Origin of the sequence: Microvirga flocculans ATCC BAA-817 (assembly GCF_000518665.1) — a bacterium.
Lineage (GTDB): Bacteria > Pseudomonadota > Alphaproteobacteria > Rhizobiales > Beijerinckiaceae > Microvirga > Microvirga flocculans.
Genome location: NZ_JAEA01000006.1, coordinates 54,186 through 275,708, shown reverse-complemented (window position 1 = coordinate 275,708; position 221,523 = coordinate 54,186). Strand labels below are relative to the sequence as shown.

Annotated in this window: 221 protein-coding genes (1 of these 221 cut by a window edge); 106 read left to right on the top strand and 115 right to left on the bottom strand. The window is 65.0% G+C overall.

The genetic code is table 11. The features are described 5' to 3' along the window. From L879_RS0108200 to L879_RS0108185, 4 genes are all read left to right on the top strand, one after another. Positions 1 to 918: the 3' portion of an acyl-CoA dehydrogenase family protein gene (locus L879_RS0108200; protein ID WP_027315673.1), read on the top strand. Its footprint begins 267 nt before the window's first position; 918 of the gene's 1,185 nt are visible here — the last part of the coding sequence; the start codon falls outside the window, past its left edge; it ends in the stop codon at positions 916 to 918. A 12-nt stretch (positions 919 to 930) separates the two neighbouring features. Next, on the top strand, positions 931 to 1,371 hold the full coding sequence (locus tag L879_RS0108195) for a RidA family protein (RefSeq protein ID WP_154664136.1): 441 nt from the start codon (positions 931 to 933) through the stop codon (positions 1,369 to 1,371). 202 nt (positions 1,372 to 1,573) lie between these two features. Further along, the gene (locus tag L879_RS0108190; RefSeq protein WP_027315671.1) at positions 1,574 to 3,070 is read left to right on the top strand and encodes a sensor domain-containing diguanylate cyclase; all 1,497 of its coding nucleotides are present in this window, start codon (positions 1,574 to 1,576) and stop codon (positions 3,068 to 3,070) included. 54 nt (positions 3,071 to 3,124) lie between these two features. After that, positions 3,125 to 4,900 carry a mechanosensitive ion channel family protein gene (locus L879_RS0108185; RefSeq protein ID WP_027315670.1) on the top strand — a complete coding sequence of 592 codons (1,776 nt, stop codon included), beginning with the start codon at positions 3,125 to 3,127 and terminating at the stop codon, positions 4,898 to 4,900. 24 nt (positions 4,901 to 4,924) lie between these two features. On the opposite strand, the gene greA is transcribed toward L879_RS0108185, so the two are convergent. The 10 genes from greA to L879_RS0108135 form a co-directional block, all read right to left on the bottom strand. After that, positions 4,925 to 5,392, bottom strand: coding sequence for a transcription elongation factor GreA (gene greA, locus L879_RS0108180; RefSeq protein ID WP_027315669.1), 468 nt, complete (start codon positions 5,390 to 5,392; stop codon positions 4,925 to 4,927). A gap of 61 nt (positions 5,393 to 5,453) precedes the next feature. Continuing rightward, entirely contained in the window at positions 5,454 to 6,566 is a 1,113-nt protein-coding gene (locus tag L879_RS0108175) for a branched-chain amino acid ABC transporter permease (protein WP_051435159.1), read from the bottom strand. Next, positions 6,563 to 7,585 carry a branched-chain amino acid ABC transporter permease gene (locus tag L879_RS0108170; RefSeq protein ID WP_027315667.1) on the bottom strand — a complete coding sequence of 341 codons (1,023 nt, stop codon included), beginning with the start codon at positions 7,583 to 7,585 and terminating at the stop codon, positions 6,563 to 6,565. Before L879_RS0108170 ends, L879_RS0108175 begins: the two co-directional genes overlap by 4 nt. Continuing rightward, the gene (locus L879_RS0108165; protein ID WP_027315666.1) at positions 7,582 to 8,307 is read right to left on the bottom strand and encodes an ABC transporter ATP-binding protein; all 726 of its coding nucleotides are present in this window, start codon (positions 8,305 to 8,307) and stop codon (positions 7,582 to 7,584) included. Before L879_RS0108165 ends, L879_RS0108170 begins: the two co-directional genes overlap by 4 nt. Next, a complete protein-coding gene (locus L879_RS0108160) occupies positions 8,300 to 9,082 on the bottom strand; it encodes an ABC transporter ATP-binding protein (protein WP_027315665.1) in 783 nt (260 codons plus the stop codon). The genes L879_RS0108165 and L879_RS0108160 overlap by 8 nt, the downstream gene beginning before the upstream one ends. Positions 9,083 to 9,090: 8 nt before the next feature. Next, positions 9,091 to 10,281, bottom strand: a complete 1,191-nt coding sequence (locus L879_RS0108155; protein WP_027315664.1) for a substrate-binding domain-containing protein — start codon at positions 10,279 to 10,281, stop codon at positions 9,091 to 9,093. A gap of 105 nt (positions 10,282 to 10,386) precedes the next feature. Continuing rightward, entirely contained in the window at positions 10,387 to 11,322 is a 936-nt protein-coding gene (locus tag L879_RS0108150; RefSeq protein WP_027315663.1) for a DMT family transporter, read from the bottom strand. Positions 11,323 to 11,466: 144 nt separating this feature from the next. Beyond that, positions 11,467 to 12,393, bottom strand: a complete 927-nt coding sequence (locus L879_RS0108145) for an SMP-30/gluconolactonase/LRE family protein (RefSeq protein ID WP_245265188.1) — start codon at positions 12,391 to 12,393, stop codon at positions 11,467 to 11,469. Between the two features lie 6 nt (positions 12,394 to 12,399). Next, complete coding sequence (locus L879_RS0108140) at positions 12,400 to 13,236, bottom strand: universal stress protein (RefSeq protein WP_027315661.1); 837 nt, start codon at positions 13,234 to 13,236, stop codon at positions 12,400 to 12,402. 90 nt (positions 13,237 to 13,326) lie between these two features. Then, the gene (locus L879_RS0108135) at positions 13,327 to 14,151 is read right to left on the bottom strand and encodes a polyphosphate kinase 2 family protein (RefSeq protein WP_027315660.1); all 825 of its coding nucleotides are present in this window, start codon (positions 14,149 to 14,151) and stop codon (positions 13,327 to 13,329) included. A gap of 143 nt (positions 14,152 to 14,294) precedes the next feature. On the opposite strand from L879_RS0108135, the gene L879_RS0108130 reads away from it, so the two are divergent. Then, positions 14,295 to 14,930, top strand: coding sequence for a glutathione S-transferase family protein (locus tag L879_RS0108130; RefSeq protein WP_027315659.1), 636 nt, complete (start codon positions 14,295 to 14,297; stop codon positions 14,928 to 14,930). Between the two features lie 3 nt (positions 14,931 to 14,933). On the opposite strand, the gene ligD is transcribed toward L879_RS0108130, so the two are convergent. The 7 genes from ligD to L879_RS0108095 all read right to left on the bottom strand — a co-directional run bounded on the left by ligD (position 14,934) and on the right by L879_RS0108095 (position 23,860). Further along, on the bottom strand, positions 14,934 to 16,511 hold the full coding sequence (ligD, locus tag L879_RS20975) for a non-homologous end-joining DNA ligase (RefSeq protein ID WP_035458998.1): 1,578 nt from the start codon (positions 16,509 to 16,511) through the stop codon (positions 14,934 to 14,936). A 97-nt stretch (positions 16,512 to 16,608) separates the two neighbouring features. Further along, positions 16,609 to 18,243 carry an ABC transporter ATP-binding protein gene (locus L879_RS0108120; RefSeq protein WP_035458996.1) on the bottom strand — a complete coding sequence of 545 codons (1,635 nt, stop codon included), beginning with the start codon at positions 18,241 to 18,243 and terminating at the stop codon, positions 16,609 to 16,611. A gap of 1 nt (position 18,244) precedes the next feature. Further along, the gene (locus L879_RS0108115) at positions 18,245 to 19,387 is read right to left on the bottom strand and encodes an ABC transporter permease subunit (protein ID WP_027315657.1); all 1,143 of its coding nucleotides are present in this window, start codon (positions 19,385 to 19,387) and stop codon (positions 18,245 to 18,247) included. A 7-nt stretch (positions 19,388 to 19,394) separates the two neighbouring features. Beyond that, complete coding sequence (gene oppB, locus L879_RS0108110; RefSeq protein ID WP_027315656.1) at positions 19,395 to 20,315, bottom strand: oligopeptide ABC transporter permease OppB; 921 nt, start codon at positions 20,313 to 20,315, stop codon at positions 19,395 to 19,397. Positions 20,316 to 20,399: 84 nt separating this feature from the next. Further along, a complete protein-coding gene (locus L879_RS0108105) occupies positions 20,400 to 21,986 on the bottom strand; it encodes a peptide ABC transporter substrate-binding protein (protein WP_027315655.1) in 1,587 nt (528 codons plus the stop codon). A gap of 170 nt (positions 21,987 to 22,156) precedes the next feature. Then, complete coding sequence (locus L879_RS0108100) at positions 22,157 to 22,591, bottom strand: GlcG/HbpS family heme-binding protein (RefSeq protein WP_027315654.1); 435 nt, start codon at positions 22,589 to 22,591, stop codon at positions 22,157 to 22,159. 42 nt (positions 22,592 to 22,633) lie between these two features. Then, entirely contained in the window at positions 22,634 to 23,860 is a 1,227-nt protein-coding gene (locus L879_RS0108095; RefSeq protein WP_027315653.1) for a urate hydroxylase PuuD, read from the bottom strand. 207 nt (positions 23,861 to 24,067) lie between these two features. On the opposite strand from L879_RS0108095, the gene uraH reads away from it, so the two are divergent. The 6 genes from uraH to L879_RS0108065 all read left to right on the top strand — a co-directional run bounded on the left by uraH (position 24,068) and on the right by L879_RS0108065 (position 28,342). After that, entirely contained in the window at positions 24,068 to 24,421 is a 354-nt protein-coding gene (gene uraH / locus L879_RS0108090; RefSeq protein WP_027315652.1) for a hydroxyisourate hydrolase, read from the top strand. 11 nt (positions 24,422 to 24,432) lie between these two features. Beyond that, positions 24,433 to 25,866: an allantoinase PuuE gene (gene puuE / locus L879_RS0108085; RefSeq protein WP_183501343.1), complete on the top strand. Its 1,434-nt coding sequence runs from the start codon at positions 24,433 to 24,435 to the stop codon at positions 25,864 to 25,866. A 78-nt stretch (positions 25,867 to 25,944) separates the two neighbouring features. After that, complete coding sequence (gene lysM / locus L879_RS0108080; RefSeq protein WP_027315650.1) at positions 25,945 to 26,391, top strand: peptidoglycan-binding protein LysM; 447 nt, start codon at positions 25,945 to 25,947, stop codon at positions 26,389 to 26,391. 79 nt (positions 26,392 to 26,470) lie between these two features. Then, the gene (locus L879_RS0108075) at positions 26,471 to 26,776 is read left to right on the top strand and encodes a rhodanese-like domain-containing protein (protein WP_027315649.1); all 306 of its coding nucleotides are present in this window, start codon (positions 26,471 to 26,473) and stop codon (positions 26,774 to 26,776) included. Positions 26,777 to 26,910: 134 nt separating this feature from the next. Further along, on the top strand, positions 26,911 to 27,348 hold the full coding sequence (locus L879_RS0108070; RefSeq protein WP_027315648.1) for a c-type cytochrome: 438 nt from the start codon (positions 26,911 to 26,913) through the stop codon (positions 27,346 to 27,348). A gap of 61 nt (positions 27,349 to 27,409) precedes the next feature. Next, positions 27,410 to 28,342 (top strand): c-type cytochrome, encoded by a 933-nt coding sequence (locus L879_RS0108065; protein ID WP_027315647.1) that lies wholly within the window; start codon positions 27,410 to 27,412, stop codon positions 28,340 to 28,342. Positions 28,343 to 28,377: 35 nt separating this feature from the next. Here L879_RS0108065 and L879_RS0108060 read toward each other — a convergent pair whose 3' ends face one another. Together L879_RS0108060 and L879_RS0108055 are read right to left on the bottom strand one after the other, a co-directional pair. Further along, a complete protein-coding gene (locus tag L879_RS0108060) occupies positions 28,378 to 28,995 on the bottom strand; it encodes a helix-turn-helix domain-containing protein (protein ID WP_027315646.1) in 618 nt (205 codons plus the stop codon). 117 nt (positions 28,996 to 29,112) lie between these two features. Beyond that, a complete protein-coding gene (locus L879_RS0108055; protein WP_084020826.1) occupies positions 29,113 to 30,045 on the bottom strand; it encodes a DMT family transporter in 933 nt (310 codons plus the stop codon). 211 nt (positions 30,046 to 30,256) lie between these two features. Between L879_RS0108055 and L879_RS0108050 the strand changes: the two genes are divergently transcribed. From L879_RS0108050 to L879_RS0108040, 3 genes are all read left to right on the top strand, one after another. After that, positions 30,257 to 31,069 carry a UDP-2,3-diacylglucosamine diphosphatase gene (locus L879_RS0108050; RefSeq protein WP_027315644.1) on the top strand — a complete coding sequence of 271 codons (813 nt, stop codon included), beginning with the start codon at positions 30,257 to 30,259 and terminating at the stop codon, positions 31,067 to 31,069. Next, the gene (locus L879_RS0108045; RefSeq protein WP_027315643.1) at positions 31,069 to 32,076 is read left to right on the top strand and encodes a glycosyltransferase family 4 protein; all 1,008 of its coding nucleotides are present in this window, start codon (positions 31,069 to 31,071) and stop codon (positions 32,074 to 32,076) included. The genes L879_RS0108050 and L879_RS0108045 overlap by 1 nt, the downstream gene beginning before the upstream one ends. A 236-nt stretch (positions 32,077 to 32,312) precedes the next feature. Then, entirely contained in the window at positions 32,313 to 33,497 is a 1,185-nt protein-coding gene (locus tag L879_RS0108040) for an MFS transporter (RefSeq protein ID WP_084020824.1), read from the top strand. On the opposite strand, the gene dgcA is transcribed toward L879_RS0108040, so the two are convergent. Then, positions 33,467 to 34,450, bottom strand: a complete 984-nt coding sequence (dgcA, locus tag L879_RS0108035; RefSeq protein WP_027315641.1) for an N-acetyl-D-Glu racemase DgcA — start codon at positions 34,448 to 34,450, stop codon at positions 33,467 to 33,469. The two genes, L879_RS0108040 and dgcA, sit on opposite strands and share 31 nt — an antisense overlap. Positions 34,451 to 34,570: 120 nt before the next feature. On the opposite strand from dgcA, the gene L879_RS0108030 reads away from it, so the two are divergent. From L879_RS0108030 to L879_RS20970, 4 genes are read left to right on the top strand one after another with little or no spacing between them, the layout of a single operon-like run. Beyond that, positions 34,571 to 35,680, top strand: a complete 1,110-nt coding sequence (locus tag L879_RS0108030) for an MlaE family ABC transporter permease (protein WP_035458993.1) — start codon at positions 34,571 to 34,573, stop codon at positions 35,678 to 35,680. A 4-nt stretch (positions 35,681 to 35,684) separates the two neighbouring features. Beyond that, positions 35,685 to 36,485 (top strand): ABC transporter ATP-binding protein, encoded by an 801-nt coding sequence (locus tag L879_RS0108025; protein ID WP_027315639.1) that lies wholly within the window; start codon positions 35,685 to 35,687, stop codon positions 36,483 to 36,485. Between the two features lie 8 nt (positions 36,486 to 36,493). Further along, positions 36,494 to 37,822: an MlaD family protein gene (locus L879_RS0108020; protein ID WP_027315638.1), complete on the top strand. Its 1,329-nt coding sequence runs from the start codon at positions 36,494 to 36,496 to the stop codon at positions 37,820 to 37,822. Between the two features lie 24 nt (positions 37,823 to 37,846). After that, entirely contained in the window at positions 37,847 to 38,503 is a 657-nt protein-coding gene (locus tag L879_RS20970; RefSeq protein ID WP_245265187.1) for an ABC-type transport auxiliary lipoprotein family protein, read from the top strand. Positions 38,504 to 38,696: 193 nt separating this feature from the next. On the opposite strand, the gene L879_RS0108010 is transcribed toward L879_RS20970, so the two are convergent. Next, the gene (locus tag L879_RS0108010) at positions 38,697 to 43,511 is read right to left on the bottom strand and encodes an apolipoprotein A-IV repeat region-like domain-containing protein (protein ID WP_027315637.1); all 4,815 of its coding nucleotides are present in this window, start codon (positions 43,509 to 43,511) and stop codon (positions 38,697 to 38,699) included. Positions 43,512 to 43,828: 317 nt separating this feature from the next. Between L879_RS0108010 and L879_RS0108005 the strand changes: the two genes are divergently transcribed. Next, a complete protein-coding gene (locus L879_RS0108005; RefSeq protein WP_027315636.1) occupies positions 43,829 to 44,149 on the top strand; it encodes a 2Fe-2S iron-sulfur cluster-binding protein in 321 nt (106 codons plus the stop codon). A gap of 15 nt (positions 44,150 to 44,164) precedes the next feature. Next, positions 44,165 to 44,590, top strand: coding sequence for a universal stress protein (locus tag L879_RS0108000; RefSeq protein ID WP_027315635.1), 426 nt, complete (start codon positions 44,165 to 44,167; stop codon positions 44,588 to 44,590). A gap of 26 nt (positions 44,591 to 44,616) precedes the next feature. Here L879_RS0108000 and L879_RS0107995 read toward each other — a convergent pair whose 3' ends face one another. From L879_RS0107995 to L879_RS0107980, 4 genes are all read right to left on the bottom strand, one after another. Further along, positions 44,617 to 45,186, bottom strand: coding sequence for a hypothetical protein (locus tag L879_RS0107995; RefSeq protein ID WP_027315634.1), 570 nt, complete (start codon positions 45,184 to 45,186; stop codon positions 44,617 to 44,619). Positions 45,187 to 45,246: 60 nt separating this feature from the next. After that, the gene (locus tag L879_RS0107990; RefSeq protein WP_027315633.1) at positions 45,247 to 46,422 is read right to left on the bottom strand and encodes a vWA domain-containing protein; all 1,176 of its coding nucleotides are present in this window, start codon (positions 46,420 to 46,422) and stop codon (positions 45,247 to 45,249) included. 46 nt (positions 46,423 to 46,468) lie between these two features. Then, positions 46,469 to 48,316 (bottom strand): cation:proton antiporter domain-containing protein, encoded by a 1,848-nt coding sequence (locus L879_RS0107985; protein WP_027315632.1) that lies wholly within the window; start codon positions 48,314 to 48,316, stop codon positions 46,469 to 46,471. A 145-nt stretch (positions 48,317 to 48,461) separates the two neighbouring features. After that, positions 48,462 to 49,748, bottom strand: coding sequence for a cystathionine gamma-synthase family protein (locus L879_RS0107980; protein WP_027315631.1), 1,287 nt, complete (start codon positions 49,746 to 49,748; stop codon positions 48,462 to 48,464). Between the two features lie 108 nt (positions 49,749 to 49,856). On the opposite strand from L879_RS0107980, the gene L879_RS0107975 reads away from it, so the two are divergent. From L879_RS0107975 to dksA, 7 genes are all read left to right on the top strand, one after another. Continuing rightward, a complete protein-coding gene (locus L879_RS0107975) occupies positions 49,857 to 50,705 on the top strand; it encodes an AAA family ATPase (RefSeq protein ID WP_027315630.1) in 849 nt (282 codons plus the stop codon). Then, positions 50,705 to 51,229, top strand: coding sequence for a SixA phosphatase family protein (locus L879_RS0107970; RefSeq protein WP_027315629.1), 525 nt, complete (start codon positions 50,705 to 50,707; stop codon positions 51,227 to 51,229). Before L879_RS0107975 ends, L879_RS0107970 begins: the two co-directional genes overlap by 1 nt. 97 nt (positions 51,230 to 51,326) lie before the next feature. Continuing rightward, complete coding sequence (locus L879_RS20965) at positions 51,327 to 52,109, top strand: hypothetical protein (protein ID WP_051435158.1); 783 nt, start codon at positions 51,327 to 51,329, stop codon at positions 52,107 to 52,109. Between the two features lie 54 nt (positions 52,110 to 52,163). Continuing rightward, positions 52,164 to 52,412, top strand: coding sequence for a hypothetical protein (locus L879_RS24060; RefSeq protein WP_051435157.1), 249 nt, complete (start codon positions 52,164 to 52,166; stop codon positions 52,410 to 52,412). A 66-nt stretch (positions 52,413 to 52,478) separates the two neighbouring features. Next, on the top strand, positions 52,479 to 53,927 hold the full coding sequence (locus tag L879_RS0107960) for a YcjX family GTP-binding protein (RefSeq protein WP_035458988.1): 1,449 nt from the start codon (positions 52,479 to 52,481) through the stop codon (positions 53,925 to 53,927). Beyond that, entirely contained in the window at positions 53,924 to 54,910 is a 987-nt protein-coding gene (locus tag L879_RS0107955) for a YcjF family protein (RefSeq protein WP_027315627.1), read from the top strand. The genes L879_RS0107960 and L879_RS0107955 overlap by 4 nt, the downstream gene beginning before the upstream one ends. 149 nt (positions 54,911 to 55,059) lie before the next feature. After that, positions 55,060 to 55,479, top strand: a complete 420-nt coding sequence (gene dksA / locus L879_RS0107950) for an RNA polymerase-binding protein DksA (RefSeq protein WP_027315626.1) — start codon at positions 55,060 to 55,062, stop codon at positions 55,477 to 55,479. Between the two features lie 84 nt (positions 55,480 to 55,563). On the opposite strand, the gene L879_RS0107945 is transcribed toward dksA, so the two are convergent. Next, the gene (locus L879_RS0107945) at positions 55,564 to 56,778 is read right to left on the bottom strand and encodes a hypothetical protein (RefSeq protein ID WP_051435156.1); all 1,215 of its coding nucleotides are present in this window, start codon (positions 56,776 to 56,778) and stop codon (positions 55,564 to 55,566) included. 390 nt (positions 56,779 to 57,168) lie between these two features. On the opposite strand from L879_RS0107945, the gene cckA reads away from it, so the two are divergent. Together cckA and recA are read left to right on the top strand one after the other, a co-directional pair. Beyond that, positions 57,169 to 59,700: a cell cycle histidine kinase CckA gene (cckA, locus tag L879_RS0107940; RefSeq protein WP_027315624.1), complete on the top strand. Its 2,532-nt coding sequence runs from the start codon at positions 57,169 to 57,171 to the stop codon at positions 59,698 to 59,700. 176 nt (positions 59,701 to 59,876) lie between these two features. Continuing rightward, positions 59,877 to 60,971, top strand: coding sequence for a recombinase RecA (recA, locus tag L879_RS0107935; protein WP_027315623.1), 1,095 nt, complete (start codon positions 59,877 to 59,879; stop codon positions 60,969 to 60,971). A gap of 129 nt (positions 60,972 to 61,100) precedes the next feature. On the opposite strand, the gene L879_RS0107930 is transcribed toward recA, so the two are convergent. Then, entirely contained in the window at positions 61,101 to 62,414 is a 1,314-nt protein-coding gene (locus tag L879_RS0107930; RefSeq protein ID WP_027315622.1) for a PQQ-dependent sugar dehydrogenase, read from the bottom strand. Continuing rightward, positions 62,411 to 62,860, bottom strand: coding sequence for a DUF2231 domain-containing protein (locus L879_RS0107925; protein WP_027315621.1), 450 nt, complete (start codon positions 62,858 to 62,860; stop codon positions 62,411 to 62,413). The genes L879_RS0107930 and L879_RS0107925 overlap by 4 nt, the downstream gene beginning before the upstream one ends. A 204-nt stretch (positions 62,861 to 63,064) precedes the next feature. On the opposite strand from L879_RS0107925, the gene alaS reads away from it, so the two are divergent. Next, entirely contained in the window at positions 63,065 to 65,719 is a 2,655-nt protein-coding gene (gene alaS, locus L879_RS0107920) for an alanine--tRNA ligase (protein WP_027315620.1), read from the top strand. 70 nt (positions 65,720 to 65,789) lie between these two features. Next, positions 65,790 to 66,944: a cyclic nucleotide-gated ion channel gene (locus L879_RS20960; RefSeq protein ID WP_161634646.1), complete on the top strand. Its 1,155-nt coding sequence runs from the start codon at positions 65,790 to 65,792 to the stop codon at positions 66,942 to 66,944. A gap of 609 nt (positions 66,945 to 67,553) precedes the next feature. On the opposite strand, the gene L879_RS0107910 is transcribed toward L879_RS20960, so the two are convergent. Next, entirely contained in the window at positions 67,554 to 68,768 is a 1,215-nt protein-coding gene (locus tag L879_RS0107910) for an NADP-dependent isocitrate dehydrogenase (RefSeq protein WP_027315619.1), read from the bottom strand. A 108-nt stretch (positions 68,769 to 68,876) separates the two neighbouring features. Continuing rightward, positions 68,877 to 69,260, bottom strand: coding sequence for a phospholipase A2 family protein (locus L879_RS23180; protein WP_183501341.1), 384 nt, complete (start codon positions 69,258 to 69,260; stop codon positions 68,877 to 68,879). Positions 69,261 to 69,493: 233 nt separating this feature from the next. On the opposite strand from L879_RS23180, the gene L879_RS0107900 reads away from it, so the two are divergent. The 5 genes from L879_RS0107900 to rpsD all read left to right on the top strand — a co-directional run bounded on the left by L879_RS0107900 (position 69,494) and on the right by rpsD (position 73,623). After that, complete coding sequence (locus L879_RS0107900; RefSeq protein WP_027315618.1) at positions 69,494 to 69,781, top strand: hypothetical protein; 288 nt, start codon at positions 69,494 to 69,496, stop codon at positions 69,779 to 69,781. A gap of 156 nt (positions 69,782 to 69,937) precedes the next feature. After that, positions 69,938 to 70,672 (top strand): RNA methyltransferase, encoded by a 735-nt coding sequence (locus L879_RS0107895; protein WP_027315617.1) that lies wholly within the window; start codon positions 69,938 to 69,940, stop codon positions 70,670 to 70,672. Between the two features lie 64 nt (positions 70,673 to 70,736). Then, complete coding sequence (locus L879_RS20955; RefSeq protein ID WP_084020816.1) at positions 70,737 to 71,939, top strand: alpha/beta hydrolase family protein; 1,203 nt, start codon at positions 70,737 to 70,739, stop codon at positions 71,937 to 71,939. A gap of 9 nt (positions 71,940 to 71,948) precedes the next feature. Beyond that, complete coding sequence (gene murI, locus L879_RS0107885) at positions 71,949 to 72,821, top strand: glutamate racemase (RefSeq protein WP_027315616.1); 873 nt, start codon at positions 71,949 to 71,951, stop codon at positions 72,819 to 72,821. A 184-nt stretch (positions 72,822 to 73,005) separates the two neighbouring features. Continuing rightward, positions 73,006 to 73,623 (top strand): 30S ribosomal protein S4, encoded by a 618-nt coding sequence (gene rpsD, locus L879_RS0107880; RefSeq protein WP_027315615.1) that lies wholly within the window; start codon positions 73,006 to 73,008, stop codon positions 73,621 to 73,623. A 67-nt stretch (positions 73,624 to 73,690) separates the two neighbouring features. Here the strand turns inward: rpsD and L879_RS22720 are convergent, their stop codons facing one another. From L879_RS22720 to rpe, 5 genes are all read right to left on the bottom strand, one after another. After that, positions 73,691 to 74,302 carry a Spy/CpxP family protein refolding chaperone gene (locus L879_RS22720; protein WP_051435154.1) on the bottom strand — a complete coding sequence of 204 codons (612 nt, stop codon included), beginning with the start codon at positions 74,300 to 74,302 and terminating at the stop codon, positions 73,691 to 73,693. Positions 74,303 to 74,454: 152 nt separating this feature from the next. Then, the gene (locus L879_RS0107870) at positions 74,455 to 75,006 is read right to left on the bottom strand and encodes an RBBP9/YdeN family alpha/beta hydrolase (protein ID WP_027315614.1); all 552 of its coding nucleotides are present in this window, start codon (positions 75,004 to 75,006) and stop codon (positions 74,455 to 74,457) included. Positions 75,007 to 75,037: 31 nt separating this feature from the next. Next, a complete protein-coding gene (locus tag L879_RS0107865; RefSeq protein ID WP_027315613.1) occupies positions 75,038 to 76,291 on the bottom strand; it encodes a cyclopropane fatty acid synthase in 1,254 nt (417 codons plus the stop codon). 74 nt (positions 76,292 to 76,365) lie between these two features. Beyond that, positions 76,366 to 77,679: an adenylosuccinate lyase gene (gene purB, locus L879_RS0107860; protein WP_027315612.1), complete on the bottom strand. Its 1,314-nt coding sequence runs from the start codon at positions 77,677 to 77,679 to the stop codon at positions 76,366 to 76,368. Positions 77,680 to 77,737: 58 nt separating this feature from the next. After that, positions 77,738 to 78,409 (bottom strand): ribulose-phosphate 3-epimerase, encoded by a 672-nt coding sequence (gene rpe, locus L879_RS0107855; protein ID WP_027315611.1) that lies wholly within the window; start codon positions 78,407 to 78,409, stop codon positions 77,738 to 77,740. A gap of 209 nt (positions 78,410 to 78,618) precedes the next feature. Between rpe and L879_RS0107850 the strand changes: the two genes are divergently transcribed. Both L879_RS0107850 and L879_RS0107845 read left to right on the top strand, forming a co-directional pair. Beyond that, entirely contained in the window at positions 78,619 to 79,860 is a 1,242-nt protein-coding gene (locus L879_RS0107850) for an NAD(P)/FAD-dependent oxidoreductase (RefSeq protein WP_027315610.1), read from the top strand. Between the two features lie 136 nt (positions 79,861 to 79,996). Further along, complete coding sequence (locus tag L879_RS0107845; RefSeq protein ID WP_027315609.1) at positions 79,997 to 81,109, top strand: hypothetical protein; 1,113 nt, start codon at positions 79,997 to 79,999, stop codon at positions 81,107 to 81,109. Here the strand turns inward: L879_RS0107845 and L879_RS0107840 are convergent. Further along, complete coding sequence (locus L879_RS0107840; protein WP_027315608.1) at positions 81,106 to 82,116, bottom strand: P1 family peptidase; 1,011 nt, start codon at positions 82,114 to 82,116, stop codon at positions 81,106 to 81,108. The two genes, L879_RS0107845 and L879_RS0107840, sit on opposite strands and share 4 nt — an antisense overlap. 96 nt (positions 82,117 to 82,212) lie before the next feature. Between L879_RS0107840 and L879_RS0107835 the strand changes: the two genes are divergently transcribed. Further along, the gene (locus L879_RS0107835; protein ID WP_027315607.1) at positions 82,213 to 82,941 is read left to right on the top strand and encodes a cytochrome c biogenesis CcdA family protein; all 729 of its coding nucleotides are present in this window, start codon (positions 82,213 to 82,215) and stop codon (positions 82,939 to 82,941) included. A gap of 71 nt (positions 82,942 to 83,012) precedes the next feature. Further along, positions 83,013 to 83,480 carry a DUF1203 domain-containing protein gene (locus tag L879_RS0107830; protein ID WP_027315606.1) on the top strand — a complete coding sequence of 156 codons (468 nt, stop codon included), beginning with the start codon at positions 83,013 to 83,015 and terminating at the stop codon, positions 83,478 to 83,480. 96 nt (positions 83,481 to 83,576) lie between these two features. Here L879_RS0107830 and L879_RS0107825 read toward each other — a convergent pair whose 3' ends face one another. The 6 genes from L879_RS0107825 to L879_RS0107800 form a co-directional block, all read right to left on the bottom strand. Beyond that, the gene (locus L879_RS0107825; RefSeq protein WP_027315605.1) at positions 83,577 to 84,704 is read right to left on the bottom strand and encodes a branched-chain amino acid ABC transporter substrate-binding protein; all 1,128 of its coding nucleotides are present in this window, start codon (positions 84,702 to 84,704) and stop codon (positions 83,577 to 83,579) included. 125 nt (positions 84,705 to 84,829) lie between these two features. Beyond that, positions 84,830 to 85,192 carry a DUF6867 family protein gene (locus tag L879_RS0107820; protein ID WP_027315604.1) on the bottom strand — a complete coding sequence of 121 codons (363 nt, stop codon included), beginning with the start codon at positions 85,190 to 85,192 and terminating at the stop codon, positions 84,830 to 84,832. Further along, positions 85,192 to 85,968: an ABC transporter ATP-binding protein gene (locus L879_RS0107815; RefSeq protein ID WP_027315603.1), complete on the bottom strand. Its 777-nt coding sequence runs from the start codon at positions 85,966 to 85,968 to the stop codon at positions 85,192 to 85,194. Before L879_RS0107815 ends, L879_RS0107820 begins: the two co-directional genes overlap by 1 nt. After that, on the bottom strand, positions 85,965 to 86,807 hold the full coding sequence (locus L879_RS0107810) for an ABC transporter ATP-binding protein (RefSeq protein ID WP_027315602.1): 843 nt from the start codon (positions 86,805 to 86,807) through the stop codon (positions 85,965 to 85,967). Before L879_RS0107810 ends, L879_RS0107815 begins: the two co-directional genes overlap by 4 nt. Next, the gene (gene livM / locus L879_RS0107805; RefSeq protein WP_027315601.1) at positions 86,807 to 88,219 is read right to left on the bottom strand and encodes a high-affinity branched-chain amino acid ABC transporter permease LivM; all 1,413 of its coding nucleotides are present in this window, start codon (positions 88,217 to 88,219) and stop codon (positions 86,807 to 86,809) included. The genes L879_RS0107810 and livM overlap by 1 nt, the downstream gene beginning before the upstream one ends. Positions 88,220 to 88,231: 12 nt before the next feature. Next, positions 88,232 to 89,152 carry a branched-chain amino acid ABC transporter permease gene (locus tag L879_RS0107800; RefSeq protein WP_027315600.1) on the bottom strand — a complete coding sequence of 307 codons (921 nt, stop codon included), beginning with the start codon at positions 89,150 to 89,152 and terminating at the stop codon, positions 88,232 to 88,234. 303 nt (positions 89,153 to 89,455) lie between these two features. Between L879_RS0107800 and L879_RS0107795 the strand changes: the two genes are divergently transcribed. Both L879_RS0107795 and L879_RS20945 read left to right on the top strand, forming a co-directional pair. Further along, positions 89,456 to 89,974: a flavin reductase gene (locus tag L879_RS0107795; protein ID WP_027315599.1), complete on the top strand. Its 519-nt coding sequence runs from the start codon at positions 89,456 to 89,458 to the stop codon at positions 89,972 to 89,974. Between the two features lie 514 nt (positions 89,975 to 90,488). Then, positions 90,489 to 92,054 carry a sensor histidine kinase gene (locus L879_RS20945; protein ID WP_084020812.1) on the top strand — a complete coding sequence of 522 codons (1,566 nt, stop codon included), beginning with the start codon at positions 90,489 to 90,491 and terminating at the stop codon, positions 92,052 to 92,054. Between the two features lie 94 nt (positions 92,055 to 92,148). Here the strand turns inward: L879_RS20945 and L879_RS0107785 are convergent, their stop codons facing one another. Then, entirely contained in the window at positions 92,149 to 92,997 is an 849-nt protein-coding gene (locus L879_RS0107785; RefSeq protein ID WP_027315598.1) for a methionyl-tRNA formyltransferase, read from the bottom strand. 204 nt (positions 92,998 to 93,201) lie between these two features. On the opposite strand from L879_RS0107785, the gene L879_RS0107780 reads away from it, so the two are divergent. Both L879_RS0107780 and L879_RS0107775 read left to right on the top strand, forming a co-directional pair. Further along, entirely contained in the window at positions 93,202 to 93,471 is a 270-nt protein-coding gene (locus tag L879_RS0107780) for an usg protein (protein ID WP_027315597.1), read from the top strand. 70 nt (positions 93,472 to 93,541) lie between these two features. Then, positions 93,542 to 94,138, top strand: a complete 597-nt coding sequence (locus L879_RS0107775; RefSeq protein WP_051435152.1) for an exopolysaccharide biosynthesis protein — start codon at positions 93,542 to 93,544, stop codon at positions 94,136 to 94,138. Between the two features lie 7 nt (positions 94,139 to 94,145). On the opposite strand, the gene radC is transcribed toward L879_RS0107775, so the two are convergent. Further along, the gene (gene radC / locus L879_RS0107770) at positions 94,146 to 94,829 is read right to left on the bottom strand and encodes a RadC family protein (protein WP_027315595.1); all 684 of its coding nucleotides are present in this window, start codon (positions 94,827 to 94,829) and stop codon (positions 94,146 to 94,148) included. A 244-nt stretch (positions 94,830 to 95,073) separates the two neighbouring features. Continuing rightward, positions 95,074 to 95,883, bottom strand: a complete 810-nt coding sequence (map, locus tag L879_RS0107765; RefSeq protein WP_027315594.1) for a type I methionyl aminopeptidase — start codon at positions 95,881 to 95,883, stop codon at positions 95,074 to 95,076. Between the two features lie 154 nt (positions 95,884 to 96,037). Between map and L879_RS0107760 the strand changes: the two genes are divergently transcribed. Then, a complete protein-coding gene (locus L879_RS0107760) occupies positions 96,038 to 96,868 on the top strand; it encodes an FkbM family methyltransferase (RefSeq protein WP_027315593.1) in 831 nt (276 codons plus the stop codon). 6 nt (positions 96,869 to 96,874) lie between these two features. Here L879_RS0107760 and sfsA read toward each other — a convergent pair whose 3' ends face one another. After that, a complete protein-coding gene (sfsA, locus tag L879_RS0107755; protein WP_027315592.1) occupies positions 96,875 to 97,594 on the bottom strand; it encodes a DNA/RNA nuclease SfsA in 720 nt (239 codons plus the stop codon). 121 nt (positions 97,595 to 97,715) lie between these two features. Here sfsA and L879_RS0107750 point away from each other — a divergent pair, with 121 nt between their 5' ends. The 6 genes from L879_RS0107750 to L879_RS0107725 all read left to right on the top strand — a co-directional run bounded on the left by L879_RS0107750 (position 97,716) and on the right by L879_RS0107725 (position 105,310). Further along, entirely contained in the window at positions 97,716 to 98,462 is a 747-nt protein-coding gene (locus L879_RS0107750; protein WP_027315591.1) for a competence/damage-inducible protein A, read from the top strand. A gap of 40 nt (positions 98,463 to 98,502) precedes the next feature. Then, the gene (gpt, locus tag L879_RS0107745) at positions 98,503 to 99,009 is read left to right on the top strand and encodes a xanthine phosphoribosyltransferase (RefSeq protein ID WP_027315590.1); all 507 of its coding nucleotides are present in this window, start codon (positions 98,503 to 98,505) and stop codon (positions 99,007 to 99,009) included. 18 nt (positions 99,010 to 99,027) lie between these two features. Continuing rightward, positions 99,028 to 100,329, top strand: coding sequence for an AMP-binding protein (locus tag L879_RS0107740; protein WP_027315589.1), 1,302 nt, complete (start codon positions 99,028 to 99,030; stop codon positions 100,327 to 100,329). A 151-nt stretch (positions 100,330 to 100,480) separates the two neighbouring features. Beyond that, the gene (locus L879_RS0107735) at positions 100,481 to 102,373 is read left to right on the top strand and encodes a hypothetical protein (RefSeq protein WP_161634645.1); all 1,893 of its coding nucleotides are present in this window, start codon (positions 100,481 to 100,483) and stop codon (positions 102,371 to 102,373) included. A gap of 1 nt (position 102,374) precedes the next feature. Beyond that, positions 102,375 to 104,825 (top strand): site-specific integrase, encoded by a 2,451-nt coding sequence (locus L879_RS0107730; protein ID WP_027315587.1) that lies wholly within the window; start codon positions 102,375 to 102,377, stop codon positions 104,823 to 104,825. A gap of 2 nt (positions 104,826 to 104,827) precedes the next feature. Continuing rightward, positions 104,828 to 105,310 carry a hypothetical protein gene (locus L879_RS0107725; protein WP_154664133.1) on the top strand — a complete coding sequence of 161 codons (483 nt, stop codon included), beginning with the start codon at positions 104,828 to 104,830 and terminating at the stop codon, positions 105,308 to 105,310. Between the two features lie 566 nt (positions 105,311 to 105,876). On the opposite strand, the gene L879_RS0107715 is transcribed toward L879_RS0107725, so the two are convergent. The 4 genes from L879_RS0107715 to L879_RS0107700 form a co-directional block, all read right to left on the bottom strand. Continuing rightward, positions 105,877 to 106,899, bottom strand: coding sequence for a sensor domain-containing diguanylate cyclase (locus L879_RS0107715; RefSeq protein ID WP_027315585.1), 1,023 nt, complete (start codon positions 106,897 to 106,899; stop codon positions 105,877 to 105,879). Between the two features lie 98 nt (positions 106,900 to 106,997). Then, a complete protein-coding gene (locus L879_RS0107710) occupies positions 106,998 to 107,903 on the bottom strand; it encodes a recombinase family protein (protein ID WP_027315584.1) in 906 nt (301 codons plus the stop codon). Between the two features lie 9 nt (positions 107,904 to 107,912). Continuing rightward, positions 107,913 to 109,178 carry a three-Cys-motif partner protein TcmP gene (locus L879_RS0107705; protein ID WP_027315583.1) on the bottom strand — a complete coding sequence of 422 codons (1,266 nt, stop codon included), beginning with the start codon at positions 109,176 to 109,178 and terminating at the stop codon, positions 107,913 to 107,915. Between the two features lie 23 nt (positions 109,179 to 109,201). Further along, positions 109,202 to 109,987 (bottom strand): DUF5131 family protein, encoded by a 786-nt coding sequence (locus tag L879_RS0107700; protein ID WP_027315582.1) that lies wholly within the window; start codon positions 109,985 to 109,987, stop codon positions 109,202 to 109,204. A 444-nt stretch (positions 109,988 to 110,431) separates the two neighbouring features. Here L879_RS0107700 and L879_RS0107695 point away from each other — a divergent pair, with 444 nt between their 5' ends. Beyond that, positions 110,432 to 111,568 (top strand): RHE_PE00001 family protein, encoded by a 1,137-nt coding sequence (locus tag L879_RS0107695; RefSeq protein ID WP_051435151.1) that lies wholly within the window; start codon positions 110,432 to 110,434, stop codon positions 111,566 to 111,568. Positions 111,569 to 112,077: 509 nt separating this feature from the next. Here the strand turns inward: L879_RS0107695 and L879_RS24230 are convergent. After that, the gene (locus L879_RS24230; RefSeq protein ID WP_051435150.1) at positions 112,078 to 113,220 is read right to left on the bottom strand and encodes a sensor histidine kinase; all 1,143 of its coding nucleotides are present in this window, start codon (positions 113,218 to 113,220) and stop codon (positions 112,078 to 112,080) included. 507 nt (positions 113,221 to 113,727) lie between these two features. Here L879_RS24230 and L879_RS0107680 point away from each other — a divergent pair. Both L879_RS0107680 and L879_RS0107675 read left to right on the top strand, forming a co-directional pair. Further along, positions 113,728 to 115,083: a metallophosphoesterase family protein gene (locus tag L879_RS0107680; protein WP_027315579.1), complete on the top strand. Its 1,356-nt coding sequence runs from the start codon at positions 113,728 to 113,730 to the stop codon at positions 115,081 to 115,083. Positions 115,084 to 115,124: 41 nt separating this feature from the next. Continuing rightward, on the top strand, positions 115,125 to 115,940 hold the full coding sequence (locus tag L879_RS0107675; protein ID WP_027315578.1) for an inositol monophosphatase family protein: 816 nt from the start codon (positions 115,125 to 115,127) through the stop codon (positions 115,938 to 115,940). A gap of 225 nt (positions 115,941 to 116,165) precedes the next feature. Here L879_RS0107675 and L879_RS24600 read toward each other — a convergent pair whose 3' ends face one another. Both L879_RS24600 and L879_RS0107670 read right to left on the bottom strand, forming a co-directional pair. Next, a complete protein-coding gene (locus L879_RS24600; protein WP_368086312.1) occupies positions 116,166 to 116,363 on the bottom strand; it encodes a GcrA family cell cycle regulator in 198 nt (65 codons plus the stop codon). 75 nt (positions 116,364 to 116,438) lie between these two features. Then, the gene (locus L879_RS0107670) at positions 116,439 to 116,714 is read right to left on the bottom strand and encodes a hypothetical protein (protein ID WP_051435149.1); all 276 of its coding nucleotides are present in this window, start codon (positions 116,712 to 116,714) and stop codon (positions 116,439 to 116,441) included. Between the two features lie 390 nt (positions 116,715 to 117,104). Here L879_RS0107670 and L879_RS0107665 point away from each other — a divergent pair, with 390 nt between their 5' ends. Beyond that, the gene (locus tag L879_RS0107665) at positions 117,105 to 117,845 is read left to right on the top strand and encodes a Crp/Fnr family transcriptional regulator (RefSeq protein WP_084020808.1); all 741 of its coding nucleotides are present in this window, start codon (positions 117,105 to 117,107) and stop codon (positions 117,843 to 117,845) included. 24 nt (positions 117,846 to 117,869) lie between these two features. On the opposite strand, the gene L879_RS20935 is transcribed toward L879_RS0107665, so the two are convergent. The 3 genes from L879_RS20935 to L879_RS22710 form a co-directional block, all read right to left on the bottom strand. Further along, entirely contained in the window at positions 117,870 to 119,363 is a 1,494-nt protein-coding gene (locus L879_RS20935) for a sensor histidine kinase (protein ID WP_084020806.1), read from the bottom strand. Positions 119,364 to 119,433: 70 nt separating this feature from the next. Beyond that, positions 119,434 to 120,216 carry a Crp/Fnr family transcriptional regulator gene (locus L879_RS0107655; protein WP_084020830.1) on the bottom strand — a complete coding sequence of 261 codons (783 nt, stop codon included), beginning with the start codon at positions 120,214 to 120,216 and terminating at the stop codon, positions 119,434 to 119,436. Between the two features lie 1,080 nt (positions 120,217 to 121,296). Next, positions 121,297 to 121,539 (bottom strand): DUF6894 family protein, encoded by a 243-nt coding sequence (locus tag L879_RS22710; RefSeq protein WP_051435147.1) that lies wholly within the window; start codon positions 121,537 to 121,539, stop codon positions 121,297 to 121,299. 246 nt (positions 121,540 to 121,785) lie between these two features. On the opposite strand from L879_RS22710, the gene L879_RS22705 reads away from it, so the two are divergent. Continuing rightward, positions 121,786 to 121,977, top strand: coding sequence for a NepR family anti-sigma factor (locus L879_RS22705; protein WP_051435146.1), 192 nt, complete (start codon positions 121,786 to 121,788; stop codon positions 121,975 to 121,977). 56 nt (positions 121,978 to 122,033) lie between these two features. On the opposite strand, the gene L879_RS20920 is transcribed toward L879_RS22705, so the two are convergent. The 5 genes from L879_RS20920 to L879_RS0107620 all read right to left on the bottom strand — a co-directional run bounded on the left by L879_RS20920 (position 122,034) and on the right by L879_RS0107620 (position 125,574). Beyond that, a complete protein-coding gene (locus tag L879_RS20920) occupies positions 122,034 to 123,026 on the bottom strand; it encodes a sensor histidine kinase (RefSeq protein WP_051435145.1) in 993 nt (330 codons plus the stop codon). Position 123,027: 1 nt separating this feature from the next. After that, the gene (locus L879_RS0107630; RefSeq protein ID WP_027315574.1) at positions 123,028 to 123,243 is read right to left on the bottom strand and encodes a DUF6894 family protein; all 216 of its coding nucleotides are present in this window, start codon (positions 123,241 to 123,243) and stop codon (positions 123,028 to 123,030) included. 188 nt (positions 123,244 to 123,431) lie between these two features. Further along, entirely contained in the window at positions 123,432 to 124,139 is a 708-nt protein-coding gene (locus L879_RS0107625; RefSeq protein WP_027315573.1) for a sigma-70 family RNA polymerase sigma factor, read from the bottom strand. 725 nt (positions 124,140 to 124,864) lie between these two features. Next, positions 124,865 to 125,014 (bottom strand): DUF1127 domain-containing protein, encoded by a 150-nt coding sequence (locus L879_RS23170; RefSeq protein ID WP_084020804.1) that lies wholly within the window; start codon positions 125,012 to 125,014, stop codon positions 124,865 to 124,867. A gap of 245 nt (positions 125,015 to 125,259) precedes the next feature. Beyond that, entirely contained in the window at positions 125,260 to 125,574 is a 315-nt protein-coding gene (locus L879_RS0107620) for a hypothetical protein (RefSeq protein WP_035458972.1), read from the bottom strand. A gap of 334 nt (positions 125,575 to 125,908) precedes the next feature. Here L879_RS0107620 and L879_RS0107615 point away from each other — a divergent pair, with 334 nt between their 5' ends. Next, positions 125,909 to 126,088: a con-10 family general stress protein gene (locus L879_RS0107615; protein WP_027315571.1), complete on the top strand. Its 180-nt coding sequence runs from the start codon at positions 125,909 to 125,911 to the stop codon at positions 126,086 to 126,088. Between the two features lie 248 nt (positions 126,089 to 126,336). On the opposite strand, the gene L879_RS0107610 is transcribed toward L879_RS0107615, so the two are convergent. Further along, a complete protein-coding gene (locus L879_RS0107610; protein WP_027315570.1) occupies positions 126,337 to 127,182 on the bottom strand; it encodes an HD domain-containing protein in 846 nt (281 codons plus the stop codon). Between the two features lie 307 nt (positions 127,183 to 127,489). On the opposite strand from L879_RS0107610, the gene L879_RS0107605 reads away from it, so the two are divergent. The 4 genes from L879_RS0107605 (at position 127,490) to L879_RS0107590 (ending at position 131,556) form a co-directional block, all read left to right on the top strand. Further along, positions 127,490 to 127,879, top strand: coding sequence for a response regulator transcription factor (locus L879_RS0107605; protein ID WP_027315569.1), 390 nt, complete (start codon positions 127,490 to 127,492; stop codon positions 127,877 to 127,879). An 82-nt stretch (positions 127,880 to 127,961) separates the two neighbouring features. Beyond that, positions 127,962 to 129,176, top strand: a complete 1,215-nt coding sequence (gene hmpA, locus L879_RS0107600) for an NO-inducible flavohemoprotein (RefSeq protein ID WP_027315568.1) — start codon at positions 127,962 to 127,964, stop codon at positions 129,174 to 129,176. Between the two features lie 529 nt (positions 129,177 to 129,705). Continuing rightward, positions 129,706 to 130,875 (top strand): YihY/virulence factor BrkB family protein, encoded by a 1,170-nt coding sequence (locus L879_RS0107595; RefSeq protein WP_027315567.1) that lies wholly within the window; start codon positions 129,706 to 129,708, stop codon positions 130,873 to 130,875. 159 nt (positions 130,876 to 131,034) lie between these two features. After that, positions 131,035 to 131,556, top strand: a complete 522-nt coding sequence (locus tag L879_RS0107590; protein WP_027315566.1) for a DedA family protein — start codon at positions 131,035 to 131,037, stop codon at positions 131,554 to 131,556. A gap of 71 nt (positions 131,557 to 131,627) precedes the next feature. On the opposite strand, the gene L879_RS0107585 is transcribed toward L879_RS0107590, so the two are convergent. The 4 genes from L879_RS0107585 to L879_RS24595 all read right to left on the bottom strand — a co-directional run bounded on the left by L879_RS0107585 (position 131,628) and on the right by L879_RS24595 (position 135,011). Beyond that, entirely contained in the window at positions 131,628 to 132,206 is a 579-nt protein-coding gene (locus L879_RS0107585) for a phosphate-starvation-inducible PsiE family protein (RefSeq protein WP_084020802.1), read from the bottom strand. Between the two features lie 14 nt (positions 132,207 to 132,220). Further along, positions 132,221 to 132,835 (bottom strand): Hsp20/alpha crystallin family protein, encoded by a 615-nt coding sequence (locus tag L879_RS0107580; protein ID WP_027315564.1) that lies wholly within the window; start codon positions 132,833 to 132,835, stop codon positions 132,221 to 132,223. A gap of 26 nt (positions 132,836 to 132,861) precedes the next feature. Continuing rightward, complete coding sequence (locus L879_RS0107575) at positions 132,862 to 134,298, bottom strand: Do family serine endopeptidase (RefSeq protein WP_051435144.1); 1,437 nt, start codon at positions 134,296 to 134,298, stop codon at positions 132,862 to 132,864. Between the two features lie 449 nt (positions 134,299 to 134,747). Next, a complete protein-coding gene (locus tag L879_RS24595; protein ID WP_035458969.1) occupies positions 134,748 to 135,011 on the bottom strand; it encodes a helix-turn-helix domain-containing protein in 264 nt (87 codons plus the stop codon). A gap of 124 nt (positions 135,012 to 135,135) precedes the next feature. Here L879_RS24595 and L879_RS0107565 point away from each other — a divergent pair, with 124 nt between their 5' ends. The 3 genes from L879_RS0107565 to L879_RS20910 all read left to right on the top strand — a co-directional run bounded on the left by L879_RS0107565 (position 135,136) and on the right by L879_RS20910 (position 138,374). Continuing rightward, positions 135,136 to 136,017: a hypothetical protein gene (locus L879_RS0107565; protein ID WP_027315561.1), complete on the top strand. Its 882-nt coding sequence runs from the start codon at positions 135,136 to 135,138 to the stop codon at positions 136,015 to 136,017. Positions 136,018 to 136,097: 80 nt separating this feature from the next. Continuing rightward, entirely contained in the window at positions 136,098 to 136,739 is a 642-nt protein-coding gene (locus L879_RS20915) for a hypothetical protein (RefSeq protein WP_154664131.1), read from the top strand. 48 nt (positions 136,740 to 136,787) lie between these two features. Further along, positions 136,788 to 138,374 carry an AAA family ATPase gene (locus tag L879_RS20910; RefSeq protein ID WP_051435143.1) on the top strand — a complete coding sequence of 529 codons (1,587 nt, stop codon included), beginning with the start codon at positions 136,788 to 136,790 and terminating at the stop codon, positions 138,372 to 138,374. Between the two features lie 650 nt (positions 138,375 to 139,024). Here the strand turns inward: L879_RS20910 and L879_RS0107550 are convergent. After that, entirely contained in the window at positions 139,025 to 139,441 is a 417-nt protein-coding gene (locus tag L879_RS0107550; protein ID WP_027315559.1) for a response regulator, read from the bottom strand. A gap of 528 nt (positions 139,442 to 139,969) precedes the next feature. Between L879_RS0107550 and dgt the strand changes: the two genes are divergently transcribed. The 3 genes from dgt (at position 139,970) to L879_RS0107530 (ending at position 143,410) form a co-directional block, all read left to right on the top strand. Beyond that, on the top strand, positions 139,970 to 141,421 hold the full coding sequence (dgt, locus tag L879_RS0107545) for a dGTP triphosphohydrolase (RefSeq protein WP_245265184.1): 1,452 nt from the start codon (positions 139,970 to 139,972) through the stop codon (positions 141,419 to 141,421). After that, the gene (locus tag L879_RS20900; protein ID WP_154664130.1) at positions 141,414 to 142,289 is read left to right on the top strand and encodes a hypothetical protein; all 876 of its coding nucleotides are present in this window, start codon (positions 141,414 to 141,416) and stop codon (positions 142,287 to 142,289) included. Before dgt ends, L879_RS20900 begins: the two co-directional genes overlap by 8 nt. Before the next feature lie 869 nt (positions 142,290 to 143,158). Further along, positions 143,159 to 143,410, top strand: coding sequence for a hypothetical protein (locus L879_RS0107530; protein WP_027315556.1), 252 nt, complete (start codon positions 143,159 to 143,161; stop codon positions 143,408 to 143,410). A gap of 91 nt (positions 143,411 to 143,501) precedes the next feature. Here the strand turns inward: L879_RS0107530 and L879_RS0107525 are convergent, their stop codons facing one another. From L879_RS0107525 to L879_RS0107495, 9 genes are all read right to left on the bottom strand, one after another. Then, complete coding sequence (locus L879_RS0107525) at positions 143,502 to 144,182, bottom strand: nitroreductase family protein (RefSeq protein WP_027315555.1); 681 nt, start codon at positions 144,180 to 144,182, stop codon at positions 143,502 to 143,504. After that, a complete protein-coding gene (locus L879_RS0107520; protein ID WP_027315554.1) occupies positions 144,163 to 144,756 on the bottom strand; it encodes a 7-cyano-7-deazaguanine synthase in 594 nt (197 codons plus the stop codon). Before L879_RS0107520 ends, L879_RS0107525 begins: the two co-directional genes overlap by 20 nt. After that, positions 144,753 to 145,958: a PfkB family carbohydrate kinase gene (locus L879_RS0107515; protein ID WP_027315553.1), complete on the bottom strand. Its 1,206-nt coding sequence runs from the start codon at positions 145,956 to 145,958 to the stop codon at positions 144,753 to 144,755. The genes L879_RS0107520 and L879_RS0107515 overlap by 4 nt, the downstream gene beginning before the upstream one ends. After that, positions 145,958 to 146,185 (bottom strand): hypothetical protein, encoded by a 228-nt coding sequence (locus L879_RS20895; protein ID WP_051435141.1) that lies wholly within the window; start codon positions 146,183 to 146,185, stop codon positions 145,958 to 145,960. The genes L879_RS0107515 and L879_RS20895 overlap by 1 nt, the downstream gene beginning before the upstream one ends. A gap of 38 nt (positions 146,186 to 146,223) precedes the next feature. Next, positions 146,224 to 147,120 carry an endonuclease III domain-containing protein gene (locus L879_RS20890; protein WP_051435140.1) on the bottom strand — a complete coding sequence of 299 codons (897 nt, stop codon included), beginning with the start codon at positions 147,118 to 147,120 and terminating at the stop codon, positions 146,224 to 146,226. 322 nt (positions 147,121 to 147,442) lie between these two features. Then, complete coding sequence (locus L879_RS23165; protein WP_154664129.1) at positions 147,443 to 147,778, bottom strand: hypothetical protein; 336 nt, start codon at positions 147,776 to 147,778, stop codon at positions 147,443 to 147,445. A 307-nt stretch (positions 147,779 to 148,085) separates the two neighbouring features. Continuing rightward, positions 148,086 to 148,283: a hypothetical protein gene (locus tag L879_RS24665; RefSeq protein WP_161634643.1), complete on the bottom strand. Its 198-nt coding sequence runs from the start codon at positions 148,281 to 148,283 to the stop codon at positions 148,086 to 148,088. A 245-nt stretch (positions 148,284 to 148,528) separates the two neighbouring features. After that, positions 148,529 to 149,704, bottom strand: coding sequence for a class C beta-lactamase (ampC, locus tag L879_RS0107500; protein ID WP_027315552.1), 1,176 nt, complete (start codon positions 149,702 to 149,704; stop codon positions 148,529 to 148,531). 106 nt (positions 149,705 to 149,810) lie between these two features. Continuing rightward, positions 149,811 to 150,239, bottom strand: a complete 429-nt coding sequence (locus tag L879_RS0107495; RefSeq protein ID WP_154664127.1) for a hypothetical protein — start codon at positions 150,237 to 150,239, stop codon at positions 149,811 to 149,813. A gap of 248 nt (positions 150,240 to 150,487) precedes the next feature. Here L879_RS0107495 and L879_RS0107490 point away from each other — a divergent pair, with 248 nt between their 5' ends. Together L879_RS0107490 and L879_RS20885 are read left to right on the top strand one after the other, a co-directional pair. Then, entirely contained in the window at positions 150,488 to 151,003 is a 516-nt protein-coding gene (locus tag L879_RS0107490; RefSeq protein WP_154664126.1) for a hypothetical protein, read from the top strand. A gap of 143 nt (positions 151,004 to 151,146) precedes the next feature. Next, on the top strand, positions 151,147 to 151,683 hold the full coding sequence (locus L879_RS20885) for an OmpA family protein (protein WP_051435138.1): 537 nt from the start codon (positions 151,147 to 151,149) through the stop codon (positions 151,681 to 151,683). 38 nt (positions 151,684 to 151,721) lie between these two features. On the opposite strand, the gene L879_RS23160 is transcribed toward L879_RS20885, so the two are convergent. The 5 genes from L879_RS23160 to L879_RS20875 all read right to left on the bottom strand — a co-directional run bounded on the left by L879_RS23160 (position 151,722) and on the right by L879_RS20875 (position 155,748). Beyond that, the gene (locus L879_RS23160) at positions 151,722 to 152,243 is read right to left on the bottom strand and encodes a GrpB family protein (protein ID WP_161634641.1); all 522 of its coding nucleotides are present in this window, start codon (positions 152,241 to 152,243) and stop codon (positions 151,722 to 151,724) included. A 64-nt stretch (positions 152,244 to 152,307) separates the two neighbouring features. Beyond that, the gene (gene bla / locus L879_RS0107470) at positions 152,308 to 153,318 is read right to left on the bottom strand and encodes a class A beta-lactamase (protein WP_027315548.1); all 1,011 of its coding nucleotides are present in this window, start codon (positions 153,316 to 153,318) and stop codon (positions 152,308 to 152,310) included. A gap of 98 nt (positions 153,319 to 153,416) precedes the next feature. Beyond that, positions 153,417 to 154,307 carry a helix-turn-helix domain-containing protein gene (locus tag L879_RS22695; protein ID WP_051435137.1) on the bottom strand — a complete coding sequence of 297 codons (891 nt, stop codon included), beginning with the start codon at positions 154,305 to 154,307 and terminating at the stop codon, positions 153,417 to 153,419. 81 nt (positions 154,308 to 154,388) lie between these two features. Then, positions 154,389 to 154,802, bottom strand: a complete 414-nt coding sequence (locus L879_RS0107460; protein WP_027315547.1) for a VOC family protein — start codon at positions 154,800 to 154,802, stop codon at positions 154,389 to 154,391. Between the two features lie 4 nt (positions 154,803 to 154,806). Further along, positions 154,807 to 155,748 carry a DMT family transporter gene (locus L879_RS20875; protein WP_051435136.1) on the bottom strand — a complete coding sequence of 314 codons (942 nt, stop codon included), beginning with the start codon at positions 155,746 to 155,748 and terminating at the stop codon, positions 154,807 to 154,809. 37 nt (positions 155,749 to 155,785) lie between these two features. Here L879_RS20875 and L879_RS0107450 point away from each other — a divergent pair, with 37 nt between their 5' ends. Continuing rightward, the gene (locus tag L879_RS0107450) at positions 155,786 to 156,262 is read left to right on the top strand and encodes an SH3 domain-containing protein (protein WP_154664125.1); all 477 of its coding nucleotides are present in this window, start codon (positions 155,786 to 155,788) and stop codon (positions 156,260 to 156,262) included. A 158-nt stretch (positions 156,263 to 156,420) separates the two neighbouring features. On the opposite strand, the gene L879_RS0107445 is transcribed toward L879_RS0107450, so the two are convergent. Continuing rightward, positions 156,421 to 157,704, bottom strand: coding sequence for a hypothetical protein (locus tag L879_RS0107445; protein ID WP_027315545.1), 1,284 nt, complete (start codon positions 157,702 to 157,704; stop codon positions 156,421 to 156,423). A gap of 376 nt (positions 157,705 to 158,080) precedes the next feature. On the opposite strand from L879_RS0107445, the gene L879_RS22690 reads away from it, so the two are divergent. From L879_RS22690 to L879_RS0107420, 7 genes are all read left to right on the top strand, one after another. After that, the gene (locus L879_RS22690; RefSeq protein WP_051435135.1) at positions 158,081 to 158,815 is read left to right on the top strand and encodes a DEAD/DEAH box helicase; all 735 of its coding nucleotides are present in this window, start codon (positions 158,081 to 158,083) and stop codon (positions 158,813 to 158,815) included. An 8-nt stretch (positions 158,816 to 158,823) separates the two neighbouring features. Next, positions 158,824 to 159,423: a hypothetical protein gene (locus L879_RS22685; protein ID WP_051435134.1), complete on the top strand. Its 600-nt coding sequence runs from the start codon at positions 158,824 to 158,826 to the stop codon at positions 159,421 to 159,423. A gap of 3 nt (positions 159,424 to 159,426) precedes the next feature. Beyond that, on the top strand, positions 159,427 to 160,581 hold the full coding sequence (locus tag L879_RS22680) for a hypothetical protein (RefSeq protein WP_051435133.1): 1,155 nt from the start codon (positions 159,427 to 159,429) through the stop codon (positions 160,579 to 160,581). Between the two features lie 182 nt (positions 160,582 to 160,763). Continuing rightward, positions 160,764 to 161,714, top strand: a complete 951-nt coding sequence (locus L879_RS0107435; protein ID WP_027315544.1) for an AlbA family DNA-binding domain-containing protein — start codon at positions 160,764 to 160,766, stop codon at positions 161,712 to 161,714. Next, entirely contained in the window at positions 161,696 to 162,091 is a 396-nt protein-coding gene (locus L879_RS0107430; RefSeq protein ID WP_027315543.1) for a hypothetical protein, read from the top strand. Before L879_RS0107435 ends, L879_RS0107430 begins: the two co-directional genes overlap by 19 nt. Before the next feature lie 618 nt (positions 162,092 to 162,709). Next, on the top strand, positions 162,710 to 163,798 hold the full coding sequence (locus tag L879_RS20865) for a GGDEF domain-containing protein (RefSeq protein WP_051435132.1): 1,089 nt from the start codon (positions 162,710 to 162,712) through the stop codon (positions 163,796 to 163,798). Between the two features lie 373 nt (positions 163,799 to 164,171). Continuing rightward, positions 164,172 to 165,311 (top strand): HNH endonuclease, encoded by a 1,140-nt coding sequence (locus tag L879_RS0107420; protein WP_051435131.1) that lies wholly within the window; start codon positions 164,172 to 164,174, stop codon positions 165,309 to 165,311. 558 nt (positions 165,312 to 165,869) lie between these two features. On the opposite strand, the gene L879_RS20860 is transcribed toward L879_RS0107420, so the two are convergent. From L879_RS20860 to L879_RS0107405, 3 genes are all read right to left on the bottom strand, one after another. Beyond that, the gene (locus L879_RS20860; RefSeq protein ID WP_245265183.1) at positions 165,870 to 166,847 is read right to left on the bottom strand and encodes a family 1 glycosylhydrolase; all 978 of its coding nucleotides are present in this window, start codon (positions 166,845 to 166,847) and stop codon (positions 165,870 to 165,872) included. A 329-nt stretch (positions 166,848 to 167,176) separates the two neighbouring features. After that, the gene (locus L879_RS0107410) at positions 167,177 to 167,995 is read right to left on the bottom strand and encodes a universal stress protein (RefSeq protein WP_035458960.1); all 819 of its coding nucleotides are present in this window, start codon (positions 167,993 to 167,995) and stop codon (positions 167,177 to 167,179) included. A gap of 179 nt (positions 167,996 to 168,174) precedes the next feature. Then, the gene (locus tag L879_RS0107405) at positions 168,175 to 168,387 is read right to left on the bottom strand and encodes a DUF2905 domain-containing protein (RefSeq protein WP_027315540.1); all 213 of its coding nucleotides are present in this window, start codon (positions 168,385 to 168,387) and stop codon (positions 168,175 to 168,177) included. 345 nt (positions 168,388 to 168,732) lie between these two features. Here L879_RS0107405 and L879_RS0107400 point away from each other — a divergent pair, with 345 nt between their 5' ends. Next, positions 168,733 to 169,683, top strand: coding sequence for a zinc metalloprotease HtpX (locus tag L879_RS0107400; RefSeq protein ID WP_210163810.1), 951 nt, complete (start codon positions 168,733 to 168,735; stop codon positions 169,681 to 169,683). 328 nt (positions 169,684 to 170,011) lie between these two features. Here the strand turns inward: L879_RS0107400 and L879_RS20855 are convergent, their stop codons facing one another. Further along, positions 170,012 to 171,049 (bottom strand): TerC family protein, encoded by a 1,038-nt coding sequence (locus L879_RS20855; RefSeq protein ID WP_210163809.1) that lies wholly within the window; start codon positions 171,047 to 171,049, stop codon positions 170,012 to 170,014. Positions 171,050 to 171,305: 256 nt separating this feature from the next. On the opposite strand from L879_RS20855, the gene L879_RS22675 reads away from it, so the two are divergent. Beyond that, positions 171,306 to 172,172: a hemerythrin domain-containing protein gene (locus tag L879_RS22675; protein ID WP_051435129.1), complete on the top strand. Its 867-nt coding sequence runs from the start codon at positions 171,306 to 171,308 to the stop codon at positions 172,170 to 172,172. 117 nt (positions 172,173 to 172,289) lie between these two features. After that, positions 172,290 to 172,835 carry a BON domain-containing protein gene (locus L879_RS20845; RefSeq protein ID WP_051435128.1) on the top strand — a complete coding sequence of 182 codons (546 nt, stop codon included), beginning with the start codon at positions 172,290 to 172,292 and terminating at the stop codon, positions 172,833 to 172,835. Positions 172,836 to 173,067: 232 nt separating this feature from the next. Here the strand turns inward: L879_RS20845 and L879_RS0107375 are convergent, their stop codons facing one another. The 7 genes from L879_RS0107375 to L879_RS0107345 all read right to left on the bottom strand — a co-directional run bounded on the left by L879_RS0107375 (position 173,068) and on the right by L879_RS0107345 (position 179,266). After that, entirely contained in the window at positions 173,068 to 175,944 is a 2,877-nt protein-coding gene (locus tag L879_RS0107375; protein WP_027315538.1) for an ATP-dependent Clp protease ATP-binding subunit, read from the bottom strand. Then, complete coding sequence (locus tag L879_RS24055) at positions 175,925 to 176,305, bottom strand: hypothetical protein (RefSeq protein ID WP_051435127.1); 381 nt, start codon at positions 176,303 to 176,305, stop codon at positions 175,925 to 175,927. Before L879_RS24055 ends, L879_RS0107375 begins: the two co-directional genes overlap by 20 nt. Before the next feature lie 144 nt (positions 176,306 to 176,449). Next, on the bottom strand, positions 176,450 to 176,854 hold the full coding sequence (locus L879_RS0107365) for an SPW repeat domain-containing protein (RefSeq protein WP_027315537.1): 405 nt from the start codon (positions 176,852 to 176,854) through the stop codon (positions 176,450 to 176,452). A gap of 394 nt (positions 176,855 to 177,248) precedes the next feature. Continuing rightward, positions 177,249 to 177,476 (bottom strand): hypothetical protein, encoded by a 228-nt coding sequence (locus L879_RS0107360; RefSeq protein WP_027315536.1) that lies wholly within the window; start codon positions 177,474 to 177,476, stop codon positions 177,249 to 177,251. A 148-nt stretch (positions 177,477 to 177,624) separates the two neighbouring features. Continuing rightward, the gene (locus L879_RS0107355) at positions 177,625 to 178,188 is read right to left on the bottom strand and encodes a sigma-70 family RNA polymerase sigma factor (RefSeq protein WP_027315535.1); all 564 of its coding nucleotides are present in this window, start codon (positions 178,186 to 178,188) and stop codon (positions 177,625 to 177,627) included. Positions 178,189 to 178,295: 107 nt separating this feature from the next. Next, complete coding sequence (locus tag L879_RS0107350) at positions 178,296 to 178,637, bottom strand: SPW repeat protein (RefSeq protein WP_245265182.1); 342 nt, start codon at positions 178,635 to 178,637, stop codon at positions 178,296 to 178,298. Positions 178,638 to 178,804: 167 nt separating this feature from the next. Next, a complete protein-coding gene (locus L879_RS0107345; RefSeq protein WP_027315533.1) occupies positions 178,805 to 179,266 on the bottom strand; it encodes an Hsp20 family protein in 462 nt (153 codons plus the stop codon). Between the two features lie 848 nt (positions 179,267 to 180,114). On the opposite strand from L879_RS0107345, the gene L879_RS23585 reads away from it, so the two are divergent. From L879_RS23585 to L879_RS23580, 7 genes are all read left to right on the top strand, one after another. Next, positions 180,115 to 180,258, top strand: a complete 144-nt coding sequence (locus L879_RS23585) for a hypothetical protein (RefSeq protein WP_154664122.1) — start codon at positions 180,115 to 180,117, stop codon at positions 180,256 to 180,258. A 234-nt stretch (positions 180,259 to 180,492) separates the two neighbouring features. Then, on the top strand, positions 180,493 to 180,924 hold the full coding sequence (hpf, locus tag L879_RS20835) for a ribosome hibernation-promoting factor, HPF/YfiA family (protein ID WP_084020788.1): 432 nt from the start codon (positions 180,493 to 180,495) through the stop codon (positions 180,922 to 180,924). Positions 180,925 to 181,268: 344 nt separating this feature from the next. Continuing rightward, positions 181,269 to 181,694 carry a hypothetical protein gene (locus tag L879_RS24590; protein ID WP_368086311.1) on the top strand — a complete coding sequence of 142 codons (426 nt, stop codon included), beginning with the start codon at positions 181,269 to 181,271 and terminating at the stop codon, positions 181,692 to 181,694. 120 nt (positions 181,695 to 181,814) lie between these two features. After that, the gene (locus L879_RS0107325; protein ID WP_027315532.1) at positions 181,815 to 182,276 is read left to right on the top strand and encodes an Hsp20 family protein; all 462 of its coding nucleotides are present in this window, start codon (positions 181,815 to 181,817) and stop codon (positions 182,274 to 182,276) included. Positions 182,277 to 182,363: 87 nt separating this feature from the next. Continuing rightward, positions 182,364 to 182,672 carry a hypothetical protein gene (locus L879_RS20825; RefSeq protein WP_035458958.1) on the top strand — a complete coding sequence of 103 codons (309 nt, stop codon included), beginning with the start codon at positions 182,364 to 182,366 and terminating at the stop codon, positions 182,670 to 182,672. Positions 182,673 to 182,686: 14 nt separating this feature from the next. Beyond that, on the top strand, positions 182,687 to 183,025 hold the full coding sequence (locus L879_RS20820) for a hypothetical protein (protein ID WP_051435126.1): 339 nt from the start codon (positions 182,687 to 182,689) through the stop codon (positions 183,023 to 183,025). A 332-nt stretch (positions 183,026 to 183,357) separates the two neighbouring features. Further along, complete coding sequence (locus tag L879_RS23580; RefSeq protein WP_154664121.1) at positions 183,358 to 183,594, top strand: hypothetical protein; 237 nt, start codon at positions 183,358 to 183,360, stop codon at positions 183,592 to 183,594. 206 nt (positions 183,595 to 183,800) lie between these two features. Here L879_RS23580 and glgX read toward each other — a convergent pair whose 3' ends face one another. From glgX to L879_RS0107250, 12 genes are all read right to left on the bottom strand, one after another. Next, a complete protein-coding gene (gene glgX, locus L879_RS20815) occupies positions 183,801 to 185,963 on the bottom strand; it encodes a glycogen debranching protein GlgX (protein WP_051435125.1) in 2,163 nt (720 codons plus the stop codon). Between the two features lie 136 nt (positions 185,964 to 186,099). Continuing rightward, on the bottom strand, positions 186,100 to 187,230 hold the full coding sequence (locus L879_RS20810; RefSeq protein ID WP_368086310.1) for a sensor histidine kinase: 1,131 nt from the start codon (positions 187,228 to 187,230) through the stop codon (positions 186,100 to 186,102). Beyond that, positions 187,220 to 188,725: an ATPase domain-containing protein gene (locus L879_RS0107295; protein ID WP_027315530.1), complete on the bottom strand. Its 1,506-nt coding sequence runs from the start codon at positions 188,723 to 188,725 to the stop codon at positions 187,220 to 187,222. The genes L879_RS20810 and L879_RS0107295 overlap by 11 nt, the downstream gene beginning before the upstream one ends. 258 nt (positions 188,726 to 188,983) lie before the next feature. Next, entirely contained in the window at positions 188,984 to 189,685 is a 702-nt protein-coding gene (locus tag L879_RS0107290; protein ID WP_027315529.1) for a Crp/Fnr family transcriptional regulator, read from the bottom strand. 6 nt (positions 189,686 to 189,691) lie between these two features. Further along, the gene (gene ftsH / locus L879_RS0107285) at positions 189,692 to 191,536 is read right to left on the bottom strand and encodes an ATP-dependent zinc metalloprotease FtsH (protein WP_027315528.1); all 1,845 of its coding nucleotides are present in this window, start codon (positions 191,534 to 191,536) and stop codon (positions 189,692 to 189,694) included. A gap of 103 nt (positions 191,537 to 191,639) precedes the next feature. Continuing rightward, the gene (locus L879_RS22665) at positions 191,640 to 191,987 is read right to left on the bottom strand and encodes a hypothetical protein (RefSeq protein WP_051435124.1); all 348 of its coding nucleotides are present in this window, start codon (positions 191,985 to 191,987) and stop codon (positions 191,640 to 191,642) included. A gap of 82 nt (positions 191,988 to 192,069) precedes the next feature. Next, on the bottom strand, positions 192,070 to 192,438 hold the full coding sequence (locus L879_RS0107275; protein ID WP_027315527.1) for an SPW repeat protein: 369 nt from the start codon (positions 192,436 to 192,438) through the stop codon (positions 192,070 to 192,072). Positions 192,439 to 192,465: 27 nt separating this feature from the next. Beyond that, a complete protein-coding gene (rpoZ, locus tag L879_RS24660; protein WP_084020784.1) occupies positions 192,466 to 192,807 on the bottom strand; it encodes a DNA-directed RNA polymerase subunit omega in 342 nt (113 codons plus the stop codon). Positions 192,808 to 192,816: 9 nt separating this feature from the next. After that, the gene (locus tag L879_RS0107265) at positions 192,817 to 193,548 is read right to left on the bottom strand and encodes an NADH dehydrogenase ubiquinone Fe-S protein 4 (protein ID WP_027315526.1); all 732 of its coding nucleotides are present in this window, start codon (positions 193,546 to 193,548) and stop codon (positions 192,817 to 192,819) included. A gap of 22 nt (positions 193,549 to 193,570) precedes the next feature. Further along, positions 193,571 to 193,951 (bottom strand): hypothetical protein, encoded by a 381-nt coding sequence (locus L879_RS20795; RefSeq protein WP_154664120.1) that lies wholly within the window; start codon positions 193,949 to 193,951, stop codon positions 193,571 to 193,573. A gap of 74 nt (positions 193,952 to 194,025) precedes the next feature. Beyond that, positions 194,026 to 194,547: an Hsp20/alpha crystallin family protein gene (locus L879_RS0107255; RefSeq protein ID WP_027315525.1), complete on the bottom strand. Its 522-nt coding sequence runs from the start codon at positions 194,545 to 194,547 to the stop codon at positions 194,026 to 194,028. A gap of 91 nt (positions 194,548 to 194,638) precedes the next feature. Further along, complete coding sequence (locus tag L879_RS0107250; RefSeq protein WP_027315524.1) at positions 194,639 to 195,142, bottom strand: Hsp20 family protein; 504 nt, start codon at positions 195,140 to 195,142, stop codon at positions 194,639 to 194,641. Between the two features lie 247 nt (positions 195,143 to 195,389). Between L879_RS0107250 and L879_RS0107245 the strand changes: the two genes are divergently transcribed. Then, positions 195,390 to 195,632: a hypothetical protein gene (locus L879_RS0107245; protein ID WP_027315523.1), complete on the top strand. Its 243-nt coding sequence runs from the start codon at positions 195,390 to 195,392 to the stop codon at positions 195,630 to 195,632. Positions 195,633 to 195,666: 34 nt separating this feature from the next. Continuing rightward, a complete protein-coding gene (locus L879_RS0107240) occupies positions 195,667 to 195,897 on the top strand; it encodes a hypothetical protein (RefSeq protein WP_027315522.1) in 231 nt (76 codons plus the stop codon). 367 nt (positions 195,898 to 196,264) lie between these two features. On the opposite strand, the gene L879_RS24225 is transcribed toward L879_RS0107240, so the two are convergent. From L879_RS24225 to L879_RS0107205, 7 genes are all read right to left on the bottom strand, one after another. Continuing rightward, a complete protein-coding gene (locus tag L879_RS24225; RefSeq protein WP_035458953.1) occupies positions 196,265 to 196,543 on the bottom strand; it encodes a DUF6522 family protein in 279 nt (92 codons plus the stop codon). Positions 196,544 to 196,678: 135 nt separating this feature from the next. Continuing rightward, positions 196,679 to 198,316, bottom strand: a complete 1,638-nt coding sequence (gene groL, locus L879_RS0107230; protein ID WP_027315521.1) for a chaperonin GroEL — start codon at positions 198,314 to 198,316, stop codon at positions 196,679 to 196,681. Between the two features lie 43 nt (positions 198,317 to 198,359). After that, positions 198,360 to 198,674, bottom strand: a complete 315-nt coding sequence (locus L879_RS0107225; protein ID WP_027315520.1) for a co-chaperone GroES — start codon at positions 198,672 to 198,674, stop codon at positions 198,360 to 198,362. Between the two features lie 260 nt (positions 198,675 to 198,934). Continuing rightward, on the bottom strand, positions 198,935 to 199,375 hold the full coding sequence (trxC, locus tag L879_RS0107220; protein ID WP_027315519.1) for a thioredoxin TrxC: 441 nt from the start codon (positions 199,373 to 199,375) through the stop codon (positions 198,935 to 198,937). A gap of 137 nt (positions 199,376 to 199,512) precedes the next feature. Further along, a complete protein-coding gene (locus L879_RS0107215; protein ID WP_027315518.1) occupies positions 199,513 to 200,151 on the bottom strand; it encodes a MarC family protein in 639 nt (212 codons plus the stop codon). A gap of 16 nt (positions 200,152 to 200,167) precedes the next feature. After that, entirely contained in the window at positions 200,168 to 202,597 is a 2,430-nt protein-coding gene (lon, locus tag L879_RS0107210) for an endopeptidase La (RefSeq protein ID WP_027315517.1), read from the bottom strand. 10 nt (positions 202,598 to 202,607) lie between these two features. Beyond that, positions 202,608 to 203,015, bottom strand: coding sequence for an Hsp20/alpha crystallin family protein (locus L879_RS0107205; protein WP_027315516.1), 408 nt, complete (start codon positions 203,013 to 203,015; stop codon positions 202,608 to 202,610). A 306-nt stretch (positions 203,016 to 203,321) separates the two neighbouring features. On the opposite strand from L879_RS0107205, the gene L879_RS0107200 reads away from it, so the two are divergent. From L879_RS0107200 to L879_RS0107140, 12 genes are all read left to right on the top strand, one after another. Then, positions 203,322 to 203,588, top strand: a complete 267-nt coding sequence (locus L879_RS0107200; protein ID WP_027315515.1) for a hypothetical protein — start codon at positions 203,322 to 203,324, stop codon at positions 203,586 to 203,588. A 235-nt stretch (positions 203,589 to 203,823) separates the two neighbouring features. Continuing rightward, positions 203,824 to 206,430 carry an ATP-dependent chaperone ClpB gene (clpB, locus tag L879_RS0107195; protein WP_027315514.1) on the top strand — a complete coding sequence of 869 codons (2,607 nt, stop codon included), beginning with the start codon at positions 203,824 to 203,826 and terminating at the stop codon, positions 206,428 to 206,430. Positions 206,431 to 207,542: 1,112 nt separating this feature from the next. Continuing rightward, complete coding sequence (locus L879_RS0107185; RefSeq protein WP_027315512.1) at positions 207,543 to 208,298, top strand: Bax inhibitor-1/YccA family protein; 756 nt, start codon at positions 207,543 to 207,545, stop codon at positions 208,296 to 208,298. A gap of 16 nt (positions 208,299 to 208,314) precedes the next feature. After that, the gene (locus L879_RS22660; protein WP_027315511.1) at positions 208,315 to 208,665 is read left to right on the top strand and encodes a hypothetical protein; all 351 of its coding nucleotides are present in this window, start codon (positions 208,315 to 208,317) and stop codon (positions 208,663 to 208,665) included. A gap of 169 nt (positions 208,666 to 208,834) precedes the next feature. Next, the gene (locus L879_RS0107175; RefSeq protein WP_027315510.1) at positions 208,835 to 209,929 is read left to right on the top strand and encodes a glycosyltransferase family 4 protein; all 1,095 of its coding nucleotides are present in this window, start codon (positions 208,835 to 208,837) and stop codon (positions 209,927 to 209,929) included. A 44-nt stretch (positions 209,930 to 209,973) separates the two neighbouring features. After that, positions 209,974 to 212,169: an amylo-alpha-1,6-glucosidase gene (locus L879_RS0107170; protein ID WP_035458951.1), complete on the top strand. Its 2,196-nt coding sequence runs from the start codon at positions 209,974 to 209,976 to the stop codon at positions 212,167 to 212,169. A gap of 207 nt (positions 212,170 to 212,376) precedes the next feature. Beyond that, complete coding sequence (locus tag L879_RS0107165; protein WP_027315508.1) at positions 212,377 to 213,402, top strand: class I fructose-bisphosphate aldolase; 1,026 nt, start codon at positions 212,377 to 212,379, stop codon at positions 213,400 to 213,402. Positions 213,403 to 213,702: 300 nt separating this feature from the next. Continuing rightward, the gene (locus tag L879_RS0107160; protein ID WP_027315507.1) at positions 213,703 to 214,020 is read left to right on the top strand and encodes a hypothetical protein; all 318 of its coding nucleotides are present in this window, start codon (positions 213,703 to 213,705) and stop codon (positions 214,018 to 214,020) included. Then, positions 214,021 to 214,293 carry a hypothetical protein gene (locus L879_RS0107155; RefSeq protein WP_027315506.1) on the top strand — a complete coding sequence of 91 codons (273 nt, stop codon included), beginning with the start codon at positions 214,021 to 214,023 and terminating at the stop codon, positions 214,291 to 214,293. Continuing rightward, positions 214,290 to 214,787 (top strand): hypothetical protein, encoded by a 498-nt coding sequence (locus L879_RS0107150; protein WP_027315505.1) that lies wholly within the window; start codon positions 214,290 to 214,292, stop codon positions 214,785 to 214,787. The genes L879_RS0107155 and L879_RS0107150 overlap by 4 nt, the downstream gene beginning before the upstream one ends. A gap of 391 nt (positions 214,788 to 215,178) precedes the next feature. Further along, on the top strand, positions 215,179 to 215,331 hold the full coding sequence (locus L879_RS23575; RefSeq protein WP_154664119.1) for a hypothetical protein: 153 nt from the start codon (positions 215,179 to 215,181) through the stop codon (positions 215,329 to 215,331). A 93-nt stretch (positions 215,332 to 215,424) separates the two neighbouring features. Further along, complete coding sequence (locus L879_RS0107140; protein ID WP_027315503.1) at positions 215,425 to 215,730, top strand: hypothetical protein; 306 nt, start codon at positions 215,425 to 215,427, stop codon at positions 215,728 to 215,730. 68 nt (positions 215,731 to 215,798) lie between these two features. On the opposite strand, the gene L879_RS0107135 is transcribed toward L879_RS0107140, so the two are convergent. Both L879_RS0107135 and L879_RS0107130 read right to left on the bottom strand, forming a co-directional pair. After that, positions 215,799 to 216,083 (bottom strand): chaperone modulator CbpM, encoded by a 285-nt coding sequence (locus L879_RS0107135; RefSeq protein ID WP_245265181.1) that lies wholly within the window; start codon positions 216,081 to 216,083, stop codon positions 215,799 to 215,801. After that, complete coding sequence (locus tag L879_RS0107130; RefSeq protein ID WP_027315501.1) at positions 216,084 to 216,986, bottom strand: DnaJ C-terminal domain-containing protein; 903 nt, start codon at positions 216,984 to 216,986, stop codon at positions 216,084 to 216,086. It abuts the gene before it with no gap. Positions 216,987 to 217,443: 457 nt separating this feature from the next. On the opposite strand from L879_RS0107130, the gene L879_RS20780 reads away from it, so the two are divergent. Continuing rightward, positions 217,444 to 217,758 carry a hypothetical protein gene (locus tag L879_RS20780; protein WP_154664118.1) on the top strand — a complete coding sequence of 105 codons (315 nt, stop codon included), beginning with the start codon at positions 217,444 to 217,446 and terminating at the stop codon, positions 217,756 to 217,758. 158 nt (positions 217,759 to 217,916) lie between these two features. On the opposite strand, the gene L879_RS20775 is transcribed toward L879_RS20780, so the two are convergent. Beyond that, positions 217,917 to 218,621 (bottom strand): trypsin-like serine protease, encoded by a 705-nt coding sequence (locus L879_RS20775; RefSeq protein ID WP_051435123.1) that lies wholly within the window; start codon positions 218,619 to 218,621, stop codon positions 217,917 to 217,919. Between the two features lie 302 nt (positions 218,622 to 218,923). On the opposite strand from L879_RS20775, the gene L879_RS0107115 reads away from it, so the two are divergent. From L879_RS0107115 to L879_RS0107100, 4 genes are all read left to right on the top strand, one after another. Further along, positions 218,924 to 219,205, top strand: a complete 282-nt coding sequence (locus tag L879_RS0107115; protein WP_027315500.1) for a hypothetical protein — start codon at positions 218,924 to 218,926, stop codon at positions 219,203 to 219,205. 214 nt (positions 219,206 to 219,419) lie between these two features. After that, entirely contained in the window at positions 219,420 to 219,605 is a 186-nt protein-coding gene (locus L879_RS0107110) for a hypothetical protein (RefSeq protein WP_027315499.1), read from the top strand. Positions 219,606 to 219,782: 177 nt separating this feature from the next. After that, positions 219,783 to 220,568, top strand: coding sequence for an ion transporter (locus L879_RS0107105; protein ID WP_027315498.1), 786 nt, complete (start codon positions 219,783 to 219,785; stop codon positions 220,566 to 220,568). A 157-nt stretch (positions 220,569 to 220,725) separates the two neighbouring features. Continuing rightward, a complete protein-coding gene (locus tag L879_RS0107100; protein WP_027315497.1) occupies positions 220,726 to 221,241 on the top strand; it encodes a hypothetical protein in 516 nt (171 codons plus the stop codon). Positions 221,242 to 221,523: the final 282 nt, after the last annotated feature.

Sequence of the window (221,523 nt, the reverse complement as noted above, 5' to 3'; positions counted from 1 at the left end):
CTGGCCGATTTCGCTTTCGCCATGCAGGGACTTGGAACAGGACCGATCACCCTGTTCGGCTCCGATGCGATGAAGGCGCGCTATCTGCCGGCGGTAGCGCGCGGCGAGGCCATTGCCGCCTTCGCGCTGTCCGAGCCGGAAGCCGGGTCCGATGTGGCCGCCATGAGCACGACGGCATCGCCGGACGGTTCGGATCATGTCCGTCTCGATGGCGTCAAGACCTGGATCTCCAATGGTGGCATTGCCGATCATTACGTCGTCTTCGCGCGCTCGGGAGAGGCTCCGGGTGCGAAAGGCCTGTCCGCTTACGTGGTCGATGCGCAAGCGCTGGGTCTGACGATCGAGAACCGCATCGAGGTCATTGCTCCGCATCCGCTTGCGACATTGCGCTTCGAGAACTGCCGGGTCCCGCTTTCCAACCGGATCGGCGGGCCGGGCGAAGGGTTCAAGGTTGCCATGGCGACCCTCGACGTTTTCCGCTCGACTGTGGGAGCGGCGGCGCTCGGGCTCGCGCGCCGCGCATTGGTCGAGGCTCTGCAGCATGCATCCACGCGCAAGCTGTTCGGCGCTCCGTTGGGCGAATTGCAGATGACGCAAGCCGCATTGGCCGACATGGCGACCCATGTCGATGCTGCCGCGCTGCTCGTTTATCGGGCGGCCTGGACCAAGGACCGGGGAGCTTCGCGCGTGACGCGTGAGGCGGCCATGGCCAAGATGTATGCAACGGAGGCCGCGCAGAGCGTCATCGACAAGGCTGTTCAGATTTTCGGAGGGCTCGGCGTGATGCGGGGCGTGAAGGTTGAGGAACTTTACCGCGAGATCCGGGCGCTGCGGATTTACGAGGGCGCTACGGAGGTCCAAAAGGTCGTGATCGCCCGCGAGATTCTGAAGATGCTCGGATCGAAGCCTCTAAAGTAAGGGATTATGCCAATGACAACCGCTATTGGAGAAACTCCCTTGTCTGCCGTCGATGACGGGCCCGAAGTCCTGAACCCGAAACATTGGCCGGTGCCGAAAGGCTATGCCAACGGCATGATGGCCGAAGGAAGAATCGTGGTCACCGGCGGCATCGTCGGCTGGGACGAGACCGGCGCTTTTGCGGACGGCTTCGTGGCCCAGGCCCGCCAGGTGCTGGAGAATATCCGCACCATCCTGGCCGAAGGCGGGGCCGAGCCCCGACATCTGGTGCGGCTGACCTGGTACGTGGTCGATATGGACGAGTACCTTGCCAACCTGCGCGAGCTGGGGCGAGCCTACCGGGAAGTGCTCGGGACCCATTATCCGGCCATGGCCCTCGTTCAGGTGGTCCGCCTCGTGGAGAAGGCGGCCCGCCTCGAAGTCGAGGCGACGGCCGTCGTGCCCGGCCGCTGAACCGCATTTCGGTGCCGAGCGCCGTCCCGACGACATATTCTGCGCACCAGATGCGACCGTTGCCGCGGAGAGGGAATTCTCCTGGCGGTGCCTGACTTTCACGCGCCGCCAGGAGCAAAGAAATTCGATTCTTTGATCTAGTATTACATGACCCTGAAAGGCTGAACTGCGAGGACGAATCAGACGTGTCTTAAGAGGGGCCATGCTTCAATCCAGCACCAAGGGTTCAGACGCTCCGCTGGCCGGCGAGCGGCATGACGATGCTGAAATGTTCGAATTGGCTCCCGTTTCTCTGTGGCTCGAGGATTACAGCGGTCTGAAGGCACTCTTCGATGAGTGGCGGCGGGCGGGTGTCGCCTCGCTCAGGGAGTATTTGCTGGAGGACACAGCGCGGGTCGAGACCTGCTCCAGCCTGATCCGAGTCATCAAGGTGAACCGCAAGACGCTCAGTCTTTTCGAGGCGAACGATCTGCCCCACCTGATCGACAATCTCGGCGAGATCTTCCGCAATGACATGCTCAAGGCTCATATCGATGAGCTTGTTCAGCTTTGGGACGGGCAAACGGAGTTCTTCAGCAATACGGTCAATTACACCCTGTCGGGCAAGCGGCTCGACATCCAGCTCAAAGGCAGTGTGCTCCCGGGACACGAGGACAGCTGGAACCGGGTGTTGATCGCCATCGAGGATGTGACGGAGCGCGAGACGGCAAGGCGTCGGCTGGCCGCCAGCGAAACCTACGCGCGGGGGCTTTTCGAGCATTCTCCCGTGTCGCTGTGGGTGGAGGATTTCAGCAGCGTCAAGAACCTGCTCGAGGATGTGCGCCGTCAGGGCATCGTCGACTTTCGCGTGTTCACCGACGTGCATCCGGAGTTCGTGATGCGATGCATGAGTGAGATCCGCGTGATCGATGTCAACCAGCATACATTGGAGCTCTTCGCCTCCCCTGACAAGGATACGCTCCTGCGGCGCCTCGGCGACGTCTTTCGCGATGAGATGCGCGATCACTTCAAGGAGCAGCTGATCGACCTCTGGAACGGAAAGATCTTCCAGCAGCGCGAAGTGGTCAACTACTCCCTCGCCGGAGACGAGCTTCACCTCCATCTGCAATTCTCCGTGCTGCCCGGCTACGAGGCAGATTGGTCGCTGGTTCAGGTCGCGCTGACCGACATCACCGCCCGCAAGCGAGCCGAGGCTTACCTGGAGTATCTCGGCAAGCACGACGTGCTGACCAAGCTCTACAACCGCTCCTTCTACGTCGATGAACTCAACCGCCTGGAGCGCAAGGGGCCGTTTCCCGTCACCATCATCGTCATCGACCTGAACGGATTGAAGGCGGCCAACGATCAGCTCGGGCATGCGGCCGGCGATGCTCTCCTGCGCCGCGCCGGCGAGGTGTTGAGCAAGGCCGTCGACAAGCCCTCCTGCGCGGCCAGGATCGGAGGCGACGAGTTCGTGCTGCTGATGCCGGGAACGGACGAGCGGGACGGTAAGGTCGTGTTGGACAGCATCGAGAACCTGATCGAGGTCAACAATCAGTTCTATACCGGGATGCCTTTGAGCTTTTCCATGGGAGCGGCCACGAGCCAGCCGGGAGAAAGGCTGGAGGCGGTGGTCAGGCGGGCCGATCTCATGATGTATGAAGCGAAGCGGGCCTATTATGAGTCGATCAAGGACGACGATACAGCCGCCGCTTCCTGAGATGTCAGGAGCGGGCAGCATGAGGAAGAATCCTCCTGGTGGCGACCGAGGGCCATGGATCGCGAAACGTTTCGACGCATCGACGAACGGGAGCGCGCCATGACCGCCTCCTCGCAACGGCCCCTTCAAGAGATGGCCGTTCCTCTGGTCGCAACGCTTCTGGTCGTTCTGTTCATCGCTCTCCAGTTCCTGGGGGCGCCCCGGGCGCTCGGCAATCTCAGCTTCATCGCCCCTGTGCAGACATCGAGTCCCAGGGCGACCATCGAGGGTTTCCGCGCCGATGTCGCGCGGGCCACCCGCGTGCTCATGGAGGCGTACCGGGAGAACAGGTCCGAGCCTGGCCTGTTCTGGAGCGAGAGCGTTGCGGGAAAGGTTGCGGAAGCCGACGCCTTGCTGTCCAGAGCTTCCCGAACCCTGGATCTGCGGGATATTCCTCCGGTCGAGCTCGAACATCGACGGCTCGAAGCGGTGCTGCTGTTGAAGGAGATCCTCGACCGGGTTCCGCTCCCCGAAGCACGCAGCATTCCCGGCGACGAGGATCTCGCGGGAAAGCCGCTGCCGAACTGGAATGTGCCCGGAACGGAAATCCGCATCGCGCGCATGGCAGACGGGCCCAGAGCGGGAGAATACCTTTTCTCCAGCGAGACGGTGGGCCAGCTCGAGAATGTCTACCGCCGGATCCGCAACGTGCCTAACGCGAGCGGAACGCAGGAAGATTTCTACGACTTCTTCAGCCAGTCGCCCGGCCATCTGCTGCCGCCGAAATCGTTCAGCGTGATCGAGGCCCTGCCGGAATCCCTGCGGATCGAGATCGAGGGACAGGCGATCTGGCAATGGATCGCGTTCATTCTCGTGACGGGCCTTGCGGTCGGATCGGTCGTCGGCATGCATTCTCTGGCGCGCGCCGCCAGCGCCTCGCAGAGCGGAACGGTGCAGGTTCTCGCCAACTCGATTACGCCAGGAACCGTAGCGGTGGCCGCGCTGTTCGTGCGCTACATGATCGACAACCAGATCAACCTGACGGGCCAAGTCAACAGCAGGATCGAGGAGATCGCCGAGGGCATCGCGTATATCGCCATGATCTGGGCGATTCTCGCCTTCTCCAATACGCTTGCCGGCAGGCTCTATCTTTCCGCGACGCAAAGCATCGACGCCCATCTCGCCAGGGCTGCCATCCGTCTTGCCGGTCTTTCCGGCGCCATCGTCCTCCTGATCTACGGCGCCTCCCATCTCGGGATTCCGCTGGCCGGTCTTCTCGCAGGCCTCGGCGTCGGCGGCCTCGCCGTCGCTCTCGCCGCGAAGCCGACGCTGGAGAACTTCATCGGCGGCCTGATCCTCTATGCGGACCGGCCCGTTCGCGTAGGCGACCTTTGCCGGTTCGGCAATCTCGAGGGCCGTGTCGAGGAAATCGGGATACGCTCGACACGCATCAGGGGGCTCGACCGGACCCTCATCACGATTCCGAACGCGACCTTCGTCAATATGAACATCATCAACCTGACCAGTCGCGACCGCATGCCCTATGACCGGGTGGTGGGGCTTGCGGCCTCGGATGCTGCGGCGATCCGGCATGAGATCGAGGCGATTGCCGCCCTTGTCGCGGAGCACCCGAAGATCGAGCGCGGGTCGGTCCGGGTCAGACTGCGCGAAGGCCACGAGGAAAAGCCGAAGGTCGAGATCCATGCTCTGATCGCCACCTCGAAATGGGACGATTTCCTGCAGATCCAGCAGGATATCGACCTGATGCTCCGCGACCACATGCTGGCTCGCACGGCCGTGACCGAGGATGCCTCGGCCACCAATGTAGTGGCGCTGAAAGACCCTGCCTGAACTGAAGGCAGGGGCTTCGCAGCTTCAGATGTCGATGGCGACAATCTCCGCCGTGGCTTGTCCGACCGGCACGGTATCGCCGACCTCCTTGCCCATGAGCGCCTGGGCGAGGGGCGACACGTAGGAGATCGTCCCTTCGGCCGGGTTCGCCTCATCCTCTCCGACGATCCGGTAGGTCTGCTGCCGTCCGTCCTCCCGTTCGAAAGTGACTTTCGAGCCGACACGGACATGCTCCGTGTCCGTTGGAACGGGCGCAACCTCCGCCGAGGCTCTGCGCAGGGACCAGTAGCGCAGGTCGCGGGAGAGACGGGCGATCTCAGCCTTGTCACCGGTGCCCTGGGCCTCGGCGAGGCGTTTGTTCAGGTCTTCGATCGCCTGATCCATCCGGGCAAGGCCCGATGGCGTCACCAGGTGGTGTGGGCTGACGGGGCGGTCCGGCAAATCCTCGAAAGCTTCGCCACCCTCGGACTCGCGAACAAAGGCACGGCTCATGGGCGCTTCCTCCGATCTTCGGATAAACGGTTCCGAGCCTGCTAAGTTTCCCGGCTAGCTCTTATGGGACCGCGCGCCGCAAACGGCCGACGATTCCTCCCGGGAAGGCATAGACGCTGATGACGAACAGCGCGCCGAGCCACAGGAGCCAGCGGTCGGGGTGGATGAGGTTGGGGAGCAGCGGAAGACCGGCGAGAGCCGAGCTTCCGGCCTCCATCAGGACCTGCAGGTAGCTTTGCGCCAGAACGAAGAGCGCCGCGCCGATGACCGCGCCATACATGGTTCCCATGCCGCCGATGACGACCATCAGCAGGATGTCGACCATGATCGAGAACGAGAGGGTGGTGTCCGGCCCGTTATAACGCAGCCACAGCGCCATGAGCGCGCCGGCGATTGTCGCCGCCAGGGCGGAGATGACGGAGGCCGCCGTCCGGTAGGCCACGACGCGATAACCGAGGGCTTCGGCCCGGAACTCGTTCTCGCGGATCGCCTGGAGCACGCGCCCGAAAGGCGAGTTCACGATGCGCAGGAGAGTCAGGAAGACCAGCAGCGAGACGAAGAAGACGAGATAGTAAGCCAGCAGCCGCCCATTGACCGCGGTTCCGAAAAGAGGCTCGGAGAGGAGCCGGAAGGCCGGGCGGAGCGCCTGCGGCAGCTGAAACGACAATCCGTCCTCGCCGCCCGTGAGGGACGACAGCTGAGAGGCCAGCACCGCGGCGGCGGAGGCCACGGCCAGGGTGATCATGGAGAAGAAGATGGCCCGCACCCTGAGCGAGAGGAGGCCGATGGCCACGGCCAGCACGGCCGAAAGGGCCAGGGCCGCAACCAGGCCGATGGCGGCCGAACCCCAGGTGGGGCCCAGGCGTTCGAGCGCGATGGCGATGCCATAGCCGCCGATGCCAAAGAACATGGTGTGAGCGAACGAAACGATGCCGGAATAGCCGAGCAGAAGGTCGTAGCTCGCCACCAGCACGATGAAGACGCAGATCTTCGCCGCCGTGCCGATGGGCTGGCTGCCGGAGAAGACGAACGGCGTGGTGGCCAGGACCAGCAGGATCGCGAGCAGAACGACGCTCAGCACCCGCGAACGGGGCAGGTCCGAGGACAGGACCGCACTCAGGAACCCGCCCTGCCGGCGGGTTTCGTCGAAGGGAAGGGCCGGGGATGAGGTCATCGACGCGCTACCGGAAAGAGGCCCTGCGGACGCCAGATCAGGACGAGGGCCATGACGAGGATGTTGGAGATCAGCGCCAGCTTCGGTTCGATGAAGCCGACATAATTGGCGACGAGGGCCACGAGCAGGGAGCCGACGAAGCAGCCGGTGATGGAGCCGAGGCCGCCGATGATGATGACGATGAACACCAGCACCATCACCTCCATGCCCATGCCGGCAGTGAGCGTCTGGCGGTAGAAGGCCCACATGACGCCGCCGAGTCCGGCGAGCGCCGATCCGGCGATGAAGACGCTCACGAAGAGGCGGCGGATGCGGTAGCCCAGAGCCTCGACCATTTCGGGGTTCTCGACGCCGGCCCGGATGAGCAGGCCGATCCGCGTGCGGTTGAGGAGCAGCTCCATGCCGAGGAAGACCGCGATGCCGATGACGACCGCCACGACGCGGTAGCGCTCCATGACGATGTCGCCGAACACGAAGGCGCCGCGCAGGGATTGCGGCAGCGGGATCGGGATCGGCGAAGCGCCCCAGATCGCGTGGATCAGCTGCTCGGTGACGATCAGCCCGCCCATGGTCACCAGGATCTGCTTCAGATGGCTGCCATAGACCGGGCGGACGATCACTCGTTCGAAGACCGCGCCGACGAGCCCCGTCACCAGCATGGCCGCCAGGATGCACAGCAGCAGGAGAGCGAGGTTCAGGCCGAGCGAATCCGCCTGCGCCCATCCCGCGAGAGGGCCGAGAACGAGGAGCGTGGCATAGGCGCCGAGGGAGATGAACACGCCATGGCCGAAATTGATGATGTCCATCAGGCCGAAGACGAGGGTGAGCCCCGACGCCATGAGAAAGATCATCATGCCCATGGCGAGGCCCGCGACGGTGAGCGTCACCCAGGTGGAGGGGCTGCCGACGAAGGGCAGCGCCAGGAGGGCCAGGGCCGGGATCAGGACGAGCGGGAGCCAATCCGTCTTGGCGCGGGGAAGCTCCGCCGGGGTGTTGGATTCGGCAGCCATGTCACTCATTGATGGGCATCCAGAGAAAGGCCGAGCAGGCGCTGTTGCAGGGCTTTGTCCGCCACGAGCTCGCTCATGGCGCCGGAATGCACGATGCGCCCGTCGTCCATGACGACCACGTTGTCGCCCAGCGCCGATGCCGCGTAGAAATTCTGCTCCACGAGCAGGATCGTCTCGCCTGCGGCCTTCAGGGCCTTGAAGGCCTCGATCATGCTGCGCACCATCACGGGAGCGAGCCCCTTGGTGGGCTCGTCGATGAGCAGGAGACGGCGCGGCTCCGCGATGGCGCGGGCGATGGCGAGCATCTGCTTCTGCCCGCCGGAAAGATTGCCCGCAGGCAGGTTCCAGAAGCGCTTGAGAGCGGGGAAAAGCCCCAGGATCCAGTCGAGTCTGTTCTTGTCGACGGGGCCGCTGCGGGCTGCGAGCACGATGTTCTCGCGCACGGTCAGATCGGTGAAAATCCCCATGGCTTCCGGCACGTAGCCGATGCCCGCGCGCGCGATGTCCGGGGTGGAGGCTGAGGTGATGTCCTTGCCGTCGAACCGGATCTGGCCCGACGAAGCCTGCCACAGGCCCATGATCGTGCGAAGCGTCGTCGTCTTGCCCGCGCCGTTGCGCCCGAGCAGCATCGTCAGCTGGCCCGAAGGTATCGCGAAATCCACCCCGTGCAGGATGTGGTAGGGGCCGATATGCGTGTGCACGCCGGACAATTGCAGCAGAGGCTCAGTCACGGGCGACCTCCACGCCGAGATAGGCTTCCTGCACCACGGGCGAGGCGATTACCTCGGCGGGCTCGCCATCGGCCACGAGGGTGCCGTTGTGCAGGACGATGATGCGGTCGGAGAGGGAGCGCACGACATCCATCTTGTGCTCCACCAGAAGGACCGTGGAATCGCCCCGCTGCTTGATGTCGTGAATGAGTTCGAGCACGGTCGGCACCTCGTCGACGCTCATGCCGGCGGTCGGCTCGTCGAACATGAAGACCTTGGGCTCCATGGCAATGAGCAGCGCGACTTCGAGCTTGCGCTGGTCGCCGTGGGAGAGCGCCTTCGGCGCGATGTGGCGCTTGTCCGCCAGGCGCACCCGCTCCAGGATGCTTTCGGCCTTCTCGATCAGGTCGCGGCGGCTGTTCCACACCTTGAAGAGCGACCATCCCGCGTCCGCCCGGCTCTGCACGGCGAGGCGCACGTTCTCAAGCGCGGTGAGCTGCGGAAAGAGATTGGTGAGCTGGAAGGCGCGTCCGAGTCCGCGCCGGGTGCGGGCGGAGGGCGGCAGTCCCGTGACGTCCTCGCCCTCGACGAGGACTTGGCCCGCGCTGGCTTTGAGCTGACCGGAGATGAGGTTGAAATACGTCGTCTTGCCGGCGCCGTTCGGGCCGACGATGGCCGTGAGCGTGCCGGGGGTGAACCGGCACGACACATCATTGACGGCCACATGGCCGCCGAAGCGAATGGTAAGCCCGCGCGTTTCGAGCGCGGGCGCCGTTGTCGTGGATGTGAATGTCACAGGTCTGATTAACGCTTGTTCCGGACCGGGATCGGCATCTTGTCGGCAGGGATGGTGGCCACGAGATCGAGCAGGTCGTTCGCATCCTTGCCGTTGGCCTTGACCTTGAAGTGATACATGTCCTGCAGCGCCTGGTGATCTTCCTTGCGGAAGGTCATCGGGCCCTTCGGGGTTTCGAAGGTCATGCCTTCCATGGCCGCGATCAGCTTCTCGGTATCCGTGCCGCCCGCCTTCTGGATGGCGGTGACGACGGCGGAGGCTGCCGCGAAGCCGCCCGCGGTGAAGAAGTCCGGCGGCGCGTTGAAGCGCTTCTGATGCTCGGCCACGAGCCAATCGTTCATCGGGTTCTTCGGGAAGGCATAGTAATAGTACACCGCGCCTTCCATGCCGGGATAGTTCTTGTAGATCTGCATGGCGGGCAGAATGTTGCCGCCGGGCGCGATCTCGATGCCGAAGCGCTCGGGCTTCAGATCGGCGATCTTCGGCAGCGGATGCTGACCGGCCCAGATGATGTTGATGATCTTCTTGCCCGGCTTGTCCTTGAGCGCGTCGAAGATGCGCTGGGCGGAGGCGGTGAAATCGGTGGCGTTCTGGGGCGCATATTCCTCGAACACGACCTTCGCATTCGGGCGGATCTGCGCGAGCGCGCTCTTGAGGGCGGCCACGCCGTCCTTGCCGAAGGCATAGTCCTGCGCCAGCGTCGCGATCGAAACATCGCCGCTCGCGGGAACGGCGGCCGCAGCGCCGTAGGCGTCCTGAGTCGAGTTGCGCGCGGTGCGGAAGATGAAGCGGTTCCACTTCTCGCCGGTGATCGCATCGGCCACGGCGGGCTCCACGATCAGGACCTTTCCGTTCTCTTCGGCCACAGGCAGCATGGCGAGCGCCGCAGCCGAGGAGGTGGTTCCGACGGCGAGATCCACCTTGTCGTCGTTATAGGCCTGCTCCAGCAGCGTCTTGGCGAGGTCCGCCTTGAGTTGGTCGTCCTTCACGATCACGTTGATCTTGCGGCCGTTGACGGTCATGGAGCCCTTGGTCAGATACTCCAGGCCCATCATGAAGCCGGCTTCGGTCTGCTTGGCGTAAGCTTCAAGCGGCCCGGTCTTGCCCGCGATGAGGGCGATCTTGATGTCTTGTGCGAAGGCTGCTGAGGCGAAAAGAATTCCTGCCGTAGCGGCAATGATGGTGGTCTTCAGGCGCATCGGACTCCCCGTGTCTTTGTTGCGCCATTGACGTCTTAGCGGAGGGAGGTGTCAAGCTCGACTCTCGGACCATCCGCAGGGAAATCCGGCGCTTCTGAAGTCTCGTCACGCCTCGGGCAGAACGGGCGTCTCGATGTCCTTCGCCTCGCGCCCGCGCCGTGCCGCTTCGCGCTCCAGCAGCAGAAGCACCAGGCCTGCCCCGCAGATGACGGCTGCCCCTACGAGCGTCCAGAACTCGACGATGTCGCCAAAGAACAGGTAGCCCAGAACGACGGCCCACACGATGAGCGTGTATTGATAGGGCGCGACGACGGAGGCGGGAGCGATCTTCAGCGAGCGGTTCACGCAGGCATGGCCCGCCATGGAGACGATGCCGAGCAGGAAGAGGCCCGTCAGTTCGAGCGGCGTCGGCGAGACCCAGGCAAACGGCGCGGTGACAAGGCCGAAAATCAGGGCGCCGAGAATCTGCCCGAGCACGAGCGTGGCGTCATGCGTTTCCCGCAGCTTGCGGGTCGTGATCATGAGCAGCGAGTAGAAAATGCTTCCCGTGAGAGCGATGAGGGCCGGCAGGGAAAGGGTCGCCGGCGACGGGCGCAGGGCGATCAGCACGCCCACGAAACCGAAGCCGATGGCGAGCATGCGCGGCTTGTCGATCTTCTCCCCGAGCCAGAACGCCGCGAAGGCGGCGACATAAATCGGTCCGGCCAGATAATAGGTCATCACGTCCGCGAGCGGCATGTAGGTGACCGCCCAGTAGAAACAGGCCACTTCCAGCGTCGACAGGGTGATCCGCACCGCATGCAGCCCAGGCTGCGGCGGAATGGCGAAGGGAACCCGCTGGCGGCGCATCAACGGCAGCAGAATCGCCAGGGCCGCGATGCTGCGCAGGAGCAGAACCTGCCCGACCGAATAGGTTGCGACGAGCCACTTGCCCATCACGTCGTTCACGGCGAACAGAAACACCCCCAGAAGCATCAGGCCGATGCCGATGAGGGCTCCAGAGCGCACCTTGTGCGCGGCGGATGAACCAGAGGGACTCATGGGGCGGATACATGATGGAAGCCGCGGGGATGCACAAGCGTTATGCAGCGCGCTCGCGCATTTTCGGCGAAGTGGGTCCGGTTCGTCGTCAAAGAATGGGCATGGCGAAGAGGAGAGCCGATTCCCCCGTCGGTGAAACCGGCTTTAAAAGGTTTTCGCTCCGTTGACGGGCAGCATGATGGCATAAAGCGAGGTCGTGGCGCAGATATAGAGCCGGTTCCGCTTCGGCCCGCCGAAGACGACATTGGCAACGGTCTCCGGGACCAGGATCTTGCCGATCAGGGGGCCGTCGCTCTCGTAGCAATGGACGCCGTCGCCGGCGCTGGTCCAGATCCGGCCCGCCTCGTCCAGCCTGAAGCCGTCGAACAGGCCTTGCGTGCAAGTGGCGAAGACCTCGCCGCCCGAGAGGCCGCCCGTGTCGTCGACGGAGAAGACGCGGATGTAGCGCGGGCCGTCCTTCACATGGGTCGCGCCCGTATCGGCGACGTAGAGGCGGGTCTCGTCCGGGGAGAAGGCAAGTCCGTTCGGCCGTACGAAGTCGTCGGCGACGATCCGCACCTCCCCGGTGTGAGGATCGATACGATAGACGTGGCAGGCTCCGATCTCGCTCTGAGCCTTGTGCCCCTCGTAGTCGGAATCGATCCCATAGGTCGGGTCCGTGAACCAGATCGATCCGTCCGACTTCACGACCACGTCGTTGGGGCTGTTGAAGCGCTTGCCCTGGTAATGGCTCGCCAGCACGGTGATGGAGCCGTCGTGCTCGGTGCGCGTCACGCGCCGGTTGCCGTGCTCGCAGGTGACGAGCCGTCCCTGGCGGTCGACCGTGTTGCCGTTGGAATAGCCGGAGGAGGGGCGAAAGACGCCGACCGCGCCCGAGGTCTCGTCGAAGCGCATCATCCGGTCGTTGGGGACATCGCTCCAGATCAGGGAGCGCCCGGCGGGAAAGTAGGCCGGTCCTTCCGCCCAGCGGCATCCCTCCGCCAGCTTCTCCAGGCAGGCCGAACCGATGAAGAGGCTCCGGAAGCGGTCATCGAGAACGACGGCGACGTCCCTGAGCATGGCGATCGGCATGGCTTGTCAGTGAGCCATAAGAACGGGGACGGTCGCATTGCCCAGGATATGGCTGGTCGCGCCGCCGAAGAACATCTGCCGCAGGCGGCTCTGGGTATAGGCGCCCTTCACCAGAAGATCGCAGCCGAGAGCGGCGGCCTCCTTCAGGATCGTTTCGCCAGCCCGGCTCGAAGGATCGGGGACCGTCATCGCCTCGGCAGGCATGTCGTGCATCCGCAAATGACGCGCAAGCTCCGCGCCGGACGGGCCGGGAACGCCCCAGTCCTCGAGTTCGAGGACGACGATGCGCCGCGCCTTCTTCAGCAACGGCATCGCTCCCAGCACGGCGCGGGCGGTTTCCGTACTCCGGTTCCAGGCGATGACGGCGGTCTCGCCGAAGCTGCGGGCGGGTGTGGGCGGAGCGATCAGCACCGGGCGTCCCGTCTCGAACAGGGCGGCCTCGACGGTCGAAAGGCGGGTCTGGCCGTTCGATCCGTCCGGGCGCCCCACCACGATCGCGTCGAAGACCCGTCCATAGGCTCCGAGATAAGCATCCTCCATCAGGCCGTCCTGCCGCCAGCCGGAGCTGAGGCCGGAAATGCCGGCGGCCGCGCGCGAAACCTGCTTCGCGCTCATGAACGCCTCGAAGCGCTCGCGGCAGGCGCGGGCCATCTCGATGCGGTTTTCGGGGGTGATGGGGGAGGGCACGCCGATGGCGATGTCCACCGGCAGAACCACCGGGTAATCGGGGGTGATCGCGATCCCCTCGACATAACTGTCGAACAGGCTGCCGATTTGCAGCGCGGTTTCCAGCTGGGACTCGACGTTGCCGTGGTCTTCGATCGGGACAAGGATGCTTTTCATAAAGATTATTGTCGCGCTTAACCCCCTCGTCGGCAAGGGGATTCGACAAAGGTGGAAGGAGGCCCGGCCGGGCCTGCGGGGTGTCCCTCGCTAGCGCAGGCTGAAATCCTTCGGGTTCCATGAGACCTTGGGATATTGCGGGTTCATGTCCGCGAGGGTCGCTTTGACGATCCCGGCAATGGCGGCGTTGCGGACCCATTTCCTGTCGGCCGGTACGATGTGCCATGGGGCCCATGGCGTCGAGCAGCGATGAAGCATCGTCTCATAGGCGTCCTGGTAGTCGTCCCAATGCTCCCTGTCCTCCAGATCGTCGGGGTTGAACTTCCAGTGCTTCGTCGGGTCGTCGAGGCGGTCCTGCAGGCGCTCCTTCTGCTCGTCCTTGGAGATATGCAGCATGAACTTGAGGATCGTCGTGCCATTCTCGGCCAGGGTCTTCTCGAAAGCATTGATCTGCTCGTAGCGCTGCTCGATCACCTCCTTGGGTGCGAGCTTGCGGACCTTTCCGATCAGGACATCCTCGTAGTGTGAGCGGTTGAAGATCCCTATCGTTCCCCGCCGGGGACACACGGCATGGACGCGCCAGAGAAAGTCATGGGCCAGTTCGAGTTTGGTCGGCGGGCCGAAGGCGTGAACCGAGACGCCCAGGGGCCCCGTGGCGTTGAAGACGCTGCGGATGGTGCCGTCCTTGCCCGAGGTGTCCGTGCCCTGAAGGACCACGAGCAGAGCCCGCGAGCCCTCCGCGTAGAGCCGGTCCTGCAGGACATCGATCTCCCGTGAAAGGGCTTCGGTGGCGATCCTGGTTTCCTGCTCGTCTGCGAACAGGGACTTGTCCCGCGCGTCGCGGTCCCGAAGACGGATCTTCTCGCCAGGTTTGACCCGCAGCTTCTCGATCAAGGCCTTTTCCTCATCCGTCATCGCCGTATCTCCGTGTCCGTCTCAGAACGATAGGGCAAACGGACGCCAAAGGAAGGTTTGGATCGTGACCGCACCACCCTTTACCGCTGGGCTTGCACAACTTACCAAGTGGTCATCAAGGTCCGTCGACAAGGGACGCACGCATGCTCGCGCTCTATTACTATCCCGGCAATGCCAGCCTTCTGCCGCATATGATGCTGCGGGAAATCGGAGCCGCGTTCGAGCTGCGCCTCGTGGATCGCACCAGCAACGGCCAGAAGAGCGCCGAGTATCTCAGGCTCAACCCCAATGGCCGCATCCCGGTCCTGGTCGATGGCGACCTCGTTCTGTTCGAGGCCGCAGCCATCGCCCTGTATCTCGCCGACAGGTTCCCCGAGGCGGGCCTTGCCCCCGCCATGGGCACGCCGGAGCGGGCCGCCTTCTACAAGTGGATGGTCCACCTGACGAACACGCCGCAGGCGGAGTATTACGCTTGGTTCTATCCGCATGCGCAGGTGAGCGACGAGGCCGCTGCGGTGGCCCTCAAGCAGGCCGCGGGCGAGCGGCTCGACCGCATGTTCGACGTGATCTCCGGGCAGCTCGGCGACCGGACCTGGCTTCTCGGCGAACGTTTTTCGGCGGCTGACCTGTTTCTCTTCATGCTGATCCGCTGGGGCCGTGGCATGCCGCGTCCGCCGCGCAGCCTTCCGAACCTGAATGCCCTGGCCGAGCGGGTCGTGGCGCGTCCCGCCGTCCAGCAGGCCCTCGAGGCCGAAGGGATCAAGGCTCCGTTGTTCTGAGGCCTATTCTTTGCGCCGCTTTGGCCGGAGAATCCGGCGTTCGGGAAGGACCTGACCGACCTTTGCGATCTCCGACCACGGATCCTTCTTAAGGGCCGTAAGGCGCTTCCTTAGGTTGGCGGCCGTAAAGCCGTTGGGCTTGAGCTCGGGCGTCAGTTCCTCCCATGAAACCGGCGTGGCCACAGGCGCTCCGGGGCGCGAGCGGGTGGAGTAGGGCGCGATGGCCGAAGCTTCCCGGTTGTTGCGCAGATAATCGATGAAGATCCGGCCTTCGCGCTCCTGCTTCACGGACGTGGTGGTGTACCGGTCCGGCTCGTCGGTAGCCATCGTCTCGGCAAAGGCTCGCGTGAAGGCGAGAGCATCCTTCCAGAGAGCCTTCGGCGTCAGGGGCACGACGACGTGAAGGCCCTTGCCGCCCGTTGTCTTCACGAAACTCTCGAGCCCGAGGGCTTTCAGGCGCTCGCGAACAGAGGAAGCTACATCGATCACGCGCATCCATGGCACGCCCTCGCCCGGGTCCAGGTCGAAGATCAGGCGGTCGGGGCGCTCCGGATCGGCGAGGGTCGAGCCCCATACATGCATTTCGAGGACACCGGACTGCACGAGCGCGATCACGCCCTGAATGTCGTGAACCGCCAGCACGTCCTGCTCGCCGTCCGCGTCAGGCATCAGGTTGCGGTGGATGAAGGAGCTCATCCCGGCCCAGGAATGGCGCTGCACGAAGCATTTCTTGCGCGAGCCGGATGGGCAGCGGATGAGGGTGAGGGGGCGGTCGGCCAGATGCGGCAGGAGCCAATCGCCGATGTCGAGATAGAACTCCGCCAGTTCCCGCTTGGTGAGGCCCTGGTCCTCCCACAGAACGCGATCCGGATTGCTGAGGCGCATCCCGGCGATCTCAACGTCATCCGCCTTCGCGGCCTTGCCCGAAGCGCTTCGCTTGGAAGGATTCTCCGTTCCCGGCGCTGCGGCCTTCTTCGCTGCATGGGCCCGTTTCGCAGGTCGCCTGGCGGAGCGAGCCGGTGCAATCTCGTCGAGCGAGCGCCCGGTTTTGACGGAAAGCGGCGCCTCTTCGAGGATATCCGGATCGTCCTCGGTGCGGGCGTAGGAATCGTCGGCCTTGATCAGAAGCCAGGATTCGTGCCGCTCGCGCGGGCGTTTCGCCATGCGGACGAGATGCCAGTCGCCTTTGAGCTTCTCACCGTCGAGGCTGAAGCTGAGGCGGCCTTTTTCATAACCCTCCTGGGGATCGCCCTCCGGCTTCCAGCTTCCCCGGTCCCATAGCAGGACGGTGCCCCCGCCATACTGCCCCTCCGGGATCGTGCCTTCGAAATCGCCGTAGGCGAGCGGATGGTCCTCGACCTGGACGGCCAGGCGCTTCTCGCCTTTGACGAGGCTCGGCCCCTTGGCCACCGCCCAGCTCTTCAGCACGCCGTCGAGTTCGAGGCGGAAATCGTAATGCAGGCGGGAAGCATCGTGCTTCTGTACGACGAAGGATGCGCCCCGGCGCCGGGAGGCCTTGCCTTCCGGTTCCGAGGTCCGTGTGAAATCGCGCTTGGCGCGATAGGCTGCGAGCTTTGCCATGGCGCAGGGTCTGATCCGGTGAGGTGACGACCGGTCTGCCGCGTGTTCGTGCGGCAAACAAGGATCAAACCCGTGCCATGCGCCCCGGTTCCAACCCTCAGGAGGCGAGGGGCTGGGCCGGGGCCTCGCTGTTGCCGCGCTCGGTGAGGAAGGCGGCCGCGATCAGGTCGCGGGTATAATCCTCACGCGGCCGCTCGAAGATCTCCGCGGCCGTGCCCCGCTCAACCACCTTGCCGCTCTTCATGACCATGATCTCGTCCGAGAGCGCGCGGACGACCGCGAGATCGTGGCTGATGAAGACATAGGCCAGGCCATGGGCCTTCTGCAGGTTGCGCAGCAGCTCGACGATCTCCTTCTGGACCGAGCGGTCCAGAGCGGAGGTCGGCTCGTCGAGAACGACGAGCTTCGGGTGCAGGATCATGGCGCGGGCGATGGCGATGCGCTGACGCTGGCCGCCGGAGAACTCGTGCGGAAAGCGGTTGCGCCATGCCGGGTCGAGCTGCACTTCCTCGAAGGCCTGCGCCGCGCGGCGGTCGCGCTCCTTTCGGGAAATGCTCGGCTCGTGGACGAGGAGGCCCTCCGTCACGATTTCGCCTGCGGTCATGCGCGGCGAGAGGGAGCCGAAGGGATCCTGGAAGACGAGCTGCAGGTGCCGTCTCAAGGGGCGCATGCCGCCCCGGTCGAGCGGCATGAGGTTGCGGTCCTCGAAGCGCACGAGGCCGGAGGCCGGTTGCAGGCGCAGGATGGCGCGACCCAAGGTCGACTTGCCGGAGCCGGATTCGCCGACGACGCCCACGGTCTCGCCGGCGCGGACCCGCAGGCTCACGTCGTCAACGGCTCGGAGCACGTGGGTCGCCTTGCCGAAGAAGCTCTTCTCCAGGGTGAACTGGACGCCGATGTTCTGGGCGTCCAGCACCACCGGCGCGTCGGCCGCGACGGGCTCCTTGCGCCCGGTCGGCTCGGCGTCGATGAGCATCTGGGTATAAGGATGCTTCGGCGCCGCGAAGATGTCGTTCGTCCGGCCGCTTTCGACGACCTCGCCGCGCTTCATGACATAGGTGCGGTCGGCAAAGCGGCGAACGACGCCGAGATCGTGGGTGATGAACACGATCGACATGCCGAGACGCTTCTGCAGATCCGCCAGAAGCTCGAGGATACGCGCCTGCACCGTCACGTCGAGAGCAGTCGTCGGCTCGTCGGCGATCAGGATGTCCGGATTGTTGGCGAGCGCCATGGCGATCATCACGCGCTGGCGCTGGCCGCCGGACATTTCATGCGGATAGGCATCGATGCGGCGGGCCGGATCGGGAATGCGGACGAGTTCCAGAAGCTCGATGGCGCGCTTGCGCGCCTCGGCCTTGCTGAGCCCCCCATGGGTCGTGAGCGGCAGGCTGAGCTGATCGCCGATCCGGTAGAGCGGATCGAGGGAGGTCATCGGCTCCTGAAAGATCATCGTGAGCTTGGAGCCGCGATACTTGTTGAGCCTGTCGGGCGAGAGGCCCACCAGCTCCTCGCCGCGGTACTTCACCGAGCCTTCAGCCCAGCCGTTCGAGGCAAGCAGGCCCATCACGGACATCATCGTCTGGCTTTTGCCCGAACCGGATTCGCCGACGATGGCGACGGTCTCGCCCGGATTGATGTCGAGATCGATGCCCTTCACCGCGTGGAGAATGCCGTCGCCCGTGCGGAAACGGACGTGAAGGTTGCGGACGGAAAGAACGGGTTCAGCCATGTCAGCGATCCTTCGGGTCGAGAGCATCGCGCAAGCCGTCGCCGATGAAGTTCAGGCAGAAGAGGATCGCGACAAGCGTGATGGAGGGATAGAGCAGCATCCAGGCAGCACCCTGGATGTTCTTGGCGCCTTCCGAGATCAGAACGCCAAGGCTGGTGTTGGGCTCCTGAACGCCGAGGCCCAGGAAGGAGAGGAAGCTCTCCAGAAGGATCACCTTCGGCACGAGAAGCGTCATGTAGACCACCACGGGGCCGAGCGTGTTCGGGATCACGTGACGGCGGATGATGCCCTTGGTCTCGACGCCCAGCGCCTCGGCCGCCTGCACGTATTCCTGCCGCTTGATGGAAAGCGTCTGGCCGCGCACGATGCGGGCCATGTCGAGCCATTCCACCGCGCCGACGGCGATGAACATCAGCACGAAATTCCGGCCGAAGAACACCACCAGCATGATCACGAAGAAGATGAAGGGGAGCGAGTAGAGGATGTCGACGATACGCATCATCACGAGATCGACGCGTCCCCCGAGATAGCCCGAGGTCGCGCCGTAGATCACGCCGATGAGGATCGCGACGAAGGTGGCGAGAAGGCCGATGGCGAGCGAGACCTGACCGGCTTTCATGGTGCGCGTGAGGAGATCGCGCCCGTTGGTGTCCGTGCCGAAGAAGAAATACTGCCGCTTCAGGGGGACGTCGACGACGAGTCGCTGGCCCTCCTGCTGCTTTTCCACGACGCGGGCAGGACCGAAGAGGTCCGAGCGCTCGAAATAGGCGAGCAGCCGTTCGTCGATGGGCCGGCTGCTCGAACTCACGAGCGTCATGCGAACGACATCGTTTTCGATGGCGATGTTCTCGGCCTTGGCGCGGACGCGGGCGCCGATTCGCTCGATGTTCGGCTCGATCTGGTCTGCTTTCGGGTAGGCTTCGAGACTCGCGGGCACCTTCACGTAATCCGAATAGACCCGGTCGAAGGGATGGCCCGTGAAAAGCGGACCGAAGATGCATGCGAGAGCGATCAGCGTCAGCACGACGATGCTGGTGAGCGCAGCACGGTTGCGGATCAGACGCCCGCGGGCCTCGGCCCAAAGGGATCGTCCGGTGACGGGGCCCGTCATGGTCTCGACGGGAAGAACGGCGCCTTCAGCCATGGGAGCCTCACTCGTAGCGAATGCGCGGATCGATAAGCGCGTAGAGGATATCGACCACGAGGTTGAAGAGCAGAACGAAGACGGCCACCACCACGACGGTGCCCATGACGAGGGTATAGTCGCGGTTGAGGGCGCCCTCGACGAAGTAGCGCCCGATCCCCGGCAGGCCGAAGATGGTCTCGACCACCACTGATCCGGTGAGCAGGGCGGCGGCCGCAGGGCCGAGATAGGACACCACGGGCAGGGCCGCGCCGCGCAGGGCGTGGGTGACGATGACGCGGGTGGGCAGGCCCAGTGAGCGCAGGGTGCGGATATGGTTCGAGCGCAGGTTCTCGATCATGGCCGCGCGGGTCATGCGGGCGACGACCGCGATCTGCGGCAGGGACAGCACCAGAACCGGGAGAATGAGGTTGCGCACGCTTCCGTTGCCCCAGCCGGCCACGGGCAGCCAGGCGAGGGCGAGGCCGAAGACGATCTGAAGGACCGGGGCGACGACGAAGTTCGGAATGGTCAGGCCGAGAGCGCCCATGCCGGTGACCAGATAGTCGACGGTGCTGTTCTGGCGAAGCGCCGCGATGGAGCCGAGGGTGCCCCCGACGATGATGGCGAGGGAGAGAGCCAGTGAGCCCAGGGTGATCGAGACGGGCAGACCGCGGGCGAACAGCTCGCCGACCGAGAAGTCGCGGAGAATGAAGGAGGGGCCGAAATCGCCCCGCAGCACGGCTGCCAGATAGAGCCAGTACTGCTCGATCAGCGGCTTGTCGAGCTGATAGATCCGATTGAGGTTTTCCATCACTTTGGCTTCGAGAGGCCGTTCCAGATCGAACGGTCCGCCGGGGGCGAGCCGGATCAGGAAGAACGAGATGGTGATGATGATGAAGAGGGTAGGGATGGCCGACAGAAAGCGGCGAAGGATGAAGGAGAGCACGGGAAGCTCCTCCTGCTGCTGCAGCAGAACAGTAAAAGAATAGGGCGGCCTGACGCGCAGACCGCCCCTTTATCAGATTTATTCTTACTGCGTCTTCGACAGATACCGCGTCGGATAGACGCCGCGGGTATTCAGTACGAAGCCCTGGATCTTCGGCGAGATCAGGTTGCTCTTGCCGTAGTACATGATCGGAATCCAGGGCATGTCCTTCATGAGGATGGTCTCGGCCTTCTTCATGATGTCGGCGCGCTTCTTCAGATCGAGCTCCTTGGTGGACTGATCGAAGAGCTTGTCGAACTCCGGATTGTTGTACTTGCCGTAGTTGAAGCCCCTGTTGTCGCTCTTGAGGAGGAACAGGAAGTTGTTCGGATCGGAGTAGTCGGCGATCCAGCCGTAACGGGCCACGTCGAAGTCGCCGCCATCGCGCAGGTGCGCGAAATGGGTCTTGCCGTCCGTGTTGATGAAGGACGTTTCGACGCCGATCTGCTTCCACTGGTCGGCGACGGCGATGACCGAGTTACGGTTGTTGTCCGTCGTGTTGTAGCGGATCTCGACCTTCAGCGGCTTGCCCGGGCCGAAGCCGGCTTCCTTGAGGAGGGCCTTGGCCTTTTCCTCACGGTCGATCGGCGACGCGTCCTTGTACTCCATGTAGGCCGGCTCGCCGTAGTTGCCCAGGCCCGGGGGCATGAACGAATAGCCCGGCTGCATGGTCTGGCCCCAGATCTCGCTCGCGATGAACTCGCGATCGATGGCCATGGAGAGAGCCTGGCGCACGCGCACGTCGTTGAACGGAGCCTTGGAGGAGTTCACCACCAGGTACCAGGTGCCGAGATACGGGCCGAGCTTGACCTGTTCCTTGAAGCGCTCCTTGAGCGTCTTGATCTGGTTGGCCGGAAGCTCGTCCATGCTGTCGAGCTCACCCGCCTCGTAGCGGCGAACGGCGGCGGCGAGATCCGGATGCGGGATGAAGTTGACCGTATCGATCTTGACGTTCTTGGCGTCCCAGTAGTTCTCGTTCTTCACGAGCTTGATGTGGGAGTTCGGCACGAACTCGGCGAGCTTGTAGGCGCCGTTCGAAACCATGTTGCCCGGCTTCACGAAGTCCTTGCCGAACTTCTCGACCGAGGCCCTGTGAACGGGAAGGCTGGTCTGGTGCGTCAGGAGCTCGATGAAGTAGGGGGTCGCGGCCTCGAGGGTGATCTCGACGGTCTTCGCGTCCACGGCCTTCACGCCGAGTTCCTCGGGCTTGCCCTGGCCCTTGTTGATTTTTTCGGCGTTCTTGATGGGGTAGAGGATGTTGGCGTATTTCGCGCCCGTCGCCGGATCCATGATGCGGCGGTAGGAATAGACGAAATCTTCCGCCGTGACCGGATCGCCGTTCGACCACTTGATGCCGTCGCGAAGGGTAAAGCGGTAGGTGAGGCCGTCGTCGCTCACTTCCCACTTCGCGGCCTGGCCGGGAATGGCCTCGCCCTTGGCGCTGTAGGCCACCAGGCCTTCCAGCAGGTCGCGCAGGATGTGCGCTTCCTGGACCGTCGAGGTCTTATGGGTGTCGAGGGTTTCCGGCTCGCCGGTGTTGCCGCGATTGTAGACGACTTCGGCCGACGCGGCGCTCATGAGAGCGACCGTGGCGACGGCGGCAAGAGCCGTGCGTTTGATCCATGATGACATTGGACGCGTTCCCTTTCCTGGTTATTCAGGGTTTTTGAATGTCTTCGGTCAGAGCCGGTTAAGGCAGTAACCTTGTCCTATTTGTTGATCAATCAACTGTTTATGTCCAGTACTATCCCGAAAATTAAGTAATTCCTTGAAACATAAAGGGTTAGGGGTGTGGAGAAGCCTCAGGCCCCCGTGTCGAAGACCAGTCCGGCCGCCTCGATCCCGGCAGCCGCAGCGATTTCATCGTTGTCGGATGTGTCGCCGGAGACGCCGACCGAGCCAAGGATCCGGCCTTGGCCGTCCTTGATAAGAACCCCGCCCGGAACCGGCACGAGCTGCCCGCCCGCCGCATGGGTCGCGGAGGCGATGAAATAGGGGCGGTCGAGAGCCATCTTGTGAAGGGCGCGGGAGCCGACCCCCAGGGACAGGGCGCCATAGGCCTTGCCCATGGCGATTTCGGCGCGCTTCAGGCTGGTGCCGTCCTCGGCGAGGAGAGCCTTGAGGGCGCCGCGCGCGTCGTAGACCACCACGGCCAGCGGCTTGAAGGATTTTTCCCGCGCGGTCTTGAGCGCGGCGACCGCGATCGTCTGGGCCTTTTCAAGGGAAAGTTCGGTCACGCGGTTCCTCCATGATGTGGTTGTCGGTGCGGAATGCACCTCTTAGCGGGTGACGGTCTCACGCGCAGCGAGCCAGGTTGCCACGGCCTTGCGCTCGTCCAGGGTCATCTCGGTGATGTTGTTAGGCGGCATGGCATGGGTGAGCACGCTCTGGATCCGGATGAGATCCGCATGCCGCGCGATCTGCTCGGGGGTGTCGAGCCGCACCCCCTTGGGGGCAGCGGGAATTCCGTCCCAGACAGGCTCCTCCGCATGGCACATGGAGCACCGGGACTGGATCGCGAGCACCGCCTCCTCGAAGGAGGCGGTCACGGCCGCGGGCGTTGGATCCGCTGGAGCCGCGGCCAGATTGGCGTTGCCGGGCTTGCCGATGATCGACAGCCAGACGGCGAGGGCGACGGAGGCCGCCGCGACGCCCCAGGTCCACCAGGGCGAGCCCTTGCCGGCATGCTGCGAATTGAAGAAGTGCCGGATCGCCGCGCCTGCGATGACGATCAGCCCGATAATCCCGACGGCATAGCGCGACGACCAGGCCAGCGGGTAATGGTTCGACAGCATCAGGAAGATGACGGGGAGCGTCAGGTAGTTGTTGTGCGTCGAGCGGAGCTTGGCCTCCTTGCCGAGCTTCGGGTCGGGCGAGCGGCCTGCCAGAAGGGCCGCCACCACTTTCTTCTGGTTCGGGATGATGATGAAGAAGACGCTCGCCGACATCCAGGTGGCGATCATCGCGCCGGTATGGAGGAAAGCTGCGCGCCCATTGAAGACCTGGGTGAAGGCGAAGGCCGCCAGGAGAATGTAGACGAAAAGCCCCACGCCGAGGGCAGGGCCGTTCTTGCCGAGCGGCGACCGGCACAGCCCCTCATAGACGAACCAGCTCAAGGCAAGGCCGCCGATGCCGATGACCGGCGCCTGCCAGGGCGCAAGCGCCCGCACGGCCGGATCGATGGTGTAGAGATCCGCATGGAGGTAATAAACCCAGACGATGAGGAAAAAGCCGCTGATCCAGGTAGAATAGCTCTCCCACTTGAACCAGGTCAGCTCCTTCGGCATTTCCGGCGGCGCAACGAGATATTTGCGCATGTTGTAGAAGCCGCCGCCATGGACCTGCCAGGCCTCTCCGCCGACGCCTTCCGGCAGGCCCTCCCGCTTCTTCAGGCTCAGGTCGAGATGGATGAAGTAGAAGGACGAGCCGATCCAGGCGATGGCCGTAATCACATGGATCCAGCGGATGATCTGGCTGATCCATTCGGAAAGTTGCGGGTCGATCATGCAGCCACTTGAACGCTATCAGGGGCGCGTAGCGTAGGGCGGCGCTCTCATTTGCGAAAGGCCCGCCCCGGCTCTTTTTCAACAGGAAGTCCGCCCTGGAAGCCCGGTCTTTCCGCGCCCGGGCCGGCGAAGGCGGCTTGACGCGGGGGCAGTGGACCGGGACATTCCCAAGGCCTTCCAGAGGCATTCTTTCATCCGCGAGGTTTCATGGGACGCTTGTCCACCCACGTTCTGGATACCGTCAACGGCAGGCCCGCCAAGGGTGTCGCCATCGAGCTTTTCGCCGTCGAGGGAGGGCAGCGCCGCTCCGTCGTGCGCACGGCCACCAATGCCGACGGGCGCACCGATGCGCCCCTGATGGCGGGCGATGCGTTCCGGACGGGCACGTATGAACTCGTCTTTGAGATCGGCCCTTATTACAAGGGGCTCGGAGCGGCCCTGGCCGAGCCGCCGTTCCTGGATGTCGTCCCGATCCGCTTCACCATCGCCGAGCCCGACGGGCATTATCACGTTCCGCTCCTCGTTTCGCCCTGGGCCTATTCCACTTATCGAGGAAGCTGACCGTGCCTGACATCACCTATCCCCGCGACCTCGTCGGCTATGGCCGCACGCCGCCCCATCCGCGCTGGCCGAACAAGGCCCGGATCTGCGTCCAGTTCGTGATCAATTACGAAGAGGGCGGCGAGAACAGCATCCTTCACGGCGACCGGGCCTCCGAGGCGTTCCTGTCGGAGATCGTGGGCGCGCAGCCCTGGCCGGGGCAGCGGCACATGAGCATGGAGTCGATCTACGAATACGGCTCCCGCGCCGGCTTCTGGCGACTCTGGCGGATGTTCACCGAGCGCAGCATGCCGGTCACGGTCTATGGCGTCGCCACGGCCCTCATGCGCAACCCGGAAGCGGTCGTGGCGATGAAGGAGGCGGGCTGGGAGATCGCGAGCCACGGCCTCAAGTGGATCGACTACCGGGATTTCTCCTCGGAGGAGGAGAAGGCCCACATGAACGAGGCCATTCGCATCCACACTGAGGTGACGGGCGAGCGCCCGCTGGGATGGTACACGGGCCGCACATCGGAGCATACCAACCGCCTCGTGGCGGAGGAGGGCGGCTTCCTCTACAGCGCCGATTCCTACGCGGACGAGCTGCCCTACTGGGAGCGGCACGGCAACCGCCAGCAGCTCATCGTCCCCTATACGCTGGACGCCAACGACATGCGCTTTGCGACCCCGCAGGGCTTCAATGCGGGCGACCAGTTCTTCGCCTATCTCAAGGACAGTTTCGACGTCCTCTATGCGGAAGGCGAGACCGCGCCGAAGATGCTGTCGGTCGGGCTCCACTGCCGTCTCGTCGGCCGCCCCGGACGGGCGGCGGCGCTCGCCCGCTTCCTGGATTACGTCATGTCCCATGACGATGTCTGGGTGGCAAGGCGCATCGACATCGCGCGGCACTGGATCCGGCATCACCGCCCGGCGGACCTGAAGCCCAGCACCATGACCCGCGCGCTGTTCGTGGAACTCTTCGGGGACATTTTCGAGCATTCGCCCTGGATCGCGGAGCGCGCCTTCGATGCCGGGCTCACGCCGGGACAGGATACGGCGGAGGGGCTTCATGCAGCCATGGTCCATGCGCTCTCGGAAGCAGGCCATGCGCAGAAGCTCGCGCTCATCAACGCGCATCCCGATCTGGCCGGACGCCTGAAGCTTGCCGATCTCACCGCCGATTCCCGCCACGAGCAGTCCTCGGCGGGGCTCGACACGCTGACCGAGGACGAGCGCGACCGGTTCCTGAAGCTCAACGATGCCTACAAGCGGAAATTCGGCTTCCCCTTCATCATGGCGGTCAAGGGCCGCTCGAAGGACGAGATCCTCGCCGCCTTCGAGGAGCGGCTGGAGCACGAGCCGGAGCAGGAGTTCGATACGGCCATCGTGCAGATCGAGCTCATCGCCCTTCTCCGGCTGAAGGACAGGCTTCCTTCCCTGGCGGACGTGTTCTCCAGCATCGCTTAAGCGGAACCGTTGCGGGCGATCGCGCGTCTTCGTCTCAGCTTGGCGATCTGAAGCCGAGTGGAGCGAGAGGAGGACGACGTGGGTCTTTTCAAGTTCATCAAGGAGGCGGGCGCCAAGATCTTCGGCGGAGGCGCTGCCGCCGCCACGCCGGAGACGCTGCAGCAGGAAGTCCAGGGCCATGGGTTCGATGCGAGCAAGCTCGGAATCCAGGTCGAGGGCGACAAGGTGAAGCTTTCGGGGCAGGCGGTCAGCCAGGAGGAAGCCGAGAAGATCATCCTGTCTCTCGGCAACACCTATGGCGTCGCCGAGGTGGATACCTCCGGGCTTCAGATTCAAAAGCCTTCCACGCCCTCGACCATGTACACGGTGCAGAAGGGCGACACGCTCTGGGCGATTGCGGAGAAACACTATGGCAAGGGCAAGGGCGCGAAATACACGGAAATCGTGAAGGCCAATTCTCCGCCCGTGAAGGATCCGGATTTGATCCAGCCGGGCTGGGTGCTGCGGATCCCGCCGCTCCCGTAAAGCCCTATCCCGATTGCGCGTCTCCCTGTCGTGCCGCTATGAACGGCCATGACAGGGAGGGGCTTCCATGACCGAAGCATTGAGAATCGTCGATCTCGACCGCGAGACCGTCAAGCAGGGGCTGCGTGACGCAACGCTCGTCCTGGTCGACGTGCGCGAGCCGCACGAGTTCGCCGCCGGACATATTCCAGGTGCCGTTTCTCACCCGCTCTCGTCCTTCGATCCTTCGGCCTTGCCGGAGGGCAAGCGAATCGTCTTTTCCTGCGCAGCCGGCGTCAGGTCGCTGAGGGCTCTCGAATTCGCCCAGGCGGCGGGCCGGGACATCCGCGAACATTATCGGGGCGGGTTCAGGGATTGGGTTCTGGCGGGCGAGCCGGTCGAGTAGCGGCTCACGCAGCGGGACTTCACAGAGATGTGTTCTCAGGTGGAGTGCTCAAGCTGTCGGAGATATGCGCTAATGCCTGCCCGCCGGGGCGGTTAGCGACCAGGCCGTCCACTGACTGCACAAGGGAAAGATATATGAAGCGTACCGTTTTCGTCGCCAGCCTTCTGGCGCTTGGAGTGACTGCAGCCATCGCCCAGAGCAACGTCGTCGAGCAGCGCCAGGGCCTCATGAAGGAGATGGGTGCGCAGACCCGGCCTCTCGGCGGCATGCTGCGGGGCCAGGAGCCGTTCGATCTCGCCAAGGCGCAGGCCAGCCTCAAGATTCTGGCCGCGAATGCCCAGAAAGCCGCTCCGCTCTTCCCCGAGAGCAGCAAGAGCGCGGACAAGACCGAGGCTCTCCCGACGATCTGGGAAAACAAGGCGAAGTTCGATTCGATCATGACGAAGCTCGGCACGGATGCCCAGACGGCGCTGGCTTCGATCAAGGACGAGGCCTCCCTCAAGGCGGAGCTGCCGAAGGTGCTTCAGAATTGCGGCGCCTGCCACAACGATTTCCGCAAGAAGAATTCGTAAATCCGACGCCGTTCGGGATGGGCGGCCTTAAGGGCCGCCCGTTTCATTTGGAGACGAGGCGATGCGCAAGACGTTCGCGGTGCTGGTGGGGCTCATTCTTCTCGGAGTCATCGGTTTTCTCGCCCTGACATCGCCGTCGGCCTATCGCCTCGTGCGTGGAGAAACCTCGGTTCCCGGCGGGACGCGCACCCCGAACATCGACAACGGGCGTACCCTGTTCTTCGCCGGCGGCTGCACCTCCTGCCACGCCGTGCCCAACCAGGAGGACAAGCTGAGGCTCGGCGGCGGCTATGCCCTGAAGTCTCCCTTCGGCACCTTCCATGTGCCGAACATCTCGCCCCACAGGCAGGACGGCATCGGCTCCTGGAGCACGGCTGATTTCGTCCGCGCCATGCGCGAGGGCGTCTCCCCGGACGGGCGGCACTATTATCCCGCCTTTCCCTATACGTCCTATCAGCGGATGAGCCCCGAGGACCTTTCGGATCTCTTCGCCTTCATGATGACGCTGCCTCCCGTCGAAGGCCGCGCGCCCGATCACGAACTCCCGTTCCCGTTCAATGTCCGGCGCGGGATCGGATTGTGGAAGCTGGCCTTCCTCGATGGAAAGGTTTTCGCCCCCGATGCGTCAAAGCCGGCGAGCCTGAATCGCGGAGCCTATCTGGTGAACGGGCCGGGCCATTGCGCCGAGTGCCACAGCGAGCGCAATGCCGCAGGCGCCCTCATCGAGGAACGCCGCTTCGCAGGCGGCCCCGACCCCGAGGGGAAGGGTGTCGTTCCCAATATTACGCCGCACCAGAGCGGCATCGGCGGCTGGAGCCGGGAGGAGGTGGCGACGCTGCTGAAGACCGGCGAGACGCCGCTGTTCGACACCGTCGGCGGAACCATGGGGGCGGTCGTGGCCAACATGGCCCAATTGCCGGATGCCGACCGTCAGGCCATGGCCGAGTACCTGCTGTCTCTGCCTCAACGGCAGGGATTCAAGAAGCCTGAATAGGCTGGGGATCGTTTGGGGATGGAGTGAGGAAAACCTCAATCCATCACGGCGGCCTTGAGGATGCAGACCATCGTGGCGCGGCCCGGCGCAGTGCCGATGCAGCGCACGGAGTGGGGGCGGTCGCAGCGATAGCGCAGGCTTTCCCCGGCCTTGGCCTGCTGAACGACGCCACCGACCTCGACCTCGAACTCGCCCTCCAGCACCGAAAGGCACTCGACGGAGCCGCGCTGGTGGCTGTCGGAATCCAGCACGCCGCCGGGCTCCGACTGCACGTCGTACCATTGCAGCCATTCGATGGTCTTGAGCCAGCCGATGATGGCCAGGCGCATCTTGCCATCCTCGGAGACGAGGATCGGCGTATCGGCCTTGGACGATTTCTCGATGAAGGGCTCCTCGTCGCCGGAGGCGAGAACCCGCTCGATCGACACGTCGAGCGCCTGGCTCAGTCGCCAGATGGTGGCCAGCGTCGGATTGGTCTCGTTTCGTTCGATCTGGCTGATGATCGACTTGGCGACGCCGGATTGCTCGGCGAGTTCCGACAGGGACAGGTTATAGGCCTTGCGCAGCCGCTGGATGGTCTTCCCCATGTTTCCGGAGAGAACCTGCGCGCCTGTCTCCAGGTCCCGGGTCCGTTCTTTGCCCTCGACGCCCATGACTGCCTCTGTTCTGAAAAAACGTCCGTCCGTTCCTCAAAACGGTTGTGGGGTAATCGCCGAGGCGGGTCAAGCGCTTGGGAGGTCGCAGACTTTTCTTTTCCCCGTCGGTGCGTCTCAGACGCCCGGGCGCTGGGGAGAGGCCTGGAGCTCCTTGGTGCGCAGAAGGCCGAGCCGGTGCTCGCGCCAGACGATGAAGAGGCCTGTCGCGGCCACGATGGCGGCGCCCGTCAGGACCGTCACGGTGGGCAGGTCCCCGAACATGAACCAGCCGAACAGGAGCGCCCAGATCATGGTGGTGTACTCGAAGGGGGCGATCACCGAAGTGTCCGCATAGCGGTAGGACTGGGTCAGAAGGATCTGCCCGATCCCGCCCAGGATGCCGCCCACGACGAAGAGCGCCCAGTCCTTGGCATCCGGCATGTTCCATCCCAGGGCTGCGGTGCAGAGGGAGAGGGCGGATGCGAGGAGAAAGAAGTAGAAGACGATGGCACCGGTCTTCTCGGTCGCCGTCAGGCGGCGTACCTGGATCATGGCGCCCGCGGAACAGAAGGCCCCGGCCAGGGCGCAGAGGGCTCCCAGGGTCGGCCCCGCGGTCAGCCCTCCGGAAAAGGTCTCGAGCCTCAGATAGGGCGAGAGCATGATCAGGACGCCCACGAAGCCCACGGCCACGGCGGTCCAGCGATAGGCGCGGATCTGCTCGTTCAGGAGAAGGGCCGCCAGGATGACCACGATCAGGGGCGAGGCGTAGCCGATGGCGATGGCATCGTGAAGCGGCAGATAGGAAAGAGCGGCAAAGCCGAGATACATGCCGCTGGTGCCGATGAACCCGCGCTTGAAATGCCCGACGACGTTCCTTGTCCTCACCGCATTGATGAGATCCCCCTGCCACCGCAGCCACAGGAGCAGGGGCAGCAGGGCGAAAGCCGAGCGGAAGAAGACGACCTCGCCCACCGGATAGCGGCTCATGAGCGTCTTAAGAGTCGCCGACATCATCGTGAAGACGAGCGCGGACAGGACTTTGAGGGATATCCCCAGGAGCGGTTTCACGGGAGGTGCGGACTGAAAGGAAGCGAGTCGAGGGCTTGAGGGAACGCAGACAACCACGGTGCAGCCTCTGCGTGAAGCCCCAATCGGACCATGACCCCTGCGTCGGGCGCATGAGCTTCCGGCCGAGTGTCACAAAACTGCAAGAGGATCGTCATGGGGACGAGACGCGAATCCTGTTTGGCTTGAGCCTGCAAGCTCGTCGAGGGGATCCATGGCCCAGGACATGAACGCTATTCGGGTGCGGACGCTGTTCCTTTCCGATCTCCATCTCGGCACGAAGGGGTGCCAGGCCGGCGCGCTCCTGGATTTCCTCAAGGCCTACGATGCCGACACCATCTATCTCGTCGGCGACATCGTCGACGGGTGGAAGCTGAAAGCGGGCTGGTACTGGCCCCAGGCGCACAACGACGTGGTGCAGAAGCTGCTGCGCAAGGTGCGCAAGGGCGCGCGCCTCATCTATCTTCCCGGCAACCACGACGAGTTCCTGCGCGACTATATCGGCGTCAATCTGGGCGGCGTGGAACTGGCCGATTATGCCCTGCACGAGGCCGCCGACGGGAAGCGCTATCTGGTGATCCACGGCGATCAGTTCGATCTCGTGGTCAGGCACGCCCGCTGGCTCGCCCTGCTCGGGGATGGCGCCTATTCGACGGCGCTTTTCGTCAACACCTATCTCAACATCCTGCGGCGGCGGCTCGGCCTGACCTATTGGTCCCTCTCGGCCTGGGCCAAGCTGAAGGTCAAGAACGCGGTGAACTACATCGGCAAGTTCGAGGAGCTTCTCGCCGCGGAGGCTCAGCGCCACGCGGCCGACGGCGTGATCTGCGGCCATATCCACCATGCGATCATGCATGACCGGTTCGGGGTCGCGTACGTGAATACGGGCGACTGGGTCGAATCCTGCACGGCCGTCGTCGAGCATTACGACGGCTCCTTCCAGTTGGTCCGCTGGACCGAAGTTCAGCTGGAGAGGGTGAGCGAACCGAGCCTCGACGCCGCCAGGATCAGCGGGAGGGCCGCCTGATGCGCCTGCTGATCGCGACGGATGCCTGGCGGCCCCAGGTGAACGGGGTCGTGCGCTCGCTCGAGCATATGGCGGAGGAGGCGCCGCGCTTCGGAGCCGAGGTCGTGTTCCTGACTCCGGAACGTTTTCGCTCCTTCCCCATGCCGACCTACCCGGAAATCCGCCTGTCCCTTGTCGGGCGGGGCGCTGTGAGCCGCATCCTCGACGAGGTGAAGCCGACCCATGTGCATATCGCGACGGAGGGCCCCATCGGCCTCGCCACCCGCCTGGCCTGCGCCCGGCAGGAGCGGGCCTTCACCACGAGCTATCACACGCGCTTTCCGGAATATGTCGCCGCGCGCACGGCCATTCCCGAGGCCTGGTCCTACAGGGCGCTGAGGCGGTTTCATCGGGGCGCGCGGGCCATGATGGTCAGCACTCCCTCGCTGGAGCGGGAACTGAGCGGTCGCGGCTTCAGGAACATCATGCGCTGGACCCGGGGCGTCGATACCGCCCTGTTCCGGCCGCGCAACGAGCGGGTTCTGGACATGGCGGCCCCGGTGTTCCTCTATGTGGGCCGGGTCGCCGTGGAGAAGAACCTGGAGGCTTTCCTGGGGCTCGATCTTCCCGGCACCAAGGTCGTCGTCGGCGACGGTCCCGCCCGTGCGGCGCTCGAAGGCAAGTATCCCGAAGCCCGCTTTCTGGGGACGCTTTCCGGCGAGGATCTGGCGCGGGTCTATGCGTCGGCGGATGTTTTCGTCTTTCCGAGCCTCACCGATACTTTCGGCATCGTGCTGATCGAAGCACTCGCCTCCGGCCTGCCGATTGCAGCCTTCCCGGTCACGGGCCCTCTGGACGTGGTCGGCTCGTCGGGCTGCGGCGTGCTCAAAGCCGATTTGAGGGAGGCTGCGCTCGAGGCGCTCGCCATTCCGAAAGACAGATGCCGCGCCTATGGCGAAACCTTCACCTGGCAGGAAAGCGCCCGGCAGTTCTTCTCCAATATCGAGACCGCGCACGCAGCGTGTTGACCTGATCCGGCAGGTTCGCTTTCCGCCGATGAACATGTGCTCTCCCACAGGCGGTGCGTGACGTTTGCCGCTTCTTCGGGCATGGTGGCGTCGTCCATCTGTGCCAGGGTTCGATTCCGCTCCTCCATCAGATGCATGCGAAGCGCGTGCTCGCTCACCCTCCGGCTCGCGAGGGCGGCCTGCGCTGCGCTCTTGCTGTTGCGTTCGCTTTTCGATGCCGGAAGACCTCGTGACCGATGCGTCCTATTAGAGCTCTCGAACTTCGCCTGGGTGCGTTGCAGGCTGCCAGCTTCACCAGCCACGGGATGTATCTGCCGTTCTTTCCGCTCTGGCTGCAGAGCAAGGCGGTGCCGCCGACGCTCATAGGGCTCGTGGTCGCCATTCCCATCGTCGTCCGCATCCTGGCGACCGCGCCGCTCCTGAGCCTCGCCGACCGTTCCTTCGGCGCGCGCAGGCTGCTCCTCGTCAGTCATCTGGGCCAGCTCGTCGGCTTTCCCCTGTTCCTGCTCACCGAGAACAACAGCATCGTCATTATCGCTCTCGTCGCCCTCGTCGCCGTCGCGCAATCCTGCGTCATTCCGGGCAACGATCTCGTCTCGACCAATGCGGTTCAGCAATATCCCGGTCTGAACTACGGACGGATCCGCGGCATGGGGTCCGCAGCCTTCTTCGTGACCAATATCGTGGGCGGGTATCTGGTCGGCGCGTTCGGGGCGGATGTGGTGATCCTGGCCCTGACGGCGATCCCGCTTCTCGGGATCGCCGCGACCCTGATCGTGGTGCCGCGCGAGGTTCACGCCTCCTCCGGGCAGGGCGAGGCCGGTGAGGGCCATCCTACGCCGAAGCTGTCGGCGATCCTGTGGCTGGTTCTGATCGCGGGAGCGGCGACCCAGGGCAGTCACGGCGCTCTCAACGCCTTCGCCAGCATCTATTGGCGTTCCATCGGCTTTTCGGATGCGGCCATCGGATATTTCTGGGCGTCGGCGGTGATCGCCGAGATCTTGGTCTTCCTCTTCCTCGGGCGCGCGGTGGGGCGAGGATCGGGCACGGGACTGATCATGATCGGCTCGGCGGCGGCGGTGATCCGTTTCACGGCCATGTCCCTCCAGCCGGGGGCGGAGATCATGGTCGTGCTCCAGGCCATGCACAGCCTCTCCTTCGCTGCGACCCATATCGGCACCATGGCCGCCTTGACGGCCTTGGCGCCGCTGCAGGCGAGGGGACGGGCTCAGGGGATCTACGGTTCCCTGGCCGCCCTGACCATCGCCGTGTCCACCGTCATCAGCGGCCTGATCTACAGCGAGGCCGGAGCGGCGGTCTTCGCAGCGATGGCTCCCTTGGGAGCCATCGGCCTCGTGCTCGCCCTGGCGGTCGCCCAGCTGCAGAAGGCTCAGCCCCAGAGGGCGGGTTCCGGCGGGTAGACGAGGCTGCCCTCGTACTTCAGGCCGGGCTCCCGGTCCCTGGCGAGGAGCAGGGGGCCGTCGAGATCGACGAAGCGCGCGCGGGGGGCGAGCACCAGGGCGGGCGCCATGGCGAGGGACGTGCCGACCATGCAGCCGATCATCAGCGAGAAGCCCTTGGCTTCCGCCGCGTCCGCCAGGGCCAGGGCCTCGGTCAGGCCGCCGGTCTTGTCGAGCTTGATGTTGATGACCTCGTAGAGGCCGACCAGGCGATCGAGGCTGGCCCGGTCGTGCACGCTCTCATCCGCCAGGATCGGCACGGGGCAGGAGATGCGGCTCAAATAGCCGTCCTCCTTTGCGGGCAGGGGCTGCTCCACGAGCGCGTAGCCCGCCTCGGCGCAGGCGGCGAGGTGGCGCTCGATATTCGCTTCCGTCCAGCCTTCGTTCGCGTCCGCGATCAGGGTCGCCTGGGGCGCGGCGCGGCGAACGGCCTTGATCCGTTCGAGATCGCCGTCGGGGGCGCCGAACTTCACCTTGAGAATGGGCCGGTCGGCGGCCCTGGCGGCCGCTCCCGCCATGCCTTCCGGGGTGTCGAGGCTGATCGTGTAGGCCGTGGTCACCGGCGACCAGCGGTTCAGGCCGGCGGTCACGTAAGCCCGGATTCCGGAGCGCTTGGCGTCCAGGTCCCAGAGGGCGCAATCCACGGCGTTCCGTGCCGCGCCCGCCGGCATCAGGGCCTGCAGGGCTTCGCGGGTCAGGCCCGATTCGATCTGGGGGCGGATGGCCTCGATGGCGGCGGCCACACCCTCCACCGTCTCGCCGTAGCGGGGATAGGGCACGCATTCCCCGTGGCCGACGGCTCCATCCTCCCGGATGGTGGCCGTCACCACAACGGCCTCCGTTCGGGAACCGCGCGCGATCGTGAACTTCCCGGCGATGGGGAAACGGTCGATGGAAACGGTAAGCTGACGCATTCTTTGGACTTCTCTTTTCAAGTTCGGCTCGACTTGTGGCTCAACGGCACGCTATCACCAAGCGGAATCAACGCCGAAGGGATCATCGTGGCACAGGGCACCCTGGCTCAAGGGCCGCAAATGACACTCGACCGCGCGGGGCAGGGCACGACGATCCGTCTGGCCGGACCCTGGACGGCGCTGTATGGCCAACGGGTCGAGGCCCTGGTCGCGGAAATCGCCGCGGAAGCCGATCTCTTTCCCGTGGTCTTCGACCTGAGCGAGGTCGACCGGCTCGACACTCTCGGCGCATGGACCCTCGATCGCGCCCGCCACGAGCTCTCGGCCAGGGGACAGGCCGAGTTCGCCAATGCCTCGGCGGAGCAGAAGATCCTTCTCGACGAGGCGGCCTATCGCGATTTCAGCGGGGAGCCGAAGCCGCGGCATTCCCGGGTGGTCGATTTCCTGGTGGATGTCGGCCAGAGCGTCGCCGGGGCCGGCAAGGATCTGGTCGGGGGCGTCGGCTTCCTGGGCGAACTCGTCGCCGCCATGGTGCGGGTGATCGTCCATCCTCGCCGTTTCCGCGGTACCGCGGTGGTGAACCAGCTGGAGCAGATCGCCTACCGGGGCGTGCCGATCATCGTGCTGATCTCCTTCCTGGTGGGCTGCATCGTCTCGCAGCAGGGCATCTTCCAGCTGGTCAAGTTCGGGGCGACACCGTTCGTGATCGACCTGATCGGCATCCTCGTCCTGCGCGAGCTCGGGGTTCTGCTGACCTCCATCATGGTGGCCGGGCGCTCCGGCTCGGCCTTCACCGCCGAGATCGGCTCCATGAAGATGCGGGAGGAGATCGACGCCCTGCGGGTCATGGGGCTCGATCCCATCGAGGTTCTGATCGTCCCGCGCGTTCTCGCGCTGATCATCGGCCTTCCGCTCCTGACCTTCATCGCGTCCGTGGCGGCCCTGGTGGGAGGCGGCCTGACCACCTGGATCTACGGCGACATCAGCCCGGACATCTTCCTCGACCGCCTGAGGTCCGCGATCGGCATGAACACCTTCCTGGTCGGCCTCATCAAGGCGCCCTTCATGGCGGTGGTCATCGGCATCATCGCCACCCTGGAGGGGCTGGCCGTTGCCGGGTCCGCCGAATCGCTCGGGCGCCATGTAACCTCCTCCGTGGTGAAGGCCATCTTCATGGTCATCGTGCTCGACGGCCTTTTCGCCATGTTCTTCGCAGCGATTAACTACTGAGATGATGCTCGAACGTCGCCACCCCGACCCGACCAAGACCCGCGAGCCGATCATCCGCGTCCGCGGCGTCGAGGTCGGCTTCGGGGAAAGAACGATCCTCAAGGGGCTCGATCTCGACGTGTATCGCGGCGAGATCCTGGGTTTCGTGGGCGCTTCCGGCCAGGGCAAGTCGGTCCTGACCCGCGCCATTCTCGGGCTGGTTCCCAAGCGGGCGGGCACCATCGAGGTGCTCGGCCGGAACCTGGACGATCTGTCTCCCGCCGAGCGCCGCCAGATGGAGCGCCACTGGGGCGTTCTGTTCCAGCAGGGTGCGCTTTTTTCCGCGCTCACGGTGAAGCAGAACATCCAGGTGCCGATGCGCGAGTACCTGCACCTCTCGGACCGGCTCCTCGACGAGCTGGCCATGCTCAAGATCGAAATGGTCGGGCTGAAGCCGGATGCCGCCGACAAGCTGCCCTCCGAGCTCTCCGGCGGCATGATCAAGCGCGCGGCCCTGGCGCGCGCGCTCGCCCTCGATCCGGAGATCGTCTTCCTCGACGAGCCGACCTCTGGCCTCGATCCCATCGGCGCCGGCGAATTCGACGACCTTATCGCGACCTTGCAGCGGACTTTAGGGCTGACCGTATTCATGGTAACCCATGACCTCGACAGCCTCTATTCGGTCTGCGACCGGATCGCGGCTTTGGGCGAGGGTAAAATTCTCGCGGAAGGTCCCATCGAGGCGATGCTCGCCTCGGACCATCCGTGGATCCGCTCTTACTTTCACGGGAAACGGGCACGCGCGGTCATGGCCGGCGGCGCGTAAGGGTAACGATGGAAACGCGTGCAAACTACGCCTTGATCGGCCTCTTCACTCTGGCAGTGATCGCAGCCGCCTTCGGCTTCGTCTACTGGTTCTCGGGCGGCGAGCGCGGGCAGGCCCGGCAGAGCATCCGCATCGTGTTTTCCGGTTCGGTCGCCGGTCTCTCGCAAGGGTCGAGCGTGGCCTTCAACGGCCTGCGCGTCGGTGATGTGTCGAGCCTGAGCCTCCTGCCGGAGGATCCTCGCCGGGTGGTGGCCATCGCCTCGATCGACAGCAGGACGCCGATCCGCGCGGACACCCGCGCCCGCCTGGAGTACCAGGGCCTGACCGGCGTTGCGAACGTGGCGCTGTCGGGCGGCGAGCCGGGCGCTCCGCCGCTGGCGGCGGGGCCCGGCCAGCCCATGCCAACGATCTTCGCCGACCGGTCGGACTTCCAGGACCTCATGGAAACGGCCCGCAACATCGCCCGCCGGGCCGATGACGTGCTGGAGAAGATCGGCCGCGTGATCACCGACAACGAGGCTTCGGTCAACCGCACCGTCCAGAATGTGGAGCGCTTCTCCCAGGCCTTGGGCGAGAATGCGGACGGCATCGACCGCTTCCTGGCCCAGGTGGGGCAGGCGGCCGAAAAGGTCGGGCCCCTGGCCGAGAAGCTCGAAACCCTGGCGACCAACGTGGACGAGGTGGTGCGCGCCGTCGACCGGCAGCGGGTGGCCCGCATCGTCGAGAACGTCGACAACTTCACTCAGGCGCTCGGCGAGAACGGCCAGGCCGTGAGCGAGGCTCTGAAAGACGCCGCCAGCCTCGTCGGCCGCCTGAACGAGACGGCGCCGAAGCTCGATTCCGCCGTGGCCGAGATCGCCGCGCTCACCAAGTCGATTGACCCGGCCAAGATCAGCCGCACGGTCGACAATGTCGACACCTTCACCCAGACCCTGAGCCGCCGCAGCCCCGACGTGGACAAGGCGATTCAGGAGGCGCGCTCGATCACGGAGAAGCTCAACAAGTCGGCGGACCGGATCGACAGCGTGCTGGCGGGAGCAGAGAAGTTCCTCGGCTCGGCCTCCGGCGAGGCCGGCAAGGGCGCTTTCGACGAGATTCGCGCTGCCGCCGTGGCCGTGCGCGACCTCGCCAACGATCTCAACCGGCGGACCGAAGGGGTTCTCACGGGTGTCAACCGGTTCACGGAATCGGGTCTGCGCGAATACGAGGCTCTCGCCGTCGAAGGCCGCAGGACGCTCGGCGACATCAGCCGCGCAGTCCGCAGCATCGAGCGTAATCCACAGCAGTTTCTTTTCGGTAGCCGTCCGAACCTCCCTGAGTATAGTGGTCGCCGTTAAGTAACCTCCATGCGTGGATCCTCCGTGTTGCATCCCCCGACCGATCGAGCCTGCCTGCTCCGGCGCTTCATTCCGGTGCTGGTTCTGGCTGCCTTGACCGGCGCCTGCTCGTCGGGGCCCGCTCCGGCGACCTATGACCTGTCGGCGCCTGTCTCCCGTATCCGGGGCGCTTCCGGCGTTCAGGTGCTGGTGAACGAACCTGCTGCCCTGCAGCAGCTCTCGACGCAGCAGATCCTCGTCAAGGATGCGAGCGGCTCCGTGTCGTTCATCGGGGGAGGGCAGTGGGCCGACAACCTGCCGCGCCTGATCCAGACGCGACTCATCAACACCTTCGAGAACGCCTCGCAGATCCGGGGCGTTTCGCGGCCGAGCAGCGGTGCGGTGGCCGACGTTCAACTCGTCTCCGAGCTGCGCCGGTTCGAAATCGCAACGCCCGAGAACGAGGCCGTGGTCGAGATTTCCGTCAAGATCGTCGCCGACCAGAACGGTCGCATCGTGAGCGGCCGTATCTTCCGCGCGGGCGTCCCGGCCAGCGCCGTCGATGCGCCGAACGCGGCCCGCGCCCTCGACGAGGCCCTTTCCGTCGTCATGCTCGACATCGTGCGCTGGGTCAGCGGCAGTCGTCTGCCCCGGCGGGAAGACCCCGGCATGGCGATGAGCGAGCCGCAGGCGCCGGCTTAAGACGCGCTCGTTCCGGTTGGGTGACTGGTTTCATGCCTGGGCTCGCCCCGGGCATTTTTATTGTCGCTCCGACATCGCCGCTGTCATTGCGGTGGCGCTCATGCGAGCCGCCCCGGAATGGCCGTGCGGTGCCATAACAAAAAACGCGGCCCGGAGGCCGCGTCTTTCATGTCTTGCGTGAAGACTATTCCGCTCAGTCGAAGCGGCCGCTCGCATGGGCCAGCATGGTGTAGACCTTGCCGGTTTCCGAGGTGAGGTAGGTCTTCGTCAGCATGGAGTCGCGGTCGTCGCGGGAGACTTCGGCGAGCAGGCGCTCGAACTCTTCCACATAGCGATCCACGGTCTGACGGAACTCCTCGTCCCGGCGGTACTTGCGACGGATCTCGTCGAAGGTCTGCTGGCCCTGCAGCGTGTAGAGGCGACGGGTGAACACGTTGCTCTCGCCACGGCGGTAGCGATCCCAGAGCTCCACTGCGGCCTCGTGATCGATCATCCGCGCGATGTCGACGGAGATGGAGTCCAGAGACTCGAGGCTGTTGACGCGGGCGCGGTCTCCGCGAGCCGTGCCGCGGGCGGCTTCGGCCGTCTCCTCGCGGGAGGCGCGGTTCAGGAGATCCGACAGCCAGCCGCCCCGGGCGCCGGCCTCGCGGGCAGGGGCCTCGTCCCGGCGGGGAGCCGGACGCTCGGCTGCCGGGGAAGCCTGCCGCGCGGGGGCAGGAGATGGAACGGGAGCCTGCGCCGGAGCCGGCTTGGGTTCCGCCTGGCGTGCGACCGCCGGAGCGGGGGCCGGGGCCGGGGCGGGCGTCTGGGCGATGCGCTGCTCGACCGCGGCGGCGACGGCCGCCATGGTCGCGGCGACAGGGGTCTCGTTGACGGCAGCCTTGCGCGGCTGGGCGGCGGGAGCCGCGTCCACGAGACGGTTCGAACGGGACACCAGGGCCGACAGCTCGTTGAGGGCCTTGATCTGGTCGGCGACGACGCGGCGCATGTTGGCGGTCGTTTCCTGCGTCTCCTGCGGCAGCTCGACGACACCGCGGCGCAGCTCCGCGCGGGTGGTCTCCAGCTCGCGCTGGATCTGGCCCGTCATGCCGCGGAGTTCGCCCATGGCGTCGCGGAACTTCGCGGTGGCGCTGGCGAGAGCCTCGGCCATTTCGGCCGTCGCCTGCTCGTAATTCGCGCGCAGGGCCGCAGCGGTGCGCTCGCTCTCCTCGCCGGTGGTGGTGCGGATGCGTTCGAACTGCTCGCCAATGGCGCTCGTGGTGGTCTCGGCCGCGGAGGCGAGGACCGAGCCGATCTGGCGCGCCTTGGTCTCGGCGTTCTGCAGGGAGGCCTCCAGCACCGTCGTGAACGAGCGGGTGACGGCTTCAAGATCCTGCGAGCGGTCGTTGATCCGGGTGAGAAGCTCGTCCAGAGCCTGCTGGCGGCTGGAGAGGGCTTCGCTCATGCGGGCTTCGACGCGCTCCAGGGCGGTCGCGGCCTCGGTGAGGGCCCGCATCTGCTCTCCGGTGGTGTCGGAGAGGGCGCGGCCGCGCGCCTCGAGGCTCTGCGCGAGTTCCAGGGCCTGCTGGATCGCGCCGGACGAAACGCTGCGCAGGGCATCGACCTGATCGGCCACCTGGTCGGACGCGCGGCCCGTCTGTGTGGCGATCTCCGAAAGGAGGGATTCGATGTGCTGCACGCGTCCGGCGAGCCCGTCCTCGACGGCGCCGAGATTGCTGCTGGCGGAGGCCGCAACCTGCTGGAGCATGCCGTTGGCGTCCTGGAGCCGCTCGAGAACCTCGGTGAGCTCGCCCCGCAGGCGCTCGTTGGCGCCCGTGAGGGCCTCCACCGTCTGCTCCATGCCTTCATCGAGCGCGCTGCGCACGGCCTGCGTCGACTGCATGTAGGAGGCGGTGAGCTCCATCGTGCGCTGCTGCAGCGCGGAGAGCATGGTGCTGCTGCGGTCCTGCAGGCTTTCGATGACCGTGTTGCTGCGCTCCTCGAGCGTGCGCAGGGTGGTCTCGCTGATGGCGGCGACCTCGCGGCCGATGAACTCGCTGCGATTGCCGAGAGTCTCGACCAGAGACGCGCCATCGCTCTCGAAGATCGAACGGATCTCGCCGATGCGGGTGGTGAGGGAGCCGAGAATGGCCTGGCCGCTCTCGTCGATGGTCTCGGCAACGCCCGTCAGGCGGTTGACGACCCGATCCTCGAGAATCGTCACGCTCTGGTTGAGGGCGGCGGCGAGCTCGGCGGTGCGGCTGCCCAGGGTGGAGGCGATCTCCTCCGCGCGGGTTCCGAGGGTCTGGTTGATCTCGAAGACGCGGGTGCCCAGGTTCTCCGAGATCTCGTCGGCGCGACTGCCGAGGGCTTCGTTGATGGAGGCGAGGCGGCTGTCGAGGGACTGGCCGATCTGCTCGGCCTTGGAGGCCAGGGTGTCGGCGATGGCGTTGGTCTTGGCCGTGATCGACTGGCTGATCTCGTCGACGCGCGCCTGAAGCGCGGTCGCCACGTCGCGTCCGCCTTCGGCCATCACGCGGGCCATCTCGCCGGTGCGGACGACGAGCGCCTCGTTGAGGGCCGTGGACCGGGCGCCGAGGACGCTGTCCACCCGCTCGACGATGGTGTCGAAGTTGACGGTGATCTCGCTCGTGCGGCGCGAGGCGTGCTCTTCGAGGGCCGAAAGCTGGCTCTCGATGGCGGCGGTCGCCTCACGGGCGCGCTCGGCGAAGGATTCCGCGATCGTGCGGCCCTGCACGGTGATCAGGCGGTCCATCTCCTCGAGGCGGCCGGTGATCGTTTCCGTCAGGCTGCCCACGTCGCGGGAAATGCGCTCGGCCACTTCGCTGCCGCGGTTGGTGACGTCCTCGAGAGCCGCAACGCGGGCGCCGAGGGTTTCCTCCATCTCGCGGGTGCGGCTGTCGACGGTGCTCGACAGGGTTTCCGCCGTGCGGTTGAGAGCCTCGTTGACGCGCGAGCCCTGCGACGCGATGGCGAGAACGATGTCCTTGGCGGTGCTGGCGAGGCGGTTCTGTGCCTCGTCGGTATGGCGGGAGAGGGTCTCCGAGAATTCCTGGCCGCGGCTTTCGAAGGCGGTGCGGAACTCCTCGACATGGCCGCCCATGAGGCTCGAGAGACGCTCGCCCGTTTCGGTGAGGCGGTTCTCAAGGGCCTGGCCCTGGACGGTGACGGATTCGCTGACGCGCTGGCTCGCCGTTTCGAGGCGGTTCGCGAGATCCTCGACGCGGGTGCCGATGGACTCGTCGGCCAGACGTACGGCGCTTTCGAGCTGCTCGCGCACCTCGCCGCCGCGCTGGCTGATCTCGCGGGTGACGTCGGCCGCCGTCGCAGCCAGGCGCTCGCGGAACTCGTTGCCGCGCTGGACGATCTCGTCGACGACGCCTGTGCCCGTGCTGGCGAGCTGCTCGCGCAGCGTGCTGCCGCGGGTCGACATTTCCTCGATGAGGGAGCCGGCGGTGAGGGCGAATTCCTCGCGCAGGCTGCCGCTGCTGGCGGAGAGCTGCTGAACGAGGGAAGCCCCCGTCTCGGACAGCTGCTCGCGAACCTGCGTGCCGCGGGTCACGAGCTCCTCGCTCACGGACGCGCCGGCCGCCGCGATCTGATCGCGCATTTCGGCGGTGCGGGCCGAGATGTCGTCGGCGATCACGCCGCCGGTCGCTGCCAGCTTCTCGGTGATCTCGCTGCCGCGTTGGGCGAAGCTGTCTTCCAGGCTGCGGGCCGTCTGTTCGAAGGCCTCGCGCACGTCGTTGCCCTGCTGGGCGAGGGCGTCGATGACGCCGCGGCCGGTTTCGGCAAGCGTGCGGGTGACCTGGCTCGCGCCTTCCTGCAGGTGGCGGGTCAGGAGGTCGCCGGTGCGCTCGAATGCGCCGGTGATGTCCTGCGCCTTGCTCTCGAGGGCGCCCGTGATGGCCACGCCGACTTCCGAGATGCCGTTCTTGATCTCTTCGCTGGAGCCCGCGAGGCGCTCGACCAGCTCGACGCCGCGGCTCGCCATCTCTTCGACGACGCGCTCGCCGGCGCGGCCGAGGGCCTGGGTGATGTGATCGCCCTGCTTCTCGAGCGAGGCGGTGACCTTGTCGCCCGCGCCGCTGACGGCGGAGACGACGCGCTCGCTGGCGCCGTCCAGATCCTGGATCAGGCTCTGGTGCACGCCGGTGATGGAGCCGCGCACGCGCTCGGCGTTGGAGACGATGGCTTCGCGCTGGGCCACCAGCTCGTCGATGAGGGAGCGGATGCGGATCTCGTTGTCGGAATAGGCGCGCTCAAGGGTCGAAATCTCGCTGCGCACGAGGGTTTCGAGCTCACCGGCGCGGGCCAGGGCCCGCTCGACGCCGTCGCCGACGGCTGCGACTTCACGGCGCACTGCCTGCGAGACGGAGAGAACCGCGTCGGTGGAGAAGTTCTCGGGCTGGGCCAGGCGGACGGCGACCTCGCCGACGGCGCGGGCCACCATCTTCATCTCCTGCGAGCGGACGGTCAGCATCGCGGCGATGAAGAACAGGAAGATGGGACCGACGAGCCCCACGGCGCCGAGCGCCAGCTGGGAGGGCGAGAAGGCCGCGAGCAGCTGCTCAGGGGCGGTGAAGCCCTGGGAATAGAAGAAGGCCCCGATGCCGCCGAGCCAGAGCAGGGAGGCGAGGGCGGCCATCACATAGGCGCCGCGCGAGGGGCGGACCTGGAGCGCCTGCAGCATCACGCCGACATTCTGGCGGTCATCGTTGGCGACGGAGTTCCGGTCGGGGGGCATGAAGCCCGCGCGGGCCATGTCGTCGAGCCGGGGATCGTGGTCGTCCGCCTGGGCGGAGAGGGAGTCGGAGCCGAGACCGAAGGGGCCCTTGGTGAAATCGTGGTCGTCGATGTCCGGCAGCTTGGGCTCGTCGGCAAAAGCCTTGTCTCCCGGCTGCGACGGCGTGTGGATCACGAATGTTTCGTCAAGGTTGAGCGCCTGCTCGACAGCCGAAAGGGCTGCCTCAGCCGGGTCCTTCATCTTCTTGTTCTCGGTCGCCATGATCCGCCCTCGTGACGCAACTGATGATGGTTGAAGCCGCATTCGAACCACGAAAAGCAAGGTGAATGCATGACCTCAACCGGTGCGGATTAACCATTACAGGCGCTTCCGCACGGTAATCTGTCATTTACCAAGCAAGTCTAGCGGCCGATCTGAAACAAGGAAACCCGATGTCCCCTGTCACTTGCGAACGTCGTTAACGGCTTAGTAACCTGCTGTACCGGGCAAATTGCGGCGAAAAAACGGCGTGTTTCGCGCGCCTCTCTCGTCTTTCCGGATCGTCTATCATAAGTAAGGGCCGAAAGCAGAGGTCCGCAATGATCAAGATCACATTCATCGATGCCGAAGGGACAGCCCGCACCGTCGAGGCGGAGGAGGGCTCGACCGTCATGGAGACCGCCATCCGCAACGGCATTCCCGGCATCGAGGCCGAATGCGGCGGTGCCTGTTCCTGCGCCACCTGTCATGTCTATGTCGCGGAAGAGTGGGAGGCGGCGACCGGCCAGCCCCAGCCGATGGAGGAGGACATGCTCGATTTCGCCTATGACGTGCGCCCCAATTCGCGCCTGTCCTGTCAGATCCGGGTCCGGCCCGAGCTCGACGGGCTGGTCGTCCATACCCCCATCCGCCAAGGCTGAACCGGAGGCAAAGCCATGTTCAAGACGATTCTCGTTCCCGTCGACCTGGGTGAAGTCGAAGCCGCGAGGCCGGCCATCGACAAGGCCGTCGAGCTTGCGACCAGCTCGGGCGGCTCCCTGCGGCTGATCTATGTGCGCGCTATCGTGCCGGTGACCTACATGGAGTTCATGCCTCCGGCCTTCGACCAGGAGCAGCAGAGCGAGGCGGAAGCGAAGCTTGCCGATGTCGCGGCGGGAGTCGGTCTGCCGTCCGATCGCGTCTCGGCCGTAGTCCGTCTCGGCTCGGTCTATGCCGAGGTTCTCGACGAGGCCGAGAAGACCGGCGCGGACCTGATCGTGGTGGGATCGCACCGGCCGACCATGGCGACCTATCTGCTCGGCTCCAACGCCGCCACCATCGTGCGCCACGCCAAGTCCTCCGTCCTGGTCGTGCGGGCCTAAGCGGACCCGGCGCATCCGGAGGAGGGTCAGGGCGCCTTGGGCAGCAGCTCCTCCGGCAGCGCATCCGAGCTGAAGGGGCGGGGCTTGTTGAGCCTGACCATCGGCTCGATCTGCCACACGCCGACCACGACGAAGAGCGCTCCCAGAAGGGCGACGGCGGTCGCCCCCATCTGCAACGCCTGCCAGATCAGGTAAGCCATGGCGAGAAGCGAGGCGATGGCCAGGGCCGAGGTGGGCAGCCACAAGGCCCAGGGCTTTCCCGCCACGAAGGTCGCGCCCGGATTGGCGCGGGCGATGGCATCGCACAGGGTCTGAGCGAAGGCGCGGTATTCGCGCGTCATTTCCTGCGCCTCCACGAGGCTCTTCCAGTTGAGCGAGCTGAAGGTGAAGGACTTGCCGTCCTTCATGACCACCTTCGTGCGGAAGGCCTTCATCGCCAGCCGTCCCGGCTCGTAGGTCATGCGCACGCTGTCCACGGCGCCGAGCCGGACCTCGTGCACCTTGCGGCCGGAATCCACCGTGAGCCTGTCGCCCTTGAGAGTGAAGGAGATCGGGCTGCCAAAGGGGCGCGGGCTATGGGTGTAGCTCTGGGTCATGCGGCTTCTTATCCGGGCCTCGTCTGTTCGGCAAACCCGTTCCCCATGGCCGGATGATGCCTATCGCACCAGCTCGCGCATCGCGTGGTCGATCCCTTCGAGGTTGAGCGGATACATGCGCTCGCCGAAGAGCTGGCGGACCAGGCCGATGGAGTGGGTATAGCCCCAATGGGACTGGGGCACCGGGTTCAGCCATACCGCCTTCGGGAAGTGGTCCAGGAGACGCCTGATCCAGACCTGCCCGGCCTCCTCGTTCCAATGCTCCACGGAGCCGCCGGGATGGGTGATCTCGTAGGGGCTCATGGAGGCATCGCCCACGAAGACCGCCCGGTAATCGGAGCCATAGGTGCGGATCACGTCGGCGGTGGGGATCTTCTCGTCGAATCGCCGGCGATTTTCCTTCCACAGGCTCTCGTAGACGCAGTTGTGGAAATAGAAGTGCTCGAAATGCTTGAATTCGAGCCGTGCCGCCGAGAACAGCTCCTCGGCGATCTCGATGTGCCAGTCCATCGAGCCGCCCACGTCGAGGAAGAGCAGCACCTTCACCGCATTGCGGCGCTCGGGGCGCAGGCGCACGTCGAGATAGCCCTTGTGGGCGGTCTCGTGGATCGTCTCGTCGAGATCGAGCTCTTCGGCTGAGCCGGTGCGGGCGAATCGGCGCAGGCGCCGTAGGGCCACGCGCATGTTGCGCACGCCGAGTTCCACGCTGTCGTCGAAATCCTTGAACTCGCGCTTGTCCCACACCTTCACGGCACTGAAGTTGCGGTTCGTGTCCTGGCCGATGCGGATGCCTTCCGGATTATAGCCGTAGGCGCCGTAGGGCGAGGTGCCGGCGGTGCCGATCCATTTGTTGCCGCCCTGGTGGCGGCCCTTCTGTTCCTCCAGCCGCTTCCTGAGGTTTTCCCAGAGCTTGTCCCAGCCCATGGCCTCGATCTGGCGCTTTTCCTCATCGGTGAGGTAGCGCTCTGCGAGCTTGCGCAGCCATTCCTCGGGGATCCCGGTCTCGTTTGCCGCCTCGCCCATGCTCGCGATGCCCTTGAACACATGGGCGAAGACACGATCGAAGCGGTCGAAGTGGCGCTCGTCCTTCACCAGGCAGGTGCGAGAGAGATAGTAGAACTCCTCCACGCTCTTGTCGGCGAGATCCCGGTCGAGTGCCTCCAGCAGGGCCAGATATTCCCTGAAGGACACCGGGACCTTGGCCGCGCGCAGCTCTGTGAAGAAGGTCAAGAACATCGGGTCAGTGTCCGGCAACGCGCGCGAAGGTCAAGGGGCCGGCCCGTCAGGTGTCGGCCTGCGTGGCCTGTCCCGCCGCGGCGGAGGAGGCCGTCTTGCCGATGCGGCGCCGCGCCTTGAACACGCCCCGATCCGGATTCTGCCGGGGATTGTTCTTTCTCAGAACCTCGCGGAACTCGTCGCGGCGCTCGTGGATCGAGGCGATCACCAGCCCCATCGGGACGCCGATGTCGCTCAGGACCGCCTCGCTCAGCTGGAGCGAGGCCTCGATGGTCTCCGGCACGGCATCGTCCACGCCGAGTTCGTAGAGCTGGGCCGCGTGGCGTGCGTCGCGGGCGCGGGCCACGATGGTGATGTCGGAGCGCTCGTGCCGCGCCGCCATCACGACGGCCTCGATGGAGCTCTGCGTGTCCAGGGTGATCACCAGCGCCAGCGCGCGGTCGATGCCGCAGGCGCGCAGGAACTCCGGATAGGAGCCGTCGCCGTAGAAGACGGGCTTGTCGGCCTTGCGCTGCGCCGCGACGCGCGCGGGATCGAGGTCGATGGCGAGATAGGGCACCTTGTGGCGCTCCAGCATGTCGCCGACGAGCTGTCCGACGCGGCCGTAACCGGCGACGATCACGCGTCCGACTTCGTCCGTCGGCGGGGCGACCTTGACGATGGGGTCGAGCGGGCGCTGCACCTCGAGCTTGCGGCCCAGACGCTGGGCCAGGCGCGCCAGAAGCGGGATCGCCACCATCGTGAGCGTGGTCACGAGCAGAAGATTCTGGCCGATGCCGCCCGGAACGAGGCCGGCCGTCATGGCGGCGCCGAGGATTACGAGAGCGAACTCGCCGCTCGGCCCGAGGAGGAGACCCGTCTCCGCGGATTCCGCCGTGCTGAGGCCGAAGGGCCTGCCGAGAATGACGATGCTCATGCCCTTGAGAAGGACGACGGTGGCCGCCAGCGAAAGGATGAGCAGGGGTGCTTCGAGAAAGCGGAACAGGTCGAGGCTCATGCCGACCGAGACGAAGAACACCCCGAGGAGCAGGCCCTTGAAGGGCTGGATCGTCACGTCGACCGCGCGCCGGTATTCCGTCTCGGACAGCAGGATGCCTGCGATGAAGGCGCCGAGCGCCATCGACAGGCCGCTGGCGGCGGCGATGAGGCTCGTGACCATCACGACGAGGAGGCAGGCCGCCATGAACAGCTCGGGGCTCTTCGTCGTCGAGACGAGCTGGAAGAAGGGGCGGAGGATGAGCCGTCCGAGGCCGATGATCAGGACGAGGGCAAGGCCCGCCTGGAGAAGCAGGAAGGCGAAGGGGGAGGGCGTCACCTCAGGCTTGCTCGTATCGAGCACCGCGACGGTGAACAGGACGGGCGCCACCAAGAGGTCCTGGAACAGCAGGGCCGAGAAGCTGGCGCGTCCCGCCACCGTGTTGAGGCGCTTCTGCTCCGCCAGAACGGGAATCACGATGGCCGTGGAGGACAGGGCGAGCGCCAAGCCGACGACCGTGGCGGCGGTGATCGTGTCCACGAGCCTGAAGGCGTAGAAACTCAGGCCGAGAATGGCGGTTCCCAGCGCGACCTGGAGGGAACCGAAGCCGAAGACGAGGCGGCGGAGGGTGCGCAGGCGCTGCCAGGAGAGCTCGATGCCGATGGTGAAGAGCAGGAACACCACGCCGAACTCGGCAAGCCGCGAGGTTCCTTCCGGATTGGTGAATGTCAGCCAGTTGACCCAGGGATGCTCCGGCACCAGCCGCCCGAGCCCGTAGGGCCCCAGCAACGCGCCCGCCGCCAGGAACCCCAGAACCGGGCTGAGCTTGAGCCGGTGAAACAGGGGGACGACGATGCCTGCCGTTGCCAGAAAGAGAATGGGTTCCTGATAAGATTGCAGGTCGATCGCTGCGGCCATTGCTTCGTTCCGGTTCGAGGCATTGTCCTTCCGGTGAGGACGGCTGCGCAAGGGGTTAATGCCGTCCGGCGCGGATAGGGGGCGTGTCGGGAGCGCATGGCCGTCATCCCGGATCGCCCTCGGCGTCCGGGATGACGGGTCGGCCTCAATCCAGCGTCGACAGCGCCTGTGCGAGATCCGCCACCAGATCGTCCGGGTGCTCGATGCCGATGGAGACGCGGATCGTGGCGTCGCTGACGCCGAGGCGGTCGCGGGTCGCCTTGGGCACGCCCGAATGGGTGGTGGAGGCCGGGTGCGAGATCAGCGACTCCGTGCCGCCCAAGCTCACCGCGAGCTTGAAGACCTGCAGCGCGTTGAGCACGCGGAAGGCTTCGGCCTCGCCGCCCTTCACGTCGAAGGAGAAGGTGGAGCCGGGAGCGTCGCACTGGGCGTCGTAGACCGCTTTGGCGCGGGAGCCCTCGGGCAGATAGGCCAGGTGGTGCACCTTCATCACGCTCGGGTGCTCGTGCAGGAACTTCGCGACGATCTCGGCATTGCGGTTTGCGGCGTTCATCCGCAGGGCGAGCGTTTCCAGGGAGCGGCCGAGCATCCAGCAGGAATGCGGGTCGAGCTGGGTGCCGATGGCCGAGCGCAGGAGCCGGACGGACTTGATGAGGTCCCTGGAGCCGAGGGCCGCTCCTGCGATCAGGTCCGAATGGCCGCCGACATATTTCGTGAGCGAATAGACCGAGATGTCGGCGCCGTTCTTCAAAGGCTTCTGGAAGACCGGTCCCAGCAGGGTGTTGTCGCACACGATGACCGGGCGGTGCCCCTGGGCCTGCCCGATATCGTCCGCGATTTGGCGGATGAGCGCGACGTCCACGAGGGTGTTCAGCGGGTTCGAAGGCGTCTCGATCATGATCACGGCGACGCGCCCCTTGGCCTTGGCCTCCTGGGCCGCCGCGCGGATGCCGGCTTCGTCCACGCCGTCAGCGAAGCCCACGGCCCCGATGTTCAGGTTGGCGAGGGTCTTGGCGATCAGGGTCTCGGTTCCGCCATAGAGGGGCTGCGAGTGCAGAATCACGTCGCCTGGCTTGGCGAAGGCCAGGATCGTGGTCGCGATCGCCGACATGCCGGAGGAGAAGAGAAGCCCGGCCTCCGCTTCCTCGAAGATGGCGAGCCGGTCCTCGACGATCTCGGAATTGGGATGATTGAAGCGGGAATAGACGAGGCCCGCAGCTTCTCCCTGCGGCGGCTCGCGGCGGCCCGCCACGTAATCGAAGAATTCCTTGCCGTGCTCGGCGCTGGTGAACACGAAGGTCGAGGTCAGGAAGACCGGCGGCTTCACCGCGCCTTCGGACAGGGTCGGATCGTAGCCGTAACCCAGCATCAGGGTTTCGGGCTTCAGCTTGTGATTGCCGATTCGATCCTTGTGGTAACGGTTATAGGCCATAGGTCATTTTCCTCCCGGTTTGTTTGTCATGGGCTTACCTTATGAGGACGATTGCCGAAAGGTGGGTCCGGACATAGGTTCGGGATGGTCGAAAGGAGTGGTGAAAGAATGGCGCGTTTCGTCGGGACCGAGTCGTATGTCGCTACCGAGGACCTCACGGTCGCCGTGAATGCGGCGATCACGCTCCAGCGTCCGCTTCTGGTGAAGGGAGAACCCGGTACGGGCAAATCCGTCCTGGCGGAGGAGATCGCCAGGAGCCTCGATGCCCCGCTGATCGCCTGGCACATCAAGTCCACCACCAAGGCCCAGCAGGGGCTTTACGAATACGATGCCGTGTCCCGCCTGCGCGACAGCCAGCTCGGCGATCCGCGCGTCACCGACATCCGCAACTACATCAAGCGCGGCAAGCTCTGGGAGGCCTTCGCCTCCGACGTGCGGCCGGTTCTGCTGATCGACGAGATCGACAAGGCCGATATCGAGTTCCCGAACGATCTTCTGCTCGAGCTCGATCGCATGGAGTTCTTCGTCTACGAGACGGGCGAGACGGTGAAGGCCGCCCAGCGGCCCATCGTCATCATCACCTCCAACAACGAGAAGGAACTGCCGGACGCCTTCCTGCGCCGCTGCTTCTTCCATTACATAAAGTTCCCCGATGCGCAGACCATGGCCCGCATCGTCGAGGTGCATTATCCCGGCATCAAGCACCGGCTGGTCGAGGAAGCTCTGAAGATCTTCTTCGACGTGCGCGAGGTGCCGGGGCTGCGCAAGAAGCCTTCCACCTCCGAGCTGCTCGACTGGCTCAAGCTCCTGCTCTCCGAGGATATCGGCCCTGAGCAGCTGCGGGAGCGCGACACCCGCAAACTCATTCCGCCGCTCCATGGAGCCCTGCTCAAGAACGAGCAGGATGTGAGCCTCTTCGAGAAGCTGGCCTTCATCGCACGACGGGAAGGACGATGATGCTGCGTCTCCTGCTCCTCCGCCACGCCAAGGCCGCCTGGCCCCCGGGCGTTCTCGACCTCGACCGGCCTCTCGCCAAGCGCGGGCAGGAGGCGGCCCTCGTCATGGGGAACTACCTGAGGAGCGAGCGGCTCGAGCCCGACCTCGCCATCGTCTCACCGGCCCGGCGCACGCAGGAAACCTGGGAGCACGTGCAGCCCGTTCTCGGCGATGTGGAGATGCGCCGGGACGGGCGGGTCTATGAAGCGCCCGCCGGACGCCTGCTCACGGTGGTGCGCGAAGTGGAGCCCCAGATCCGAACCCTTCTGGTCATCGGCCACAACCCGGGCTTCGAGGAACTCGCCAGGCTGCTCATCGGCGAGGGCGACATGGACAGCATCCTGCGGCTCGGCCAGAAATATCCCACGGCGGGCCTGGCCGTCATCGATTTCGACCTGGAGAGCTGGGAGGACGTGGGGAAGAAATCCGGCCGGCTCGAACGCTTCGTGACGCCGAACTCCCTGGGCAACGGCGAGGACGATTAGTTTTCTGCCACGCCGGAAATGAACGTATCCGCCCCACCATCGTTCTGCCTGAAACCTTCCCGATTGTTTCAGGCCGAAGCGGGGGCTGATCGTCATCATGGTTCCTCAGACATTGCTCGCGCTGGCCCTTGCGGTCCGCTCGATCCTGCCCGGCGGCGCGCACCATCCTGGAAACGAAGCGCTGCGTCTTGAGCCGGACGCGAACGATGTCGAGGCTCGATACGAGCCCGAGGCCCGCGCGGTCTCCAACTGGCGCTCCGAGGCCGTGGAGGCGCTGGAGCCGAAGCCGGTCGTGGCGATGGTCGCCCTGTTCCGGGCCGAGCGCCCCTTCGTCACCCGTTGCGTGAAGCTCAACAATTACTGGTGCATCAAGAGCGCCCGCTGGAACGGGGAGCTGGCCGCCGACAGCGAAGGCCATGTGGGCTTCGCCTCGGCCGATCACGGGGCCGATGCCGCCGCCACCCTGCTGCGGCGCTACTACCTCGAATTCAAGCGCCGATCCGCCCTCGACATCGTGCGCCGCTGGGCGCCCGCGGAGTGCGGTGTCGCGACCGGCATCGGCGGCATGGCGATGCTGGCGGTGAGGGGCATCGGCGGCACCGTCCGCGCGCAGTATCTCGCCTCGCGACGACGGGGAGGGGCCGTGCGCTACACGGCCAGGGCCGGTCCGGGCGGCAAGCCCGCCCGGGTCTCCATGGTGATCCCCCTGGCGTCCAAGACATCTCCTAAGACCCCGCCATACCGGGTGCCCGACATCGCCGCCGGCATGGGCGAAAAGCCCAAGCCGAAGACGCCGCCCCTGGCGGCGGCCCCTCGCGCCACGGCGCAAAAGCCCTTCTCCTCCGCAGCCGCGGCAGCCGATCCCGCTCCAAAGGTTTAGGCCGCGGCCGCCTGTCCCTCGGAGGAACAGCGCCATCGCCATTATGCGAGCCGGATGGTCGATGGCCTGGGGCTCGGCCCCAGCGACGACCTGAAGCTCTTTGCGGAAGACGGCACACCCCTGCCCAATCTCACGCCCGTCATGCTTGCCATGTCGGCTTTCGAGCTGGGGATGCTGCAGGCGAGCCCCGACCTCGTGGAGGCCGCCATCGAACGGGCCGCCGTGAAGGCGCGGGAGGAGGCCCTGGCTGCGGCGCGGAAAGCCGAGCTGCTCCAGCGCGCTTCGCCCAGCCTGGAACGGTAGCGCACTTGCGGCTGAGGATTCCGGGCCCCACCTACAAGCTTGGCTTGAGAGCATAGGTTCATCTTCGTGTCCGTCATTACCGATCTTGCCTCCCGTGCCGGCTTCGCTGCGCAATCGCTCTGGGAGGCTTCCGGCCAGCTGATCCAGCCGTCTCTCCGCCTCGGCGTCACCGGGCTCGCCCGATCCGGCAAGACCGTCTTCACCACGGCTCTCGTCCACCACCTGACCCGCGGCACGAGCCTGCCCGCGTTCCGCGCCTCCGCCGAGGGGCGGATCCGGCGCGCGCATCTCAGCCCTCAGCCCGACGACGCGGTGCCGCGCTTTCCCTACGAGGAGCACATGGCGGCCCTCACGGAGAGCCGCCGCTGGCCGCAATCCACGAACCGGATCAGCGAGCTGCGGGTGGATATCGAATACGAGCGCAGGAGCGGCTGGCGCACGGGACCCGCCTCGCTCGCCCTCGACATCGTCGATTATCCCGGCGAGTGGCTGCTCGATCTGGCGCTGCTCGATTCCGGTTATGCGGAATGGTCCCGCCAGACCATCGAGGCGAGCCGTAGGCGCGACCGCGCTCCCGTCGCCGGAAGGTGGCACGACATCCTGCAAAGCCTCGATCCCGCAGGAGCTTCCGACGAAATGCTCGCCTCCCGGGCGAGCGACGCGTTCAAGGATTATCTCACTGCTCTGCGCGCAGGGGGTGAGGCCGTCGCGACGACCCCTCCGGGGCGTTTCCTCATGCCCGGCGACCTGGCGGGTTCGCCCGCTCTCACCTTCGCCCCGCTCGACCTTCCGCGCGGCGCGCCGATTGCGCCGGGGAGCTTCGCCGCCCTCATGGAGCGGCGTTTCGAGGCCTACAAGACCCATGTGGTCAAGCCGTTCTTCCGCGATCACTTCCAGCGCATCGACCGCCAGATCGTGCTGGTGGACGTGCTCGCCGCCATCGATGCAGGGCCCGTGGCCCTGGCCGAGCTGGAGGAGGCGCTGGATCAGGTGCTCATGGCCTTCCGGATCGGACGCAACACGCTCCTGTCCCGCCTGTTCTCGCCCCGGGCCGATCGCGTTCTCTTCGCGGCGACCAAGGCCGATCACATCCATCACACGGATCACGACCGGCTCGACGCCATCCTCCGCCTTCTCGTGAACCGGGCGTCCCGACGGACCGAGGCCGCCGGCGCGCGCGTCGGGACCGTCGCGCTCGCCTCCGTGCGCGCCACCCGGGAAACGACCATCCGAGAGGGTCGCGAGACCCTGCGGGCTGTCGCGGGCGTGCCGGAGGCAGGCGAGCGGGTCGGCGGCGAGGTCTTCGACGGCGAGACTGAGGCCGCCGTCTTTCCGGGCGAGCTGCCGGAGACGGCCGAGGCCGTGTTCCAGGGCGCCGTCCCGCCGGGTTCCTTGCGCTTCCCGCGCTTCCGGCCCCCGAGGCTGCCGGTCGATGCGGCGGGGCGCATGGCCAAGATGCCTCACATCCGTCTCGACCGCGCCCTTGAATTCCTGCTGGGGGATCGTTTCGCATGAGCCGCCAACCTCGCGCCTATCGCCTTGACGATCCAAACGTGGCCGCCGGGTCCGTCCAGGTCACGGAGGAGCCGTTCGACGCCATCGAGGCGGCCGACGGCGTCGTGGTGCCCATGGGCGAGAAGCGCCGGGCTCCCTGGGCCGGCATCCTGCTCTCGGCCGTGTCGGGGCTCCTCGTCCTGGGGCTCGGGCTGGCGGTGGAGAACCTGATCGTCGATCTCTATGCCGTCGCCCCCTGGCTGGGCTGGCTGGCGCTGGCCCTCGCGATCCTCGCCGCCGTCGCCTTCCTCGCCATCATCGGCCGGGAGATCGCGGGCATCTGGCGCGAGAAGAAGATCGAGAAACTGCGCGAGGCGGCGGTCGACGCGCTTGCGGTCAAGGACCACAAGGCCGCCAAGGACATCGTCTCAGACCTCATCGGGCTCTACGGCGGCAGGGCTGCCGCCGCCCAGGGGAGCGCGCGCCTGCGCGGCCTCACCGACGAGATCATCGATGCGGACGACCGGCTGGCAATCGCCGAGCGTGAATTGCTGGCCCCGCTCGACGCCCAGGCCAAGCGCGCCATCGCGGGCGCTGCGAAGCAGGTCTCCCTCGTGACGGCGGTCAGCCCCCGCGCCATCGTCGATGTAGCCTTCGTGATCTTCGCGGCGGTGCGGCTCCTGCGGACGCTCGCCCGGATCTACGGCGGCAGGCCCGGCCTGTTCGGGTTCCTGCGGCTCGCCAGGGCGGCGGTGAATCATCTCGCGGTCACCGGAGGGGTGGCTGTGGGCGACAGCCTGATGCAGCAGGTGCTGGGGCTGGGACTGGCGGCGCGCATCTCGGCGAAGCTCGGGGAGGGGGTGCTGAACGGCCTCATGACGGCCCGGTTCGGCCTCGCCGCCCTGTCCGTCTGCCGGCCGCTCCCCTTCATCCGCGAAGAGGCGCCCAAGATCGGGGACGTGGCGGGCGAACTCATCAGCCGGGCAGAAGCGGCGGCGTCCTGAGGGTGCGACATATCGTTCGCATAGGCTCTTTTCCTGGAGGAACGGGGCAGGACTCTCCTCTTAGACAAATCGATGACACTTAATCTCGTTGTCCCGGACCCTGCTTGCCTATATAGGGGCGCCACGGCTTATCGGGGAAGAACGGCTGCATGACAGATATCGTGATTGATGAGGGTTACCGTCCAACAGAAGACGAGCCCTTCATGAATGACCGGCAGAGGGAGTATTTCAGGCGCAAGCTGATCCGTTGGAAGAACGACATCCTCAAGGAGGCTCAGGAAACCCTCGCGACCTTGCAGAGCGAGAACGAGAATCATCCTGACCTTGCGGATCGCGCCTCCTCCGAGACGGATCGTGCCATCGAGCTTCGTGCCAGGGACCGCCAGCGCAAGCTCATCGCCAAGATCGACGCCGCCCTGGCGCGGATCGAGGATGGCAGCTACGGCTATTGCGAGGAAACCGGGGATCCGATTTCCCTCAAGCGTCTGGAGGCTCGCCCCATCGCAACGCTCTCGCTCGAGGCGCAGGAGCGTCACGAGCGGAACGAGCGGGTCTATCGGGACGACTGAACCCTCTCCCACTCAACCCATCAAAAAGGGCTCCGGAATGGAGCCCTTTTTTATGCGTGCCGGACAGGAGAGGCGCGGAGCGCCTTACCCCTTCTTGTTCGGATCGAGCGGCCGTCCGAGGAGGCGGGCGAACTCCGCCTCGATATCCTCGACGGAGAACGGGTCGGCCGGCTTCTTCGGAGCCGCCGGGGCCTCCTTGGCCTGAGGTGGCAGAGGAGCCGAGACGGGGGGAGGCGGCGGGGCGGACCGGACCGGCTCCACAGGAGGAACAGGCGGGACCGGAGGGGCTGCTTCCGGCTCCTCGGCGATCTCTTCCTCGCGCTCGTCATAGAGGGCGGCAGTTTCTTCCTGGGCCGGAACCGGCTCGGGGAATTCCTCCTCGTCCCGAATGTCGACCTGGGCCGAAGGCGAAAGCACGGGAGCGGGCGCCGCTGGAGGAGGGACCGAGCTCGCCGGACGCTTCAGGGCCTCTTCGAGCTGCTTGGCCATGTCCGACAGGAGCGCCGCATCGGGGCCGGTCCGTTCGGCAGCCGGCTGCTCGGCGGGCTTGGGTTCCGGCGCGCGGACCGGCTCGGGCTGAACCGCGGGCGCCGGGGTCGCGCGGGACTGGAAGGGCGGAGGCGTGAAGCTCGGGCGCGGCTCGCGGCGCTCCACGACCGGAGGCGGAACAGGCGGAGCGGCCTCGAACGCGGGCCCTCTGGCTTCGGCGCGCAGGCCTTGGATTCCCGGAGCCGTCGAAACGGTGACCGTATCCGGCTTCAGCTCCGGTTCCGGATGGGCTGGAACGGGCGCGCTCACCATGGCGACCGGCGCGAGCTCCTCCTCGATGTCGGATTCCTCCGAGGGACGGCGCACGAAGGCGCCCAGCTGGGCCGCGAGCTGGCTCTCGATGGACGGCCGCCCGCTCGCCTCGACCTGGGGCGCGCGCGGAGCCTGGTCCAGGATCGGCTCATAGCGCTCGGCGCCCGTCTCGCTGGATGCGGCGGGAATCCGCGCGCCGGGCACGCGGACGATATTGGTTTCGATCACCACGTCGTTGGGGCCGCCGACGAGGAGAAGGTGCTCGACATTGTCCCGGCGGAGCAGGATGAGCTGCCGCTGCCGGTCGAGGTCATACACATCCACGATGCCCAGACGGGGCTGGCGGCTGCGGCTGCGGTCGTTGCCCGGCATCATCAGGCGGGCACCCGTCAGCTTGCGGAAGACGACGCCGAAGAGCACGACCAAGGCGAGGATGATCGCAAACGCGATCACGAAGAGAACTGCCCGCGGCGCTTCGATACCAAAAAGAGATGACACGATGAACTCTCAAACGTTGGTTGGCCCTTGCAGGCCACTTCTGTGTTGGTTGTACCACATTGACCGTCAAAGCCAGCGGCAAGGTTAACAGATGGTTAACGGAGGCCCGGCTTCCGCAGAGGGACAACGGGGTGCGGAACGGCTCCCGATGATCCGTCCAAGATGGGTCTTTTCGCCCTTTCATCAAGGAAAATAGGGATTTCGTGTGGCGGAGAGAGGCGATCTTGTGGCGTTCTCCGCCCCTTGGCCCTTGCTCCCGCCCTTGGCAGCGCCTTAGAGGTCGATCAAGAATTACCGTGTAGGATGATCCACATAGATCAAGCGGTTGGCGGCGATTCCGCTGCCGGTGCCGCCAGGCGAAACCGCTCCCGCTGAGGATGTTGACAATTCATGGCTGCTTACGAGGGCGACACGTCAAAGGGTTCGGCCATCGACCGTTCTGACCGTCACGGCCATATCGGCTGGGTCCTGCTCCTGGCCGGCGTCCTGGTCGGGGCGACCCTGAGCCTGCGCTTCCTCGGCATCGAGAACGCCCAGCCCCTGATCCTGGGGCTTCTGGCCTTCTTCGCCATGGCGGGCGTCTTCTTTCTCTTCGCGGTCGCCATCGGCGTGGTGCAGTTTTCCGGACAGGCCGCGCGCAACGACATCACCAAGCTCATGGCCGATACCTCCGGCGACGGCCTCGTGGTGGTCGAGGATGACGGGCGCATCGTCTATGCCAACGAGGCCTATCTCGCCCTTGCCGGGATGCAGGGAGGGGAGGCGAGGCCGGTCGAGCGCCTTTTCATGGGGGCGCCGGACGTGTCGGAGGCGATCTACCGGCTGGCCCAGGCCTCCCGGGAGAACCGGACTGGCACCGAGGAAATCCGCCTTTCGCCGTCCCTGAACGGCTTGCAGGAATTCGGCTGGTACAGGGTGCGCGTGCGCCCCGTGCCGCGCCCCAACGGGCGCCAGGCGGCGCTCTGGACCATCGCCGAGGTTACCCATGAGCGCGAGCGGCAGGAGAACGTCTTCCAGGAGCTCCAGCACGCCATCGATTATCTCGACCACGCCCCGGCGGGCTTCCTCTCCGTCGATCCCGACGGCTCCATCGTGTACCTGAACGCCACGCTCGCCTCCTGGCTCGATTACGATCTCGCCCAGGTCGGCTCCGGCGGGCTGGCCCTGGCCGACATCATGCCCGGCGACGTGGTATCGATGATGACCTCCTTCTCCGGGGAGCCGGGCAGCGTCCGCACCGAAACCTTCGACCTGGACCTGCGCCGCCGCAACGGGCAGTTCCTGCCCGTCCGCCTCTATCACCGCATCGCCTTCGGCCAGGACGGCCGGATGGGCGCGTCCCGCACCCTCGTTCTCAACCGCTCGGCGGGGGGCGAGGTCGACGAGGGGCAGCGCGCGGCGGAAGTGCGCTTCGCGCGCTTCTTCAACAACACCCCCATCGCCATCGCGACGGTCAATCGCGCCGGCCGGATCGTCCATGCCAACGCGCCCTTCTCCAAGCTGTTCGGCACCCTGCCGCGCTCGGGCGAGGGGGGTCAGGAGGGGCCGTCGATTCTGGATGCCTTCCGCGAGCGCGCGCCGATCGAGACGGCGCTCAGGGCCGCTGTGGAAAACCGGGGCGACATCCCGCCCCTGGAGCTTCAGACGGCGGGCGAGACCGGCGGCTCCGTCCGGGTCTGGGTGACCCCCGTCGGCGACATGGGCGCGGAGGGCGAGACGGCGATCCTCTACGCCCTAGACACCACCGATTTCCGCAAGGTCGAAGAACAGCTGGCCCAGTCCCAGAAGATGAACGCGGTCGGGCAGCTGGCCGGCGGCGTCGCGCATGACTTCAACAACGTGCTCCAGGCCATCATCGGCTACAGCGACCTTTTGCTCGCCAACCACCGGCCGACCGACCCGTCCTTCCAGGACATCATGCAGATCAAGCAGAACGCGAACCGGGCAGCGGGCCTGGTGCGCCAGCTGCTCGCCTTCTCCCGTCGCCAGACCCTGCGGCCCGAGGTTCTCAACCTCAACGACCAGCTCTACGACCTCTCCATGCTGCTCAAGCGGCTCCTCGGCGAGCGCGTGAGCCTGGATCTCAACCATGGGCGCGACCTCTGGTTCGTGAAGGCCGACGTGAACCAGTTCGAGCAGGTGATCGTGAACATGGCGGTCAATGCGCGGGACGCCATGCCCAACGGCGGCAGGCTCGCGATCCGCACGGCGAACGTTTCGGCAGCCGAGGCGGGCCGGCTTCATGTCAGCGGCATGCCGGCGGCCGATTACGTCCTGGTGGAGGTTTCCGACACGGGCTCAGGGATGCCGCCCGAGGTTCTGGAGAAAATCTTCGAGCCCTTCTTCACCACCAAGGAGGTCGGCAAGGGCACCGGTCTCGGGCTCTCCACGGTCTTCGGCATCGTCAAGCAGTCCGGGGGCTATATCGACGTCGATTCGACGCCGGGCGAAGGCACGACCTTCCGCATCTACCTGCCGCGCCACATCCCGGCCGTGCAGGAGGCGCCCGAGGAGGCCAAGCCCGAGGCCGCCAAGAAGCCTGCCGCCGACATGACGGGGCAGGGCACCATCCTCCTGGTGGAGGACGAGGATCCCGTGCGCGCCGTGAACGCCCGCGCGCTTGCCGCCCGCGGCTACACGGTGCTGGAGGCGGCCTCCGGCGTGGAGGCCCTGGAGATCATCCAGGAGCGCGGCGCGCCGGTCGACCTCGTGGTCTCCGACGTGGTCATGCCGGAGATGGACGGCCCGACGCTCCTGGGCGAGCTGCGCAAGCTCTATCCCGATCTGAAGGTGATCTTCGTCTCCGGCTATGCCGAAGAAGCCTTCCGCAAGAACCTGCCGGAAGGGGAGGAGTTCAACTTCCTGCCCAAGCCTTTCAGCCTGCGCCAGCTGGTCGAGACCGTGAAGCAGGTGATCGGGTAGTAAATATCTGATTTTAATAGATAATTATCCTTGTTGTATCGAGGCGGGCCCACGCTCTGTGAATTCTGGAATGAGAACGAAAAAAGAACTTGCGGATGGGAACAAAGTGAGTACATATATTTCCTCAACACCGCGTTGAGATTCAACTCCCCTCCGTGCCATAAGGATGTCCGGTCATGTCGCAGTCCTCTCTGAGACTGGTGGAAAGCTCATCAATGGATAAAGATAAATCGAAAGCTCTCGACGCGGCGCTCTCCCAGATCGAGCGTGCCTTCGGCAAGGGCTCGATCATGCGGCTGGGCAAGGGGCAGCAGCCGGTTGAGATCGAGACCATCTCGACGGGATCGCTCGGCCTCGACATCGCGCTCGGCGTGGGCGGATTGCCCCGCGGCCGCATCATCGAGATCTATGGGCCGGAATCGTCGGGTAAGACGACGCTCGCGCTCCACACCATCGCAGAGGCCCAGAAGAAGGGCGGCGTCTGCGCCTTCGTGGACGCGGAGCATGCCCTCGATCCGGTCTATGCCCGCAAGCTCGGGGTTAACCTGGACGACCTCCTGATCTCCCAGCCCGATACGGGCGAGCAGGCGCTCGAGATCGCCGATACCCTCGTGCGCTCCGGCGCGGTGGACGTGCTCGTCATCGACTCGGTGGCGGCGCTGACCCCGAAGGCCGAGCTCGACGGCGAGATGGGCGAGGTCCAGCCGGGCCTCCAGGCCCGCCTCATGAGCCAGGCCCTGCGCAAGCTCACCGGTTCGATCTCCCGTTCGAACACGATGGTGATCTTCATCAACCAGATCCGCATGAAGATCGGCGTCATGTACGGAAGTCCCGAGACGACGACGGGCGGCAACGCCCTGAAGTTCTACGCTTCCGTGCGCCTCGACATCCGCCGCGTCTCGACCCTCAAGGACCGCGACGACCCGATCGGCAACTCGGTGCGCGTGAAGGTGGTCAAGAACAAGGTCGCTCCGCCCTTCAAGCAGGTCGAGTTCGACATCATGTTCGGCGAGGGCGTGTCCAAGGTGGGCGAGCTCGTCGATCTCGGCGTCAAGGCCGGCATCGTCGAGAAGTCCGGCGCCTGGTTCTCCTATGACAGCCAGCGTCTCGGCCAGGGCCGTGAGAACGCCAAGCAGTTCCTGCGCGACAACCCGGAGATCGCCGGCAAGATCGAGGCCCAGATCCGCCAGAATGCCGGCCTGCTCGCCGACCGCATCTTGGAGCAAGCAACCCCGACCGCCGACGATCTGGACGAGGGGTCCGCCGATTGAGGCCGCGGGCCGGACCGGTTGTCCGGCCGGGCTCGCGCCCCATAAAGGTTTTGCTCTCCTTCAAGGGCAAAGGAAGGGCCGTCGCGAGAGATCGCGGCGGTCTTTTTCGTTGCAGCGGCGGCGCTGTCTCTACTGCGCGGCGGAGACCCGCCAGACCGCGTTGCCCAAGTCGTCCGCGATCAGCAGGGCGCCCGTCCTGTCCACGGCGACACCTACCGGGCGGCCATGGGCGCCGTCCTCGCCGGCGAGGAAGCCCGTGACCACGTCCTGCGCCTTGCCGCTCGGCTTGCCGTCCTGGAAGGGGACATAGACCACCTTGTACCCGTTGAAGCGGTTGCGGTCCCAGCTCCCGTGCTCACCGATGAAAGCGCCGCCCCGATAGGTCTCCGGCAGGGCGCCGGCCGTATAGAAGGCGAGGCCCAGCGGGGCCACATGGGAACTCAGCGCATAATCCGGCGGGATGGCCTTGGCGACGAGGTCCGGCCGCTGGGGCATGACGCGGGGATCCACGTGCTGGCCGTAATAGCTGTAGGGCCAGCCATAGAATGCGCCCTCGCGCACGGATGTCAGGTAGTCGGGCACCAGATTGGGTCCCAGCTCGTCGCGCTCGTTGGCGACGGCCCAAAGAACCTTGGTCTGCGGCTCGAAGGCGAGGCTCGTGGGGTTGCGGATGCCCCCGGCGAAGATCCGCGCGCGCCCCGACGCTCGGTCCACCTCCCATACGGCGGCACGGCCCTTCTCGGCCTCCATGCCATTCTCGGTGATGTTGCTGTTGGAGCCGACGCCCACGTAGAGCAGCGATCCGTCCGGGCTCGCCGTGAGGGCCTTGGTCCAATGGTGGTCGATGGGCCCGCCGGGAAGGTCGGCGAGCTTCGTGCCGGGCTCGGTGATCCGCGTCAGGCCCGGCGTGTAGTGGAAGCGGATGATCGCGTCCGTGTTGGCGACGTAAAGGTCCTCGCCCACGAGAACGACGCCGAAGGGCGAGTTGAGGTGGTCGATGAAGACCGTCCTGAGTTCGGGCACACCGTCGCCGTTGGCGTCCCGCAGCAGGGTTATGCGGTTCCCGGGCTTCGTGCCGCCATGGGCGGAGGCCATCAGCCAGCCCATGATGAGGTCCTTGGGCCGCTCGACGGGCTCCAGATTCGGGCCACCCGATTCCACCACAAGCACGTCGCCGTTGGGCAGGGGATACACGGTGCGGGGATTGGCGAGGTCCCTGGCCATGGCCTGGATCTTGAGGCCCTTGGAAACGGTCGGCGTCTCGTTCGGCCCCCATCCTACCGGTTTGGCCAGGCGCATGGGTGGCACGAGATATTGCTGCGGCTCGGGCAGAACCGGATTGGGGCCGATCTGGCTTTGCGTATCGAAGGCCTCCTCGTCATTGCATCCGGCAAGAGCCAGCATCGAGAGGCAGAGAAGGGCGATGCGGCGCAAGGCAGTCATGGCAGAACTCCCACCCGGTAGCGATAGACCATCGACCAGCCGAGCCAGCCCGTGACGAGCATCAGCGCCACGACCATCGCGGACAGGATCAATCCTGTCGGAACGACCGAGGTCCAGGCATCGCGGCTATGGATCAAGGCATTGAGCAGGGAGAGCCCTAGGACAAGCGCGTTGCCGATCATGTGCGGCCAGGCCGGACCTTGAGCACGTACCGAGCGGCTGCCGAGGAAGTCGACCAATCCCGCCAGGGCGGCCAGGCCCCCCATGAGAAGGCCGATGGTCAACAGCCAGGCCGAAAAGTTCGACCACATGATGTCGGCCGTGCGCCAATAGGCGATGTCGGTGGCGAGCGCGCCGGTGAAGCAGACGATCGGGAAGGGCACCAGCATCGGATGGATCGGGTGTCCCGCGATACTGGCTTTCGACGGAGGGTGGAACTCGCTCATCGCGGCTGTCCTGCTGTGGGGATATTCTCCCGAGACGACGGCGGCAGGGGACGAAGGTTCCAGAAGCAAGCCCCCGGGAGCCGCTTCCTTAAGGTCGCACTTTGGACGAAGCGACACCTCGACAGGGGAGGCGCGGGCGTCTAGAAACGGCCCAAATATCAGCCATGAGGGCCCGCAAGCCCCTTACCTTGAGCTATGAGTTCCATGAGCGGCGTCAACGAAATCCGGTCGGCCTTCCTCGATTACTTCGCCAAGAACGGCCATGAGGTCGTGGCGTCGAGCCCTCTCGTACCGCGCAACGACCCGACCCTGATGTTCACCAATGCCGGCATGGTGCAGTTCAAGAACGTGTTCACGGGGGCCGAGAAGCGCCCCTACACCACGGCGGCGACGGCGCAGAAATGCGTGCGCGCGGGCGGCAAGCACAACGATCTCGACAATGTGGGCTACACGGCGCGCCACCACACCTTCTTCGAGATGCTGGGCAACTTCTCGTTCGGCGATTACTTCAAGGAGCGGGCCATCGAGCTCGCCTGGGGCCTGATCACGAAGGAATTCGACCTGCCCAAGGACAAGCTCCTCGTCACGGTCTACCATGACGACGACGAGGCAGCGAACCTCTGGAAGAAGATCGCGGGCTTCTCCGATTCCAAGATCATCCGCATCCCGACCTCGGACAATTTCTGGCAGATGGGTGATACCGGCCCCTGTGGCCCGTGCTCGGAAATCTTCATCGACCAGGGCGACAAGCTCTGGGGCGGCCCTCCCGGCAGCCCGGAGGAGGACGGCGACCGCTTCCTCGAGTTCTGGAACCTCGTGTTCATGCAATACGAGCAGATCGAGCCCGGCAACCGCATCGGCCTCCCGAAGCCCTCCATCGACACGGGCATGGGCCTGGAGCGCATCTCGGCGATCCTGCAGGGCGTTCACTCGAACTACGATACGGACCTGTTCCGAACCCTGATCGAGGCCGTGGCCCATGCCACGGGCGTGGCGCCGGAAGGCGACCGCAAGGCCTCGCACCGGGTGATCGCCGATCACCTGCGCACCTCCTGCTTCCTCGTGGCCGACGGCGTGCTGCCCTCGAACGAGGGTCGCGGCTACGTGCTCCGCCGCATCATGCGCCGCGCCATGCGCCACGCGCAGCTGCTCGGCGCGAAGGAGCCGCTCATGTACCGCCTCGTGCCGGCCCTCGTGCGGGAGATGGGGCAGGCGTACCCGGAGCTGATCCGCGCCGAGGCGCTCATCGGCGAGACCCTCAAGCTCGAGGAAACCCGCTTCCGCAAGACCCTGGAGCGCGGCCTCGCCATCCTCGATGACGAGACCCGCAACCTCGCCAAGGGCCAGAACCTCTCGGGCGAGACGGCCTTCACGCTCTACGACACATACGGCTTCCCGCTCGACCTCACGCAGGACGCCCTGAAGCCCCGCGGCATCGGCGTCGACACGGAGGCGTTCGACGCCGCCATGGAGCGCCAGCGCGAGAAGGCCCGCGCAGCCTGGTCCGGCTCCGGCGAGGCGGCTACGGAGACCGTGTGGTTTTCCGTGAAAGAGCGCACCGGGGCCACGGAGTTCCTGGGCTACGACACCGAGACCGCCGAGGGCGTCGTCCTGGCGCTGTTGAAGGACGGGCATGAGGTGACGGAACTGAAGGCGGGCGAGAGCGGCCTCCTGGTCCTCAACCAGACACCCTTCTACGGCGAATCCGGCGGCCAGGTGGGCGATACCGGCGTGATGCAGGGCGAGGGCGCCCGGCTCTTCGTGACCGGCACCGAGAAGAAGCTCGGCGACCTCTTCGTGCACCATGTCACCGTGGAGCACGGCCTGTGTAAGCTCAATCAATCGCTGGAGCTCATCGTCGATCACGAGCGCCGCTCGGCCGTCCGCTCCAACCATTCCGCGACCCACCTTCTGCACGAGGCCCTGCGCCAGGTTCTCGGCGACCACGTGGCCCAGAAGGGCTCGCTCGTCGCGCCCGACCGCCTGCGCTTCGATTTCAGCCACCCGAAGCCCATCGAGGACGTGGAGCTTGCCAAGGTCGAGGAGATCGCCAACCGGGTGCTGCTCCAGAACGAACCGGTGGTCACCAAGCTCATGGCGGTGGACGAGGCCATCGAATCCGGCGCCCGCGCACTCTTCGGCGAGAAATACGGCGACGAGGTCCGCGTGGTGTCCATGGGCAAGGGCGAGGCCAACAGGGCCTTCTCTGTCGAGCTCTGCGGCGGCACCCATGTGAGCCGCACGGGCGAGATCGGCATCATCGCCATCGTGTCGGAGAATGCGGTCGCAGCCGGCGTGCGCCGTGTCGAGGCCATGACGGGCGATGCCGCCCGCCGCTATCTCGGTGAGGAAAGCCGCCGCCTGCGCGAGGTCGCCGGCCTTCTCAAGACCCCGGTGGACGAGGTTTCCGCCCGCCTGTCGGCACTCCTGGAGGAGCGCCGCAAGCTGGAGCGCGATCTTTCCGAGGCCCGCCGCAAGCTCGCCCTGGGCGGCGGCGGTTCGGGCGGGGGCGAGCCGGTCAAGGAGGTGGCGGGCACCAAGCTCATGGCCCGCGCCGTGACCGGCGTGGAGATGAAGGACCTCAAGAGCCTCGCGGACGAGGGCAAGAAGCGCCTCGGTTCGGGCGTGGTCGCCATCGTGGGCGTCGCGGAGGACGGCAAGGCGGGCATCGTCGTGGCGGTCACGGAGGATCTGACGACCAGGTACGACGCCGTTTCGCTCGTGCGCATCGGCTCCGAAAAGCTCGGTGGCAAGGGCGGCGGCGGACGCCGCGACATGGCCCAGGCCGGCGGTCCCGATGGGGCGCAGGCGGAAGCGGCGCTCTCGGCCATCGAAGCGGCGATGGCAACCGGCATGTAAAACCGTGCAAAACCCCACGCGCGAAACGCTCTTTCGGAAACGGATCTACCAGATCCTCGAGCGTGGGGCTGTGAACGACCGTACAGACGATGTCGTTCATGCGATCCTGATCGGGCTGATCCTGGTCAATGTGGGCTCGGTCATCCTGCAGAGCGTGCCTGCTTGGGAAACGTCCTATTCCTTTGCTTTCGCGGTGATCGAGATCGTGTCGGTCACGATCTTTTCGGCCGAGTACGGCCTGCGTCTCTGGTCCGCACCCGAGCACACCCCCTGGCAGGAGATGCATCCCTGGCGGGCGCGGCTGCACTTCGCGCTGCAGCCGCTTTCCATCATCGACCTCCTGGCGATCATCCCCTTCTATGCCGCTCTGATGACGAGTTTCGACCTGAGAACGCTGCTGCTGCTGCGTCTCATCAGGTTCTTCAAGCTCGCTCGTTACTCGCCGGGGCTCGCAACCCTCTTCAACGCGATCTACAATGAGCGCAGGGGGCTCATTGCCGCCAGCATCATTCTGGCAGGCACGGTGATCATCGCTGCCTCCGTCATGCATGTGATCGAGCGTGACGCGCAGCCCGATAAGTTCGGGACGATTCCGGATGCGATCTATTGGGCGGTGATCACGCTCGCGACCGTCGGTTATGGCGATGTCGTTCCCGTGACGGGCTTAGGCAAGATGGTGGCTTCGCTGACTGCCGTGCTCGGCATCCTCATGTTGGCTCTCCCCGTCGGCCTGCTCGCCAGCGCCTTCGCGCGCGAGATCCAGAAACGCGATTTCATCGTGACGTGGAGCATGGTGGCGCGGGTTCCGATTTTCGCGCAGCTCGAAATCGACGATCTGCAGGAGATCATGGATCGGCTGCACTCAAAGTACTGTGCTCAGGACGAGATCATCGTGCATCGCGGCGAGCCCGCGGAGGCCATGTACTTCATCGCGACAGGCAAGGTCGAAATCGAGCTGTCGCCCAAGCCCGTCACCATGGGGCCCGGAGAATTCTTCGGCGAGATGGCGATCCTCAACCGTTCCGAGCGCTCTGCGACGGTGAGGGCGCTGAAGCCCTCCAAGCTGCTGGTGCTCGATGCGCGATCTCAATCACCTCATGGATCACAGCCCGCGCATGGCGGACCAGATCCAGAAAGTCGCCGAAGCACGCTCAAGGGAATTGCAGCAGGGCTCATCCGATGGAGCCTGAACCGACCGCCAATCGCGATCGGGAAGCCATCGTGACTTTATCTTCGCCACGCTTCACCGCCGTGTCGCCCTCCAGGAACGACCTGCCACATGCCGACCGCCATCGATCGGCAATTCGTTGGCGACCTCTACGATGTGCTCGCTGATTGTGTTGCCATAGAATTTATGTATCGGCTCGGAGATCATTACGAACCAGCGCACGGGTTTGGGCAGCCGTTATAGCCAACCGCGCTTCCTTAGCCGGCGTAACGACATGAGCCCGTCCACCAATGATGCGATATCCACCGGGAACCCGGAGTGGCTTGAGCTGAGCGCATTCCGAGCGAGGGCCACCGCCACCCGTCCATTGTACGCCGTCCGAATTGCCTGCAGGAACCCTCGACTGGTTGGGATTGTAATGCTTGCGTGCTCTCGAAATGAGCAGCCTGCGCAGCTCTAATTGAGCGATGGCGAATGCATAGCGTGCCTTCAGCAGGACCCCCTTCGAATCCGTGGATAAAACATCCGAAGCCACCCCATTGAACATCATGTATTTTCAGAACAAGGAATGAGCATTATCAAGCTTGCGCGTAACAACGATGCGGCCAGCAAAAAGCCCGGCACTTGGCCGGGCTTTCATCGTTTCGGAGATGGAAGAGGCTTCGGTTAAGCCGCCATCGCTTTTTTAAGGTTCTCGTCGATCTTGTCGAGGAAGCCGGTGGTGGAGAGCCACTTCTGCTCGGCGCCGACGAGGAGGGCGAGGTCCTTCGTCATGTAACCGGACTCGACCGTGTCCACGCAGACCTTCTCGAGGGTCGCGGCGAACTTGGCGAGCTCTGCGTTGTCATCGAGCTTGGCGCGATGCGCGAGGCCGCGGGTCCAGGCGAAGATGGAGGCGATGGAGTTGGTCGAGGTCTCCTTGCCCTTCTGGTGCTCGCGGTAGTGGCGGGTCACGGTGCCGTGGGCGGCTTCCGCTTCCACCGTCTGGCCGTCCGGCGTCATCAGCACGGAGGTCATGAGGCCGAGCGAGCCGAAGCCCTGGGCAACGGTGTCGGACTGCACGTCGCCGTCGTAGTTCTTGCACGCCCACACATAGCCGCCCGACCACTTGAGGGCCGAGGCCACCATGTCGTCGATGAGGCGATGCTCGTAGGTAATGCCGGCGGCGTCGAACTTCGCCTTGAACTCGTTGTCGTAGACTTCCTGGAAGATGTCCTTGAAGCGGCCGTCATAGGCCTTGAGGATCGTGTTCTTCGTGGAGAGATAGACCGGATACTTGCGCATCAGGCCGTAGTTCATGGAGGCGCGGGCGAACTCGCGGATCGACTCGTCGAGGTTGTACATCGCCATGGCGACGCCGGCGTTCGGGAACTTGAACACTTCCTTCTCGATGACGGTGCCGTCCTCGCCCTCGAACTTGATCGTCAGGCGGCCCTTGCCGGGCACCTTGAAGTCGGTGGCCTTGTACTGGTCGCCGAAGGCGTGACGGCCGACGATGATCGGCTGGGTCCAGCCGGGCACGAGGCGCGGAACGTTCTTGCAGATGATGGGCTCGCGGAAGATCACGCCGCCGAGGATGTTGCGGATGGTGCCGTTGGGCGACTTCCACATCTCCTTCAGGTTGAATTCCTTCACGCGGGCCTCGTCCGGCGTGATGGTGGCGCACTTCACGCCGACGCCGTACTTCTTGATGGCCTCGGCGGCCTCGACGGTAACCTGGTCGTTGGTGGCGTCGCGGTGCTCGATGCCGAGATCGTAGTACTTCAGGTCGATATCGAGATAGGGGTGGATCAGCTTGTCCTTGATGTACTGCCAAATGATGCGGGTCATCTCGTCGCCGTCGAGTTCGACGACCGGATTGGCAACCTTGATCTTCGCCATGATCTCACCTTGCGCTTAGGAGCGGGAACGGTCCTGCCGGACGGCAGGAGTTTGCCGGGGCTATAGCGCGGTTAAGGCCGGCGGGGAAGGTGGGGCGAGCAAACGAATTCAGCGCTTTCCCGCCCGGCGTGGCATTTTTTCCGGTTCGGTGCACAGGGTGGCGCTGAAGAGGGAATTGGCGGTGGCGGCCTTGCTCCTCACCGTTTCGGGAACTTTCCGGCTTTTGACCAGAGCCGCCGTGGCCTTCAGGAAGGCCCGGTCGCAGGCGCAGGCGCCGCGTCCCACCTGCTCGTAGCAGAGATCGTGCGCCCGGCAAGCCGCGTCCAGGGCATCGACCGGCGCGGCCCGGTTCGCGTCTCCCGTGCCACACCAGTTGCCGTGAAAAAGGGGTGGCGCAGCGTCAGGGGCGCCCGCCGAGGGGGCTGCCCAGGACGGGCTCGCAAACGACAGAATCAGGCAAAGGCCCGCCGAAAGGCAACGCAGCCGGGGCACGCGACACTCCTTGAACTGGAAAGATCTGTGACAGTGTGACGGAAGGGTTCCAGGAAATAAGAGACAGGGCTGGGGCAAAGTTCCCCGTTCGGGAATACACGCCGCGGCGCGTGCGCTTCCGCACGGAAAGCCAAGCTTGTTCGTAGTTGATGGTTCCCGTTCCGGTGGCCCTCCCGCAATCCCGCGGACCGGGCCTCCGGAAATCGACGAGGCAACATCAAGGGGAAGCTGACATGCGCCTTGCCATCATTCTCGGAGCCGCCGCCCTGGTTCTGGCCGGCTGCCAGACGGCCGAACAATCCATGGCCAACGCGGAATCCGTCTGCATGGAATCGGGCCTGAGGCCCGGCACGAAGAACTACGAGCGCTGCAAGAACGCCAATTACCGCAACAACGTCGCCCAATCCAACGCGGCGGCGAGCCAGGTCGCCGTCGGCACGGCGGTCGGCGTGGTCGGCGGCGCGGCGATCGGCGCGGCCGCGGCCCGTCCGCATTACTATTGTGGCTGGGGCTGCTGGTAAGCGCCGTCGCGGACCGTTTTTCGCAACACCGGAGGGCCTGCCCGAGGATCGGGAGGCCCTTTTCCGTTTTCGAGGCCGCCCCATCGGCATGCCTAGTCCTGAAGCCGCTTTTGGCTGTATGGGAGGGCTTCTGCCGCGAAGGGGTCTTCACACGACATGAACCGCCCGATCATCATTCTCGTGGAACCGCAACTCGCCGAGAATATCGGCATGGTCGCCCGGGCCATGGCCAATTTCGGGCTGTCGGAACTGCGCCTCGTGTCGCCGCGCAACGGCTGGCCCAAGAAGGGCGCGCACTCGGCCGCCTCCGGCGCGACCCATGTGCTGGAAGGCGCGAAGCTCTACGACACGGTCCGCGAGGCTATCGCCGACCTGAACTTCGTCTTCGCCACCACGGCCCGCGAGCGCGGGCAGATGAAGCGCGTCTTCGCGCCGGAGCCCGCCATGAAGGAGGCGCAGCAGCGCCTCGGCACGGGGCAGGGCGTCGGCATTCTCTTCGGGCGGGAGCGCACGGGACTGGAGAACGACGAGGTGTCCCTGGCGGACGCCATCATCACCTTCCCGGTCGACCCCAAATTCTCCTCGCTCAATCTCGCGCAGGCCGTCCTTCTCGTGTCCTACGAATGGTACAAGCTCGCGACCGGAGGGGCCTTGCCCTTCGACGGCGGAAGGCAGTCGCCGCCGGCGCCCCGCGAGATGGTGACATCGTTCTTCGATTACATCGAGGCCGAGCTCGACGCGGTGAACTTCTATCCCGAGGACAAGAAGCCGACCATGACCCGCAACATGCGGGACATCTTCCACCGTCTCGAAATGACGGAGCAGGAGGTGCGCACCCTGCGCGGGGCGATTCGCGCCCTTGCGGAGGGAAGACGATTGAGAAAGCCTTAAACAAATCGTGGCTTTATGGTGACTGGGCCCTATCTGCCCGGTGTGAATAGAGTTCGAGACGACGATGCGCCGCTCCCTGCTGCCTGTCCTGCTCCTTGGTGCTTCGCTGGCCGCATCGGCCGCCGGGGCGGCAACCCCGCCCAGGCAGCCCGATCAGGGGCCCGGCGGGCGGGACTACGTTGCGGCCGATGTCGTCAAGCGCGCGGTCGGGACGGCGAGCGCCGGAACCTTCGTGTTCCACGGCAACGACACGCCCGCCAAGCCGCGCTCCGTCGTGATCTTCCTTCATTCCTGGGGAGCCGTGAACCCGGCTCTTTACGGCGGCTGGATCGAGCATCTCGCGCGCAAGGGCCATCTCGTGCTCTTCCCGCGCTTCCAGGAGGTGAACCGCTCCCGCCCCGCCGATGCGTCGAACCTGGCCGAGGACCTGATCGAAAGCGCCCTGGCGGTCCTCGCGGACGATCCGAATGCCAGGCCCGACAAGGAGCGGATCGCCGTCATCGGCCATTCGGCCGGGGTGCCTCTCGCGTTCAATATCGCGGCCGGAGCGGGCTCCGGCAAGGTTCCCGCACCGAAACTGATCTTCGGGCTGATGCCCGGCGGCATCGCCTCCACCGAGAAGGAGCGCGGCATTCTCCTGCGCGATCTCGAGGCCGTCGATCCGCAGACCCTCATCATCACCATGAGCGGCGACCGGGATTACCTGCCGAGCGACCGGGCCTCGCGCCTGATCCTCCAGAAGACGAGCGCGGTGCCTGCCAACCGCAAGCTTTTCATGCGCGCAGGCTCCGACGATCACGGCTTTCCGGCCCTGACGGCGACGCTCGCGTCTCCCGGCTCGCCGAAGGCGGATTACGACTCCGCCTCCATCAAGCTGCCGCCCGATCCGCCGCGCGATCCCAAGCAGAAGAACACCTGGCGCTGGAGCGCCGACATGGCGCTCACCGGTCCGCAGACCATCCTGACCCAGCAGCTCGGGAACAACGTCACCGACACGCTCGACTATCTCGCCTATTGGAAGACCTTCGACCTCGCGGCCGAGGCGGCCTTCGCGGGCAAGGATGCGGCCTCGCTCCTGCGCGATCCGAAATTCGTCGACATGGGCACCTGGAGCGATGGCTGGCCCGTGCGGCGCCTCTCGGCGCAGATGCCGAAGGGCGACGGACCGGAGAAGAAGGACGAACAGGGGCCCCGCCGCAGGCTGAACCTGGCGCCGCCCGAGAACCAGCAGGGATTGTCGGGCTTCATCAATCAGTTGCGCTCTTGAGGGGGCGTCATGCGTGTCGATCTCCTCGCGGGCGCGGCCTATAATCCCGCCGTCATGCCGTCCCCCGTTCCCACCATCCTCGTCTTCGATTCCGGCCTCGGCGGCCTCACGGTTTTCTCGGAGGTCCTGAAGGTTCGCCCCGACGCGCGCTATGTCTATGCGGCGGACGATGCGGGCTTTCCCTACGGGCGGCTGAGCGAGGCCGTTCTGGCCGAGCGGGTCGTGGGCGTCATGGAGCGGCTGATCGGCCTCTACGATCCGGATCTCGTGGTCGTGGCCTGCAACACGGCCTCGACCATCGTGCTGCCGCATCTGCGCGCGCGCTTCCCGATCCCGTTCGTCGGAACCGTGCCCGCCATCAAGCCGGCCGCGAAGACGACCCAGACCGGCTCCCTCACGGTGCTGGCGACCCCGGGCACGGTCGCGCGGGACTATACCCGCGACCTCATCGAGACCTATGCGGCGGGCTGCCGGGTCAACCTCGTCGGCTCGCGCCGCCTCGCGGGCTTTGCCGAGGCGGAGCTTGCCGGAAATCCCGTCGCCGACGCGGAATTGCTGGAGGAACTCCGGCCCTGCTTCGTCGAAGACGATGGCGGCCGGACCGACGTGGTCGCGCTCGGCTGCACCCATTATCCGCTCCTGCTCGCGCGCTTTCAGGCCCTGGCCCCCTGGCCGGTGACCTGGATCGACCCGGCGCCTGCCATCGCTCGCCGGGTGATCCAGCTTCTGGGCGAACCCGTGCCGGGGCACGAGGCCGACGACGACGAGGCCCTGGCCCTGTTCACGAGCGGGGCCGGAATGAGCGCCGCGCTGCGCTCGGCCCTGCGGGACAAGGGATTGCCCCAGGTGGCCGTCGAGGATATGCCGCTGCTCGTGGGATGAGGGAGCGCGAGGGCGATCCTGATTGACTTTCCCGCCTTTTCCTCCTAAATGCCTCCCGTTCGCGCGGTCCTCACGGGCCGCGTAACTTTTTACGCTCCCGTGGCCCGGCTCCGGCCGGCCTGTCGTCCCGAAAGGGAAGAGGAGGGCGCGTTCCTCGCAAATTCGACAACAAAGAGGAACAGCGATGTCGAAGCGCATTCAGGCCAAGCACAAGCTTGACCGCCGCATGGGTCAGAACATCTGGGGCCGCCCGAAGAGCCCTGTGAACCGCCGCGAATACGGCCCCGGCCAGCACGGCCAGCGCCGCAAGGGCAAGCTCTCGGACTTCGGCACGCAGCTGCGCGCCAAGCAGAAGCTGAAGGGCTATTACGCGAACATCACCGAGAAGCAGTTCCGCCGCTACTATGCGGAGGCGATCCGCCAGAAGGGCGACTCGGGTGAGAACCTGATCGGCCTGCTCGAGCGCCGTCTCGACGCGGTCGTGTACCGCGCCAAGTTCGTCGCGACCCCCTTCGCCGCCCGCCAGTTCGTCAACCACGGCCACGTGAAGGTGAACGGCCGCCGCGTCAACATCCCGAGCTATCTCGTGAAGGCCGGCGATGTGATCGAGGTGCGCGAGAAGTCGAAGCAGCTCGAAGTCGTGGTCGTTGCGACCCAGCTCGCCGAGCGCGACGTGCCGGACTACATCGAGGTCGATCACTCCAAGATGACGGCCCGCATGACCCGCATCCCGACCCTCTCCGAGGTTCCCTATCCGGTCCAGATGGAACCGAACCTCGTGGTCGAGTTCTATTCGCGCTAATTCCCGCGAAAGCCGGTCTCAAGAAACGAAAAGGCCGCCCATTGGGCGGCCTTTTTGCTTGCTGGGGTTACTGCTGGGGAGCTGGGGTGCGCGAACCTCCGGGCCCCATGCCGCCGTGGCCGCCCATGGGGCCATGGCCCATCATGCCCATGCCTCCGTGCTGGCGGCCCTTGCGCCCGCCTCGCTCGTGCCAGCGCGGGCCGTCGTCGCTGACGGCTTCCCGCAGAAGGCGCGGGGCGATCCGCTTCTGGTCAGCGCTGAAGGTATCCCAGAGGGGACGGAGGGCCGTCGTGACGGCCGACAGGCGCTGCGCCCGCTCCGTCATCATGGTGCTGCGCCGCTCGAGACGCTGCATGAGGTCCATGGAATCGCGCTGTTCGGGGGTGAGGCGCTGATCGAAGCGGCTGAAGCGCTCGGCCGCCGACGTGCGGATGGCGTTCTCCACCGGTCCCCACAGGCGTTCCTGATCGGCGCTAAGCTTCAGGCCGGCCTTGATCGCGGCGATGCGGGCATCCACGAGGCGATTGAAGTCGTCCTGGCTCATGCCGCCGCGAGGTCCGGGCTGCGCCTGACCCTGAGCGGCTGGTGGGGTTTGCGGTGCAGGGCTTTGCTGCGCCAGGGCATAGGTTCCCGTACCGGCCAGCAGGGCTGCGAAGGCGACAGTGGCGAGGGTTTTCATGCGGATATCCTCCTTGGTGGCGATATGGACAAGATTGCTCCCGTCCGGTTCTCGCCCAGGTGACGCAGGCATGAACTTTTCGTCATGTTGGAGGAATAACAGCCCATGGGGGCCAGAGATCCCCGGAACGTCCGGGGATGGCCCATGAGAGATCAGAGCTGCTTCAGGAAGCCCGCGAAGCGCATCAGCCCCTCGGGCCATGGCCCGTGGCCGCTTTCCGTGTTGAGGTGGCCCGCATCGCCCGCATCGACGATGGCCGAGCCCCAGGCATAGGCGATGTCCTCGGCCTTCGCGTAGTCGCAATGCGGGTCCGTGCGGCTGGCGACGAGCACCGACGGGAAGAGGAAAGGCGCGCGCGGGATCGGCGCGAAGGCGCGGTCGATGGCGGGAATGAAGCCGGGCTGCTCCACGTCCGGCAGGCTGACCAGGAAGGCGCCCCGGACCTTTCCGCTCTCGAGGAGCGGGGCCGCGTGGGCGATGGCGAGCACGCCCAGACTGTGGCCGACCAGCACGACCGGCTTCTCGGCCCGCTTCACGTCCTGGGCGATCCGCGCGATCCAGGCGTCCTTGTTGGGGGCGTCCCAGTTTTCCTGTTCGACCCGCCACGCGGTCGAGAGCTGGCGCTCCCATCGGCTCTGCCAATGGTCCGCGCCGGAATTTTCGTGGCCTGGAACGATGAGGATGTCGCAATCGGAGGTTTTCATGCCCCCGAGATAAAGGCCCTCAGGGGCGGGTTCAAGCGCTCCTCTTCAAGGCCAGGGCGTCTTCGGCTTCCTTCAGGGTCGCTTCCCGCTCGGCGATGTAGCCTCGGGTCAGGGGCACCACGTCGTTGCGGCGCGCGAGCTGGACCTGGAACACCACCGCGTCCTGCCAGCGGAAAGCGGATTCGGACATGGCGAGGTAGCATTCCCACATCCGGCAGAAGCGCTCGTCGTAGAGGCGCAGAGCCTCCTCGCGGTGGGCCAGGAAGCGCTCGCGCCAGGCCTTCAGGGTATAGGCATAGTGCAGGCGCAGGATCTCGATATCGGTGACGATCAGCCCGGCCCGCTCGATGGCCGGCATCATCTCGGAGAGCACGGGCAGGTGCCCGCCGGGGAAGATGTACTTGGTGATCCAGGGATTGGTCGGGTAGGGCGTGCCGGATCGCCCGATGGTGTGGAGGAGCATGACCCCGTCCTCCTTCAGGAGCTTCCGGCAGGACTGGAAATAGGCGTCGTAGGAGGGCACGCCCACATGCTCGAACATGCCCACCGAGACGATGCGGTCGAAGCGCCCCGTGGTGGCGCGGTAATCCTGCAGCTCGAAATGGACCCGGTCGAGCAGGCCCGCCCCCGCGGCCCTCCGGCGAGAAACCTCCAGCTGCTCCTCCGAAAGCGTGATGCCCTTGACCGAGCCCGCTCCGGCGGCCTGGGCCAGGTAGAGCCCCATGCCACCCCAGCCGGAGCCTATGTCGAGGACGCTGTGGCCCCGGTCGACCATGAGCTTGGCCGCAATATGCCGCTTCTTGGCCGCTTGAGCCTGTTCGAGACCGGCATCGGGATGGTCGAAATAGGCGCAGGAATACTGGCGGTCGCTGTCGAGGAAGAGGGCGTAGAGCCGGCCGTCGAGATCGTAGTGATGGGCGACGTTGCGCCTGGATTTCGCCGCGTCGTTCTCGGCCCGGCGCATCATCCAGGCGCGGATCTTGCGCAGGCGGTGTAGGGGGAGCTCGTCGAGCTCCCCGTGCGTGTCCTGGAGGAGGAGCTGAAGAAGGTCGAGGATGGTTCCCTTCTCGATGACGAGGCGGCCATCCGTGAACAGCTCGCCGAGCTTCAGTTCCGGGTGGAGGCACAGGGCCATCTGGGCGGCGGCGTCGGTGAAGCGGATCGAGACATGGGGCTCGGCTCCGTCGCCGAAGCTGAAGCGCTCGCCTCTGGCCGTGGTCATGTCCAGCGAGCCGTGCCTGACGGCCCGCCTGAAAGCCAGATCGAGAAGTTTCTCCGACAGCATGGCGCAACATCCCCGCGTCGTGATCTCCAGATCGGGGATTGTTGCGCGCTAGGCAAAAATGTCCAGTCCTTCGGCTATGCGCCGCCGGCGCCGAAGACACGGCGAAAGATCGTGTCCACGTGCTTGAAGTGGTAGCCGAGATCGAAGCAGGCCTCGATTTCCTCGGGCGTGAGGTACTTCGTCACGTCCGCGTCCTTCTTCAGGAGCGTCAGGAAATCCCCTTCGCCGCGCCAGACCGGCATGGCGTTGCGCTGGACGAGCCGGTAGGCGTCCTCGCGGGAGGCGCCCTTCTGCGTGAGGGCCAGGAGAACCCGCTGCGAGTGAACGAGGCCGCCGAGACGGTCCAGGTTCTTCTGCATGTTCTCGGGGTACACCACGAGCTTGTCGATGACGCCCGTGAGACGGGCGAGCGCGAAGTCCAGGGTCACGGTGGCGTCGGGGCCGATCATGCGCTCGACGGAGGAGTGGGAGATGTCCCGCTCGTGCCAGAGCGCCACGTTCTCCATGGCGGGCAGGGCATAGGCGCGCACCATGCGGGCGAGGCCCGTCAGGTTCTCGGTCAGCACCGGATTGCGCTTGTGCGGCATGGCCGAGGAGCCCTTCTGGCCCGCCGAGAAATACTCTTCCGCCTCCAGAACCTCGCTGCGCTGCAGGTGGCGCACTTCCGTCGCGAGCCGTTCGATGGAGGAGGCGATCACGCCTAGCGTCGCGAAGTACATGGCGTGCCGGTCGCGCGGAATGACCTGGGTCGAGACGGGCTCGACCTGGAGGCCCATCCGCTCGGCCACGTATTCCTCGACGCTCGGATCGATATTGGCGAAGGTGCCGACGGCGCCGGAAATGGCGCAGGTGGAAATCTCGCGCCGGGCCTCGATGAGGCGCAGCTTGCAGCGCTCGAACTCCGCATAGGCCTGCGCGAGCTTGAGGCCGAAGGTGGTGGGCTCCGCGTGGATGCCGTGCGAGCGGCCGATGGTCGGCGTCATCTTGTGCTCGAAGGCACGGCGCTTGATGGCGGCGAGGAGCTCGTCCATGTCGCGCAGCAGGATGTCGGTGGCGCGCACGAGCTGGACGTTGAAGGTGGTGTCGAGCACGTCCGAGGATGTCATGCCCTGGTGGACGAAGCGGGCCTCGGGGCCGACGATCTCGGCAAGATGCGTGAGGAAGGCGATGACGTCGTGCTTGACCTCGCGCTCGATGGCGTCGATCCGCTCCACGTCGAAGGTGGCCTTGGAGCCCTTGTCCCAAACCTTCTCGGCGGCCTCCTTCGGCACGACGCCCAGAGCGGCCAGCGCCGTCGTGGCATGCGCCTCGATCTCGAACCAGATGCGGAACTTGGTTTCAGGCGACCAGATGGCCACCATCTCGGGACGGCTGTAACGGGGGATCATGGCTCTTCACTTCCGCGCGGGTGACATGACCGCGCGGTAGCACGATCCCCCTGCGATCTCAACGCGCCTTTGCGGCGGCCTCGCGAATGGCTGCCATGTTGGCGGCGTAGGCTTCCGGGCCGCCCTTGAAGATTGCGGAGCCCGCCACGAGGACGTTGGCGCCTGCTTCCGCTACCAGGGGCGCGGTTTCGGGGGTAACGCCGCCGTCGATCTCGATGTCGATATCCCGGTTGCCGATCATGTCCTTGATCCGCCGCAGCTTCGGGCAGACGGAGGGGATGAAGGCCTGCCCGCCGAAGCCTGGATTGACCGTCATCAGAAGGATCAGGTCCACGTCGTCGATCACCGGCTCGATGGAGGATTCATGGGTGCCCGGATTGAGAACGATGCCCGCCTTCTTGCCAAGCTTGCGGATCGTCTGGAGCGAGCGGTGGAGATGCGGGCCAGCCTCCGCATGGATGCTGATGATGTCCGCGCCCGCCTTGGCGAAAGCCTCAAGGTACGGATCGACGGGGGCGATCATCAGGTGAACGTCGAAGATTTTCGATGTGTGCGGGCGGATCGCCTTCACGATGTCCGGTCCCATCGTGATGTTGGGCACGAAGTGGCCGTCCATCACGTCGATATGAATCCAGTCGGCGCCGGCGGCGTCGACGGCGCGGATTTCCTCGCCGAGCTTGGAGAAGTCGGAGGCGAGAATGGAGGGGGCGATGAGCAGGGGGCGTGTCATGGCCGCGCCGTTACCACGAGCCCGGTGGCACGGCAACGAGACATTGGCGCTCAGGCGTAAACCAATCCAAGACCACTCGGCTGGGGAGAGCTCCCTTTGCGACAGGAAATCCGTGGACGGCCGCGTTTCAAGCGGAGTAAGAATGCCTCGTCGCAAACGATAGAGCGCCTCTTGCCTTCAAGGGGTGCCTGAGATGGGGCAGAGCCTTCATGCGTAAGGATGTGGTTGTTCTCGGCGCCGGCATCATCGGCGTGTCCATTGCCGTGCATCTTCAGAAGCGCGGCCGGTCCGTGCTTCTTGTCGACAGGCGCAGGCCCGGCGAGGAGACCTCTTTCGGCAATGCGGGCCTGATCCAGCGCGAGGGCGTCTACCCTTACGGCTTCCCGCACGATTTCGGCGCGCTGCTGCGCTACGCCCTCAACAACACCATCGACGCCCATTATCACTGGGCCGCGATCCCGAAGCTGGCGCCTTTCCTGTGGCAGTACTGGATGCATTCCCGCCCGGCCCAGCACAAGGCGATCGCGCGGATGTACGCGCCGCTGATCGAGCGCAGCGTCACCGAGCACATGGCCCTGGCCGAGGAATCCGGCTCCACGCACCTCATCCGCCCGACCGGCTGGCTGAAGGTCTTCCGGGACGAAAAGACCCGCGATGCGCAGCTGCGCGACGCCGAGGGCGTGAAGCGTGATTTCGGCGTGAATTTCACTGCGCTCGACACCAGGGGCGTGGCTGCCAGCGAGCCCCACCTGAAGGTGGAGACCAAGGGCGGCATCCATTGGACGGACCCGTCCTCCGTGTCCGATCCTCATGCCCTCACCATGGGCTATGTGGGCCTTTTCGAGCGCCTCGGCGGCGAGCTGGCCGCGGGCGACGCCCGGACCCTCGAGGAAACGGCGACAGGCTGGTGCGTGCAGACGGAAAACGGCCCCGTCGATGCTGGCGAGGTCGTCGTGGCCCTGGGTCCCTGGGCCGACCTCGTCACGAAGCGCCTGGGCTACAACCTGCCCCTCGCGGTCAAGCGCGGCTATCACATGCACTACAGGCCGGTAGGGAATGCGGTGCTCAACAAGCCGACGCTCGATTTCGACCGCGGCTACTTCCTGGCGCCCATGGCGAACGGCATCCGCCTGACGACCGGCGCGGAATTCGCCGATCGCGATGCGCCCAAGACGCCGGTGCAGCTCGCCCGGGCCGAGCCCATCGCGAAGGAGTTCTTCCCCTTGGGCGAGCGGGTCGATCCCGAGCCCTGGATGGGCGCGCGCCCCTGCACGCCGGACATGATGCCGGTCATCGGCAAGGCGCCGCGCCACAAGAATCTGTGGTTCGGTTTCGGCCATGCCCATCACGGCCTGACCCTGGGCCCCGTCACGGGCCGCCTGCTTGCCGAGATGATCACCGGCGAGACGCCCGTCGTCGATCCGAAGCCGTATCGCGTCGAGCGGTTCTGAGCTTTCCCTCTTCCGGCGTTCCGGACCCGGGCCTCGGGTTCCCCTGCTCTTCGGTTTTTCCCCTCCGTTTGGAGGGGAAAATGCTTGAAGGAGATGTTGGAACGTTTATGATCCGCTCCAACGTTGCGGGGGGCGGATGTTGGGGAGTGACCGGTCGCTGATCAGCGACATCTACGAAGCCGCGGTGATTCCCGAGCGGTGGCTGCAGGTCTTCGAAGAGATTTCCGCGTTTGCCGGAGCCAATGGCGGCTCCATGACCACCGTGACGGGACGGGGCGAGCGGTCTTGGCTCGCGACCGAGCGCGCCCGTGCGTCCCTCAGCGATTGGTATGCCGAAGGCTGGCATCTGCGCAATGCCTGGGCGGAGCGGGGCAACCGGCAGAGCCGCCTCCGGTTCTTCGACGAAACCGAGGTTTTCGCGCCCGGCGAAATCGAGTCCGTTCCGATGTATCGGGATTTCATCTGGCCGCGGGGAGGCGGCTGGTCGGCGGGCGCCATGATGAGGATTCCGGGGGGCGGTCTCGCCTCCATCCGCTTCGAGCGGCCTTATAACGACGGCCCGATGACGCAGGAGCTGAGGACGAGGCTCGACGGGCTCCGGCCGCACCTCGCGCGTGCGACGTTCCTCTTCACGAATCTCGGCATGAGGCAGGCCCGGTCGACGGTGTCCGCCTTGCAGTTCATGGATGTCCCCGCCGCCGTCCTCACCCGGAATGGGCGGCTGCTGGCCTGCAACGCGGCCATGGAGGCCCGGCTCTCTCAGGTGACCGTCAGGGCCGGTGACCGGGTCACCTTCACGGATGCCGGTGCCCAGCGGATCCTGAGCGAGAGTCTGGAGCGGATCACGGCGGGCCTCTTCGATCAGCTGCGCGGCCCCATCCCGCTTCCGGCGACGGAGCAGGAGGGGCCGGCAATCGCCTATCTGCTCCCGATGCGCGGAGCGGCCCAGGACCTGTTCGGCTGCGAAACCACGCTTCTGATGATCCGGCCCGCCGACAAGGAAGGCAAGCTCATGGATCTCGTGCGCACCCAGTTCGCCATCGATGCGGTCGAGGCTCAGCGCTGGGTTCGCCTGCTGACGGCGGCAAGCCCGCGCCTGGCGGCCGCCCTTCTGGCTTCGGCCGAAAACGTTCAGACGGTTCTGGAGCAGATCCTGGGGGGAACGCGAAGCAGGTTGGAAGCCCGCATGGCGGGCTTCCTGTGGCGTCTCGTCAACGATCCGGAATACAGCCTCGAAGCCGGGTCCTAGCTTCCCCGGCCCGTGCCGAACCTGTCGCGCCAGGCAGGCTGCGCACCGGGATAGGGCAGGGCCGTCGCCTCGTAGACGCCGCGCGCGATGGCGCGGGTCAGGCAATCGGCGGCCAGGGCCGTGAGTTCCGTGAACTCCGCCGCCGCATCGCCGAGCGGCCTGCGGCCGGTCGATGCGGCGAAGATCGTGTCGCCGTCGAAGAGCGCATGGGAGAAGCGCAGGCCCCGGGCGAGACCGGCATGGGAAGCGACGGCGAGGCGCTTGGCCTGGGCCTTGGTCAGCACCGCATCGGTCGCGATCAGGGCGATGGTCGTCGCAGGCTGCGGGCCGCCTTTCCAGAACAGCCGGCGCATGTCGGAATCCACGCGGGCAGGAAGCCCGAGCCCACCGAACTCGTCTCCTTCCTCCAGGCCCCCGGCCCAGAAATGCGGACCGCTCCCGATCACCGCAGAGGCGATGGCGTTCACGATGACCAGGGCGCCGACCGTGTGGCCCGAAGAGGTTTTCACGCTGGCCGATCCCAGGCCGCCCTTCAGGTTGGCCGTGGTGGCCCCGTAGCCGCCGCCTGCGGTGCCGAGGTCGAAGTCGAGCCCTGCCTTCTCCGCCGCCTGGAAGCCGAGTTCCCGGTAAGGCGGGTAGAGGCCCCATTCCTTGTCGCCCCCGTTCATGAGGTCGAAGATGACGGCCTGGGAGACCAGCGGAACCCGGGCGTTGCCAACCTGGAAGCCGATGCCCTGCCGGCGCAGATAGGCCTGCACGCCGCTTGCCGCATCGAGCCCGAAGGCGGAGCCGCCGGAGAGGACGACGCCGTGGATGCTCGGCACCATCTTGTCCGGCTGGAGGATGTCCGTCTCCCGCGTTCCGGGCGCGCCACCCATCACTTCGCAGGAGACGACGGCCGGCTCGTCGAAGAGGGCGACGGTGACGCCCGAGCCGAGCCGGGCATCGTGAGCGTTGCCGATCCGCAGACCGGCCACATCGGTGATGAGATTGCGGGGATGAGTCATGGGGGGAGCAAACCGAAAATCGGGCCTCTTCACAAGCTGGAGAAGTGGCGTTTCACCGGCTTTCTAAGCCTGATGCGACAGGATAGAAGGCTTGCCATGCTTAGCGTCTCCTTTCCGGCAGCGGCCCTCGGCGGCCTCATCAGCTTCCTGAGCCCCTGCGTTCTGCCGCTGGTGCCGCCTTACCTGTCCTTCCTGGCGGGCACCACGTTCGATCGCCTGAGCGCGGGCGACGACCGCGCCATTCGCCGCAGGGCGGTTCTGGCGGCGCTTCTCTTCGTGGCGGGCTTCTCCACCGTCTTCGTGCTGCTCGGCGCGACCGCCTCGGCCCTGGGCCAGGCGATCCGGCAATATCTCGATGTCCTGAGCACGGTGGCAGGTGTCGCCATCATCGTCATGGGCCTCCATTTCCTTGGGATCTTCCGCATCGGGCTGTTCTACCGGGAGGCCCGGTTCTCCGTCTCCAGGCCCGTGGGGCTCTGGGGGGCCTATCTGATGGGCCTGGCCTTCGCCTTCGGCTGGACGCCCTGCATCGGCCCCGTGCTGGCTGCCATCCTGACGGTCGCGGGTTCCGAGGACAGCGTCTCCCGGGGAGCCCTTTTGCTCGCGGCCTATTCCGCCGGCCTCGGCATTCCCTTCCTGCTTGCCGCCTTCGCGATGAAGCCCTTCGTGGCCCTTCTCAAGCGCATGCGCTCCCGCTTCGCGCTGATCGAGAAGACGATGGGCGTGCTCCTGGTCCTCACCGGCATCGCCTTCCTCGCCGGCTGGATCGGCACCATGTCCTTCTGGCTGCTTGAGACCTTTCCCGCGCTGGGGCGGCTGGGATAGGCCGCACAGGAATCGGGTCGCGCGCTCCGTTCCGCATTGTCATGGTCGCGATCTCTCACAGGAGATCATTCATGACGTTTCACATTCGCGGCCTCGATGCCGATGCTTTCGCGCCGCTGTTCCTTTTGGACGAGGGTCGCCTTCAAGCCATGGGCGCCCGGCGGGTCTATGCCGACCAGGCCGATGCCTATCCCTGCCGCATCTCCCTGACGCGGGTTGCAGAGGGCGAGGAATTGCTGCTCCTCAACCACGCCCATCAGACGAACGCGGCATCGCCCTATCGCGCCGCCGGGCCGATCTTCGTCAGCCGCTCCGCCAGGACCGGGAGCTATCGCGGCGAGCTGCCGCCCATCTTCCGGGACCGCTTACTGTCCCTGCGCGCCTATGACGGGAATGCCTTCATTCTCGATGCCGAGGTCGGGGAGGGCGAGGACGTCCTTCGCCTGATCGACCGCTTCCTCGCCGATCCGAAGGTTGCGCATGTGGATGCGCATTTCGCGCGGCGCGGCTGTTTCGCTGCCCGGATCGAGAGAGCCTGACGGCACAGGTGAAAGAGCGCGGAACAGAAGCGCCCATAAGAAAACCCGCCCTGTCGCCAGGGCGGGTTCCTTAAGCTTCGGCTTCAAGCCGACCGATTACATGGACAGTTCGTTGCCCGAGTAGTCGATCTTGCCGTCGGCGCCCTTCTTCCAGACATACATCACGTAGTCGGGACGGGTGATGTCGCCCTTCTTGTCGAAGGTGAGATCGCCGATGACGGTCTTGAAGGGCTTGCCCGACTTCAGAGCGTCGGCAACCTTCTTGCCATCGGTGCTGCCAGCCTGCTTCGCAGCCTCGGCGAGAACCTGAGCGGCGGCGTAGCTGTAGTGGGTGTAGGCCTCAGGATCGTAGTTCTTTGCCTTGAACTTGGCCACGACGTCCTTCGCGTTCGGGTTCTTGCGCGGATCCGGAGCGAAGGTCATGAGGGTGCCTTCGGCGCCCGGGCCGGCGATCGAGGTGAACTCGGCCGACACGATGCCGTCGCCCGACATGAGCGGGGCGTTCAGGCCCTGGTCGCGCATCTGGCGGATGATGAGGCCGGCTTCCGTGTGGAGGCCGCCGAAGTAGACGACGTCGACGCCGGCCTGTTTCAGCTTCGACACGAGCGCGGAGTAGTCCTTCTCGCCCGGGTTGATGCCTTCATAGACGACTTCCTTCAGACCCTTGGAGTTCATGGTCTTCTGGGTTTCGTCGGCGAGGCCCTTGCCGTAGGGGGTCTTGTCGTGGATGACCGCGACCTTCTTGCCCTTGAACTTGTCGGCGAGGTAGCTGCCGGCAACGAGGCCTTGCTGGTCGTCGCGACCGCAGGTGCGGAACGTGTTCCACATGCCGCGCTCGGTATATTGCGGGTTCGTCGAGGCCGGGGAAACCGCCACGATTCCGGCCTCTTCATAGACCTGGGAAGCCGGGATGGAGACGCCGGAGTTGAAGTGTCCGACGACGAACTTCACGCCTTCAGCCGCGAACTTGTTCGCCACCGACACGCCCTGCTTGGGGTCGGAGACGTCGTCGCCGACGACGAGCTGCAGCTTCTGGCCATTGATGCCGCCGGCTGCATTGATGTCCTCGACAGCCTGCTCGACACCGTTCTTCAGCTGAGCGCCGAAAGCGGCGTTCGGGCCCGTGATGGGGCCGGCGACGCCGATCTTGATCTGGGCGCTGGCGGCGCTGGAGAAGGCGAGGCCAAGACCAAGCGCCACGCCGGTCAACAGCAGTTTTTTCATGAGGTCACTCCTCTGGTGGTTTTATAGGCCCCCTTCCTTACGGGGCCGGTTTGGCGGGGTTCTCCCCGCCATCCATGTGATATCATGCTCGTTTTTAAGCGGATGTCACGCTGGAATTTTTCCCTTTAGCCCTTGGTAGCAGAAGCCTTTTCCCGCCAGGAAAACGGGCCGGTCCTCTCGTAGAGCCAACGGTATTGCGTGGTCATCATCCGGGCGCGGCGGTACCGGAACCCGAGCGCGCCGACGATCAGCAGAACGATGGTGTCGACCGCATAGTAGTGGAACGACAGCAGGGTCCCGCCGAAAAGGGCGAAGTGGATGAAGCGCACGGCGGCGCCCAGGATGAACAGGTAGACGATCAGGGTCCAGAACGGACGCCAGGTGAGGGCGATGGCCCGACCGGTCATCCAGGCCGCCCAGCCGCCCATGATCACGGTGATGAGAAGAAAGAGCCAGATCGAAGGCTCTTCGTAGAGAATGCCCTGCATCAGTGATGCCCCCCTTCGAGATAGGCTGCTCTGACTTGCGGGTTCTCGAGCAGTTCCTTGCCCGTGCCGCTCATGGTGATGTTGCCCGTCACCATCACGTAGGCGCGATGGGCCAGCTTGAGAGCGTGGTAGGCGTTCTGCTCCACGAGGAAGATGGTCATGCCGTCCTTCTCGTTCAGCTCCTTGATGATCTCGAAGATCTGCTTGACGATCAGCGGCGCGAGACCCAGCGACGGCTCGTCCAGGAGGAGGAGCTTGGGCCGGCTCATGAGCGCGCGGGCGATGGCCAGCATCTGCTGCTCGCCGCCCGAAAGGGTGCCGCCGCGCTGCTGCAGGCGCTCCTTCAGGCGCGGGAACAGGGTGCAGACCCGTTCGAGATCCTGGTCGAAATACGCCATGTTGTGCATGGCCGCGCCCATCTGCAGGTTCTCGAACACGGTCATGCGCGGGAAGATGCGGCGGCCTTCCGGCGACTGGGCGATGGAGAGATGGGCGATCTCGTGGGTCGGCATCCTGGTGATGTCCTGGCCCGCATAGGTGATCGTGCCTTCCCGCGCCCGCGGGTTGCCGAAGATCGTCATCATCAGGGTCGACTTGCCGGCGCCGTTGGCGCCGATCAGGGTGACGATCTCACCCTCGTGGACGTCCATGTCCACGCCCTTGAGGGCGATGATGTTGCCGTAATAGGTCTTCACGCCCCGCACGCTCAGAAGCGGCTGGCGGGCAGGGGCTCCTTGAGGGCTCTGCATCGCGATATTCGTTCCAGCAGTGCTCATGCGCCGACCTCCGCCTCGACTGTCTCGACTTCGTCATCGGCCACGCCGAGATAGGCGGCGATGACCTTGGGATCGTTCCTCACGTCGACGGGGGAACCGTCCGAGATCTTGGTGCCGTAATCGAGCACCACGACATGGTCGGAGATTTCCATCACCACCGACATGTCGTGCTCGATCAGCAGGATCGACGTGCCCTGGTCCTTGCGGATCGACAGCAGAAGCTCGTTCAGCTCCAGCGACTCCCGGGGATTGAGGCCGGCCGCCGGTTCGTCGAGGCAGAGCAGGAGCGGATCGGTGCACATGGCGCGGGCGATCTCCAGGCGGCGCTGGTCGCCGTAGGGGAGGTCGCCGGCCGGATCGTCGGCCCGGTCGATGAGCCGGGTCTTCTCCAGCCAGTACTTGGCCTTCTCGATGGCTTCCTTCTCCGCCTTGCGGTAGCCGCCCAGCCCGAGCACGCCCAGGAAGGTGAAGCCCGAGGCGATCATCAGCGGGTTGTGCTGCGCCACCAGAAGGTTCTCGAGCACCGTCATGCCCGAGAACAGGCGGATGTTCTGGAAGGTTCGGGCGACCTTGCCCTTCCAGTTGATGTCGAAGCCCGGCAGCCGTTCCAGCAGCAGGTGCGTCCCGTCGGGCTTGTTGAGGGCGATCATGCCCTCGGTCGGCTTGTAGAAGCCGGTGATGCAGTTGAAGACCGTGGTCTTGCCCGCTCCGTTGGGGCCGATCAGCGCGGTGATGTCGCCGCGCCCGGCCTTGAAGGAGAGGTCGTTGATGGCGACGAGACCGCCGAAGCGCATCGTGAGATGCTGTACGTCGAGGATGGGATCCTGCAGCCAGCGCATTAGCCGTGTCCTTCCTTCACGAGCGAGCCGGAAATGGCCTTGCGCTCTTTCAAGATCACCGATGGTTCACGTTCCGAGATCAGGCCGCGCGGACGCCACACCATCATCGCCACCATGCCGGCACCGAAGAGGAGCAGGCGGTACTCGTTCGGGTCGAAGCCCGAGCCGAAGACGGCTTGGAGGAAGGTCAGGTTGCGCAGGATCTCGGGACCGCCGACCAGCACGATCGCCGCGATGGCGACGCCGATCTGCGAGCCCATGCCGCCGAGAACCACGATGGCCAGGATGATCGCCGATTCCAGGAAGTTGAAGCTTTCCGGGGAGACGAAGCCCTGGCGGACCGCGAAGAAGGAGCCCGCGAAGCCGCCGAACATGGCGCCGATGGCGAAGGCCGTCAGCTTGGTGTTCGTGGTGTTGATGCCCAGCGACCGGCAGGCAATCTCGTCCTCGCGCAGGGCTTCCCAGGCGCGGCCCACGGGCAGCTTGCGCAGCCGCATGGTGACGAAGTTCGTGAGCAGGGCCAGCATCAGGATCAGGTAGTAAAGGAAGATGATCCTATGCATCCCGTTGAACTCGAGCCCGAAGGTGGCCGCGAAGCCGCCTTCGCCCGCGGTGAACGGGATGCCGAAGAAGGTCGCGCGCGGGATCGAGGAGATGCCGGCGCCGCCGTTGGTCAGGTCCACCCAGTTGATGAGCACGAGGCGGATGATCTCACCGAACGCGAGGGTCACGATGGCGAGGTAGTCGCCGCGCAGGCGCAGAACCGGAAAGCCCAGGATCATGCCCCAGAAGGCGGCGAGGATTCCGGCCAGCGGCAGGCAGATCCAGAACGACAGCCCGAAGGTCGTCGACAGCAGGGCGTAGGAATAGGCGCCGACCGCGTAGAAGGCGACGTAGCCCAGGTCGAGAAGGCCTGCGAGGCCCACGACGATGTTCAGGCCCCAGCCGAGCATCACGTAGGTGAGGATCAGGATGCCCAGATCCACCCAGTAGCGGGACTCGGTCAGGCCGCCCTGGACCAGATAGACCAGGGCCGGGAAGAGCAGTGCCGCTCCGAGGAAGAACGGAATGGCGAAGCGCGAGACGTGCTGGAAGGCGCTCGGCGTCGCATGGACGGGCTCCGTCGCCTGGTGGGCGCTCGGCGTCGCCTTGGTATAGGCCCGCGATGCTGTAAAGGCATGCAGGACCAGGCGAAGCCCGAACACAATGGCGCAGACGATGGCGACCAGGCCCCAGCGGGGGGTGAGGTAGAGATCGGCGCCGGACTGGTCCGTCTTGTAGGCCAGGATCGGGATCGACAGGCCCAGGGTGATCAGGGCGGTCTTGACGGCGTCCTTGAGCGCCGCACCCAGGTCGAATTTGCGGGTCACGGCGTCCGTCGGGGCCGTGGTGGTGATGGAAGGAGCGTTCATGGGGCTGGCTCCTTAGACCTTCTCGACCTCAGGCCGTCCGAGGATACCGGATGGCATGAAGATCAGGACGATGGCAAGGATCGAGAACGCGGCCACATCCTTGTACTCGATGGAGAAATAGGCCGACCAGAAGGTCTCGATGAGGCCGATGATCAGCCCGCCCAGAACGGCGCCCGGCAGCGAGCCGATGCCGCCCAGAACCGCCGCGGTGAAGGCCTTCACCCCCGGCACGAAGCCGTCGCTGAAGCTCACCACGCCGTAATAGAGCAGGTACATGGTGCCCGCGACCGAGGCGAGGGACGCGCCGATCACGAAGGTCAGGGAGATCGTCCGGTCCACGTTGATGCCGAGCAGCGCGGCCATCTTGCGGTCCTGCTCGCAGGCGCGCTGGGCGCGGCCGAGAGAGGTTTTCTGGACGAGGTACCAGAAGATCGTCAGCAGCACCGCCGTTGTGACCATGATGATGATCTGCTTGTAGGAGAGGGCGACGTTGTAGCCGCTCTCGCCCTGGAACAGCACGATCACGTCCCGGACCATGGGAGGCGTCGGCTTGTTGCGCGCGCCCTGCGCCACCTGGACGAAGTTGGAGAGGAAGATCGAGACGCCGATGGCCGAGATCAGCGGCGCAAGGCGGAACGAGCCGCGCAGGGGCCGGTAAGCAATGCGCTCGATGGCCCAGCCCCACAGGGAGGTGAGCGCCATCGCGATGACCAGCACGATCAGCAGGGCCAGCGCGACGGAGGAGATCCCGAGCCATGCGGTCAGGATCAGGAAGAAAATGAGCGATATGAAAGCGGAGAGCATGAAGACGTCGCCGTGGGCGAAGTTCACCATGCCGATGATGCCGAAGACCATCGTATAGCCGATGGCGATGAGGCCGTAGATCGACCCGAGAGTCAGCCCATTGATGAGCTGCTGCACAAAAATTTCCATGTCCTACCCTTGCCCCTCTGGATGGGGTCGTTTTTGGGAACCCTCGCAGGAAAGCACGATGCGGGAGCATCGCCAAGCCTGACGTAAGGTGGGGGCTTGATTAGCAAAACGATTTTCTTTCGACAACGCGCCGTTGAGGCACCTATCAAGCCTTTTGATGGTTTTGAGGGCATACTTTGATCGAATATGGAGCAGGGCTTTCCATCGCCGGACGCTTCCCATTGGCGAGCGGAGGGGCCATATGATCCCAAAGAACCCTGTCGCCTGCCCCAGAAGTGTGGAAGAGGCTTGCCCGGATCGCGAATGTTGACGTCACAAGTCTCCCTGACCCCTCCTGTCGCAGACCCCGACCCGCTCCTGTTCCGGGAGGGGATGAGCCGTGTCGCGGGGGCCGTTCATCTGGTCACTACCGACGGCGACGCGGGCCGGGCAGGGTTCACGGCCACAGCCGTCACCACGGTCACGGACAGTCCCGCCGCGCTTCTCGTCTGCGTGAACACGGCCGCCCGTTCGGCCCAGTCGCTCCTGGCGAACCGCGTCTTCTGCGTGAATACCCTGAGCGCGGCCGATCGCGACCTGGCGAGCGCCTTCGCAGGGAGGACCGGTCTTCACGGGCAGGAGCGGTTTACCCTCGGGCAGTGGGATGTGCTCGCGACGGGAGCCCCCTCCCTGACGACGAGCCTGGTCTCCTTCGATTGCCGGATCAGCGATGCCCGGGTCGTGGCGACCCACCATGTCATCATCGGCGAGGTCGTCGCCATCAGGCTCGGCGAGCAGAAGCCGGCCCTCGTGTATCAGGGGCGGCATTATCACGCGCTCTGACGGCGCCTGGGCCATGAAGGCGTCGCCCGCTTGCCGGGGAAAGGGCAAGGTCTGAGGCCGGGACGATTGCCGTTCGGCAGTGTCGCCGGGTGGATCGGCACGACCGCGCCAAGAAAAAAGCCCTCCACGTGACCGTGAAGGGCTTAAGAGGGTCTCGAAGACCAGTGGGGGCTGCGGCCTTCGTGAAAGATAATGCGGCGGGAAAAGGCTTGGTTCCACAACAATGTGCCGCGAGGAAGCGATGCGCCTCCTTGGCGAACGTAAGGGTCGCTATAAAATAACGGTGCGCCCGCTGGGGCTGATCCCACCGGATCCTCGTTGAAACCTTTGCAGGCGCAAGGTGTTTTCGTTGCGTTGCGGCTGTCATTCTGGGAGCGGGGCCGGATGGTCCTGCAATCGTGGTGTCTCACCGCTCATTCCAGCAAATGCTGGGGAGGTCTTGCGGAATGGGTAGGAAGCGACAGGGTCGGATGCCCTCGACTACCGCGGCGTCCCTGCAGGGTCCGGGGGCGACATGAGAAGACTTAGCGATGCGGGGACGGCCCATTCCCCGCAATCCGGGCAAGCGGTCGCATCGCCGGTCTCCATAATGGCTCCGGTTTCACAAACCGGCACCGATGCCGATGAAGGCAGCGCGAGCCGCGCCGCGGCGCTTGAAACGGCTGGCCTGGGCACCTTCGCGTGGAACCTGCTCACGGATGAGCTGCTGATCGACGAGAGAGGGCGCGAGATCTTCGGCTTCGGACCCAGCGAAGGCGCGTGGGCACGGGAGCTGTTCGGCCGGGTCCATCCGGACGACCTCGCGCAGGTCCGTGAAGCGGTGCAGTCTTGCACCGAGGGGCTTTCCAGGCTGGATGTCAGCTTCAGGCTCCGGGGTGACAAGGGAACTGCGCGCATCGTCACTGTCATCGGCGGCGCAGGGCACGGATCCGACGGGAGGGTGGAAAGCATCGCCGGCGTCCTCGTCGATTCCACGCAGACCCGGCGGATCGGGGCCGCCAGCGCCGACAGTGAAGAGCGCTACCGCTCCTTCATCGCGCACAGCTCGGAGGGCATCTGGCTCATGGAGTTCGATCCTCCTCTCGACACCTCCCTGCCGGTCGAGGAGCAGATCGACCGGGCCTATCGCGACGGATGCTTCGTCGATTGCAACGACGCCATGGCGCGCATGTACGGGCTCGCCCGCGCCGAGGATCTCATCGGCAGGACCCTCGATTTTCCGCTGCCCGCCTCCGACCCCTCGGCGAGGGCCTATCTGGAAGGCATCATCCGTGCAGGATATGCGGTGACGGACGTGGAATCCGCCGAACGGGACGCCGCCGGAAACCTCAAGCATTTCGCCAACAGCATGATCGGCGTGGTCGAGAACGGCTGGCTGAAAAGGCTCTGGGGCATTCAGCGCGACATCACCGACCGCAAGCAAGCGGAAGAGCAGCGCACACTCCTGATCCACGAGCTAAACCATCGGGTGAAGAACACCCTGGCCACCGTGCAGTCCATTGCCTCCCAAACCCTTCGCAATGCTCGCACTATGCAGGAGGCGAAGGAAGCCGTCGAGGACCGGCTGATCGCCCTCGCCAGAGCTCACGACGTGCTCACGCAGGAAAGCTGGGAAGGGGCCGAGATCCGGGAGATCGTGGCCCAGGCGCTCGCGCCCTATGCCAACCGGGACGGATGCCGATTGGAAATGAGCGGCCCGCCGCTCCGCCTCTCGCCGCGCATGGCGCTCTCCCTGTCCATGGCCCTGCAGGAGCTGGCGACCAATGCCGTGAAGTACGGAGCCCTGTCCCGTGCCCGAGGCCGGGTCGATGTCGCCTGGTCGGTTAGGGAGAACGGACCGTCACCCCGTCTGAGCCTGCACTGGGAGGAAAGCGGCGGGCCGCCCGTCGGGCAGCCCACCTATCGCGGATTCGGCTCCCGCCTCATCGAGCGGATCCTGGCGCGGGAGCTGAACGGGCAAGCGCGGATCGAGTTCCGCCCATCCGGCGTCGTCTGCACCATGGACGCTCCGCTAGCCCGGGAGCTGCCGCCCCTGGAGCCATCGGGCAGCTCGCACTCTCGGGAGACACACGGCTCTTGAGCGCATGGGGGATCGTCACGCTCACCGGAAGCCTGTGCACCCTTCGGCAACCGGGAAGGACGATGATGCCTCGGTGCCCGGGACAGCCAGTGGGTCAGGCCTTTCTCGACGGTCCCGGAGCGTAGGGACTCCAGCCGGTAACCTGGACGAAGCCGTTCCCGGCTGCGATGACCATGTGTTTCCGGTGCCGATGGATCAGGGAGCCGGGCCTGTAGCGGTGCGGCTCCTCCCAGCCCGTCGCCTCCCATACATAGACATAGCGGGAATCGATCTGGGCGAAGGCCTCGATGGAGCCGAAGGCGCGGATGGTGCGCAGCGCATCCTGGACGCCCTTCGTCCAGTCCACCGTTCTCTGCGCCTGCGTGATCCGGGGCCAGTAGCTGCCGGGACCCTGCGGCTTTGCCTCGTGCCACAGGCGGGGCAGGTCGTCCGCCAGTTCCGAGGCAATGCTCTTGGCCGCCATCTGGCACTTGGCGAGCAGGGTGTCATGGGTTTCCGCGGCACTCAGGCCGAAGCGCCTCTGGGCCACGATGGCGCCGGTGTCGAAGGAGGGGGCGAGAACGTGAGCCGCGATGCCCCATTCCGGGTAGGCGTCCAGGATGGCCTGGAAAAGCGGGTAGGGGCCGCGGCCCATGGGCAGGGGCGAGGGATGGAAATTGACCGCATAGGGCAGATGCCGTTCCCACCCGGTGATCAGCCAGGGATAGCCCGCCACCACGAGGGCCTGGCACCCCATGGCTTTGAGGCCTGCGAGATCGGCCGGAAGAAGGCGCGACGTCTGGATCGGCAGCCGCAAGGCGCGGGCGCGGGAAACCGTCACGTCGTTGAAGTCGTAGATGTTGTCGCAGGGCCGGGTGAAGAGCTTGACCGGCTCCCAGCCCCTGGCGAGCAGCGTCTCGAAAACATCCCCCAGAAAATCGATTCCGGCGAAGGCGAAGCGCATTCCCGGTGATCTCCTTCCATGATGGATTCGTTCTGGCTCGCGCTGGAGCAATCAACGCAAGATCACATCGTTGTGCAAGTCCATTCGCTTGCGGGAACCGCCAAGAGCACTCTAGATTGAATCCTGAGCATAGGCAGGGAAACCGCCTGCGCTGCCGGCTGGCTCCCTGTCGCAAGGCTCGTTCGGGCTTGAGAAGGAGTTCGCATGGTATCCAGGGATTTCATCCGCCAGATGGAAGGCTACGGGCTGACGACGGCCAAGATCCTCTACCGCATGCCGGACCATCCGTCCTTTCTGCAGACCTATGTCTGGCAGGAATACGATCTGGCTCCCCGGTTTCCCGTCCTCATCGACTTTCTCGATTTCTGGAAGCGGGAGCTCGTCGGTCCGTTGCATTCCGTAACGGTGACCCATGCGCAGCTGATCCGGCCCGCCGAGTTCCGGGCCTACCAGGGCGAGATCAACATTCACTGATGAGCCTTGGCCCCGGACGTTAAGTCAGGTAGAGAGGCGCCCTGAGCATCCCCGAACCTGTCAGGGCTCCTTGTTTTCCAACGCGCGCACCTCACAAATCCTGCTCGCCCTTGCCTCGCAGCCCGGCGAGCGCCTGACCGTGCGCGAGATCATGGCGGTGCTCCAGGACCGGGCCTTCGCGCTCCTGATCGTCCTGCTCGGGCTGCCCAACTGCCTGCCCATGCCGCCGCCGATTCCGCTGGTCTGCGGCCTGCTTCTGGCGCTGGTCGCCATCCAGATCGTCTTCGGCCGCGACGCTCCCTGGCTTCCGAGCCAGCTCATGAACCGGTCCGTCGCCCAGACGGACGTGGAGCGGGCCGTGGGGCGGGCCATTCCCGTCTTCCGCCGGCTGGAGCGCATCTCCCGCCCGCGCATGACCTTCCTCGACACGCCGCTCGCCATGCGTCTCATGGGCGCGGTCATCCTGGTCCTGGCGCTCGGGCTTCTCTTCGCGCCGCCCTTCGTGGGGCAGATCCCCCTGGGCCTGGCCGTGTGCCTGGTGGGGCTGGGCCTCGTCGAACGGGACGGGCTCGTGGTGGTGGGGGGCCTCGTCATCGGCTCCATCGGGCTCACCCTGAGCCTTGGCTTCGTCTACGCGATCTTCACCGGCATCGACACGCTCATGTAGGGCGGGCTCAGATGAGCCGCAGGCCTTTCAGGCTGGCATGGCCCTCGCGTCCGACGATGATGTGATCGTGGACGGTGATCCCCAGCGGCTTGGCGACCTCGATGATCTCGCGGGTCATCCGGATGTCGGCGGAGGAGGGGGTCGGGTCCCCTGAGGGATGGTTGTGGACTAAGATCACGGCCGAGGCGGAGAGTTCGAGGGCCCGCTTGACCACCTCGCGGGGATAGACCGGCGTGTGGTCCACCGTGCCGGATTGCTGCACCTCATCGGCGATGAGCGCGTTGCGCTTGTCGAGGAAGAGAAGCCGGAACTGCTCCTTGTCCATGAAGGCCATGGCCGTGCGGCAGTAATCGATCACGCTGTTCCATGAGGACAGGACCGGGCGCTTCGTCACCTCGCCCCGGGCCAGCCTGCGGGCCGAAGCCTCCACGATCTTGAGGTCCGTGACCACGCTTTCGCCGATGCCGTCCACCTCCATGAGCCGGTTGGGCGAGGCCGCCAGTACCTCGGCGAAGGTGCCGAAGCGCTTCAGGAGTTCCTTGGCGATGGGCTTCACGTCCCGGCGCGGAATGGAGCGGAAGAGCACGAGCTCCAGCAATTCGTAGTCCGGCAGCGTGTCGCCGCCCACTTCCATGAAGCGGGCGCGCAGCCGGTCGCGATGGCCGTGATAATGGGGAAGGTCGTCGCTCATGCCCGCCGGTCGTTGATCGCCTGTAGGACACCCCGGAGAGGAACTCAGAGGTGCCGTTATGACGTTCTATGACAGAAGCGGTGCGGCGGGCTAGAGCATCGTGCGGAAAAGTGGATCCGGTTTTCGCTGTCGCGGCCCTGCGGGTCCGCCCTCAACGATGTTCTCACTCAAGAAGAAAGCATCGGATCGATCCCAAAAGTGCAAGTCCACTTTTGGGTCCGATGCTTTAGTGTCAGGCCAAGCCTCAGGACGGCTTGTCCAGACCCTTGGGAGAATAGGTGAAGACCTCGGCCCCGGTTTCGGTCACGCCCACCATGTGCTCGAACTGGGCCGAAAGGGAGCGGTCCCGCGTCACGGCGGTCCAGCCGTCGGACAGCACCTTCACCTGCGGCTTTCCTAGGTTGATCATGGGCTCGATGGTGAAGAACATGCCGGGCTTCAGCTCCACGTTGTAGGAGGGCTCGACGTAATGGAGGATCGTGGGCGCGGCGTGGAAGACCTTGCCGATGCCATGGCCGCAGAAGTCCCGCACCACGGAGCAGCGCTCGGCCTCCGCATAGGACTGGATCGCCGCGCCGATGTCGTTGGTGGTCGCGCCCGGCTTCACCGCCGCGATGCCGCGCAGGAGGCATTCATAGGTGATCTCGCAGAGCCGCTGGGCCCGGCGGGGCACCTCGCCCACATAGTACATGCGGCTCGAATCGCCGTGCCATCCGTCGAGGATGAGGGTCACGTCGATGTTCATGATGTCCCCGTCGCGCAGGGGCTTCTCGTTGGGAATGCCGTGGCAGACCACATGGTTGATCGAGGTGCAGATCGTCTTCGTATAGCCGCGGTAGTGGAGGCAGGCCGGATAGGCGCCGTGGTCGCGGATGAAGTCGAAGGCGAGCTTGTCCAGGAAATCGGTCGTGACGCCGGGCCTCACGTGCTCGGTGAGCATATCCAGGCACTCGGCGACCATGCGCCCGGCGCGCCGCATCCCCTCGAAATCCTCGGGGCCGTGGAGCGGGATTTCCTCTGAGCGCTTGCGCGCGACGGCATCGGTCTCGGTCATTCTCGGTCCTTGTCAGTTGCCCGGAATGTAAGGATCGCCGCGCGCGAAGCAAGCAAAGACGTCACGCAAAGGCCCAGGCCCCGCTTGCGATTGGCGTCCGAGGGTGTCATGAGCAACCTTGTTTATGTAGTTCGCGGGTTCGGATTCCTCGGCAATGAATGACTCTCGCCCCTTCGGGGCCTTTGCGCCTACAGGCCTCACCCGATGGGTGATCGACCGCACGCGCGGGTTGCCCGAGGGGTGGGTCGGCCGTCGGCTGGCCCTGATGCTGCGCCATCTGGCCATGAAGATGCTGAACGGGTTGCCGCTCGACCTGGAGACCTTCGGAATCCGGATGCGGCTCTATCCCTACAAGAACGTCTGCGAGCGGCGCATTCTCTTCACGCCGCAATACTTCGACGCGGACGAGCTCAAGATCCTGGCCGCCCGCATCCGCCCGGGCTTCACCTTCATCGACGTTGGCTCGAATGTGGGCTGGTATGCCCTGTTCCTGGCCCGCGAAGCCGGGCCCGCCGTCGCGACCCGGATCCTGGCCGTGGAGCCGCAGCCGGAGATCTTCGACCGCCTAATCTACAATATCGGCCAGAACCCCTCCTGCACCGTCAAGGCCGTCGATTGCGCCGTGGCGGACAAGACTGGCGAGCTGACCCTCTTCCTCGACCCCCTGAACCGGGGCGAGGCGAGCCTGAAGATCGTCAATTCGAGCCAGACCGATGCGATTCGCGTTCCTGCCGTGACACTGGTCGAGCTTCTGAAGCGGGAAGGCCTGACCCGCGTGGATGCGATCAAGCTCGACGTGGAAGGGGCGGAGGATCTGGTTCTCGATCCCTTCTTCCGGGATGCGCCGGCCTCCCTCTATCCTTCCGTGTTCATCATCGCGAACGTGCCCGAACGCTGGCAGACCGATGTGATCGGCCTTCTCAAGGACAAGGGCTACCGGCAGATCCTCGCAACCAAGATGAACCTGGTGTTCGAGCGCTCCTGAGGCCGTTCAACGCGGCGTCACGATCGGCACGGGCCGGTCGATGGTCACATCCTGCGGCGTGATCCGGCAGTCATAGGCGTAGGATTCCACCCCCGAGGCGAGGGCATGCCGGAAGGCCCTGTCATAGGCGGGGTCGATGTCGCGGGCCACGTCGAAGCGCTCCGCGTCCATCTGGATCACATAGACGAGCGCGGCTCGCGCTCCCTGCGCGACCATGTCGGCCAGCTCGTAGAGGTGTTTGGCGCTGCGGGCCGCCACGCAGTCCGGGAACTCGGCGAAACCCGCCTCGCGCATCAGGTGGCAGTTCTTCACCTCCAGGTAGCAGGGCCGCTCGCCGTCCTTCTCCAGCAGAAAGTCGACCCGGCTGCTCTTGCCGTACTTCACCTCGGGCCGCACGCGGTCGTAAGCCGCGAAGGGGGCGAGCCGTCCCTCCCGCAGGGCCTCGGCCACCAGCAGGTTGGGACGCGAGGTGTTGATGCCGACGAGCTGGAGCGGGCCGCCTCCCGCCGCCACCTCCACGAATTCCCAATTGTACCGGAGCTTGCGCGAGGGGTTCGTCGCCCGCGACAGCAGGACCCGGCTGCCGGGCTCCTTCAGGCCCAGCATGGCTCCCGGATTGGCGCAATGGGCGGTGACGACTTCGCCGGTATCGAGTTCGATATCCGCCAGAAATCGCTTGTAGCGCTCGATGAGACGGCCCCCGAGCAGGGTTTCCTGAAAACGCATCCAAATCCAACGTTCGACCGTAATAGTCCCTGGTAGCAGGGGAGAAGACCGAGGTTCAACCGTGCCCTTACTTGAGAAATAACGTCTCTAAGGCTAAACGCCCCCAAAAGGATCGCTCTGCATGGCCATTTCCGTTACAGCCGCTCTTCTCGTCATCGGCGATGAGATCCTCACGGGCCGCACCAAGGACAAGAATATCGGCTACATCGCCGAATATCTGACCGGGGTCGGAATCGACTTGCGCGAGGTTCGCGTGGTGCCGGACGTCGAAGAGGAGATCGTGGCCGCGGTCAACGCCCTGCGCAGCCGCTACACCTATCTCTTCACCACCGGCGGGATCGGCCCGACGCACGACGACATCACCGCCGACTGCGTCGCCAAGGCCTTCGGCGTGGGCATCGATGTCGACCCGCGCGCGGTCGCCGTACTGCGGGAGCGCTACCAGCCGCACGAGCTGAACGAGGCGCGGCTGCGCATGGCGCGGATACCCGACGGCGCCGATCTGATCGAAAACCCGATCTCCAAGGCTCCCGGCTTCCGGATCGGCAATGTCTTCGTGATGGCCGGCGTGCCCTCGATCATGCAGGCCATGCTCGACAATGTCGCGCCGACCCTCCAGACCGGCGCGCGCATGATCGTCGAGACCATCGAGGCCGAGGGGCTGGCCGAGGGCAATTACGCCGAAGGCCTGGGCCGGATCGCCTTGTCCCATCCGGACGTGTCCATCGGGTCCTATCCGTCGTTCTCGGCCGCGGGATTCCGCAACCAGATCGTGGTGCGGGGCAAGGCCCCGGATGCGGTCGCCGGGGCCGCCGCCGCCATCCGCGATCTTCTCGGCCGCCTGAAGGGTGACCGGGCGCCCCTGTAAGAGTTATTCTCGTCCCCTCACATTCTCAAAGAGACAAGCGATGTCCCCGACCTCTCCCAAAGCCTTCCCCGTCTCCTGGGACCAATTCCACCGCGATTGCCGCGCGCTGGCATGGCGCCTGGCGTCGGCGGGCCCCTTCGAGGCGATCGTCTGCATCACCCGCGGCGGCCTCGTTCCGGCCGCCATCGTGGCCCGCGAACTCGACCTGCGCCTCATCGAGAGCGTCTGCATCGCGAGCTACCACGACTACAAGAACCAGGGCGAGTTGCAGGTCCTGAAGGACATCGCGCCGTCGATCAAGGCTCTGGGCGACGGCAAGGGCCAGGGCGTGCTCGTGATCGACGACCTGACCGATACGGGCAAGACCGCCAAGATCGTGCGCGATATGCTGCCCAACGCGCATTTCGCTGCCGTCTACGCCAAGCCCGCAGGCCGCCCCCTGATCGATACCTTCGTGACGGAAGTGAGCCAGGACACCTGGATCTACTTCCCCTGGGATATGGGCCTCGCCTATCAGGCCCCGATCCGCGAAGGTTCGGCGGGCTGAACCGGCGGGAGCGCGCCCGTGGCGGAATTCGACATCGCGCGGACGCGCAAAACCCTGTTCGAGGCTCTCCTCGACGCCAGGGACCGTTTCGGCCGCAACAAGGTCGCCCTGGAGGATCTGGAGCGCCAGCCTGTCACCTTCGGCCGCCTCGTCCTTGGCTCCCTCGTGCTCGGCCGCAAGCTCGCCAGCCTCACCCGCGAGCGCGAGCATGTCGGCGTGCTGCTGCCGAACGTGCAGGCGATTGCCGTCACCCTGTTCGGGCTCAATGCGTTCGGGCGCGTTCCGGCGTTCCTCAACTTCACGGCGGGCCTCAAGAATCTCAAGGCAGCCTGCGAGATCGCCGAAATCGGGACCATCGTCACCTCGCGCCGGTTCGTCGAGCAGGGCAAGCTCGACGGCGTGATCGAGGCCTTGGGGGAGGGACGCCGGATCCTCTGGCTCGAGGATGTCCGCGCCGAGCTGACGAGCGTCGACAAGCTGCGCGGGCTTTTCGACTCCTGGATCGCCCGGCGCGTTCATGCCGGCGCCCGTATCCAGCCCGACGATCCGGCGGTGCTGCTCTTCACCTCGGGAACGGAGGGCGTGCCGAAAGGCGTGGTGCTCTCCAACGCCAATCTGGTCGCCAATGCCTATCAGGTCAAAGCGCTGGCCGGAGACGCCCTGAAGGACGACGACGTTTTCTTCGATCCGCTGCCGATCTTTCATTCCTTCGGCCTGACCGCAGGACTCCTGACACCCGTCCTCAACGGCATGAAGTCGGTGCTCTATCCGAGCCCGTTGCATTACCGTCAGATCCCGAAGCTGGTGGCGGGCACGCGGGCCACGATCATGCTCGCAACCGACACCTTCCTCCAGGGCTATGCCCGCGCGGCGGGAGAGAACGACCTGGCAAGCATTCGTCTGGTCATCGCCGGGGCCGAGCGCGTGAAGGAGGAAACCCGCAAGCTCTGGGAAAAATTCGGGGCGATCATCCTGGAGGGCTATGGCGCCACAGAATGCTCACCGGTCATCAGCGTCAGCCTTCCCGACCGGAACCGCCCGGGATCGGTCGGGCCGTTCCTGCCGGGAATCGAATGGCGCCTCGACCCGGTCGACGGGATTCCCGCCGGCGGCCGCCTTTACGTGCGGGGGCCGAATGTCATGAAGGGCTATCTCGACCCTCAGGTGCCCGGCCGCATCAACCCGCCTGCCGAGGGCTGGCACGACACGGGCGATATCGTCACCGTGGAAGATGGGATCGTCACCATCCAGGGACGGATGAAGCGCTTCGCCAAGATCTTTGCGCATATTCAGAATACCGAAGGAATGCTAAGAGCCTAGTTGACGTAGGCTTTTCCGGCTGTCACGCTTCCTTCTGCGAAGGAAGGCGCCTTGGCGACACGCGGCATTTCCCCTCGCAACTGCAGGAGGAAACGCTGTGGCGGTTATGATGGACACGTCGGTGAGGTGGCAGGACTGCTTTGGACCAGAGATGGTCGAGGCCGTCTCTCACATGACCTACGCCCAGCGCTACGGGATCATCCCTTTCCTCGAGTGGCTCATCGAAGCGGAACCAGACAGCCTCGCCGATCGGGTTCGCCGCTGCTTTGTCGGTGCAGAGGGAGAGAACGTCGAAAGCCTATTTCCCGACGGAATGTCACACGAGCGTGCTTTCGTCGACGTCCTGAACCAGTGGCGCGATAGCTACAGGGTTTCCGAGACCACCCACCTGACGGAAGGCACCCGGGTGAGCCGGGCCCATACCCTCAGGCATGCCTTGGAAATCCTCAGGGACCGAGGGGTGCGCGGCGTCCCGGAGAACTTCAGCCGAAAATGGATCCGGGTGGGCACCCCTCCGACCAAGGAGTTCCCAAGCTTGGGAACCGCCGACTGGCCCGAGCTGGAAGGCTATGAGGGGTACGAGCGTGAACGCCGCGCCATGGAGCTCGTCCGTTCGTCCTTCATCTCGCTATTCCTCTACTACGAGGAACTATTCAACCTTGGGCAGAGCCTCCTCCGAGGCGACCCGCCTATGCCGGACCAAGATCCACAAGCCCGCGAGGCCTTGCGCAACGGGCTCTTGGTCTTCCGAGATCATATTCGCGAGACCGGGTCCTTCAGGCTTCCAAGGCGGGTCGCCGAATACGTCCTGCCACGCGACCCAGCATTATGGTACCGAGCCGGACATTTCGATACGGCAGGATTGTGGGACCAACTCGCGGTGATGAATATGGCCTACCGCGGCTGCTTCGGGCCCTTGGCCCCCGCGATGATCGGTGCTCTGGGCGTCCTGATCTGCGATACCGGCTGGAACCTCCAGCCCGCGCGGGACCTCGACCAGGATCCTTTCGTCTTCCGCTCCGCCGGAGGCTCGTATGTTGCCGCGCCGTCCTTCATCGAAAGCTTCAAGCGTCGTGCCGGGCACCATGTCTTGGCCTTCCTCGGCGAGAACCATCAGCTGGACGAAGGCAGGCTTCGCGTTGCCCTTGATCATTGGGACCGAACCATAGAGGCCTATGATCCTGATCGCCAATTCGACGGTTACGCCTGTCTCGAAGCAGCGGGCGACGGCAGTGTGCTCTCGGCTGCGGACATCCTCGACCGCTACGCGCGAATGGCAAACGCCCTCAGAGCCGAGTTCGGGCATTTCTCACACGACCTCTTCGGCGATCGGTTCTGGATCTTCATCAATGGCAATGTCCAGCCGAGAACCTATGCGTCGGGTACGCGAGCGATCCAGGCCGACGTCTATCCGAAGAACTCCGTCCTGGCCCGTCCCGGCTTCAACTTCAAGGCCGTTCGGAAAACCTTCTTGATCATTCGGCGGCAAGAGACCGGCTCGATCGACGCCGTCAGGGTGGCGGCGGGGCATGCCAGCTCGTCGGTGCTGATGCCACACTACCTGAACACGCCGGTGGTGAACGCGGAGCTGGACGCCAGCATCCGGCAGTTCCAAGACGCTATGGAGGCGATCGTAGTCCGTGATCTAAATCAGGAGCATGTCGCCCTGCAGCTCGACAGGCCGGCGGCGGACCTCGCGCGCCTGCGCCGAACGGCCGACACCGCGGGCATCACTGCGGCGCTCGGCCTTCTCGACGAGGTCTCGGACGACGCGGGACCGGCTCCTCCTGCGCTGCGTTTCGAGCCGGACGATGAGCGCCTCGGCGAACTCTACCTGATCCACCGGAAGCTTCGCGAAATGCAGGCCCATTACCCGAACCGCGCCCGCTTTAGGCTTGAGTTCCTTCCGCTCCTGGCGCTGGTGAAGGCCATCGGTCGGGAGCTCTTCCGCAAGCATCTCGGGCCGCGGTACTGGCAGGCCGCGCGGCAGGCTTCCCTGGCGCTGAGATCCCAAGACATAGCGCTCCCGAGCTTGGAGGACTGAGATGGCCGTTGCGTTCTCCCATGCCGATCATGACTGGGTGCTCCAGAGTTACGGCCGCCCCAAATGGCTGGTGTCAACCAAGCCGAGTTTCACCTCGAATGAGGAGTTCACTGGGGAAGCTTCAGACCTGCGCCACAATTACTGGATCATCCGGAGCGAAGACCCCGACAAGGTCCTCGACCCTGAGCTTCCCTTGGACTTCGCCCAACCCGTCGACTTCGGTGGCGTTCTCCTCACGGACCAGCCTCTCGCCCGCGACCTCCTCACGGCGAAGATCATCGCGATCGAAGCCATGCGGGGCCAGTACATGGCCATGGACACTGCCAAAGCGCTCGCTGAAAAGCTCCGGCATGTGTTCTGGATCGTCCGCTGGAGGCTGGCGCTCGGTCTCACTGAAATGCGGCAGATCACGCCGTCCTTATTCGACGATTACTGTGATCGCCTGCGGCAGGGGGTGGTGGCCCTCGTCCCGATGGAGGACCGCCTTCGCCAGCTTGAGGCGCAGCTCCAAAACCGGCAATGGTCGTGGCCCACATACTTCATCCACTCGACCACGCGGGTCGACTTTGAAGCGTTAGCGGCGTGGCTCGGGATACCCCGGCAGATGCTCATCTCGCCGTGGATGTACCCGCGTCTCATGTCCCTCATCGAACGCACGAATCCTGAAATCTATTTCAGTCAGGCGGAAGACCGTAATCCTGGAGAGCCAGAGGGCCAAGACGGTGGTTCGGGCACGCCGCAGCCCTCCGTGAGTTCCGTGGTGCGTGCGCTCACTGCATGGAAACGGCTGGCCTATCTTTCGGACATCGGCCTCCTTCCGCACGACCCAATCACCTTCGACCCTTTCGAGAAGGTGAGCCTTATCACACGGGCCCGCCAAATAGGCCGGACGCCCGGCGTGGGGGGAGGGCGAACCAGAACCCCAGGACCTGAGCAATGGCTGGCCCTGCTTGATGGCGCGGCCCGATGGGTCCTCGATTACTCCGGTCCCATCCTGACGATCTGCAGGCTGGCGCGTGAGGTGCAGGGCGATCCGGGCAAGATCAGCAAGCAGAAGAAGAGGATGGCGGCGTTCCGGGAGGCGGTCGAGGCCATCATCGCCGAGCACCTCCCGCCCAGCCGACCGGGCGTGCCGCGCCTCGTGCCCCAGTGGCGGCGCGCGGGCCGCAACAATCATCATGGCGACGGGATGATGCTGGAGGAGGCGCTCGGCCATTTAGTCACCGCGTGCCTTGTCCTGATCGCCGGGTTGTCGGCACGTCGACGGGACGAGGTGCGCAGCCTCCAGGCCGGCTGCACCGTGAAGGACCCGTTCGGAGCCTGGTGGCTGTCGAGCTACATCGAGAAGACGATCCGGGACATCGAGCAGATCCCCGTCCCCGCCATGGTGGCCGTGGCCGTCCGGCTGCTGGAGGAGCTCAGCGAGTCGGCGCGGGAACGCACAGGGAAGAACTGGCTCGTGAAGATCCACAGGCCCTCTCTGACGCAAGTCAGCGACGAGGACCAGGGCCGCGTCTACATCGAAACCGCCCTCCGCTTCACGTTGAACGACTTCGCGGAGGTGGTCGGGGCGGGCAAGTCGAACGACGGTGTCGCCTGGAAATTCGCTCCGCACCAGCTGCGCCGCGCCTTCTCCGTCTACTACTATCACGGTAACCGCTTTTCCTCGCTCGACGCGTTGAGCCGCTTCCTGCTGCACTTCGACCCCGAGATGACCCGGCGCTACATCACGGAGGCCATCCCCGGCGCGCTGACGCGGCTGCGGGAGGTGATCGACGCACGCCTGAGAAGCGCGGAGGAGATGGAGCAGCCAGGGCAGGACGCCGTCCTCACGTCGGCCCGGGCGGCATTGATCAGCCTTGAAGAGCGGGCGCGCGAGCACGAAGACGTGCGGCAGGACGCCTTCGTCGAGCGCGTCCTGGACATGTACGACGGGGCCGAGAGCCCCATCGGCCTCGGCGCGGCGGCGCTCTATGACGAGTTGGAAAAAATGATCGAGAGCGCGCGCCGCTCCGTGCTGATCAGCGGCCGCTCGAACCTCTCGCCGGACCGGGAACGCGAGGCGCTGGTCCGGCTGCTGCGCGACGCCGCTCCTAACAGGTACATTGAGCCGCATCCGGGACGGCACACTCACTGCGGCTGCCGGCCCGGCGACCCGTCCGACCTGGCGGACGCCGTCTGCCTCCGCAACAAGGCAGAGGAGGTGAGCCCGGACGGCGATTACCGGCCGGACTACGCGTTCGCGTCGACGGAGGATTGCCTCGCATGCCGCCATTGCGTCGCGTTTGGCGAGAACGTGACGGTCATCAACCGGAGGGTCGACCGGATCGCTGCCGCCGCCGAGAAGGCGCCCACGGAGCCAAGCCGCGTGGCGGCGAAAGCCAAGCTCGATTCGCTCAAGGCGAAGGTCGCCGCCGCGAAGGCGGCCGTCCACGGAAAGCACCGGGGATGACCATGAGCCGCAGCGAGTCACCTGAGGAGAAACAGCGCCGGGTCCTGGAGGCATTCCGGGCCAAGGTCGAGATCCTGGAAGGTTGGGCGGCAGAAGGGGTGCCGGAGGGACGCGAAGTTCCCAAGACCCATGCGGCGCTGCGCCGTTGGGGAGGGCCCGACGGGAGCCTCGCCCAGTGGTCCGACCCCCTGATCGACCGGCCGAACGTCGGGAAGTATCCGGATCTCACCGAACGGTACCAACAGGCGCTACGAAACATCGAGCTGCGGTTGAGGAAGTCCAAGCGCGGGCGGCTGGGCGACCTCGAGGCCGCGCTGGCGGTCCTGCGGCGCGAGAACGATGCCCTTCGGGTCCAGAACGCCTCCTTGATCGGCCTCCTCGACCAGCGTGAACGCCGGATCGTTCTCCTAGAGGACTTGGCGAAAGCCCATAAATTACCGGTCCCGCCGCCTGTCGGGTCGACGTCGACCAAGTCCCCTCGATAAGCCTAGGGTCGACAGCGTAGCGGCGGAGGCGGCGCGAAACGTCGAAACGAAGAAGCTTTGGAGCAACGGCGGTCGATCTTGCGGGTGAGCCGCCGAAACAGAACCTCCGTTACGGCAAGGTAAGGTCGTGCCGACACACTCTCAAACTAGGGGACGCCCCTGAACACGTTGATCACGCCGGCTTCGCGATCCGAGACGTGGGGAGCGGCTCCGACTGCCGACCCGCTCGCGGCGATGCCGGAGCTGACCGACGAGGTTGAGCGGCCGACCATGTTGTTCGTCTCGGCAGAGCGCTGAGCACACGCGACGACGCCGGCACGACCGGAGCTCGGGGAGCCACCTGGATCGGCCGGCGTCGTGGCCTCGAGATCGCGGCAGTCCAGCGGACAAGCCGGGAGAGACCGAAGGTTAGGGTACGCTGACCTCAGCTAAAGAAAAGCTCTCCGGAAGGGTGAGAGGGCGCACCGCTTCATTCCCCCGGCTGCGCAACTCGGGCCAGCTTCGCCTCCGGGACGAGCTTAGTCGCGCCAAGCTGGTTCGAACGGCCGACGCTCCAGGAGGGCGTGTCAAGACGCGCGGGCGCTCATACAATAGCGGTCGCGGCCGGAGTGCTTGGCCCGGTACAGTGCTGCGTCCGCCTGGGAGAGGAGAGTGTCCGGATCGGACAGGGCAGCAGGTGGCGCAGTGGCAATGCCAATGCTGGCAGTCATCAGCCCTCCGATCCCCTCAGGGTGCGAGATCGCCGCGCTCACGAGCGCCTGTCGGACCCTGCCGGCGACCTCGACGGCTCCCGCCGCATCGGTGTCGGGCAGGATCAGCGCGAACTCCTCGCCGCCATAGCGGGCGGCGACGTCATCCGGCCGGCGAGACGCCGCGCCGAGGATGGTGCCGAAGCGGCGCAGCGCATCATCGCCCGCCTGATGCCCGAGCGTGTCGTTGAGGCGCTTGAAATGATCCAAGTCGAGAAGCAGCAGGGACAGCGGTGTTCGTGTCCGCCGGGCCCGGCGGACCGCCCGGTCGAGCGCCGCGTCGAAGCCGCGCCGGTTCACGAGGCCCGTCAGCGGACATGTCTCGGCGAGGCGGGCAAGCTCGCGGTTGCGCCGGAACAGCTCCAGTTCGTCCATAGCGATGGCCGCGAGATCGCTCAGAGGCTCAAGGTCGACCGCAGAGGAATCCTGCGCCTCCCGCTTGAGCACGCAGAGCGAGGCCACCGCCGCACCGTCCTCGGTCAACAGCGGAACCCCGGCGTAGAAGCGGAAGGGGAGATGAGGGACGATCGGGTGTCCTTGGAGCCGCGGGTCAGACTGCATGTCGCCGAAAACGAGCGGTCGACCGGACGCGATCACGATCTGGCAGACGCTCTTGTCCCGCTCGATCCAGGGACCGACGCCGTCGGCGCTCACGGACTTCATCCATTGGTACCGGTCGTCGACGAAGCCGAGGAAGGCGACATCCGCGCCGTAGAACCGGGCGGCAAGGCGCGTCAGCCGGTCAAAGCGCTCGTCCTTGAGCGTGTCCAAGATCCCGCAGGAGAAGAGAAACTCGAGCCGTGCTGCCTCGTTGACCGGCGGCGGGGGTACGACGAACATCCAAACTCCTCAAGAGGCCTGGCTCCAAGCGAACCGGTCCTGGTATTCCAAAGCGGCGGGCTTTCCTAGTTCCTGGATTCATGCAGAGGCAAGGGCCCTCACAGAGGAGGGGGCGCAAGCCCGTGCTTCCTCGCCAGGTCGAGCTGCTTCTTCACCGACGACGCTGACCACTGGCGGCCGCCGCGAGGGGTCCGCTCGTGCATGCGCTCCAGCTGCGCTGCAATCTCGCGGAGGGAGAGGGTCGGATCGGCCATGGCGATGCCGGCCACGAGGTTCATGAGGCGGTGCTGCGGGCCCTTGCGGGAGGCGGGCTTGAGCAGGGCGGGGTCGGCCATGTGCTGGGACACCATCTTGCCGACAGCACGCCGCAGCCGGTCAACCGTCCATGACTGGCCGGCGGCCTTGAGGGCGTGCACCACGTCCTCCCAGGGATGGTGCGGCCGCATCCGGCGCACGGTGGGCATCCACTGGTCCGACGTGGCGACGAGCTGGTCGATGTAGACCTTCTCGCGGGCGAGGGCGATCTTGCGGATGGCTTCCGGCCGGCGCTCGCGCATGCCGGGGTTGCCGGGCAGGCGGCCGCGCGCCTTGGCGGCCGCGATCCCGGCCTTGGTACGCTCCGCGATCAGCGAACGCTCGAGCTGCGCGACCGCACCGAGCACCTGCAGGGAGAACATGCCCTGCGGCGTCGAGGTGTCGATCGGATCGTGCAGGGAGCGGAAATGCGCCCTTTTGGCCTCAAGGGTCTCGATCACCTCGAGGAGGTGGCTCACCGAGCGCGCCAAGCGGTCCAGGCGCACCACGACCAAGACCTCGCCCGGCTTGATGTCGCGGATCAGGCGCGCCAGCACGGGGCGGGCCCTGCTCGCGCCTGAGCCGTGCTCCTGGTGGATCACCTCGCAGCCGGCGGCGCGCAGTTCGTCGAGTTGGGCATCGTGCGCCTGGTCCTCCGTGGAAACGCGGGCGTAGCCGATGAGGCGGGGCTTTGGAGCGGGAGGACGCATACTTTACGTCTACACAGTCTGGGACCGGGATTTTGACGCACTCAAGAACACTGGGAAGAAACTGCGCTGCGTCTTTATCTTGATGACGTCGGCAGGAGGAATGGTATTGGCCTTGCGACGCTCGCCTCCTGCCGGCGTAATGACTTCGATGTCTGGATTTTCAATGATTGCGGAATGCACATCATCCGTATGAGCAGGCGTGATATTGTATATACTTCTATAGAAGTCCTCGACGCTCATGACATCGCCCGACTCCATCACAAGGCGCGGAATATCTTCGAGAAGCTGGGTCTTTGCCGCGCTGCGCCCAGAGACGTCGAAAAGGTAAAGTCGGCCATCATCATGTGACGGATCATAGGACAGCATGTTGAGCCCCGACCTACCGAAGTGCGCCTGAGCACTGCTGTTGTTATGGAGGATGTCGTTGTAGACCTGCCGCGCGCGTGTTCTATTGGCGAAGTGGATAAGCCAGTATCGCCAGCCGTCTGGATTGTTGATGGAAAACGGGCTGACGAACGGTGCGCATAGTCGAAAGGCATCGAAGACGATCCGCTCGGCTGCTCCTAGCCATTCTTTGCGGCTCATCACGCCGTCGAGGGCGTCCAGGTCGGTGTCGCGAAGTCCAACGTGTTCGAGTTGGGAACGCAGTTGTTTGGGATTTGCCTTTTTCAGGAAGGCCAGAAGAGAGGTGATTACGAACGTGTAGAAGATCTCAGCGGCCTGGTAGGTGCGCATGATATCTAAGATCGTATCGCGGTCTACGTGGCTGTGCCCGCATTGGTCGAGGTTGAATAAAACGTTGTGGTAACGCCCCTGTGCCAACAAGGCCTTGATCTTCGGATAGGCTCCCTCAAACGGATCGTTGAGATACTGGATTTCCAAATGCAGCTTCGGCAGAGTCCTAGCCACCTCTGCCTGCATCGGGCCAACGTGCGTCTTGAGCAGTTCGATCGCATCTCGACTGGCGTCGTTAAGGATCAGAAGGCACTCAATCTCGATGGTGCCGAGACCCTGCACGGCGCGCCGCGTGTTCACGGCCTCTGTGGCGCGCTTCAACTCCTCGATGAAGATCAGCGGTGAGCCAGGCGTTCCGCATTGGTATCGGCCGCCGCCGGCAAACCCGTCAACAATAGCAAGCCGAAATCGTTCCTGCTGCGGCAACCGGCAGCGGACATCCATATATTGGAAGACGTATTCCCGCAGGATCTTATGTTTGCGGTGGGAATGGTCTTCCAGCACAGCGCCGTCGGCCCATTCATAGTTTTTTCCGACCACTCTGCTGCCCCTTTCGACCGACCTTAAAGCGCTGAGACCTGTGGAGGCGCGGGCATCTCGTCCCAGGTTCTCCCCCGATACTCGCGGCCGTTGGCCTTTTTAGACCGCCGCTTGTTATCTTTGCCCCACGTACCCCATTGCTTGAAGAAGAACGCAGTTCCGGCCCTGAGGCACTGCCCGTGGATCTCGTCGATCCATTCTTCGCGGATAGGCCGAGCCGACTTGCCGCTTTCGCCGCCAACGATCGCCCAGTGGATGCCCCGGAAGTCGACTTTCCCGACCGGGCCAATCAAGGGTTCAAACGAAATGAAGCGAATGGCCGCAGGGGCAGCGCGCAGGTGGTTTACTCGGCCAACGACCTCTGCGTCTTCGACACTTGTTCCTAACCAGACATTGGGGAGGATATCTGTGATCTGAGTTGAAACGAGCTTCGCCATCCGCTCTGGGCGCTTGGTCAAGATTTGGTAATTGTGATGCGGTGTCTGGCGCATCACCTCCCATACGTCCCGGATAAACCCGTCGCTGACTCGATCATGGAAGAGGTCGCTCATCGAGTTTACAAAGATCTTCCGGGGCTTCTTCCACCGGAGCGGAATTGAGAGGGCTTCGCGATCTTCGCGCACAACCCCGTTCCAGACAGTCCTCTTCCCGGACCTACGGGTCAGGCCCTTATACTTCTCGATCCCCATGGCTTCGAGGCGTTTGGCCATTTCCATGGCGTAGCAATGCGTACAGCCCGCCGTCAGGATCGAACATCCCGTGACGGGATTCCACGTGGCGTCGGTCCACTCAATTTGGGTTTCTGCCATCTTCTTCCCCGAGGCTAGGCGTTCCCGCCATTCTCGCTTTTAATCCTATTCGCATGAGACCGCCACTCTGTCAGACGCGCTCCCAGCATGGTGGCCTAGAGCCTCTTGTACACTTTCGCCGGTGATGAGCAACTGGCCAGTTGGAAACCCGATTGAAGCCCTCCGCACCACTGGACCATGATGGGTTGCCAGAAGGGCAAAGGCCCCGGGCCGAAGCTGGAGCCTTCGAAACCCCTGCATTTGCGGGGGAAACCGCCCTTTCGGCGGCTCGCTTCCGCGGGGAAGGACTATTTGCGCGGCGGCGCCCCAATCCGGGGTGGCCCGACCCCGCCGTCAAGCATGCGCCAAATATATGCGCCACAGCGTAGCAAATTCTTGCTTAACTTCGAATTCTTGCTGTATCCTCTTGTTAAATCAGCGAGTTAGCTTGTTGGGGGGCGGGGCATGTTCGAGCGCCAGGGGCACTACGATGAAGACTTCGCGCGGCTCGTGCCGAGGACCTACGACCTGCCGGAACTGCCGTGGTCTCTGGCTGGGCGTCTCGAGCGGACCGCAGTCGCCGTCATGCACCTCGACGCGCGGCTGGCGGCATCCGGCTTGGCGGCGGGGTGGCAGTCCCGCTGCGACATGGTCGAGGCGACCCGCGTCCTTATCCTCGACGGCCACTTCGTGGATATCGGCGACGTGGTGCTGCACGACGCCGGCATGGACGTGCGCAGCCCGACCCACGAGCTCACGCGCGCCGCGGCCGCCCTTAGGGCCCGGCGCACGGCGCTTGCCCGCAAAGCGCCATGGCCTCTGTCGATCGACGGCTTGGCCGCCTTGCGCGGGCTGACGCCCGGCTCTGGAGAGGTCGAGCCGCTGGTGAAGGGCAAGGTGGGCGAGACCGACGAGGAGCCGGACGACGATGATCCTCTGGCAAGCCACTTCGCCGAGATCGACGCAATCCTGGCGCGCACCAGCAAGACGCTGGCCGGCGAGACGCCGATTCCGAAGCGCCGCTCGCACCTGGTCTATGACCCGGAGGTCGACGAGGCGGAGAACGAGGATCTCTGGCTCGACGTGGTCAAGCGTACTGAAAAGTGGCCTGCGATCGCGGCGGCCGCTGTCGCTTGGGACGCTTGGACGGCGCTCGGCATGTACCCCCGCCAGCCCTGGCTCGGCCTCATCATGGCCGGATCCATCCTGCGGGCAAGAGGGTTGACCACACACCTTCTGCCGCTCGTCTCCGGCTACAAGGCATCGCGCTATCGCCTCCAGGGCAGGGAAGGGGGCGTCGAGAAGGTGGAGGCGTTCGCCCGGATCGTCGACGAGGCCGTGGCCCAGAGCGAGAAGGACCTGCAGCGCCTCACACTTGCGCGCGAGGCCATGATGCGCCGGGTGAAGGACTGCCGCAGCAACTCGCGCTTGCCGCAGCTCATCGACCTGTTCCTGTCCCGGCCGCTCGTATCCGTGGCGATTGCGTCGAAGCTGATCGGTGTTACGCCGAAGGCGGTCGATCTCATGTTGGCGCAGCTCGGCGGGGCCCTGCCGAGGGAGCTTACGGGGCGTCGGCGTTACCGGGCGTGGGGCATCGTCTAAGGAATGCCAGACCACAGACTGCCCATCCCGACCTGGCACTAGGGGCAGGGACCGACTGCTAGACAGAACTGCGTATGGCCACGCTTAACGCCTCAGATCGACCCAACTCGGACACTGCGCCGGCTAGGTCGCAACTTCCGCAGTTGGCCGCTTGCAGGCCGGCCGGCATTTCGCAGAGCAATGAGGAAATCTGTCACTCATCCGGGCTGCGCCGGCTTGCTCTCTGAACTTTCAAATCGGTCAATTCTCAGACCGGCACGAGACCGCAACGGAAGCATCCCTCTTCCGGCGCTCGGTACCGTCGTATCCCCTAAAAAGCCCAGTCATGATGGCAGCCACGGCGCCACCACCCGGAACATCAAGCGAGAAACCGCCCTCGCGCATCAGAAGTTGCAGACAGGAGACAGTGACTTCCAGCGCGAACTTCGGATCCCGCGCAATGATCGAGGCACCCCCTGCGATCGAACAGGAACGGCCGGAGCCATAGCAGACCGCCGCGTCTTCTCCTATCAGCTCGTCAGAGGGGCATCGACTGAACAGACGATCCCAGCCGGAGCGAATTCGATCCGGACGATGCCGTCAAGGTCCTGCGCCAGGCTCCTCTCGATGAGACGGGTCCCGAACCCGCGCCGTTTTGGTTTCTGGACCGGCGGCCCCTTCACCTCGGTCCAGGTTAACTGCAAGCGTCCTGGAGGAGCTTCGCCGTCCAGCGTCCAGTGCACGGCGACCTGCCCGGCACCGTTGGAGAGGGCGCCGTACTTCACCGCATTGGTCGCCAGCTCCTGGAGGGCCATGGCGAGGGCAAGGGCCATCCGTGGCGGGACTGGGACCGACGGTCCTTGGAGGTGAATGCGATTTTGCGCTCGGTCACGGTAGGGCTCGATGGCCTGCCTGACGATCTCGCGAAGATCCACAGACGCCCAACTCTGGACCGTGAGGACGTCGTGGACCTTGGAGAGGGCAAGGAGGCGGCCCTCGATAGCGGTCGACGCGTGATCGACGGTCGGTGCAGTCCGTAGCGTTTGCGAGGCAATGGACTGGACTGTGGCGAGGGTATTCTTCACCCGATGGTTCAACTCTCCGATGAGAAGGTCTTTGTCCCTTAATGCCCTCCGCAGTTCCTCGACGACGCGCAACCGCTCGATGGCAGCGCCAAGGAGATTGGCGTAGGTCTGAAGAAACTCGACGTCCGACTGGGTGAAGTTCCGTTGCTTCCGGCTGTCCACCTGAAGGACCCCGAAGGGCGGGCGTCCATTGCTGCTCAGGATCAGCACGTTCACGAAAGCCTTCACCCCATGGTCTTTCATGAAATCGTGGTACTCGAACCGCTTCTCCCGTTCGATGTCGGGTGAGATGACTGCCCCGTCCTTGAGGGTCAGCCCCTCCGGTGAGTTTTCGTCCGCCGTGACGGTCACTTCGCCAACGACGCCTGGCTTCCAGCCGACGCCCGCCCGGACTTTCATGGTCATGCTGTCGGGGTGGAGTTCCACGACCTTGGCGAGGTCGGTGCTGAGGCCGCGCCCGACGAGATGGCAGGCTTGGTTCAGGATGTCATCCAGGTTCTCGGCCTTGAGTGCAAAGCCCCCGAACTCAGCCAGGGCGCGCTGCTGCTCCAGCAGCTCGTCGCGACTTGCGCTTGGTTGATCCACCATCTGGGTACGCACTCCAAGCCTAACATAGGTTACCCCGGACAATTACCAACGTTGTTTCGAGGTTCCGGCAAGGCGGGCTCCTGTGCTTACGGAGACGGCTACCCAGGTTGGCGCGTCAGGGTTTGTTCAACCCCGGCTCCGGCTCCTTCAGGGGGGGCTTGAACAGGGGAGCATTACCGGCACTGCATGTGCCGAACCCGGCCAGCAGGTGTCAACATCCGCTATGTTCAGGGTCACGACACTCGCCATCCAGGCTGAGGGCCACGGCCGCGAGCTGGCCATCTGCGAGGACAAGGTTGCCACTGGCGTCGTGGCGATCGATGAGCACGCGCAGGGGCTGGAACGATATGGCGAGGGGGGCATGGCCTCTTTGGTCGTATCGTTCGAATACAGATGCACACGAGTGGGATCCGTTTGTGTGGCATGGTCCTCATATGCGGTCGCGGCTGTTTTCAAATCATGTAACGTGAGGCATATGTTTGCCTTCACCTCTGGACCTTAGCCGAAATGCCACGGGACGAAATCCCAGCCCTATTGCCGCGCACCCGAGGCCACCAGTTCGTCCTCTATGGCGACGCATGCTCCGGCGTTCCCGGCGCTCTGCATGAAACGACGTTCGCCTCCGTCAACGTGGTGATCCGGCGGCTGCAGCCGCAGCCGGAGTTCATCCTCTTCCCTGGTGACGAGGTCATCGGTCTCACGGCCGACGCCGGTTCGCTGTGGGCGCAATGGCGGCATTGGCTCGACCACGAGATGAGCTGGCTCGATCGGCAAAAGATCCCGCTCTGGCACACCACCGGGAACCATACGACGTACGACACGATGAGCGAGGTCGTGTTCCGAGAGGTGCTCGACCTGCCCCGGAACGGACCGCCGGGGCAGGAGGGGCTGTCCTACTGGGTGCGGCGCGGCGACCTGCTGCTGGTCTTCGTCCATACCCTCTGGACTGGACTGGGAGGAGAGGGCCACGTCGAGACCGAGTGGCTGGAGAGCGTGCTGCGCCAGCATGCGGACGCTCGGCACAAGCTCGTTCTGGGCCACCATCCAGTCTACCCGGTCAATGGCTTCTCCGGACCGTACCAGCGCGAGATCAGCCCGGAACACGCCGGCCGCTTTTGGGACATCCTGGTGGAGGCGGACGTGCTCGCCTACCTGTGCAGCCATATCCTGGCCTTCGACGTGCAGGTGCACCGGGGCGTGCTGCAGATCTGCACGGCAGGGGCGGGGACAGCCCATCGCATGCCGGAAGGCATCGAGTATCTCCACTGCGTCCAGGCGGCTCTCGACGATCATGGACTGCGCTACCACGTCCTCGACACGGACGGGGTCGCGCGCGAGCGCCTGGAATGGCCGATGGCACCGTTCTCCGGCGGATGCTGGCGGGACCTTGCTAGGGGAGAGGGCCCTGCACCCATCACCGGTCAACTGGGCCCGGGCCGTAGGATCGAGTTCCGCTTCCGGGGCCGGACGGCAGCCGACGCCAGTTCGGCGCAGACCATGGTCACGGCTTTCTCGCCTGGGAGCATCGCTCCGGTATGGATCGGGTTGCAGGGACCGCGGCAGATCCTGACCCTGATCATGGGACGTGAGCCAGGCCGTAGCCCGCACTACTGGATCGGTCCTAGCATTCCAGCCGGGGAGGAATTCGACATTCATCTCGTGATCAACCCCGACATGGGCCCAGGCGGCGTCCTGTATCGGCCTTGGGGCGAGGGACGATGGACGTCGCTTGCAGCCGCTTCCCCGACAGGGCTGGAGAGCCTGCATTGGCCAGACCGATGGAGCGTCGGGCACGGGCAGCATGGCGGCGGGGACCGACCCTTCGCGGGACCGGACCTGTCGGTGGCGGTCGCCATCGGATAAGGGTTCGCCGGGACGATGACAGCACCAAGGGGGAGACTTCGATGCACTCGGACATGATGGACGAGGTGGCGACAATCCTGCGCCAAGCCGCGGCCGAGGCCATCCTGCCGCGCTACCAGAAGCTGCTGGCGGGCGACGTCGAGGAGAAGACGCCCGGCGAGGTCGTGACGGTCGCCGACCGCGAGGCCGAGCAGATCATCAGCCCGCGGCTGGCGGCGCTGCTGCCCGGCTCGCGTGTCGTTGGAGAGGAAGCCGTGGCAACGAATCCGTCGCTGATGAAAGGGCTGGACGAAGGCCAAGTCTGGCTGGTCGACCCGCTCGACGGAACCGCCAACTTCGTGGCCGGCTCGTCCACCTTCTCCGTCATGGTCGCGCTCCTGCAGGATGGGCAGACGGTGGCCTCGTGGCTTCTGGATCCGGTCAGCAGTCAGTTGTCTGTCGCCTCCCGGGGCGGCGGCGCCTTCATCGACGGCGTTCAAGTCAGGACGTCGACGGCGTCGAAACTCGCCCAAGAATGCCGCGGGTCCGTGCTCACGCGATTCCTTCCGGAGGAACTGAAGGAGCAGGTGAGGGTGGGTTCGGCTGGCCTCGCAGCAGTTCTTCCCGGGGCCAAATGTGCCGGCGTCGACTACCCCGCCGTGATCAAGGGCACCCAGGATTTCCTCATGTTCTGGCGCCTGCTCCCGTGGGATCACGCGCCGGGTGCGCTCCTGGTTGCGGAAGCTGGCGGGCATGTCGCCCGCTTCGACGGGTCAGAATACAGGCCCTCCGATCAGCGGCCCGGTCTGCTCATTGGCCAAAACCGGGACGTTTGGGACGTCGCCAGGAACGCCCTTCTGGAAACGTGGGCAGAATGATCGGGCTGCTTCACCAGCGAGCAATCTGCCGACCAAATACCCGAGGGCGACGCCGCCCTGAGCCGAGCCGTATTCCTCCGGTCGGCCCCCGGCTCAGGATGAGTTGCCGGCGCCGCCATCGCCAAGGCGGCATCTCGATCATCGTCGTGGAGCGATTGTTCAGGCTCAAGGCGGCGCCTGCCGCGGGTGCCACCGCCAGCTGGCCTACGCGGTCAGAGCGTTGCGCTAGCCTTTCCTATGTGCCGGGACGTACACGAGCCGCCGGTGCCAATCGCACCAGCTCGAGCCCTCCCGCGTCGGGGCTCCGCAGCAGACGGCGCTGTGCGGATTGTCCGAGACGATGTAGCGGCACTGCCGCGTTCCAAGTTTGAGCAGCTTGGTGCGGTGGCTCGGGTCCGGCTCTCCGGCCGCAGACCCATCCACAGTTTGCGAGTCGGTCAATGTGATGCTCCTGGGACCTGCACCTGCGAGCGACGACCCGCTGCGGCATAGGCTGGCCTACTTGCGGGCGGCCATGAGGTCATGGGTAAGCACGGTGAGTTTGCCGATCAGCGATGCCATGTCGCCTGGATCGCACGACCACTGGGTCCCGATGGCTGATCCATCAGCGGACACCGAAACGACGGCGAGCGAGCGCAGCTTGCCCTCGCGGGCGAGCCGCAAATGCTCCTGCAGCAGGTCGACCATCGATGCGGTGTTCTCATCGGCGGGCGGTGTCGTGACCGGATGGAGCCGGCTCACCGACTCCCGCTGGCTCGCGTGCGTGTCGTTCATGGTGCACCCCTCAACAATTCCTGTCGCGTTGCAGCCTTCCAGTCGGCTGAGGATGCCCACTAGACATGAACCAAGTCTCAAGACCAGGTCGGCGGTTCACAATCATTGGTTCTGTCGCTTTTCGACAACACTTGTACGAAAAGCTGGGCAGTTGTTGCTTGAGCATTTCTGCAGGTTACTATCATCGTGACGCGAAGTCTTTGCGGTACAGTGTGAGACCTGCCGAGCTTCAAGATCACAGCTTCAGAAAACTTCGTACGCGACCGGCCCGGAGAGGTAGGGACGGTCTCGCTTGGTCAGGTGGCGCAACTCTGCTGTGACATATTGGCCCGAACCAGCCCCCGCCTGACGCGTTACCCGCCCAACTGAAGCTGACCTTCAAGGGCTGCCGTGACTATCCAGGGGCATACCCGAGCCGACATCACGGAGCACGGCAGGAATCGCATTCTCGCCGCGCTCCCTCAGGATATCTTGGCCGCTCTGGTGGAGCGGGCAGGCACCGTCTCGTTGGCGCGCGGGCGGATCCTGCAAGAGGTGGGCGAGCCTGTGCGGGAGGCTTTGTTCCCGCATAGCGGCGTCATCGCCCTCGTCGCGCCGATGCGCGACGGTCGCACCGTCGAAACCGCAGCCGTCGGCCCGGAGGGCTACCTTGGCTTCTGGGCTGTCCTCGGCAGCGACGACCGGGCGCTCTGCCGCGCCGTCGTTCAGGTGCCGGGGACCGCAACCCGCCTGTCGATCGACAGCCTCCTGGCGATCAGCCGAACGTACCCTCCGCTCACCGACCTGTTGCTACGGTTCAGCAAGGTGCTCCTCACGCAATCGATCCAAGCGGCCGCATGCAACGATCTCCATACGCTCGAAGCCCGTTGCGCCCGCTGTTTGCTCCACGCGCACGACCGCGTCGACCAGGACGATGGGGTCCAGATGTCCCAGGCTCGCCTCGCTCTCATGCTGGGTGTGCGCCGACAATCCTTGAGCGCGGTGACCAAATCCTTTCAGGCACGCGGCGTCGTCCGGCTGGAGCCAGGATGCATCAGGGTGCTCGACCGCTCTGGCCTCGAGGCGGCCTCCTGCGAATGCTACCGAGTCGTACGCGAGGCCTATGAGACCATCTTACCGGCTGCGGGCTAGAGGATATCCCACGTTGGCCCTCCGCTACCGCGTGAGGTTCTCGACCGGCATGGTCAGACGTACGGTCAATCCCGCTTCGTCCCAGTCCTGTTCGATGCGGGCACCAAGCTGCCCGGTCGCACCGCGATGGGCGAGCACGGTCCCAAAGCCCCGGTGGGCTGGCGGTCCCTGAACCGTTGGACCGCCACGTTCCTGCCAAGTCAGCCGGAATTGATCGCCTGGCAGGAGTCCGCCTCTGATGGCGACGTATCCTTCCGGACGCGAGAGGCTGCCGTACTTGACGGCGTTGGTCGCGAGCTCGTGGATGATGAGCGCCAGTGCGGTGCCCGCCCCGGCACCGACCGGAGCGTCGTCGCCCGCAATCGCCAGCTTGGCATCATCCGATGAACTGTCCGACGAGCTTTGGCCATCCTGCTCGTGCATGTAGGGATGGGCGAGAATACGCAGGAGACCCAGGACCGTCCGGCTCGCTGGATCGGCTTCGTTCAACGGGCTGTGCGGCTGGATGTACGCGTGCACATGCGCGAGGCTGTTCAGGCGCTGCACCAGGGCGGTCGCAAAGGGCCTGACGGCTTCGTCCTTCCGGGACGCGAGGGCCACGAGGCTTGAAACCACCGCGAAGATGTTCTTGATCCGGTGCGACAGCTCGCGGCTGATCAGCTCCCGCTGCTCCTCCGACGTCTTGAGGTCGTGGATATCCGTGCAGGTTCCAAACCAGCGCTCGATGCTTCCGTCCGGATTCCGGATCGGCAGCGCGCGGCCGAGGGTCCAACGGTACTCGCCGTCATGCCGACGCAGCCGGTACTCGATTTCATACGGCTCGCCGGTTGCGAGCGATTGCCGCCACCGCTCCCAGGCGCGGGCTTGGTCGTCAGGGTGGAACATGCCGTTCCACGCCTCGCCGTCAGTCGAGCCGTAGGGGACGCCGGTGAACTCATACCAGCGGTCGTTGTAATAATCATGGTATCCGTCCGGCCGCGCCGACCAGACCATCTGCGGCATGGTATTGAGGATCGCCTCAAGGCGCGCCCTGTCGGTCACGATCCCAGCCGGGGATTGATCCTCCCGTGAGTGAGCCCGGATCGTCCCTGCAAGATAAGGCTTGTGTGTCCGATCCCGATGATCGCTCGCTTCAGGCAAAATCACTTTCCCGGCAGCGATCACCCGGACCGCGTCATCAACCTTCGAGCGCCGCAACCGAAAGCTCTCTTGGAAACGTGCTCCCGTGCCATCGCTGAGGAGGGCGCGCACCCGGTTGCGAACCCGCTCCCGATCCTCCGGATGGACGTGGCCTAGGAGGGTACTCCCCGCCAAGGGCCAGGGATGGTCGTCGTGGCCGGATTGGCCAAGCAGGATTTCCCGGAACGCTGTGTTGCCGTCGAGAGCGTCGGCGACGGGATCGAACCACCACAAGCCCACCTCTGCTGCGTCCGCGGCCAAAGCAAGCAAGTGCCCTTCGGGAAGCGCATCGTCGCTTCCAGAGTGGAAAGGTGTCGCAGCGGATGGGTTATGGTTCATCGTGCTTGGGGCACCTGGAGCGGGGTCTCGGAAGCTGGTGGATCTAAGGGCGGTGGCGGCCTTGCGTCGCTCAGCCGTCCGGCGCGAGGAGGATGCTTTGCGGTTTGACCTCGGGCAGAACGCGGTCGAAGTGCTGCTTGACGGCGGAGTGGCATTCACAGGCCGCGCCTTCCAGGCGGGCCCGGTCCAGGATGACGATCTGGCCGCGCGCATACCGGATCAGCCCGCGCGCCCTGAGAGCCCGCGCCACCGATGTGACCGTGGTGCGCTGGACCCCGAGCATCTCGGCCAGAGCCTCCTGGGTCAGCGGGATCTCGGCGCTGTTGACCCGGTCCTGGGTCGTGAGCAGCCACCGGCAGCAGCGGGCCTCAAGCGAATGCAGCGCATTGCATGCCACCGACTGGATGATCTGGGCCAGGAGAGCGTCGGCGTACCGGCTGAACAGGTCGCGCAGGGTGGCCGAGCGTTCCTTGGCGTCCTCCAGCCGGGAGGTCTCGATCCGCAGAGCCGGGCCCGGAATCTGGACTTCGGCCCGGGTGAAGGCAGGCTTGTAGCCTGAAGACACGATACCGCCGAGGGCCCCCTCGCGGCCGACGGTTGCGGCCTCGGCAGCCCGCCCGCTCTGCATCACCACGACAAAGGACGCCATGGTGCTGGCGCAGGGAAAGTAGGTGCGCGTGACGTCGTCGCCCGGCTCGAACAGCACTTCACCTTGGTACAGGGTCACGGCTTCGAGATGCGGGTCGAGCAGCGCCCGGTCCCTGGGCTGCAGCGAGGCCAGGAGGCGGTTGCTGACCAGATGGTGCCCGACGGATGCGTTGCTCTCCGTGGGGCGGGTCAAAGGTTGTTTCATCAGGGTCCCCATCCCGTGGCCGGGGCAGTCTCGGCGCTGCCCTTCCTCGGACCCACAGGGTGCAGCGTGGCACTGTGTCAGAAAACGTCACGCTTGTCCGTCGAGTACTCGACTTAGCCAGCCGGAAATCGCATCGGATTAATGACCACTGAGGCAGATGTAAAACCATGTACGGGCTGAAGCGCTCGCCGGGTCAGATCCGGCTCGTTGAGGCCTCGTTCAGTAGGACGACACGTGGCGGCGTTCTATGAGTGGCATCTCGAATGCGGCCTGAAGCCCTTCAGGCTCAAAGGCGATCTCAACTCCTGCCGAGCATTGCTTCGGCAAGACCTCTTGCAGCAAAACCAAGCCCAAGCCCCAATGCGCCGGGGGCCGAACGAACGGGCCATCGTGCTCGCGCCGAGGCAGGCGAATCTTGCGGCCTAGAGGCGCGGCAAACACCTCCCACGCCACTGACACACCTCCCGTCCGAACGGATAGGGCTCCGTGGAGTACCGCATTACCGACAACTCGTGCAACGCCATGCTGAAGGGATGGCCAGATCAGCCGAGAGGTCGACTCGCGGTCCCGTCAAGCTGACCCGGGGATGCTTGCCACGTAAGTATGCCTTGAGCTGGGCCTTGAAGATGGTCTCCAGCGAAGCGGTCTGCCAGTAGTCCCCGCTCAATTTCGGCGTTACTCCCAACCATGAGATTGCTCGTCGACGAGGGGATCGTCCGGGCAAGCACAGCCGACAGGCTCTCCGACCTCGGCTACGCGGTGGTCGAGGCCCGCTCCCCGAGGAGGCCTGGACGCTTGTCGAGGGCGGGCTCGTGGCTGACGTGGTCATCACGGACCATCTGATGCCAGGCATGACGGGCACGGACCTCACGCGGATTCTGAAGGAGGGCGGTCCGGGACGCCGGTCCTGATCGTCTCCGGCTACGCCGAGGACGAGGGCAGCGCCCCCGACCTGCCGCGGCTGACCAAGCCCTTCCGGCAGGCCGAACAGGCCGACAGCCTGTCGAGGCTGTCCAAGGTGGTGGTGCGCTGAGCGCCGGAGCGAGCCTGCTTGGGTTTGTCCCCGTGCCGTCGGGTACCCTATGACGAGCCGTGCCAGTCGATCTTCATCGAGGCGGTCACGGTGCAGATCCGGCAGTCGTGCTCATCCCGCACCCGGATGACGACGTCTCGGGTGTCGCCCCTTGCCAGCCGGCCCGTCCCGATCTCGGCCGCCGAGCGTGCGGCCGCCTGGACGGCAGCTTCATCGCCGCCGAGTTCCGTGCCATCGTCGTCGCGCTGGAAGTCCGTCCCGTCGTGTACGTCGAAGAAGTAGCGGGCCATGGCAGTCCCTCCGGCCAGTGCATCACCCGTTGCCCGGACAGCACGGGAAAGCCGGGATCCACCTTGAGATGGATCAGCGCGGCGGTGGAGGAAGGACCAGAGTGGGGTTTCACGAGCGGTTCGGAGCCGTGCCGGACCTCCGGACTGCGCCAGGGAGCGGTAACGGACCGTTAACCATGTTCGGGAATGATCCCGGGCAAGACGCATGGCCGCTGTCGGCGGGGCGGTGTACGAGCAAGGAGCCCGATGAGTACCGAGGCAAATCCGGATCAGAAGAACACGGGTCCGCGGTTGGGACCCGATGCACGGGAGCATATCGGCTCCCACCTCCAGGCCATCTTCGCGGAGATCGAGGGACAGCCCATCCCCGACGAACAGATCGACCTGCTGCTCGCGTTGCGGCGAGCCGAGCGCGGGCTCGGGCGCAAGGAGACCTGACCGGAACGGAGCATCCGATTGTTTCGCGCCGCGGCCGGCGTGCCGTCGCCCAGTGACTACTGGACCGGCGTGTCAATCGAGCAGACGACCCCGGTCGGAGCGAAGTCGATCCGGGCCTCTCCGCCCAAGTCCTGCGCCAGGCTGCGCTCGATCAGCCGCGTGCCGAAGCCGCGGCGCCGTGGCGGCTCGACCGCAGGGCCTCCGAGCTCCCGCCACCGCAGCTTGAGACGGGGCGGTGAGCTCTGGCTGTCGACCCGCCACACAAGCTCGATCCGGCCGGAGGCACCGGACAGGGCCCCATGCTTGACCGCGTTGGTCGCCAGCTCGTGCAGCGCCATCGCCAGGTCGAGCGCGATGCGGGGCGACAGCCTCACGCCCGGTCCGCGCACATGGAGGCGGTCATGCTCCGGATCGCGGAACGGCGCCAGGGCCTGGGCGACGATCGCGCGCATATCCGCTCCCTCCCACTTCTCCTGGGTGAGCACGTCATGGGCCCGCGACAGGGCAATCATGCGCTGCTCGATCATGGCGCGCGCCTCGGGCGGCGTAGGGGCGTTGCGCAGCGTCTGCGACACGATCGACTGCACCGTGGCCAGCGTGTTCTTGACCCGGTGGTTGAGCTCGTTGACGAGCAGCTGCTGGTATTCCGCGGCACGCACCCTGGCGGTGACGTCGCTGCCCTCGATGAACATGCCGGAGACCGCCCCGTCCGCTCCGATGATCGGCTGGTACACGAAGTCGAGGAAGATCTGCTCAACGGGGCCGTCCGGTTGCCGCTGCAGCATCATCGGCATCTGGTGGCCCACGAAGGGCCTGCCGGTCGCGTAGACCTCGTCGAGCAGCTCGAAGAAGCCCTGGCCCGCAAGCTCCGGCATCGCCTCGCGCACCGCCTGCCCGATGAGCTCGCGCTCGCCGACGGTGCGCCGGAACGCGTCGTTGACCAGGGCGAAGACGTGCTCCGGTCCCCGCAGCACCGCCATGTAACCGGGAGCCTGCCGGAACAGAGCGCGCAGGTCCGCCAGCTCGGCTCTCAGTGCCTCGTCGCCCATGCTACAGCGCCGTCACATGGATGAGTGGGGCGCCCTCGTCGATGACCACGACCGTCCAGCAGCACGCCGTCCTGCTCTCATGCAGCAGGCCGCCGCGGAGCTCCGCCGCGATCTTGTCGGCGGCTCCTTGGGCGGTCGCAGGATCGGGCAGGTCGACTCCTTCCTCGTCGCAGACGAACCGATCCTTGGAGTGCAGGTGGAAGTCGTGGCGGGGCATGGTCTCCCCCATCGTCGATGAGGTGGAGCTGCAGGCAGTTCAAGAATAACGGGAAAGCTCAGCGCTTGTTCGACGCCTTCGAAACGCCTGGCATCTCCAACCCCCTCAGCGCGAGACATGCCGGCGGACGCGGCCACGTTCCACCTGTCGTAGGCTGAACTGCATCACGGACGCAGCGACGCCCCCTCTCAGGACCCGACGCGGTCGCTGGCGATGCCATCGGCGCCCGAGAGCCCCATGAGTTCTGCCAGCCGGTTCCGGGCCCGGTTCACGCGGCTTTTGATCGTGCCGACCTTCACCCCGAGAGCTTCTGCCGTTTCCTCGTAGGACAAGCCTTCCGCTCCTACGAGCAGGATGGCCTCGCGCTGCTCCTGAGGCAGTTTCGCCAAGGCCGCCTCAAGATCCTGCACGACGATCCTGTCTTCCTGGTCCGGAATCGTGATCAGCGCTGCGGCATGGGATCCATCGACATCCTCCACCTCCCGCTGGCTCTTGCGATGGGCGGAGAAGAACAGGTTGCGCAGGATGGTGAACAGCCAGGCCTGCAGGTTCGTCCCCGCCTCGAAGCTCTCCTGCCGGCTGATGGCCCTCAGGATTGTCTCCTGGACGAGGTCCTCGGCGCGATGAACATCGCGGGTGAGCGAGATGGCGAAGGAGCGGAGCGACGGAAGGCTGGCCATAATCCCGTCGACGAGCGCTTGGTCCATCGGGTGCGTGTGGGCGCGGACGACCTGGGCGACGCGGTTGGCGAGCCGGGCGAGGCTGTGGGGCAGCTTCTCGGCGGCGGGATCGCCGTACAGGGCGCGCAACTGGGTGCCGAGATGCGCCTGGATGCGGACGTCCAGGATGGGGTTTCCGGCTGGAGCGGAACGTGCGTCAGGGCTGGTTTTGTTCATTCCCAAACAGGTGTAACGAGCTGGACCGTTTTCAACCGGGATGAAATTCGCCGGAGGGACACCGGCCTTGCCCCTGCTTGGTCCTGGCTTCCGATCCACTCCGTCGCCGGGCTCATGCCCGGTAGAGGGTCAATGCCGGAGCAGTAATTTCAGCCATCCGGCTATTGCGAACCGCCGAAACGGCTCCCCACGGGTATCGAGGTCGGCCATCAGCGGTGGTGAAACGAAATCTCCAGATTAAGGATTAGCTATTAAGCTCGGCTATAGATCTACGTTCGAGGGGCAGATGGCACTGGCAACACGGGGCGCCAAGGACTGGCATGAAGCCGGGGAGACGGCACGCGACCTCGTCAGAGAATTGGAGGAAGCTAAACTTCGTCTCGGCCTCCCGTGCGCTCGGATCATGCCGGCAAGGACTTCTACCTTGGGGAGGGAAGTCGTCGTGTCGGTTCCGATCGATTGCAGCGGATGCCCGAACCCGACGGTCGCCGAAGTTGCGCTTCTCCTTGCCGTAAAGTGAGAACATCCGCCCGGTGGAAGGCTACGGCAGAACGCAGCCGGACATCCGTCTCGCTATGGCCTTCGATGTGTCATGCCTGCGTGCTCAACGTCAGGCCCATGCCGGTTGGCCTGAGGTGGGGGCAGGCACGGAGGCGCCGCTCTCTTTTCGCCTCGCCCCTTCTTCCCTTCGTTAGAGGCGCCTCTTCATCCGCCGTGCCGGGATGCTAGCGTCCCCTGCGGGCGACCTGGGCGATGTCATGCCGTGAGATCCCGATATCCGATAGTTCGCGGTCCGAGAGGGCAGAGAGTTGTCGCGCTGTCTCGCGCGAACGGCGCCACTGACGAATGCTGGAGAGAATGACGGACAGGAACATGACGCAACCTCGATAATGAACGCACACGAATTGGCCCGCGCGGCCCGCAGGCCACGAGGAAAAAGAGGCCACCGGAACGGTGGCCGAGTTCAGGGAGGAAACCCATCACGAGAGGCCGTGATGGAGGAGGGGCATCTACACCGCCTCTGGCCTCAGACAAACCCGGAGAAGGTCGGCCCTGCCATGCCGGCGGAGCATGGAACAGATGGGCGGCGTTTACCTCTCGTTTACCGCCTCCAACCGGCTCAGACGGGAACCTTGCTGACAATCGTGGCGGCGGCCTCCGGACTGAACCCAACCTCCATCAGCTCGCCTTCCAGGTCATTGAGACTGTAGGGTTCCAGCGTAATCAGGCGTCCGGCCTCCTCCCGCTCGACCAGGAGGGTGTCGCCGTCCTCTTCCTCCAGGATCCCGGGATAGTCATCGACAGATGTCGTCGTGACCCGCACCGCAGGACCCCCATCATCCTCGCGGTCCGCCTCATCGGTGCTTTGGTAGACCTTCACCGTGACCAGACGTCCCTCTACCTCGCCTTCAAAGACCGTGTTCCACTCACCCATGGAGCCCTCCTCGATGCTGAATCGGTTGGTCAGCGCAGAAGACAATCCTGAATGCATCAGGACCAAACCGCCACAGCACAAAAGCAGGATCGAGGCGCAGCGTGGCAATTTGACGGGCGCCTGCTTCACCACCGCATGATGATCGCCCCCTGACGTGGTATGGATGACGCACGTCGACCCTCGGATGTTGCTCTTACCGGAGCCCCGCCCCGCAGAAGCGCCTCTCGCCGTGGGACTAACAAGGCCAGGGCTTAGATTCGACCAAGCCAAGCTCGAACCTTTCGCGCGTATTCCGGTTTTCCGCATCTCTTCCCCTTCGGACGGAGAACAGAGCATGAGCACATCCCGACGTGGCTTCGCCTGCATGGACCCGGAGAAGCAGCGTGAGATCGCCAGCCGGGGCGGCAAGAGCGTTCCGGCGGAAAAGCGCTCGTTTTCCCAGAACCGCGACCTCGCCGCGCAAGCGGGGCGCAAGGGCGGTTTGGCCTCGCAGAACGGGGAGGGCGCACGCTAGTCCGTGGCACCGCCCTCTGCGTGCGCCAAGCCGGCCTGGGCGGAAGCGGTGCATGACCGGCCCTGATCCTGGTCGCCGCTAAATCGCCCAAATTTGGCGTATCGTCCGGCTCTTGGCCCTGCCCGGTGTTACCTCGCAACAATGCCGCTCCCAGGGCTGCAGGCGTCGGCCGGGCCGTCCATCTCCTCAAGGCGATGCGAGCGACCTCCGAAGGCGATCCGGCCGGCCGACGCCACTCCAAGTTCTTCTCACCGCTGCGGCCCCATGAGGGCGAAGGCATGTTCGGCGCAGAACACATGGCTGTGGAGGTTCGCGATCCACTGCCGGCCCGCCGCCGTCACGTTCAGGTAGCCGATGGCCTCCTCCAGATGGGGCGAGACGCTGGTCCAGTAGAAGTCGGGATAGCGCTCGACCAGGTCGGCTGGTGAGCCGTAGCCGAGCTGGCGGTTGAGGCCAATCTCCTCGAACTCGTAGAACAGCGCATTGGCCTTCTTCAGATAGAGCGGGTCCCCCAGCTGGCCGATCAGGTCGGCCGCTTGGACCAGACGGCCTTCGCGGTCCTCCGGGGCATCACCGGGGCTCCGGCCTGGGGGGAACCGGGTGAACTCGATCGCTCTTGCGACGCGTTCGGCATCGATCGTCGGCGATTTCCCAAGCCGCTCAAGGACGAAGAGCTTGGATCGTTCGATATGGTAGGGGGTAAGGGCTGCATCCGAGGCGCCGCGCTCCAGTGATACGGTTCGTCCGCTCGCGTCCACAACGAACCGATCCTTGCCGTCGCCCTTCAGGATGCCGCGGACATAGCCGATGTCGTGCAGCAGGCAGGCGACGATCAGGTGCGAGTAGTCCTCGGGCTCCAGACGTTCGGTCAGAATGCGTCCGCGCAGGATGTCGCGCCCGACCAGGGTGACCAGGAAGGTATGCTCCACGTTGTGGTAGAGGGCATCGCTCTTGCCGAGGCACTCGAGCGCGACCCGCGCGATGCCGTCGAGCCGCTCGGCCTCGTCCCGGTATGATGATCCGAACAGCCGCCGGAAGTCATCCGCGAGTTGCTTGCCGAGTTCGTCCGCCACGATCGCGGGAATGGTCATCATCCGAGCCTCCTCGATGCAGTCCGCCTTTGGCAGGAGATTATAGCCGAATTGCCTCCCGACGCCGCGACCAGGGCAGAAGCCAAGTGTTGAATCTGAATAGCGCCGCTCGGCGTGCGCCGCCTTATGCCGATCAAGAGCCGCCAACCCACGCCCCGGGTGGCGCATCCACGAGGACATCAAGGCCGGCGGCTTCACTGAGGCCTTAAGGACATCTCCGGAATGGAAGGCTGCGGAAGCCTTTGGCATGATCCTGCGTGGCGGACCGCAGCGTGCGGGCGCTTGAGCGGAAACCAGGTAAGGTGGGGCCATGTCTGAACTCGCCGAACGCGTCCTGGTGGTGGACGGCGATCTTGCGGTGCGCAGTTCACTGAAGTTTGCCCTTGAGGTTGAGGGACTGGCCGTGCGCGCCTACGAGAGCGGCGCGGAACTCCTGTCCGATCCGGACCTTCCGCGGGAGGGATGCCTTGTGATGGACTTTCATCTGCCTGGAATGAGCGGCATCGATTTGCTCAGGAGGCTTGAGGAACGCCAGCTGCATTATTCGGTCATCTTCATAACGTCCGGGATGGCCCACAGGGTGCTGGAGTGCAGGGCTGAGGGCGACAGCTTCGAAGTGCTCGAAAAGCCGCTTGAGCACGACGTGCTCCTCGACCGCATCCATGTCGCCCTGGCAGCGTCCGCCCGCCGCTGGGCATGAACGGGAAACACCCACGTGTGACGCGGGTTTCCCGACCAGGTTCCATGCCGCCCCGTTGTTCCACCACGCTAAGGATGATGCCATGACGGACACACTGAGCGACACCACCATCCATCTCGTGAAGGCGACGGTTCCCGCACTCCAGGAGCATGGGCTGGCGATCACAAAGCGCATGTACGAGCGGATGTTCCGGAACGAGGGGATCCGCGACCTCTTCAACCAGTCGCATCACGGCGAGACCGGCTCCCAGCCCAAAGCCCTTGCGACGGCGATCCTCGCCTACGCGCAGAACATCGACAACCTCGGTGCCCTGGCTCCTGCGGTCGAGCGCATCGCGCAGAAGCATGTAGGCTTGAACATCCTGCCCGAGCACTACCCGCATGTGGCTGAGGCGCTGCTTGGCGCCATCAAGGACGTGCTCGGCGATGCCGCCACGGACGAGATCCTGGCGGCTTGGGGCGAGGCCTACTGGTTCCTGGCCCACGTGCTGATCGGCCGCGAGAAGGCGATCTACACCCACCTGGCCACCGCCCCTGGCGGCTGGAACGGCTGGCGCGCATTCCGGGTCGAGAGCAAGCAGCCGGAGAGCGAGACCATCACTTCGTTCGTGCTGCGGCCCGAGGATGGTCAGCCCGTGCTACGCCATCAGCCCGGCCAATACCTCACCTTCTGGATCGATATCCCCGGGCAGCATCCGCTCAAGCGCAACTACAGCATCTCCAGCGCCCCAAACGACCAGACTTACCGCATCTCGGTCAAGCGCGAGCCGCAGGGCATTGCCTCATGCTGGCTGCATGATCAGACCGAGGTCGGGACCGTGCTCAAGGTCGCGCCGCCCGCCGGCGAGTTCTTCCTCAATGAGGAATCGCCACGACCAGTCGTGCTGCTGAGCGGCGGCGTCGGGCTGACCCCGATGATGAGCATGCTGGAGACCATTGCGGCCCGATACCCCAACAAGTCCGTTCATTACGTGCACGGCACGCTGAACGGCTCGACCCATGCCATGAAGGATCGCGTCCGCTCTATGGCCGAGGCCTTTCCCAACATTCGGGCCACGACCTTCTACGTCGAACCACGACCGGAGGACCGGCAAGGCCAGGACTATGACCAGCAAGGGCTGATCAGCATCGAGTGGCTCAGGGCCAACACGCCGTTAGATGAGGCGGGCTACTACCTGTGCGGCCCGAGGCCGTTCCTGCGGGCGTTCGTCGGCGGGCTGGCTCTGGCTGGCGTACGGTCGAACCGCATCCACTACGAGTTCTTCGGGCCCGCCGACGAGATCCTGGCTGCGGCGTAGCCGGTCGCCAAGGATGCCATGGCATCCCGCGTCTGGGAGGATGGTGGACCACCAATGAAAGGGGAGGCGCATGCCGGAAGACACGGAGGCCTGTGCCGCCTGCCACGGCGCCGGAAACGTGCGGTGCGGCAAGTGTGATGGGGAGGGGGTCATGGAGGGCCTGGACCACGTCCGGCACCGGTGCTCCGTCTGCGGTGGGTCGGGATGCCTGCAATGCCAGGCCTGTGGCGGCACGGGACGTATGCCAGAAGGGCAATTCGGCGACGCCTCGTGATCCCTCCGTCCTCAGGTAAAGACCGGGAGACGACCATGATCGCTCCAGGCGATCTTCGAGGACTGCGCTCGGTCCAACTTGCGACGAGGCTCAATGTGCTCTGGACGCAACTGGGCAGCGCTTGAACCAGGATCGTGATGGACCAACCGGGACCCTGTCCGCCTGAAGCGGGGCGGGAACCGTCGACGTCTGGTTCCGGTTACCTCAATGGCCAAGCATGGCCCGTTTCCTTGTTCCGGAGGTGCCGCATCCATCATGACTATCGCCACGCCCCCGCTTCAGGATCCTAAGGATCGCCGGACCGGACCCGGCACGGCCACCATGCTGGCCATCGTGGCCGGTTGGGCCCTTGCACGCTTCGTCATCCATGGGCAGGGAAACCCCGCAGAGGCGAGGGCGCAACGGCCCGCCCCGGCGCGCGCCGGACGGGCGGATCGAAACCGCGGTTCGCAGCATGCGCCGCCACAGGCAGCGAGGGAGCAGGGGCGCGGGCGCGAGGCCGACACGCCCACCGAGATCCCGACGCTCGGCTGGAAGGACATCCTGTGGCGGACCTACGAGGAGTTCAGCGACGACCGGCTAATGTCGGTCGCCGCGGGCGTGACCTACTATGCCCTCCTGGCCATCTTTCCCGCCATCGCCGCGCTGGTGTCCATCTACGGCCTCTTCGCCGATCCGGCCACGATTCAGGACCACCTCAACGCGCTCTCGGGCGTGCTGCCGGGCGGCGCGGTGGAGATCGTTGGCGAGCAGGTGAAGCGGATCGCCTCACAGGGCGGCGGCACGCTGGGCCTCAGCTTCATCATCGGTCTGGCGATTTCGTTGTGGAGCGCCAACGCCGGCATGAAGGCGGTCTTCGACGCTCTCAACATCGTCTACGACGAGGAAGAGAAGCGCAGCTTCGTCCAGCTCAACCTCCAGTCCCTGGCCTTCACGCTCGCCGCCATCGCGTTCGTGCTTATTGCGCTCGCCGGCATCGTGGTCCTGCCGATCGTTCTCGACTTCGTCGGGCTGGGCAGCGGGGTCGAGTGGCTGCTCTCTCTCGCCCGCTGGCCCATCCTCCTGGCCGTGGTGGTCGCAGGGCTGGCGGTGCTCTACCGCTATGGGCCCAGCCGCGACAAGGCGGAGTGGAAATGGGTGACACCCGGCGGCATCGTGGCCGCCGTGCTGTGGCTTGCCGGCTCGATGCTGTTCTCGTGGTATGTCTCGAACTTCGGCAGCTACAACGAGACCTACGGTTCGCTCGGCGCGGTGATCGGCTTCATGACCTGGATCTGGCTGTCCAGCATCATCGTGCTGCTCGGCGCCGAGCTGAATGCCGAGATGGAGCACCAAACCGCGAAAGACTCTACTGAGGGCCCGTCGCAGCCTCTCGGACGCCGCGGCGCAACCATGGCGGACACCGTCGGAGCCGCGAAGGCGTAGAGGTGGGGCGGGCATGATCGGCTGCAATGCGAGCCGACGCATCGGAAACGCCTCCGGAGCGTTACTGGTCGACCACGGGCGAGGCGCAGCGGGGAGGAAACTGGCAGAGGCATCCTCCTTTGCTGTTGATCGGCTCAGCCCGAAAGAACCCGGTACCCCATGGACTTCGAGGCTATCCAGACCACCATCGTCGCGTTCGTGCGGCAGAACCAATCCTGGGCGCCGTTCATCGTCGCCGCACTGGCGTTCGGCGAGTCGGTGGCCTTCCTGTCGCTCTTCGTGCCCGCGACCGTGATCCTGATCGCCATCAGCGCCTTCATCGGGGTGGCCGACCTGGAGTTCTGGCCGCTCTGGCTCGGCGCGGCCATCGGGGCAGCCACCGGCGACGTGGTCTCCTACGCGCTCGGCCGGCGCTTCAAAACCTCCATCTACAGGCTTTGGCCGCTCTCGACCCATCCGCAGCTCGTCGGCAAGGGCGAGCGCTTCTTCTGCCGCCACGGCGTCTGGGGCGTGTTCATCGGCCGCTTCTTCGGGCCTGCGCGGGCGGTGGTCCCCCTGGTGGCAGGCGTCTTCGGAATGCAGCTGCCGCTGTTCATGATGGTGAACCTCGCCTCCGCCTTTGTCTGGGCGTTTGCGCTTCTCGCGCCGGGGGCAGGGCTCTCCGAGTATCTGGGGTGGTGACCTGACACTCTGCTGCTGTGGGCACGTGTCAATGCACGATCTCGGGAAGACTACGGGGAAGACAACGGCGGTTACTCCGCCGCTGCGCTTTCATGCTCCCGCTCGACTGCATCCTTCCGGTCCTGGTCGCGCACGAGCCAGTGAACCGCGCCCAGCGCCAGGATGGCCGCGGCCAAGCCAATAATGGTGAGCGGCTCGGTTTTGGTCGCCTCCAGGATGATGAACTTGCGGACGAGCGCGAGCAGGGTGATCAGCACCACCGTGCGCACCTGCACGATGCTTTCCTTGCGGTGCAGGACGCCGATGATCGAGTGGTTGAACTCCAGGGCGATCAGCACCGTGAAGATCATGCCGAAGATCGCCTGGAACACGCCCGTCTCGGCCGGGTCGAGCAGCCCGAACAGGACCAGCATGAGGATGCGGAACGTGAGGTTCACCAGCGCCGCCGCGATCACCAGGCTGATCAGGACGGTCAGCACCAGCGTGACAACCTGCTCGAAACGCTCGTAGCTGCTCAGACCAGGCCACGCCTCGCGGGTCTCGCGCAGGGCGTGGTCGACGGCCGCCGCGGCCCGGCCGGTGCCCACCGGCGAGCGGGGATCGATCCCTTTGGTTCCGGGGTGATCCCCGTCGTCGGATGGCTGCCTCATGCGGGATCGGCGCCTCAGGTGCTGGCGCCGCCGGAGGTGCTGTCCGGCGCGCCGCCCCGTGCGCCCTCACCTCCGGTGCCACTTGTGGTGCCTTGTCCCCCTTGAGAGCCATGGGTGCCCTGTCCGCCTGAACCGCGGCCTTGCACCTGGATGCGGCGCGAGCGCTCCTGCTGGGCCGTCTTCGGAAGGGTCACGGTGAGCACCCCGTTCTCGAAATGCGCCCGCACCTGCTCGGGGTTGATGGGGAAGGGCAGGCGCACGGAGCGTTGGAACGTGCCGTAGGAGCGCTCGACGAAATGGAAGTTCTCCTTCTCGTCCGAACGTTCGAACTTCTTCTCACCGCGGATCGTGAGCACGTCGTCATCAAGGCTTACGTCGATGTCCTGCTCGGTGACGCCGGGCAGTTCCGCCGTGATGCGGATCTCCTTCTCCGTCTCCGACACGTTCATGCTGGCGTTGACGAAGTTGCCGACGCCGCCCTGGCCCTGGCTGCCGGCCACAGGCAGCCCTGTGCCGCGCAGCACGTCATCGAACAGGCGGTTCATCTCGCGATGGAGCGATAGGAAAGGGTCGTTTCCTCCCAGCAAACCAAAACCGGAGCGGGAGGGTGTCAGGGGATTGCGTGCCATTCTCGTTTCCTCCTTTCAGAGATGGATTACGCAGTCACGGCGACGAAGAGATACTGGCCGTCGCGCTTCACGCGCAGCAGGATCGGCTTCTTCTCCCGTTGCGCGCGGCTCCATTCCTCGGCCACCTCGGACGGCCGAGAGACGTCGCGGTTGTTGGCCGCAACGATCACGTCACCCGGTCGGATGCCGTTCTCGGCGGCAGGGCTGTTCGGCTGCACCTGCTGGACGAGCACGCCCGTCGTGTCGGCGCCGAGCCGCTGACGGGTCGCCTCACCGATGGGCGCCAGGGCCAATCCCAACCGCTTGCCGCCATTGTCCGAACCCTGTTGGGTGCCTTCCTGGGACGCTTGCTCGTCCTGCCGCTGGCCGACGGCGACCGTGACCTCCTGCGTGGCTCCGCCCCGGACCACCGTCAGGCGCGCCTGTGTGCCGGGCTTCATGCCGGCGACGGCGCGGGTGAGGTCCCGGCCGCTGTCGACCGACTGATCCCCGATGCGGGTGATCACGTCGCCGGACTTGATCCCGGCCTTGTCGGCCGGGCCGCCCGGCTCGACGGAGGCGACCAACACGCCCTTGTCATCCGGCCGTCCCAGCGCCTGGGCGATCGCCGGGGTGATCTCCTGCAGCCTCAAGCCGACATAGCCGCGCTCGACACGGCCGGTGCGGATGAGCTGCTCGGCTACCGTTCGTGCCGTGTGGGACGGCACGGCAAAGCCGATGCCGATGTTGGCTCCCACGGGCGAGAAGATGGCGGTGTTGACGCCAATCACCTCGCCGCGGGCATTAAACAGCGGTCCGCCCGAGTTGCCGCGGTTGATGGCGGCGTCGGTCTGGATGTAGTCGTCCAAGGGACCGGACCGGATGTCGCGCGAGCGGGCCGACACGACCCCGACCGTGACGGTGCCGCCGAGGCCGAACGGACTGCCGATGGCGATCACCCAGGAGCCGGGCTCGGCGGCATCCGAATCGCCCCAGGTGGTGACCGCCATGTCGGGCTGCGGGTCGATCTTCAGCACGGCGATGTCGGTGGCCGGATCCCGCCCCACGAGCTTCGCCGGCACAGGAGTGTTCTCGCCGAAGGCGACATGAATGTCGTCGGCATCCTCGATGACGTGGTTGTTGGTCACGATGTAGCCGTCGGCGCTGATCACGAAGCCCGATCCGAGGCCCTGCCGGGGCTGCTGCCGCTCAGGGCTGGAGCGCTCCTCGAAAAAGCGGCGGAAAAGCTCGGGCAGATCCTGATCGTCCGGCGTGGATTGCGCCCGCTGCTGCTGCCGTTCCTCGACTCGCTGCCGCGTCGTGACCGCGACGACCGCCGGCATCTTCTGCTTCACGATGGCGGTGAAGTCCGTCGGCGCCTGCTGTGCGAGGGAAGGGGTGGGGGCTGCGGAAGCAAGAAGGAGCAGAACTCCTCCGATCACACCGGTTCGGAGGAGGGCGGGCAATCTGCTGTCATGCGTCATGGGAACCTCGTGGCGGCTCAGCGCTCTGCATCGGCGCTCAAGGCTCGGGGTGAATGCCGTTCAGAGCCCCAGGTTCCGTGTGCCTGCCTATGGCCGCACGCATCCGAAAACGCGCCCGTCATAGACGCGGACGACCGTGTCTGACGCCGGACCGAGTTGCCCTCAGGCGCTTGGCGGGGGTATAGATCGAGTTGTCGCTCGATCACCTGTGTGGCGCGAGCAGCTCCATAGGAACTTCCCGAGCGAAGTCAGAACATGCGGGAAGGCAATGGTGGCTCGCGGTGCGGGCCGGTTGGTCGCACCGCCGTCATGACGAAGGTCTTCGAGGATGGCGCTGATAGACCGTCTGCCGATCCGGATGCGAGACTGCGGGATTTTCCGTTCTCCACAGGCACCACTGTGGTGGGGCGCTTTCTGAAGCGCTGCTCAGCCGGCTGTGTTGGACCGACCTATTCGCTTTCGGGGGGAGGAAGTGCGTCCAGCACGCTACGCCGGATCTTCACCCCAACCCAGTCCGTGTCCTCGGTCCACACGATCCCATGATCCGAGAGAGTTCGCTCGATGGCAATGATCACGACTGGTTTGGGAAGCTTGCCACTGTTCTCGAAAGCCATCAGGACGCGCAATCCTACGTGGGCCGCCTCGGCAAGATCCCTCTGGGACCATCCCAGCAACGCCCGAGCCGCCCGGCATTGGGTACCCCGAATGGTCATGGCTGGCACAAAAAGTGCAGATTGACACAAAAAGTGCAGAACGACACTTTTGGTGCTGAAAAGCGTGGGCTGTCCACGTCGGGTACCTCGGAGCGAATCTATGACGGGTGGAAGGATCGTAGAAATGGCCGCGCTTCTCAAGGCCACGAGAGAGGCGGTGGCCGCAGCCGTCGCCACCAAGTTCCCCTTAGACGAGCTGCTCGGACCCGAGTTATCACGTCTGATCAGCGTGTCGAATTCGATCGTCAAGCGACACGGGCTTTTGCTCGAGCGCGCGATCATCGAGGCCCTGGAGGCCTCGGGGCGCTTCCAAGTGCTCCACAATCCTGTCATCCCCATCACCGCGGCAAGCGATTCCCTCGTGGCCTCGAACAGCCCGGAGGCCCTCGCGCGGATTGCCCTGCGCTACGACACGCCGGCGGTCCGCTCCGTCACCCACGACATCGTAGTGATCGATCTAGAGGCCGCTTGGGCCGGGGCCTACCAGATCAAGAGGGGAGGCGGGGACATGGGGCCTCGGCTGAGAAAGCCCCTGGAGCGCGACCTCGCCGCCGTCAGGTTGCTTTTGCGCGCGTACTTGCGTGACCAAGGTTTTTCGGCGGTCGACGTCGTCACCACGGCCGCGATCGATTACCTCGGCTCCGCCGGCCTGCCCGACCACCTGACGGTCTCGGGAAGCGAGCTGGACGAACACTTCGGCGTCCCGGTGGTGAGCACCATCGAACAGATGACCGACCATCTGCGGGCGGAGCTGCACAAGGCGGTTCCGGACCTGCTGCGGCCGCTCCTCGCCGTCCTGGAGATGCAGGCCGCTTCGAAGAGCCCGCGCCAGAAGGCCGGCACGAAGGAAGGCGCCGGCGAGGAACTGGTCGAGCCGCCGGATTTCCTCGTCGGCGATCCAGTCGACTTTCCTGCGCGGCCGGTCGGGCCGGGCCCCCGCCACACGCCGCATCTCCTCGTCGTCCCGCGTCCGCCCGAGCGTCCGACGAGCGGTCCGCTCTTTTGAGGTGCTGCCTGCCGGCGGCTGCAACGGAAACGGGACATGTGGTGCAGGAGAGCGAGCAAATGGCCGGGGCTATTCCAAACTTGACCTCAACGAGGAAGCTGACCCATTGCAGCCAGGTGCGGGCGAAGAGGCGGCTCAGTACAGCGGGTGTGCTCAAGGCCCCGGCTGCAACTGGGATGCTGCCGGGCCTCAGGCGCGTGCTCGAGGCGCACGTCATTGCCTCGCCTCTCGTCGTGTCCGCCAGCCCTGACCCCGCCTGCGAAGAGCTCTGGTGCGCGGCGCTTGAGGACGCGGGCTTGGCCGCTATGCGCGTCCAGCTCGCAACCAGGACAGCGACGCTGGTGGCCGTTCCCTCGGACCTGTGGCGGGATGGCGCCCGCCGTGCCCGCGCGCTTGCCCTCAAACAGGCGGCGGCCCGGTCCGGCCGCCGCGTGGTCGTGATGCCCGAAGGGGCGCTGCGCCGGGAGCCGAGGCTGGGCAACGCCGTCCTCATGGCGCAGGCCGCGCAGGCTGCGATCGGCGCAGAGGACCGGATTGCCGTCATGGCGGCCCTCGCGGAGGAGCCAGGGATGGTGCTGGGCGACCTGATCCAGCTCGTCCGGCACGAGCCCGACAGGGTGGCGGCGGTGCTGTCGCTCGCGCGGAGCGGCGTCGTCGACGTCGACCGCCGCAAGCCCATCGGCCCTCTGTCCGCAGTCTGGCTGTGCGCCAGCGACGTCTGATCGGGCTCGCGCGAGCCGACATCATCCTGCGCACGATCGGGAGGAGCGATGGCGATCAGACCAAGCCTCAAGAAGGGACCGCAGTCGGAGCCACAGGCCGACAACGCGTTGGCGGACGAAGTCGCGCCAGCTGGGCGTTCACGGCAGCACGACCGCCTCGATGCGGCCCCGGACCTGATGGGGACCGCGGCAAGCGACCGGCGGCAACCAGTTGGGCGGCCCAACCTCACCTTCATGGTCGACGAAGATCCGGAGGACTGGTTCGCCCCGATCGATCGCCTCATCAAGGAATACGACAGCGTCCAGCCGGAGGCGGATCTCCGTTTGGCGGACCTGCACGGGCTCGGTCCCGCCAAGGCATGGGCTGATGGTCTCGTGCGCGATCTGCGCGACTACAGCGCCGGCCGCATCGCTCTCACCGATCTCGACCGCGGTTGCCTGCTCGCGGGCCCTCCCGGTACCGGCAAGACCACGCTCGCGCGGGTGCTGGCGCGCGAGGCCGAGGTAAACCTCGTCGCGACCTCGGCGGCGACGTGGCTGTCGCACTCGCACCTCGGGGAGGTGATCCAAGCCGTTAGGTTGGACTTCGCCGCCGCGCGGGAGCGGGCGCCGTGCGTCCTGTTCATCGACGAGGTCGACGGCCTCTCCGACCGCACGGTGGTCGAGCCGCGCTACAGGTCGTACTGGACGTCCTTCATCGGCTGCGTCCTCGAGGAGATGGACGGGCTCAAGTCGCAGCCCGGCGTGGTGATGATCGGAGCCACCAACTTCCTGAAAGCCGTCGATCCCGCGCTCCTCCGCAGCGGGCGGCTCGAGCGTGTGATCCACGTTCCGGTTCCGAGCACGGAGGACTTGGCCCAGATCATGCGGCAGAAGCTGGCATCCGACCTGACCGACGCCGACCTTATGCCGCTGGCCGTCCTCGGGCTGGGCGGAACCGGCGCCGACGCCGAGCGCTGGGTGCGCGGCGCCCGACGTCGGGCCCGCCATGCCGGACGCAGGCTCACCCTCGAAGATCTCATGGCCGAGATCGCCGGCCCGGTCGACACGGTTTCCACCGAACTTCTTCGCCGGTGCGCCGTACATGAAGCGGGCCATGCCGTAGCCGCCGTTGCGTCGGGGGAGGCGGTCAGTGTCGAGATCTCTATCGTCGGACAAGGAAGGCACGCCGGGACGACGCGGGTGGCTGGCGGGCCGGAGCAGCCGATGACCGCCGAGATAGCCCGCCAGATCCTGGTCTATCTGTTGGCCGGGCGCGCGGCCGAGGAGGTGGTGCTCGGCGGCGTCAGCGCGGGAGCGGGGGGCGCCGAGGAGTCGGACTTGGCCATGGCGACCCGCCTCGCGGTGCGCATGCTCACCGCGTACGGCTTGGCTGGCCCGGCGCCGTTAGTCTACCTGGGCGCCAACCTGCCGGCGTCCCATCTCCCGCCGCACCTGCTGGCGGAGGTGAGGCACGAGCTGAATGCCGCCTACAAGGAGGCGACCGCTTTAATCCGGGCGCATCAAGCAGCCGTCGAGCAACTCGCGGCCTATTTGGCCGACCGTCTCGCCGCGTCCGACGCGGTCATCCGCGCGATCTTTGAGGCGCATTCCAGCACGCAAGGGTTCCCTGCAGGTGCAGACACCCGGCACTAGCCATCGTTGGTGACCTGTTTCGGGACGATCACGGCGGGGCCGTCCTGACACGGCCGCAACCTCTGCGGCCGAGGTCAGATCGGACAGACTGCGGAAGGGGAGCAGCCGCGAGGTTGCGGTCGAGGTCAGGAGTGAACGCCGCTAGTGGGTACTGTTGGTCAAAGTCCCTATGGAAGTCGACCGAGTGGAGACTGTGCCGCTGCCTAGTGTCTGAAGCAGGCTTTCACATATGTTAAGGTCGCGTCTGGTTCGCTGTGTGTAATCTGTTTTTTACGTCGTTCACCCCGCCTCACCGTCCCGCCGCTCATGCCCGACTCGGATCAGCTTCCTGGCAGCAAGCCGAACCAGGACCAACCTTCCTTGCAAGAGACAATCAAGCAGTCAGTCCAAGCTATCGAAGAGTCTCGCGCGCAAATAGCTCGCTCACGAGCCTTGAGCCAGTTCGAGGCCGATCTTGCTCGCGCGATAGATCAGATCAGCCAGGAGGAAGCCGCCGCCTCACCCGGGGGCGCAAAATAGACTGCGAACTGCGCGTGAGGGCTGCGTGGGCCAGCGCTGGCCGCGGGCGCTTCCAAGTCCGGCATAAGCTAATTGGGCACCTGCCGCCGGGCCGCTGGATCGAACGCCTCGAAGGTGCGAGGCCCGAGGCTCTAGGCAAACCCAACTGACGCTGGAGCTTCAACGACCTGCGGGGTCGCCATCTGCCGGATCAGATTGACGACAGTCTCGGGCATGTACGGCTTGGCCAGGAAGGGGATCGCATCGGGCAGCTCCTCCAGGCCAGGATGCTTCCGGCCCGAAGTCACGATCACCTGGACGCCAGGCCACTGCTCATGCACCGCCCGCGCCAGCTCGAAGCCGTTCATCGAGCCTGGCATCTCCACGTCGGTCACGATGGCCTGAATATCGGGTCGCGCCTGCAAGGCGGTCAGCGCCTCATCGGCTTTTGCAGCCTCAAACACCTTGAACCCAGCGTCTTCGAGAAAGTCAGCCGCGAAGATCCGGACCAGGATCTGGTCCTCGACGACCAACACCGTCATGCGGGATTCTGAAACACCTTCGCTCATGGAGGGCCTAACTGAAAAGGGGTCAGCTTCGTTCCGCCAGCTAAGTGGATCATCCGCAGCGAGTTTAAGTCCGTTGTGGTTACCACACCGCCAAGCTCCTGTCCCTACTTACTGTTTTCGCGACCACCCAACTCGTCGCGGCCTCGGGACTCAGCCACAGCGCAACAGGTTCCACAGCCTCACGGACATGGAGGCCGCACAAGAGGGACGCCCACGCCTCTGGCCCGGCAGGAGCCGTCATCGTGCGCTCGCTATCACCTCCTTGGCTGCACTCGGGTTGCCGGCAAGGCTGTGGGGCGGCCGGTCTGGGCGGGGCGCCCGGTGGGCAAGCGGCGCTCGCCCTCCTGACACCGCCTCTGGCGATGCCATGCACGGCGGAGCCAACCGCATCTTGCCGTGGAGAAGTCCGGTGCCTGCCTCGACGACGGTGGCATCGGCGTCGGCCGGCTTCTAAATGGGCCGGGCGGGTTGCCTGTGGACAGGATGTCCTGCACCTGAACCGGGCTACCCCCGGGGCGTTTGAGGGAGATGGAATTGGTTGACCGGATGGATTGGGCAAAGCTCCTCAATGACGGCCGGCGGAAGAGCCGCGGCAAGGCGAAGCCCCGCAAGCCAGACGAGCAGCGGGTCGAGCACGAGCGCGACCATGACCGCATCCTCTTCTCGACGCCGGTCCGGCGGCTGCAGGACAAGACGCAGGTCTTCCCTCTCGAGCCCAACGATAGCGTCCGCACTCGGCTGACCCACAGCCACGAAGTGGCCAACCTCGCGCGCAGCATCGGCACGACGCTGGTGTTCGAACATGCGGAGGCGCTGGGCATTCCGGAGACGCTGCAGCCGAAGCGGAGCGTGCCGGCCCTGCTCGAGGCCATTGGACTGGCCCACGATCTCGGCAACCCCCCGTTCGGTCACCAGGGCGAGGCCGCCATCCAGAGCTGGATGCTGAAGCACTCCACGCCGAGGAGCCCCGACTCGGGTTCCTTTGGCATCTTCGATGGCGCCGGCGCGGAGCTTACCAAGGCGCAGCAGCTGGACTTCCTCAAGTTCGAGGGCAACGCGCAAGCCTTTCGCCTGCTGACGCGCCTGCAGGTCATCAACGACAATTTCGGCTTGGACATGACCTACGCCTTCTTGGCGGCGTTGATGAAGTACCCGGTGCCGTCCGACAAGGCCGACAAGACATCGCAGGCCCGCAAGAAGTTCAACTTCTTCCAGTCCGAGCGCGATATCGCGGTGGAGGTCTGGGAGGAAACCGGTCTTGGCGAAGGCATTCGCCACCCGCTGACCTTCATCATGGAGGCGTGCGACGATATCGCCTACTCGGTCGTGGATATCGAGGACGCCGCCAAGAAGGGCTTTCTGTCCTTGTATGACCTGCTCGCCTACCTAGAACATGAGGCCGGCGAGGACGAGCTGGTGCGGGATCTGTGCGCCAGTGCCCGGGAGCGGGACAAGAAATACCGGGACCTGAGCCTCTCGGCGGGAGAACTCGACGACATCTCGATGCAGATGTTGCGGGTGAGGGCCATCGGCGCCCTCGTGCCGGCGGCCACCAAGGCATTCGTCCAGCACAAGGACGCCATACTGTCCGGGACGTTCGACAACGATCTGTTGGCCGTCTCGGACGGCCGCGTCCTCTGGAAGGCGCTGAAGGAGTTCGCGAAGGCCCACGTGTACAGGCACCGCAGCGTCTTGGAGGTGGAGCTCAAGGGGCACCAGACGATCCACGCACTGATGGACATGTTCTGGCAGGCCATTCGGGACCGTTCGGACGAGAACGACCTGGCGTCGAAGCGTCCTCCCTACTCGCAGTACGTGTACAACCGTATTTCCGAGAACTATCGCCGAATAGCTGAGGACAGCGACAACGGCATGCCGATCCGCTATCGTGAGCTCCAGTTGATCACGGATATGATCTCGGGGATGAGCGATTCGTATGCCATCTCCCTACGAGAAGAGTTGGAGCGCCTGCGTGGCTAGGACCGCCGCCTGTCCCGTGACGTCCGAACACGAGCTCCGCGAGCGGGTGGAGGCCTACCTCGCGGACCCGGCGCTCGGCGGCCCGGAGATCGGCGAGACGATCTCCCGCCTGCGTCCGCTCGGGCACGTCGCGATCTTCGGCGGCATGCTGCGCGACCTCGCGCGCGGCGGCGCCGGGGCGTTCCGCTCCGACGTGGACCTCGTGGTCGACTGCGAGGCCGAGGAACTAGACCGCTTCGTGCGCGACCTGCCGGTCGCGCGGAACAAGTTCGGCGGCTACCGCTTCGTCGGGAGACGGTTCGCGTACGACCTCTGGGCGCTGCCGAACACATGGGCCGTGCGCGAGGGGCATGTGGCCGCGCAAGGGCTTGCGGACCTGACGAAGACGACCTTCTTCGATTGCGACGCGGTCGTGTACGATGCCGGGACGCGGGCGATCCATTGGTCCGACGGTTATCTGGACCAGCTTCAGGCGCGGACGGTCGAGATCAACCTCGAAGACAACCCTAACCGGCTCGGGGTGCTCGCCCGCACGTTGCGCATCCTATACGATTGGCAGCAGAGCATCGGCCCGCAGCTCGCTTGGTACCTTTGCCAAGGACTAAGCGAACTGCAGGATGAGGTTTGCCGCTATGCAACGCAGGGACACCTGCACCGCCGACGTCCGTCTGTGCCGATCACCCGTCTCGCCGAAAAGATCAGGACGCACGAGGTCTATCGTCCGTTCTGTCTCGGCGATCTCGCCCGGAACGCGACGGATGACGGTCGAGCGCCCGCTCTGTCTCCCAGATGCAGATCTCAAGGTATGCAGAGAGCCATGCGAGCTGTGAAGGAACGCGACGAAGCGCGCTGCACGCCGAGCGAATAGTGGTGGGGCGGAGGCCTGCGCGCGTCATGCAGGGATCTGGCGGCAAGATCTGATCACGCTGGCCTGCGGCGGCCTCATGTCGGGCCAGTTCGTTATCCGGCAGCTCCCATCGTAAGGTCCAGAAGCGCGGCCTCGGATGGATCCGAGGGGGCCGTGTCCTCATCTTGAAGTCTGTGAAGCTGCGCGAGTGTCGTGCCGAGGGCGTTACGGACAGCGGACGTGCGCCACGACATGTCCGGTAAACGGCTCAAGGTGAATGAGAGAAGGATCGACGACGTCATGCGGCGTGACGGGCTCATCCGACATGATGCCAGCGATGCGAAAGGGAAGGGTGTCGAGGGTAGGCCCTGCCATAGACAAAACCCAAGGAAGTCAACCTCAAGGCGGCGCCAGCATCAGCAAAAGAGCAAGAAAGGCAATCGGCGCGTCTTCAAGCAAAAACGACGATGGTCATCGTCTGTGCGGTCGGAACAAACCCGGCATCGCGGTTTGCCCGTGTAACCCTCGCGAGCGCCTGTTGAGCGTCAGATGGCGGTCGAGGCAAGTCACCTCGCCGATGTGCGCCGGATGCCGCGGGCGCGATTCGGGCGCGCACAAACCTGCGCCCGTCTCCCGCCTGTCCGGACGGGCGCGAACATCGCTCCCACCGCCTCCTCCAATGAGGGTCACAGAGGCCCGGCCACGGCATTTGGCAGGGGACGCTCAAGGAGGTTCCCCAAAGGCGACACGACAGGTGCGGCAAAGGCGACTTCCGATCGCACCAGCCAAGAGCTCGGTCGCGTACCGCGCGACTGCACAGCACAGCGTCGGCGATATCTCGTCAAACGGTCCAATGCATCCCCTCAATGACTTCAACAAGGAGTCCGAACATGGAAAACCTGTCCCATCACCTCATTCGCAGCCTTCACGAGGCCAAGTCGACGGCCGGTTCCGACTACGCTGCCTTCAGGCGGCTCTCGCTCGAAGCCGTCAATGCCGTCGAGGCAAAGGGTGACATCGACGACCGCCTCGCAGAAGCTATCGATGCGGTCCGTTTCCCGGACACCGACGACATCGACTGGATCATTCAGAGGGCGGTTGCAATTCTGGGGCCATCAGGACGGTCGCCAACCACGCCATAAGGCGGCGTTCGAGGAGGCCGCTGCGGGCGAGGCAATCTCCAAGTTGCCGCCGGACGCTGTTAACGACGGGCGATGCTTCGTGTGATCGCGGTTACGGCCGCGTGATCTGGACCCCGCCGACAGCCGAGAAACGCGACGGAGGATAACCGAGCTGCGCGACCATTCTGTTGCCAAGGAAACCGAGCGGGCATGCCGCCAGCCCGAGCCATTCCGCGCAGAGGCACAGGGTGGCTAACAGGCAGCCGGCATCCCGCAGGACGAGGCTCGCCGGATGCTCGTAAGCGGCCCCGACCTTGCTGACATCGGCGATGAACCGAAGGGTGCAGCCGCGATGGACACCCACGACCTCGGCGACAGCCGCGGCGTTTCGGGCGGAGACGTCGACGTGCGGCACGGCGAGGACGTGGAACGCGTGCTCCATCGGATCGTAGAGGCGGACCAGCCCGTCACCGCCGTCGTTGATGCAGACCACGTGGATCGGATGCAGCCCGCCCGCGGACGGGCTGGCCCGCCACTCGACCGGCAGTCCCGCCCGCCCGGCGGGGGCATGCCCTTTGGTCCCGGCCGCATGCCACAGCAGCGCGGCGATGTCGTCCCAGCCCATGGAGCCGGCAAGGGCCGACCGGCGGGAGCCCAGCACGTCGGCGAAGTCGCGCCGGGGCGGCGCCCCGGGCGGCGTCAGATGCTCCGTCGCCACGACCGGCGGGCGGTAAGGCTGCCAAGCGAGCGGCGGCGTGCGCGGGCCGGGCTCGTCAGTGGGGATCCCAGCCAAGCGCTTCCCACGTCTGATAGTGCTTCACGCACCCGCGGCACTGGCCGCAGGCGAAGTTCGCGACATGGCAGGAATGGGCCCAAGCCAGCACCTCCCGCGGGATGCCTGACGTCTTGACGAGCTCGACCGCCGTCAGCCCGATCGCGGGAGCCGAAACCGTGATCCCGCCCTCCTGGAGCGACATCACCTTGGACATTGCCTCCACGAACTCCGGACGCCCGTCGGCGTGGGCGCCGTCGGTCGCGAGCGCCCCGATCATCAAATGGGTGACGCCGAGCTTCACGGCGGCGATGCCGGCGAGCGTCAGGACGAGCTGGTTCCGGAACGGCCACCATTCGGGAACCGGGGCGATGGCCGCGGGCGGCTGGCCGGCCATGTCGCCGGAGCCGAGGGAAGAGCAGTCGGCGCGGACGATCTCGTGCCGAATGCCGAGGGCCTTGCACACCGCGCCGGCGGCCGTGATCTCGGCCTCGGCGGGGCGCTGGCCGTAGTCGACCGTGATGGCGACGTCGGGCCGCTTCCACCACGCGATGCTGACGGAGTCCATTCCGCCGGAGAGCAGCAGTCCGATCATAGGTGCGGGAGCTTCCAAACCGTGCGGTAGATCGCGGTGGCGAAGTCGTCGACGACTTCGCAGCCGGTGCCGACCAGCATCTTCAGGTCCTCGTGCTTGACGTTCTGGGCAAGCGCGACGACCGGGATGCGCTTGTTGACGGCGTAGCCCGCTTCGAAGACCGTGCCGGAATCAAGGCCGTTGAGCACGGCGAAGACCACGTCGGCGGCCTCGAGGCCCTTGATGTCCTCGGGCGCCACGATCTCCGCCGGCCCCGGGCCGACCTCATGCACCGGCGAGAACACCTGCGCGCCCAGGTCCATCAGGAGCGCGCGCGCCTCCTCGACGAGCCAGCGCTGGCCGAGGTCGAAAAACGGCGCGGCGAGATAGACCAGGCCATGTCCGGGCGTGACGGGCGGGTAGGGGAGCTCCCGCAGCGCCTCGGGCGACGGAACCGGCAGCGTGCGCGTGTCGCAGTAATAGGCCGTGGCGCGCGACGCCAGGTCGGCCGCTTCCGCCGGCGGCATGCCGCGGCAACCCCAGAGCGCCGCGAAGGTCGCGGAGAAGACGTCGCCCGAGCCAATCTTCCAGACATGCTCGGTCCGGTAGAGCGGCACGACCGCCTCGCCCTCGGGCGTCACCACGAGCGCGCCGTGCCCGCCCATCTTGAGGACGACCGCGGCCGCACCTTCCTCGCGCAGCAGCCATCGGGCCGCCGTGCGGGGATCGCTCTCGCCGGTCATCGACGCCGCCTCGTAGCGGTTGAGCACGATGGCCAGGCGCTCCGCCCGCGAGCCGTTCGCGGTGAACCGCTTCGCGCCATAGGCCGACTGCGGGTCGTACACGGCGGTGCGGGCGTCGACGACCGCCTCGCCCTCAAGCATGCCGTAGCGCAGCACGACGTCGCCGCCCACATGAAGAGGTGGCAGGGCTTCGATGCGGTTCACCGCCGGACTGATTGTCGGGGTCGACAGCGGATGGAGATAGTCGAAGGCGATGGCGTACCGGGACGGTTGCGGTTCGAGGACCGCCCCAGCCATGCCGGCGAGGTACTCGGCCTCGTTCCGGACCTCTTCCGCGATATACGCCACCAACGTGGTCGTGCCAGGGACAAGGGAGGTGACTGCCGAGACGGCGCGCCCTGCCGAACCGTAGAGGGAGTTCCAAAGCGGCTGGATGCACCGCTCGATGTAGACGCCGCCGACGACGGTGAGATCGCTCATCAGACGGGCTCCACGCGCACTTCGACCACCCCACCGGCGATGCTGATCACGACCGCCCGGTAGTTGACGCCGCGGTTCTGGATGCAGTCGATGATCTCGAGGTACCCGACGAACGTCAGCGACCCGGCCACCTGCCCGTGAGCGTCGACCACCACGAGCGCCACGGTGCGGCCCACCGGCTGGACCTGCACGCTGAGCACGTTGCCGATGGCGAGCCCGGCGACCACGGCCGGCTTCGGGCTGTTGATCGGCCCGCGCCGGACCTTCAGGCAGGGATCAGTCGAGGACCCGCTCTCACTGCCGCCCGCGCCGCCCGAGCCGGTGTAAGCGTCGCTGCGCGAACTGCTCGATCCTGACATGAGATTCCCTCCTGCTGAGTTGCGGCAGGAGAAAACCCAAAACCCGGCTCCGGGTCAACAAACCGATTCAGCAAAGGCCGGCTCATCTGGCGCATCGTCGTCCACATGACGGCGTCAACCACGGAGGCGCGGGCATGGGCGCGCGAGCAGAACTCCAGGAACGTCCCTTCCAGACGTGCATAGTGGCGGGCCGGATCGGCCCGCTCGGGAAACACCCCCATGATCTGGCAGGCGCGGACGATATGGACGTCGAGGATCGCGACCTTGTCGCTGGCGCGGCGGTTGCGCACGATCCAGGAGGCGGTCTTGGGCCCGATGCCGGGCAGGCGGCACAGGGCGTCCCTGAGCTCCAGGTCCGTCAGGTCCGCCTCCGCGATCTGCCTCAGGCCCCGGAGCGATCCGGCCAGGTACTTCGCGCGTTGGCGGGCGAAGCGGTAGCGCACCGTCCGGCCTCGGACGGCGAGAGGCTCGACCAGCAGGCGCTCGCAGGCGTCATGGGACAAGATTCCGTCTGTGGTGTCCCGGAGGGCTTGGCAGATGCGCTCGGCTGCGGCCAAGCCGACCTCGGCCGGCGTGCCATGGCCGCCGAGCAGGCAGACAACCACCTCCTCGACCAGCGACTGGCCCAACTGGAAGGAGGTCGGGGTCGCGTCGCCGCTCATCCAGGCCTGGCTGACCCAGAACGCCGGCGTGAGCGCGTGGTCGAAGCGCCCCCAGCGGACGCCGGGCATCAGCCACTCGTCTGCGTCGGGAAGGTCGAGGGCGGCGTACCGGCCGGCGATTTCGGCGATGACCCGTTGCACGTGGAGCGTTCCTATGGAATGAATAAATGGTATGCAAAATGGACGATGAAGTCAACGGTGCCCGCCGAGCTCCTGCAGCAAGTCCGCGAGCGCATGCTCGCCCTCCGCCTGACGCAGGAGAGCGTCGCGAAGGCGTGCAGGCTTTCGCAACCTCACCTCAGTAAGGTCTTGTCCGGCAAGATCGCGCCAGGGCGGAAGACAAGGCTCCTGCTTGAGAGGTGGCTGGCCCGCGCGGCTCCGGAGGCGAGCGGCGGAGAAGCGGAGGCGCTAGAGCGCATCATTCAGGAGTTGCTGGCCTCTCGGCCCGAGCGACGTATGCAAATTATGCAATTGCTGCGCCTAATTCAGACTCTTGCTCAGTGATGCCCGCACAGAAAATTCCTGACGCGGTGAGATTTTGGTAGGCGGCCAATATTGTGAGACAGCCTCTCTCGTCGAGGACTCGGATCGAGGCACGGCAGACTGCCTCCAGAGCAGCCTCGTAGTCGGCCAGCATGCGATGCGAGAGACTGCGCTCACGCAGGTATTGCCAAACCCGCGCCATCGGGTTTACTCGGGGTGACAGCGGCGGCAAAGGCAATAACGCGTTCGTCTCTGGCACCAGGACGGCCTGCGCGTCGTGCCAACCGGACTGATCCAGTACGAGCACCGCGCGCATGCAGGCTCAAGCCGACACGAGAAGCGCTCCAGAAATACCATCATTACGTCGGCATTCGCCCGCGGCAGTGCCAGCGCGAAGGTCTCATCTGTGCCAGAACGGCAAACAGATACAAACTCTCGGAGTGCCGATCCATCACGCCAGGCGGACGCATGTGGCGCTCATACCAGATCCGCGTCAAGCGGCCCTTCTGGCCAAGATGACGTATCTTGGTACCAAAGCTGAAGTCAGGTGCCAGGATGCTGCGCTGCTCCTGCCCGCAGCTGTGAGGGCAGTTCCGTGTTTGAACGCCGCCTACGCGGCTGGATTACTCTTCGTCTGTGAGAGCCGGATTTTCTGGCTCGACAGGTTCAGCCGCTTGAGCAGGCACGAGAGCCCCCGTTAGCTGTAGTAAATCCCACAGACGCCGGTCGGATAGCGTGAGGGCGATCAACTGACCACGTTTGTCGACTACGTGGAACAACGGCCTGCGCTCGCCTACTGCGCGGACATAGGCTTCGTCCACTCTCCAGGAGCCTGAGAAACGTCTCCTATAGGGTAGGATGTGCTGCTCGATCTTCCAGCATAACGCTAAACCCACCGAAAGATGATCTTGGGGTTAAAGGAATCATAGCGCGTGGACACCACCTCTGCGAAGTCACCGTAGCCAATCCCAAATCTGCAATCCTAATGTAGCCCGTCACAGCGATAGTGCCGCTGAGTGACTAGCCACAGCGTGCGTCCATTTCCGATCTACTCAACGAACCCTCTTTAATTCGACTGACCTTCCAGTGCGGATAGTATGCGGTGCGCGGCGTTGATCCGAGCTGGAACGGGATAGTTCTTGTTCGCTAGCATCACGACACCGATTTGTTTGGCTGGGACGAATGCGACATAGGCACCGAACCCGTTTGTGGAGCCGGTTTTGTTGATCAGCATTTCTGGCCGAGGCGGGAGTGGTGGCTCCATTTTGATTATCTTGTTTGCCTTGAAGATCATGGCTTCTGAATTCCCGGCCAGCAACTGATCAAGACTAATCGGGTACGGATACATCTCCCATCCCAGACCCTGTGTCATGTCGCCAACTTTGTAGTATCCTGTGCGGGTTGCCGTTATCGCCTGCGCCAATCTATTATCGCGCCCCCCGCTTCCCATATTAGCTTCGATGAACCGGATCATATCCGCCGCGGTCGACTTCACACCGTAGGCTTCAGCGTCCAGAACGCCTGGCGTGACCCGTATCGGCTTGCCATCTTTCGAATAGCCATACGCGTAGTCTCTCATGCGATCTTGGGGAACCGCGGTATATGTGTGGGTCAAGCCGAGCATTGGGAAAAGCTGCCCTTGCATGAGTTCGTCAAAGGATCTGCCCATGCTTTTGGCTGCCAAATAACCGAATAATCCGATGCTTGGATTTGAATACACGCGTTGAGTGCCTACGGTGTACTTCGGACGCCACCCCCGGTAATAGGCGATCATCCTGTCATGATTGTTGACATCAGCCGGGAACTGCAACGGCAGGCCGCCCGCCGTATAGGTGCCGAGATCAAGCAAGCTGATCTGGTCGAAGCTGCTGCCAGCAAGAGCAGGATGATATTTGGTCGCTCTATCGGCGAGCGCCAAGGATCCACTTACGTTTGCGTAAGACGCTAGCGTCGCGGTGAAGGTTTTGCTGATAGATCCGATCTCAAAAAGCGTGTTCTCTGTCGTTTTCTGCCCGCTTTCTTTTGAAGCGACCCCGAAATTGAAGAAATGCCGCTTACCTTCGACTGTGATCGCGACAGCCATCCCTGGCACATCATACTTTTCCATAACAGGCTGGATCGCCTCTTTGACGACCCACCAAAGGCGGTGGTGGCCGTCTGCGTCAGCAACCTGGGCGCTCACTGAAAAGGATACGGATGCGGTAGAAACAGCCCCGAGCAATTGCATAGTTGCACGCTTCATTACAAGATCTGCTCCAATCTATGTCTCAGGTCTCAACTTGCTCCGCCTCCCGAGGCGCTCACCCCCCTGCCGTCGATTAGCAATCAGCCAAAGGATTTTTGGGGCTTTACTTCCGGCACATGAAGGGGAGAAACGTGCCTGCTATACCGGCATTCACAACGGCGGCTACCATCATATCGGCCAAGTATAGTTCATCTTCCGACTGCGGGCAGACATCGGCTCTCGTCGTGCAGCCGGAGGCAAGAAAAGCCTCATGACGTTCCATGAACTCCGCGCTCAGCCCTTTTACGCCTCTATGTGCGAGCGCATCGGTCCAGGCCGTTTTGTAGCGTTCACATTTGATTTCCGGCCAGCTCTTCTTCTCAGTGCCCTGACCAGCGGCTGGAGAACATGCACCAAATATTGACAGTGCAACAAGGCCGCCAACTAACCCAAACAGCATGCTTGAGAAAGTCATGTAGGATAGCGGTTTCGGGTGTTCAGGGGCGCGCCCTAGCGAGCTCGGATGCTGGACTGGATCATTCAGCGTTTCCAAGAATGCCTCCTCAATAGGACGGCAAGTGCGGAGTGGAGCCAGGATTGTCATGGATGTCACCGAGATGCGCACCTTCACCTTGCAAGCTTGCAAGAGCCACACAGAAGTACCGTCTGACTTCTCCATAGGGAGAAACAGACGCGCTGTCATTGCAGGGGAGTGTGCCGATCCTGCGAAAAAGGATCCTGCTCCTGGATATCCTCTGGCGTTCCCATATGTGGGCAATAGAATTTCCAGGAGGATGACTGATGACGATGGCAGGAGCGCGTTGGGCACTGGTAGTCGGAATTGCGTTAGGGACGAATTTGGGGGAACTGGCTCACGCCCAGCCTTCAAGTCTAACGAAACCGGGTTCCGAACCAGCAACGAGCCGTAACAACGAAGTGCCAGAAATTGAACTCGCGCCGGGAGTTCGCTTCCAGGTGGTCGAGCTCCGCCGCTTGCAGGACAAGGGCGTGATGCAGATCAAGTTCGCGGTCATCAATCAGTCTGGCGCGGACACCAGCCTGAAGGATCACGGTCTTGCGTTCAACCAAGAACTCAGGGACATAGCCGTAGTCGACTTCGCAGGCCGGAAAAAGTACAGCATGGGACACGCCGCATCCTGCCTCTGCAGCACCTTCAAGGACCGGGACGGCGGAATGGTTCGTGCCGGCGAGCGGCGCGAGTTCTGGGCGTGGTTCGGCATGCCGCCGGCCGGTGTGCGGCAGATGGCCGTGCAGATCCCGAACCAGCAGCCCCTCACGAACATACCCCTGCTGTGAGGGCATCAGGCATGTGCCCCCCCTTGTACGGGCTTGCCGTTGCAGGAACGTTATCGGCCGTTCTGGTCGGACTCCCTAGCCATGCTCAGCCGATCGATCCTCATCCTCCTGGGAGCACCTTGACGACTGACAAGGCAAGTCAAATGCTTGAGGAACCGCCGACGGTCGTCCCGCCCGGGGTGACCTTCCGCGTCGGATCGGTCATCTTTCCCGTGCAGGCGATCTCCGGAACCAGGTCCGACAACAGCATTGATTTGCCTGCCAGCATACTCCTGGGAGGCTTCAATGCTCGTCAGGAGGGGCGGGGACTGCGTCTGACGCTCAATGCGGACGTGCTGTTTGACTTTGACAAGGCCACCTTGCGCCCCGAGGCAAACGAGGTTCTGCAGAATCTGGTTGGCGAAGTCCAGGCGCGACTCGGGCCCGCCCGCTATCGGGTGGAGGGTCATACGGACGGGATCGGCACCGACGCCTACAACGATCGGCTCTCGGCCCGTCGGGCGGCCGCCGTGAAAGAGTGGCTCATTCGCCATGCAGGCGCCGGACGGGCTCATGTCGCAGCGATGGGATTCGGCGAGCGGCGGCCCGTCGCGTCCAACACCCACCCCGACGGCAGCGACGATCCGGAGGGTCGTCAGAAGAACAGGCGGGTGGAACTCGTCGTGGAGCCGCTCAGATGACCGGCCGCCCAGGCGGATGCGAGGCAATGACCTGCAGCCTATACCCGATGGTGCCGTGAGGCAGCAGCCAGCTGGTCAACCCGTGCGCAGAATTCGTTCTTTGCCGTCGAGTACGCTTCTGGATCGTCGGCGAACCGAGCTGCAAGTTGCAGTTTGAGGTCCGCGTAAGCGGCGGCTTCGTCCGGATGAGATCGAAGATAATCACGGAATCGAAGATGACGCTCCACCTCGCTATGATCTGACGGGTACATATGGAGATGGTGGCTGCGAGGGGAGCCTTTCGTGAAGTAGAAGCGCTGGTCGATGCCGTTTGCGCCACGAAAGTCGTAGCCCAGCCGGCCCAAGATGCCGATGCAGGCGGGGCCGTCCTCTGGCACGCGAAGGACAGCCAGAATGTCGATGATGGGTTTAGCCGCGAGCCCTGGAACGGCGGTGCTGCCGATGTGATGCACGGCACTCACGTGACCGCCACAGGCTTGTACGAGAGCGGCGCGTTCGCGCGCGAAAAGTTCAGCCCATTTCGGATCATGGGGTACTAGAACTATCCGTCGCTTTGACATTTCTGACCCTGGCATTGATGACCTGCTGCTCAATCAGGCGGTTACGAGTCACCGAAGATGCGATTTAGCGAAGTGCTTCGATCGCTGCGCGTGTCACGTCCGCGATGAGTCGCTCCCGCTCGGCGGGAGAACTGTCCGAGCCGGCCACAAACACCGCGACGACAAGCTGACGTCGTTCCGGCAAAGTCACGAGTCCAGCGTCGTTGACAGCAGGCCCAATGCCCAGGACGTCCATCGCGGTGCCAGTCTTGTGGGCGACGGTTGAACCTTCCGGCACACCAGCCTTGATGCGGGAGCCGCCGGTGCGGGTGCCTGCAAGAATGTCAAGGAAGATGCGTGTCGTAGGCTTGGACAGAAGCTCACCGCGCGCGAGTTTCGCAAGTAGGTGCGCCGCCGCCTTCGGGGTTGCGGTGTCGCGGCCATCGGCGAGGTAGGCTGCCAAGGCCGCCCGCTTGGCCGGTTGAGGAAGGTCGTTCAGGGCTGCGGTGAGGGCCGCCTCGTTGGTCCACTCCGGCCGAAACGGCGGCAGGCCGAGGACCTCCGGCTGCATCTCCCGCTCGGGTCGGTCGACACGCATGCCATCGATCCCATGTCGGCGGAGCAACGCGGTGACTGAGCCTGGGCCTCCGACAAGGCGCAAGAGCACGTCGGAAGCGGTGTTGTCACTCTGCTGGAGCGCATGTTCCAGCAACTGCCGGACCGTATAGGTGGCTGGCTCCCCTTTGAACTCTCTCGCGATCGGGCTCCACTGGATACTCAAGTCCTCACGCCCGAGCGAGATGCGCTCGTCCAGATTTCGACGCCCCTCATCGACGGCCTTGAGTGCGGCGAGGGCGATCGGCAGCTTGTAGACGCTCTGCATCGGAAAGGACTCGTCACCCCGCCACGACCAACTGTCTCCATCCGTAAGGTCGACCAAGCCGACGCCGAGCCGGCCGGAGCCTGATTTCTTGTCCAGAGCCTCGATCTTGGCCCGGAGAGCGTCCGTCCGAAACTCAGCGTTGGCAGCGATCGGACAGAACAGGATGGTGGACACAAGCGTCGTGAGGGTGAACATCGTGCGAACGAAGTGCATGGAAAGAAGCCCTAAGCGAGATGGCCGATCTAGCAGCGAAGGGTGTGCAGGTCCTGCCAAACCTGAGATCGGGCGCAGGATTGGGGAGCGCGGGGCGATCATCGGCGCAGGGTCTTGGCGGGCTTGCCCCAGGCCCGCCGAAAGGCGCGGCCGAATGCCGACAGGCTTGAGTATCCGCAGCGACGGGCGACCTCGGTGACCGGAAGGTCCGTTCGCTGGAGCAGCGCATGAGCCTGCTGCATTCTTAGCCGCTCGAGGTACTTGGCAGGCGTGACACCGAAGGCGTCCCGGAAGGCGCGGATGAAGTGGAACTCGGACATGCACGCCGCGGCTGCCAAGTCAGCCAGCGACACGCCCGCAGCCACGCTGGCGTGCACGAGTTCCCGGGCCCGCAGCACGCGGCGCAGGCGCTCGCCCCGAGTCGCCTTGTCGGCCGCGTCGATCCGGTCAACGGCTTGGGCGAGCTCATGGCCGAACGCGAATGCCAACGCCGAGACGCAATGCATCTGTTCCTCAAGAGCCAGCGGGTCCGTTCCAGAGGCGAGCGCTTCGGCGAGCCTGCGCAACTCCTGCGGCAGCTGCGGAGCGCTCCGAAGGCTGAGAGACGACAGGCCTTGATCCAAGGCATGCTTCAGGGCTTGAGCACGCCCCGCCACCATTTCAGCTTCGAGCCAGCGCCGGGGAAAGAACAAGGAGAAGCTGTCCGTCTCGGCAGGCGTCCGGATCTCACTGGCGTAGGTTTCTCCGGGGTTGACCAGGAGAACCTCACCGGGACATACAACTGAAATCTTGCCGTCAAACCAGTACCGCTCCTGGCCCGAGAAGACGGTCTTGATGCTGAAGCCCCCGCCATGTGGTTCGACCTCCAGCCGGCGGGTCCGCAAACGAAACGCAACGACGCTGCTGTTGAAAAGCCTGAAATAGCTTTCCCGCTCCTGGGGTGAAGCGCTTTGGGCTTGGAAGGCGTGGTCGAGCTGGACAACCTTCACGTAGAACTCCCGTGGAACAGTCGGTCTTGGCTTCCGAATGACGATCTGATGGCACGGATCGACATGTTGGCCGACCTTGGGTCAGAGCGCGGTGGGGCGGAACACGACCGACGTGACGGAGCGTTCGACTGGTCCATGATGCACCGCCTCAATGTTGTGACCATCCGGATCGAGCACGTATGCCGCGAAGTAGCGGGGGTACCACGCCCGCTCTCCTGGTAATCCGTTATCTCGTCGCCCGGCCTTGAGTGCTGCCGCACGGAAAGCGACGACATGTTCCCGCGACGGTGCTTGAAACGCGAGGTGAACTCGTGAGACAGGACCGTTATCAGCCTCGTCAATCCAAAGTTCGTCTGCCGCGAGGAAGTGGTCGCCCTCCAAGAGTTCCGAAAAGCCAAGAGCCGTGAGGGCGGCCTTATAGAAGCGCTTGCCAGCGTCGAGGTCTGAGACGCGTAGATGCACGTGATCAATCAACCGGCCTTTGTGAAACTCCATTCATTTACTCCATTTCCTGCGACATGGGTCGCTCCGGGACAAAGGCAGGGGCATTGCGGATGGCGAGCCACGCGGCTGCGAGCATGATCGCCATGCCTGCCCACTCGTGGGGCGTCACAGTCTCATTCAGGACAATCATCCCGAGCAGCACCGCGATCGCGGGCGAGACGAAGCAGTATGCACCGGCGCGGGAGGGGCCCCAATCCCGGACGAGCTTCAAATAGATCGTGTAGGCGGCGATTGAGCCGCCCAGCACGAGGAACAGCCACGATGCCCACGCGGAGGCATTCCAGCGGGGGGGCAGGGCGTCCGAGGCACCAGGCTCAAATGCGAGTGCCGCGAGCGTCGTCAGGGCACCACCCCAGAGAAGGGTGTGCCCCGAGATCAAGGTGCTGGGGTAATGGCGCAGGAGCGGGCGTGCGAGCACCGATCCAGCAGCGTAGATGAGGGCGGACAAGGCAATCGCGGCCCCACCCCAGAGCTCAAGGGTGGAGCTATCCTGTCCGACAAAAGCTTTGGGGCCGAAGAGGAGGAGCAGTCCTGAAATGCCCAGGACAAGAGCGCCGAGCCGACGGCTGTGCAGCTGCTCCTCTCCGAGGGCAACCGCGAAGGCGAGAAGCGCCACAGGCAGGAACGACAGGTCAATGACGGCCGCGAGCCCGGAGGACACATGAAGGGCGCCCCAGAACAGAAGGGCATAGGTGAGGGTCACCATGAACAGGGTTGCCACGGTCAAGCGCGGACAGTCCTGCCGCTGGATGGTGATCGGGTGGCCCGCAGCCCAGCGGTAGGCGAGCAGGAGAGCGCCGGCCATCACGAACCGGGTTCCTGAGAACAGGATGGGAGGGACAAGGGCCACGCCGACCTTGATCGCGATCCATGTCGCCCCCCAAATGAGGCACATGGCCCAAAACAAAATTACGGAACGTTTAGGTTCGGCGAGCATGGCCGGTGGCAATTAGCAGAAACGGAGTGTGCCGTTCTTGCGAAAATGTGGAGCTCGGTTCACGTCCGACACCGCGACGCTCGTCCATCACCTCGCGCGGGCGAAGTCGTGGATCGAGCGGCAGTCGATCATCGATCTCCTCGCCCTTTTGGTAGCCATGCTGGCGCTTGCGAACGACTACGGCGGCTCGGGTGACCAGGAGGCCACCAGCAGGGCCATCGAGAAGGGCTTCACCGTCGCGGAAACCCGCCTCTCCGACATCCGGGACGAGATCGCAAGGCAGAACGATGAAGCCGCCTCGCCCAAGGAGCCGGTCCGCTTGGCGGTGGCCCGCACGGCTCATGTGAGGGAACTCCCGACGACGAAGTCCCGCTCGCGCGACAAGCTGGCGCCGGGGCACCTGCTGGAGCTTCTGGACGTGCGTGGGGGCTGGTTCCAGGTGCGCTACGTCGACGGCCTCTCGGGAGAGGTGCGGTCCGGCTCGATCTTCGTCAAGCTCGCCGTCCCCAAGTAGACGCCCCGGTAAGCCAGAGCTTGCACGGTGCGGAAACGCGACGCGGATCCCGGCCCGGCATCGGTGGGCTCAGTGTCGTTGCGGGCAGGCTCGAGGAGTGGACGCGCGGAACTGGGAGCGGACCGATTGGGACGGCTGCGCCGCCGCCTCATGGTCGCTCACTCCGTCCAGAAGACGGCGGGGTCTTCTTCCAGGTAGAGCTTGTCCAACTCGGCCTGGAACGGGCGCCGCAGGAGGTAAAGCTGCTTCTCTACGGCGGCCGCAACATCGGCCGGCGCGGACCCGGCCTCGAGGGAGATGTCGGGCAGCACCCGCGTCAGGTCGAAGGCGAGCGTCTGGCGGCCCCGGTCCGACGTCTGGATCGCGTGTGTCGGCGCCGGGCCCGCCTGCGCCGTGACGTAGACCCTCGGGTTCAACAGATCTTCCGGGGCGTAGGTCACCGCGACCCGGATGACGCGTCCGCCGGCAGCCACGACGGCGGGCACCTGGGTCCGCATCGCCGCCTCATAGGCGGCGAGAAGGGCGAAGTAGCTGCTCTCCACCTTCAGCTCCCGGAGCTTGGCCAAGCGCTCCTTGTGCTTCCGGATCGTGATCTGGAAGTCTTCATCTTCGAACGCGTCGCAGGTGAATGACAGGCTCGTCTTCCACCCGTCCGAAACGAGGTGGGGGGCGATATGACTATGATAGAGACGGCATGCCTCGTCAGGATCGGTCAAGCGCAGGATCTTTCCCATCGCCTTGATAACGCTCTCCATCTCGTAGAGGGTGGACTGGAGCTTCATCTTGTTGCGATAGAATTCCTGCTTGATGCTGCCCCATTCGTTGTCGAGCGGCAGCAGGTAGTCATGGTCGATGTGGCTCTGGTCGACATCGACGTACCCGCTGCTGAACAGGAAGCGACGGTTGGCGAAGAGGTCCGCGATGGTCAGGGCATGCTCGATCTTGCTCAGCGCGGCGCCCTGCAGCAGGACGCGATAGTTTGTCCCACCGAGGAGATCGGAGCCCTTGAGCGTCAGGACGGCCTTGCCGTCCCGCTCCTTCTCCGTGAACTCGCGCATGATCTCGGCAGCGGACAGCAGGAACATGCGCTGTTCGTCCTCGTGGCCCGAACAGACCAAGAGAAAGAACTCACCGAATGGTTGGCCGGCCTGGCCGGCCACGTAGCTCTTGGGCAGCGTGATGTAGGTGCCGCCGTCCTGGATGAACTTCACCTGGACGACGCCTAGGCGAGGCGGCTCCATGTCCAGGAAGGTCTTCGCGGTGAGCCGGCGCTGGATGAGGTAGTCGGCCCCGTCGACGTCGACGGAGCGGCTCAGCACCCAGAAGCGCTCGAGCAGGAAGGCGCGGGCGCGCGTCTCGCCCAAGACGCCGTGCTCCATGGCCTTCAGCCATGGCGGCGTCGCGTCGTGAAGCTCGCCTGAGGTCGAACCCGCCGTCGTCATGTCGCTCCAATCCCACCTTGTTGGCGCCCACCCAGGGCAACCGAATCTTCGCACGCCCCGCTGCGGCCCATCCTGATGGTCGGCGGCCACCGATTGCCAGCCGGTCCCGTCCTTGATGCACCGGACGCGGCAGTGCCAGGGCTGCCCTCGCGCAGGCGTAGCCGAATCGAGAGTGGTCATCGGGCTGCACGTCCACAGCGTCCTCGACACCCCCCGCTGCCCCAAACGATGCCTGCCGGTCTGGCTGCCGCCGGATCGAGAGCGACTGTCGCGAAATTGCCATGATGATTGGCTCATCAGCCGCCCTCGAAACCAGAGGCGAAGCAAGGCTGCTCCAGCGGCATGTTTCAGCGACATTTGCAGGGCAAGGGGCTATATGACGATCGACTTTCAGGCGCTTCTCGACGACGACCAGGAGGTCGTGACCAATCCGAAGAAAATCTTTGCGGCCTTGCCCGGGAAGAGCCCGGAGTTCGGCTATCTCCGCGACGTCCAGGGTCAGGTGCTCGACATCTGGTACGAGCGGCGCGAGGAGCGCGACCTCGCGATCAAGATGAACGTCGGCAGCGGCAAGACCTGCGTCGGGCTCCTCATCCTGCAGAGCAGCCTCGCCGAGGGTGTCGGGCCGGCCGTCTACCTGGTGCCGGACAACTACCTCGTCAGCCAGGTGGTGCAGGAGGCTGACCTCCTCGGCATCGCCACCACGACGGACGCGGACGATCCGGGATTCGCGTCGGGCGAGGCGATCCTGGTCGTCAACGTCCTCAAGTTGGTCAACGGCCGCTCCGTGTTCGGCGTCGGACGCGACGGCACCAAGAAGCGGGTCGGAGCACTGGTGGTCGACGACGCCCATGCCTGCCTCGACAAGGTGCGCGAGCAGTTCCGTATCGCGCTGCCCGCCGGCCACTCGCTGCACGCGGCCTTGTTGGACTTGTTCGGCGGCGACTTGAAGGCCCAGAGCGCGAGCGCGTTCCGCCGCATCACGAACGGCGACGCGAAGCCGTCCTACCTGACCGTGCCGTTCTGGGCCTGGCAGGAGAAGCAGGAGCAGGTGGCGAGCTCCTTTTCCGTCACCGCGACGACGAGGGCCTGCGGTTCAAGCTGGACCTGATCGAGGAGGTGCTGCCGCACTGCCGGTGCGTCATCGACGGGCGCGGCCTGGAGATCGCTCCGCCCTGCGTGCCCATGGACGTGGTCAACGCCGCGGCCGGAGCCCGGCGGCGGATCTACATGACCGCCACCCTGGCCGACGACAGCGTACTGGTCACCGACTTCGGTGCCGACCCTGTTGTCCTGAATGGCCCGATCGCGCCGGCGTCGGCCGGCGACCTGGGCGAGCGCATGATCCTCATGCCGCAGGAGCTCGACCCTGAGTTCTCCCTCACAGATCTCAAGGCGATGATGCAGGCTTTCGCCAAGCGCCGGAACGCCGTCGTCATCGTTCCGTCGGCCGAGGCCGCCAAGCAGTGGAAAGGCATCGCCGATGCGGTGCTGCAGGGCAGCGCGGTCGAAGCCGGCCTGCGCCGGCTGCGCGAAGGCCATGTCGGCCTCGTGGTCCTCGTCAATCGCTATGACGGAATTGATCTCCCCGACGATGCCTGCCGCGTCCTCGCCCTGGTGGACTTGCCTGAGAGCGAGAGCCTCGTCGAGCGGGTGGAGACCACGGGCCTCGGCGAGGAGGGCGCGGGGCTGCGGCGCCAGATGCAACGCATCGAATAGGGCATGGGCCGGGGCATCCGCTCGAACGGGGACCACTGCCTGGTGATCCTCTTCGGGACGCGCCTCGTCCGGCGCCTGCTCTCGAACGAGGGCAAGGCCTTACTCGGACAGGCCAGCCGCGCCCAGCTCGAGCTCTCGGGCAAGCTCGCCAAGCAGATCAAGGCCGGCGGGCGCGCCGCCATCGACGAGGCCGCGCAGGCCTGCCTAAGCCGGGACAAGGGCTGGATCGCGGTCCACCGCAAAGCCCTCGCGGACATTGGAGCCAACGACGTCCTGCGGGTGGATCCGGTCCAGCTCGCGTTGCGGGAGGCCTTCGATCTCGCGCGGGAGCGACGCGAGCCGCAGGCCGTGAAGGTCCTCCAGACGGCGGCTGGCGCCCAGGACGAGCCGATGGTCAAGGGCTGGCTCCTCGCAGCGGCCGCGGAGATCGCGAACCTCTACGACAAGGCCGACGCGCAGCGCCTTCTCGGCGACGCGCGCAAATTCAACCGCCAGGTCCTCCAGCCGGTCCAAGGCGCGCTCTACGACCGGGTCACCGCGGCCGGAGCGAGCCAGGCGAAGCGCGTGAAGGAGTTCGCCGGCGCGCAAGCGTCCGGCGCGGCCCTGCGCCTGCACGTCCGCGACATCGTCGAGCGCCTCGTCTTCACCTCGGATCCGCGCGCCGTGGAGGGGTTCGAAAGCGCGGTCCACGACCTGGGCCACCTGCTCGGCTTCGTGCCGCAGCGGCCGGAGCGCGATTTCAGGCGCGGCCCCGACAATCTGTGGGCCCTCTCGGACGAGGCGGGTTTCCTCGTCATCGAATGCAAAAGCGGCTCGGCATCAGACGAGATCGCAAAGAGCGACGTCGACCAGCTCGCGGGGTCCCTGAACTGGTTCGCAAGCCAGTATGGGACGTCGACCGGCGTCCCCGTCATCATCCACCCGGTGCGCGTGCTGGATCCCACGTCCTCTCCCCCTGAGGGGCTGCGCGTGATCGAAGCCCAGAAGCTGGACAAGCTGAAGAAGGCGGTGGAAGCGTTCGGCACGGCTTTGGCGAGCGAGGAGGTCCGCAGCGACATCAAGCGGATCCGAGCGCTTCTCGAGCAGCACGGGTTCGTCCCGGCCGCCTTCATCGAACGTTACACCCGGCCATGCACCCGGAAGCGCAATGCCAAGTGACCTCATGCAGGCCACGATCTCTGCCAACCGGCTTCGGGTCCGTGAACGGACGCGGGGCGATGCGGGGCCGCCACGGGCAATGGCCGCTGAAGAGGGAAAGGCCACCGCCGCCCTAAACCCTTCCACCCGCGCCGGCCACCACCGGGGCGATGCGGCAATCGTTCCAGTCCTGTGAGGGCATCATGACGTCCACCATCGACACCATCCTCGCCAAGGCTCCCGCGCAACTGACTGCCGGCGACGTCGCGGCGTTGGCGACCGCCGGCGTTCTGGAAGATCCGGTGACCGAGTTCAAGCAGGCGGTTTCGGGCCCCTGGGCTTCGGAAGGGAACCTCACGCGCGATGGGCAGAACGATCTGATCAAGGAACTCGTCGCCTTCGCCAACTCGTTCGGCGGCACGCTTTACGTCGGCATCCAAGAAAGCGACGACGAACCGAAACGCTCGGCGGCGCTCACGCCAGTACCGCGGGTCGGGGAACTCGCGGCCAGGTTCGAGAGCGTCCTGCGGGACTGCGTCGAGCCGCGTCTGCTGTCGCCCGAAATCACGCCGGTGGTGACCGATCCGGCCACAGGGGAGGGCGTCCTCGTCGTCCGGGTGGCGCCTTCGCCCCTGGCGCCCCATTGGAACCGGACCGAGCGCAAATGCTACCGCCGCATCGGGTCGAGCTCGCTGCCCGTCGGGATGCTGGACATCCAGACGATCACCCTGGAGCGTGCGCGGACCAGCGAGACCGTCGAGCGTCTCTTCGCCGGACGCCGGGACGCTTTCGGCGAGGTCTGGAACGCCTACAGCTCGGACCGGGCGTCGAAGCTCAACATCTCCGGCTGGGCCCCGAACCAGCCGATCCCGACCGGCTTCGCAATCCGCTGTACGGCGGTGCCGATCCTGCCCGTTGCCTTGGCGAACGTGACCGGCCGCGCCGATTTGAAGCTGGGGATCGGCCCCGTCATACGTGCAGGAAGCGGGCAGGGGCTGTCCTTCCCGGCCCTGACAGAACCACAGTTCTTCCGGCCTGCGCTGCGCGCATGGGGCTACGAGCGCCGGGAGGGGGCCCCGAAGATTACCTGCACCAGCAGCTGGTACGCGGCGACGGGATCGTCGAGAGCATCTTCATGCGCGCGCCAAGCGTGAGCGACCCTGCCGTTCTCCCGGTCGAGCACGTGCTCGCCCAAATCTTCGGACTGCTCTTCACGCTCGAGATATTCCGGGTGCGCGCGCACCTGACGGCGATCCCATACGAGGTTGAGCTGGAGATTGTGACGCGCGGCGTGGTCGACGTGCACTACTTCCACGGCCCGGTGCAGCCGGGCGTTCTCCGGTTCCAGCAACCGCGCACCTTGTTCCCCCGGTACCTATTAGAGGGGCGATCGGGGGCACCTGTCCTGGTGGAGGCCATCCAGCATGACCTGTGGAACGCCATGGGGAGGCAGGTGGGCGGACCGATCGCGGCCGTCGAACTCGATCTACCGCTGATGTGGCAGGTGGTCGACGCGCCTTTTGTTCCGTGAGCGACGTCGGATGCACCCTCTCGCGCAACTGCCGGGTAAAGCCGGCTCTTCACGTGGCGCAGAGGATCATGCTCCTGTTCCGGCGGGGATGAACGGCTGGCTTCAGCGTGAGCTGCCTGGACCCCAAACCGGGTGCGTTGCGATTGCGGGAGCAGTACATTTTCCGAGATCGCCCCACAGGGTGGCTCGACAAGCCCCTGCGGCGCTGCCGGAGCATCGAACATCCGGCTGACCTAGTCAGGAGCCCGAACGCGGCCCGATGCTGCAGGGTATCGGACGCCAGCACCAGACGATGACCAAACGGAGGGCGGCCAACCATCCAGTCGGAGCCGCTCACCTATTAAACAACATTATTGCTTTCGCCCACATGCTCTTGAGCGGAGATCGACAAGGGCCAGGACTTGTCAGGATGGAGTCCAGCCAATAAACCGGATAGGGCGGTCTTAGGACACAAATCAGCCTTACTGCGTTAACAGATCCGCTTCACAAGGCACAAGTTCAACCCTTAAGGGCAGGCATTGAGGTCGGCGCATAGGTTCCGGGTCTCCGCTGTGGCTGGAGAACCGGGACCCGAGCGAGGTGCAAAGCCGCGTTCTCAAGCCTGCACAGGCTGGCCCTATGATCGACAAGACCCGCACCTTCAGCCTGCCCAGATGGCGGATCACGCGCTGGCTGGCCGATCCGATCCAGGAGGTCCCCTACGAGATCCGCTTGGCCCTGATCTCAACCCTTTATGGGACCCTGCCGATCTTCATCGGCGGTGTGGTCAACACCGTCTTGGTGTCGGCGTTGATCGCGCTCCGCCAGCCTCAAGCGCCCTTCCTGGTGTGGTTTGCGTTCGAGGCCATCCTGTGTATCGCGCGCACATACCTGATCCTGGCGGCCTACCGGGCGGCCGACCAGCGTCGCGAGACCCCGACGGACCTCTACATTGTCCTAGCCCTCCTGTGGGCTTTCGGCGTGGGGGCGGGGACCTTCATGAGCTTGCTGAGCGGCGACTGGGTCGTCGCCACCCTGGCGTGTCTCTCGTCAGCCGCGATGATGGGCGGCATCTGCTTCCGAAACTTCGCCGCGCCCCGCCTGGCCTCGGCCATGATCGCGCTGAGCTTCGGTCCAACCTGCCTCGGGGCTGTGTGGTCGGGAGAGCCGATCATGCTGCTGACGGCGCTTCAGATCCCCTTCTACCTCTACGCTATGGGCAAGGCCGTCTACCGCCTCAGCGCCATGTTGATCTCCACCATGCGCGCGGAGCGCGACAACGAGCACCGCGCCAAGCATGACGTGCTCACCGGATTGCCAAACCGGCGCTTCCTCATGGAGACGAGCGAAGCTTTGGCATCGCATCCGATGGTCCTTGCCATCGTCGACATCGATCAATTCAAGACCGTCAACGATACCTATGGGCATCAGGCCGGCGACGCCGTTCTGCAGACAGTCGGAGCCCTCATGACGACCCGCTTGTCCGCGTACGGCATGGTCGGCCGTCTTGGTGGAGAGGAGTTCGCCCTCATCGCGCCCAGGGCTTCGGTGGAGCAGATCGTTGCGGGACTGGGCGAACTCCTGCGAACCGTCGAGACGACGCCGATCGTCACGTCCAGTGCGAAGATCCATGTGACCCTGTCAGCCGGTGTCGCCGTGCGCGAGCCGTCGGGATCATTTGACAATGTGTACTCGGAGGCCGATGAGGCGCTTTACCGAGCGAAGTGATCCGGTCGCAACCGCATCGAGCTTTCCGGGTGGACGCGCGACACTTTTCGCTCCGGCGAGACTACGGTCATACCCCCGCTAGAGCGATCGCGGGATCAGGTTTGATCCGCCTGTGAGAAGTGGCCCTTCCTGATGTATGGCTTCCAAGCGGCCTTGCTTGCCAAACCGCCCTCGACAACCAACGTTGGTGCCTTGACGGGTGGCCGTGAACACGTCTGCTGCTGAGCGCGCGGTCGCCGCCCATCTGGCCTAAACCTTTGGAGTTCAGGGGATTGTGCAATTCATTGCCGCACAGGGGAATCCACTCCGCCCCATCGCAGTATCGAAACTACGAACCTATTTCTAGACCGTTCCTAGATGAGCGCTCCTCAAAATGACTCGCATCAGAGACGACTTTAACCAACGGACGAAGAACGATCTCGCCCTACGAGCGGGCTACCTATGCTCCTACTGCAAGCGCTCGACTGTCGGCCCCAGCGATGAAAGGCCGGACGCCGTAGCGATGATAGGGATTGCAGCGCACATCTGCGCGGCCGCACCCGGACCGGGAGCTCGCCGCTACGACCCGAACATGACCCCTGAAGAGCGTTCCCACATCGACAACGGAATATGGCTGTGCGCCTCCTGCAGTGTCTTGATCGATCGCGATCAAGAGCGCTTTAGCGTCGAGGTTCTGCGGCAGATGCGACGCGACCATGAAGCCTCCTGCCGTTTAGGCGACAATGGAAGCGAAGCAGAAGGCGATCTCGTAGCGATCGGGTCTGATATCGTTGCGGTCGGCCACATCCTTGGCTCGGGGCCGGCCGGCATGCGCGTGCGGCTCTCCCATTTCGTGGAGGGGGCTTCGCGTGACCTCCTCGCCTTGGTTCACGAGTTCGACAGGCAATTGCCGGAAAAGCGGTACATCCTGATGAACGAGTTGGGGTACGGCGGCCTTCTGGACGGTGCGCCGAACGTTGAGCGCATGGGCAGCGCCTACGAGGTGCAGTTTCGCCTGCAGCAGACCGCCCCGCGCCGAGACGCGACTGCTGAAGCTGTCGGCATGTGTGCGGAAACCGGGCGCATGATCTCAGGCATGGACGCCTACATTCAGAATTTCGAGCGTGCTTTGGGGATGGCGCGTGGCACCTGGTTCGCTCGCATCAGGGATGGCAGCGATCTGTCGGACCTGTACTGGCGGTATAAGGACTCGCCGTGGTTCAAGCGTCTGGCGATGATGGAAATGATCCGGCTTTCATCGATCCCCAGCATTAAGAAGTGCGCACACGGACCGTCGACGCCATTTGCATGCGTGAACCGGGTAAACCGCGTTGAAGTGCCCACCTTCGAGCTGGAAGGGCAAAGATTGAACCTCAGAGTCGAGTTCGACATCGAGGGCCTCGGCCCCTGGTCTGGCGAGCTTTCCGTGTTCATTTCCACGCCCGAGCAACTCGCGAAGGGTCGCGCAAGTGCGCGGATTCATCACGAGAATATCCAGAGAATAGAAGCTGAAAGCCGTAATGACCTACTCTGATGGAAGCCGCCATCACAGCAAGCTCAGGATGAGGGGGCGCTCCTCCTGCGATGAAGCTGCCCGAAGGAGGGGTCTTCAAATGGGCCGCTTCGAGCGGTCAGGACTACTCGGTGGGGGTGGCCTTCGTTCCGCATCCAAAGAGGGGCCTACGGCGATTCAATCCCCGGCGTCTTTCCTACCTGTCCGCCTTCTTCACCTTCATCTCGCTGCGATAATAGCGACGCCAGCCTTCGCGCCGTCGCACCGCCATGGGTTCGTCATACTCGCTCGGCAACACCACTGGCACGAACAGGCAGACGCTCTGCGTCGGCAGCACCTCGCGCCACTGGGACAGAAGCCTCTTGTAGGCTTCCCCACGGGCCGGATGTTGCGGTCAAGGTCGTACAGCCCGCGCGGGTTCACCCGGCTCCGCTGCTCGCGAAGGGCAACGTCCCAGTCGATCTGGTCAGTGAGCGAGTACCAAGTGAAGCCAACGATGGGCACACGGTTGTTGCGCACGCGCAGGACGTTGGCCCACTGCTTCCACAGCCAGTCGACCGCCTCGTCCCCTTCCGGGCCCTAGTCGAAGTTGGTCTCGGTGTGCATGACCGGCAGGCCGTAGCGGTCGTGATACTGGCGCGTGATCTCGTCGTAGCCGAACACCTCGCCGGCGGGGCGGATCTGACCGCCGGGGTCCACCCGGTGCTCGTTGGTGTGGTAGAAGTCGTTGCCCATGATACAGTGGTGGCGCAGGTTGCTGTTGAGGAAGAAATGGTATTCCTCCCGCGTCATGCCGTTGTCGAGCAGGAACTCGTGCATGTCCGAATTGACCGGGCGGCCGTAGTTCAGGTCGAGCGAGAGGAACCGGCGGGCGTTCTGGATCTCCGCGGGCTTGATCGCCTGCGGGTGTTCGGCGTGGAAATACTCCGTCGATTCGCTCTGGATGAAGATCGCGTCGGAACGCTCCTCCAGGATGGCGTGCATGGCCAGCACGTTCGCCTTGACGAGGTGCTTGAGGGCGGTGACGAAGCCCCGGTCGCTTTTCAGCTGCTCGTTCCAGTACCCGGTCGCCGCCGAGAACGTGGCGCAGATGAACATCTCGTTGACGGGAGTGTAGAGCTGGACCCATGGGAAGCGGCGCGCGAAGGCGCCGGCGTATTCCGCAAACAGCGCCGGGAAGTCGGGGTTCTGGAAGTTTCCGATCCAGTCCGGCACGCCGAAATGGCACAGGTCCACGATGGGAACGATGTCGCGCTCCTTCAGCCGGGCGAACGTCAGGTCGGCGAACTCCCAATCGTACCGGCCCTGGCCGAGGAAGGTGCGGTGGAGGGGCGGACCATAGCGCAGGAAGCGGACGTCCAGCTCCTCGAGCAGATCGAAGTCCCGCTCCCACAGGCGGTAATGGCCGCACTCCTCCATCTGATCCCGGCGCACCCGGCCGTTCTGGATGGTGGGATAGCTGTTCTCGATGCCGGTCGCGAACAGGAACAGAGGGGTTCTGGTCGGCTGCCGATCGGCTCCCGCCCGACGCGAGGGGCTACGGGTGACATCCTGCATGGGCTTCTTCCCTGTGACAGGCCGGAAACGCTCCACCTGTGCGATCGGCTCTAAGCGAGTGCTCAATCGACGTCGTTCATTCCGTCAGGCACCGCAGTCCGCCGACCTCATTCCAGGCTCAATGAGCAGCCAAGCTCAACGGTTTGGAATGATGGCGAGCTTAGGCCCCCAGCCCGAGGGCTGCCCTGAGATCTCGGCGGCTCCTACCCGCTTGGACGCCGGAGCGTCCCCTGACCGATCCATGGTTGGCGTGGCAGCGTGCGCCGCGATCCCCTTGCGCCAAGTTCGGCCGGTTTTAGGGACGCGGCAGCGTGCTATTGGCGGCCGGATCAGTGCGACATGAGCACCGGCAGGGTCATGGTTTCGAGGATTCCACGCGTCGCCCCGCCCAAGATGAATTCGCGCACGCGGGAGTGGCCGTAGCCGCCCATCACCATGAGGTCGGCCTGTGCGTCGAAGGCGTGCGACGACAGGGTGCTCGCGACGTCCCCGGCGCTGGGAAGCCTGCGGAACTGCGCATCGATGCCGTGGCGCTCCAGGTGGCGGACCATTCTCTGGCCGGAGGTTTCGGCCTCGCTCGGCTCATCGGCGATCGTGAGAATTTCGACCCGCTTGGCTCGTTCCAGAAACGGCATCGCGTCACCGAGCGCACGCGCCGCCGTGGCGCTGCCGTCCCAGGCGACCAGGACGGTCTCGAGCCGGAACGGTGCGATCGGCGCGTAAGGGACGATCAGGGCAGGTCGGCCGGATTCGAACAGGACCGATTCCACCATGATCTCCCGGTCGCCCGGCGCGTCCGGGTTCGGCTGTTCGATCACCGCGAGATCGAAGTGTCGTGCCAGAGGGCCGAGCGCACGGCCCGTCAACCCAAGCGTGACCTCGACCGGCTCGGTCTCGACGGCGACGCCAAGGCCCTGGGCTGTCGTAGCAAACCCCTCAAGGGTGCGACGCGCCTCCTCCCGCGAGGCCTCAAGAACCGAGGTCAGCAGCGGGACGGATGCTTCTGGCCAAGCGACGCTCGCTGTCGGATCGTGCACGAGCATCGTCGCCGTAAGGTGCGCCCCAAGCACGGAGGCCAATGAAGCCGCATAAGGACCAACCGTTCTGGAACTTGCGTCAAACACAACAACGACGTCTTTGATCGCCATGGGAACGTCCCTCCCGCTACCACAAGGTCTGACTATGTATGGCGTCTTGGGCTTCCGTCGACACAGGCCCTCGGAGACGCCGAAGTCGCGGCTCGCCCACCGGGAGTTGGAGCGCCAGCGACCTTTCACCGTTCGGTTGTTGAAGGTTTGATGGGCCTCGCACGGCGCTCTGCCTTTGCTCAGGACCAGCGGTTAATCGCCCACAGGACCAAGCTGAGGATCTGGCTCACAAGGATGCTGGTTGCCAGCGGCATATACAGCGACAGGCCATCCCGCTGGATCAAAATGTCCCCCGGCATGCGGCCGAAGCCCAGCTTCTCCAGTACCGGCCAGAGCAGGCCTGCGAGCACGAGCAGGAGACCCTGCCCAATCAGTATGCGCGAGACCTCCATGCGCACCTCCGATGCGCGAATCCACACCCGTCCAGGTGGTGATGCGGACGCCTGAGGTCAAGGATCACAACGGCGCTCTCATGAACATGACCTCCTCGGGAGGGATCAGGCGAGAGCAGACGGATCTGTTTACTTCGAGTCCCGTTGTGACGTCTGCCCTTACACCGCTTCGCCGCTCGCCCGTTGAGGTCCAAACCGCCGGAAGGAGGAAACAGCGAGCGCTCTCTGCCTCGCGGCCCATGACACTTTTCAGTCGGCCCGGGTTACCGTCACAGGGTCGTCCTTTCCAGTTTTACAAAACGGCAAGTCCTGCTTAACTCATACAAACGTGCCATGATCAGCCCCTTGAATGAACGTGAGCGCCTTCGCCACAAGCGCCGGAACCGCATCCAGTCAATGCTCCTGATCGGAGGCATGGGAGCGCTGTTGGCGGCCTGCGGCTGGATCATCGCAGGCGGGGAGGGGATTGCGTGGGCGCTCTTCGCCGGCAGCATCAGCCTTCTGTTCACCCCCTATGTCTCACCCTGGCTCATCCTGCGCATGTACGGGGCCGTGCCGATCGTACCCCACGAGATGCCAGCGCTCTTCCAGCTTCTCGCGCTGATCTCGGATCGTGCCGGGCTCCCGCAGCCGCCCGCGCTCTACTATGTGCCGAGCCGAATGATGAACGCCTTCGCGACTGGCGGGCGGGGCGAGGCGGCGATCGTGGTCACGGACGGGCTCCTGAGGCATCTCACCTTGCGCGAGCTGGCAGGCGTCCTTGCGCACGAGGTCAGCCACATCCGCAACAACGACCTCTGGATCATGACCCTCGCCGACGTCGTCAACCGGATGACTGCCGCAATGTCCCTAGCCGGCGTGATCCTTTTTCTGGCGAGCCTGCCAGTCCTGCTGCTCGAAGGGAACTTCGTGCTCTGGCTCTTGGTGATCCTTCTCGTGTTTGCGCCGGCGCTCGCCAGTCTGCTCCAGCTCGCCCTCTCGCGGACGCGGGAATATGATGCCGACCTGGATGCGGCGGGGCTCACGGGCGACCCGCTCGGCCTTGCGTCGGCCCTGGCAAAGCTGGAACGCTATGAGGGCGGCCTGCTGGAGACCTTGTTCCTTCCGGGCCGGCGCATTCCCCATCCCTCGCTGCTGCGAACGCATCCGGATACACACAGGCGCATCGAGCGATTGTTGGCTTTGGGATCACGCCCCATCGAGCAGGAACTGTACCCGGGACCTGTTATCCTGCCTTCGCGCTTAGGTCCTCCGCAACGGAGGCCTCATTGGCGCCCAACCGGCCTCTGGTATTAAGCGGGTCTCCAACGCGTGGTTCGGCCGGCTCGCCTGACTGATCTGACCGCCCAGCCGTGCTCCTGCGGATTTGCGGGTCAGCGGCAGAGCGCGCCAATGAGGTATACGACCCAGGTCAATCTTCGCTCGTCGCGCTTGCCCATAGCCGATCGGTCCGGCAGCTTCCTCCTGTTGGGTGCGGTTCCGGATGATGGATAGGATGGCCGGCCAAGTACTGGAACATTCCAGTTACGCCCCTTCTGCCTGAGCGGAGCTCGAGCCTCGGCTTTTTCATGGAAGGTGGCATGATGTGCTCCGGTCGGCCTGGCAAACCGATAGGGAGCGTCGTCTAAGACGACTGCGATGCACGCTCCGGCGTCGGGCGCGCCCGACGCTTCCCGTCTGCCTGGGAACGGCTGCCCGGCACCCAGCCGGTGGGCATCTTGACCTCATCCTCGGGCTTCAGGCCGCGCGTCCGCAGCAGCGACAGCCCGATTGCGCCGATGATCAGGATGGCTGTGGCGAGCAATGCCGCTTCGGTAGGGATGATCTTGCCGCCATAGAGATGGTTCACCGTCATCTTGACGCCGACCAGCACGAGGATCAACGATAATGCGTACTTGAGGTAGACGAACCGCTTCACGATCCCGGCGAGCGCGAAGTAGTGCGCCCGCAGCCCGAGAATCGCCATCACGTTGGACGTGTAGACGATGAACGGGTCCTGCGTGATCGCCAGGATCGCCGGGATGGAGTCGACGGCGAACACCAAGTCGGTGAACTCGACCATCACCAGCACGAGGAACAGCGGCGTCACGTACAGCGCGCCGTTCCGCCGGACCAGAAAATGCGTCCCTTCGTAATCCTCCGTGACCGGTAGCCGGCGGCGGAGGAGCTTCAGGACGGTGTTGTTCTGGAGATCGGGCTCGCCCTCGGCCGCGAACAGCATCCTGATCCCTGTAATGATCAGGAACGCGCCGAAGACCAGCGTCATCCAGGCGAATGCGTGCAGGAGCTGGACGCCGGCGAAGACCAGCACGGCCCGGAGCGCCAGCGCGCCGAGCACACCCCAGAACAGGACCCGGTGCTGGTAGGCGGCCGGAACGCCGAAGTTGGAGAAGATCAGGACGAAGACGAAGATGTTGTCGATGGAGAGCGACTTCTCGATGAAATAGCCGGTCAGGAACTCGACACCAGCCTGCCGGCCGAGGAACCAATACACCCCGCCGGCAAACAAGAGAGCGAGTACGATGTAGCCCAGGCTCAGCCACAGGGCCTCCCCGACACCGATGGCGCGAGCCTCCCGGTGCAGGACGCCGAGGTCGAGCACGAGGAGCCCCACTACGAGGACAGCGAACGCCACCCACAGCCAGATGTCACCTTCCATCATAGGTCACCCTTCAGCCATGATCGAAGCAACGGTCGAACGACCCATAAAACTTCGTAGGCGTTTCTGGGTTCATCAAGGGAGGAGAGGGCGGTAGACCGCGTCGACGCGGTCGCTACAACGGGTGAAGAGACGATCATCTCGGGCATGGCTGGGGCGTGCGCGACGTCTCCGGGTCGCACCCCGCGCTTGGCGACTGGCCGGAACTGCTCGTGTTTTCCTCCCGTTATTACGTGCTTTCGACTGAAGGAGCGGCGCAATGGACCTTTGGCAGCTGATTGCAAACGACCATGCCAACATCGCGGACCTCTGCGGGGAGATCCCCCGGGCCTTTCCGGACGGCGGCGTGCGGAGCCGGGAACGCCTGTTCAGCGATCTCGATACCGAGCTGCGGCGGCACCTGGAGGCGGAGGAAGAGAGCCTCTACGATGCGCTTGAGGACCACGACCGGGCCGAACACCTCGTGGCCGAACTGGAGCACGAGCATGAGGAGATCGAGCGCTGGCTCGGCGAACTCGCCCGCATGCGGGACAAGGGGAGCCCAGAGTGGACCCAGAGGTTCCGCGATCTGGACGCCCTGATCGAGGGGCATTTCCATCGCGAGGAGCAGGAGCTCCTGCCGCTGGCGCGCGAGCTCCTGGGGGAAGAGGAGGTGCGCGAACTCCGCCACGAATACGTGGAGGAAAACATCGAGGCGCTGCGGGCGCGGCACGGCGGATGGAACGTGCCCTCATCCGGCCTCCTCCTGGGAGCGCTGGTCGGGGCCGCAGTGGGCGCTGTTGCCTTTGCGGCCTGGCGCACAGGCGCCCTGAGGGGGCTTGCGGCACGGACCCCGACGCAGTTCCTCCTGTCCCGGGCCCCGGTGCTCGGCCGGCTCAGTCGCCTCGGCCGCGGCGGGCGAGCCGTACGGCAGTATGGGGCCGACGTGCTGAAGGAGGTAGCTCAGCGCACGCGTACGTCGGTCCAGGACATATCATCTCGTCTGCGCCTGCCCTTGGGGACGACCTACGCCGTTGTGGCGGCCCTGGAGCGACAGGGGCTCGTGCGGTCCGCCGGCCACCAGGGACCGGCTCGGGGACGAGTGGTGGCGATCACCACGCGCGGACGCGAAGAGTCTCGACACTGAGACTGCCGGCTCTGCCCATCATTGGCGTCTCAGCGCCAGGCGGTCATGGCGCCGCCCCCTGGTCAGGGGCGGCGCTCGCTCCGCTGCAGGCGGGGTTGGCAGCTTTCAAGGAGCCCCGTGACGACGTCGTTGAATGAAAGCCGTGCCATCTGCCCGGCGCCGACCCAGACAAGAAGGTCCGCGATCACAATTAAGCCCCAGGTCGGGTCCAACAAAATGAAGACTGATGCAGAGATCAGAAACGATGTTGAGATCGAGATGAAACGCGATGTGTGTCTTGTCGATCCTTCAGACATCGCGGTTGCCGTCAAGGGCGGTGTTGTTACACTCGCAGGGTTCGGCAACTCATGGTTGGACCGATACTACGCGCAGCGCGCAGCGAAACGCGTAAAAGGAGTCCGTGGCCTAGCAAACAACATTCAGGTGAGACGGACCACAGGGGATCAACGGACAGACCCTGAGATCGCCCGGGAGGCAGTCGCCGCGATCAAGCGTGAAATCCCGTCGGTCGCCGACGACGTCAAGGTGATCGTGAACGACGGGTATGTTTCGCTCGAGGGATTTGTGGAGTGGCATTACCAGAGGGAACTGGCTCAAAAGGCCATTCGCGATGTGAAGGGGATCAAGAACATCGTCAACGTCATTGGCCTCAAACCAGCGTAGTTTCGATATCGCTGGGGACGCATTCATCCTGAACGCCCGGCGTGACCCCGCCCTACGGCTGCGGAACCAAGCGGGAGCGAAGGCACGTCGTCCGTTACAAGGTCCCATTCCATGGGCTGCGCCCAATACGCAGCCCTGGAGGGACGGGGCGGTCGACGCGCTGTATCAGACCTGGGCAGGACTGATACAGCGCGTGGAATGTGCTCCGGCGTGTCGCTGTGCACCCGACGTCTTACTCGGCCGCCGTCCGGCCTTCGTCGCCGGACCCACGCTGGGCCTCCCGCTCCACCTCGACTGCATTGCTATGGCCGGCTGTGGCCTCGCCGTCGGCCTGCGTCGCACCCTCCGCCTTAGGCTGGGGCTCCAGCACCACCTTCTGCTCGTGGCTGTCCCAGCGTGCCAGCACGCGGTCGCCCTCGTGAACCTCGTTCGCCAGCATGGCGCGGGCAAGCTGGGTTTCAAGCTCCGAACGGATCAGGCGCCGCAACTCGCGGGCGCCGAACTCCGGCCGGAAGCCCGCCGCCGCCAGATGGTCGATCAGGCTTCCGTCGATGACGAGCTCGACGCCCTGGCCATGCGCCGTGCGCTTCACCCGTTCGAGCTGCATCTCCACGATCGAGCGGATCTCGTTCCGGCTCAGGGCATGGAAGACGATGATCTCGTCGATGCGGTTGATGAACTCGGGCCGGAAATGGCCGCGCAGCACGTCCATCAGCTCGCGCTTGAGGCGGGCCTGATCGTCTTCCGCCGTGCCACGCACGTTGAGGTGGCGTTGGATGATGTCGGAGCCGAGGTTCGACGTGGCGATCAGGATCGTGTTGGTGAAGTCCACCACCCGGCCCTTGCCATCGGTGAGCCGCCCGTCGTCGAAGACCTGCAGCAGGACGTTGTAGACGTCCGGGTGCGCCTTCTCGATCTCGTCCAGCAGCACCACGGAGTACGGGCGCCGCCGCACGCGCTCGGTGAGCTGTCCGCCCTCCTCATAGCCCACATAACCGGGAGGCGCGCCAATCAGCCGGGCCACCGCGTGGCGCTCCATGTACTCGGACATGTCGAGGCGAATCATGGCGTCCTCCTCGCCGAACACCGTCTCGGCAAGCGCCTTGGCCAGCTCCGTCTTGCCGACGCCTGTGGGGCCGAGGAACAGGAAGGTCGCGATGGGACGACGCCCTTCGCGCAGGCCGGCCCGGGCGAGGCGCACCGCATCGCTCACCGCTCGAACCGCCTCCTCCTGGCCGATCACCCGCTGGTGCAGGCGCTCCTCCATCTTTACGAGGCGCTGGCGCTCCTCGGTGGTGAGCTCATTAACCGGAACGCCCGTGAGCTTGGAAACCACCTGCGCGATGTGCTCGGTGCGCACCTCGGCGGAAGCCGAGCCCCGCTCGCGCCGCCAACGCTCGGTCGCCTCCTGCAGCTCCTTGTTGCGGGCGTCGTGCTCGGACTGGATCTGCGAGGCCCGGTCGAACTGCTTGCGCGAGGCGGCATAGTCCTGCTCGCGCTTGAGTTGGCGCACCTCGGCTTCCAACTCCTGCACGTCGACCGGCCGGGCGGTGGTTGAGATCTTCACCCGCGCGGCAGCCTGGTCGATCAGGTCGATGGCTTTGTCGGGCAGGAAGCGACCGGTGATGTAGCGGTCGGACAGCTCCGCCGCCGCTATGATCGCCTCGTCCGTGATGGTGACCTTGTGATGCGCCTCCAGGGTGTCGCGCAGGCCACGCAAGATCATGATCGTCTGAGAGACCGTCGGCTCGGGCACGAACACCGGCTGGAAGCGGCGTTCCAGGGCCGCGTCCTTCTCAATGTGCTTCTGGTACTCGTTGAGCGTGGTGGCGCCGATCAGGTTCAGCTCGCCACGAGCGAGTGCTGGCTTGAACACGTTGGCGATGTCGAGCCCGCCTTCGCCGCCGCCCTGGCCCGCGCCCACGATGGTGTGGATCTCGTCGATGAACAGGATCAGCTCGTCCTCGCGCTCGGTGACCTCCTTCAGGATCTGCTGAACCCGCTCCTCGAACTCGCCGCGGTACTTGGAGCCGGCCACCATGGAGTTGATCGAGAGCTCGACCAAGCGCTTGTTGCACAGCGCCTCGGGCACCTCGCCGGCCACCATGCGCTGGGCGAGGCCCTCGACGATGGCAGTCTTGCCGACGCCGGGCTCGCCGATCAGAACGGGATTATTCTTCTTGCGCCGTGCCAGCACTTCGATGGTGGTCTCGATCTCGCGGGCGCGCCCGATCACCGGATCGAGCTTGCCCTCGCGGGCGAGCTTGGTGAGGTCGCGCGAGTACTTGTCGAGGTTGGGCGTGTTGCTGGGCGCCTCGACCCGGCCTTCCTCGGCGCCACGGCCGACCACCTTTGTGATCTGCTGGCGGATGGCCTGGGGCGTGAGGCCGTAGCGGCGCAGCACATCGGCCGCGATGCCTTCGCCTTCCTCGGAAAGGCCGATGAGCAGATGCTCCGGGCCGACATAGGAGTGGCCGAACTCGTTGGAGGCCGAGAAGGCGCGGGAGAGGGCGCTCTTCACCCGGGGCGAGACGCCGATCTCGTCGCCTTCCTTCAATTCACCGTCGCCCCTCCGGCTTTCCTGGACAATCTGGTTGCGCAGGTCGTCGAGGGAGACCTTGAACTGGTCCAGGATGGTGCGAACGACATCGCTTTCGGTGAGCGCCAGGAGCAGATGCTCCGTGTCGACCTCCTTGCGGCCGAACTCACCGGCGCGGCGGGCGGCGGATTGGAGGATCTCCTCCGCATGCCCGCTCAGGCGGTCGGCGACGCCGGCTGCGGCACCCCGGCCGCGCCCCCGGCTCGAGCGGACCGGAATGGCCCGCCCCCCGCCTTCCGGTGCCGTATCGTAGGCTTGGTCATCGGCTCCTCCGGAGGGGCTTCCGCCGAAGAAATCGCTCCCCAAGGGATCGCTGCCAAAGAACTCGTCCAACAGGCTGCCACGCCGGCCGAAGAGGGACTCCAGCGGCGAGCTCGATCGCTGTTGCCTCGCCAGGCGACGGTAGTCGACGTCGCACAGCTCCATGGTCTGGCGCTGCCCGTTGCTCACGACCTGCGCCCGAACCGTTGCAGGCCGCAACCCACATACGTCACAAAGTCCATTTGCCATGACTGTGCTCCCTGAACTGTTGCTGCCTTAACTGTTGCTCCCTGAACTGTTGCTGCCTTAACTGTTGCTCCCTGATACGTTCCAGTACCCAAAAATACGCTTCGATGATTGGAGTGGTTTCAGCTTGGCCAATGCGAAAGCCCCATCCGTTGATGGGATACGGTACTCCTGAAAAGCAGTCCGTTGCACCGCCCAAGCTGGCTCTTGAGTTGCCAGGTTGGATCGCGCCGAAGCCTCTTGCCGTCAGCTCGACCATCTCCGCGTCCGGAGCCACGAGGTAGCGGGCATCGACGAGTTCCCGGACGGCCACTGCGACCGCAGGGTCTGTGCCGAGCCGCTCATCGATGGCCGCCGTCGTCATGCGCGCGCCGGGCCGCCGGCGGAACCGACGGAATAGATCCAGGATTTACCAGGCAATCTCGCTAAAGTTCATTGATCCGCGTCTCCGTCTTCAAGGTGTGGTTCTGCGGCTCGCATGATGACCTGATATTTAGGTTCCTTTTGCTCAGGCAGGGGTCGCCGGCTGGTCGAGGTAGTGGACCCACAGGTCGATCAGGGTCATCGCCACCACGGCCAGACCCGCCGTGACGTGCATGCCGACCGCGTTCTTGATCTCGCCGAAACCGAGCAGCCAGGGACCAAGGAGAGCGAAGGCACCCAGTGCCAGGCTCGCCCAGCCCTGCCAATCCCGCGCGTCGATGGTCCGCGTGAGGGTGGTGGCCCCGAGCAGAAGGCCGATGAGCACTGCACTCCACATCGCGACCGAAGCGTCCGCATATCGGAACGTCCATGGCGATACGATCAACATGACGGCCATTGCTGCGTTGACGGCCTCTACGATGGTCCACTGCTGCGGAGTGCGGTTCCGATCGAGATTTTTGCGTTCGTCGATTCTAGGGCTGTAGTTCATCGTCTCACCTCCGTTCTCAAGAGAGGGTCACGTGAGCTCAAACTCCAAGGGATCCGTATGTGATGACACAGGCTCAGCCTGTCCCCAATGCAGATGGGATGAGCGATGGCCGTTGTCCAGAGCTCGGCCTGACGGGCAGTGAGGATGCAGGAGCGTCACCTTCCTCAGTGCGATCGCGAACCGCACACGTCGCAGTACAGTCAACGATCCACCAACGGGACTGCTCCCGATCATTATCCGGTGCCAGATCACTGGCTCTGAAGAGGCGAGGGAGGTTTTCCCAGCACGTTAAAGTGTTTGCTCGGGCCTCCTGGCCGATCAATGCCGTTCTGGTGGATCCAGCTCTTCCTCCCGATTTGATGCTAGGATCAAGCCGGTCCCCTCCTGTCCCGCATCACGAGCGGATGGGATGCTCCTCCACCAACGTTCCGATCAGTCGGAGCAGCTCCTGGTGCTCAGGACCCTTGCCGGAGCTGAGAAATGTTCCGATATCGATATGCGCCACGTGGCCCCCGGAGGCCACGTTAGCCTCGTGCCGGATGAAAATGTCCCCAGAGGTGTCGCGGATCAGGTACCAGCGGTCGCCGTTCGGGCTGGTGTAAAGCGTGCGGGCCTTCTTCATGCACTGTGCTCCAGTACGCACCAGACGGGTCTCAGGGCTACAGCATGTATTCTTGATGCCGTTATACAACGTGCTGTGGCGGTGGACTAGATTTCCCGCATCAGAAGCCGTCCCAACCGGACGTGTCATGACTGCCGTGACGAATGAACTAATCATTCCCTGCGTCAGTCCGGTCGTGGCCGATCACAGCCTTAAGAATGTCGTCCGGACCGAACTCGTAACCGGCTTCGATTTGGAGCAAAGCCATAAGGTGAGTGCGGGCCCGGTTGACCCGACTCTTGATCGTTCCGACAGCGACGCCGCACACGCGAGCCGCCTCCTCATAGGACGCACCCTGAGCACCAACGAGGATCAACGCCTCCCTGTGCAGCGGTGGAAGCCGTCCGAGCGCGTGCCGAAAGTCTTCGAATTCAAGATGTGACTGCTGCTCCGGCCGGATCATCAGCCCGGCTGCCCGCTTGCCGTCCGGGTCGTCCACTTCGCGCCGACGCCGACGCTGTTCGGTGTAGAACAGGTGACGCAGGATGGTGAAGAGCCACGCTCTCACGTTGGATCCTGCCTCAAACTGGTCGGCGTGCGACCACGCCCGCAGAATGGTCTCCTGCACGAGATCGTCAGCCCGTGGCCCGTCGCGGGTGAGCGAAAGCGCGAAGGCCCGCAACTCCGGTAAAGCCGCTAGGAGCAACGTGCTGAATTGAGCGTTCGCCGTCATCGAACATCTCCTCAGCCTCGACGCCCGCGTCGTTCGACAGAGGCGATCCTAGGTCAGGGCCGGTCCACCGGCGCCTGGCCCTGACCCTTCCTCTGTGCTGCGGACGCTTAGGAGGCTCTGGTCGGCGGGGAGCCGTGGATGAGCCAGAGCCCGAGAGCCGCGAGAACCGCGACAGCCAGACCGACCAGCACATGGGTCCACATGGCCGCGATATTGTCGGCAAAGCTGAGAACCCAAGGGGCCGCCATTGCCCAGAGCCCGAGGGCGGCGTTGACCCATTCTTCCCATTCCTGCAGTTCGGTGATGGCGAGCGCTGCCATCAAGCCGATTGCCAAGCCGCACACACCCGCGTTCCAGGTTGCGGCCGGCACGTCGCGGAAGCCGACAACCCACGGCGAGAAGAACAGGAACACAGCCAGGATGCTGTTGATGATGTTGGTCGCGGTCAATTCACTCCTATGCTTCAATCCCATCATAGCCAACCTCCCTTTCTTGAAGCGAAGGTTCATGCCACACGCCCATGAGGCCGCTATCCGCCGAACGCGAGCCGGAGCCCCGCGTCCCGCGATCAAACCGGTTTGCCGGAGCAGCCACCAGCATGGCCTATCAACCAAGCCTACGCCGTCTTCTCGTGCTCGATGGTCTTCGGGCCATTCCCGCTGGCGATCTCGATGCGCCGGGGTTTCATGTTCTCGGGCACCTCACGGACGAGGTCCAGCGACAATAGTCCGTTCTCCAGCTTGGCATCCTTGACCTGGACGTAGTCGGCGAGATTGAAGGTCTGCTTGAAGGCACGGGTCGGAATGCCCCGGTGCAGGACCTCCACCGTCGTATCCTCAGGATGCTTCTGACCGGAGATCAGCAGCACGCTGTCCTTCTGGACGAGTTCGATCTCGTCGGGCGCGAAGCCGGCCACGGCCATCACGATGCGGTAATGGTCACCGCCGATCTTCTCAATGTTGTAGGGCGGCCAGCTGGTCATGGGCTCGACCTGGGTGGACTGGTCGAGCATGTCGAACAGGCGGTCGAAGCCGACCGTCGACCGGTACAGGGGGGAGAAATCAAACGCCGTTCTCATCGCCATATCCTCCGTTGAGCAACATGGGTCCGAGGGCGCCGGACACCCGCCGGCGCCCGAGCCAAGCTATTGATAAGCCTTGGCAATCTTTGATTTAGGTGGTCCCGCGTCGTTTTCAAGAGGCGCTCAACAGCCCACCTGTCAAGATGCGCACGGGACAGGAGGAGCCAATCCGGCAGCAGGCTTACGGCGCGACGGGATGCGGACTGAAACAGCCGCCAACGCCCGCGGCGTCTGAAGTGACCTGACGGGTGTAACCGGAAGCAATGGCCCCGAACGTTCCGGGCTATGTCCCAAGCCGTCCGCTCCTCCGGAGGCATCGAAATCGGCCAACGAACGTCGCGCCTCAGGCTGTGTCTCACGAAGAGCGCAAGGCTCTTGGGCACGATCTGCGGGGATGGCGCGAACCCGGCTCCTGTCAGACCAGCAGTCATGCCGGAGTGAACCGGCGGCTCATTCCGGCCTAGCACGATGATGCCCTTCGGAGTCGGGGCGCGGACGGGCGCAGGTCTCGTTCTACACCACTCCGAAAGATCCATGCGTCCGCCCAGGGGTTTCATTGTGCGGGCCTTATCAGGAAACGAGCGTGATCCGATCTCGCGACCATCAGGTCCGTTGTCGGGCCCCGCTGTGGAAAGGCTCCTCTCCTCCGCAGGACTGCAGAGCGGCTCGCTCCTGCAAATCGGGGCACTCCGGCCTCGGCCGCAGCTGGAAGATCTGGTGATTGTTGGCTGCCTGCCCTGCCGGCCCTCAGCACGCTTATGCGAAGAGCATCCGAGAAACCAGGGGCGAGGTGCCGCGTTATCAGCCCGGCACGGAGAGTGTGCTGAACCTCAGGAGGTTTTGCCATGACCATGTCGGAGATCACCAACAAGCTGAAATACGACATCTCGGATGCGCTCAAGCGCGTGGCCGGCAAGCTGCCGTTCCGCAAGGAAGGGCAGGGAGGCCAGTCTTCCTCGGCGAGCAGCCGATCCGAATGGAAGAAATAACCAAATGCGGTGGGGTGCTTGCCCGAGCGCCCCACCTTACAGCCGGAACTCAAGCCTGAGCTCCTTCTCCCCGCTCCGGCGGATGCTCAGAACACCACCTGGACCGACACGCCAATAGGAGAATGCATGGGAACGGTTAGTCCCTGCATGGATTGCCTGGTGCCTGCACGGCCGGTGAGGTCTCTGCATATCCGAAAAAGTTACGCGCTCAACCTTCATTGCATGGAGGAACGGATGAAGCTGAAAGGCGTCGATCGAACCATCCTGGTGCAAAGCTCGAACATCGATCTGGGCGACGTGCTCCCCGACTACGCCCGGACGAGGATCCTGCAGATGGCGGGCAAATACTTCGGGCACCTGAACACGGCCAGCGTGCACTTCACCCGCGAAGGTGTCCTGTACCGGTGCACGGTCAACGTTCAAATGGGCGCGCTCAAGATGATGAGCGGCGAGGCCAAGAGTGCCGACATCTATGCCGCGTTCAGAATTGCGCTCGAAAGGGTGGCCAAGCAGCTGCGGCGGGCCAAGCGCGAGCTGCGCGAGGACAAGGCGCAGCGGGTCGACAAGCATCCGGCTTGGCTGCGTAGCTCCACCGGCCGCCGCCTCGGCTTGGGCATGCCGATGGGGACCGATCACGGCAGCGCCCGCCGGGTGGCTGCGGAATAACCTGACGACCGGAAGCCACGCAGGCCTATCCGGGCGGACGGGAGTGAACGCCAGCTGTTTCCTCCCGTCCGGCACCGGCACATCGTTAGGAATGCCGATGCCAGAGGATTAGTCGCCGTCCTGCAACAGGTCGCGGCGCTTCCGCCACCGAGGCGGCCGGATCGATCCGGGTTGAGCTAAGTCTAACCCCGATCAACTCGTACACGGAGGGGCCCCAGCTAAGGAAACCCTCAAGCTGATCAGGTGTTTGACAGGTCGGGCCTGACCAGGCCTGCATCGTTTGATCGGCCGCAACCTGCGAAACCATTTTCCGATCTACATGAGATGGGAGACCGACAGCATTCATGGATACCGAGATGCACCGCACCTTTATCCCTGATGAGGCTTTGACCCAAAGCCGTCCGATCCTCGCCGACCCAAATGGCGAGCGGCAGAGCGGGTCAGTGCGCCAGGGCGCTTCTCGTACGCGCTACGACCTGTTCCGGAACCGTCATGAACCGGAGCTCTACTGCGCCGTTCCCGAGAATCGGGCCGCGCCCGCTTTCGTCCAGTCCGATGGGTGGCAGGTTGCCGGCCAGATTGACGAAGCCGCCCCGGTGCCTCTGGGCTTCGACCGGCAGGCGGCCAGGACCGGGTCACACCTCAACGGGTTTTATCTGTTCGTGGCCTTCGGTCCAATCCCCGCATGGGAAGGGGACGCTCATGATGGCGCGCCGTTGGCTCGTGCCCGCTCGCGAAGTTTCTTCAAATGGGGTGCGCAGCACTCTTGAAACCGAGGAAAACCACTTCCTACATCACCATGAGCCAAGGCTCTTGATGAGCTTGGCGGATCGGGCGCCGGCGGGTGTCCGGCGCTCTTGTGGTTACGTTGCTCGAGGGAGGATGTAGCTATGAGGACCGCGTTTGATTTCTCTCCCCTGTATCGGTCGACCGTCGGCTTCGACCGCCTGTTCGACATGCTTGACCAGTCGGCTCGCACGGAGCCTGCGCCCAGCTGGCCGCCGTACAATGTCGAGAAGCTCGGTGAGGACCATTACCGCATCACCATGGCGGTGGCCGGCTTCTCGCCGGACGATATCGAGATCATCCAGAAAGAGAACGCGCTGCTGGTGGCGGGGCACAAGCATCCGGAGCAGGAGAACGGACAGTTCCTGCACCGCGGCATTGCGACCCGCGCCTTCAAGCAGACCTTCAACCTGGCGGACTACGTCAAAGTCAAGGAAGCGAAGCTGGAGAACGGCCTGCTGACGGTCGATCTCGTGCGCGAGGTGCCGGAGGAGATGAAGCCCCACCGGATCGAGATCACGACCGGCGGCGGTCCGACGACCGTCAAGCATGACAAGGCCGCGTAGCGACCAGATCAATTCGGGATGATCGCTGGTCCGGGCGCGCCAATCGCCGCCCGGACCTAACCCTTTGCTCGATGGAGGAAGGACACGATGGATCGAGTGACCATTGACCGGCAAACCACCCAGGATCGGTCAAGCCCATCCATACGATTGGATGGCCACCAACACGGTGAGCCGCTTGAGGCGGAACGCCTTTCGTTCCAGGACCCACAAGAGGTTGTGGCCGACCCAAGGTTACGTGCTAGCGAGAAGCGGGCGATCCTCGCCGGTTGGGCCTCGGATGCCTGCGCGGTGGAGAACCTGCCGAACTGGCGCAAGCTGCCCCAGAGCGGAGCTCTCGTGCTGCTAGACGATATCCTCGACGCGCTGCAGGCGCTCGATGAAAGCACGCTCCATTAAGCGGGGAGGGTGCCATGACCACGCTCAACCCACGCGACTGGCCCCGCCTGCCGGACTGGCTCGATCCGCATGAGGGCCGCCGCAGTCCGCAAGAAGCCAACCGAGAGGTGCTGGAACGGTTCTGCATGTCGGTGGCGTTCTGCCTGTGCTTCGCGGCCATCGCGCCGACGCACCTGATGCCGTTTGTGTTCGCCGGCCTGCTTTTCCTGGCTGGAATCGCATCTGTGAGCCTCGCAGTCCTGCGCGGAGACCAGCCGCTGGTCTCGCATCTGACCGCCTGGGATGAGGCGGCTTTCCTGTTCACCGCGAGCCTCGGGCTGCGCCTCTGGCTCGGACCGTTCCCAGCCGATTGAACGCGATCGGGAAAGTTCACTAACTGTCACGCACCTGGAGCACCGCAATGGAGCAGCAGACGAGCAGGATCGCAGAGAACCGATTACCACCGATGTATCCAACGACAGGGCGTCTTTGGCCCGACAGAGAGAGGAAAGGCGATCCTAAAGGCTCAGCGGACGTCTTCCGCCGACTGACCAGTGAGCGGGTGGAAGGACCAAACCCTGCAGGGGTCGTGCGATGGGTCGCTCGGCTACGTGGTCGCTCCAGCGGTCAGGGCACTCCACTCCTGCCGGATCTCGACCGGGCCCTTGTCAACCCAGCGTCCGTCTTCGACACGCCTCAAGACGTCGTGCGCCATCCTCTCCTGACGATCGACTGCAAGCGAGAGATCCTTGGGCGCTGGGCTTGGGACGAGTATCTCCTTGAACTCGCCGATGCCGAGGGTATGCCGGGAGGTGGGCCCTCCCGGCTGGATGAGGTCAAGGCGGCGCTGCGGCTCGTCAGCAAGGAGCACAGTCCTGATCCCGCGGCGCCCGCAGCTCATGTCGTGCCTTACCGCTGGGACGAGAATGCCCTTGCCGCTTAGGGGAGGTCCCAGGCGAAGAACCGATCGGCTTCTCCGGTTTACTGAAGGCCGGTGAGATCCGCGCTGTTGCTCCAATCCCTCGTGCCCTCCCGTCTGGCTCGTGCTGCCGCACCGCATAAGGCGAGGATATCTCCTTCGCTTCCCGGTGGCCGGGACGAGAGTGCCGACACCGGCCGTCGCGCGAACAGCCGGCGACCGGGACGCCTTTACGGCGTCTCGGGCATCAATTCAAAGAGGAGGAGAGTACGGCCGCGCGCCTCGAAAGTCGCTCCGGCCGGCAGGATTACATTACTGGAACCATCGACCTGGTTGGTGTCTGTCAAACATCTCCACTTCTGGCCCCCGACGACCGGTGGCAGCGTGAAAAGGACGCTGTCATGATGCGCGTTCAGGACAAGGAACAGGGTGACCTCGGCCCCGCGTTTTCTGATTCCTGTCGGCTGGGCGCGCCCATCCAGGAGGATGCCGAGCGCCCGTGCATGCGGCTCCTGCCAATGCGCCGGCGCCATTTCCTCCGCCGCCGGAGTTAGCCATGTCACGTCCTTGACGCCGAGCTGCTCGTTGTAGACGCCGGTCAGGAACCGGCTGCGACGCAGCATGGGCAGGGCGTGGCGCAGCTCGATCAGGCGGCGGGTGAATGAGATGAGCGCCCGCCCGCCCTCGTCGATCCCGTCCCAATCGATCCAGGAGACCGCGTTGTCTTGGGCATAGGCGTTGTTGTTGCCGGCCTGCGTGCGGGCGAACTCGTCCCCGGCCAGAATCATCGGCGTGCCTTGCGAGAACAGCAGCGTGGCGAGCATGTTGCGCATCTGCCGGAACCGCAGCGCGCGAATGGCAGGATCAGAGCTGGGTCCCTCGACACCATAGTTGGCGGACAGATTGTGCGCGTGCCCGTCGCGGTTGTCCTCGCCGTTGGCCTCGTTGTGCTTGTGCTCGTAGGACACGAGGTCGTTGAGCGTGAAGCCGTCATGGGCAGTAACGAAGTTGACCGAAGCGAACGGCTTGCGGCCTCGCCGGTTGAACAGATCTCCGGACGCCGTCACGCGGGCAGCGAGTTCCGGCAGAATTCCTTCGTCGCCCCGCCAGTAAGCCCGCACCGTATCGCGATAGCGGTCGTTCCACTCCGACCAGCCCGGCGGGAAGCGGCCGACCTGGTAGCCGCCCGGACCGAGATCCCATGGCTCCGCGATGAGCTTGACCTGGCTCAGCACGGGGTCCTGGCGGCAGGAATCGAGGAAGCCGCCACCCTCGTCGAACCCGTGAGCCTCTCGGGCCAGGATGGTCGCGAGATCGAACCGGAAGCCGTCGACGTGCATCTCCTGCGCCCAGTAGCGCAGGGAGTCGGTGACCATCTGCAGCACGCGCGGATGGCTCAGATTGACCGTGTTTCCAGTACCTGTGTCGTTGATGTAGTAGCGCGGATCCGGTGCGAGCCTATAGTAGGAAGCGTTGTCGATGCCCCTGAACGACAGCGTCGGCCCGAGTTCATTGCCTTCCGCCGTGTGATTATACACGACGTCTAAGATCACCTCGAGGCCGGCCTCGTGAAAATGGGCCACCATCTCCTTGAACTCGGTGATGAACGGCGTTCCGAGATAGCGCGGATGAGGCGCGAAAAAGCCGATGGTGTTGTAGCCCCAGTAGTTCCGCAGGCCTTTCTCGATCAGATGAGCGTCATCGATGAAGGCGTGAACGGGCAGGAGCTCAACCGCCGTCACCCCAAGGCGTTTGATGTAGTCGATCACCGAGCGGTGCATCATCCCGGAGAAGGTTCCTCGCAGCCTGCGGGGAACCGCTGGATGGCGCATCGTGTAGCCGCGCAGGTGCGCCTCATAGACGATCGTGCGGTCCCACGGCACCCGTGGACGACGCTCGTTGCCCCAGGTGAAGGCCGGGTCGACCACCCGGCACTTGGGCATGAACGGCGCGCTGTCGCGGGTGTCGAAGGACCGATCCAAATCAGGCGAGCCGACCGTGTATCCGAACAGGGCGGGATCCCAGGTGAGCTCCCCGACGATCTGCTTCGCGTAAGGATCGAGCAGGAGCTTGTTCGGGTTAAAGCGGTGACCGGCCGCGGGTTCGTACGGCCCGTGCACGCGGTAGCCATAGGTGGTGCCCGGACGGGCGTCGGGCAGGTAGCCGTGCCAGACTTCTTCGGTGTACTCCGGAAGCTCGATCCGCTCCAGCTCGCGCTCGCCCGTCTCGTCGAACAGGCACAGCTCCACCTTCGTGGCGTTGGCCGAGAACAGGGCGAAGTTGACGCCGAGCCCGTCCCAGGTGGCCCCGAGCGGAAACGGCAGGCCTTCCCGAACAAGGGAGGATGGCGCAGGCTCGTGCGGATCGGCGGGGCTCCGGTCTTGCAGGCTCATGTGACACCAGGAGAAAGGGCGGAGACCCGAAGCCTAGACGTCACCGGTGCGAAAGGCGAGCCCTGGGGCCGCGGGGCCGGACGGAATGGAAAGCGGGCCGGCGACCGCGCTGACGGCTTGCCTCACAAAGGATTTGTCATGGCTCCCAGCGCGCGGCAACGGGCGCGCGCCCTCGCGTCGCATGGCCCAGCAAGGGCTGCGTTAAGGAGACGGGATTGGCCGACGAAGACTGTTCCGGAGCGGGATTGGCAGGTGTTGCCGGCAGCGGCAGCTCCAGGAAGAAGCTGAGACCATCGCGGTCGAAGTCAAACCGGAGAGCCGCTTTGCATTGGTGCATGAGGACTTGCTGGATCAGCTTCGACCCGAACCCCGTGCGACTGGGCTTCTCGACCGGAGGTCCATGACGTTCTGCCCAGCGAAGTGTCAGAACGCGGCCCTCACCGATCTCCGTGACATCCCACGTCACCTCCAAGCGTCCCTCCGGGACAGCAAGGGCGCCGTATTTCGCGGCGTTGGTGGTGAGCTCATGAAGCGCCATGCCCAATGGTACGGCGACATCAGCGGACAGCTCGACCTCAGGCCCGGCGAGATGCACGCGCTCGCAGGCGTCGTCGTAGGGCGAAAGTTCGCTGCGGAGGATGTCGGCCAACGCCGCCGTCCGCCATGTGGAGTCGACCAGGAGGCTGTGCGTCCTGGACAGGGCGAGAATGCGGTCCGCGAACACTTTCTTGAAGTCGTCGACGGTCTTCGCCGAGCCAGCGGTCGCCCGGAGGAGCGCAAGGACGGTGGCCAGTGTGTTCTTCACCCGGTGGTGCAGCTCGCGGATGAGGAGCGCCTGATGCTCTTCCGAGCGTTTCCTCTCCTCCAGGTATGCCTCGGCCTCGCGCTGCCGGCGCCTCGCGCGCATCGCCGAACGAACCGCGTTCACGAGCACCGAGGGATGAAAGGGCCGCTCGAGCACCGTGACGTTGCCAAGAACTTCGATCAGGTTGGTGCTGGCGGAGCCGCCGCGCAGCGTCAGGAGGATGAACGGAAAATCCGACCATGGCGGCTGGCGGCTGACCCAATCGGCAAGGGCCGTGAGGTCCATATGCGCAAGAGCCTCCTCCGCAACCACGGCGCAGCCTGCCTGCGCGAGCTCTTGGGTGAGCGCACCAAGATCAGGGCAGATCGTTGAAGCAACTCCGGCTTGGTCCAGAATGCCCGCCGCGACCGTGGCGTCCCGCCCCAATGGCGTCAGGATGAGGGCTGGGATCTCACGCTCCATCATCGCCCCGCTGGCCTAACAGAGAGCTGTCTGGTCCTCGGAATGCGGGAACGCCGGTCAGCACACCGCGGAATTGCTCCAGCGGCTCACCGACGCGCAGGCCACGTTCGTCAAGGGACAGCTCCCGGATGGAGTTCTCATGGGCTCCGGTGCGCTTCTTGATGGCCGCAATTGAACGGCGGATCCGGCCGCCGGCTTCGAAGAAGCGGAGCAGCATCACTGTATCGCTCAAATAAGTGAGATCGAGAGGTGACGCGACCTGACCCACCATGCCGCTCTGAGCCAGAACCAGGATCGTGATGACGCCTTGCTGGTTGAGATAGGTGAGCAGCTCATGCATCTGCAAGAGCATGAACTGCTCCTCGGGCATCGCGTTCAAATAACCGCTGAGGCTGTCGATGACGACAATCCGGACCCCTCTTTCCACGGCATCGCGGACCCGCCCGGTGAACTCTCCGGGAGACAGATCGGCCGGATCCACCTGCGCGATGGACAAGCCTCCGGTCTCGGCAAAGCGGGCAAGGTCCATGCCGATGCTGGCAGCCCGGGTCAGGAGGACGTGCTTGGTCTCATCGAAGCTGACCATCAAAGCCTGATTCCCTCGGGCGAGGGCCTCAAACACGAAGGCAAGGGCCAGCGAGGACTTGCCGGCTCCGGAGGGCCCGATCACCAGAGTGCTGGTCCCCGGATCGAGACCGCCGCCAAGGAGGTTGTCGAGTTCAGCGATGCCGCTGCTCGCCGGCTCCCGCTGGAACTCCCGATGATGATCGGCCGCGACCAGGCGGGGAAAGACATGCAGTCCGCCCCGGCGGATGACAAAGTCATGGTAACCGCCCCGGAAGGCCGTCCCGCGCATTTTGACGACGCGGATGCGCCGCCGCTCGGAGCCGTAGAGAGGCGCGAGCTGGTCGAGGCGAATCACGGCATGGCTCACGCTGTGCAGGTCCAGATCGTCCTGCTCGGAGGTCAGGTCGTCGAGGACGAGGGCCGTCGCATCATGGAGGAGAAAGAAGTTCTTCAGCGCGAGCACCTGGCGCCGGTAGCGGAGCGCGCCTTGGGACAGCAGGCGGATTTCGGAGAGGCTGTCGAAGACCAGCCGCTGCGGCTTCACCCGCTCGACTTCGGCTTTGACCATATGCACCGTCTCACCGAGCTCGAGCTCGGACGAATAAAGAAGGCTCTGCTGCTGCTTGGGGTCGAAGCTCAGTTCGGGCGGAACGAGTTCATAAATCTCGATGCCCTCGAGAGACCAGCCATGGCGTCCCCCCACCGAGAGGAGTTCGCGCTTGCTTTCCGACAGGGTGATGTAAAGGCAACGTTCGCCGCGCCGAACCCCGTCCAGCAGGAATTGCAGGCCCAGGGTTGTCTTGCCCGAGCCGGGTCGGCCCTCGATGAGGTGGGCGCGGTTCGATGCGTATCCTCCGGAAAGGATATCATCAAGGCCGGGAACGCCAGTCGGCACGGGAGCAGCGTCATTGGGGGCAGTGACAGACATCAGATATCGTTATCCTTTATGACTGACACGGTTGGTGGGCCGCCAAGTCAGGTGGCGGCTGTTCCTGTCGGACCATGTGCCAACTGTCCTGCCGGGAGACCCAGCCGCTTCCGCGTTGTCCGGCAAAAGGAATGCCTGACCGGCTTCCATTGTGGGCCACTTTGGGAGAATGGTCTGTCAACTGGTTAACATAGCTGGGCCTTATGGCCCTGGACAGAGACGGTCCGGCCCGGTGAAATCGGATGATCCGCCTGATGGTCACCTTGGCTGATGCTGCTCGTACTGCTGCCTGATCAGGCCATAGCATTCGCAGCAAACCTCCTCCAAGCCCTGCCGGTCGAGGATCGTGATCTGGCCCCGATGATACCGGATGAGGCCGGCTCGCTGAAGCGTGCGGGCCACAAGGTTGACGGCCGGTCGACTCACAGCCAGCATCTGCGCCAAAAACTCCTGGGTCAGGAGAAAGGTATCACTGCCGCTTCGATCATGGGCCATCAGCAGCCAGCGGGCGCACCGTTCCTCGACCGAATGGACGCCGTTGCACGCGACGGATTGCATGACCTGCCCGAGATACGCCCGGGAATAGGTCAGCAGCGCGGTCTGGAAGGCGGGGAGTTCCCGTTGCAGCCTGCGGAAGGACTGGATGTCGATCATGAGCGCGGAGCCGGGCATCTGGACAATGGATCGGTGCAGGGCCCTGTCCGCGCCCAGAACGGCTGTAATGCTGACCATTCCCTCACGCCCCGTGGTGGCGATTTCGGCCACGTCGCCCGACTCGAAGACGCTCACCGTGGAGATGATGCCGCTCTCCGGAAAATAGACATGGGTGAACGGCTCGCCGCCCTCGATCAGTTCGCGACCGTTGATGAGCTCGATCGGCTGGCAGACCGGCTTGATCAGCTTCCACTCCTGGGGCGGGAGAGCGGCGAGAATGCGGTTTTTGGGTTTCGAGGTCGGCATGGCACGCTATTCTGCGGCGAGTTCACCGGGTGTGGAGCCGGCCGGCCCGACCAGCCGGGCGAGTTCCGCTTCATCGAGCGTCTCTTTCTCCAAGAGGCGACGCGCCGTCCGCTCCAGGACGTCGCGTCGCTCTTCCAGAAGTTTGACCGTCCGCTGCATCGCCGCCTGGACGATGGCCCGGACTTCCTCATCGATGGCAGCCGCGGTTTCGTCGGCGTAATCGCGCTCCTGTGGCGGCAGCAGGTCCTGTCCGGACAGGAAGGTGCGCCGATCCTTCTCCAGCGCCACATGGCCGAGCCGCTCCGACATGCCGTACTTGGTGACCATGCTGCGGGCGATATCGGTCACGCGGGCCAGGTCGTCGGCCGCGCCGGTCGACAAGTGCCCGAACACGATCAGCTCGGCGGCGCGCCCGCCGAGCAGCACCGCCATCTTGTTCTCCAATTCCTCGCGCGTCATCAGGAAACGGTCCTCAGTCGGCCGTTGGATCGTGTAGCCGAGCGCCCCGACGCCGCGGGGGATGATCGAGACCTTGTGCACAGGATCGACGCCGGGCAGCGCCATGGCGACGAGCGCGTGCCCCATCTCGTGGTAGGCCACGACCTCGCGCTCCTTCGGGTTCAGGAGCCGGTTGCGTTTCTCCAGACCGGCGACGATGCGCTCGATGGCGTTGTTAAAGTCGGCCATCGTCACCGCCTCGGCCCCACGCCGTGTGGCGAGCAGGGCCGCCTCGTTGACGAGGTTGGCCAGATCCGCGCCGGTGAAGCCCGGCGTGAGCGCCGCCACCTTCTCGGCGTCAACGTCGGGCGCCAGTTTCGCCTTGCGCATATGCACCTGCAGGATCTGGACGCGGCCCTTCTTGTCGGGACGGTCCACCAGCACCTGACGGTCGAAGCGTCCGGCGCGCAGCAGCGCCGGATCGAGGATTTCGGGCCGGTTGGTGGCCCCGAGCAGGACCAGGCCCGTGCGGGAGTCGAAGCCGTCGAGCTCGACGAGGAGCTGGTTCAGCGTCTGCTCCTTCTCGTCATGCCCACCCGCATAGGGTACGACGCCACGGGCCCGGCCGAGCGCGTCGAGCTCGTCGATGAAGATGATGGCCGGCGCCTTCTCGCGCGCCTGCTGGAACAGGTCGCGCACCCGCGCCGCGCCGACGCCCACGAACATCTCGACGAACTCGGAGCCGGAAATGGAAAAGAATGGCACCTTCGCCTCGCCGGCCACCGCCTTGGCGAGCAGGGTCTTACCCGTACCGGGCGGGCCGACCAGAAGCACGCCCTTTGGCATGCGCCCGCCGAGACGGCCGTATTGCTCCGGGTTCTTCAGGAAGTCCACGATCTCGCGCAACTCGTCCTTGGCCTCGTCGACCCCGGCAACGTCGTCGAACTTCACGCCCGTATCGGTTTCGACGTAGACCTTGGCCTTGCTCTTGCCGATCTGCATCAACCCGCCGCCCAGCCCAGCGCCGTCGGCAAAGCGCTTGGCCAGATAGGTCCACAACCCGAAAAAGACGAGGACGGGCAGGACCCAGGAAAGGATGTCGCGAAACAGCGTGCTCTCGATTTGGCCGGTGTAGGTGGCGCCGTATTGCTCCAGCTCCCGGGCGAAGACCGGGTCCACGCGGGTGGTGGCGAACCATGTCTGGCCGCTTGGGAGAGGCTCCTTCAGTCTTCCTTGAATGAAGCGGTCGGAAACCCCGATCTCCGCTACCTTGCCGCTCCGGAGCAACTCCTGAAACTGGCTGTAGGGAATGGATGCGATCTGCTGAGCGCTGGCGAGGAAATACTGGATAACGAGAACGCCCAGGAATGCGGCGATCGCATAGCCGATATTAAAGCGTGTCTGCTTCGTCATTGCGGTGCCTTCCTCCATCCAACTCGGTGTTTAGTCCGTGCAATCGCCTCAGACGACGGGCGAGAAGAGATCCGCAGGGCGCGGATCTCTTCCGACGATCAGCTTAGTGGCACACGGTTCGCCGATGCGCCTGCCAGCCCCAGCCCGGCACCCATTCGCGCCAGCGATCGGTGACGCAGGTTCGTTCCGCAACGTGGCGGGCATAGACCGGATAGGGACCAGCGACATAGGTCGGTCCGGGCACGGCATGGTACGGGCGTGAACTGGCCGCGATCGCGCTTCCAAGGGCGAGTCCGGTCAGCGCGCCAACAGCCGCGGCAGGACCGGGATGCCACCCCACATGATGGTGCCAGGGTCCATGGCGCCAATGCGCCGAAGCAGCGGTCGGCACCGTCACGGCCGAAAGGAGGGACAGTGCGGCGAAAGCAGCTTTGATGAGACGCTTCATCATTGAGCCTCCATTGTATCGGTCAAACGTATCCCGTGAGCACGGGACGGGCCGGAGGGCGGAGATACTCCGGCCCATGCGGCTTTTATCCCGCCAGCTTTTCCGGCTTGTTGTGGATCATCCACAGTTCGAGCGCGGCGAGTGCCGCGACGGTGAGGCCCACGCCAAGGTGGCACGCCATCGCGGCCGTCACACCCGAGAAGCCCAGTGCCCACGGGGCGATGGCGGCCCAGAGGCCGAGGGCGAGGCTTGCCCAGCCTTCCCACTCGCGCAGCTCGATAAACCCGGCCAGGGCGATCATGATCGCGAGAACACCGATCAGGCCGGCGCTCCACATGGCCGTCTGCTCGCCCGCGAAGCCAAACAGCCAGGGCGACCCGACAAGGAAAGCACCGGCCAGCGCGGTGATGATGTTGATCGCGGTGAGTTCACTCCAATGTTTCAGGTTCTTCATCGTTGACCTCCTTCGTTGAAGCTAGCGTCAGTGATAAGGCACCTGTGCAGGTGCACCCCCATCCAACGATCCAGTGGCATCGGCAATGGGGGAGCTCGGGGCAGGCCCCCGGACGGGCGGCCTGCCGAAATCGATGGCGTCGGTCCCAAGCGCCGCGAAGCGCTCGATCAATTGCCGGCGGAGCGCGTCGGGGTCGATCCGCCGCGCCGCGACCTCGCGCAAGGCGAGCACGGTCGGCTTTTCGTCGCCGGGGTCGACCTGGGGTTCGGCCCCGTTCCAGAGATCGTGCGCCCGCCGGGCGGCGAGAAGGACCAGCTCAAACCGGTTCGGCACGACCCGTTCGCAGTCTCTCGTGGTGATGCGAGCCATGGGTTCCTCCTATGCGGCAGACCTGCCCTGCGGCGAGGTGTTCACGGATAGGAGCACCTGCGTCCGCTCCAGCTGGTCGAGCATCAGCAGCGCGGACTTGACTTCGCCGTAGCGGGACGGCTTGCCGGCGGCCGGAGACTCGTCGGCCTCCACCTCCAGCAGCCATTCGTCCCAGGCCCAGCGACGCAGGATCTCGCGCTTGTCGTCCATCGAAAGGCTCGGATCGTGAACCACCTCGGACGGCGCAGCGAAGACGCTGGCCGGATCGACGAGAGCCCGGTCCAGGTCGGGCCTGCGGCCGATGGCGGCGACGCCATACTGGGCGTCCATCCAGGCCAGCGCGGCGGCCGTCATGTAGAGGTCCGCCGCCTCGCGCTGCTGCGCCTCCATGTGACTGCGCTCGCGCTCGGCGCCGGTAGCTGCGACCGGTTCGCCCTCGACACGGTACGCCAGACCTTCGCGCTCGGCATACGCGATCGCTTCCTCTTTCGAGCCGAATCTGAGTTCAACCTGCGTCAGCGTATCGTCGTCGGCCGTCCAGCCCATCAGCGGTTCGATGGTCTGCGGCAGGCGTCGTTCGAAGCGCAACACCCATTGGCCCGTTCCGGCGCGGCCGGAGGTCGTGACCGGCCGCGTGCGGCGAGCGATCAGCGCCTGCGCATCCTGCGGCCAGGGCTGACCCGGGATCAGGCGGGACACCGGCGGCTGATTGTGTCCGATTCCGATAAGGCGTTCGTTCATGGCCAGCCTCCATCAAGCCCGCCTAATGCGGAAGCGTCCGACGGGCGGTCCGCTTGCGATTGCCTCGAACGGCCTGGACCGCGCTGAGGTATTCGCCGGCAGCCGAGGCGTCGAACAGGGCGAGTGCCTCGATGACGGCATCAATGCGGGACTTCACCTGCAGGTCGGGCATGACCCTGCCGGCGACCTGCTCGATCACGAGCTCGTCGCGCGCCCATGACAGCAGGATGGTCCGCTTCTCCTCGTCGCTGAACCAAGGGTGCTCCACCACCTCCTGCGGGCTCGCAAAGATGTTCACCGGGTCCACCAGGGCCTCCACGAACGAGCGTTCGGAGTTCCCAGGCGATGGAATCTGAGAGACAGGAACAGGGTTGGCGTCGGATTTGGTCTCAATCGTCTCCATGATCATCCTCCCTCCGATGAGCGAAGGATGGCGCGGGGCAGCCGCGCAGGCCTGCCCCGCACCGCGTCAGGTGGTTAGTGCTTGCCCCCTTGGGCCTTCCCGTTGACCGGGATGCGCTTGGCCTTCTCCTGCGCCTTGGCGGACTTGGGCAGGGTGACGGTGAGCACGCCGTTGTTGAACGACGCCTCGACCTTGTCGTCCTCGACCGCGAAGGGCAGGGGGATCACCCGCTCGAAGCGGCCATAGTAGCGCTCGCTGAAGCGGCGCTCCTTGTCCTCGGCCTCGGCCTTCTTCTCGCCGCGGATGGTCAGGACGTCGTCATCGACGAGGACCTCGACGTCCTTCTCATCCAGGCCGGGAAGCTCGGCCGAGACGCGAACGTCCTTGTCCGTCTCGACCGCTTCGATGCTGGGCCAGGTCGGCATACGTCCGAGAAGCGACGGCATGCCGCCCTCAAAACGGCTGAACACGTCGTCGAACAGCCGGTTCATCTCGCGGTGGAGGGTCATGAAGGGGCTCAGCTCCTCACCGCGGAAGGTGCTGGGGACCATCGATCGTTCATTGCGGCCCCACGGAATCAGATCACGCATGTTCATCATCTCCTCCTTTCGTCATCTGGCTTGAACGAGAGCAAGGGTTCGATGCCGGTTGCCCGGCACCGTTGCACCCGTCATCGAGTGCGTCTGCTTACGCGGCTTTGCTCTTGCTCTGCGGCTCGTGCTCGATCTGCTGAGGCTGGTTGTCCTGAGCGAGAGCCTTCGTGCCGGTGCCGGACGCAATTTCGATCCGACGCGGCTTGAGCTCCTCTGGGACTTCGCGCTTCAGCTCGATCGTCAGCAGTCCGTTCTCGAGGCCCGCTCCCGTGACCTTCACGTGGTCAGCCAGATTGAAGGTCTGCTTGAAGGCGCGGGTGGCGATGCCGCGGTGGAGAACCTGCACGCCTTCGGGCTCAGGATGCTTCTGGCCATTCACGAAGAGCGTGTTTTCCTGCTGGACGAGCTCGATCTCGTCGGGCGAGAAGCCGGCGACCGCCATGGTGATGCGATACTGGTCATCGCCCGCCTTCTCGATGTTGTAAGGCGGCCAGTTGGTCAGCGGCTCAACCCGGCTGGCCTGATCGAGCATGTCGATCAGCCGATCGAAGCCGACCGTCGAGCGGAAGAGGGGAGAGAAGTCTAGGGTCGTTCTCATAGCTACATCCTCCATTGAGCAACGTAACCATAAGAGCGCCGGACACCCGCCGGCGCCCGAGGTGCCAAGCTCTTGAAAAGCCTCGGCAATCATCGAGGTAGGAACGCCCCCGCGGCGTGTCAAGACCCCGCCCCGCAGCAAGACGACAGGTTTTGTTGAGCCTGTCCGCAGCCGATCTCGCCGGTCTTGATGATGGGAAAACCGATCCCACATCGAAGCCGGTTTCCCGTCACACAGGAGATCGCACATGACCGACACGCTGACGCGAGACGAGGTGAGGGCGCTCACCGGGCGTTCGGACGACCGCGTGGTGACCGAGATCCTCGCCATGGGCGCAAGCCGGGCCGAACTGGCCGTGGCACGGGCGTGGCTCGAGAACGACGAGGCCATGCTGAACGAGGGCAGGCCGATTCCCTCCGGTCGCGTCGCCCGCTTGGTCGAGATGCTCCAAGCCAATGACGAGGATCTTCCCGCTATTCCAAAGCTCTGAAAGTCTGTTCTTGGATCGCTAGAGGAATCCTGCCATGACAACCGGATACTTCTTCGTCAAGCTTCGCGGCGCCGATGACGTCTCTGGGCTCGTTCTCCCGGACGTTGGCGATCGCAAAGCCCTGCTCCGCAAAGGAGCCGAACTACTTTCCCATCTCCACGCGGCGCCGGTGCGTCCGGACGAGATCGAACTCGTGCCGTACTTTCCGCCGCAGTCGGAGACGGTTCTGGTCCGCCAGCCCAATCAGCACTTTGGGCTGGCGTGAGTTCAATCAGTCAGTCGCGCGCTGGAAGGACGTCGGGATGACCGGACTGGTCGATGGGTACCGCAGGATGAGCCTGCTCGGAGACGGTTGGTTGCGTTCGGTTCGTTGGAACCAACCCGGGACAATCCTTGTTGCCTATGTGTAGGTTTCCGGATTGGTACGAGGTCCGCTCGGGTGGCATTGGTCCCCCAGGACGTTTTCCCTTGGCTGATCTGTACCGGAGCCTACGCGGCACGAACCGGGCTCTCCCGACTGAGTGCCCGAAGCCCAGAGTGCAACACGCTCTGGGCTTTGTTGTGGGCACTATCGGCCGGCTCGCGCAAAGCATGATCGTGACGTCTTCAGAGAGCGCGGGCGCGGTCAATGACTATATCGACGGAGCTCTGGGAGGGGCTTCACTCTGGCCTCCCGCCTCCTCTTGGATGATAGAGCCGTCCGCGCCGACGATTGCCCGCCAGACTGCTCCGCCGCACCGCACCGTCAACCGCGATAAACCCGCATCCTCGCCTTGGCCGGCCTCCACCAGACTTGTCACAAGACCCGCTTTCATATGGCGGCGGAGTTCGTCAGCGGACAGACCGAGCTTTGGGGCAAGCTCGTCAGGATTCAGCACGTAGTCACCGCGACTGTCGCGCTCGATACGCATCGGACCACCTCCACTTGAGTCTGCCAGAGGTCCGGCAAGGCGCTATGGAGATACTTCTCCCCGTCTGTCATTCGCGAACGGCTGAAAGGGGGCCAGGTTTTGTCCTGGCCGCCCTCCGTGCCACTTCGCGTTCGCTTAGAAGTCCATGCCGCCCATGCCACCACCGCCCGGCATGGCGGGAGCGGCCTCCTTCTTCGGCATCTCGGCGACCATGGCTTCGGTCGTGACCAGCAGGCCGGCCACGGAAGCGGCGTCCTGCAGAGCCGTGCGCACGACCTTCGCCGGGTCGACGATGCCGGCCTGAAGCAAATCGACGAACTCTTCCGTCTGGGCGTCGAAGCCATAGCTCAAGGAGTCGTTGCCAGTGATCTTGCCGACCACGATCGAGCCTTCCACGCCGGCGTTCTCGGCGATCTGGCGGATCGGAGCCTCCAGGGCGCGCAGCACGATGTTGATGCCAGCCTGAATGTCCGAGTTATCACTCGTCAGCTTTGCCACCGCCGCTTTCGCGCGCAGCAGAGCCGTGCCGCCACCCGGCAGGATGCCTTCCTCGACCGCGGCCTTGGTCGCGTGCATGGCGTCGTCGACGCGGTCCTTCTTCTCCTTCACCTCGACCTCGGTCGCACCGCCGACGCGGATCACCGCGACGCCGCCGGCGAGCTTGGCGAGACGCTCCTGGAGCTTCTCGCGGTCGTAGTCCGAGGTGGTCTCCTCGATCTGCGCCTTGATCTGAGCCACGCGGGCCTCGATGTCGGCCTTCCGGCCGGCGCCGTCGATGATCGTGGTGTTCTCCTTCTCGATGCGGACGCGCTTGGCGCGGCCGAGCATGTCGAGGGTCACGTTCTCGAGCTTGATGCCGAGGTCCTCAGAAATCGTCTGACCGGCGGTCAGGATCGCGATGTCCTCGAGCATGGCTTTGCGGCGGTCACCGAAGCCGGGAGCCTTGACGGCGGCGACCTTCAGGCCGCCCCGGAGCTTGTTGACCACGAGGGTGGCGAGAGCCTCGCCTTCAATGTCCTCGGCGATGATCAGCAGAGGCTTGCCGGTCTGCACCACCGCCTCGAGGATCGGCAGCATCGTCTGCAAGGAAGAAAGCTTCTTCTCGTGAATGAGGATGTAGGGATCCTCGAGCTCCGCGATCATCTTCTCGGCGTTCGTGATGAAGTACGGCGAGAGATAGCCGCGGTCGAACTGCATGCCTTCCACGATATCGAGCTCGGTCTCGGCGGTCTTGGCTTCCTCGACGGTGATCACGCCTTCGTTGCCGACCTTCTGCATGGCTTTTGCCAGCATGCGGCCGATCTCAGTATCGCCATTGGCCGAGATGGTGCCGATCTGCGCGATCTCCTCGGAGGATTGGATTTTCTTTGCATGGGCCTGGATGTCCTTCACGGCCTCTGCCACGGCGAGATCGATGCCGCGCTTGAGGTCCATGGGGTTCATGCCGGCGGCCACCGCCTTGGCGCCCTCGCGCACGATGGCCTGGGCCAGAACCGTCGCCGTGGTGGTGCCGTCACCCGCCACTGTGCTGGTCTTGCTCGCGACCTCGCGCACCATCTGGGCGCCCATGTTCTCGAACTTGTCGGCAAGCTCGATCTCCTTGGCGACGGTCACGCCGTCCTTGGTGATGCGGGGAGCCCCGAAGCTCTTCTCGATCACCACGTTGCGGCCCTTGGGACCGAGCGTGACCTTCACCGCATTGGCGAGAATGTCGACGCCGCGGAGCATCTTCTCGCGGGCGTCCGATGAGAATTTGACTTCCTTAGCTGCCATGGAATTCAACTCCTATCGTGATGATGCCAGCAACTCCCGATCGTTAGGCGGCGCTCCGGGACGCGGCCTCCTGCTCGAGCACGCCCATGATGTCGGACTCCTTCATGATCAGGAGATCCTCGCCGCCGACACGCACCTCGGTGCCTGACCACTTGCCGAAGAGGACACGGTCGCCCGCCTTCACGTCCAGCGGCTGGACCTTGCCGGTCTCGTCGCGGGCGCCAGGGCCGACGGCGATCACCTCGCCCTGCTGCGGCTTCTCCTTGGCGGTGTCGGGGATGATGATGCCGCCCTTCGTCCGCTCCTCAGGTTCGATCCGGCGGACGACGACGCGGTCGTGCAAGGGACGGAACTTCATGGAAAGACCCTCCTGCGTCGTTTATGGATACTGCCATGCTTGGCACTCAATGGGAGCGAGTGCTAAACGGCTTCGAGATAGGGATGCTCCGGAAGCTGTCAAGGGTTAACGGACTGCCTCCAGACCACACGAGCAAGCGGATCCTCGTTCGTTCCGGGAGCAATGGCGAAGGACCGCCGGCAACCGATAGACGATCGGATTTCCGCTGCGCAGGGCTCTGTAGACGCGATCCGGTGCTTCAGCTTCGCGCCGCCAGAGCGTTACCGCCCGGTTCCCTCCGCAATCCACCGGCGCAGCGAGGCCGGATCCATCATTCCGGCCTTCTTGGACGCAACCTGCCCATTCCTGAACACGAACAGCGCGGGGATGCCCTGGATGCCGAACTCCCCTGCGAGACCGGGTTCTGCGTCGACGTTGACCTTCACGAACCGCGCCGCCGGCTCGAGCTCCTGCGCAACTTGCTCAAAGACGGGCGCCATGGCGCGGCAGGGGCCGCACCAAGGCGCCCAGAAGTCGACCACGACGGGTATGTCGTTGCGGGCTACATGGCGCTTGAACCGCTCGCCACCGAGCTCGATCGGTTTTCCGGAGAACAGTTCGGCGCCGCAGCGGCCGCATTTGGCCGCCCGGGCCGGTTTCGACCGGGGGAGGCGGTTGACGGCGTCGCAGGCGGGACAGACGACGTGGAACGCATCAGCCATCGGACAAACTCCAGCTCGTGTACACGCACCCGACAATGTAGGCGCGGCCTCGCCTAGGTGCAGGCATCTGGCCGGCGACGGCGCCTTGCCTGCGGAGCAATCGCTCCGGGCTCTTCCGGGAGGGCGCAGGAAGCCTCCTAGGGAGACGCCGGCCCGAACAGGTTGGCCTCCCTGATGCCGTCGAGGACGAACTGCACCGCGACCGCGGCCAACAGCACCCCTGAGATGCGCGCGACAACGTTGGTTCCCGTCACCCCGAGCAGGCGTCCGAGCGGATCCACGAGGATGAGCGCCAGAAAGGTGGCTCCAAGGCACGCCGCGAGCATGGCCAGGACTGTCGCCTGCGCCAGCTCCGTCCCGGCCTGCCCCATCAGGAGCACGATGGCGGTCATGCTGCCTGGTCCCGCGATCAGCGGGATGGCGAGCGGGAACACGGCGATGTCGCCGGGCCGTTGGGCCTCATGTTCCTCGCTCGCCGTGATCGACGACAGGCCGGTTGGATGCGCGAACACGAGATCGATGGCGAGAAGCAGGAGCAGGACCCCGCCGGCGATGCGGAAAGCGGCCAAGGAAACGTGCAGGAAGTCGAGCAGCCGGTTTCCCACCAGCGCGAAGAGCAGCAGCACCAGCCCCGCCACCAAGACCGCCTGCCATGCCAACCGCCTCCGCTCCGGGCGATGGATGCCGGCGGTGAGCACTCCGAACACGGCGGCCGTCTCGACGGGGCCGATCGTGACGAACAGGAGCACGAACGCGGATACGGCGGTCTCCAGCATCGGTTGGGCGGCGCTCCTACGCGGCCTGCGAGCCGCTCTCGGACGTCCGCGCCGGCTCGCCTTCCAAGGCGGCTGCCAGTGCATCGTCGACCCGCTCCAGCCACACGAACTCGAGCCGCGAGCGCGCTTCCTCGGGGACGTCTTCGAAATCCCGGCGGTTGCGGGCCGGCAGCATCACGCGGGTGAGGCCCGCCCGGGCGGCCGCCGTGACCTTCTCCTTGATCCCGCCCACCGGCAGGACGAGGCCGCGCAGGCTGATCTCGCCCGTCATCGCCGTGTCGCTACGGACGGTCCGGTCCGACAGAAGCGAGACGAGAGCCGTGAACATCGCCACGCCCGCACTGGGCCCGTCCTTCGGCGTGGCCCCGGCCGGCACGTGGATGTGGATGTCGTTCCTCTCGAACAGGGCAGGGTCGACGCCGAGCGCGGCGGCCTTGGACTTCACCAGGCTCAGGGCCGCCTGCGCGCTCTCGCGCATGACGTCGCCGAGCTGCCCTGTCAGGATCAGCCCGCCCTTGCCGGGTGTCCGGGTGGCCTCGATGAACAGGATGTCGCCGCCCACCGGCGTCCAAGCCAAGCCGGTGGCCACGCCCGGCACGCTGGTGCGCATCGCCACCTCGTCCTCGAACCGTGCCGGTCCCAGGATCGCTGCAAGGTCGTCGGCATCGATGGCCACATGCTCCGTGCTGCCCTCGGCAATCCGCACGGCGGCGTGCCGCAGGGCCCGGCCGATCTCACGCTCCAGGTTCCGGACGCCGGCCTCGCGGGTGTAATCCCGGATAGTCCGGCGCAGGGCCTCGTCGCTGATCTCGGCCTGCTCGGGCTTGAGCCCGTTCGCCTCCAGCTGGCGCCGGACCAGATAGCGGCGGGCGATCTGAAGCTTCTCGTCCTCGGTGTAGCCAGCGAGCGTGATGATCTCCATGCGGTCGCGCAGGGGACCCGGAATGGTGTCGAGCATGTTGGCGGTGGCGATGAACACCACGCGCGAGAGGTCGAACGGAACGCCCAGATAGTTGTCGCGGAAGGTAGCGTTCTGCTCAGGATCGAGCACCTCCAGCATGGCGGCGGAGGGATCGCCCTGGATGCCGCGCCCCATCTTGTCGATCTCGTCCAGCATCATCACGCAGTCGCGGGAGCCGGCCTTCTTGATCGCCTGAATGATGTTGCCGGGCAGGGACCCCACATAGGTGCGCCGATGGCCGCGGATCTCCGCCTCATCATGGACGCCGCCGAGGCTGACCCGCACGAAGGGACGCCCCATGGCGCGGGCGATCGACTGCCCGAGCGAGGTCTTGCCGACGCCGGGCGGGCCGGCAAAGCACAGGATCGGCGCCTTGCCGTTCGGCGCGAGCTTGCGCACGGCAAGGTACTCGATGATGCGCTGCTTGATCTTTTCCAGCCCGAAGTGGTCCTCGTCCAAGATGCGGCGGGCCTGTGCGATATCGATGGGCTTCTCTTCGGGCAAACCCCAGGGCAGCTCGACGAGCCAGTCGAGGTAGGTCCGGATCATCGCCGCCTCGGTGGCTCCCTCGGGCATGCGCTCATAGCGGCGAAGTTCCTTACGGGCCTGCTCCTCGACCTCCGGCGGCATGCTGGCCTTGGCGATCTTCTCCGTGAGCTCCTGCACCTCCTGGCCGCGCCCGTCGCCTTCACCGAGCTGGCGCTGGATCGCCGCCATCTGCTCGCGCAGAACCGCCTCGCGCTGGCGCTCGTCCAGGGCCGCTTTGGTCTGGCGGCCGATCTCGTGCGTCAGGCGCAGGACCTCGATCCGCTGGGCCAGCAGGCGGGAAACTTTGTCCATCCGGGGCAGGAGGTCGAGCGTCTCCAGGATCTCCTGCTTCTCCTCGGGCTTGATGTCCATGTAGGTCGCCGCGAGGTCGGCGAGCTGGGCGGGCGAAGTCGCTCCTTGCACGGCCGCGATCAGCTCCTGCGGAGCCTGCGGGAGGAGCTGCAGGGCCTCGATCGCCTGGTTCTGTAGATGCAGGAAGCGGGCCTCGATCTCGGGACTTTGGGCTTCAGGCTCCGGCAGGTGGAGCACGCGCGCGGCCAGGAACGGCTTCTCGTTCACGAAGTCGAGGATCCGGATCCGCTGGACGCCCTGGCAGATGATGTGGTGCGTTCCGTCCGGAGCCGTCATGTAGCGGACGATGTTGGCCAGCGTCCCTACAGCGTGCATGTCGGCGGGGCCGGGTTCCGCGACCTGGGCGTCCCGCTGCATCAGGATGCCGATGGGCCTCTCCTCGCGCACGGCCTGCTGGGCGGCAGCGATCGAGGCCGGGCGCCCAATGGCGATCGGCGCGATCATGCCCGGGAAGAGCACGGTGTTGCGCACCGGCACGATGATGGTCGCGTCCGGCGGCAAGGGAACCGGCGTAAACTCCTCCTGAGGCTCCGGTGAATGGTTGTTCGGCTGGTTGGGACCGTTGGCAAGCCCGAACAGGATCATGGCGCAACCCCTAGATTTCCTTCTCGAGACTGAAGACGAGACAGCCGTTGCGCGCAAAGCGCCGTACGGCGCTGTAGCGGCCCGGCGGCAACGGGATGCGGCGCTCGAACTGGCCCTGCGGCAGTTCCAGGCGATGGATGCGGGCCGTGCGCAGCTCGGGAGGCAGCGTGCGCCGTCCGGCCACCACCAAGGCCCCGTCCCGGACGACGGCCTCGACCTGGTCGGGCTCGACTCCGGGCAGGGCGATCAGGATGAGGACCTCATGGTCGGTCTCGATCATGTCGAGGGGAGGCTCCCACGCCGGCGCCCGGGTTTGCGAGCGTTGGAGCTGAAAGAGCTGCCGGTGCATCCGCTCGGCCCGCGCCAGGGCGTCGATTGCCTCTGAGAGCATCCAGTTTGCCGGATCCCGCATCGTCATCCGCCTCCACCGAACGGCTAGGTGCTAGTAAGCCTGACTGTTTTCAAGACCTGCCGCACACATACCGGTCTGCGGCCAGCTTCTAACAATGCACACGGGTTCCTCTTGTTTCTTGATCGGTGACCTAGCTTGACCAAATCCATTGTGGCAGCGCGTGCGGGAGGCGGTCTCACATCAGCCGGTTGGCGTCGGACAGCCATGGCTGGAGCGCCGCTTCGCGGCGAGTTCACGGCGGCGTGGCGCTCCATTCCAGGATGCCAGCGGCCGTGACCTTCGGCGGCGCCGACACAATGAGAGGAGACGATCATGCCCATCAACGATCCCGGACCTGAGACCCTTGATGCCGTCGAGGAAGCAAGCCTCGAATCGTTCCCGGCGAGCGATCCTCCAGCCTGGGTGCCGGTGCGCACGGGCCCGGTCGACGTCGCCGCCCTCCTCAGCCGCAACGCCGAGGCCAGGGCCGTGTGGAACGAAGCGCTTGAGGAGGCCGCGCGGATCGCCGACGAGGCCGGGGCGCCGGAGCTGTCCGGCCAAATCCGGGATATAAAACGCCCGGAGACAGGAACCGTCTGAGCCCCGGCGCAGTCGGAGCGGGGGCAGCCGATGGGCCCTTAAGCCCGCTCGACTGGGGCGCCGGTGTGCGCTGAGGTGTTGGGCCGGTCTTGCGAAAAAACTGCTCCGAAACCAGATCCTAGGCGCCGGCGGCTCCTTCGAGCGCTGGCGTCCTTCGTTGGCCCAATCGGCCAAAGGACATCTTCCTCGGTTCAAGCGCGCCTCTGAGAGGGCGTAAGGTCTGATGGAGGTACAGATGAATTTCGAAAAGTACACCGAGCGTGCCCGGGGCTTCGTTCAGGCGGCGCAGAATCTCGCCATGCGGGAAGGCCATCCGCAGCTGTCGCCGGGCCATGTCCTGAAGGTTCTGCTGGACGATCCGGAAGGCCTCTGCGCCGGCCTGATCGACCGGGCCGGCGGCCGCTCCCGCGACGCCCATGCGGCGGTCGAGCAATGGCTCGCCAAGCAGCCCAAGGTCTCCGGCTCCGCCGCGCAGCCCCAGGCCACCCGCGACCTGATGCGCTTCTTCGACACGGCCGAGAAGGCCGCCGAGAAGGCGGGCGATTCTTACGTCACCGTCGAGCGGATGCTGCTGGCGCTGGCCGTCGAGAAGGACTCGGAGGCCGGCCGCATTCTCGCCCAGGCCGGCGTGACCGCTCAAGGCCTCAACAGCGCCATCAATACGCTGCGCAAGGGCCGCACCGCCGACAACGCGACGGCGGAGAACGCCTATGATGCGCTGAAGAAATATGCCCGCGACCTCACCGAGGCTGCCCGCGACGGCAAGCTCGATCCGGTGATCGGCCGCGACGAGGAGATCCGCCGCACCATCCAGGTGCTCTCGCGCCGCACCAAGAACAACCCGGTTCTCATCGGCGAGCCCGGCGTCGGCAAGACCGCCATCGTCGAAGGTCTCGCGCTGCGCATCGTCAACGGCGACGTGCCGGAATCCTTGAAGGACAAGCAGCTGCTGGCGCTGGACATGGGCGCCTTGATCGCAGGCGCGAAATATCGCGGCGAGTTCGAGGAGCGCCTGAAGGCCGTGCTCAGCGAGGTCACATCGGCCGAAGGCGGCATCATCCTGTTCATCGACGAGATGCACACGCTGGTCGGTGCCGGCAAGGCCGATGGCGCCATGGATGCGTCGAACCTGCTGAAGCCTGCACTCGCCCGCGGCGAGCTGCACTGCGTCGGTGCGACCACGCTTGATGAATACCGTAAGCACGTGGAGAAGGACGCGGCGCTCGCCCGTCGCTTCCAGCCGGTCTTCGTGAGCGAGCCCACGGTGGAGGACACCGTGTCGATCCTGCGCGGCCTCAAGGAGAAGTACGAGCAGCATCACGGGGTGCGCATCACCGACTCGGCGCTGGTTGCGGCTGCGACCCTGTCGAACCGCTACATCACCGACCGGTTCCTGCCGGACAAGGCCATCGACCTCGTGGACGAGGCTTCCTCGCGCCTGCGCATGCAGGTCGATTCGAAGCCGGAAGAGCTCGACAACATCGACCGCGAGATCGTGCGTCTCAAGATCGAGCAGGAGGCCCTCAAGAAGGAGACGGATGCCGCCTCCAAGGACCGCCTCGAGCGCCTCACGAAGGAGCTGGCGGAACTGGAGGAGCAGTCGGCGTCCATTACCGCCCGCTGGAAAGCGGAGAAGGACAAGCTCGGCACCGCGGCCGACCTCAAGAAGAAGCTCGAAGAGGCCCGCAACCAGCTCGCTTCCGCGCAGCGCAGCGGCGACTGGGCGAAGGCGGGCGAACTCTCCTACGGGGTCATCCCGGGCCTGGAGAAGCAGCTTGCCGACGTCGAGGCGAAAGCCGATGGCGGCGGGCTGATGGAAGAGGCGGTGACGCCCGACCACGTGGCCGGCGTCGTCTCCCGCTGGACCGGCGTACCGGTCGACAAGATGCTCGAAGGCGAGCGCGAGAAGCTGCTGCACATGGAGCAGGATCTGGCCAAGCGCGTGGTCGGCCAGGCCGAGGCGGTGGCAGCGGTCTCCACCGCCGTGCGCCGTGCCCGCGCCGGCCTGCAGGATCCGAACCGGCCCATCGGCTCGTTCATGTTCCTCGGCCCCACGGGCGTCGGCAAGACGGAGCTCACCAAGGCGCTGGCCGCCTTCCTGTTCGACGACGAGACCGCGCTCGTGCGCCTCGACATGTCGGAATACATGGAGAAGCACTCGGTCGCCCGGCTCATCGGCGCGCCTCCCGGCTATGTGGGCTACGAGGAGGGCGGTGCGCTGACTGAGGCCGTGCGCCGCAGGCCCTATCAGGTGGTTCTGTTCGACGAGATCGAGAAGGCGCATCCGGACGTGTTCAACGTCCTGCTGCAGGTGCTCGACGACGGACGCCTCACGGATGGCCAGGGCCGCACCGTGGACTTCCGCAACACGCTCATCATCATGACCTCGAACCTGGGCGCCGAATATCTGGTGAACCAGGCGGAAGGCCATGACACGGACGAGGTGCGCGACGAGGTCATGGGCGTGGTGCGCTCGCACTTCCGGCCGGAGTTCCTCAACCGCGTGGACGAGATCATCCTGTTCCACCGGCTGAAGCGCTCGGAGATGGGGGCCATCGTGGACATCCAGCTCGGCCGCCTGCAGAAGCTGCTCGCCGATCGCAAGATCACCCTTGAGCTCGACGACCAAGCGCGGGCCTGGCTCGCCGACAAGGGTTACGACCCGGCCTATGGCGCGCGCCCGTTGAAGCGCGTGATCCAGAAGCACGTGCAGGATCCGCTGGCGGAGCTCATTCTGTCCGGCGAGATCAAGGACGGCGAGACCGTGCCAATCCGCGTCGGGCCCGGAGGCCTGATGATCGGCGGTGCGGATGGGCACCCGAGTCATGAGATGGCGGCATAGGACCTGAGGCTCGCAGGCTCAAGGAAGCTAACCCTCGCCTAGGCATGCGCTTCGTCCGCGTGGCCGGCTTAATAGGCCGGCCACCGGATCTTCGTCAGGAGAGAGCACGGGATGAAGATACTAACGCCTTTCGTTCTGGGCAGCGTCGTCTCTGGCGGCCTCATCGTGTTTTCATGTCCGCTGATCTTCAGTGCCCTGACGTCGCTGCGGTATCCACAGCCGCAACGTGTGCGGCAGACGGGCGGAGCGAGCGAACAGGGTGGCCGAACCGAGAGCAGGCTGTCGCCGCAGCGAAGTATGTCTGCTCCGCGAACCCCATACTGGCGGCATGCCGACAGGGGTAACCGCGGCATCCATAAGAAGCGACAGCGGGTTCACGGGCCTCATCACCCGGAACCGCCTCATGCGGCCAGGCGGGCCCGGACTGCGCAGGCGGGAGCTCGAAAAGGCCGGTAATGGATCACAATGAACATGGTGCCTCATCCACCTACAGCGGGAAGCTGCTTGGAGAGGATGGGTCCCTTATAGTTGGAGGATCCTTATGCATCGGAGACTTCTGACGGCGTTGCTCCTGAGCCTTGCGGCTCTTCCGGCTGCCATGGCGCGCCAGGACCCGACGCTGGTTTCTCAACCGCAGACCGCCACGTACGAACGGGATCTGAACAGAGCGGAGAACGCACAAAATTCGATACATGACGGCCGGCAGCGTGTCGGGCTGTCCAGGAAGCACGAGCGGCTTCTGAGCAGGGACCCAAAAGAAATCATCCCGGATATCTGCGTCGGCTGCTGATCGGCCCGACGGCGCCCCTACACTGTCATGGGCGAAGTTTACGGCAGCCGACGCTCATGGGTCTCTCGCCGGATCCAAAATCGTCTGTAAGGCCCGTGTGCTTGAAGCGGCACGACTTGCAAGCGTCGCTGCGCGTTCTCATCTCAATGGCGTCAAGCCGGCTCCTCACAGGTATGGCTTGGCCGATGCACTCCGGAAGAGGCTTGCGACGGACCTTCTCGCGCCACATCGCGGGGCCGGAAAGTCCCTTCGGGCGAGATCCGCACGAGCCTTTTCGAGTCGTCGCTGAACCTGATCGGCAACTGGTTTGAAGAGGTTTGTCATGTCTTGGTGGAATGACAATTCTCGCCTGGCGCCCTACGGGTTTGGGCCAGGCACGTTATCGCGGTCGCAGGTCGCGTTCGACGCTGGCCTGCGGGCGCACATGATCGGCGTCTACAACTACCTGATGCTCGGGCTCGCCTTGAGCGGCACCGTCGCTTACGCGGTGGCGAACACGCCTTTGGGCGATCTCTTCTACTCCGGTCCGCGTGAGCTGACGCCGCTCGGCTGGGTCGCCCTGTTGGCTCCCCTCGGCTTGATCCTGATCGCTTCCTTCGGGGCACAGAGCCTGTCTCCGGCGGGGCTTCAGGGAATCTACTGGGGCATCACGGCCCTCCAGGGCGTCGGCCTTGCGGCCTTGCTCCAGGCCTATACCGGTGAGAGCGTCACCCGCGTCTTCTTCATCACGGCCGCGGCCTTCGGCGCCCTGAGCCTGTGGGGCTACACCACACGCAGCTCTCTCTCCGGCTGGGGCTCGTTCCTGCTCATGGGCCTGGTCGGGTTGATCCTGGCCTCGCTGGTCAACCTGTTCCTCGCAAGTTCGGCCCTGCAGTTCACGATCACGATCATCGGCCTGTTCGTGTTCGCCGGCCTGACCGCGTGGGATACCCAGCGGATCAAGGAGGAGTATGTGGCGGGCCTCGCCCATGGGGACGCCGCGCTCACGAGCAAGGTCTTCGGGGCGCTGAGCCTCTACCTCAACTTCCTCAACCTGTTCCAGCTCCTGCTGTCCCTTCTGGGTCAGCGGGAGGAGTAACCGGACGGAGGAAGCGATGCCCCTGACCGGACGTTTCAATCTCCGCCGCACCATGGGCGGCAAGATCGTGCTGCAGGTCGAGGAGGAGGTCAGGCGGTTTTGGCCGTTCTCCCGCATGCAGCCGACGAAGAGGCGCTGGCGCGACGCGACCGTGATGGATCTGGCGCAGCCTGAGCTGCGAACCCTCATGGACCTGCGCTACAAGCCCGGGTTCGACTGGCTCCGGATCTACGGCCGGCTCGACCCGGCGCTGCGAACCGGAGCGACCCGCACGGCACCGGAGAAGCTCCCGTCGCTCAGCGTCGTTCCCGAGCCCCCGCCCAAGGCAAACGGCTCCGTGGCGGAGCACCGGCACCTCGCCGCTTAGGCGGTGGGAAGAGAACCTTCCGGGGCGGCAACGGCACTACGAGCCGCCCCGGCTCTTGCAAGCTTGAGTATGGTTACTATCTCGATACCGCCTTGTGCCGCGCGGGCCGGGTTTCCGCGGCCGCGTGTATCTCATTGTCGATTCTTCGCTCTTCGAGGAGGTTTTGCCGATGAAGATCGCCCAGGTGGCTCCATTGTACGAACGGGTTCCGCCCAAGCTCTACGGGGGAACCGAACGGATCGTCTCCTACCTCACCGAGGAACTGGTCCGACAGGGACACGACGTTACCCTGTTCGCCTCCGGTGACTCGATCACAAAGGCCGAGCTTGTGCGTTGCTGCGACCTGGCCCTCAGGCTCAATCCAGTGGTCAAGGATCCGCTGCCCTACCACATCATGATGCTCGAGCAGGTGAGGCAGCGGGCTCACGAGTTCGATGTCATCCACTTCCACATCGACCTGCTGCATTTCCCGCTTGTTCGCGAGTTCGCCGACCGGACCGTCACGACGACACATGGCCGGCTTGATCTCGTTGATCTCGCCCCCTTCTACCGGATGTTCCCGGACATTCCGCTCGTCTCCATCTCGGACGATCAGCGCAAGCCGATTGCGGATGCGAACTGGGTTGGCACCGTCCACCATGGGCTCCCGAAAAACCTCCTGCCGTTCCGCCCGCATGCGACCGGCGGCTACCTCGCCTTCTTGGGGCGGATCTCGCCGGAAAAGCGCCCCGACCGGGCTATCGAGATTGCCGCAAAGACCGGGATGCCGCTCAGGATGGCGGCGAAGGTTGACACGGCCGACCAGGCGTACTGGGACGAGGTCATCAAGCCGATGGTCGACGCCCATCCTAATGTCGAGTTCATCGGCGAGATCAACGAGCATGAGAAGGCTGACTTTCTCGGCAATGCCGCCGCGCTGCTCTTCCCGGTCGACTGGCCTGAGCCGTTCGGTCTCGTAATGATCGAGGCCATGGCGTGTGGCACCCCCGTGATCGCCTTCCGGTGCGGATCGGTGCCAGAAGTCATCGAGCACGGTCGGTCCGGCTTCATCGTCGATACGGTCGAGGAGGCTGTTGAAGCCGTTCGCATGCTCAAAGTCCTGGATCGCACGGAGGTCCGGCGCTGCTTTGAGCGGCGCTTCACCGTCGAAAGGATGGCGGCAGACTATCTCGACCTCTACCGCAGCCTGCCCGGCGTGCGTCTCGAGGCCGCTCACCTGCGCCGCGCCAACGGGGCCGGGACCGGCTTGCATGCGGTGGCCTAAGGTCCGTTTCGCTGACGATTGTTCTCTTGGTGGAGGACGACACCATGAACCTGCATGTTGACGTGCCTGACGAGGCAACCGACGTCCGTCTAGGCCAGTTCGCCGTTGCGTCGCAATCCTCGCTGCAGGAGCGGCGCCCGCGGACGCTGAAGCACGGCGATACTTTCGGGGTGTTCGACCGTAACGGCGACGTCTTGTCGGGGGAGGGGAGCCCGGACGGCCTGTTCCATCGGGACACCCGCCATCTCTCTCATCTGGATTTGCTGATCAACGGAGCCCGCCCGATCCTCCTGTCGTCGACCCTGCGCGACGACAACGCCGTGCTCACCTGTGATCTCACCAACCCGGATCTGTACGACGAGGAGGGCCGGCTTCTTCTGGAGCACGATGTGATCCACATCCGCCGGTCCAAGTTCCTCTGGAAGTCGGCCTGCTTCGAGCGCCTGCTGGTGCGCAACTTCGGTGACCGGCCCCAGCGTCTGACGCTGGAGCTGCGCTTCGAGGCCGACTTCGCCGACCTCTTCGAGGTCCGCGGCACCCGCCGCATGCGACGGGGAACATTCCAGCCGGCGGATGTTGGATCCGAGAGCGTCACCCTCACGTACAGCGGTCTCGATGACCGGACCAGAGCGACACGCCTGCGCATTGACCCAGCCCCCGCCCGCTTGGAAGCAAGGCGCGCCCTCTTCGAGGTCGACGTTGCTCCTGGGCAGCGGACGGTGATCTTCGTCGAGGTCCGCTGCGACGACCAGGTGCCGCAGAAGCGCCCGCGCGAGCACTACCTGTCGTCCATGGTCGAGGCGCGGAGGGCGCTGCGCCAATCATCGTCACGTGCCGCTTCAATCGCCACCTCGAACGAGATCTTCAACGAAGCTGTCCGGCGCTCCGTCTCCGACCTTTACATGCTGGTGACGGACACGCCGGAGGGACCCTATCCTTACGCCGGCACGCCGTGGTTCAGCGCCGCTTTCGGTCGTGACGCCCTCATCACGGCTTACCAGACGCTGTGGATGGACCCGGCGCTGGCCCGCGGCGTCCTCCAATTCCTCGCGGCCAACCAGGCCAAAGCCGAGGATCCGGTCGCGGACGCGGAGCCCGGCAAGATCCTGCATGAGGTGCGCTACGGCGAGATGGCTGAACTCGGCGAGGTGCCGTTCCGACGCTACTACGGCAGCGTCGACTCGACGCCGCTGTTCGTCATGCTGGCGGGCGCCTATTTGGAGCGCACGAGAGACACCACCACCCTGGAGCGCCTATGGCCCAACATCGAAGCCGCCCTGCGCTGGATCGACGTCTATGGCGACCGTGACGGTGACGGCTTCATCGAGTATGGGCGCCGGACGAAGGAGGGGCTCATCAACCAGGGGTGGAAGGACAGCCACGACTCGGTCTTCCACGCCGACGGCAGCATGGCCCGGGGCCCGATCGCCCTGTGCGAGGTCCAGGCCTACGTCTACGCCGCCAAGCGCGCCGCCGCGCATATCGCATCCGTCCTGGGAATGCCGGAGCGGGCAGCCTTGCTGGAGGCCGAGGCCGAGCAGGTGAGGAAGCGGTTCGACGGAGCGTTTTGGTGCGAGGACCTCGGCACCTACGCTCTTGCGCTGGACGGTGACAAGCGGCTCTGCCGGGTGCGGTCGTCGAACGCTGGGCATACCCTGTTCACCGGCATCGCGCTGCCGGAGCGGGCAACCCGGGTCGCCGAAACGCTCATGGACGCATCGTCGTTCTCGGGCTGGGGCGTGAGGACCATCGCGTCGACTGAGGCGCGCTACAACCCGATGTCCTACCACAACGGGTCGGTCTGGCCGCACGACAACGCGCTGATCGCCCTGGGCCTCGCCCGCTACGGCTTAAAGCAGGAGGTGGCCCGGATCTTCGACGGCCTGTTCCACGCCTCCGTCTACATCGATCTGCGGCGGCTGCCGGAGCTCTTCTGCGGCTTCCCGCGCCGGCGCGGCCAGGGGCCGACGTTCTACCCGGTCGCCTGTGCGCCCCAGGCCTGGGCGGCCGCAACGCCCCTGAGCCTGGTTCAGGCCTGTCTCGGCCTCGGCTTCGATCCCCAGGCCCGGACGGTCCGGCTCGACCGGCCGGTACTGCCGGCCTTCCTCGACGAAATCGTCTTGCGTAACCTTGCGGTCGACGGATGCCGCCTCGACCTCGCGGTGCGCCGCGCGGGCGGCGAGGTCGCGACTCATGTTCTGGGCCGGACCGGCGACGTGCGGGTGGAGGTTACCGTCTGAGGCGGGCATCGACCAAGCTGAGGTCGAGGGCTGGAACCGGCCCCTTGATCTCTGGCGCCTGGTAATGTGCGCTCTCCCTCGGCCCGGACGGGCGCGGCTGAGAGCGAGGTTGGATACCGTATCCAAGGCTTGCCCCAGGGCGGTGATCCCGCCTTTTCCAACCTCCGGGCGGCCCGGGGCGAAGCCGATCACCAGTGGAGGAAGATGATGGATCTCGACCAACTGGCACAAACCGCGGCGGCCATGGTGCAGCCCGGCAAGGGCATCCTGGCCGCCGATGAAAGCTCGGGGACGATCAAGAAGCGCTTCGATGCGATCGGCGTCGAATCCACCGCCGACAACCGGCGTGACTACCGCGAGCTTCTCTTCCGCTCGACGGACGCGATGAGAAACTCCATCTCGGGCGTCATCCTCTACGACGAGACGATCCGGCAGGTCGCGAAGGACGGGACGCCGCTGGTGAAGCTGATCGAGCAGGCCGGCGCGGTTCCCGGCATTAAGGTCGATCTCGGCACCAAGCCGCTGCCGTTCTGCCCCGGCGAGACGATCACGGAAGGTCTTGATGGCCTGCGCGAGCGCCTGACGGAGTATCGCGGCCTCGGGGCCCGCTTCGCAAAATGGCGTGCGGTGATCGACATCAGCGAGGGCATTCCGACTTGGGCGGCCGTGAAGGCCAACGCTCATGCCTTGGCGCGCTATGCGGCACTCTGCCAGGAGCAGGACGTGGTGCCGATCGTCGAGCCCGAGGTCCTGATGGACGGGGCGCACGACATCGACCGCTGCGCCACCGTGACGGAGTTCGTGCTCAAAACCGTCTTCCAGGAGCTGTACGAGCAGCGGGTCGTTCTCGAGGGCATGGTGCTGAAGCCCAACATGGTGATCGCGGGCAAGAAATCGCCACGGCAAGCGTCCGTGGAGGAGGTCGCCGAGAAGACCATGCTGGTGCTCAAGCGCTGCGTGCCCGCCGCCGTGCCCGGCATCGCGTTCCTCTCGGGCGGCCAGTCGGACGAGGAGGCGACCGCCCATCTGGACGCCATGAACAGGATCGGCGGGGTGCCCTGGCGCCTGACCTTCTCCTATGGTCGTGCGCTCCAGGCGGCGCCGCAGAAGGCATGGTCCGGCAAGCCTGAGAACGTCGAGGCGGCCCAGCGCGCCTTCACGCACCGCGCGAGAATGAATGGCCTGGCCACGATGGGGCAGTGGAAAAGGCAACTTGAGGAAGCCGTAGGGTGATCCCGGTCCGCAGAGTGGGTAAGCCGCTCGTCAAGGAGCGCTTTGCCGCTTTGGCTCCGTCCCTCGCAGACTGAGGGTGGGCGATCACGCCACAGCGCCGGGAGAGCAAGACCGCGAAGGCCGAGGCTAAGATTGCTCCGTTGAGCGCCAAGGCGCAGCAGGCCGCATGGACGAGGAAAGGTTCTCGACAAGATCACATGGGACGAGCCGGTCTCATCCCGTTTGATCGCACGTCTTGATTGGACGAAGCAAATCTACGACGAATGAGCTGCGTCCGGACCGGGCGGCGAGGAGATTAGGATGAGGTTTAGCGAGGGGGACGGGAGCCAAAATCTCGGCAAGATCCGGGAGGTCGAGCACTGGTCGGTCAACGTGTCGCAAGAGGACGAGGTCACAGGCCAGTCCTTCAAAGGCACGAAACATTTTGCGGTGCTCCATGTCGACCATTGGGGGCACCGGCGATCACGGAAGCTGAAGCTCTACTTCACCGGTCGCGAACTGGCTCTCGTCATGCACCAGGTGATGAACGATCCGGCGTTCGAAAAGGTAAGGAAGGACTACTTCGACCAATGCAAGACCTACGAACCCGGAGAAACATGCAGTGAACGGAGACCCTGAATGAGATTTCGTGAAGGCAATACCGGCACCTACAACCTCGCCCTGCTCGAACTTGTGCAGCCCGTGACCTTTGCGGCGTCGAAGGGCGAAACCGAAAACTTGGTGAGCGTCGAGTTCTCCATGCCCCATCGGGAACGGGGGCTGGAGAGTGCTGTCGCCTTCACGGGCCGCGAGCTTGCGGACGTCGTGCGAGAGGTAATGGCGAACCCGAAGCTGCAGTCGATCCGGGATGAATACCTTCATCACCTCCATGGTAGGGCGCCAAACACATGAAGAAACCGATCGCTGCCGTCGTTGCCAGCCTGATGGCTGGAACAGCCCATGCGAGAGTGTCGTGCGAGGACTTCAAAGCCAAAGTGAACGACACCCTACAGGGACAGGGCAAGACAGCATTGGAATGGGAGCGAGCCTCAAGCTTCAAAGGTTTCAACAGTGTCAATCCGTCGGCATCTGGCATCAAGGCCGCGATCGAGTGCAACGATGCCGGTGAGCTTGTCGAACTCGGTGCATCGGTTCCTTCTCTGGACGACGCCGACAAGACGGCTGAACCCGTCTTCGTGCGGGGAATGCTGCTGGCCATCGACCCCAAGCTCACCTCGGTGCAGGCTGATGACTTGGCAACGAAGGCCAGGCAGCGCCTCGTGAGCCTGAGCAAGGCAACCGGCTCGTACCGGATGCCCATGCCCGGATACGTGGTCACCTTCGAAAGGGCCCCTGGCTTCAAAGGCGGGGTCCGGTTCCGATACGAACTGGAGCCAGGGAGATAGCAAGACCACCACCCCGGTGACCTGTATGCCGTGGGGCGGGGCTCCCCGGGATCTGAGATCGTCGTATCCAGTCGTCCGCTTGACCGCGCAGGAATGAGACGGGTGTCAGGTCCGCTGATCCAGCCCATGCGCTGGCTTGGGTTGCGGAACTTCCCGGCTGAAGAGTTCACCGATGTTTTGGACGCCGGTGCGCACCGCCTCCGACATCCGCGCGAAACCCGACCGCAAGCCGGGTGAGCGGACGGTGACGTCTGAGCGGACCGAGGCGGCTTGCCTCGCATGGTCCCTGGGCACCGAGCCGGCCGCGATTGCAGCTTTCCTGAGTGCTCCGAAACGGGCGCACGGTGTCACTGCAAGAAAGTCAAAGTGTCACTGCGAGGAAATCACACCCATGAAGCCGAAAGCACTCTCGCTAGCCGTCCTGCCTCTTCTCCTGACGACAGGCACGGCCAGCGCCAAAGTGTCCTGTGACGAGTTCAAGAACAGTCTTTCGATGCACTTCGTGCTCGACAACAAATCCCGGCCGGTCTGGGAAGCCGAGTAGTCCGATCCGAAAGGCTTTCGGATCAACAACTACGAAGACCATTTTGAAACGGGCGTCGGCTGCGACGAGAAGGGCGAATTTGAAAACCTGCATGTGACGTTCTTCGAGGAGCGAGATCCCAGAATCGAGCAGCTCTTCCTGGTGGCGATGCTGCGGTCTGTGGATAACAACCTCCAGATCGGACAAGCCATGGACCTGGCCCGCAAGGCCAAGCGGCGCCTGAGCCAGGATATGAGCAACGACTATGGCGAGGATAATTTCCAGGTCGGCGATTATCACGTCTCCTTTCAGCAGATGGGCAGATACTTCCGTGCCCAGATTGAACGCCCGGACTACAGAAAACAGCGGGAGGAGCTCTTGAAAGAGATGGGAGAGGAAGCTGACGGGGATGCCGAATAAGGCGGTCGCGTGCACGCGGCAGTGGAAAAGCGAACGGGGGAACCGTGGCGTGATCCTGGCCGGCAGGCTTATAGCCCGGGCGGGCGGTCGGCTCGGGCATGGAGGAGTTCGCGCAGCACGCTGCGCAGGCCATGAACCTGGTCGATGAGGTCCAGAACGATGCCAATGCCTTCGTCGTTGACCCCGATCCCGTCTTTGAGGTCCCGGATGAGCCGGGCTCGCGCCACATCCAGTTCGGAAAAGGCGAAGCCCGCTTGGTCCCGCTGCGGCAGAAGCCAGCCTTCCTCGATCCAGACCTGAACCGTGCCCGCATCGACATCCAGACGCAGTTGGAACTCCTCCAGGGTCAGCATCTACGCCTCCATGCCGTCTCGGGGATTGTAGGACGCGCCGGTCCACCGCTCCGCAAAGGCTTCCAGTTCCGGATCCGGGCGGTCGGGCAGGACGACCTTCAGGACGGCGTGCAGGTCGCCCTGCGTTCCATCCGGCCGCGGCGCGCCCTTGCCCTTCAGCCGCAGGATGCGTCCCGTGTTGCTGCCTTTCGGGACGCTGACCATGACAGGTCCCGTCGGCGTCGGGATCTGAATGCGGCCTCCGAGGACGGCCTCGCGCAGGGAAATCGGCACCTCGAGGCGAATGTCGTCGTCCTGTCGCGTGAAGAGGCGGTGCGGGCGCACGTGGACCTCGATCAAGGCGTCGCCGGGCGGGCCGCCGCCGATGCCGGGCTCCCCTTTGCCGGCGAGGCGCACCACTTGGCCGTCCCGGATGCCGGCCGGAATGCTGATGTCGAGCGACTGGCCGTTCGGCAGGGTGACGGTCTTGCGGGTGCCGTTCACCGCCTCGAGGAAGTCGAGGGCGAGGCGAAAGCGGAGATCCTGCCCGGGCATCGCGAAACGGCTTCGCGTGCCGCGGCGGAGAAGTTCCGACAGGATGTCCTGATCCATGAAATCGGCGAAGCCGGAATCGCTGTGGTAGGACGGTCCGGCGTCCTCAGCCGCAAAGTCCCGGTAATACCGGCGCTGGGGCCGCTCAGCGCCGGAAGCGTCGATCTCGCCGCGGTCGAAGCGGGCCCGCTTCTCAGGGTCGCTCAGCAGATCGTAGGCGGCCGAGACCGCCTTGAAGCGGTCCTCGGCCGTCCGGTCGCCGGGGTTGAGGTCCGGATGGTACTTCTTGGCCAGCTTCCGATAGGCCTTCTGGATCTCCTCCGCAGACGCGTTGGGCTTCACGCCAAGCAATTCGTAAGGGGACTCGGCCACGACCTCCCTCCATTCAACCGAGCGTTCTAGGTCCTCGCGAACGCAACATGCGTTCCTGCTACAGGAGCAAAACGCCGGTTCGGCTGGTCCGGATCCCTGATCCGGGGGCGTATCTAGATCTCAAAGGGCGATCGATAGGACATGGAAGGAGCACTGTCACCGGATCAGGACACGGTCCTCACGTCTGACAGCTCGGCTCCCGGATCGAGCACATCAGGTTCGGGATTCGTCGATCCGTCGACCCGAGGGCTTCCCACTGCGACGCAAGCGGCTCACCGGAACCTTCCCGCACCATCAGAGTTAGTGCGGCGCGGGCGGGAGCAGGACGTTCTCGCACGCTCCTGCAACTCCCCGCACAGTCATAGATCGTCCACTCCGTGAGACGAGGCGATCGCATCCCTTGTGACGAAACTGAAAAAGCAGGGTGCCTTCGGCACTCTATTTTGGAGGAATGGTCATGAGAAAAACCCTGATTGGTCTCACCTCAGCACTCGCTATCGCAGCTTCGACAGCCGCCGTCCCAACACCGGCCTCGGCTTACCCGGGTTGGGTCATACCGGCGATTGCCGCCGCCGGGGTCGGTGGGATTGCCCTCGGGGCAGGAATCAGCTCTGCCCAGGCCCAGACCACCGGCTCGATCTTCCCCGCATCTCCGGGTACCCCGGCTCAGCCACAGATCAACTATGACCCGAACACGACGGTCCAGCCGGGCTGCCATCTCGCCCGCGAGCGCATCCGTGGAGAATGGCGCCGCGTCGAGGTCTGCCCCTAATCCTGCCGGATAGGGCTGGACCGCAATAGACAAACTCTCTGACTAATCGCGAGTGCCGGGACGGCTCCTCTCTCGGAAGCCGGGGAGGGGATCAGCCTGTCTCGGCGCTTCCCGCGATGTCTGAATACGCAAGCCCAATGAATGGCTCGTCCTTGGGCTCACAACTGCGGACTGGCGATCGCGGCAGGCGCGATCATGAGGATGTTGCCGCATGGCGCCTGAGGCGTGATGACGGCGCTTGCCACGCCCCAGAGCAGGGGGCCGCTCCGACCCGGGATGACGACAGGACCGCCCGAGTCGCCCACGCACGCGCGGGCGCCGACCGTGCGTGCAATGATCAACCCCGTCTCGGTCAGAGCAAGAGGCTTCAGGGTGGCTGTCTTGAGGGTTCCCGCCGTTGATCCCGAGAGGCCCACGCCGGCCAGCTGCAAAGTCGATGGAATGCGCTGCGATCGGTCGGCGAGTCTCAGTGGCCTCCGCCCCCTGACCGGCGTCTCCAGGCGTAAGACAGCCACATCAAGCGAGATCTCGTTGAGCATGTCGGCCAGATCGCGGGATGCGAGGCGCCCTGGCGCGAAGGCATGACGGGCCGCTGCGGCGACCCGATGAGCCGAAGCGATCCGCCGGCTCCCTTGATAGGGAAAAACCACCGCCCCCACCGGATTTCCCCTGATGCAGTGCGCCGCTGTGAGCACGAGGTCCGGAGCGATGAGGGCTCCCGAGCAGCGGCTCAACCGAAGTGATGCGTCAGGCTGGACGAGGGTGCCGACCGCGACTGTCGCGCGGGCGAGCGGGTCGTCGGCCCGCGCGAGCGCGCCGCCTTCGATGGCGTGGGTTTGGCCGATAGGCCATGTGAGAGCCATGGCTAGGAGCCTCCCGGGCAGATATTTGCGGATCCGGCGTCCCTCGCCTCTCGTGGAAATGGAAAGCCATCTCATGGTCGCAACCACAATCAGATCACGGCGGACTGCATCCTGGTCCAGCTGCCCGTCGGCATGCTCAAGGCGCCGGTGCCGGAAGAGGTAAGCAAGCGACCTCTCGCTTCAAGGCTGGCAACTACCTCTGAGAGGAAGCGTGCCAGGACCGTGCGATCCTCAGGAACCCGGAACAAGGTCCGAAGTTGTGAAGAACAGATCAGGAAATCGATGTTGCAGAGGAGGTCGACATGCTCAAGCGCGCGCTCCCTGGCGCATTGGCGGCTGTGGTCCTGGGCGTTGCCGCCGCGGGATCCTCGTTCCCTGAGTTCGCTCAGAACATGCCAGCCCGTTGCCTCCCGCAGGAGATCCAGACCGGCGGGCTTCACGACGGGTGCGGCGGAGCCGTCACGTTCGGCATGAACGGGCCTATGGTGGTGCCTGGACAGGCTCCCGACGTCGAGGCGACCGGCAGCATCACCGGCCGCATGTCGGACGATGCAGCCCAGCACCACAGCGATAACCCTGAATAGATCGTCAGTTCCGGTCCATGAAGCACCCGAGCCGTCGACATACCATGGCTGCGGCGGGTCCGTGATCGCGGTGGCGGATGGCAGGACGGCGGGCGACGCTGAAAGCCGCGACCGGATGGGCCGTCCGTGTTGTTCTGCCCCTCCCGAAAGCATGTCATGAGATATTCATCTTTCGCTGGTTAGAGCTGTGGCCCGTTCGCAAGGACGGTGGCCGATGCTGATCTGGACTACAGCTGTTGCCTTTCTCCTTTCCCTCGTGGCGGTGGGCCCGCTGCGGGAACTCTCACCCTCTTGGCTCCAGACCGGTGCTGAGCTGGTGGCGGTGATCAGCCTCTTTGCTCTGGTGTGCCTGCTGGAATCTAGCGGCAGCAACACCGACCGCTCCAACCCGGCTGCCTGATAGGATAGGTCCACCTTCCGTGGTTGGAGGAGCCCAATAACCCCTTCCGCTGGGCTAGGGCCACGCTTACCTGTTGCTCCGCCCCGTTCTGCAGGCTCCCAGGCGGCAGCGTCAATGCCGGCGTCTTGCTGTAGGCAGCGGGCAGGCGACATCCTTTCTGACTTTGAGAAGACGACCATGCTGGAACGATTGTTGAAAGACCCCCGAACCGAGCGCGTGATCCTGACGCTGATTATCATCAACGCCATCACCCTGGGCCTCGAGACCAGCCCCTCGGCCATGGCCGCCTTGGGCCCCGTGCTGATTGCCGTCGACCGGATTGTCCTCGCGATCTTCGTGCTGGAGCTGGCAGCCCGCCTCATGGTCCACCGCCTCTCCTTCTTCCGCGATCCCTGGAGCGTGTTCGACCTTGCGGTGGTTGGCATTGCCCTCGTTCCGGCCACGGGAGCGCTGTCGGTGCTTCGGGCCTTGCGGGTCTTGCGGGTGCTGCGCCTGATCACGGCCGTGCCCTCGCTCCAGCGGGTGGTCGGCGGGCTCGTCTCGGCCTTGCCCGGCATGGGCTCGATCACGCTCCTGCTGGCGCTCATCCTCTACGTCTTTGCCGTCATGGCGACGAAGCTGTTCGGCCAGACCAACCCGGAGCAGTTCGGCTCGCTGGGAGCCACCGCCTACACGCTGTTCCAGGTCATGACCTTCGACGACTGGTCCGGCGGCATCGTGAAGCCGCTGGCAGAGCAGCATCCTTACGCCATCGCCTTCTTCTTGGTCTTCATCCTGCTGTCGACCTTCATGGCGTTGAACCTGTTCATCGGCGTCATCGTCAATGCGATCGATGCTGAGACGGCAGCCAATGCGCCGAAGCTGACCCACCCGGCGCATAGCGACGAGCGTCTCATCGCCGAGATCCGGGCTCTGCGAGCCGAGATTGCCGAACTCAAGGGCCAGATGAGCAAGGCGGCCTGACCGGGCTGGTAGTCAAGTCGCTGCGTCGACAGCCCACGGCGAGGCGATCTGATCCCACGCGATTTCGACTTGGAGAGTTGCTTGAGACAGGCAGAGCAGCTTTGGTAAGAACCTGCGGATTACAGTGCAGCTCTGCTCTCTGAGTGGAGACAGCGCCATGAAAGGCTATCTGCTCGCCGCGATCGGGTTCATCGTGGCTTCTTCCGCAGCCGTTGCTGACGGCATGGGCTTGGCCGGTTCCCTCTGGCAATGCACCCGTGCAAGCGATCGGTCCCGGTTCGTGATCACCTTCTATCCGGGCGGCGGCGTCGGAGGAGGGGAGTTGGAGAGCGACGAGGTGAGCCCTTACATCTTCGACGCCTCTCGGACAAAGCTGGGGGAATGGCCCGGACAGTGGAAGCAGACAGGCCAGCGCTTCACCTGGGTTTTCCCAGATCAGAGCATACGGATTGAGGGGAGCCTTCAGGGATCAGGTCAGCCCGGAGCGCGGCTCGTCGGCTCCGAGACCTCGTCAGGGGACAGATCTGCGGTGACATGTACGGCCCTATCCAAGCTGCCGAAGGTCGGAGAGGGGCTTGTCATCCCGAGGGACAGCCGCTTCATCGACCTGGACGGAGAGGAGGGCGAACTCAAGGTACCGGCCGGAATCTCCCTCCAGCCACGAGGGCGGTGAGAACTCGTCTGCCCGAGTAAGCTATAAACTCTTGTGCTTGGCCCGTTGCTGCCCCGACACAGCCGATCTCTGGAGCACCAACTGTTATGGCGGGACGACGGGCATCCTCGCCGATGGGCGCAGGACCGACGCGCTGCCGCCGTAGCCCCGCGCCTGGGCGTGCTGCAGCGGCGTCACCCCGTTGTGGTCAGCGATCCTGAGATCGGCGCCAACCTCGACGAGGGACCGCGACCATCTGCCTCTGAATACGCAGCGGGACCTGAGGTGGAATTGACACGCGGA

What these genes read in the sequence shown, in the direction of transcription:
- L879_RS0108195 (WP_154664136.1), top strand. Translation starts at nt 931, where the DNA reads ATGACAACCGCTATTGGAGAAACTCCCTTGTCTGCCGTCGATGACGGG.
- L879_RS0108190 (WP_027315671.1), top strand. Translation starts at nt 1,574, where the DNA reads ATGCTTCAATCCAGCACCAAGGGTTCAGACGCTCCGCTGGCCGGCGAG.
- L879_RS0108185 (WP_027315670.1), top strand. Translation starts at nt 3,125, where the DNA reads ATGGATCGCGAAACGTTTCGACGCATCGACGAACGGGAGCGCGCCATG.
- greA (WP_027315669.1), bottom strand. Translation starts at nt 5,392, where the DNA reads ATGAGCCGTGCCTTTGTTCGCGAGTCCGAGGGTGGCGAAGCTTTCGAG.
- L879_RS0108175 (WP_051435159.1), bottom strand. Translation starts at nt 6,566, where the DNA reads ATGACCTCATCCCCGGCCCTTCCCTTCGACGAAACCCGCCGGCAGGGC.
- L879_RS0108170 (WP_027315667.1), bottom strand. Translation starts at nt 7,585, where the DNA reads ATGAGTGACATGGCTGCCGAATCCAACACCCCGGCGGAGCTTCCCCGC.
- L879_RS0108155 (WP_027315664.1), bottom strand. Translation starts at nt 10,281, where the DNA reads ATGCGCCTGAAGACCACCATCATTGCCGCTACGGCAGGAATTCTTTTC.
- L879_RS0108150 (WP_027315663.1), bottom strand. Translation starts at nt 11,322, where the DNA reads ATGAGTCCCTCTGGTTCATCCGCCGCGCACAAGGTGCGCTCTGGAGCC.
- L879_RS0108145 (WP_245265188.1), bottom strand. Translation starts at nt 12,393, where the DNA reads ATGCCGATCGCCATGCTCAGGGACGTCGCCGTCGTTCTCGATGACCGC.
- L879_RS0108140 (WP_027315661.1), bottom strand. Translation starts at nt 13,236, where the DNA reads ATGAAAAGCATCCTTGTCCCGATCGAAGACCACGGCAACGTCGAGTCC.
- L879_RS0108135 (WP_027315660.1), bottom strand. Translation starts at nt 14,151, where the DNA reads ATGACGGATGAGGAAAAGGCCTTGATCGAGAAGCTGCGGGTCAAACCT.
- L879_RS0108130 (WP_027315659.1), top strand. Translation starts at nt 14,295, where the DNA reads ATGCTCGCGCTCTATTACTATCCCGGCAATGCCAGCCTTCTGCCGCAT.
- ligD (WP_035458998.1), bottom strand. Translation starts at nt 16,511, where the DNA reads ATGGCAAAGCTCGCAGCCTATCGCGCCAAGCGCGATTTCACACGGACC.
- L879_RS0108120 (WP_035458996.1), bottom strand. Translation starts at nt 18,243, where the DNA reads ATGGCTGAACCCGTTCTTTCCGTCCGCAACCTTCACGTCCGTTTCCGC.
- L879_RS0108115 (WP_027315657.1), bottom strand. Translation starts at nt 19,387, where the DNA reads ATGGCTGAAGGCGCCGTTCTTCCCGTCGAGACCATGACGGGCCCCGTC.
- L879_RS0108105 (WP_027315655.1), bottom strand. Translation starts at nt 21,986, where the DNA reads ATGTCATCATGGATCAAACGCACGGCTCTTGCCGCCGTCGCCACGGTC.
- L879_RS0108095 (WP_027315653.1), bottom strand. Translation starts at nt 23,860, where the DNA reads ATGATCGACCCGCAACTTTCCGAATGGATCAGCCAGATCATCCGCTGG.
- uraH (WP_027315652.1), top strand. Translation starts at nt 24,068, where the DNA reads ATGGGACGCTTGTCCACCCACGTTCTGGATACCGTCAACGGCAGGCCC.
- L879_RS0108070 (WP_027315648.1), top strand. Translation starts at nt 26,911, where the DNA reads ATGAAGCGTACCGTTTTCGTCGCCAGCCTTCTGGCGCTTGGAGTGACT.
- L879_RS0108065 (WP_027315647.1), top strand. Translation starts at nt 27,410, where the DNA reads ATGCGCAAGACGTTCGCGGTGCTGGTGGGGCTCATTCTTCTCGGAGTC.
- L879_RS0108060 (WP_027315646.1), bottom strand. Translation starts at nt 28,995, where the DNA reads ATGGGCGTCGAGGGCAAAGAACGGACCCGGGACCTGGAGACAGGCGCG.
- L879_RS0108050 (WP_027315644.1), top strand. Translation starts at nt 30,257, where the DNA reads ATGGCCCAGGACATGAACGCTATTCGGGTGCGGACGCTGTTCCTTTCC.
- L879_RS0108045 (WP_027315643.1), top strand. Translation starts at nt 31,069, where the DNA reads ATGCGCCTGCTGATCGCGACGGATGCCTGGCGGCCCCAGGTGAACGGG.
- L879_RS0108040 (WP_084020824.1), top strand. Translation starts at nt 32,313, where the DNA reads ATGCGTCCTATTAGAGCTCTCGAACTTCGCCTGGGTGCGTTGCAGGCT.
- dgcA (WP_027315641.1), bottom strand. Translation starts at nt 34,450, where the DNA reads ATGCGTCAGCTTACCGTTTCCATCGACCGTTTCCCCATCGCCGGGAAG.
- L879_RS0108030 (WP_035458993.1), top strand. Translation starts at nt 34,571, where the DNA reads ATGACACTCGACCGCGCGGGGCAGGGCACGACGATCCGTCTGGCCGGA.
- L879_RS0108025 (WP_027315639.1), top strand. Translation starts at nt 35,685, where the DNA reads ATGCTCGAACGTCGCCACCCCGACCCGACCAAGACCCGCGAGCCGATC.
- L879_RS0108020 (WP_027315638.1), top strand. Translation starts at nt 36,494, where the DNA reads ATGGAAACGCGTGCAAACTACGCCTTGATCGGCCTCTTCACTCTGGCA.
- L879_RS0108010 (WP_027315637.1), bottom strand. Translation starts at nt 43,511, where the DNA reads ATGGCGACCGAGAACAAGAAGATGAAGGACCCGGCTGAGGCAGCCCTT.
- L879_RS0108005 (WP_027315636.1), top strand. Translation starts at nt 43,829, where the DNA reads ATGATCAAGATCACATTCATCGATGCCGAAGGGACAGCCCGCACCGTC.
- L879_RS0108000 (WP_027315635.1), top strand. Translation starts at nt 44,165, where the DNA reads ATGTTCAAGACGATTCTCGTTCCCGTCGACCTGGGTGAAGTCGAAGCC.
- L879_RS0107995 (WP_027315634.1), bottom strand. Translation starts at nt 45,186, where the DNA reads ATGACCCAGAGCTACACCCATAGCCCGCGCCCCTTTGGCAGCCCGATC.
- L879_RS0107990 (WP_027315633.1), bottom strand. Translation starts at nt 46,422, where the DNA reads ATGTTCTTGACCTTCTTCACAGAGCTGCGCGCGGCCAAGGTCCCGGTG.
- L879_RS0107985 (WP_027315632.1), bottom strand. Translation starts at nt 48,316, where the DNA reads ATGGCCGCAGCGATCGACCTGCAATCTTATCAGGAACCCATTCTCTTT.
- L879_RS0107980 (WP_027315631.1), bottom strand. Translation starts at nt 49,748, where the DNA reads ATGGCCTATAACCGTTACCACAAGGATCGAATCGGCAATCACAAGCTG.
- L879_RS0107975 (WP_027315630.1), top strand. Translation starts at nt 49,857, where the DNA reads ATGGCGCGTTTCGTCGGGACCGAGTCGTATGTCGCTACCGAGGACCTC.
- L879_RS0107970 (WP_027315629.1), top strand. Translation starts at nt 50,705, where the DNA reads ATGCTGCGTCTCCTGCTCCTCCGCCACGCCAAGGCCGCCTGGCCCCCG.
- L879_RS20965 (WP_051435158.1), top strand. Translation starts at nt 51,327, where the DNA reads ATGGTTCCTCAGACATTGCTCGCGCTGGCCCTTGCGGTCCGCTCGATC.
- L879_RS24060 (WP_051435157.1), top strand. Translation starts at nt 52,164, where the DNA reads ATGGTCGATGGCCTGGGGCTCGGCCCCAGCGACGACCTGAAGCTCTTT.
- L879_RS0107955 (WP_027315627.1), top strand. Translation starts at nt 53,924, where the DNA reads ATGAGCCGCCAACCTCGCGCCTATCGCCTTGACGATCCAAACGTGGCC.
- dksA (WP_027315626.1), top strand. Translation starts at nt 55,060, where the DNA reads ATGACAGATATCGTGATTGATGAGGGTTACCGTCCAACAGAAGACGAG.
- cckA (WP_027315624.1), top strand. Translation starts at nt 57,169, where the DNA reads ATGGCTGCTTACGAGGGCGACACGTCAAAGGGTTCGGCCATCGACCGT.
- recA (WP_027315623.1), top strand. Translation starts at nt 59,877, where the DNA reads ATGTCGCAGTCCTCTCTGAGACTGGTGGAAAGCTCATCAATGGATAAA.
- L879_RS0107930 (WP_027315622.1), bottom strand. Translation starts at nt 62,414, where the DNA reads ATGACTGCCTTGCGCCGCATCGCCCTTCTCTGCCTCTCGATGCTGGCT.
- L879_RS0107925 (WP_027315621.1), bottom strand. Translation starts at nt 62,860, where the DNA reads ATGAGCGAGTTCCACCCTCCGTCGAAAGCCAGTATCGCGGGACACCCG.
- alaS (WP_027315620.1), top strand. Translation starts at nt 63,065, where the DNA reads ATGAGCGGCGTCAACGAAATCCGGTCGGCCTTCCTCGATTACTTCGCC.
- L879_RS0107910 (WP_027315619.1), bottom strand. Translation starts at nt 68,768, where the DNA reads ATGGCGAAGATCAAGGTTGCCAATCCGGTCGTCGAACTCGACGGCGAC.
- L879_RS0107900 (WP_027315618.1), top strand. Translation starts at nt 69,494, where the DNA reads ATGCGCCTTGCCATCATTCTCGGAGCCGCCGCCCTGGTTCTGGCCGGC.
- L879_RS0107895 (WP_027315617.1), top strand. Translation starts at nt 69,938, where the DNA reads ATGAACCGCCCGATCATCATTCTCGTGGAACCGCAACTCGCCGAGAAT.
- L879_RS20955 (WP_084020816.1), top strand. Translation starts at nt 70,737, where the DNA reads ATGCGCCGCTCCCTGCTGCCTGTCCTGCTCCTTGGTGCTTCGCTGGCC.
- murI (WP_027315616.1), top strand. Translation starts at nt 71,949, where the DNA reads ATGCGTGTCGATCTCCTCGCGGGCGCGGCCTATAATCCCGCCGTCATG.
- rpsD (WP_027315615.1), top strand. Translation starts at nt 73,006, where the DNA reads ATGTCGAAGCGCATTCAGGCCAAGCACAAGCTTGACCGCCGCATGGGT.
- L879_RS22720 (WP_051435154.1), bottom strand. Translation starts at nt 74,302, where the DNA reads ATGAAAACCCTCGCCACTGTCGCCTTCGCAGCCCTGCTGGCCGGTACG.
- L879_RS0107870 (WP_027315614.1), bottom strand. Translation starts at nt 75,006, where the DNA reads ATGAAAACCTCCGATTGCGACATCCTCATCGTTCCAGGCCACGAAAAT.
- L879_RS0107865 (WP_027315613.1), bottom strand. Translation starts at nt 76,291, where the DNA reads ATGCTGTCGGAGAAACTTCTCGATCTGGCTTTCAGGCGGGCCGTCAGG.
- purB (WP_027315612.1), bottom strand. Translation starts at nt 77,679, where the DNA reads ATGATCCCCCGTTACAGCCGTCCCGAGATGGTGGCCATCTGGTCGCCT.
- rpe (WP_027315611.1), bottom strand. Translation starts at nt 78,409, where the DNA reads ATGACACGCCCCCTGCTCATCGCCCCCTCCATTCTCGCCTCCGACTTC.
- L879_RS0107850 (WP_027315610.1), top strand. Translation starts at nt 78,619, where the DNA reads ATGCGTAAGGATGTGGTTGTTCTCGGCGCCGGCATCATCGGCGTGTCC.
- L879_RS0107845 (WP_027315609.1), top strand. Translation starts at nt 79,997, where the DNA reads ATGTTGGGGAGTGACCGGTCGCTGATCAGCGACATCTACGAAGCCGCG.
- L879_RS0107840 (WP_027315608.1), bottom strand. Translation starts at nt 82,116, where the DNA reads ATGACTCATCCCCGCAATCTCATCACCGATGTGGCCGGTCTGCGGATC.
- L879_RS0107835 (WP_027315607.1), top strand. Translation starts at nt 82,213, where the DNA reads ATGCTTAGCGTCTCCTTTCCGGCAGCGGCCCTCGGCGGCCTCATCAGC.
- L879_RS0107830 (WP_027315606.1), top strand. Translation starts at nt 83,013, where the DNA reads ATGACGTTTCACATTCGCGGCCTCGATGCCGATGCTTTCGCGCCGCTG.
- L879_RS0107825 (WP_027315605.1), bottom strand. Translation starts at nt 84,704, where the DNA reads ATGAAAAAACTGCTGTTGACCGGCGTGGCGCTTGGTCTTGGCCTCGCC.
- L879_RS0107820 (WP_027315604.1), bottom strand. Translation starts at nt 85,192, where the DNA reads ATGCAGGGCATTCTCTACGAAGAGCCTTCGATCTGGCTCTTTCTTCTC.
- L879_RS0107815 (WP_027315603.1), bottom strand. Translation starts at nt 85,968, where the DNA reads ATGAGCACTGCTGGAACGAATATCGCGATGCAGAGCCCTCAAGGAGCC.
- L879_RS0107810 (WP_027315602.1), bottom strand. Translation starts at nt 86,807, where the DNA reads ATGCGCTGGCTGCAGGATCCCATCCTCGACGTACAGCATCTCACGATG.
- livM (WP_027315601.1), bottom strand. Translation starts at nt 88,219, where the DNA reads ATGAACGCTCCTTCCATCACCACCACGGCCCCGACGGACGCCGTGACC.
- L879_RS0107800 (WP_027315600.1), bottom strand. Translation starts at nt 89,152, where the DNA reads ATGGAAATTTTTGTGCAGCAGCTCATCAATGGGCTGACTCTCGGGTCG.
- L879_RS0107795 (WP_027315599.1), top strand. Translation starts at nt 89,456, where the DNA reads ATGTTGACGTCACAAGTCTCCCTGACCCCTCCTGTCGCAGACCCCGAC.
- L879_RS20945 (WP_084020812.1), top strand. Translation starts at nt 90,489, where the DNA reads ATGAGAAGACTTAGCGATGCGGGGACGGCCCATTCCCCGCAATCCGGG.
- L879_RS0107785 (WP_027315598.1), bottom strand. Translation starts at nt 92,997, where the DNA reads ATGCGCTTCGCCTTCGCCGGAATCGATTTTCTGGGGGATGTTTTCGAG.
- L879_RS0107780 (WP_027315597.1), top strand. Translation starts at nt 93,202, where the DNA reads ATGGTATCCAGGGATTTCATCCGCCAGATGGAAGGCTACGGGCTGACG.
- radC (WP_027315595.1), bottom strand. Translation starts at nt 94,829, where the DNA reads ATGAGCGACGACCTTCCCCATTATCACGGCCATCGCGACCGGCTGCGC.
- map (WP_027315594.1), bottom strand. Translation starts at nt 95,883, where the DNA reads ATGACCGAGACCGATGCCGTCGCGCGCAAGCGCTCAGAGGAAATCCCG.
- L879_RS0107760 (WP_027315593.1), top strand. Translation starts at nt 96,038, where the DNA reads ATGAATGACTCTCGCCCCTTCGGGGCCTTTGCGCCTACAGGCCTCACC.
- sfsA (WP_027315592.1), bottom strand. Translation starts at nt 97,594, where the DNA reads ATGCGTTTTCAGGAAACCCTGCTCGGGGGCCGTCTCATCGAGCGCTAC.
- L879_RS0107750 (WP_027315591.1), top strand. Translation starts at nt 97,716, where the DNA reads ATGGCCATTTCCGTTACAGCCGCTCTTCTCGTCATCGGCGATGAGATC.
- gpt (WP_027315590.1), top strand. Translation starts at nt 98,503, where the DNA reads ATGTCCCCGACCTCTCCCAAAGCCTTCCCCGTCTCCTGGGACCAATTC.
- L879_RS0107735 (WP_161634645.1), top strand. Translation starts at nt 100,481, where the DNA reads ATGGTCGAGGCCGTCTCTCACATGACCTACGCCCAGCGCTACGGGATC.
- L879_RS0107730 (WP_027315587.1), top strand. Translation starts at nt 102,375, where the DNA reads ATGGCCGTTGCGTTCTCCCATGCCGATCATGACTGGGTGCTCCAGAGT.
- L879_RS0107725 (WP_154664133.1), top strand. Translation starts at nt 104,828, where the DNA reads ATGAGCCGCAGCGAGTCACCTGAGGAGAAACAGCGCCGGGTCCTGGAG.
- L879_RS0107715 (WP_027315585.1), bottom strand. Translation starts at nt 106,899, where the DNA reads ATGTTCGTCGTACCCCCGCCGCCGGTCAACGAGGCAGCACGGCTCGAG.
- L879_RS0107710 (WP_027315584.1), bottom strand. Translation starts at nt 107,903, where the DNA reads ATGCGTCCTCCCGCTCCAAAGCCCCGCCTCATCGGCTACGCCCGCGTT.
- L879_RS0107700 (WP_027315582.1), bottom strand. Translation starts at nt 109,987, where the DNA reads ATGGCAGAAACCCAAATTGAGTGGACCGACGCCACGTGGAATCCCGTC.
- L879_RS0107695 (WP_051435151.1), top strand. Translation starts at nt 110,432, where the DNA reads ATGTTCGAGCGCCAGGGGCACTACGATGAAGACTTCGCGCGGCTCGTG.
- L879_RS24230 (WP_051435150.1), bottom strand. Translation starts at nt 113,220, where the DNA reads ATGGTGGATCAACCAAGCGCAAGTCGCGACGAGCTGCTGGAGCAGCAG.
- L879_RS0107680 (WP_027315579.1), top strand. Translation starts at nt 113,728, where the DNA reads ATGCCACGGGACGAAATCCCAGCCCTATTGCCGCGCACCCGAGGCCAC.
- L879_RS0107675 (WP_027315578.1), top strand. Translation starts at nt 115,125, where the DNA reads ATGCACTCGGACATGATGGACGAGGTGGCGACAATCCTGCGCCAAGCC.
- L879_RS0107670 (WP_051435149.1), bottom strand. Translation starts at nt 116,714, where the DNA reads ATGAACGACACGCACGCGAGCCAGCGGGAGTCGGTGAGCCGGCTCCAT.
- L879_RS20935 (WP_084020806.1), bottom strand. Translation starts at nt 119,363, where the DNA reads ATGAACCATAACCCATCCGCTGCGACACCTTTCCACTCTGGAAGCGAC.
- L879_RS0107655 (WP_084020830.1), bottom strand. Translation starts at nt 120,216, where the DNA reads ATGAAACAACCTTTGACCCGCCCCACGGAGAGCAACGCATCCGTCGGG.
- L879_RS22710 (WP_051435147.1), bottom strand. Translation starts at nt 121,539, where the DNA reads ATGGCCCGCTACTTCTTCGACGTACACGACGGGACGGACTTCCAGCGC.
- L879_RS22705 (WP_051435146.1), top strand. Translation starts at nt 121,786, where the DNA reads ATGAGTACCGAGGCAAATCCGGATCAGAAGAACACGGGTCCGCGGTTG.
- L879_RS20920 (WP_051435145.1), bottom strand. Translation starts at nt 123,026, where the DNA reads ATGGGCGACGAGGCACTGAGAGCCGAGCTGGCGGACCTGCGCGCTCTG.
- L879_RS0107630 (WP_027315574.1), bottom strand. Translation starts at nt 123,243, where the DNA reads ATGCCCCGCCACGACTTCCACCTGCACTCCAAGGATCGGTTCGTCTGC.
- L879_RS0107625 (WP_027315573.1), bottom strand. Translation starts at nt 124,139, where the DNA reads ATGAACAAAACCAGCCCTGACGCACGTTCCGCTCCAGCCGGAAACCCC.
- L879_RS23170 (WP_084020804.1), bottom strand. Translation starts at nt 125,014, where the DNA reads ATGTTCCTGTCCGTCATTCTCTCCAGCATTCGTCAGTGGCGCCGTTCG.
- L879_RS0107620 (WP_035458972.1), bottom strand. Translation starts at nt 125,574, where the DNA reads ATGGGTGAGTGGAACACGGTCTTTGAAGGCGAGGTAGAGGGACGTCTG.
- L879_RS0107615 (WP_027315571.1), top strand. Translation starts at nt 125,909, where the DNA reads ATGAGCACATCCCGACGTGGCTTCGCCTGCATGGACCCGGAGAAGCAG.
- L879_RS0107610 (WP_027315570.1), bottom strand. Translation starts at nt 127,182, where the DNA reads ATGATGACCATTCCCGCGATCGTGGCGGACGAACTCGGCAAGCAACTC.
- L879_RS0107605 (WP_027315569.1), top strand. Translation starts at nt 127,490, where the DNA reads ATGTCTGAACTCGCCGAACGCGTCCTGGTGGTGGACGGCGATCTTGCG.
- hmpA (WP_027315568.1), top strand. Translation starts at nt 127,962, where the DNA reads ATGACGGACACACTGAGCGACACCACCATCCATCTCGTGAAGGCGACG.
- L879_RS0107595 (WP_027315567.1), top strand. Translation starts at nt 129,706, where the DNA reads ATGACTATCGCCACGCCCCCGCTTCAGGATCCTAAGGATCGCCGGACC.
- L879_RS0107590 (WP_027315566.1), top strand. Translation starts at nt 131,035, where the DNA reads ATGGACTTCGAGGCTATCCAGACCACCATCGTCGCGTTCGTGCGGCAG.
- L879_RS0107585 (WP_084020802.1), bottom strand. Translation starts at nt 132,206, where the DNA reads ATGAGGCAGCCATCCGACGACGGGGATCACCCCGGAACCAAAGGGATC.
- L879_RS0107580 (WP_027315564.1), bottom strand. Translation starts at nt 132,835, where the DNA reads ATGGCACGCAATCCCCTGACACCCTCCCGCTCCGGTTTTGGTTTGCTG.
- L879_RS0107575 (WP_051435144.1), bottom strand. Translation starts at nt 134,298, where the DNA reads ATGACGCATGACAGCAGATTGCCCGCCCTCCTCCGAACCGGTGTGATC.
- L879_RS24595 (WP_035458969.1), bottom strand. Translation starts at nt 135,011, where the DNA reads ATGACCATTCGGGGTACCCAATGCCGGGCGGCTCGGGCGTTGCTGGGA.
- L879_RS0107565 (WP_027315561.1), top strand. Translation starts at nt 135,136, where the DNA reads ATGGCCGCGCTTCTCAAGGCCACGAGAGAGGCGGTGGCCGCAGCCGTC.
- L879_RS20910 (WP_051435143.1), top strand. Translation starts at nt 136,788, where the DNA reads ATGGCGATCAGACCAAGCCTCAAGAAGGGACCGCAGTCGGAGCCACAG.
- L879_RS0107550 (WP_027315559.1), bottom strand. Translation starts at nt 139,441, where the DNA reads ATGAGCGAAGGTGTTTCAGAATCCCGCATGACGGTGTTGGTCGTCGAG.
- dgt (WP_245265184.1), top strand. Translation starts at nt 139,970, where the DNA reads ATGGAATTGGTTGACCGGATGGATTGGGCAAAGCTCCTCAATGACGGC.
- L879_RS0107530 (WP_027315556.1), top strand. Translation starts at nt 143,159, where the DNA reads ATGGAAAACCTGTCCCATCACCTCATTCGCAGCCTTCACGAGGCCAAG.
- L879_RS0107520 (WP_027315554.1), bottom strand. Translation starts at nt 144,756, where the DNA reads ATGATCGGACTGCTGCTCTCCGGCGGAATGGACTCCGTCAGCATCGCG.
- L879_RS0107515 (WP_027315553.1), bottom strand. Translation starts at nt 145,958, where the DNA reads ATGAGCGATCTCACCGTCGTCGGCGGCGTCTACATCGAGCGGTGCATC.
- L879_RS23165 (WP_154664129.1), bottom strand. Translation starts at nt 147,778, where the DNA reads ATGCGCGCGGTGCTCGTACTGGATCAGTCCGGTTGGCACGACGCGCAG.
- ampC (WP_027315552.1), bottom strand. Translation starts at nt 149,704, where the DNA reads ATGAAGCGTGCAACTATGCAATTGCTCGGGGCTGTTTCTACCGCATCC.
- L879_RS0107490 (WP_154664126.1), top strand. Translation starts at nt 150,488, where the DNA reads ATGACGATGGCAGGAGCGCGTTGGGCACTGGTAGTCGGAATTGCGTTA.
- L879_RS20885 (WP_051435138.1), top strand. Translation starts at nt 151,147, where the DNA reads ATGCTTGAGGAACCGCCGACGGTCGTCCCGCCCGGGGTGACCTTCCGC.
- L879_RS23160 (WP_161634641.1), bottom strand. Translation starts at nt 152,243, where the DNA reads ATGTCAAAGCGACGGATAGTTCTAGTACCCCATGATCCGAAATGGGCT.
- bla (WP_027315548.1), bottom strand. Translation starts at nt 153,318, where the DNA reads ATGCACTTCGTTCGCACGATGTTCACCCTCACGACGCTTGTGTCCACC.
- L879_RS0107460 (WP_027315547.1), bottom strand. Translation starts at nt 154,802, where the DNA reads ATGGAGTTTCACAAAGGCCGGTTGATTGATCACGTGCATCTACGCGTC.
- L879_RS20875 (WP_051435136.1), bottom strand. Translation starts at nt 155,748, where the DNA reads ATGCTCGCCGAACCTAAACGTTCCGTAATTTTGTTTTGGGCCATGTGC.
- L879_RS0107445 (WP_027315545.1), bottom strand. Translation starts at nt 157,704, where the DNA reads ATGACGACGGCGGGTTCGACCTCAGGCGAGCTTCACGACGCGACGCCG.
- L879_RS22690 (WP_051435135.1), top strand. Translation starts at nt 158,081, where the DNA reads ATGACGATCGACTTTCAGGCGCTTCTCGACGACGACCAGGAGGTCGTG.
- L879_RS22680 (WP_051435133.1), top strand. Translation starts at nt 159,427, where the DNA reads ATGGGCCGGGGCATCCGCTCGAACGGGGACCACTGCCTGGTGATCCTC.
- L879_RS0107435 (WP_027315544.1), top strand. Translation starts at nt 160,764, where the DNA reads ATGACGTCCACCATCGACACCATCCTCGCCAAGGCTCCCGCGCAACTG.
- L879_RS0107430 (WP_027315543.1), top strand. Translation starts at nt 161,696, where the DNA reads ATGCGCGCGCCAAGCGTGAGCGACCCTGCCGTTCTCCCGGTCGAGCAC.
- L879_RS20865 (WP_051435132.1), top strand. Translation starts at nt 162,710, where the DNA reads ATGATCGACAAGACCCGCACCTTCAGCCTGCCCAGATGGCGGATCACG.
- L879_RS0107420 (WP_051435131.1), top strand. Translation starts at nt 164,172, where the DNA reads ATGACTCGCATCAGAGACGACTTTAACCAACGGACGAAGAACGATCTC.
- L879_RS20860 (WP_245265183.1), bottom strand. Translation starts at nt 166,847, where the DNA reads ATGCAGGATGTCACCCGTAGCCCCTCGCGTCGGGCGGGAGCCGATCGG.
- L879_RS0107410 (WP_035458960.1), bottom strand. Translation starts at nt 167,995, where the DNA reads ATGGCGATCAAAGACGTCGTTGTTGTGTTTGACGCAAGTTCCAGAACG.
- L879_RS0107405 (WP_027315540.1), bottom strand. Translation starts at nt 168,387, where the DNA reads ATGGAGGTCTCGCGCATACTGATTGGGCAGGGTCTCCTGCTCGTGCTC.
- L879_RS20855 (WP_210163809.1), bottom strand. Translation starts at nt 171,049, where the DNA reads ATGATGGAAGGTGACATCTGGCTGTGGGTGGCGTTCGCTGTCCTCGTA.
- L879_RS22675 (WP_051435129.1), top strand. Translation starts at nt 171,306, where the DNA reads ATGGACCTTTGGCAGCTGATTGCAAACGACCATGCCAACATCGCGGAC.
- L879_RS0107375 (WP_027315538.1), bottom strand. Translation starts at nt 175,944, where the DNA reads ATGGCAAATGGACTTTGTGACGTATGTGGGTTGCGGCCTGCAACGGTT.
- L879_RS24055 (WP_051435127.1), bottom strand. Translation starts at nt 176,305, where the DNA reads ATGACGACGGCGGCCATCGATGAGCGGCTCGGCACAGACCCTGCGGTC.
- L879_RS0107365 (WP_027315537.1), bottom strand. Translation starts at nt 176,854, where the DNA reads ATGAACTACAGCCCTAGAATCGACGAACGCAAAAATCTCGATCGGAAC.
- L879_RS0107360 (WP_027315536.1), bottom strand. Translation starts at nt 177,476, where the DNA reads ATGAAGAAGGCCCGCACGCTTTACACCAGCCCGAACGGCGACCGCTGG.
- L879_RS0107355 (WP_027315535.1), bottom strand. Translation starts at nt 178,188, where the DNA reads ATGACGGCGAACGCTCAATTCAGCACGTTGCTCCTAGCGGCTTTACCG.
- L879_RS0107345 (WP_027315533.1), bottom strand. Translation starts at nt 179,266, where the DNA reads ATGAGAACGGCGTTTGATTTCTCCCCCCTGTACCGGTCGACGGTCGGC.
- L879_RS23585 (WP_154664122.1), top strand. Translation starts at nt 180,115, where the DNA reads ATGACCATGTCGGAGATCACCAACAAGCTGAAATACGACATCTCGGAT.
- hpf (WP_084020788.1), top strand. Translation starts at nt 180,493, where the DNA reads ATGAAGCTGAAAGGCGTCGATCGAACCATCCTGGTGCAAAGCTCGAAC.
- L879_RS24590 (WP_368086311.1), top strand. Translation starts at nt 181,269, where the DNA reads ATGGATACCGAGATGCACCGCACCTTTATCCCTGATGAGGCTTTGACC.
- L879_RS0107325 (WP_027315532.1), top strand. Translation starts at nt 181,815, where the DNA reads ATGAGGACCGCGTTTGATTTCTCTCCCCTGTATCGGTCGACCGTCGGC.
- L879_RS20825 (WP_035458958.1), top strand. Translation starts at nt 182,364, where the DNA reads ATGGATCGAGTGACCATTGACCGGCAAACCACCCAGGATCGGTCAAGC.
- L879_RS20820 (WP_051435126.1), top strand. Translation starts at nt 182,687, where the DNA reads ATGACCACGCTCAACCCACGCGACTGGCCCCGCCTGCCGGACTGGCTC.
- glgX (WP_051435125.1), bottom strand. Translation starts at nt 185,963, where the DNA reads ATGAGCCTGCAAGACCGGAGCCCCGCCGATCCGCACGAGCCTGCGCCA.
- L879_RS20810 (WP_368086310.1), bottom strand. Translation starts at nt 187,230, where the DNA reads ATGGAGCGTGAGATCCCAGCCCTCATCCTGACGCCATTGGGGCGGGAC.
- L879_RS0107295 (WP_027315530.1), bottom strand. Translation starts at nt 188,725, where the DNA reads ATGTCTGTCACTGCCCCCAATGACGCTGCTCCCGTGCCGACTGGCGTT.
- L879_RS0107290 (WP_027315529.1), bottom strand. Translation starts at nt 189,685, where the DNA reads ATGCCGACCTCGAAACCCAAAAACCGCATTCTCGCCGCTCTCCCGCCC.
- ftsH (WP_027315528.1), bottom strand. Translation starts at nt 191,536, where the DNA reads ATGACGAAGCAGACACGCTTTAATATCGGCTATGCGATCGCCGCATTC.
- L879_RS22665 (WP_051435124.1), bottom strand. Translation starts at nt 191,987, where the DNA reads ATGATGAAGCGTCTCATCAAAGCTGCTTTCGCCGCACTGTCCCTCCTT.
- L879_RS0107275 (WP_027315527.1), bottom strand. Translation starts at nt 192,438, where the DNA reads ATGAAGAACCTGAAACATTGGAGTGAACTCACCGCGATCAACATCATC.
- rpoZ (WP_084020784.1), bottom strand. Translation starts at nt 192,807, where the DNA reads ATGGCTCGCATCACCACGAGAGACTGCGAACGGGTCGTGCCGAACCGG.
- L879_RS0107265 (WP_027315526.1), bottom strand. Translation starts at nt 193,548, where the DNA reads ATGAACGAACGCCTTATCGGAATCGGACACAATCAGCCGCCGGTGTCC.
- L879_RS20795 (WP_154664120.1), bottom strand. Translation starts at nt 193,951, where the DNA reads ATGGAGACGATTGAGACCAAATCCGACGCCAACCCTGTTCCTGTCTCT.
- L879_RS0107255 (WP_027315525.1), bottom strand. Translation starts at nt 194,547, where the DNA reads ATGAACATGCGTGATCTGATTCCGTGGGGCCGCAATGAACGATCGATG.
- L879_RS0107250 (WP_027315524.1), bottom strand. Translation starts at nt 195,142, where the DNA reads ATGAGAACGACCCTAGACTTCTCTCCCCTCTTCCGCTCGACGGTCGGC.
- L879_RS0107245 (WP_027315523.1), top strand. Translation starts at nt 195,390, where the DNA reads ATGACCGACACGCTGACGCGAGACGAGGTGAGGGCGCTCACCGGGCGT.
- L879_RS0107240 (WP_027315522.1), top strand. Translation starts at nt 195,667, where the DNA reads ATGACAACCGGATACTTCTTCGTCAAGCTTCGCGGCGCCGATGACGTC.
- L879_RS24225 (WP_035458953.1), bottom strand. Translation starts at nt 196,543, where the DNA reads ATGCGTATCGAGCGCGACAGTCGCGGTGACTACGTGCTGAATCCTGAC.
- groL (WP_027315521.1), bottom strand. Translation starts at nt 198,316, where the DNA reads ATGGCAGCTAAGGAAGTCAAATTCTCATCGGACGCCCGCGAGAAGATG.
- L879_RS0107225 (WP_027315520.1), bottom strand. Translation starts at nt 198,674, where the DNA reads ATGAAGTTCCGTCCCTTGCACGACCGCGTCGTCGTCCGCCGGATCGAA.
- trxC (WP_027315519.1), bottom strand. Translation starts at nt 199,375, where the DNA reads ATGGCTGATGCGTTCCACGTCGTCTGTCCCGCCTGCGACGCCGTCAAC.
- L879_RS0107215 (WP_027315518.1), bottom strand. Translation starts at nt 200,151, where the DNA reads ATGCTGGAGACCGCCGTATCCGCGTTCGTGCTCCTGTTCGTCACGATC.
- lon (WP_027315517.1), bottom strand. Translation starts at nt 202,597, where the DNA reads ATGATCCTGTTCGGGCTTGCCAACGGTCCCAACCAGCCGAACAACCAT.
- L879_RS0107205 (WP_027315516.1), bottom strand. Translation starts at nt 203,015, where the DNA reads ATGACGATGCGGGATCCGGCAAACTGGATGCTCTCAGAGGCAATCGAC.
- L879_RS0107200 (WP_027315515.1), top strand. Translation starts at nt 203,322, where the DNA reads ATGCCCATCAACGATCCCGGACCTGAGACCCTTGATGCCGTCGAGGAA.
- clpB (WP_027315514.1), top strand. Translation starts at nt 203,824, where the DNA reads ATGAATTTCGAAAAGTACACCGAGCGTGCCCGGGGCTTCGTTCAGGCG.
- L879_RS0107185 (WP_027315512.1), top strand. Translation starts at nt 207,543, where the DNA reads ATGTCTTGGTGGAATGACAATTCTCGCCTGGCGCCCTACGGGTTTGGG.
- L879_RS22660 (WP_027315511.1), top strand. Translation starts at nt 208,315, where the DNA reads ATGCCCCTGACCGGACGTTTCAATCTCCGCCGCACCATGGGCGGCAAG.
- L879_RS0107175 (WP_027315510.1), top strand. Translation starts at nt 208,835, where the DNA reads ATGAAGATCGCCCAGGTGGCTCCATTGTACGAACGGGTTCCGCCCAAG.
- L879_RS0107170 (WP_035458951.1), top strand. Translation starts at nt 209,974, where the DNA reads ATGAACCTGCATGTTGACGTGCCTGACGAGGCAACCGACGTCCGTCTA.
- L879_RS0107165 (WP_027315508.1), top strand. Translation starts at nt 212,377, where the DNA reads ATGGATCTCGACCAACTGGCACAAACCGCGGCGGCCATGGTGCAGCCC.
- L879_RS0107160 (WP_027315507.1), top strand. Translation starts at nt 213,703, where the DNA reads ATGAGGTTTAGCGAGGGGGACGGGAGCCAAAATCTCGGCAAGATCCGG.
- L879_RS0107155 (WP_027315506.1), top strand. Translation starts at nt 214,021, where the DNA reads ATGAGATTTCGTGAAGGCAATACCGGCACCTACAACCTCGCCCTGCTC.
- L879_RS0107150 (WP_027315505.1), top strand. Translation starts at nt 214,290, where the DNA reads ATGAAGAAACCGATCGCTGCCGTCGTTGCCAGCCTGATGGCTGGAACA.
- L879_RS23575 (WP_154664119.1), top strand. Translation starts at nt 215,179, where the DNA reads ATGAAGCCGAAAGCACTCTCGCTAGCCGTCCTGCCTCTTCTCCTGACG.
- L879_RS0107135 (WP_245265181.1), bottom strand. Translation starts at nt 216,083, where the DNA reads ATGCTGACCCTGGAGGAGTTCCAACTGCGTCTGGATGTCGATGCGGGC.
- L879_RS20780 (WP_154664118.1), top strand. Translation starts at nt 217,444, where the DNA reads ATGAGAAAAACCCTGATTGGTCTCACCTCAGCACTCGCTATCGCAGCT.
- L879_RS20775 (WP_051435123.1), bottom strand. Translation starts at nt 218,621, where the DNA reads ATGGCTCTCACATGGCCTATCGGCCAAACCCACGCCATCGAAGGCGGC.
- L879_RS0107115 (WP_027315500.1), top strand. Translation starts at nt 218,924, where the DNA reads ATGCTCAAGCGCGCGCTCCCTGGCGCATTGGCGGCTGTGGTCCTGGGC.
- L879_RS0107110 (WP_027315499.1), top strand. Translation starts at nt 219,420, where the DNA reads ATGCTGATCTGGACTACAGCTGTTGCCTTTCTCCTTTCCCTCGTGGCG.
- L879_RS0107105 (WP_027315498.1), top strand. Translation starts at nt 219,783, where the DNA reads ATGCTGGAACGATTGTTGAAAGACCCCCGAACCGAGCGCGTGATCCTG.
- L879_RS0107100 (WP_027315497.1), top strand. Translation starts at nt 220,726, where the DNA reads ATGAAAGGCTATCTGCTCGCCGCGATCGGGTTCATCGTGGCTTCTTCC.